This is a genomic window from Polaromonas sp. P1_F2, assembly GCF_056405735.1.
Map to the genome: position 1 here is coordinate 1 of NZ_JBFUBN010000002.1, position 230,686 is coordinate 230,686.

Annotated in this window: 192 protein-coding genes and 1 pseudogene (1 of these 193 cut by a window edge); 130 read left to right on the top strand and 63 right to left on the bottom strand. The window is 64.3% G+C overall.

The window, feature by feature from the left end; translation table 11 throughout:
• The first annotated feature begins 649 nt into the window (after positions 1-649).
• The 4 genes from AC1D0O_RS03940 (at position 650) to AC1D0O_RS03955 (ending at position 5,993) form a co-directional block, all read left to right on the top strand.
• The gene (locus AC1D0O_RS03940; protein ID WP_436158033.1) at positions 650-1,147 is read left to right on the top strand and encodes a chemotaxis protein CheW; all 498 of its coding nucleotides are present in this window, start codon (positions 650-652) and stop codon (positions 1,145-1,147) included.
• A gap of 39 nt (positions 1,148-1,186) precedes the next feature.
• Positions 1,187-2,878, top strand: a complete 1,692-nt coding sequence (locus tag AC1D0O_RS03945) for a methyl-accepting chemotaxis protein (protein ID WP_477652250.1) — start codon at positions 1,187-1,189, stop codon at positions 2,876-2,878.
• An 856-nt stretch (positions 2,879-3,734) separates the two neighbouring features.
• Positions 3,735-4,229, top strand: a complete 495-nt coding sequence (locus AC1D0O_RS03950) for a chemotaxis protein CheW (RefSeq protein ID WP_477652251.1) — start codon at positions 3,735-3,737, stop codon at positions 4,227-4,229.
• 63 nt (positions 4,230-4,292) lie between these two features.
• The gene (locus AC1D0O_RS03955; protein ID WP_477652252.1) at positions 4,293-5,993 is read left to right on the top strand and encodes a methyl-accepting chemotaxis protein; all 1,701 of its coding nucleotides are present in this window, start codon (positions 4,293-4,295) and stop codon (positions 5,991-5,993) included.
• A gap of 659 nt (positions 5,994-6,652) precedes the next feature.
• On the opposite strand, the gene AC1D0O_RS03960 is transcribed toward AC1D0O_RS03955, so the two are convergent.
• From AC1D0O_RS03960 to flgA, 3 genes are all read right to left on the bottom strand, one after another.
• Positions 6,653-7,108 (bottom strand): flagella synthesis protein FlgN, encoded by a 456-nt coding sequence (locus AC1D0O_RS03960; protein ID WP_477652253.1) that lies wholly within the window; start codon positions 7,106-7,108, stop codon positions 6,653-6,655.
• On the bottom strand, positions 7,105-7,389 hold the full coding sequence (gene flgM, locus AC1D0O_RS03965; RefSeq protein ID WP_477652254.1) for a flagellar biosynthesis anti-sigma factor FlgM: 285 nt from the start codon (positions 7,387-7,389) through the stop codon (positions 7,105-7,107). Before flgM ends, AC1D0O_RS03960 begins: the two co-directional genes overlap by 4 nt.
• An 84-nt stretch (positions 7,390-7,473) precedes the next feature.
• Positions 7,474-8,202 carry a flagellar basal body P-ring formation chaperone FlgA gene (gene flgA / locus AC1D0O_RS03970; protein ID WP_477652255.1) on the bottom strand — a complete coding sequence of 243 codons (729 nt, stop codon included), beginning with the start codon at positions 8,200-8,202 and terminating at the stop codon, positions 7,474-7,476.
• 283 nt (positions 8,203-8,485) lie between these two features.
• Here flgA and flgB point away from each other — a divergent pair, with 283 nt between their 5' ends.
• From flgB to flgL, 14 genes and pseudogenes are all read left to right on the top strand, one after another.
• A complete protein-coding gene (gene flgB, locus AC1D0O_RS03975; RefSeq protein ID WP_477652256.1) occupies positions 8,486-8,890 on the top strand; it encodes a flagellar basal body rod protein FlgB in 405 nt (134 codons plus the stop codon).
• 45 nt (positions 8,891-8,935) lie between these two features.
• Entirely contained in the window at positions 8,936-9,352 is a 417-nt protein-coding gene (gene flgC / locus AC1D0O_RS03980; protein WP_477652257.1) for a flagellar basal body rod protein FlgC, read from the top strand.
• A gap of 37 nt (positions 9,353-9,389) precedes the next feature.
• The gene (locus AC1D0O_RS03985) at positions 9,390-10,055 is read left to right on the top strand and encodes a flagellar hook assembly protein FlgD (RefSeq protein ID WP_477652258.1); all 666 of its coding nucleotides are present in this window, start codon (positions 9,390-9,392) and stop codon (positions 10,053-10,055) included.
• A gap of 118 nt (positions 10,056-10,173) precedes the next feature.
• Entirely contained in the window at positions 10,174-11,460 is a 1,287-nt protein-coding gene (gene flgE, locus AC1D0O_RS03990; protein WP_477652259.1) for a flagellar hook protein FlgE, read from the top strand.
• 41 nt (positions 11,461-11,501) lie between these two features.
• The gene (locus AC1D0O_RS03995; protein WP_477652260.1) at positions 11,502-12,245 is read left to right on the top strand and encodes a flagellar basal body rod protein FlgF; all 744 of its coding nucleotides are present in this window, start codon (positions 11,502-11,504) and stop codon (positions 12,243-12,245) included.
• Positions 12,246-12,317: 72 nt separating this feature from the next.
• A complete protein-coding gene (gene flgG, locus AC1D0O_RS04000; RefSeq protein ID WP_477652261.1) occupies positions 12,318-13,100 on the top strand; it encodes a flagellar basal-body rod protein FlgG in 783 nt (260 codons plus the stop codon).
• Positions 13,100-13,801 (top strand): flagellar basal body L-ring protein FlgH, encoded by a 702-nt coding sequence (locus AC1D0O_RS04005; RefSeq protein WP_477652262.1) that lies wholly within the window; start codon positions 13,100-13,102, stop codon positions 13,799-13,801. Before flgG ends, AC1D0O_RS04005 begins: the two co-directional genes overlap by 1 nt.
• A 24-nt stretch (positions 13,802-13,825) precedes the next feature.
• Positions 13,826-14,968: a flagellar basal body P-ring protein FlgI gene (locus tag AC1D0O_RS04010; RefSeq protein ID WP_477652263.1), complete on the top strand. Its 1,143-nt coding sequence runs from the start codon at positions 13,826-13,828 to the stop codon at positions 14,966-14,968.
• Positions 14,968-15,954 (top strand): flagellar assembly peptidoglycan hydrolase FlgJ, encoded by a 987-nt coding sequence (gene flgJ / locus AC1D0O_RS04015; protein ID WP_477652264.1) that lies wholly within the window; start codon positions 14,968-14,970, stop codon positions 15,952-15,954. Before AC1D0O_RS04010 ends, flgJ begins: the two co-directional genes overlap by 1 nt.
• A gap of 58 nt (positions 15,955-16,012) precedes the next feature.
• Positions 16,013-17,695 carry a methyl-accepting chemotaxis protein gene (locus AC1D0O_RS04020; protein WP_477652265.1) on the top strand — a complete coding sequence of 561 codons (1,683 nt, stop codon included), beginning with the start codon at positions 16,013-16,015 and terminating at the stop codon, positions 17,693-17,695.
• A gap of 56 nt (positions 17,696-17,751) precedes the next feature.
• Positions 17,752-19,470: a methyl-accepting chemotaxis protein gene (locus tag AC1D0O_RS04025; protein ID WP_477652266.1), complete on the top strand. Its 1,719-nt coding sequence runs from the start codon at positions 17,752-17,754 to the stop codon at positions 19,468-19,470.
• A 246-nt stretch (positions 19,471-19,716) separates the two neighbouring features.
• Positions 19,717-19,926: pseudogene (locus AC1D0O_RS04030) on the top strand (methyl-accepting chemotaxis protein); the annotation flags it as partial.
• Between the two features lie 462 nt (positions 19,927-20,388).
• The gene (gene flgK / locus AC1D0O_RS04035) at positions 20,389-22,380 is read left to right on the top strand and encodes a flagellar hook-associated protein FlgK (protein ID WP_477652267.1); all 1,992 of its coding nucleotides are present in this window, start codon (positions 20,389-20,391) and stop codon (positions 22,378-22,380) included.
• A gap of 73 nt (positions 22,381-22,453) precedes the next feature.
• The gene (gene flgL / locus AC1D0O_RS04040; protein ID WP_477652268.1) at positions 22,454-23,671 is read left to right on the top strand and encodes a flagellar hook-associated protein FlgL; all 1,218 of its coding nucleotides are present in this window, start codon (positions 22,454-22,456) and stop codon (positions 23,669-23,671) included.
• Here flgL and AC1D0O_RS04045 read toward each other — a convergent pair.
• The 16 genes from AC1D0O_RS04045 to fliF all read right to left on the bottom strand — a co-directional run bounded on the left by AC1D0O_RS04045 (position 23,658) and on the right by fliF (position 37,364).
• Positions 23,658-24,146 carry a hypothetical protein gene (locus AC1D0O_RS04045; RefSeq protein ID WP_477652269.1) on the bottom strand — a complete coding sequence of 163 codons (489 nt, stop codon included), beginning with the start codon at positions 24,144-24,146 and terminating at the stop codon, positions 23,658-23,660. The genes flgL and AC1D0O_RS04045 overlap by 14 nt on opposite strands.
• Before the next feature lie 126 nt (positions 24,147-24,272).
• Positions 24,273-24,788: a hypothetical protein gene (locus tag AC1D0O_RS04050; protein ID WP_477652270.1), complete on the bottom strand. Its 516-nt coding sequence runs from the start codon at positions 24,786-24,788 to the stop codon at positions 24,273-24,275.
• A gap of 158 nt (positions 24,789-24,946) precedes the next feature.
• Positions 24,947-25,780: a hypothetical protein gene (locus tag AC1D0O_RS04055; protein WP_477652271.1), complete on the bottom strand. Its 834-nt coding sequence runs from the start codon at positions 25,778-25,780 to the stop codon at positions 24,947-24,949.
• A 303-nt stretch (positions 25,781-26,083) separates the two neighbouring features.
• A complete protein-coding gene (gene fliR, locus AC1D0O_RS04060) occupies positions 26,084-26,878 on the bottom strand; it encodes a flagellar biosynthetic protein FliR (protein WP_477652272.1) in 795 nt (264 codons plus the stop codon).
• A gap of 29 nt (positions 26,879-26,907) precedes the next feature.
• Positions 26,908-27,177 carry a flagellar biosynthesis protein FliQ gene (fliQ, locus tag AC1D0O_RS04065; protein ID WP_477652273.1) on the bottom strand — a complete coding sequence of 90 codons (270 nt, stop codon included), beginning with the start codon at positions 27,175-27,177 and terminating at the stop codon, positions 26,908-26,910.
• An 18-nt stretch (positions 27,178-27,195) separates the two neighbouring features.
• Positions 27,196-27,900 (bottom strand): flagellar type III secretion system pore protein FliP, encoded by a 705-nt coding sequence (gene fliP, locus AC1D0O_RS04070; RefSeq protein WP_477652799.1) that lies wholly within the window; start codon positions 27,898-27,900, stop codon positions 27,196-27,198.
• 73 nt (positions 27,901-27,973) lie between these two features.
• Complete coding sequence (fliO, locus tag AC1D0O_RS04075; RefSeq protein WP_477652274.1) at positions 27,974-28,471, bottom strand: flagellar biosynthetic protein FliO; 498 nt, start codon at positions 28,469-28,471, stop codon at positions 27,974-27,976.
• Positions 28,468-28,923 carry a flagellar motor switch protein FliN gene (gene fliN, locus AC1D0O_RS04080; protein ID WP_477652275.1) on the bottom strand — a complete coding sequence of 152 codons (456 nt, stop codon included), beginning with the start codon at positions 28,921-28,923 and terminating at the stop codon, positions 28,468-28,470. The genes fliO and fliN overlap by 4 nt, the downstream gene beginning before the upstream one ends.
• Positions 28,916-29,920: a flagellar motor switch protein FliM gene (gene fliM, locus AC1D0O_RS04085; RefSeq protein WP_477652276.1), complete on the bottom strand. Its 1,005-nt coding sequence runs from the start codon at positions 29,918-29,920 to the stop codon at positions 28,916-28,918. Before fliM ends, fliN begins: the two co-directional genes overlap by 8 nt.
• A 48-nt stretch (positions 29,921-29,968) precedes the next feature.
• Positions 29,969-30,457, bottom strand: a complete 489-nt coding sequence (gene fliL, locus AC1D0O_RS04090) for a flagellar basal body-associated protein FliL (protein ID WP_477652277.1) — start codon at positions 30,455-30,457, stop codon at positions 29,969-29,971.
• Between the two features lie 112 nt (positions 30,458-30,569).
• Entirely contained in the window at positions 30,570-31,955 is a 1,386-nt protein-coding gene (locus AC1D0O_RS04095) for a flagellar hook-length control protein FliK (protein ID WP_477652278.1), read from the bottom strand.
• A gap of 25 nt (positions 31,956-31,980) precedes the next feature.
• On the bottom strand, positions 31,981-32,436 hold the full coding sequence (gene fliJ / locus AC1D0O_RS04100) for a flagellar export protein FliJ (protein ID WP_477652279.1): 456 nt from the start codon (positions 32,434-32,436) through the stop codon (positions 31,981-31,983).
• Positions 32,437-32,483: 47 nt separating this feature from the next.
• Positions 32,484-33,917, bottom strand: a complete 1,434-nt coding sequence (gene fliI, locus AC1D0O_RS04105) for a flagellar protein export ATPase FliI (RefSeq protein WP_477652280.1) — start codon at positions 33,915-33,917, stop codon at positions 32,484-32,486.
• A complete protein-coding gene (locus AC1D0O_RS04110) occupies positions 33,910-34,695 on the bottom strand; it encodes a flagellar assembly protein FliH (protein WP_477652281.1) in 786 nt (261 codons plus the stop codon). The genes fliI and AC1D0O_RS04110 overlap by 8 nt, the downstream gene beginning before the upstream one ends.
• On the bottom strand, positions 34,688-35,683 hold the full coding sequence (fliG, locus tag AC1D0O_RS04115; protein WP_477652282.1) for a flagellar motor switch protein FliG: 996 nt from the start codon (positions 35,681-35,683) through the stop codon (positions 34,688-34,690). The genes AC1D0O_RS04110 and fliG overlap by 8 nt, the downstream gene beginning before the upstream one ends.
• Positions 35,673-37,364 carry a flagellar basal-body MS-ring/collar protein FliF gene (gene fliF, locus AC1D0O_RS04120; RefSeq protein ID WP_477652800.1) on the bottom strand — a complete coding sequence of 564 codons (1,692 nt, stop codon included), beginning with the start codon at positions 37,362-37,364 and terminating at the stop codon, positions 35,673-35,675. The genes fliG and fliF overlap by 11 nt, the downstream gene beginning before the upstream one ends.
• A gap of 363 nt (positions 37,365-37,727) precedes the next feature.
• On the opposite strand from fliF, the gene fliE reads away from it, so the two are divergent.
• The 14 genes from fliE (at position 37,728) to cheA (ending at position 49,914) form a co-directional block, all read left to right on the top strand.
• Positions 37,728-38,045, top strand: coding sequence for a flagellar hook-basal body complex protein FliE (gene fliE / locus AC1D0O_RS04125; RefSeq protein ID WP_477652283.1), 318 nt, complete (start codon positions 37,728-37,730; stop codon positions 38,043-38,045).
• Positions 38,046-38,214: 169 nt separating this feature from the next.
• Positions 38,215-39,549 (top strand): FliC/FljB family flagellin, encoded by a 1,335-nt coding sequence (locus tag AC1D0O_RS04130; RefSeq protein WP_477652284.1) that lies wholly within the window; start codon positions 38,215-38,217, stop codon positions 39,547-39,549.
• A 133-nt stretch (positions 39,550-39,682) separates the two neighbouring features.
• Positions 39,683-40,048 carry a flagellar protein FlaG gene (locus AC1D0O_RS04135; protein ID WP_477652285.1) on the top strand — a complete coding sequence of 122 codons (366 nt, stop codon included), beginning with the start codon at positions 39,683-39,685 and terminating at the stop codon, positions 40,046-40,048.
• 140 nt (positions 40,049-40,188) lie between these two features.
• A complete protein-coding gene (gene fliD, locus AC1D0O_RS04140; protein WP_477652286.1) occupies positions 40,189-41,631 on the top strand; it encodes a flagellar filament capping protein FliD in 1,443 nt (480 codons plus the stop codon).
• Positions 41,632-41,647: 16 nt separating this feature from the next.
• The gene (gene fliS / locus AC1D0O_RS04145) at positions 41,648-42,190 is read left to right on the top strand and encodes a flagellar export chaperone FliS (protein WP_477652287.1); all 543 of its coding nucleotides are present in this window, start codon (positions 41,648-41,650) and stop codon (positions 42,188-42,190) included.
• A gap of 5 nt (positions 42,191-42,195) precedes the next feature.
• Positions 42,196-42,543: a flagellar protein FliT gene (locus AC1D0O_RS04150; protein ID WP_477652288.1), complete on the top strand. Its 348-nt coding sequence runs from the start codon at positions 42,196-42,198 to the stop codon at positions 42,541-42,543.
• On the top strand, positions 42,540-43,850 hold the full coding sequence (gene fliK, locus AC1D0O_RS04155; RefSeq protein WP_477652289.1) for a flagellar hook-length control protein FliK: 1,311 nt from the start codon (positions 42,540-42,542) through the stop codon (positions 43,848-43,850). The genes AC1D0O_RS04150 and fliK overlap by 4 nt, the downstream gene beginning before the upstream one ends.
• The gene (locus AC1D0O_RS04160; protein ID WP_477652290.1) at positions 43,840-44,148 is read left to right on the top strand and encodes an EscU/YscU/HrcU family type III secretion system export apparatus switch protein; all 309 of its coding nucleotides are present in this window, start codon (positions 43,840-43,842) and stop codon (positions 44,146-44,148) included. The genes fliK and AC1D0O_RS04160 overlap by 11 nt, the downstream gene beginning before the upstream one ends.
• 249 nt (positions 44,149-44,397) lie before the next feature.
• On the top strand, positions 44,398-44,745 hold the full coding sequence (gene flhD / locus AC1D0O_RS04165) for a flagellar transcriptional regulator FlhD (RefSeq protein WP_436157596.1): 348 nt from the start codon (positions 44,398-44,400) through the stop codon (positions 44,743-44,745).
• A 45-nt stretch (positions 44,746-44,790) separates the two neighbouring features.
• Positions 44,791-45,444, top strand: coding sequence for a flagellar transcriptional regulator FlhC (gene flhC / locus AC1D0O_RS04170; protein ID WP_477652291.1), 654 nt, complete (start codon positions 44,791-44,793; stop codon positions 45,442-45,444).
• A gap of 37 nt (positions 45,445-45,481) precedes the next feature.
• Positions 45,482-46,345 (top strand): flagellar motor stator protein MotA, encoded by an 864-nt coding sequence (gene motA, locus AC1D0O_RS04175; RefSeq protein WP_477652292.1) that lies wholly within the window; start codon positions 45,482-45,484, stop codon positions 46,343-46,345.
• 42 nt (positions 46,346-46,387) lie between these two features.
• Positions 46,388-47,392 carry a flagellar motor protein MotB gene (gene motB / locus AC1D0O_RS04180; protein ID WP_477652293.1) on the top strand — a complete coding sequence of 335 codons (1,005 nt, stop codon included), beginning with the start codon at positions 46,388-46,390 and terminating at the stop codon, positions 47,390-47,392.
• Entirely contained in the window at positions 47,389-47,772 is a 384-nt protein-coding gene (locus AC1D0O_RS04185; RefSeq protein WP_477652294.1) for a response regulator, read from the top strand. Before motB ends, AC1D0O_RS04185 begins: the two co-directional genes overlap by 4 nt.
• A gap of 48 nt (positions 47,773-47,820) precedes the next feature.
• Entirely contained in the window at positions 47,821-49,914 is a 2,094-nt protein-coding gene (gene cheA / locus AC1D0O_RS04190) for a chemotaxis protein CheA (RefSeq protein ID WP_477652295.1), read from the top strand.
• Positions 49,915-49,930: 16 nt separating this feature from the next.
• Here cheA and AC1D0O_RS04195 read toward each other — a convergent pair whose 3' ends face one another.
• Both AC1D0O_RS04195 and AC1D0O_RS04200 read right to left on the bottom strand, forming a co-directional pair.
• Positions 49,931-51,607, bottom strand: a complete 1,677-nt coding sequence (locus tag AC1D0O_RS04195) for a hypothetical protein (RefSeq protein ID WP_477652296.1) — start codon at positions 51,605-51,607, stop codon at positions 49,931-49,933.
• A gap of 27 nt (positions 51,608-51,634) precedes the next feature.
• Positions 51,635-54,304, bottom strand: coding sequence for a PAS domain-containing sensor histidine kinase (locus AC1D0O_RS04200; protein WP_477652297.1), 2,670 nt, complete (start codon positions 54,302-54,304; stop codon positions 51,635-51,637).
• A 345-nt stretch (positions 54,305-54,649) separates the two neighbouring features.
• On the opposite strand from AC1D0O_RS04200, the gene AC1D0O_RS04205 reads away from it, so the two are divergent.
• The 19 genes from AC1D0O_RS04205 (at position 54,650) to AC1D0O_RS04295 (ending at position 74,567) form a co-directional block, all read left to right on the top strand.
• A complete protein-coding gene (locus tag AC1D0O_RS04205) occupies positions 54,650-56,380 on the top strand; it encodes a hypothetical protein (protein WP_477652298.1) in 1,731 nt (576 codons plus the stop codon).
• A 10-nt stretch (positions 56,381-56,390) separates the two neighbouring features.
• Positions 56,391-56,876, top strand: coding sequence for a Cif family virulence factor (locus AC1D0O_RS04210; RefSeq protein WP_477652299.1), 486 nt, complete (start codon positions 56,391-56,393; stop codon positions 56,874-56,876).
• A 97-nt stretch (positions 56,877-56,973) separates the two neighbouring features.
• Complete coding sequence (locus tag AC1D0O_RS04215) at positions 56,974-58,518, top strand: FecR family protein (protein ID WP_477652300.1); 1,545 nt, start codon at positions 56,974-56,976, stop codon at positions 58,516-58,518.
• 118 nt (positions 58,519-58,636) lie between these two features.
• Positions 58,637-59,230 (top strand): sigma-70 family RNA polymerase sigma factor, encoded by a 594-nt coding sequence (locus AC1D0O_RS04220; protein ID WP_477652301.1) that lies wholly within the window; start codon positions 58,637-58,639, stop codon positions 59,228-59,230.
• Entirely contained in the window at positions 59,227-59,859 is a 633-nt protein-coding gene (locus AC1D0O_RS04225; protein ID WP_477652302.1) for a hypothetical protein, read from the top strand. Before AC1D0O_RS04220 ends, AC1D0O_RS04225 begins: the two co-directional genes overlap by 4 nt.
• A gap of 55 nt (positions 59,860-59,914) precedes the next feature.
• On the top strand, positions 59,915-61,411 hold the full coding sequence (locus tag AC1D0O_RS04230) for a S8 family serine peptidase (protein ID WP_477652303.1): 1,497 nt from the start codon (positions 59,915-59,917) through the stop codon (positions 61,409-61,411).
• A 128-nt stretch (positions 61,412-61,539) separates the two neighbouring features.
• Entirely contained in the window at positions 61,540-62,886 is a 1,347-nt protein-coding gene (locus AC1D0O_RS04235) for a sigma-54-dependent transcriptional regulator (RefSeq protein WP_477652304.1), read from the top strand.
• A 919-nt stretch (positions 62,887-63,805) separates the two neighbouring features.
• Entirely contained in the window at positions 63,806-64,240 is a 435-nt protein-coding gene (locus AC1D0O_RS04240) for a globin family protein (RefSeq protein ID WP_477652305.1), read from the top strand.
• Positions 64,241-64,378: 138 nt separating this feature from the next.
• Positions 64,379-65,221, top strand: coding sequence for a hypothetical protein (locus AC1D0O_RS04245; RefSeq protein ID WP_477652306.1), 843 nt, complete (start codon positions 64,379-64,381; stop codon positions 65,219-65,221).
• Positions 65,222-65,262: 41 nt separating this feature from the next.
• A complete protein-coding gene (locus tag AC1D0O_RS04250; protein ID WP_477652307.1) occupies positions 65,263-65,586 on the top strand; it encodes a hypothetical protein in 324 nt (107 codons plus the stop codon).
• A 93-nt stretch (positions 65,587-65,679) separates the two neighbouring features.
• Entirely contained in the window at positions 65,680-66,465 is a 786-nt protein-coding gene (locus AC1D0O_RS04255) for a hypothetical protein (protein ID WP_477652308.1), read from the top strand.
• Positions 66,466-66,540: 75 nt separating this feature from the next.
• The gene (locus tag AC1D0O_RS04260) at positions 66,541-68,100 is read left to right on the top strand and encodes a hypothetical protein (protein ID WP_477652309.1); all 1,560 of its coding nucleotides are present in this window, start codon (positions 66,541-66,543) and stop codon (positions 68,098-68,100) included.
• A 39-nt stretch (positions 68,101-68,139) separates the two neighbouring features.
• Positions 68,140-69,480, top strand: coding sequence for a hypothetical protein (locus AC1D0O_RS04265; protein WP_477652310.1), 1,341 nt, complete (start codon positions 68,140-68,142; stop codon positions 69,478-69,480).
• A 46-nt stretch (positions 69,481-69,526) separates the two neighbouring features.
• Complete coding sequence (locus AC1D0O_RS04270; RefSeq protein WP_477652311.1) at positions 69,527-70,087, top strand: hypothetical protein; 561 nt, start codon at positions 69,527-69,529, stop codon at positions 70,085-70,087.
• A 37-nt stretch (positions 70,088-70,124) separates the two neighbouring features.
• Complete coding sequence (locus tag AC1D0O_RS04275; RefSeq protein ID WP_477652312.1) at positions 70,125-70,931, top strand: hypothetical protein; 807 nt, start codon at positions 70,125-70,127, stop codon at positions 70,929-70,931.
• A gap of 238 nt (positions 70,932-71,169) precedes the next feature.
• Complete coding sequence (locus tag AC1D0O_RS04280; RefSeq protein WP_477652313.1) at positions 71,170-71,664, top strand: hypothetical protein; 495 nt, start codon at positions 71,170-71,172, stop codon at positions 71,662-71,664.
• Positions 71,665-71,814: 150 nt separating this feature from the next.
• The gene (locus AC1D0O_RS04285) at positions 71,815-73,623 is read left to right on the top strand and encodes a cytochrome c biogenesis protein DipZ (RefSeq protein ID WP_477652314.1); all 1,809 of its coding nucleotides are present in this window, start codon (positions 71,815-71,817) and stop codon (positions 73,621-73,623) included.
• 39 nt (positions 73,624-73,662) lie between these two features.
• A complete protein-coding gene (locus tag AC1D0O_RS04290; RefSeq protein ID WP_477652315.1) occupies positions 73,663-73,794 on the top strand; it encodes a hypothetical protein in 132 nt (43 codons plus the stop codon).
• A gap of 347 nt (positions 73,795-74,141) precedes the next feature.
• On the top strand, positions 74,142-74,567 hold the full coding sequence (locus tag AC1D0O_RS04295; RefSeq protein WP_477652316.1) for an organic hydroperoxide resistance protein: 426 nt from the start codon (positions 74,142-74,144) through the stop codon (positions 74,565-74,567).
• A 79-nt stretch (positions 74,568-74,646) separates the two neighbouring features.
• Here the strand turns inward: AC1D0O_RS04295 and AC1D0O_RS04300 are convergent, their stop codons facing one another.
• The 3 genes from AC1D0O_RS04300 to AC1D0O_RS04310 form a co-directional block, all read right to left on the bottom strand.
• Complete coding sequence (locus AC1D0O_RS04300) at positions 74,647-75,978, bottom strand: ATP-binding protein (protein WP_477652317.1); 1,332 nt, start codon at positions 75,976-75,978, stop codon at positions 74,647-74,649.
• The gene (locus AC1D0O_RS04305) at positions 75,975-76,715 is read right to left on the bottom strand and encodes a response regulator (RefSeq protein ID WP_477652318.1); all 741 of its coding nucleotides are present in this window, start codon (positions 76,713-76,715) and stop codon (positions 75,975-75,977) included. The genes AC1D0O_RS04300 and AC1D0O_RS04305 overlap by 4 nt, the downstream gene beginning before the upstream one ends.
• A gap of 62 nt (positions 76,716-76,777) precedes the next feature.
• Complete coding sequence (locus AC1D0O_RS04310; RefSeq protein WP_477652319.1) at positions 76,778-77,311, bottom strand: thioredoxin family protein; 534 nt, start codon at positions 77,309-77,311, stop codon at positions 76,778-76,780.
• 257 nt (positions 77,312-77,568) lie between these two features.
• Between AC1D0O_RS04310 and AC1D0O_RS04315 the strand changes: the two genes are divergently transcribed.
• Positions 77,569-78,132 carry an RNA 2'-phosphotransferase gene (locus AC1D0O_RS04315; protein WP_477652320.1) on the top strand — a complete coding sequence of 188 codons (564 nt, stop codon included), beginning with the start codon at positions 77,569-77,571 and terminating at the stop codon, positions 78,130-78,132.
• 20 nt (positions 78,133-78,152) lie between these two features.
• A complete protein-coding gene (locus AC1D0O_RS04320; RefSeq protein WP_477652321.1) occupies positions 78,153-78,752 on the top strand; it encodes a DUF4291 domain-containing protein in 600 nt (199 codons plus the stop codon).
• On the opposite strand, the gene AC1D0O_RS04325 is transcribed toward AC1D0O_RS04320, so the two are convergent.
• On the bottom strand, positions 78,749-79,465 hold the full coding sequence (locus AC1D0O_RS04325) for an NUDIX hydrolase (RefSeq protein WP_477652322.1): 717 nt from the start codon (positions 79,463-79,465) through the stop codon (positions 78,749-78,751). The genes AC1D0O_RS04320 and AC1D0O_RS04325 overlap by 4 nt on opposite strands.
• Before the next feature lie 150 nt (positions 79,466-79,615).
• Between AC1D0O_RS04325 and AC1D0O_RS04330 the strand changes: the two genes are divergently transcribed.
• The 8 genes from AC1D0O_RS04330 to AC1D0O_RS04365 all read left to right on the top strand — a co-directional run bounded on the left by AC1D0O_RS04330 (position 79,616) and on the right by AC1D0O_RS04365 (position 95,546).
• Complete coding sequence (locus AC1D0O_RS04330) at positions 79,616-80,479, top strand: cysteine hydrolase family protein (RefSeq protein WP_477652323.1); 864 nt, start codon at positions 79,616-79,618, stop codon at positions 80,477-80,479.
• A gap of 67 nt (positions 80,480-80,546) precedes the next feature.
• On the top strand, positions 80,547-81,038 hold the full coding sequence (locus AC1D0O_RS04335; RefSeq protein WP_477652324.1) for an NADAR family protein: 492 nt from the start codon (positions 80,547-80,549) through the stop codon (positions 81,036-81,038).
• A gap of 69 nt (positions 81,039-81,107) precedes the next feature.
• Positions 81,108-82,301, top strand: a complete 1,194-nt coding sequence (gene pncB, locus AC1D0O_RS04340; RefSeq protein ID WP_477652325.1) for a nicotinate phosphoribosyltransferase — start codon at positions 81,108-81,110, stop codon at positions 82,299-82,301.
• 15 nt (positions 82,302-82,316) lie between these two features.
• Positions 82,317-84,017 carry an NAD+ synthase gene (locus tag AC1D0O_RS04345; protein WP_477652326.1) on the top strand — a complete coding sequence of 567 codons (1,701 nt, stop codon included), beginning with the start codon at positions 82,317-82,319 and terminating at the stop codon, positions 84,015-84,017.
• Positions 84,018-84,032: 15 nt separating this feature from the next.
• Complete coding sequence (locus tag AC1D0O_RS04350) at positions 84,033-85,094, top strand: NUDIX domain-containing protein (RefSeq protein ID WP_477652327.1); 1,062 nt, start codon at positions 84,033-84,035, stop codon at positions 85,092-85,094.
• 18 nt (positions 85,095-85,112) lie between these two features.
• Positions 85,113-85,604 (top strand): nucleoside 2-deoxyribosyltransferase domain-containing protein, encoded by a 492-nt coding sequence (locus AC1D0O_RS04355; protein WP_477652328.1) that lies wholly within the window; start codon positions 85,113-85,115, stop codon positions 85,602-85,604.
• A gap of 294 nt (positions 85,605-85,898) precedes the next feature.
• On the top strand, positions 85,899-87,593 hold the full coding sequence (locus AC1D0O_RS04360; protein WP_477652801.1) for a ShlB/FhaC/HecB family hemolysin secretion/activation protein: 1,695 nt from the start codon (positions 85,899-85,901) through the stop codon (positions 87,591-87,593).
• A gap of 42 nt (positions 87,594-87,635) precedes the next feature.
• On the top strand, positions 87,636-95,546 hold the full coding sequence (locus AC1D0O_RS04365; RefSeq protein WP_477652329.1) for a hemagglutinin repeat-containing protein: 7,911 nt from the start codon (positions 87,636-87,638) through the stop codon (positions 95,544-95,546).
• A 289-nt stretch (positions 95,547-95,835) separates the two neighbouring features.
• Here the strand turns inward: AC1D0O_RS04365 and AC1D0O_RS04370 are convergent, their stop codons facing one another.
• Positions 95,836-96,183 (bottom strand): hypothetical protein, encoded by a 348-nt coding sequence (locus AC1D0O_RS04370; protein WP_477652330.1) that lies wholly within the window; start codon positions 96,181-96,183, stop codon positions 95,836-95,838.
• 9 nt (positions 96,184-96,192) lie between these two features.
• On the opposite strand from AC1D0O_RS04370, the gene AC1D0O_RS04375 reads away from it, so the two are divergent.
• The 23 genes from AC1D0O_RS04375 to AC1D0O_RS04485 all read left to right on the top strand — a co-directional run bounded on the left by AC1D0O_RS04375 (position 96,193) and on the right by AC1D0O_RS04485 (position 140,078).
• On the top strand, positions 96,193-99,027 hold the full coding sequence (locus tag AC1D0O_RS04375) for a hemagglutinin repeat-containing protein (RefSeq protein ID WP_477652331.1): 2,835 nt from the start codon (positions 96,193-96,195) through the stop codon (positions 99,025-99,027).
• 1 nt (position 99,028) lies between these two features.
• Positions 99,029-99,430, top strand: a complete 402-nt coding sequence (locus AC1D0O_RS04380; protein WP_477652332.1) for a hypothetical protein — start codon at positions 99,029-99,031, stop codon at positions 99,428-99,430.
• 24 nt (positions 99,431-99,454) lie between these two features.
• Positions 99,455-100,090 carry a hypothetical protein gene (locus AC1D0O_RS04385; protein WP_477652333.1) on the top strand — a complete coding sequence of 212 codons (636 nt, stop codon included), beginning with the start codon at positions 99,455-99,457 and terminating at the stop codon, positions 100,088-100,090.
• Between the two features lie 56 nt (positions 100,091-100,146).
• Positions 100,147-100,713 (top strand): hypothetical protein, encoded by a 567-nt coding sequence (locus tag AC1D0O_RS04390; protein WP_477652334.1) that lies wholly within the window; start codon positions 100,147-100,149, stop codon positions 100,711-100,713.
• 193 nt (positions 100,714-100,906) lie between these two features.
• Positions 100,907-101,161, top strand: coding sequence for a hypothetical protein (locus AC1D0O_RS04395; protein ID WP_477652335.1), 255 nt, complete (start codon positions 100,907-100,909; stop codon positions 101,159-101,161).
• A 217-nt stretch (positions 101,162-101,378) separates the two neighbouring features.
• Positions 101,379-101,633, top strand: a complete 255-nt coding sequence (locus tag AC1D0O_RS04400; RefSeq protein WP_477652336.1) for a hypothetical protein — start codon at positions 101,379-101,381, stop codon at positions 101,631-101,633.
• Between the two features lie 100 nt (positions 101,634-101,733).
• On the top strand, positions 101,734-102,201 hold the full coding sequence (locus tag AC1D0O_RS04405) for a hypothetical protein (RefSeq protein ID WP_477652337.1): 468 nt from the start codon (positions 101,734-101,736) through the stop codon (positions 102,199-102,201).
• A gap of 433 nt (positions 102,202-102,634) precedes the next feature.
• Positions 102,635-104,578 (top strand): hypothetical protein, encoded by a 1,944-nt coding sequence (locus tag AC1D0O_RS04410; RefSeq protein ID WP_477652338.1) that lies wholly within the window; start codon positions 102,635-102,637, stop codon positions 104,576-104,578.
• A 44-nt stretch (positions 104,579-104,622) separates the two neighbouring features.
• Entirely contained in the window at positions 104,623-105,864 is a 1,242-nt protein-coding gene (locus AC1D0O_RS04415) for an ABC transporter substrate-binding protein (RefSeq protein WP_477652339.1), read from the top strand.
• Positions 105,865-106,241: 377 nt separating this feature from the next.
• Entirely contained in the window at positions 106,242-106,757 is a 516-nt protein-coding gene (locus tag AC1D0O_RS04420) for a hypothetical protein (RefSeq protein ID WP_477652340.1), read from the top strand.
• 332 nt (positions 106,758-107,089) lie between these two features.
• Positions 107,090-108,025: a 4-hydroxyproline epimerase gene (locus AC1D0O_RS04425; RefSeq protein WP_477652802.1), complete on the top strand. Its 936-nt coding sequence runs from the start codon at positions 107,090-107,092 to the stop codon at positions 108,023-108,025.
• Positions 108,022-108,201, top strand: a complete 180-nt coding sequence (locus tag AC1D0O_RS04430) for a hypothetical protein (RefSeq protein WP_477652341.1) — start codon at positions 108,022-108,024, stop codon at positions 108,199-108,201. Before AC1D0O_RS04425 ends, AC1D0O_RS04430 begins: the two co-directional genes overlap by 4 nt.
• 296 nt (positions 108,202-108,497) lie before the next feature.
• Entirely contained in the window at positions 108,498-108,920 is a 423-nt protein-coding gene (locus AC1D0O_RS04435; protein WP_477652342.1) for a hypothetical protein, read from the top strand.
• 154 nt (positions 108,921-109,074) lie between these two features.
• Entirely contained in the window at positions 109,075-109,770 is a 696-nt protein-coding gene (locus AC1D0O_RS04440) for a Crp/Fnr family transcriptional regulator (protein ID WP_477652803.1), read from the top strand.
• 519 nt (positions 109,771-110,289) lie between these two features.
• Positions 110,290-112,413: a type I secretion system permease/ATPase gene (locus AC1D0O_RS04445; protein ID WP_477652343.1), complete on the top strand. Its 2,124-nt coding sequence runs from the start codon at positions 110,290-110,292 to the stop codon at positions 112,411-112,413.
• Between the two features lie 2 nt (positions 112,414-112,415).
• Positions 112,416-113,846 (top strand): HlyD family type I secretion periplasmic adaptor subunit, encoded by a 1,431-nt coding sequence (locus AC1D0O_RS04450; protein ID WP_477652344.1) that lies wholly within the window; start codon positions 112,416-112,418, stop codon positions 113,844-113,846.
• A 717-nt stretch (positions 113,847-114,563) separates the two neighbouring features.
• The gene (locus tag AC1D0O_RS04455; RefSeq protein ID WP_477652345.1) at positions 114,564-115,811 is read left to right on the top strand and encodes a TolC family protein; all 1,248 of its coding nucleotides are present in this window, start codon (positions 114,564-114,566) and stop codon (positions 115,809-115,811) included.
• Positions 115,808-117,982 carry an ATP-binding cassette domain-containing protein gene (locus AC1D0O_RS04460; protein ID WP_477652346.1) on the top strand — a complete coding sequence of 725 codons (2,175 nt, stop codon included), beginning with the start codon at positions 115,808-115,810 and terminating at the stop codon, positions 117,980-117,982. The genes AC1D0O_RS04455 and AC1D0O_RS04460 overlap by 4 nt, the downstream gene beginning before the upstream one ends.
• Positions 117,979-119,148, top strand: coding sequence for a beta-barrel domain-containing protein (locus AC1D0O_RS04465; RefSeq protein ID WP_477652347.1), 1,170 nt, complete (start codon positions 117,979-117,981; stop codon positions 119,146-119,148). The genes AC1D0O_RS04460 and AC1D0O_RS04465 overlap by 4 nt, the downstream gene beginning before the upstream one ends.
• A 42-nt stretch (positions 119,149-119,190) precedes the next feature.
• Entirely contained in the window at positions 119,191-124,050 is a 4,860-nt protein-coding gene (locus AC1D0O_RS04470; RefSeq protein ID WP_477652348.1) for a beta strand repeat-containing protein, read from the top strand.
• Between the two features lie 48 nt (positions 124,051-124,098).
• On the top strand, positions 124,099-137,844 hold the full coding sequence (locus AC1D0O_RS04475; RefSeq protein WP_477652349.1) for a Calx-beta domain-containing protein: 13,746 nt from the start codon (positions 124,099-124,101) through the stop codon (positions 137,842-137,844).
• A 44-nt stretch (positions 137,845-137,888) separates the two neighbouring features.
• A complete protein-coding gene (locus AC1D0O_RS04480; RefSeq protein WP_477652350.1) occupies positions 137,889-139,472 on the top strand; it encodes a tetratricopeptide repeat protein in 1,584 nt (527 codons plus the stop codon).
• A 201-nt stretch (positions 139,473-139,673) separates the two neighbouring features.
• On the top strand, positions 139,674-140,078 hold the full coding sequence (locus AC1D0O_RS04485) for a hypothetical protein (RefSeq protein ID WP_477652351.1): 405 nt from the start codon (positions 139,674-139,676) through the stop codon (positions 140,076-140,078).
• A 46-nt stretch (positions 140,079-140,124) separates the two neighbouring features.
• Here AC1D0O_RS04485 and AC1D0O_RS04490 read toward each other — a convergent pair whose 3' ends face one another.
• Positions 140,125-140,412, bottom strand: a complete 288-nt coding sequence (locus AC1D0O_RS04490) for a hypothetical protein (RefSeq protein ID WP_477652352.1) — start codon at positions 140,410-140,412, stop codon at positions 140,125-140,127.
• Between the two features lie 483 nt (positions 140,413-140,895).
• Between AC1D0O_RS04490 and AC1D0O_RS04495 the strand changes: the two genes are divergently transcribed.
• Positions 140,896-143,169, top strand: a complete 2,274-nt coding sequence (locus tag AC1D0O_RS04495) for a Nal1-like putative serine protease (RefSeq protein WP_477652353.1) — start codon at positions 140,896-140,898, stop codon at positions 143,167-143,169.
• Positions 143,170-143,175: 6 nt separating this feature from the next.
• On the opposite strand, the gene AC1D0O_RS04500 is transcribed toward AC1D0O_RS04495, so the two are convergent.
• From AC1D0O_RS04500 to AC1D0O_RS04525, 6 genes are all read right to left on the bottom strand, one after another.
• Positions 143,176-144,309 carry a C45 family autoproteolytic acyltransferase/hydolase gene (locus tag AC1D0O_RS04500; protein ID WP_477652354.1) on the bottom strand — a complete coding sequence of 378 codons (1,134 nt, stop codon included), beginning with the start codon at positions 144,307-144,309 and terminating at the stop codon, positions 143,176-143,178.
• Positions 144,310-144,432: 123 nt separating this feature from the next.
• Complete coding sequence (locus AC1D0O_RS04505; protein WP_477652355.1) at positions 144,433-145,989, bottom strand: ABC transporter substrate-binding protein; 1,557 nt, start codon at positions 145,987-145,989, stop codon at positions 144,433-144,435.
• Positions 145,990-146,006: 17 nt separating this feature from the next.
• The gene (locus AC1D0O_RS04510; protein WP_477652356.1) at positions 146,007-147,695 is read right to left on the bottom strand and encodes an ABC transporter ATP-binding protein; all 1,689 of its coding nucleotides are present in this window, start codon (positions 147,693-147,695) and stop codon (positions 146,007-146,009) included.
• Positions 147,692-148,513, bottom strand: a complete 822-nt coding sequence (locus AC1D0O_RS04515) for an ABC transporter permease (protein WP_477652357.1) — start codon at positions 148,511-148,513, stop codon at positions 147,692-147,694. The genes AC1D0O_RS04510 and AC1D0O_RS04515 overlap by 4 nt, the downstream gene beginning before the upstream one ends.
• Positions 148,510-149,454 (bottom strand): ABC transporter permease, encoded by a 945-nt coding sequence (locus tag AC1D0O_RS04520; protein ID WP_477652358.1) that lies wholly within the window; start codon positions 149,452-149,454, stop codon positions 148,510-148,512. The genes AC1D0O_RS04515 and AC1D0O_RS04520 overlap by 4 nt, the downstream gene beginning before the upstream one ends.
• A gap of 33 nt (positions 149,455-149,487) precedes the next feature.
• Positions 149,488-150,369, bottom strand: a complete 882-nt coding sequence (locus AC1D0O_RS04525) for an alpha/beta hydrolase (RefSeq protein WP_477652359.1) — start codon at positions 150,367-150,369, stop codon at positions 149,488-149,490.
• Positions 150,370-150,558: 189 nt separating this feature from the next.
• Here AC1D0O_RS04525 and AC1D0O_RS04530 point away from each other — a divergent pair, with 189 nt between their 5' ends.
• The gene (locus AC1D0O_RS04530) at positions 150,559-151,509 is read left to right on the top strand and encodes a LysR family transcriptional regulator (RefSeq protein WP_477652360.1); all 951 of its coding nucleotides are present in this window, start codon (positions 150,559-150,561) and stop codon (positions 151,507-151,509) included.
• 49 nt (positions 151,510-151,558) lie between these two features.
• Entirely contained in the window at positions 151,559-151,963 is a 405-nt protein-coding gene (locus AC1D0O_RS04535; protein ID WP_477652361.1) for a DoxX family protein, read from the top strand.
• A 23-nt stretch (positions 151,964-151,986) separates the two neighbouring features.
• On the opposite strand, the gene AC1D0O_RS04540 is transcribed toward AC1D0O_RS04535, so the two are convergent.
• The 6 genes from AC1D0O_RS04540 to AC1D0O_RS04565 form a co-directional block, all read right to left on the bottom strand.
• Entirely contained in the window at positions 151,987-153,423 is a 1,437-nt protein-coding gene (locus AC1D0O_RS04540) for an MFS transporter (RefSeq protein ID WP_477652362.1), read from the bottom strand.
• Positions 153,420-154,316 carry an RNA polymerase sigma factor SigJ gene (sigJ, locus tag AC1D0O_RS04545; protein WP_477652363.1) on the bottom strand — a complete coding sequence of 299 codons (897 nt, stop codon included), beginning with the start codon at positions 154,314-154,316 and terminating at the stop codon, positions 153,420-153,422. The genes AC1D0O_RS04540 and sigJ overlap by 4 nt, the downstream gene beginning before the upstream one ends.
• A gap of 8 nt (positions 154,317-154,324) precedes the next feature.
• On the bottom strand, positions 154,325-154,783 hold the full coding sequence (locus AC1D0O_RS04550) for a carboxymuconolactone decarboxylase family protein (RefSeq protein ID WP_477652364.1): 459 nt from the start codon (positions 154,781-154,783) through the stop codon (positions 154,325-154,327).
• 158 nt (positions 154,784-154,941) lie between these two features.
• Positions 154,942-155,745, bottom strand: a complete 804-nt coding sequence (locus AC1D0O_RS04555) for an isocitrate lyase/PEP mutase family protein (RefSeq protein WP_477652365.1) — start codon at positions 155,743-155,745, stop codon at positions 154,942-154,944.
• Between the two features lie 85 nt (positions 155,746-155,830).
• Positions 155,831-156,154, bottom strand: a complete 324-nt coding sequence (locus AC1D0O_RS04560; RefSeq protein WP_477652366.1) for a hypothetical protein — start codon at positions 156,152-156,154, stop codon at positions 155,831-155,833.
• Positions 156,108-156,575: a hypothetical protein gene (locus AC1D0O_RS04565; protein WP_477652367.1), complete on the bottom strand. Its 468-nt coding sequence runs from the start codon at positions 156,573-156,575 to the stop codon at positions 156,108-156,110. The genes AC1D0O_RS04560 and AC1D0O_RS04565 overlap by 47 nt, the downstream gene beginning before the upstream one ends.
• A gap of 147 nt (positions 156,576-156,722) precedes the next feature.
• Between AC1D0O_RS04565 and AC1D0O_RS04570 the strand changes: the two genes are divergently transcribed.
• Entirely contained in the window at positions 156,723-157,901 is a 1,179-nt protein-coding gene (locus AC1D0O_RS04570) for a fumarylacetoacetate hydrolase family protein (protein WP_477652368.1), read from the top strand.
• 18 nt (positions 157,902-157,919) lie between these two features.
• On the top strand, positions 157,920-158,618 hold the full coding sequence (queC, locus tag AC1D0O_RS04575; protein ID WP_477652369.1) for a 7-cyano-7-deazaguanine synthase QueC: 699 nt from the start codon (positions 157,920-157,922) through the stop codon (positions 158,616-158,618).
• 126 nt (positions 158,619-158,744) lie between these two features.
• Here queC and AC1D0O_RS04580 read toward each other — a convergent pair whose 3' ends face one another.
• The 8 genes from AC1D0O_RS04580 to ilvA are packed head-to-tail and all read right to left on the bottom strand — an operon-like array spanning position 158,745 to position 167,518.
• Positions 158,745-160,361 (bottom strand): MFS transporter, encoded by a 1,617-nt coding sequence (locus AC1D0O_RS04580; RefSeq protein WP_477652370.1) that lies wholly within the window; start codon positions 160,359-160,361, stop codon positions 158,745-158,747.
• Positions 160,354-162,165: an ABC transporter ATP-binding protein/permease gene (locus AC1D0O_RS04585; RefSeq protein ID WP_477652371.1), complete on the bottom strand. Its 1,812-nt coding sequence runs from the start codon at positions 162,163-162,165 to the stop codon at positions 160,354-160,356. Before AC1D0O_RS04585 ends, AC1D0O_RS04580 begins: the two co-directional genes overlap by 8 nt.
• A gap of 23 nt (positions 162,166-162,188) precedes the next feature.
• Positions 162,189-163,157 (bottom strand): 5'-nucleotidase, encoded by a 969-nt coding sequence (locus AC1D0O_RS04590; RefSeq protein ID WP_477652372.1) that lies wholly within the window; start codon positions 163,155-163,157, stop codon positions 162,189-162,191.
• A 22-nt stretch (positions 163,158-163,179) separates the two neighbouring features.
• Positions 163,180-163,737, bottom strand: a complete 558-nt coding sequence (locus AC1D0O_RS04595; protein WP_477652373.1) for a histidine phosphatase family protein — start codon at positions 163,735-163,737, stop codon at positions 163,180-163,182.
• Between the two features lie 19 nt (positions 163,738-163,756).
• Positions 163,757-164,602, bottom strand: a complete 846-nt coding sequence (locus tag AC1D0O_RS04600; protein WP_477652374.1) for an adenosylcobinamide-GDP ribazoletransferase — start codon at positions 164,600-164,602, stop codon at positions 163,757-163,759.
• A 17-nt stretch (positions 164,603-164,619) separates the two neighbouring features.
• On the bottom strand, positions 164,620-165,681 hold the full coding sequence (cobT, locus tag AC1D0O_RS04605; RefSeq protein WP_477652375.1) for a nicotinate-nucleotide--dimethylbenzimidazole phosphoribosyltransferase: 1,062 nt from the start codon (positions 165,679-165,681) through the stop codon (positions 164,620-164,622).
• Positions 165,638-165,901 (bottom strand): cysteine-rich CWC family protein, encoded by a 264-nt coding sequence (locus AC1D0O_RS04610; protein WP_477652376.1) that lies wholly within the window; start codon positions 165,899-165,901, stop codon positions 165,638-165,640. The genes cobT and AC1D0O_RS04610 overlap by 44 nt, the downstream gene beginning before the upstream one ends.
• 12 nt (positions 165,902-165,913) lie before the next feature.
• A complete protein-coding gene (gene ilvA / locus AC1D0O_RS04615; RefSeq protein WP_477652377.1) occupies positions 165,914-167,518 on the bottom strand; it encodes a threonine ammonia-lyase, biosynthetic in 1,605 nt (534 codons plus the stop codon).
• A gap of 300 nt (positions 167,519-167,818) precedes the next feature.
• Between ilvA and AC1D0O_RS04620 the strand changes: the two genes are divergently transcribed.
• Positions 167,819-168,277, top strand: coding sequence for an OsmC family protein (locus tag AC1D0O_RS04620; RefSeq protein ID WP_477652378.1), 459 nt, complete (start codon positions 167,819-167,821; stop codon positions 168,275-168,277).
• 32 nt (positions 168,278-168,309) lie between these two features.
• Here the strand turns inward: AC1D0O_RS04620 and coq7 are convergent, their stop codons facing one another.
• Both coq7 and AC1D0O_RS04630 read right to left on the bottom strand, forming a co-directional pair.
• A complete protein-coding gene (coq7, locus tag AC1D0O_RS04625) occupies positions 168,310-168,939 on the bottom strand; it encodes a 2-polyprenyl-3-methyl-6-methoxy-1,4-benzoquinone monooxygenase (protein ID WP_477652379.1) in 630 nt (209 codons plus the stop codon).
• 108 nt (positions 168,940-169,047) lie between these two features.
• The gene (locus AC1D0O_RS04630; RefSeq protein ID WP_477652380.1) at positions 169,048-170,319 is read right to left on the bottom strand and encodes a porin; all 1,272 of its coding nucleotides are present in this window, start codon (positions 170,317-170,319) and stop codon (positions 169,048-169,050) included.
• Positions 170,320-171,049: 730 nt separating this feature from the next.
• On the opposite strand from AC1D0O_RS04630, the gene AC1D0O_RS04635 reads away from it, so the two are divergent.
• Positions 171,050-172,108 carry a porin gene (locus AC1D0O_RS04635; RefSeq protein WP_477652381.1) on the top strand — a complete coding sequence of 353 codons (1,059 nt, stop codon included), beginning with the start codon at positions 171,050-171,052 and terminating at the stop codon, positions 172,106-172,108.
• Positions 172,109-172,466: 358 nt separating this feature from the next.
• On the top strand, positions 172,467-173,672 hold the full coding sequence (locus AC1D0O_RS04640; protein ID WP_477652382.1) for a porin: 1,206 nt from the start codon (positions 172,467-172,469) through the stop codon (positions 173,670-173,672).
• A 184-nt stretch (positions 173,673-173,856) separates the two neighbouring features.
• Here the strand turns inward: AC1D0O_RS04640 and AC1D0O_RS04645 are convergent, their stop codons facing one another.
• Positions 173,857-174,069 carry a hypothetical protein gene (locus AC1D0O_RS04645; protein WP_477652383.1) on the bottom strand — a complete coding sequence of 71 codons (213 nt, stop codon included), beginning with the start codon at positions 174,067-174,069 and terminating at the stop codon, positions 173,857-173,859.
• Positions 174,070-174,082: 13 nt separating this feature from the next.
• Here AC1D0O_RS04645 and AC1D0O_RS04650 point away from each other — a divergent pair, with 13 nt between their 5' ends.
• Together AC1D0O_RS04650 and AC1D0O_RS04655 are read left to right on the top strand one after the other, a co-directional pair.
• The gene (locus tag AC1D0O_RS04650; protein ID WP_477652384.1) at positions 174,083-174,724 is read left to right on the top strand and encodes a DUF3047 domain-containing protein; all 642 of its coding nucleotides are present in this window, start codon (positions 174,083-174,085) and stop codon (positions 174,722-174,724) included.
• A 33-nt stretch (positions 174,725-174,757) separates the two neighbouring features.
• Positions 174,758-176,095 (top strand): M20 aminoacylase family protein, encoded by a 1,338-nt coding sequence (locus AC1D0O_RS04655; RefSeq protein WP_477652385.1) that lies wholly within the window; start codon positions 174,758-174,760, stop codon positions 176,093-176,095.
• 17 nt (positions 176,096-176,112) lie between these two features.
• Here the strand turns inward: AC1D0O_RS04655 and AC1D0O_RS04660 are convergent, their stop codons facing one another.
• Positions 176,113-176,958 (bottom strand): MurR/RpiR family transcriptional regulator, encoded by an 846-nt coding sequence (locus AC1D0O_RS04660; protein ID WP_477652386.1) that lies wholly within the window; start codon positions 176,956-176,958, stop codon positions 176,113-176,115.
• A gap of 156 nt (positions 176,959-177,114) precedes the next feature.
• Positions 177,115-178,596: a glucose-6-phosphate dehydrogenase gene (gene zwf, locus AC1D0O_RS04665; protein ID WP_477652387.1), complete on the bottom strand. Its 1,482-nt coding sequence runs from the start codon at positions 178,594-178,596 to the stop codon at positions 177,115-177,117.
• 142 nt (positions 178,597-178,738) lie between these two features.
• Between zwf and tal the strand changes: the two genes are divergently transcribed.
• From tal to AC1D0O_RS04725, 12 genes are all read left to right on the top strand, one after another.
• Positions 178,739-179,686: a transaldolase gene (tal, locus tag AC1D0O_RS04670; protein WP_477652388.1), complete on the top strand. Its 948-nt coding sequence runs from the start codon at positions 178,739-178,741 to the stop codon at positions 179,684-179,686.
• 3 nt (positions 179,687-179,689) lie between these two features.
• Positions 179,690-181,237 (top strand): glucose-6-phosphate isomerase, encoded by a 1,548-nt coding sequence (gene pgi, locus AC1D0O_RS04675; RefSeq protein WP_477652389.1) that lies wholly within the window; start codon positions 179,690-179,692, stop codon positions 181,235-181,237.
• A 90-nt stretch (positions 181,238-181,327) separates the two neighbouring features.
• Positions 181,328-182,188 (top strand): DUF3047 domain-containing protein, encoded by an 861-nt coding sequence (locus AC1D0O_RS04680; RefSeq protein WP_477652390.1) that lies wholly within the window; start codon positions 181,328-181,330, stop codon positions 182,186-182,188.
• Positions 182,189-182,468: 280 nt separating this feature from the next.
• A complete protein-coding gene (locus AC1D0O_RS04685; protein ID WP_477652391.1) occupies positions 182,469-183,776 on the top strand; it encodes an ABC transporter substrate-binding protein in 1,308 nt (435 codons plus the stop codon).
• A gap of 49 nt (positions 183,777-183,825) precedes the next feature.
• Positions 183,826-184,683: a carbohydrate ABC transporter permease gene (locus AC1D0O_RS04690; RefSeq protein WP_477652392.1), complete on the top strand. Its 858-nt coding sequence runs from the start codon at positions 183,826-183,828 to the stop codon at positions 184,681-184,683.
• A 38-nt stretch (positions 184,684-184,721) separates the two neighbouring features.
• Positions 184,722-185,546 (top strand): carbohydrate ABC transporter permease, encoded by an 825-nt coding sequence (locus AC1D0O_RS04695; protein WP_477652393.1) that lies wholly within the window; start codon positions 184,722-184,724, stop codon positions 185,544-185,546.
• A 13-nt stretch (positions 185,547-185,559) separates the two neighbouring features.
• The gene (locus tag AC1D0O_RS04700) at positions 185,560-186,597 is read left to right on the top strand and encodes an ABC transporter ATP-binding protein (protein WP_477652394.1); all 1,038 of its coding nucleotides are present in this window, start codon (positions 185,560-185,562) and stop codon (positions 186,595-186,597) included.
• Between the two features lie 100 nt (positions 186,598-186,697).
• A complete protein-coding gene (gene dalD, locus AC1D0O_RS04705; RefSeq protein ID WP_477652395.1) occupies positions 186,698-188,116 on the top strand; it encodes a D-arabinitol 4-dehydrogenase in 1,419 nt (472 codons plus the stop codon).
• Entirely contained in the window at positions 188,113-188,901 is a 789-nt protein-coding gene (locus AC1D0O_RS04710; RefSeq protein ID WP_477652396.1) for an L-iditol 2-dehydrogenase, read from the top strand. The genes dalD and AC1D0O_RS04710 overlap by 4 nt, the downstream gene beginning before the upstream one ends.
• A 19-nt stretch (positions 188,902-188,920) precedes the next feature.
• The gene (locus tag AC1D0O_RS04715) at positions 188,921-189,592 is read left to right on the top strand and encodes a transaldolase family protein (protein WP_477652397.1); all 672 of its coding nucleotides are present in this window, start codon (positions 188,921-188,923) and stop codon (positions 189,590-189,592) included.
• A gap of 13 nt (positions 189,593-189,605) precedes the next feature.
• A complete protein-coding gene (locus AC1D0O_RS04720; RefSeq protein WP_477652398.1) occupies positions 189,606-190,574 on the top strand; it encodes a carbohydrate kinase family protein in 969 nt (322 codons plus the stop codon).
• 11 nt (positions 190,575-190,585) lie between these two features.
• Positions 190,586-191,533, top strand: a complete 948-nt coding sequence (locus tag AC1D0O_RS04725; protein WP_477652399.1) for an AraC family transcriptional regulator — start codon at positions 190,586-190,588, stop codon at positions 191,531-191,533.
• Positions 191,534-191,572: 39 nt separating this feature from the next.
• Here AC1D0O_RS04725 and AC1D0O_RS04730 read toward each other — a convergent pair whose 3' ends face one another.
• The gene (locus AC1D0O_RS04730) at positions 191,573-192,244 is read right to left on the bottom strand and encodes an OmpW/AlkL family protein (protein WP_477652400.1); all 672 of its coding nucleotides are present in this window, start codon (positions 192,242-192,244) and stop codon (positions 191,573-191,575) included.
• Between the two features lie 313 nt (positions 192,245-192,557).
• Here AC1D0O_RS04730 and AC1D0O_RS04735 point away from each other — a divergent pair, with 313 nt between their 5' ends.
• The gene (locus AC1D0O_RS04735) at positions 192,558-192,905 is read left to right on the top strand and encodes a DUF805 domain-containing protein (protein WP_477652401.1); all 348 of its coding nucleotides are present in this window, start codon (positions 192,558-192,560) and stop codon (positions 192,903-192,905) included.
• Between the two features lie 54 nt (positions 192,906-192,959).
• Here AC1D0O_RS04735 and groL read toward each other — a convergent pair whose 3' ends face one another.
• The 3 genes from groL to AC1D0O_RS04750 all read right to left on the bottom strand — a co-directional run bounded on the left by groL (position 192,960) and on the right by AC1D0O_RS04750 (position 196,213).
• Positions 192,960-194,612 carry a chaperonin GroEL gene (gene groL, locus AC1D0O_RS04740; protein ID WP_411877453.1) on the bottom strand — a complete coding sequence of 551 codons (1,653 nt, stop codon included), beginning with the start codon at positions 194,610-194,612 and terminating at the stop codon, positions 192,960-192,962.
• A gap of 50 nt (positions 194,613-194,662) precedes the next feature.
• On the bottom strand, positions 194,663-194,953 hold the full coding sequence (locus AC1D0O_RS04745; RefSeq protein WP_007872916.1) for a co-chaperone GroES: 291 nt from the start codon (positions 194,951-194,953) through the stop codon (positions 194,663-194,665).
• A gap of 255 nt (positions 194,954-195,208) precedes the next feature.
• Positions 195,209-196,213, bottom strand: a complete 1,005-nt coding sequence (locus AC1D0O_RS04750; protein ID WP_477652402.1) for an AraC family transcriptional regulator — start codon at positions 196,211-196,213, stop codon at positions 195,209-195,211.
• A gap of 78 nt (positions 196,214-196,291) precedes the next feature.
• On the opposite strand from AC1D0O_RS04750, the gene AC1D0O_RS04755 reads away from it, so the two are divergent.
• The 3 genes from AC1D0O_RS04755 to AC1D0O_RS04765 all read left to right on the top strand — a co-directional run bounded on the left by AC1D0O_RS04755 (position 196,292) and on the right by AC1D0O_RS04765 (position 199,206).
• A complete protein-coding gene (locus tag AC1D0O_RS04755; protein ID WP_477652403.1) occupies positions 196,292-197,521 on the top strand; it encodes an MFS transporter in 1,230 nt (409 codons plus the stop codon).
• A 15-nt stretch (positions 197,522-197,536) separates the two neighbouring features.
• Entirely contained in the window at positions 197,537-198,577 is a 1,041-nt protein-coding gene (locus tag AC1D0O_RS04760) for an NADP-dependent oxidoreductase (RefSeq protein ID WP_477652404.1), read from the top strand.
• Positions 198,578-198,999: 422 nt separating this feature from the next.
• Complete coding sequence (locus AC1D0O_RS04765; RefSeq protein ID WP_477652405.1) at positions 199,000-199,206, top strand: hypothetical protein; 207 nt, start codon at positions 199,000-199,002, stop codon at positions 199,204-199,206.
• Here AC1D0O_RS04765 and AC1D0O_RS04770 read toward each other — a convergent pair.
• Positions 199,191-200,573 carry a sensor histidine kinase gene (locus AC1D0O_RS04770; protein ID WP_477652406.1) on the bottom strand — a complete coding sequence of 461 codons (1,383 nt, stop codon included), beginning with the start codon at positions 200,571-200,573 and terminating at the stop codon, positions 199,191-199,193. The genes AC1D0O_RS04765 and AC1D0O_RS04770 overlap by 16 nt on opposite strands.
• A 182-nt stretch (positions 200,574-200,755) precedes the next feature.
• The gene (gene metK, locus AC1D0O_RS04775) at positions 200,756-201,940 is read right to left on the bottom strand and encodes a methionine adenosyltransferase (RefSeq protein WP_477652407.1); all 1,185 of its coding nucleotides are present in this window, start codon (positions 201,938-201,940) and stop codon (positions 200,756-200,758) included.
• 176 nt (positions 201,941-202,116) lie between these two features.
• Here metK and AC1D0O_RS04780 point away from each other — a divergent pair, with 176 nt between their 5' ends.
• Both AC1D0O_RS04780 and AC1D0O_RS04785 read left to right on the top strand, forming a co-directional pair.
• Complete coding sequence (locus AC1D0O_RS04780) at positions 202,117-202,980, top strand: lysophospholipid acyltransferase family protein (RefSeq protein ID WP_477652408.1); 864 nt, start codon at positions 202,117-202,119, stop codon at positions 202,978-202,980.
• Positions 202,977-203,873 carry a lysophospholipid acyltransferase family protein gene (locus AC1D0O_RS04785; RefSeq protein ID WP_477652409.1) on the top strand — a complete coding sequence of 299 codons (897 nt, stop codon included), beginning with the start codon at positions 202,977-202,979 and terminating at the stop codon, positions 203,871-203,873. Before AC1D0O_RS04780 ends, AC1D0O_RS04785 begins: the two co-directional genes overlap by 4 nt.
• Positions 203,874-203,894: 21 nt before the next feature.
• Here AC1D0O_RS04785 and AC1D0O_RS04790 read toward each other — a convergent pair whose 3' ends face one another.
• The gene (locus AC1D0O_RS04790) at positions 203,895-204,806 is read right to left on the bottom strand and encodes an alpha/beta fold hydrolase (RefSeq protein ID WP_477652410.1); all 912 of its coding nucleotides are present in this window, start codon (positions 204,804-204,806) and stop codon (positions 203,895-203,897) included.
• A gap of 47 nt (positions 204,807-204,853) precedes the next feature.
• Positions 204,854-205,582 (bottom strand): ribosome biogenesis GTP-binding protein YihA/YsxC, encoded by a 729-nt coding sequence (gene yihA / locus AC1D0O_RS04795; protein ID WP_477652411.1) that lies wholly within the window; start codon positions 205,580-205,582, stop codon positions 204,854-204,856.
• Positions 205,583-205,792: 210 nt separating this feature from the next.
• On the opposite strand from yihA, the gene AC1D0O_RS04800 reads away from it, so the two are divergent.
• From AC1D0O_RS04800 to AC1D0O_RS04820, 5 genes are all read left to right on the top strand, one after another.
• Entirely contained in the window at positions 205,793-206,464 is a 672-nt protein-coding gene (locus AC1D0O_RS04800; protein WP_477652412.1) for a c-type cytochrome, read from the top strand.
• A gap of 182 nt (positions 206,465-206,646) precedes the next feature.
• On the top strand, positions 206,647-208,845 hold the full coding sequence (locus tag AC1D0O_RS04805; protein WP_477652414.1) for a cytochrome c biogenesis protein ResB: 2,199 nt from the start codon (positions 206,647-206,649) through the stop codon (positions 208,843-208,845).
• Complete coding sequence (gene ccsB, locus AC1D0O_RS04810) at positions 208,842-210,221, top strand: c-type cytochrome biogenesis protein CcsB (protein ID WP_477652415.1); 1,380 nt, start codon at positions 208,842-208,844, stop codon at positions 210,219-210,221. The genes AC1D0O_RS04805 and ccsB overlap by 4 nt, the downstream gene beginning before the upstream one ends.
• 98 nt (positions 210,222-210,319) lie before the next feature.
• Complete coding sequence (gene msrP, locus AC1D0O_RS04815; RefSeq protein ID WP_477652416.1) at positions 210,320-211,318, top strand: protein-methionine-sulfoxide reductase catalytic subunit MsrP; 999 nt, start codon at positions 210,320-210,322, stop codon at positions 211,316-211,318.
• 148 nt (positions 211,319-211,466) lie between these two features.
• Complete coding sequence (locus AC1D0O_RS04820; RefSeq protein ID WP_477652417.1) at positions 211,467-212,114, top strand: protein-methionine-sulfoxide reductase heme-binding subunit MsrQ; 648 nt, start codon at positions 211,467-211,469, stop codon at positions 212,112-212,114.
• 6 nt (positions 212,115-212,120) lie between these two features.
• Here the strand turns inward: AC1D0O_RS04820 and lysA are convergent, their stop codons facing one another.
• Together lysA and lptM are read right to left on the bottom strand one after the other, a co-directional pair.
• Positions 212,121-213,410 carry a diaminopimelate decarboxylase gene (gene lysA / locus AC1D0O_RS04825; protein ID WP_477652418.1) on the bottom strand — a complete coding sequence of 430 codons (1,290 nt, stop codon included), beginning with the start codon at positions 213,408-213,410 and terminating at the stop codon, positions 212,121-212,123.
• A gap of 157 nt (positions 213,411-213,567) precedes the next feature.
• A complete protein-coding gene (gene lptM, locus AC1D0O_RS04830) occupies positions 213,568-213,813 on the bottom strand; it encodes an LPS translocon maturation chaperone LptM (RefSeq protein ID WP_477652419.1) in 246 nt (81 codons plus the stop codon).
• Positions 213,814-213,825: 12 nt separating this feature from the next.
• On the opposite strand from lptM, the gene cyaY reads away from it, so the two are divergent.
• On the top strand, positions 213,826-214,161 hold the full coding sequence (gene cyaY, locus AC1D0O_RS04835) for an iron donor protein CyaY (RefSeq protein WP_477652420.1): 336 nt from the start codon (positions 213,826-213,828) through the stop codon (positions 214,159-214,161).
• A 67-nt stretch (positions 214,162-214,228) separates the two neighbouring features.
• Here cyaY and AC1D0O_RS04840 read toward each other — a convergent pair whose 3' ends face one another.
• Positions 214,229-216,661: a penicillin-binding protein 1A gene (locus AC1D0O_RS04840; protein WP_477652421.1), complete on the bottom strand. Its 2,433-nt coding sequence runs from the start codon at positions 216,659-216,661 to the stop codon at positions 214,229-214,231.
• Positions 216,662-216,929: 268 nt separating this feature from the next.
• Between AC1D0O_RS04840 and AC1D0O_RS04845 the strand changes: the two genes are divergently transcribed.
• The 12 genes from AC1D0O_RS04845 to AC1D0O_RS04900 form a co-directional block, all read left to right on the top strand.
• Positions 216,930-218,009 carry a pilus assembly protein PilM gene (locus AC1D0O_RS04845; protein WP_436157501.1) on the top strand — a complete coding sequence of 360 codons (1,080 nt, stop codon included), beginning with the start codon at positions 216,930-216,932 and terminating at the stop codon, positions 218,007-218,009.
• Positions 218,006-218,650 (top strand): PilN domain-containing protein, encoded by a 645-nt coding sequence (locus tag AC1D0O_RS04850; protein ID WP_477652422.1) that lies wholly within the window; start codon positions 218,006-218,008, stop codon positions 218,648-218,650. Before AC1D0O_RS04845 ends, AC1D0O_RS04850 begins: the two co-directional genes overlap by 4 nt.
• Before the next feature lie 16 nt (positions 218,651-218,666).
• Positions 218,667-219,335, top strand: a complete 669-nt coding sequence (locus tag AC1D0O_RS04855; RefSeq protein WP_477652423.1) for a type IV pilus inner membrane component PilO — start codon at positions 218,667-218,669, stop codon at positions 219,333-219,335.
• A complete protein-coding gene (locus AC1D0O_RS04860) occupies positions 219,332-219,883 on the top strand; it encodes a pilus assembly protein PilP (protein ID WP_477652424.1) in 552 nt (183 codons plus the stop codon). The genes AC1D0O_RS04855 and AC1D0O_RS04860 overlap by 4 nt, the downstream gene beginning before the upstream one ends.
• Positions 219,880-222,003, top strand: a complete 2,124-nt coding sequence (locus AC1D0O_RS04865; RefSeq protein WP_477652425.1) for a type IV pilus secretin PilQ — start codon at positions 219,880-219,882, stop codon at positions 222,001-222,003. Before AC1D0O_RS04860 ends, AC1D0O_RS04865 begins: the two co-directional genes overlap by 4 nt.
• Before the next feature lie 167 nt (positions 222,004-222,170).
• On the top strand, positions 222,171-222,695 hold the full coding sequence (locus tag AC1D0O_RS04870; protein WP_477652804.1) for a shikimate kinase: 525 nt from the start codon (positions 222,171-222,173) through the stop codon (positions 222,693-222,695).
• 60 nt (positions 222,696-222,755) lie between these two features.
• The gene (gene aroB / locus AC1D0O_RS04875; protein ID WP_477652426.1) at positions 222,756-223,871 is read left to right on the top strand and encodes a 3-dehydroquinate synthase; all 1,116 of its coding nucleotides are present in this window, start codon (positions 222,756-222,758) and stop codon (positions 223,869-223,871) included.
• A 29-nt stretch (positions 223,872-223,900) separates the two neighbouring features.
• A complete protein-coding gene (locus tag AC1D0O_RS04880; RefSeq protein WP_477652427.1) occupies positions 223,901-225,100 on the top strand; it encodes a deoxyguanosinetriphosphate triphosphohydrolase in 1,200 nt (399 codons plus the stop codon).
• A gap of 26 nt (positions 225,101-225,126) precedes the next feature.
• Positions 225,127-226,350 carry an MFS transporter gene (locus tag AC1D0O_RS04885; RefSeq protein ID WP_477652428.1) on the top strand — a complete coding sequence of 408 codons (1,224 nt, stop codon included), beginning with the start codon at positions 225,127-225,129 and terminating at the stop codon, positions 226,348-226,350.
• 223 nt (positions 226,351-226,573) lie between these two features.
• The gene (locus AC1D0O_RS04890) at positions 226,574-227,722 is read left to right on the top strand and encodes an ABC transporter substrate-binding protein (RefSeq protein ID WP_477652429.1); all 1,149 of its coding nucleotides are present in this window, start codon (positions 226,574-226,576) and stop codon (positions 227,720-227,722) included.
• A gap of 99 nt (positions 227,723-227,821) precedes the next feature.
• Positions 227,822-228,532, top strand: coding sequence for a transposase (locus AC1D0O_RS04895; RefSeq protein WP_477652430.1), 711 nt, complete (start codon positions 227,822-227,824; stop codon positions 228,530-228,532).
• Positions 228,533-228,773: 241 nt separating this feature from the next.
• A protein-coding gene (locus AC1D0O_RS04900) for a glutamate synthase-related protein (RefSeq protein WP_477652431.1) crosses the window boundary here: on the top strand, positions 228,774-230,686 show its start. Its footprint extends 2,833 nt past the window's final position; only the first 1,913 of its 4,746 coding nucleotides appear in the window; its start codon is at positions 228,774-228,776; its stop codon lies off the right edge, out of view.

Consider the following 230,686-nt stretch of genomic DNA (forward strand, 5'->3'; position numbering starts at 1 on the left):
GCTCGAGCCAAGCGGGGTCTGGCTAAACTCGCCTTCGGCTCAAACAACGCCAGCCCTGATCCGCTTGTCTCTGCGCTCCTCGGCCCAGCCAGGACGGGGCAATCGGGAGCGGGAACCAAAGACAAATACAAACAAGGACACGCCATGGCGTGTCCTTGTTTCTTCAGGTATTCGTTATTGGTATTCGGCTGTTTGGTTTTCTTCTCCCCGCTCCCACCCCTTGTGGATGCGCCGAGGAGCGCAGGTTCAGGCGGATCAGGGATCGCGTTGTTTGAGCCGAAGGCGAGTTTAGCGAGACCCCGCCTGGACCGAGCACCGCAGGTTGCCCGTAGCGCAGCGGAGGGACGCAGCAACCAGGGTCGCCTTTTCTTTTGCTTACTTTTCTTTTGGCGAAGCAAAAGAAAAGTGAGTAGCCGCCGGGCTACCCCCGGCCAGCAACCCTCAGCAGAGGGCGGGAGGGCGGGAGGGCGCGCTCGCCGGAGCAAGACCCGGAAGATAAGCCCATAACCCCCCGCTTATCCCCCTATTCCAAACCCCATGACCCGATACCCTTTACCCGAAGCCAAGACGGGAAAAACCGAACTTAAGTTTTCACCGCCAGCAGCCGATAGACATACACAGCCATCCCCATCGAGCCCAAGGAGCGCGCATGCACGCAACAAACAACCCCACCCCAACGCCGGCCGCCGCCAAGGCGCTGGAATTCCTGGCCTTCACGCTGGGCCAGGAAGAGTACGGCGTGGACATCCAGAAAGTGCAGGAGCTGCGCGGCTACGACACGGTGACGCGCATCGCCAACGCGCCCGAACACATCAAGGGCGTGGTCAACCTGCGCGGCATCATCGTGCCGATTGTGGACATGCGCATCAAGTTCAACCTTGGCACGCCGTCTTACGACCAGTTCACGGTGGTGATCATCCTGAACATCGCCAGCCGCGTCATGGGCATGGTGGTGGACAGCGTTTCGGATGTGATCACGCTGAGCCCCGAGCAGGTCAGGCCCGCACCCGAGATGGGTGCCTTGCTGGACACCGAATACCTCATAGGCCTGGGCACGCTGGACGAACGCATGCTCATCCTCGTCGACATCGACAAGCTCATGTCCAGCAGCGACATGGCGCTGATCAACGCCGCCGCCACGGCCTGAGCCCTTCTCTGAGCCCTTCTTATTCCCGGAGTCTTCATCATGTTTTTAGGCAATCTCTCCATCGGCAAGCGCCTGGCCGTCGTGGTCGGCGTCATTCTGGCCCTGTTCCTGACGAGCAGCGTGCTTGCCGTCCTCAAGCTCAGCCAGCTGGGCGGCGAAATCAAGGCCATGGTCGAGCAGAACGTGAAGACCGAACGGGCCGGTTCCGACTGGCTGCGCCACACCACCGCCGGCATACAGCGGGCGGCGGCCATCGCCAAGAGCAGCGATACCAGCCTGGTCGCCTATTTCGCACCGGCCTCGGCGACCTCGATCAAAAACACCAACGAGCTGCAGAAATTCCTCGAGCAGCAGATGGACACGCCCGAGAAAAAACAGCTCTTCGACAAAATCGGTGAGCTGCGCAAGATCTACCTGGCCGCGCGCGAGGACGTCAGCAAGGCCAAGCTCGCGGGCGACCTGGAAGGCGCGAACCGGATTTTCAGCGAACGCTTCGAGCCTACCTCGCGCGCCTACCTGGCCGGCGTGCAGAAGATGGTCGATACCGAGCGCGAGCTGCTCGACGAAGCCGCGCTGCGCAGCGAAGAATTGCGCGCCAGGACCAGCCTGGTGCTGGTGGTCTGCAGCGCGCTTTCGCTGGGCCTGGGCGTGCTGCTGGCCTGGCTGCTGGTGCGCAGCATCACCGAGCCGTTGTCGCAGGCCGTGCGGGTGGCGCGCTCCGTGGCGTCCGGCGACCTGACCAGCCGCATTGAAGTGACCAGCCGGGACGAGACCGGCCAGCTCATGCAGGCGCTCAAGGACATGAACGACAGCCTGGTCGGGATTGTCGGCAATGTGCGCAGCGGAACGGACACGATTGCGACGGCTTCGAGCCAGATTGCGGCGGGTAACCATGATTTATCCTCACGCACCGAAGAGCAAGCGAGTTCGCTGGAAGAGACGGCTGCTTCGATGGAAGAGCTGACTTCGACCGTCAAACAGAATGCCGATAACGCGCGCCAGGCGAATCAATTGGCCGTGTCCGCGTCCAGCGTGGCCGTCAAAGGTGGCAGCGTGGTCGCCGAAGTGGTCGGTACCATGGGCGCGATCAATGCCTCGTCAAGGAAGATTGTCGACATCATTGCTGTGATCGACGGCATTGCCTTTCAGACGAATATCCTGGCGCTCAATGCTGCGGTGGAAGCTGCGCGTGCCGGTGAACAAGGACGGGGCTTTGCGGTGGTCGCAGCTGAAGTCCGAAACCTCGCGCAACGCAGTGCTGCCGCCGCCAAAGAAATCAAAACGCTGATAGGCGATTCGGTCGACAAGGTCGAAGAGGGCAGCAAGCAGGTCGCCGAAGCCGGCCGAACCATGGACGAGATTGTCGATAGCGTCAAACGTGTGACCGACATCATGGCCGAGATCACGGCGGCCAGCCAGGAACAGACTTCCGGGATTGAGCAGATCAACCAGGCCATCACCCAGATGGACCAGGTCACGCAGCAGAATGCGGCGCTGGTGGAGGAAGCGGCCGCGGCGGCGTCTTCGCTGCAGGAGCAGGCCAGCGGCTTGTCGCAGGTGGTGAGTGTGTTCAGGTTGGAGGGTGGCCAGGCGCTCCACACGCCGCAGCGCGCCAAGGCTCCGGTGCGTCCGGCTGCTGCAACAATGCCGAAGCAGCCGCCCCAGGCCCGGAAGGCTATTGCGGCGCCGCGTGCGCTGGCGGCGGCTGGTGAGGGATGGGAGACGTTTTAAGCCGGGTCTTGCGCCGGTCTTTGCGCGCTCCCCGTGTCCTTTGCATGGACCTGCTGGCCGGGGTTGCCGGCAGCAACTCACTTTCTTTTGCTTCGCCAAAAGAAAGTCACCAAAGAAAAGGCGACCCGCAGTCTGGGTCCCTACGCTTCGCTACGGGCAACCTGCGGTGCTCGAGCCAAGCGGGGTCTGGCTAAACTCGCCTTCGGCTCAAACAACGCCAGCCCTGATCCGCTTGTCTCTGCGCTCCTCGGCCCAGCCAGGACGGGGCAATCGGGAGCGGGAACCGAAGACAGAAATACCAAAAAACCAAGAAGACAAATACAAACAAGGACTCGCCAAGGCGAGTCCTTGTTTCTTCAGGTATTCGGTATTTGGATTTGGTATCCCTTCCCCCACCCCTTGTGGATGCGCCGAGGAGCGGAGGTCCAGACGGATCAGGGATCGCGTTGTTTGAGCGAAGCGAGTTTAGCGAGACCCCGTCTGGACCGAGCACCGCAGGTTGCCCGTAGCGAAGCGGAGGGACGCAGCAACCAGGGTCGCCTTTTCTTTTGCTTACTTTTCTTTTGGCGAAGCAAAAGAAAAGTGAGTAGCCGCCGGGCTACCCCCGGCCAGCAACCCTCAGCAGAGAGCACAGAGGGGAGGGAGCGCGCAAGCCGGCGCAAGACCCGGCCTACCCCCTCCGGGAGAAAGATAAGGCCATAACCCCACGCTTATCCCCCGATTTCCAACTAGTACGGCTTGATAACCTTTATCTAAAGCCCGCACCGGGAAAACGCCAACTAAAGTTTTCACCGCAAGCAGCCGATAGCCATACATACAGATAGACAGAGACCCCATCGACATCCAAGGAGTGCATATGCACGAGACAAACAACAACAGCAACCCCGCCGCCGCCGCGAAGGCGCTGGAATTCCTGGCCTTCACGCTGGGCCAGGAAGAGTACGGCGTGGACATCCAGAAAGTGCAGGAGCTGCGCGGCTACGACACGGTGACGCGCATCGCCAACGCGCCCGAACACATCAAGGGCGTGGTCAACCTGCGCGGCATCATCGTGCCGATTGTGGACATGCGCATCAAGTTCAACCTGGGCACGCCCAGCTATGACCAGTTCACGGTGGTGATCATCCTGAACATCGCCAGCCGCATCATGGGCATGGTGGTGGACAGCGTCTCGGACGTGATCACGCTGAGCCCCGAGCAGGTCAGGCCGGCGCCCGAGATGGGCGCGTTGCTGGACACCGAATACCTCATCGGCCTGGGCACGCTGGACGAACGCATGCTCATCCTCGTCGATATCGACAAGCTCATGTCCAGCAGCGACATGGCCTTGATCGAGCGCGCTACCGCATAGGCGTTCCCCACAGCAAACCACAGCCGGCCTTGCTTAACCGTTAACTTTTTGAAAGCCTGGATCATGACACTCAACAACATCAAGGTCGGCAGCCGCCTGGGGCTGGCTTTCGGCCTGATTCTTTTCATCATGGCGGTGATTTCCGTCACCGGCATCTGGCGTCTTCAGGGCCTTGCCGCCACGACCCAGCAACTCGGCACGATCGACAACGAGAGGCTCAAGATGGCTGTGCAGTGGCGCCAGACCATCGACCTCAACTGGATACGCACACGCGCTTCCATCCTCGACGCCGACACCAGCCGCATCCCGATGTGGCAGGCCGACATGGACAAGACCTCGGAAATCTCGAACGCCTCGCGCAAGCGCCTGGTCGAACTGGTCCAGACGGAAGAGGGCAAAAAACTCATCGCCAGCATCGACGCCGCGCGCGAAGCCTACCGTACGCCGCGGGCCGCCGTGCTCAAAAGAAGGCATGCCGGGGAAGACGTCACCGCCGTGCTGGAGCGTGAACTCAAGCCGCTGGCCGAAGCCTACAGCGAGAGCATCCACAAACTCGAGGAATTCCAGCAAACGCTGTATGACGCCGCCCTGGTGCGCGCCGAAGAGAACGCGGCCCAGGGCCGGCTGATCCTGATAGTGGGTTCGGTGCTGGCCTTGCTGTTGGGCGCGGCATCGGCTTTTGTGCTGACCCGCTCCATCACCGGGCCTTTGCGCCAGGCTGCCCGCAGCGCGCGGTTTATCGCCGACGGCGACCTGACCCAGCCCATCCACAGCGTGGGCAAAGACGAGGCCGCCGAGTTGCTGCAGGCCCTGAAGACCATGCAGGACAACCTGGTTGGCATTGTCGGCAATGTGCGCAGCGGCACCGACACCATCGCGACGGCCTCCAGCCAGATCGCTGCCGGCAACCATGATCTGTCTTCGCGTACAGAGCAGCAGGCCAGCTCGCTGGAAGAGACTGCGGCTTCGATGGAAGAACTGACTTCCACCGTCAAACAGAATGCCGACAACGCGCGCCAGGCCAACCAGCTTGCTGTGTCCGCGTCGAGCGTGGCAGTGAAGGGCGGCAGTGTGGTCGCCGAAGTCGTGGGCACCATGGGTGCGATCAACGCTTCTTCACGCAAGATCGTCGACATCATCGGTGTGATCGATGGGATTGCTTTCCAGACCAATATCCTGGCGCTCAATGCAGCGGTCGAAGCCGCGCGTGCCGGCGAGCAGGGCAGGGGCTTTGCGGTCGTGGCCGCCGAGGTGCGCAACCTCGCGCAACGAAGCGCTGCAGCGGCCAAGGAAATCAAAACCTTGATTGGCGACTCGGTCGACAAGGTCGAAGAGGGCAGCAAACAAGTCGCCGAAGCCGGCCGAACCATGGACGAGATCGTCGACAGCGTTAAACGTGTGACCGACATCATGGCCGAGATCACTGCTGCGAGCCAGGAACAGACTTCCGGTATTGAACAGATCAACCAGGCGATCACGCAGATGGACCAGGTCACGCAGCAGAACGCGGCGCTGGTCGAGGAAGCGGCCGCTGCGGCGTCTTCGCTGCAAGAGCAGGCCAGCGGTCTGTCTCAGGTGGTCAGTGTGTTCAAGGTCAATGGTGGCCACGCGCCGGCTGTGCAGCAACAACGCGCTAGCGTGGCTCGGCCGGCCACTCCCAAACAGCCTCCGCAGGCCCGGCAGGCGATTTCTGCGCCGCGCAAGTCGGCGGCTCCCGGTGGTGACCTTGCCATGGCTGGTGGCGGGAGCTGGGAAACGTTTTAAGGCCGGGTCTTGCTCCGGCGGCGCGCTCGCTGCTGAGGGTTGCTGGCCGGGGTCGCCCGGCGGCGACTCACTTTTCTTTTGCTTCGCCAAAAGAAAAGTAAGCAAAAGAAAAGGCGACCCGCAGTCTGGGTCCCCTACGCTGCGCTACGGGGCAACCTGCGGTGCTCGAGCCAAGCGGGGTCCGGCTAAACTCGCTTCGCTCAAACAACGCCGGCCCTGATCCGCTTGTCTCTGCGCTCCTCGGCCCAGCCAGGACGGGGCAGTCCGAATACAAGAAAACCAAGACAAACACAAATGCAAATACAAACAAGGACTCGCCACGGCGAGTCCTTGTGGTTTTCAGTATTGGATTTTGTATTCCTTCCCCACCCCTTGTGGATGCGCCGAGGAGCGGAGGTCCAGACGGATCAGGGATCGCGTTGTTTGAGCCGAAGGCGAGTTTAGCGAGACCCCGTCTGGACCGAGCACCGCAGGTTGCCCGAAGCGAAGCGAAGGGACGCAGCAACCAGGGTCGCCTTTTCTTTGGTGACTTTCTTTTGGCGAAGCAAAAGAAAGTTACTTGCTGCCGGCAACCCCGGCCAGCAACCCTCAGAGGAGAGCGCCCCGCCGGAGCAAGACCGGCTTATCCCTTCCCCAGCGGGGGATGGCGCAGGAGAGTTTCAGCCAATCGCCAGCCGATTCCCGCCACCACCCGACTGGTGCGTACCATCCGGCCCATACAGCGGCTGCCCACCGGCCTTGAGGAAATTCAGGGTCTGGCGCGTGAAGTCCAGGTGGGTGTGGACCATCACGCCGTTGCGGTGATTCAGCGCATGGGCTTCGGCCGCGCGTGCCAGCACCTGCTGCCAGGCGCTCTTGAGCGCGGCATCGCCGGCGGCGGCCGCGGCATCGGCGCCGCTGCGCCCGGGGCCGTAACCCAGGGCCAGCTGCTGCGCTTCGCGCCGCCGCCCTATCAGGGTGATCTGGTCGGCCAGGTGGGACTTGCGCTCGGCCAGCCCGGGCAGTTCGGCGAACGCGCCTTCGGTCATGGCCTGGGCTTCCTGGACCAGCAGTTCAAGGAACAGGCCTGTTGCGGCATGCTCCCGGTGCAGCAGGTTGAGCAGGGCGCCGCTCATTTTTTCTCTTCGGCCAGCAGGTCGCGCACGGTGGCCAGCAGGCCGTCGGCGATTTTGCCGGTGTTGACCTGGTAGCGGCCGGCGCTGATTTCTTCGCGGATCCGCGCCACGCGGGCGGCGTCGAAGTCCGAATGGGTGGACAGCTGCGGCGCCGGCGCGGCCGGGCGCGCCAGGCTGGCGGAGGCCTGCGTTTCAGCGGCGGGCCGGCTTTCACGGGTGGCGGCGGGAGCGACGCTGTCGGCCACATTCTTGAGGAATGTGAAGGTTTTCTGGATGTTCATGGGGTATTCCTCAGGGGGATCTAAGCGTTTTAACGGCCACCTGGATGAAAACTTTAGGGTTCATTTGAAAAAAACAGCGGAAATTCAGTGAACCCGTTCCACCGTGCCGTCGGCCAGGGCGATGCCGCTGACCAGCTGGCCGCCGGCCGTCTTGACCTGGACGAGCGCCCCGGCCGCCGCGCTGGCCATGGCCTTGCCTTCGGTGCTGACGGTAAAACCGGCGCCGCGCGCGCGCAGGCGCACGTTCTGGCCCTGCTGCACCGCGATGGCGGCGCGCAGCGATTCGCGCCGAAGCGGCGCGCCCGAGGCGATGCTGTTCAGGGCCGTGACACCGTCGAACTGGGCGGCGTCCACGACCACGCCGCGCGGCAGGGCCGTGAGGTCGCCTTCGCGGACGGCGGCGTCGGCCGGCGTGAGCACCTGGCCGGCGCTGATGGGCCTGGCCGCGACGTAGTAGCTACCGTGCACGGCGACATAAGCCGGCACATAACGGGTCCAGGGCTGGCCCGCGTTGCAGCGCACGCCGACCGACACCCGGCCCCAGAGCCGCGCGCCGCCGGGCAGAAAGGGCTCGAGCGCATCGCAGGGCGGCAGCGCGCCGGACATCGGCGTGTCTATGGTGATCACCACGCGGCCCGGCAGGCCCGCGGCCTGCTGCTGCAAAAAGTTCTCGATCAAGGGGCGCGCGTCGCCGGCCAGCGGCGCCGGGTGCGGGCCCGCGGCCTGCACCGGCAGGCTGAAGGCGGCAAAGCTTGCGAGCACCAAAACGAGGCGGGTCGCGAACCGTGTCGGCAGTGTGGTGGGCACGGGCATCTTGGTGAGGTCTTTGAATGGCGTGCCTCGATTCTAGGAAGCGGTGGCGCTGCCCAAGGCTTGAAGTGCGCGGCAATCGGGCTGTTGTTCATGCGATTGAAAAACACCCATCGGTAGTGCAATGCGTAACTTGGAATGCATGGCTCTGCGCCATCCCGGAAGGCCTGAATTGGGCGCCGAAACGCCGTCTGTTCCGCAGATTGCGAAAGCAGGGCCTTCCTACAATTTTGTTCAAAGGCGGCACCGCACTCAACGCATGCGCCGCAACGACGGAGAAACGGAAATGATGGACAAACTGGATTCGGCATTGCGCTTTCACCAGGAGGCGCTGAGCCTCAGGGCGCGGCGACAGGAAGTGCTGTCGGCCAACATCGCGAACGCGGACACGCCCAACTACAAAGCGCGCGACTTCGACTTCAGCAGCCGCCTCACGGAAGCGGTGGAGCGCGGCCGCCAGTCCATGTCGATGACGATGTCGACCACCTCGGCGCGCCACCTGCCCGGCGAGGCGCATGCGTCCGGCGAGGGCGAGCTGCTGTACCGCACGCCCGCCCAATCCAGCATAGACGGCAACACGGTGGAGATGGACATGGAGCGTGTCAACTTCGCCGACAACGCCATGCGCTACGAAGCCAACCTCACGCTGCTGGGCGCCAAGATCAAGTCGCTGCTGGCGGCGGCCCAGTAAGCCGCCCCCTTCCCAACATACACAAACAAGAACAGGTTTCAGCCCATGGCGGATTTCAACAGCTCCAGCGGTATCTTCGCGATCGCCGGTTCCGCCATGACGGCGCAGTCCCAGCGCATGAACGTGGCGGCCAGCAACATGGCCAATGCCGACAGCGTCGCCGGCCCCGACGGCCAGCCCTACCGGGCGCGCCAGGTGGTGTTCGAGACCACGCCGGTGCCGGGCGATGCGATAGGCGGCGTGCGCGTCTCGCGCGTGATCGAAGACCAGTCGCCCTTTCGTTTGGTGCACGACCCGAAGAACCCTGCGGCCAATGCGGAGGGTTATGTGTCCATGCCCAACGTGAACCCGGTGGAAGAGATGGTCAACATGATCTCGGCCTCGCGTTCCTACCAGGCCAACGTCGAGGTGCTCAACACCGCCAAGACGCTGATGCTCAAAACCCTGACCGTCGGCCAGTAAGCACCGCGCACCGCATTCCACACACAGGAGAAGATTGATGGCCGTGAACGCCCCCGCCGCATCCGACGCCGCTAACGCGCTGAATAAGCTGACATCCCAGCAGGGCTCCGCCGCAGACAGTGAGCAGCGCTTCCTCAAGCTGCTGGTCACGCAGCTGAACAACCAGGACCCGCTGAACCCGCTGGACAACGCACAGCTGACCTCGCAGCTCGCGCAGATGAGCACCGTCAGCGGTATCGAAAAACTCAACGGCGCGGTGCAGTCGCTCCTAGCCCAGAGCGGCTCCAGCCAGGTGCTGCAGTCGGCCGCGCTGATCGGCCGCACCGTGCTGGTGCCGGGCAAGGACGTGGCGCTCAAGGACGGCGTTCCGGAAAAATTCGGCATCGACCTGGCCGGCGCCGCCGACTCGGTGACGGTCAGCGTGAAGAACGCGGCCGGCGAGACCGTGCGCACTTTCGACCTGGGCGCGTTGCCGCCCGGCGTGAAGATGGTCGACTGGGACGGCAAGACCGGCACCGGCGCCGCCGCGCCCGACGGCGCCTACACCCTCAGCGTGACGGCCAAGGCCGGCAAGGAAGACGTGCAGTCCCTGGCGCTGACCTACGCCAAGGTCGCCAGCGTCGCGCAGGTCTACGGCGGCGCCTCGCTGGACCTGGGCGCGGGCCGCAAGGCCGGGCTGGACGAAGTCCGCCAGGTGCTCTGACCTTTTCTGGATTCTGGGCAACGATTTTTTGACCCGGGCGCAGCCGCCCCTTTGATTTTTACCTTCAACCGCCTGCAAGCAATCAAGCAAGCAACCAACCGAACAAAAAGGAAACACCATGGGTTTCGCACAAGGGGTGAGTGGCCTGAACGCCTCCGCCAGCAATCTCGACGTCATCGGCAACAACATCGCCAACTCCGGCACGGTAGGCTTCAAGTCGGGCAACACGCTGTTCTCCGATGTCTACGCGGGCTCCCGCGTCGGCCTGGGTACGCGGGTCGCGGCCGTGGTGCAGAACTTCAGCGCGGGCGCCGTGCAGAGCAGCACGCGCGGGCTGGACGTCGCCATCGTCAACGGTGACGGCTTCTTCCGCATGGCCAGCCCCAGCGGGGAGATCATGTATTCGCGCAACGGCCAGTTCGACCAGGACGCCGACGGTTTCATCGTCAACGCCGGCGGCCTGCGCCTGACCGGCTACCAGCTCTCGGCCAACGGCACGGTGGCCGGCGGAACACCGGGCCCGCTGCAGCTGCCCACCGCGGCCATGGCGCCCAAGGCCACACAAAGCATCGTGTCGCAGTACAACCTCGATTCGCGCAGCACGGTTCCCGTCGCCACGCCTTTCGACGCCAACAACTCGTCCACCTACAGCTATTCCAACCCGGTCAAGGTCTACGACTCGCTGGGCAACTCCCATGAGGTGGCGACCTTCTTCGTGAAGACCGGCCCCAACGCCTGGAGCGTCTACGCCACGGCCGACGGCTACCCGCTCAACGCGACCGGCGGCATGATCGCCGCGCCCACGCCGGCCGGCCCGCCGGTCGCCGCCAACAGCGCGCCGCTGGCCACCGGCACCTTGAGCTTCGACGGCAACGGCAACCTGGTCGCCGGCGCGCCGACGACGCTGGTGGGCGGCAAGATCAATTTCGCCGGCCTGAATTTCGCCAACGGCTCCAACGCGATGAGCTTCACGATGGACCTGACCAAGTCGACCCAGTTCGGCAACGTCAACGACCCGAAAAAACTCACGCAGGACGGCTTCACCTCCGGCCAGCTGACGGCCTTCGCGATCAATGAGGACGGCACCATCACCGGCAAGTACTCCAACGAGCAGACCCAGACCCTGGGCCAGGTCGTGCTCTCGTCCTTCGTGAACCCCAACGGCCTGCAGCCCAAGGGCGACAACGTCTGGGCCGAGACCGCCGAATCGGGACAGCCCCTGACCGGCTCGCCCGGCAGCGGCACCAAGCTGGGCGCGCTGGCGTCCGGCGCGGTTGAGGCCTCCAACGTGGACCTGACCGCCGAACTCGTGAACCTGATCATCGCGCAGCGCACCTACCAGGCCAACGCGCAGACCGTGAAGACGCAGGACCAGGTCATGCAGACCCTGGTGAACATGCGCTGATGCCTTAGCAAGGCATATCCAAAAAGAAAACGAAGGACAGCATGGACCGGATGATTTACATCGGCCTGGCCGGCGCCAAGCAGGCGCTGGAGCAGCAGGCCTCGGTGGCGCACAACATGGCCAACGTGTCCACGCCCGGCTTTCGCGCGCAGATCAACAGCTTTCGCGCGGTGCCGGTCGTCGGCGAGGAAATGGGCACCCGCTCCATGGTGGTGGCGACCACGCCGGGCGCCGACATGAGCGCCGGCCCGCTGATGCAGACCGGCCGCCCGCTGGACGTCGCGGTGCGCGGCGACGGCTGGCTCACGGTGCAGCTGCCCGACGGCGGCGAAGCCTACACGCGCCTGGGCAGCCTGCAGGTGGGCGCCGAAGGCCAGGTCAGCACGCAGGGCGGGCGCCCGCTGATGGGTGACGCCGGGCCGCTGGTGGTGCCGCCCGGCTCCTCACTCGTGGTGGGCGGCGACGGCGTGCTCACGGCCATAGGCGCGGGCGACCCGGCCGTGGGCGCCGCCGAAGTCGGCCGCCTGAAGCTGGTCAACCCGGCTGCCGCCGACCTGGTGCGGGGCGACGACGGCTTGTTCCGCATGCAGCCGGGCCGGCCCGCGCCGCAGGCCGACCCGGACGTGCGCCTGCAGACCGGCGCGCTCGAGGGAAGCAACGTGAACCCGGTCGAAGCCATGGTGCAGATGATTTCCAACGCGCGGCGCTTCGAGATGCAGATGAAGACGCTGCAGACCGCCGAGGGTAACGACCAGCAGGCCAACAAGCTGCTGTCCAGCAGCTGACCGGCATTCGCCCCAGCCATTGACCACCGCCATTGACCCCATTGAATCCATTACCTCCGCAGGAGTTTTCCCATGATTCGTTCCCTCTGGATCGCCAAGACCGGCCTGGATGCGCAGCAGACCCAGCTCGACGTCGTGTCCAACAACCTGGCCAACGTGGGCACCACGGGTTTCAAGCGCAGCCGCGCCGTGTTTGAAGACCTGCTGTACCAGAACCTGCGCCAGAGCGGCGGCCAGACTTCGGACCAGACGCGCATGCCCTCGGGCCTGCAGATAGGCACCGGCGCGCGCGTGGTGGCGACCGAGCGCATCCACACCCAGGGCAACCCGACCAAGACCGACAACCCGCGCGACGTTTCCATCAACGGCGGCGGCTTCTTCCAGGTGCTGATGCCGGACGGCACCAATGCCTACACGCGCGACGGCTCCTTCCAGCCCGACCAGAACGGCCAGCTCGTGACGGCCAACGGCTACCCGCTGCAGCCGGCCATCACGCTGCCGCAGGACACCACCGGCATGACCATAGGCCGCGACGGCACGGTCTCGATCACGCAAGGCGGCAGCAGCACGAACGTGCAGATCGGCCAGATCCAGCTGGCGACCTTCATGAACCCCGCGGGCCTGGAGAGCAAGGGCGAGAACCTCTACGTCGAAACCGACGCCTCGGGCGGCGCCAACCAGACCGCGCCGGGCCAGAACGGCGCCGGCGTGCTGAACCAGGGTTACGTTGAATCGTCGAATGTGAACGTGGTGGAAGAGCTGGTCAATATGATCCAGACCCAGCGCGCCTACGAGATCAACAGCAAAGCGGTGCAGACCTCCGACCAGATGCTCGCGCGCCTGGCGCAGCTGTGATGCGTGGCCCGATAGCGAACGCCGGCCGCGTGTGCGGCCCTGCGCTGGCCGCCGTCGGGCTGCTGCTGGGCGGCTGCGCCCAGGTGCCGCGCGAGCCCATCGTGCAGCAACCCATGACGGCGCGCGCCGAGGCGCAGCCGCGCCAGGCCGGGCCCGCCAACGGTTCGATCTACCGCACCGGCTTCGGCACGCAGGCCTTGTTTGAGGACCGGCGCCCGCGCTACGTCGGCGACATCCTGACCATTGTGGTCAGCGAGAACATCAATGCCAGCAAGAACTCCGCCGCCGATGCCAGCCGCACCGGCAGCGCGACCTCCATCCTGGGCATAGTCCCCAAACTGATCAGCGGCCTGATCTCCAGCGACCAGAACGCCGACGCCAGCGGCAAGAACGTCATGAGCGCCAAGGGCGGCGCCAATTCCAGGAACACCTTCAACGGCGTGATCACGGTCACGGTGGTGGAAGTGCTGGCCAACGGCAACCTGCTGGTCAGCGGCGAAAAGCAGATGCTGATCAACCAGGGCACGGAATACATACGCTTCTCCGGCGTGGTCAACCCGCGCACCGTGGGCGCCAACAACGCCGTGCCTTCCAGCCAGGTGGCCGACGCGCGCATCGAGTACAGCGCCAAGGGTTACATCGACGAGGCGCAGACCATGGGCTGGCTGCAGCGCGTCTTCCTCAACGTCCTGCCTTTCTGACCCCGTTCCGACCCTGTTCCGACCATGACGCACGCCACACCAAAATTTCTTTCCCTGGGAAGCCTGGCACTGAAGCTGTGCCTGCTGCTGCCGGCCCTGGCCGCCCTGGCCTCGCTCCCCGCGCAGGCCGAACGCATCAAGGATCTCGCCAGCATCCAGGGCGTGCGCGACAACCCTTTGATTGGTTACGGCCTGATGGTGGGCCTGGACGGCAGCGGCGACCAGACCATGCAGACGCCTTTCACCACGCAGAGCCTGAACAACATGCTGGGCCAGCTCGGCGTGACGGTGCCGCCCGGCACCAATATGCAGCTCAAGAACGTGGCCGCCGTGATGGTGACCGCCGTGCTGCCACCGTTTGCGCGGCCCGGCCAGGCCATCGACATCACCGTGTCCTCGCTGGGCAATGCCAAGAGCCTGCGCGGCGGCACCCTGCTGATGACGCCGCTCAAGGGCGCGGACGGCCAGGTCTATGCGCTGGCCCAGGGCAATATGGTGGTCGGCGGCGCGGGCGCCTCGGCCAGCGGCAGCCAGGTCAAGGTCAACCAGCTGAGCTCGGGCCGCATCCCGGCCGGTGCGATTGTCGAGCGCGCGGTGGAGTCCCCGCTGGGCGGCGACGGCACGCTGATGATCGAACTCAACAAGACCGATTTCGGCACCGCGCAGAAAGCCGTGGACGCGATCAACCGCAGCTTCGGTCCCGGCACGGCGCAGGCGCTGGACGCTCGCGTGATCCAGGTCAGCGCGCCGGCCCGGCCCGAGGAGCGCGTCGGTTTCCTGGCCCGCATCGAGGACCTTGACGTGAATCCCTCGCAGGCCGTGGCAAAGGTGGTGATCAATGCGCGCACCGGCTCGGTGGTGATGAACCAGACGGTGCGCATCAACGACTGCGCGGTGGCGCACGGCAGCCTGTCGGTGGTGATCAACACCGAACCGGTGATCAGCCAGCCCGGCCCCTTCTCGGGCGGCAACACCGTGGCCACCCAGCGCTCGCAGATCGAACTGAGCCAGGGCGGCGGCGCGCTGCAGGTCGTCAAGGGCGGCGCTTCGCTGGCCGACGTGATCAAGGGCCTCAACGCCCTGGGCGCGAACCCGCAGGACCTGGTGTCCATCCTGCAGGCCATGAAGGCCGTGGGCGCGTTGCGCGCCGAACTTGAAATCATCTGATGAGTGGCACCAGCATCGCCAACCTCAACGGCATGAACCTGCCGGCCACCGGCGTGCTCGACCAGCGCCTGTCGCTGGACGTGCAGGGCGTCGACGAGTTGCGGCGCACGGCGCGCGCCTCCCCGCAGGAGGGCATGAAGCAGGCCTCCAAGCAGTTCGAGGTCATGTTCATGAACATGGTGCTCAAAAGCATGCGCGAGGCCACGCCCTCGGACGGCCTGTTCAGCAGCCAGTCCGAAAAAATGTACACCTCCATGCTGGACCAGCAGCTTGCGCAAAATCTCTCGGGCCGCGGCCTGGGCCTGGCCGATGCGATGTATGCGCAACTGAGCCGGATGACGGGTGGGCAGGCGGCGCCGTCGCAAGCCGGCGGCCTGCCCATGCAGCCTATGCTCCCCGGTGAGGCCGGCGCGGTGGCACCCAAATCACGCGCCACGCCCCAGGCCTATGCGCCCGCCGCCGGCCGTGTGGATCTTTCGGTGTATGAAGAGGCCACCGCGCAGGCGACGCTGAGCCGCAGCGCGCTGCCGCAGGCGCATGTCGAGGCCTTTGTCTCGCGCCTGCTTCCGGCCGCGCAGCGCGCCAGCGAAGCCAGCGGCGTTCCCGCGCAGTTGATCATGGCGCAGGCGGCGCTGGAGTCCGGCTGGGGCAAGCGCGAGATCCGCATGGAAGACGGCAGCAGCAGCTTCAACGTCTTCGGCATCAAGGCCGACCGCAGCTGGAAGGGCCCTGTGGCCGAAAGCGCCACCACCGAATTTGTCAACGGCGCGCCGCAAAAGACGCGCGCCGCTTTCCGCGCCTATGGCTCTTATGACGAAGCCTTCGCCGACTACGCGAAATTCCTTTCAAACAACCCGCGCTATGCCGGTGTGGTTGCCACGCGCGACCCGGCCGAGGCCGCCCACGGCCTGCAGCGCGCCGGGTATGCGACCGATCCCGAGTACGGCGGAAAACTGGTGCGCATCATGCGGCAGATGAACACCTGACACCGGCGGCAAGCACACGCAGCCCCCTAAACAACAAGCCCCCCACACAGAGACATCCATGATCATCCGCAATTTCAAGATCGGAACACGTTTAGGCCTGGGCTTCGCCCTCGTGCTGCTGTTCCTCACCGCCATCGCGGCGCTGGGCATCTGGCGGCTGCAGGGCGTGGGCCATGCCACCAGCGACATGGCCGGCCGCGCGCTGGTCAAGGAGCGGCTGGCGGCCGACTGGCTGGTGGCGACCAGCACCAACAGCGTGCGCACTTTCGCGCTGGTCAAGACCAGCGACCCGCGCGACCAGGAATATTTCCAGAAGGCGATTTCCAAAACCAGCCTGGCGATCACCGAGACCTCGGGAAAGCTGCTGGCCATGCTGGACTCGCCTGAGGAAAAAAAGCTCTACGAAGACAGCCTGGCCAAACGCGGTGCCTACATCGGCATACGCGCCGCGGCGCTCAAGCTCAAGGCCGAGGGCCAGGCCGATCAAGCACTGGAAATGGTCGACAACAAGCTGGTGCCGGCGCTGGAAGCCTATGACGCCAGCATCAAGGCCATGCTGTCTTTCCAGAAAGCCAATATCGATAAGACTGTGAGCGCCATCGATCTGCTCTACCGCTCGAGCCGGCTCAGCCTGGGCGCCATGGCTGCCGTCGCCCTGGCGCTGGGCGGCCTGCTGTCCTGGTGGCTGACGCTGGGCATCACCCGGCCGCTGGGCCGCGCCCTCAAGGTCGCGGAGACCGTGGCCGCCGGCGACCTGACCAGCCGCATCGTGGTGGGCAGCCAGGACGAGACCGGCCAGCTGATGCAGGCCCTCAAGAACATGAATGACAACCTGGTCGGCATCGTCGGCAATGTGCGCAGCGGCACCGACACCATCGCGACGGCCAGCAGCCAGATCGCGGCCGGCAACCATGACCTGTCCTCACGCACCGAACAGCAGGCCAGCTCGCTCCAGGAGACGGCGGCCTCGATGGAGCAGATCACCTCCACCGTCAAGCAGAACGCCGACAACGCGAGGCAGGCCAACCAGCTCGCGGCCTCGGCCTCCAGCATTGCCGTCAAGGGCGGCGGTGTGGTCGCGGGGGTGGTCGACACCATGGGTGCGATCAATGCGTCCTCCAAAAAGATCGTCGACATCATCAGCGTGATCGACGGCATTGCTTTCCAGACCAATATCCTGGCGCTCAATGCCGCGGTGGAAGCCGCGCGTGCCGGTGAGCAGGGCAGGGGCTTTGCGGTCGTGGCCGCCGAGGTGCGTAACCTCGCGCAGCGCAGCGCAGCAGCCGCCAAGGAAATCAAGACCCTGATCGGCGACTCGGTCGACAAGGTCGAAGAGGGCAGCAAACAGGTTGCAGAAGCCGGCAAGACCATGGACGAGATCGTCGACAGCGTGAAGAGGGTGACCGACATCATGGCCGAGATCACCGCTGCGAGCCAGGAACAGACCTCGGGAATAGAGCAGATCAACCAGGCCATCACGCAGATGGACCAGGTCACGCAGCAGAACGCGGCCCTGGTCGAAGAAGCAGCTGCTGCGGCATCGTCATTGCAAGAGCAGGCCAGCGGCCTGTCGGAAGCCGTCAGCGTGTTCAAGCTCGAGGATGACTTTGCCCTGCAGCGGCCTGCCGCCCCGTTGAGGCAGCCGCCACCGGCCCGGCGAGCCATCGCCGCGTCCGGCCGCAAACCCGCACCGAAAAAAGAGGAGCTCGCCATGGCAGGCGACGACTGGGAGACTTTTTAGTTTTGAGTTTGAGTTAATCCGGCGCGGCCATCCGCGACCCTACAAGGAATAAAAATATGCAGTGGTTTCATCAACTTCGTGTCATGACCAAGCTGGTCGGCAGTTTCCTCATCGTGGCGGCCATAGGCGCCGCCATCGGTGGGCTGGGCATTTTCCACATGGGCCGCATCAGCGCCGCCACCGAGAGCCTTTACGGCCGCGAGGTGCAGGTGCTCAAGGGCGTGCAGGAAGCCAACATCCACCTGCTTTATGCCAGCCGCGCGCAGATGACGCTGCAGGCCGCCTCGTCCATCGGCGAGCGCAACACCGGAAAAAAAGATATCGCGTCAGCCCTGGAGGGCATTGAGGCGCGCATGGCCGATGTCAAGCCCCTGCTCGAAGGCGATGAGAAGGGCCTGTCGCTGTACCAGCAGTACGAAAGCAGGATGCCGCACCTCAAGCAGCAGATGACCGAGTTTGTGGCGCTGGTGCTCAAGCAGTCCATGGACTCCTCGCAGTACGACGGCCGCGTGGCCGACGACAGCGCCAGCCTGGTCAAGGAATCCCGCGCGCTGGAGGAAGTGATGCAGAAGCTGGTGGGACACAGCGACCAGCTGGCCAGGGGCAGCATGGAAAACGTCACCACCACCTACAAAAGCTCCCGGCTGGCCATGATGGTGCTGGTGCTGGGCGGCATCGCCGCCAGCGTGGGCCTGGGCGTGGCCATGGCGCGCATGCTGGGCCTGCAGATCGGCGGCGAGCCCGCCTATGCCGCGACCATCGTCGACCGCGTGGCCGAGGGTGACCTGACGGTGCAGGTGGAACTGCGCAAGGGCGACAGCCGCAGCCTGCTGTATGCCATCCACAAGATGCAGCAGGAACTGGCCCGCGTCATCAGCCAGATTCGCCAGGCCAGCGGCACCATCGCCACGGCCAGCAGCGAGATCGCGGCCGGCAACCATGACTTGTCCTCTCGCACCGAGCAGCAAGCCAGTTCGCTGGAAGAGACGGCCGCCTCGATGGAAGAGCTCACGGGCACCGTCAAGCAGAATGCCGACAATGCGCGCCAGGCGAATCAATTGGCGGTGTCCGCGTCCAGCGTGGCCGTCAAGGGCGGCAGCGTGGTCGCCGAGGTGGTCGGCACCATGGGTGCGATCAATGCCTCGTCCAGAAAGATTGTCGACATCATTGGTGTGATTGACGGCATCGCCTTCCAGACCAATATCCTGGCCCTCAATGCCGCAGTGGAAGCCGCGCGTGCCGGCGAGCAGGGCAGGGGCTTTGCGGTGGTGGCTGCCGAGGTGCGCAACCTCGCGCAACGCAGTGCCGCAGCGGCCAAGGAAATCAAGACCCTCATCGGTGATTCGGTCGACAAGGTCGAGGAAGGCAGCAAGCAGGTCGCCGAAGCCGGCAAGACCATGGATGAGATTGTCGACAGCGTCAAGCGTGTGACCGACATCATGGCCGAGATCACGGCGGCGAGCCAGGAACAGACCTCGGGCATAGAACAGATCAACCAGGCGATCACGCAGATGGACCAGGTCACGCAGCAGAACGCGGCGCTGGTCGAGGAAGCGGCCGCGGCAGCCTCTTCACTGCAAGAGCAGGCCAGCGGCCTGTCGGAAGCCGTCAGCGTGTTCAAGCTGGAAGAGGGCGACGGGCAGGTGCATGCGCCGCGCCGCGCTGCCACCCCGGTTCGCCCGGCGTCAACACCGAGGCAGCCGCCCCAGGCCCGCCAGGCCATCGCCCCCCCGCTGGCGGCCGGTGCGGCCGGCGGCAGCTGGGAGACCTTCTGAACACCCACGTAGCGACAGCATAAAAATTTCCGGCCAGGCGTGAACAAGTGCTCAAGTTTTTGCCGAAGCCGGCCGATAAGCAGGGGCGAGGCGTGCCGCGGGCACGGCCTTGCATCAGACAACACCATTGATTTCCAAGGAGTGCGCATGCACGCGACCACCAGCCATCCGGTATCGACTGTTGAAAAATTGCCTCTGACGCTGGGTTATCCCGGCGTGGCAGCTACCAAGCCGGACCCCCTGCCCGCTGAAAAGATCGCCGACATCATTGGCGTGATCGACGGCCTTGCACTGCGCACGCGCAGCCTGGCCCACAGCGCCGCCGCCGAAGCGGCGCGTGCCGGCGAGCAGGGCCGCGGTTTTGCCGCGGTGGCCGCCGAAGTCAAGCACCTGGCCCAGCGCAGCGCGGCGGCGGTCAAGGAGATCAAGGGCCTGATTGGCGACTCGGTCTACAAAGCCGGACAGATTGATGAAGATCGCCGGCGCGAGTTTGAAGAGAGAGCAAAGCGGTGGCAGCGCTCCTTGACTGCGTGAGGCGGATGTTTCTGCCTTGCTCCCTCTCCCTCTCCCTCTGGGAGAGGGCGGGGGCTGAGCGCTGCGGCTCCGGATGCGCCTGCGCGCATCTGGACAGTGCGAAGAAGCCCAGGCTCTGCCTGGGCTGCGGTCTGCAAGACAGGGCCGGCGGCGCATCAAACACTACCGATTCATCCAAACCGGGAGAGCCCTCACCCTAACCCTCTCCCAGGGGGAGAGGGAATGGGGAAGGAATGGGAACAGGAGGGAATTTGATCAGGAATGGCCCTCAAGTTTCCCCAGGCCCGGCCGTTATCCCTCTATATATATGCAGTGAGCGCCGGCACTCCCAGGCGCTCCCCAGGAATTGCCAGGCGCAACCCGCCGCCGTGAAAGACCCGATTTATGTCCAATAACATGTTCTACACCGGGCTCAGCGGCCTCAACGCCGCCCAGGCCGCGCTGGTGACCACCGGCCACAACACCGCCAACGTCAATACGCCGGGCTACAGCCGGCAGTCGGCGCAGATCGCCTCGGCCGGCGGCACCTACCGTGCCAGCGTCGGCTTCTTCGGCAGCGGCGCCAAGGTGGCCGACGTGACGCGCAGCTACGACGCCTACCTGTCCTCGCAGCTCAACCAGGCGCAGTCGCTGAACCAGTCGCTGACGACCTACTACACGCAGATCAGCCAGATCGACAACCTGCTGGCCAACCAGAAGGCCGGCCTCGCGCCCCAGCTGCAGTCGCTGTTCACCAACATCCAGGCTGTCGCCAACACGCCGGCCGACCCCGCCGCGCGCCAGCAGCTGATCAGCTCCGCGCAGGCCACGGCCAACCAGTTCCGCTCGATGGACCAGTACCTGACCGGCCTGAACAGCACCACCAACGACCAGATCTCCGGCACGGTGGCGCAGATCAACACCTATGCCGAGCAGATCGCCAGCCTCAACAAGCAGGTGGCGATGTTCAGCAACGCCTCGGGCGGGCAGGCCCCCAACGACCTGCTGGACCAGCGCGACCTGCTGGTCAACCAGCTGGGCCTGCTGGTCGGCACCAAGCTGGTGGTGCAGGACGGCGGCCAGTACAACATCACCATCGGCAACGGCCAGACCCTGGTGCTGGGCGACAGCGCTACAAAACTCGAGGCCGTGCGCTCCGCCGCCGACCCCAGCCGCATCGCCGTCGCGGCGGTGAACGCGGCCGGCCGCGCCGTCGAGCTGCCGGACAGCATGCTCAGCAGCGCCGGCATGCTGGGCGGGCTGCTGCAGTTCCGCAATGAGACGCTGGCGCCCGCGCAGAACGCTTTGGGCCGCATGGCGATTGCACTGTCGGACGCCTTCAACGCCCAGCACAAGCTCGGCATCGACCTGAACGGCGCGCTGGGCGGCAACTTCTTCTCGCAGGCCAGCCCCAGCCTGGTGGCGAACAGCCGCAACACCGGCAACCTGGTGATGACGCCTTCGTTCTCGGACAGCAACCAGCTGACCACCAGCGACTACCGCCTCGATGTGGGCGCCGGCCCCAGCTACACGCTGACCCGCCTCTCGGACAACCAGGTCATCCCCATGACCGCGGGTTTCCCGGGCGCGGCACCCGCGAACACCACGACCTTTGACGGTGTCACGCTCACGCTGGGCAGCGGCGCCGGCGCGCCCGGCGACTCCTTCCTGATCCAGCCGACCCGCAGCGGCGCGCGCGACCTCAACGTGCTGGTGACCGACCCGGCCAAAATCGCGGCGGCCTCGCCCATCGTGACCGGCAACACGGCGGCCAACCAGGGCAGCGGAAAGATCAGCGCCGGCAAGGTCGACGCGGCCTACCCCGGCACGCCGCTGGCCGCGAAGGTGACGCTCACTTACGACGGCACCATCAACCAGCTGTCGGGTTTCCCGGCGGGCGCGGCCGTCACCGTGACGCGCGCCGACGGCACACCCGACCCGGCGAGCCCTTATGTGCCCGGCGCCTCCGTCAACTACACGCCCGGTGCGACCATCAGCTTCAACGGCATCAGCCTGACCATCAGCGGCACGCCTTCCAACGGCGACAGCTTCACCGTGGACAAGAACACCGGCGGCATCTCCGACGGCGGCAATGCCCTGTTGCTGGGTGCGCTGCAGAACAAAAAGACCATGGGCAACGGCACGGCCAGCTTCAACGATTCCTATGCCCAGCTGGTCAGCAGCGTCGGCAACAAGGCCAGGCAGATCCAGATCGCCGGCACCGCGCAGACCAGCCTGGCCACGCAGATCCGCGGCGCCCAGCAGTCGGTCTCGGGCGTCAACCAGGACGAGGAAACCGCCAACCTGCTGATGTTCCAGCAGATGTACCAGGCCAATGCCAAGGTCATACAGACGGCTTCGACCATGTTTGACGCAGTGCTGGGCATCAGCCACTAAGCGCTCACTTACCCAGACACAAGCACAGCAGCACAGCAGCCACAGGCACTACAAGCGCCACCAGGAGTTCATGATGCGTATCAGCACCCAGTCTTTCTACGAACAAAGCCAGACCGCCATGGGCTCGCAGCAAAGCAGCCTGCTGCGCGTGCAGCAGCAGATCGGCGCCATGACCAAAATCCTCGCGCCCTCGGACGACCCGCTGGGCGCCACGCGCGCGCTGGCGGTCTCGCAGTCCATCGCGCTGAATTCGCAATACGCCACCAGCCGCAAGCAGGCCGAGCAGATGCTCTCGCTGGAAGAGAATTCCCTGCAAAGCGTGACCACCGTGCTGCAGAACATCAAAAGCCTGCTGGTCGAGGCCGGCAACGGCACCATGACCGACGCCGACCGCGGCACGCTCGCCACCACGCTGCAAAGCGCGTTTGACCAATTGCAGGGCCTGGCCAACACCGACGACGGCAACGGCCAGTTCCTGTTCGCCGGCTTCAAGAGCGGCAGCCCGCCCTTTGTGAAGCAGCCCGACGGCAGCATTCTTTATGCCGGCGACCAGGGCCAGCGCCTGATGCAGGTCGACGTGTCGCGCCAGATGGCCGGCAGCGACGACGGCCGCAGCATTTTCCAGAGCGTGCAGGGCGGGGCAGGATATGTCAGCGTCGCGCAGGCCGGCAACACCGGCAGCGGCGTGTTCGGCGCGACCTCGGTGGTCGACATTGCCGACGCCAATTACGGCAAGGACTTCGTCATCACCTTCACCACGCCGACCACCTACCAGGTCGACACCAACACCGTGCCGCCGGTGTCTATCGTGCCCTCCACCGCTTTCACCGCGGGCAGCCCCATCCAGTTCGGCGGCCTGCAGCTCAGCATCACCGGCGCCCCCGCGGCGGGCGACAGCTTCCATGCCTCCACCGCCAAAAACGCCGGCACCGACGTCTTCGCCACCATCAGCGCCGCGATCACGGCGCTGCGCTCTCCGGTCGACGGCGCCGGCCCAGGCGCCCAGTCCAAACTGCTCAACGCCCTGAGCACCGCCAACCGCAAAATCACCAACGCCCACGACAACGTGATCACGGTGCGCGCCTCGGTCGGCACCCGCCTGCAGGAGCTCGACGCCCTGGGCGACACCGGCGACAGCCGCGCCCTTTACGACAAAAGCTACCTCTCAGACCTGCAGGACCTGGACTACGCCAGCGCGATCGCCGAGTTCTACCAGCGCCAGACGGCGCTACAGGCCAGCCAGCAGACCTTTGTGCGGATCCAGCAGATCGCGTTGTTTAACTACCTGTAGGTGTAGTGTGGGCGGCCGGTTTGGCCCGGCCAGGCGCGGACTTCTTCAGTGCCTGGTACTCGCCATTGATATCTTCCAGAAACAGCTTGCCTGTTCCCAGGTCTACCAACATAGTGAATCGGCGTTCAAAACGGTTCAGCCTGTCGACATAGACCGTCACGCTTTGGTGGCATCTGCCTTTCCATAGCTCCGGTTGATCGATGCCGTCCAGGTTGACGACGCGACCGACCGGCGTCGCCTGTTTTGCCTCGCGTTGAACGGTTTTGAACGCGTCGGTGCGCTCCACAAGCTTTCGCGCTTTTTGTTGGGCGGCTTCGGAGAAGATGCAAACGAGCTTGGCAGGGGCCTCAGCCGCCGGACTGCCCGCGGCCTTCTCGTTGGGCTTCGCGACTGATGTTGCGGTATGCGAAAAAATGAGGAGTACAAGGGCAATGTTGACGGAGGAAATCCGGCTTCGAAGAACTTCAAGTTTCATGCTGCCCCCTCTTTTTGGCCTTCACGCCATCCCGAAAAGTTATCGCACTTTTTTAAGCCCAATGGGGCGTCATCCCTTGCCGCCCGGCTTTGCCCAGGGAAGTTTCACGCATGGTGCTCTTCCATGTCAATTGGAAACGGCCTGGATAGCCGCACGGCCTATTCGCAGAACCAGCACAAAAAGAGCCACCGCCACCAGACCGCCGACACCGGCCTGCATCCAGAAACCCGTGGTCAGGCTGCAGCTTTCAAGTTCAAAAGCCTTCGCAAGTGCTGAGCCCACGGGGGCGGCTTTGCAAAATTCCTCTTGGGGGTTGTGAAGCAAGGCCGCAATCGCCAGGAAAAAAGCGAACGCTTGAGAGAGCCCAATGGCGATCATGTCGGCCAGCGTTGGCCTTTTCCCGCTCAGTGCGGTGATGACCAGCGAGACCGCCATACCTATCGCTAAGGCCAGCAAGGCCGAAGCCATCATCTCAAGCGAGATGCCGAAGCTGGGAAATCGTGCCAGCGCCGCCCTGAGATCCAGCTGAAGAAGAAGGCATAGGGATGCAATTGTCACGAAGCCTGGCGTTAGCAGCAAGGCCAGGCCCAAGGAAGACAGTGGCCTGAGTGACTGGTTGAGACTATGTGAGAGCGTCGGCATGGTCGCTTGATTCTTTCACGTCCGTGGATTCATGAACAGGGGCATCTGTCACCTTGTAAATAAACACGTGGCCGGGCAGTTGGCCCGGCAAGCGCGATTGCCTAGTGCTAGTTGGCCGTATAGCCGGTAGAGGTCTAGCTGCTATACAGAATGCAGACTTATTTTTGAATCTCCTCGAAGGGGCTGATGTTTTCCAGTTTCTTTAATGAATCAGTCAGATGATCAAAGGCCCAACTGTCGTTGGTCACCTGCCGCTTCATTCTTGTTAGGTCAGCTTCCAGTTCGGCACCCACGGCATCTGAATTTCGGTCGGATTTTTCTTTTGCAAGATGGATTGCTTTATTGAGGTTGGAAACCCTTAACAATCGCAAGGTGTGACCAGAACGGAAGTGCACCGGAAACTGCGGTCCCAGCTGGTACGGCAGTTCCCTGACCACGCTCACTCGGGTTAGAAATTTCACATATCGCTTGTCGAGGTCTATTGCCACCCAACGGTCAATCTGGTTGTTGATCACGCTCTCCCCCCAGCGAGGGAATTCGTCATAGTGGACGCGGCTACGAAAACCCTCGACTTTTTCAAAGCGTTTTCGCTCAAAGGACCAGCGTTCGTACTCAAATGCACACATCGATGGAGTACCAACTACTTTGACTTCTGGTCCCCCCTCTTGGCTTGCCTTAACTAGCAGTAGTTCCGCCCGCACCGGCACAATCACCACGAGTTCTTGCTCGTCTTCAAAATAAGGATCTTTGGGCTCGATGGCACGCACAATCATTTGACTTGCACAGTCTAGATAAGCTTGGTCTTTCCACATCGGAGACTTCACTTCTCGGCCATAGAAACCCCGCTTGGGCCGGGCATCCTCGTCCAAAATACCCTGGATATGCTGCTTCGCAGCCTGCAACTTCGACTCGTTGCTTGCCCGGTAGTCACCCTGCGCATTGGCGGGGCACGCCAGCGAGAAAATCGCCGCCAAAAAAAAATAGCTTTTCATCAGTACTTTTCCCTTGTTGGAATTTAGATTCGACAGTTGCAGGACGGGTACCTGGCCTTGGTGCTGGTTTTCATCGCTTCCCTATCCTCGAAAAAATTCCCTTCTCCTATGAAGAGGAGGACATGTTGTCGCTTGCAGCGCCAATGGCAGTCCGACATGTGTGAGCAGCCGGGCTTTGTTTGGCGACGCTGAACGGTATGCGAGCGCGCGAGGAAGGGCGGCGCGGATTGTCCGCACGCAGTCATTGTTTGTTCGAATTATCGAAAACGGCTTGCGTTTAAGCCAGGTCTATGCTCATGAACACTACTGCCGCAAACCCTGCAAAACCCCCATCGTTCCCGCGAAGGCCGCAGCAAAACGCGGTTCCAGGAAGGGCCCGAGGTATTGCATCAGCAGCTGCAGCATGGCGATGCCGGCCAGCAGCGTGATCGGAAAACCGACCGCAAAAATGCTGAACTGCGGTGACACGCGGTTCAGGATGCCCATCGCCAGGTTGAGCGTGAGCAGGGTGGCGATCAGGGGCAGGGCCAGCATCAGGCCGCCGGCAAAGATCTCGCCGCCGGCGTTGGCCAGCAGGAACCAGCCGCCTGCCGCCAGCGGTGCGTCGGAAATCGGCAAGGCCTGGAAGCTTTCAGCCAGCACCATGACCAGCATTAAATGGCCGTCGACGGCGAGAAAAATCAGCATGGCCATGACGTTGAGCAGACGGGCAATGACCATGGTGTTGCCGCCGCTGGTGGGGTCGAAGAAGGACGCGAATGAGAGGCCCATCTGCAGGCCGGCGTATTCACCGGCGGCTTGCACGGCCGCGAAGACCAGGCGCATCGAGAAACCCATGGCCGCGCCAATCAGGATTTGCTGGACCAGGATCCAGAAGCCGGCGGCGGAGACCAGGGGCACGGCGGGCGGCGCGCCCAGCGTGGGCGCGACCACAATGGCCAGCAGCGCGGCCAGGCCGACTTTGGTCCTGCGCGGCACGGCGGCTTCGCTGAAGATGGGTGCGGTGCTGATGAGGGCCAGCATGCGCACAAAAGGCCACAGGAAAAACACCAGCCAGAGGTTGAGCTGGCCGGAGGTGACCGAAAAAACCGGCTGCATGGGCCTGGGTCGAACTGTGTCGCGCCGTGTCAGCCGACGATCTGCGGAATCGACGAGAACAGGTTGCGCATGTAGTCGAGCACGGTGCCCAGCATCCAGGGCCCGGCAATCACCAGCGTGGCGAACACGGCCAGCAGCTTGGGGATAAAGGACAGCGTCATCTCGTTGATCTGCGTCGCGGCCTGGAACAGGCTGATCAGCAGGCCGGTGACCAAGGCCACCAGCAGCAGCGGCGCGCCCAGCAGCAATGAGAGTTTCATGGCTTCATAGCCCAGCGCCATGACGGATTCGGGAGTCATGTATGTCCTTGGTGTGCGCTAGAGATAAAAGCTCTGCGCCAGCGCGCCTATCAGCAGCTGCCAGCCGTCGACCAGCACAAACAGCATGAGCTTGAAGGGCAGCGAGATGGTGGCCGGGGGCACCATCATCATGCCCATGGACATCAACACACTGGCAACCACCAGGTCGACGATGAGGAAGGGGATGAAGATGGTGAAGCCGATCTGGAAGGCGGTCTTGAGTTCGCTGATGACAAAGGAGGGCAGCAGGATGCGCAGGCTGACATCTTCGGGGCCGTCGAGCTTCTCGATATTGGCGAGCCGGGCGAACAGGGCCAGGTCGGCTTCGCGGGTCTGCTTGAGCATGAACTGCTTGAAGGGTTCGACGCCGCGCTCCAGGGCCTGCTCGACGCTGATCTTGTTCTCGGAAAAAGGTTTGTAGGCGCTGGCGTGCACTTTGTCGAAAACCGGTGACATCACAAAAAACGTCAAAAACAGCGAGAGACCGACCAGCACCTGGTTGGGCGGCGAGGACTGCGTGCCGATGGCGGTGCGCAGCAGGCCCAGCACGATCAGGATGCGCGTGAAGCTGGTCATGGACAGCAGCAGCGCCGGCAAAAAAGACAGCGAGGTCAGCAGCACCAGGGTTTGCACGCTGAGCGACCAGGTCTGGCTGCCGCCCGGGCCTTTGGTGCTGGTGATGCCGGGCAGGCCCTGGGCGGATGCGGCCTCGGGCAGCAGCATGAGCGCGATCACGATGAACGCAGGCAGCAGCAGGGCCGCGCCGGCGCGCAGGCCGGCAAGCTTGTTCTTCATCTCAGTCGCGTTTCTTGAGCTTGTTCAGCGATTCGAGGAGTCGGTTCGAGAAAGCGCTGCCGGGGCCGGTGAAGCGCTGGGGCGCGGGCACCGCGTCGCTGTCGGGGAGGTTGCCGGGCAGGCTTTGCGCGGGCATGGTGTGCAGCGCGCGCACCTGGCCGGCCGCCACGCCCAGCACCAGCCACTGGCCGCCGACTTCGACGACGACCACACGTTCGCGCTGGCCGACCATGGCGCTGGAGACGACCTTGAGCAGACGGCCGCTGCCGCCGGCCTGCAGGCCGAAGCGCCGCGCCAGCCAGGCGCAGCCAAAAATCATCGCGACCACAAAGGCCAGGCCCAGTCCGGCCTGCAGCAGGCCGGCGGCGCCGAAAGAGGCGCGCACGGGCTCGGCGGCGGCCGCGGGCACGGTGGGCAGCACCGCGCCGGCCGACAGGCAGAGGCCGGCCAGCAGCAGGGCGGCGAGCCCGCGAACCACGGTACGGAACACAGGCTTCATCGGTTCAGCTTCTGCATGCGTTCGGACGGCGTGATGATGTCGGTCAGGCGTATGCCGAACTTGTCGTTGACGACGACCACTTCACCCTGCGCGATCAAATAGCCGTTGATGAAGACGTCCATGGGCTGGCCGGCCAGGCCGTCGAGCTCGACGACCGAACCCTGGGACAGCTGCAGCAGGCTCTTGATGGTGATGCGGGTGCGGCCGAGTTCGGTGGTCAGCTGCACCGGCACGTCGAGCACGCGGTCTATGTCGCCGCGGGCGATCTCGAAGGCGGCGTTGCCCTGCAGCGGCTGGAACACGCGCTCGCCGGCCGCGGTGGAAGGCGGCGGGGGCGCAGGGGGCGGCGGAGGAGGCGGCGCGGCGGCGGCGCTGGACTGCGCCTGCTCGGCGAGCGCGCTGCCCCAGTCGTCGGCGTCGGCCGCCGGCTGCTCTTTGCTGTCTTCACTCATGGTCTTTTCCCTTGCTGGAGTCGCTGTCCTGGTGGTGGATCATTTTTTCCACACGCAGGGCATAGTGGTTGTTGGAGGTGCCGTAGCCGCATTCCATGACGGGCACGCCGTTGACCTTGCCGATGATGGTGTCCGGGATCTCGACGGGCAGCACGTCGCCGGCCTGCAGCCTGAGCAGCTGGCCTATGCTGGACTGCAGGGTCAGGAAGTGGGCGCGCAGCTCGACCTCGGCGCTCTGCACCTGCTGCGAGAGCTGCTTGACCCAGCGCTTGTCGATCTCGATCTCGTCCTGCAGCGGATTCGACAGCAGGTCGCGTATCGGCTCGATCATGGAATAGGGGATGCAGACGTTGAGCGCCCCGCCTATGGGGCCGAACTCGATCTGGAAGGTGGTGTTGATGACCACCTCGTTGGGCGCGACGATGTTGGCCAGCTTGGCGTGCATCTCGGCGCGCACGTATTCGAACTCGAGCGGGTAGACCGGCTGCCAGGCGCCGCCGTAGCTCTCCAGCGTGAGGTTGAGCAGGCGCTTGATGATGCGCTGCTCTGTCTGCGTGAAGTCGCGGCCCTCGATGCGCACATGGTAGCGGCCGTCGCTGCCGAACAGGTTGTCGACGACCAGGAACACCAGCTTGGGGTCGAACACGAACAGCGCCGTGCCGCGCAGCGGCTTCATGTGCATCATGTTGATGTTGGCCGGCACCGGCAGGTGGCGTATGAAGTCGCCGTATTTCTGGATCTGCACCGCGCCGACCGAGATGTCGGCGCTGCGCCGCATGAAGGTCAGCAGCGCGCCGCGCAGGTGGCGCGCGAAACGCTCGTTGATGACCTCGAGCGTGTGCATGCGGCCGCGCACGATGCGCTCGTCCGTGCCGAGGTTGTAGGTCGGCGGGCCCGCGGGGGCGGGCGGCTTCGGGCTGGCCGTGCCGGCGTCACCGGTGACGCCCTGCAGCAGCGCATCTACCTCGTCCTGCGAGAGCTGCTGTTCATAGGCCATGGGCGGATTTCATTGGGCGTCGTTATGGCGAATAGGTGCAGGCGATGCTTACTGCAGCATGAAGGTGGTGAACATCACGCTGGAGATCTTCAGCGAGGGCAGGTTGGGCACCAGGGGCTGGTTCAGCGCCGCCATGATTTCGGTGGCGAGCTTGGCTTTTTCCTCGGGCGTGATCAGCGCGTCGGAGGCGCGGTTGGACAGCACCGTGAGCAGCCGGCTGCGCACTTCGGGCAGGTACTGGGTGACCAGGGCCTGGGATTTGGCGTCGGGCACCTTCAGCGTGACGGCCGCATGCAGGAAGCGGCTGCGGCCGCCCGGCTGCAGGTTGACGGTCATGGGCTCCAGCGCCACGAAGAGCGGCGCGGCCGGCAGGGTGGCGGCGGGCGCGGCCTCGGCGTTGCGCTGGTTGCTGAGGTACCAGGTGGCGCCCGCGGCCGCGGCGGCGGCCAGGACCGACAGGGCGATCAACAGGGCGATGAGTTTGGGCGAGGGCTGGCGCGAGGTGAGGGTCTTCGCTGGGAGTGTGCTGGTAGCCATGGCGGTGTGGGTTTGGGTTGGTCAATCGATTGTTGGGTAAAACACCGGCCGGGCATCGCCGGAGCAGCAGGGGGAAAACGCTTCAACTTCGGCATTTGCCGGGCGCGCTTGCTCAGGCGTAGGTGTCCACCTTGCCGCGCGGGTGCACCGGCGCGGCGGCCGTGGGGGCCGGGGCCGCCGCATCGGCCGTCAGGTAGCCCGGCGGGGTGCGGGGGTTCTGTGCGCCCGGCTGGCCGGGCCGTCCGTCCTGGCCCTGGGCGAAGGCGGGCTGCTGCTGGCTGCCGGAGTTGACCGAGGTGTCGCCCAGGCTGATGCCGTTGTCGGCCAGCGTGCCGCGCAGCTGCGGCAGCGCGGCTTCGACGGCGGCGCGCACCGAGGCATGCGCGGACACAAACAGCGCCTGGACCTGGTTGTCGTTCATGCTGAGCGTGACCTTCAGTGGACCCAGGCCCGGCGGGTTGAGCTGGAGCTCGGCCACCTGCTCGCCGGCCTTGCCCATGTGCAGCATCTGCCGGCCCAGGGCCTGGCCCCATTCGCCGCTGCCGACTTCGGGTGTGAGTGCTGCCTGACTTGGGGTGGGCGCCGCGGGCTGGCTGGGAGCCAGGGCATGGTTTTGTGCCGGGGCGCTTGCCGCGCCGACCGTGAAGCCCGGGCTGGCCGCCGGTGCATCGGTTGCAGCGACCTGGCCGGCGGCTGCCGGGGCAGAGGCTGCGGTGACGTCGGCAACTGCCGGGCCGGCTGCATCGTTAGCCGCCGCCATGACGGGTGCCTTGCTTGCGCCGGGCTTTTGTTCGACGCGGGTGTCAGTGCCCAGCGCCTCGCGTGCCTCATCGCCGGGCCGCTCGTCGTGTGCTGAAAATTGTTTGGCCTGGCCAACATCGGATGTTGCGGCCGGCGTCATGGCTTTGGTTGCGGGCAGGTCCAAGGCGGCTTCGTCGTTTGTGGGTGCCAGGGTCGTGGCCGGAGCTTCCCGGCCCTTTGCGGGTGCGGCGGGCGCAACAGGCAGGCCGGAGGCGAGCAGGGCTTGCGGCGCGGTGGCTTCGGTGTCGCCGCCGAGGCTGGCATCGTTTGCCGCTGCGGCGGCTGCCGGTGCGGTGGTGGCGGTCGAGGCTTCCGCGGTGGCGGTGGCGCTCAGGGGCGTAGTCGCGTTGCCGCCGGCGATAGCGGCAGTGCCGGCCTCGGCGCCTGCCGCCTTGGTGATGCGTGTTTCCAGTGGCACAAACAGCAGCGCGGCGGTGTTGATCGCTTCGGGCGCGTCGGATTTTTTGTCGTCAGCGATGCGCTTGACGGGCACGGACGCGGCGGGCTTGCCGCCGGCCTTGGCGGGCGCTTCACCGGAGGCCGCGAGCGAGCGCGACAGCACGTCGCCAAAACTTTCGCCGTCGCCCTGGGCGGCTTCATCGCCGCGGCTGGATGATGCGGAAGAAGCCGAGGATGCGTTGCCGGTTTGCGCCGGGGCGGGGGCGAGAGGGGAGAGGGTAGGGGGGAGCAGGGACATGGCTGTTTCTCGCAGGTCTATCTATTCAGTGGCCCTGCAGGCTGGCGCGCATATAGAACTGGCGCGCGCTGCGTTCGTCGCTGTCGCGCTGCTCGCGTTTGTTCTGCACGGCCATTTCCTGCAGGCGCACGCGGCCGGCCAGGGTGTCGAAGGAGTTGAGGCGGCGCTGGCTGTTCTGCCAGTCGCCGCGGCCTGTCGCCAGCCGCGTGTCGGCCTGCACGGTGACGGCGCGCTGCTGTTCGATGGCGGCATCCAGCGTGGCGATGAAGTTGCGGAAGTTGCGCAGCTGCGCGGCCGGCACACCCGCGCCCATCTGCACCTGCAGCTGGTCCAGGTATTCCTGGCGGTAGCGCTGCAGCATCTCGAGTTTTTCGGCCGCGCTGGTGTGCGCGGTCTGCAGCTGGCCTAGGCGGCGCGTGGCTTCGTCGGTCTTGTTCTGCGCCAGTTCGATCAGCGTGGCGAGCGGTAGCTTGTTGGGCATGACGGGATTCCCGGGTTCGGTTGGCGGTTAAGAAATCAAGGTGAGGCTCAGGCCTGGAAGATCGCGTTGAGCTGCGCCGTGGCATCGCCGTGGCCCACGCGCTCTTCCATGGTCTGCTGCAGAAAGGCTTCTACCCGGGGATAGAGGGCAATGGCCTGGTCCAGCTGTGCGTCGTGGCCGGGCGCGTAGGCGCCGACGCTGATCAGGTCGCGGTTGCGCTGGTAGCGCGACAAGGCCTGCTTGAAGCTGCGCACGGCCTGGAATTGTTCGGGCGTGATCAGCGCCGTCATGGCGCGGCTGATGGAGGCCTCGATGTCGATGGCTGGGTAGTGGCCGGATTCGGCCAGGCTGCGCGAGAGCACCACGTGGCCGTCGAGGATGGCGCGCGCCGAGTCGGCGATCGGGTCCTGCTGGTCGTCGCCCTCAGTCAGCACGGTATAGAAGGCGGTGATGGAGCCGCCGCGGCCTTCGGCATCGCGCGCGCCGTTGCCGGCGCGCTCCACCAGCGCGGGCAGCTTGGCGAAGACCGAGGGCGGATAGCCCTTGGTGGCGGGCGGCTCGCCCACGGCCAGCGCGATCTCGCGCTGCGCCATGGCGTAACGCGTGAGCGAGTCCATGATCAGCAGCACGTTCTTGCCTTCGTCGCGAAAGTATTCGGCCAGGCAGGTGGCATAGGCCGCGCCCTGCAGGCGCAGCAGCGGCGAGGTGTCGGCCGGTGCCGCGACCAGCACGGCGCGCGCCATGCCTTCCTCGCCCAGGGTGTTCTCGATGAAGTCCTTGACCTCGCGGCCGCGTTCGCCGATCAGCCCGACGACGATGACGTCGGCGCTGGTGTAGCGCGCCATCATGCCCAGCAGCACGCTCTTGCCGACACCGGAGCCGGCGAACAGGCCCATGCGCTGGCCGCGACCGACAGTCAGCAGCGCGTTGATGGCGCGCACGCCGACGTCGAGCACGCTGTCGATGGGCGCGCGGGTCAGCGGGTTGATGGGTTTGGCGGCCAGCGGCACCTCGCGTGAGAAATCGAGCGGGCCGCGGCCGTCCAGCGGCCGTCCGGCGGCGTCGACCACGCGGCCCAGCATGCCGGCGCCCACCGGCAGGCGTTTGGTGCGCGGGCCCAGGCCGCCGGCATGGCCCGCGGGCGATTCCAGCGCATAGACGCGGGCGCCGGGCAGCAGGCCGTCGACCTCGCTTTGCGGCATCAGGAAGATGCGGTCGCCGGCGAAGCCGACGACTTCGGCCTCGGCGGTTTTTTGCGGATAGCCGGGCGGCAGCTCGATCAGGCAGTCGCTGCCGACCGGCAGGCGCAGCCCGACGGCTTCGAGCACCAGCCCGACGGCGCGTGTGAGCCGGCCGTAGCTGCGCACCGGCACGCTTTGCGCCACCGAGGCGCGCGCCTCGTCAAGCGCGCCGTGCCAGGCGCGCAGCGGCGCGGCGGCCGGAGCGGCAGGAGCAGCGGCTGCGACGGGCAGTTCAGACATGGATCGCCACCGGCGTGTGCATGGCGGTTTTCACCAGGGCCGCGGTGACGCGCTCCCAGCGGCCCGGCAGGCTCGCGTCCTGTTCGCCGCTGGCCGCCAGCACGCGGCAGCCGCCGCGCTGGCAGGCGGCGTCGCTGCGTATGCGCCAGCCGGCGGCCTGCAGGTCCTCGGCCAGGTGCTGGCGCACCAGCGCCGCGTCGTCGGGATGCAGCACCAGCTGCGGTGAGCCGCTCAGGGCCGGCTCGGCCTGCAGCAGTTCGCGCACCACCGGCAGGATGGCGCCGGTGTCCAGCGCCAGGGCCTGGCCCAGCACCTGGCGCGCGATGTCCAGCGCCAGGGCCAGCAGGTTTTCAGAAATTTCGTGCTCGGCGCCGTGCAGCGCGGCCGGCAGCGCCAGGGCCAGCGCGCGCAGCTGCGCGGCTTCTGCATGGACTTCGGCCATGGCGTCCGTGCGGCCTTGCGCCTGGCCGCGGTCGTAGCCCTGGCGAAAGCCTTCGGCCTCGCCGGCCTGCAAGGCCTGCAGGCGCAGCTGGGCCAGCTCGACGTCGTTGATCAGCACCTCGGGCTTGAGCGGCGCGACCACGGGCGCCGGTTTGGGCTCGGGGGGGAGCGCGGGCGCGGCATCGGACTCCTGCGCGATGGCCGTCATCTCCCAGCGCTCCCATGCGGTGAGCGCTTCCTTGGTGCCGTTGGCCCGGCGCGCGTAGGGCGGCTCGGTGGCCGGCCTGTCCGCGGCGGCGCGCGGCGGCAGATGCGTCAAAGGCGGCCGGTTATACATAGGAGTCGTTCCCCGGGCCGCCGAGCACGATCTCGCCGGCGTCCGCCAGGCGGCGCACGATCTGCAGGATGCCCTTCTGCTCGTTCTCGACCTGCGAGACGCGCACCGGGCCGCGCATCTCGATGTCCTCGCGCAGCATCTCGGCGGCGCGCTGCGACATGTTCTTGAGGAACTTCTCGCGCAGCTCCAGCGGCGCGCCCTTGAGCGCGATGATGAGCGACTCCGATTCCACTTCCTTGAGCAGCAGCTGCACGCTGCGGTCCTCGAGCTCGAGCAGGTTCTCGAACAGGAACATCTCGTCGATCATCTTCTGCGCCAGCACCTCGTCGTGCTCACGCACGTGCTTGATGACGCTTTCCTCCTGCGCGCTGCTCATCATGTTGACGATCTCGGCGGCCGCGCGTATGCCGCCCAGGCGGCTGCGTTTGACGCCTTCGCCGGACAGCATGTCGGTGAGCACGTCGGTCAGCTCCTTCAGGGCGGCCGGCTGCACGCCGCCGAAGGTGGCCACGCGCAGCACGGCGTCGTGGCGCACGCGCTCGGGCAATTGTTCGAGCACGTCGGCGGCCTTGTCGCGGTCCAGGTGCACCAGCAGGGTGGCGATGATCTGCGGGTGTTCGTCGCGGATCAATTCAACGACCTCGGTGGCTTCGAGCTGGTTCAGCCGGTCTATGCCGCTGGTCGAGCTGTCGGGCTGGGAGATGCTTTCCAGCAGGTCGGCCGCGCGGGTGTTGCCCAGGGCCTTGTTGAGCACGGCGCGCAGGTAGCTGCCGGCATCGACGTGGGTGGCGGAGTACTGCTCGGTTTCCTCACGGAACTCGCGCAGCACCTCGCCGACCTCGTCGCGCCTGACCTGCGCCAGCCCGGCCATGGCCTTGCCCAGGGTGTGGACCACGTGCTGCGGCAGGTGCTGCAGCACGCTGCCGGCGCCGGCCTCGCCGAGCGACATCAACAGAATGGCGCTTTTGCGCGTGCCTTCATCCACCATTTTTTTCCGTCCAGTGTTTGATCAGCATGGCCACCATGGCCGGCTCCTTGGCTGCCATGTCCTGCGCGTACTGCAGGTTGGCCTCGTGCCGGCGCTTGCGCTGCTCCTGCTGTTCGCGGGCCTGCGCCTGCTGTTCGGCTGTTTCGCCCTCGGCCGGTTCGCTGTCCAGGCCCTCCGCGGCCGCTGCCGCCGAGGCCGAGGCCGAGGCCGGCTGCAGGTGCTTGCGCAGCAGCGGCCGCAGCACGGCCAGCCACAGGTAGAGGGCGAGCAGGCCGAGCAGCAGGTACTTGATGGAGGACTTGGCGATCTCGACGTTCTCGGGCTGGCGCCACAGCGGCAGCTCGGGGGTTTCGGTGTCGGACGCGAAGAGGCTGTTGACGACGTTGAGCGAGTCGCCGCGTTCGGCGCTGAAGCCCATGGCCTGGCGCGCCAGGTTGCGGATCTGCTCGAGCTCGGCGGCCGTCAGCGCCGCGCGCTTGCCGGCGGCGGCGCCGTTGCCGCGGTAATTGACCACCACTGCGACGGACAGGCGCTTGATGCCGCCCGCGCCCTGCTGGGTGTGGCGTATGGAGCGGTCGACTTCGTAGTTGGTGGTGACGTCCTTGCGCGAATTGCCGCCGGCGCCGGCGCTGCGCGGGGCCGTGCCGGCCGAGCCGAGTTCGGCGCTCATCTTGAGCTGGGCCGCGGGTGCCGCGCCGGGCGGCGTGGCTTGCTTGATCTGCGAGGGTGCGGTGATGGGCGCGACCGGGTCGGGCGGCGGCTGGTTGGTCAGCGCGCCTGGCACACCGGTGGCCGGGCCGTTGCCGAGCTGGCCGGATTCGCTGGACTGCTGGCTGCGGATGGCCGCGCTGCCGGGTTCCTGGTTGGGCCGGAATTTCTCGTCGGTGTTCTCGACGATGGAAAAGTCGATGTCGGCGGCGACCTGCGCATGCACATTGCCGGCGCCGAGTATGGGCTGCAGGATGGCCTCGATGCGGCGTATGTAGCCCAGCTCTATCTCTTGTGTGTACTTGAGCTGGCTGACGTCCAGGCCGCGCGTGCCGGCGTTGGCAGCCGAGAGCAGGTTGCCGGCCTGGTCGACCACGGTGATGCTTTTGGCCGAGAGCTCGGGCACGCTGCTGGAGATCAGGTGCACGATGGCGCTGACCTGGCCTTCGTCGATGCTGCGGCCGCGGTGCAGGCTCAGCACCACGGAGGCGCTGGGTTTTTTCTGGTCGCGCACGAACAGCGAAGGCTTGGGGAGTGCCAGGTGCACGCGCGCCGATTCGACGGCGGAGATGGAGTTGATGGAGCGCGCGAGTTCGCCTTCAAGCGCGCGCTGGTAATTGACCTGCTCGGCGAACTGGCTGGTGCCGAACTTCTGGGCGTCCATCAGTTCGAAGCCGACGGTACCGCCCTTGGGCAGGCCCTGGGCGGCCAGGCGCAGGCGCGCCTCGGGCACTTTGTTGGAAGCCACCAGCAGCGCGCCGCCGCCTTCGGTGAACTTGTAGGGGATGTTCATCTGCTGCAGCGACGCGATGATGGCGCCGCCGTCGCGGTCGGACAGGTTGCTGTAGAGCACGCCGTAGTCGGGCGTGCGGCTCCAGAGCCACAGCGCCGCGATGGCGGCCACCGCGGCGGACGCGCCGATCATCAGCGGCAGGCGCGGGTTGGCGCGCAACTGCTCCAGCCAGGGCGGCATCCTGGACGGGGCCGCCTCGGCGCCCAGCACGGCGGTGTTCACGCGCTCACCCGGCTACGCACGCATGCGCGGCGTGGAGCCGGGGCTGGCCTGGAGGCTGGCGGCGCGTGCGGCCGGGCGGGGTGGCTGAAACAACAGTTGGCATACAACAGGTCTTATTCAAAGGCGAAGAACTCGACCGGCATGGCGGGCATAGGGGTGCACGGAGCCGGTCCTTGTGAAGAATTGTCAGAGCCGGCCGGCCTTCCCGATCCGCTGAATAGCCGGGGCTTTTGCCGTCTTTTGGCCTGATGCGCGCGCCGGCCCGCTGGTACGCTTCAAGCCGTTCATCAAGCAAGGGGCGCCCATGCGCCGGGAAAACACATGTCGATCACATCCATTGAGTCCGTACTCCAGCAAATGCGCGTGCTTGCGCAGTCGTCGGGCATGTCCGCGCCGGCCGGCCCCGAGGCCGCCTCCGGTGGCTTCGCCGGCGAGCTGAAGAAGTCGCTGGAGCGCATCAGCGACAGCCAGCAGCACGCCTACAGCCAGGCCGAGGCCTTCGAACTCGGCAAGCCCGGCGTGGCGCTCAACGATGTGATGGTCGACATGCAGAAGGCCAACATCGGTTTCCAGATGGGCCTGCAGGTGCGCAACCGCGTGGTCGCGGCCTACCAGGAAATCATGAACATGCCGGCCTGACGAGCGGTGTTGGCGTGCGATGCGATTTATTTTCCAGAGCGCGCTAAAGGTTTGGCTGGGCCCGGCCGATAACCTGGACAACGGTGGCTTGCAGACTGTCAAGACAGCAAGGCCAGCGTGACGGCAAGTTAGCCGGAGTCCACAACCTCATGTAATCCAGGAGTCCCTCATGGCCCAAGTCATCAATACCAACTCGCTTTCCCTGCTCACGCAGAACAACCTCAACAAGTCGCAGTCGTCGCTGAACACCGCGATCCAGCGCCTGTCTTCCGGCCTGCGCATCAACAGCGCCAAGGACGACGCGGCCGGCCAGGCCATCGCCAACCGCTTCACGGCCAACATCAAGGGCCTGGCACAGGCTCAGCGCAATGCCAACGACGGCATCTCGCTGGCGCAAACCACTGAAGGCGCGTTGACCGAAATCAACACCAACCTGCAGCGCATCCGTGAACTGGCCGTCCAGTCCAGCAACGGTTCCAACTCGACCGCCGACAAGGCATCGATCCAGGCTGAAATTACCCAGCGCCTGGCTGAAATCGACCGTACCTCGGCCCAGACCGATTTCAACGGCGTCAAGGTGCTGGCCTCCAACAGCAAGCTGTCCGTCCAGGTCGGCGCCAATGACGGCGAGCGCATCGACATCAACCTCAAGAAAATCGACTCGACCAGCCTCGCGCTGAACTCGCTGACGGTGGCGGACAACGCTTTGCCCGTCGGCGGCGCGATCACCGCCGTCAATCAGGCTGCGGGCACGGCTTCCTCCAATGTCGACCTGTCCGCTGCCGCGACCACGCTGACCACGTCCACCGGATCGACGGTCTCGGCTTCGGACCTGTCGCTGCATGAAGTGCAAACCGCAGCCGGCGTCGGCACGGGCGCCTTTGTGGTCAAGTCCGGCGACGACTACTACGCCGCTTCCGTCAACCGCGCCACCGGCGCGGTGCAGCTGAACACGGCTGTCCTCAAGTTTGCCGACGCGGCGAACGGCATCGCCACGGCAGCTTCCGTGACCCTGGCCGCCGCACCCGTCAAGGTGGGTGTTGACGCCGCCGGTACCGTCACGGCCTTTGCAACCGTGCAAGGCAAGAACTACACCACGGCGCAAATCGACACGGAAGCCCTGGTCGATGGCGGCGCAACGGTCACGGCCATTGCTGCCGGTGCCGCGGTGATCGAGCTGAGCACGGCGGGCGCGACGACCGCGACGGCTGAATTCGCCGGTGCCAGCACCGCGAATCCGCTGGCCAAGATCGATGCGGCGCTGAAGCAGGTCGATGACCTGCGCGGCTCGCTGGGTGCGGTGCAAAACCGTTTTGACTCGGTGATCTCCAACCTGGGCACCACGGTGACCAACCTGTCTTCCTCGCGCTCACGCATTGAAGACGCGGACTACGCGACCGAAGTGTCCAACATGACGCGCGCCAACATCCTGCAACAGGCCGGCACCTCCGTGTTGGCCCAGGCCAACCAGACGACCCAGGGCGTTCTGTCCCTGCTGCGTTAATCGCGCACGGCACGCCTGCTCCGGCAGGCGTGCCTGGTTTTTGTGCAAGCCAGGCGGCTTCGTCCGCCTGCGCTAGGCACTCCCGCTTGAAGTCAGGCGGGAGTGCCTAGCGATTTTTCAGAGGAGAGCCCGCATGACGATTCCCGCGAATGCCGTGACAGCCGCTGCGTGGCGCGATGCCGCGCCGCCGCCGGCGGCCTCTTCCTTTCCTTCCGGTGCACCCGGCCGCGCCGGCGCGGCCCGCGAGATCCCCGCCGAAATCCGGGCCGCCGCCGCGCCCGAGCGCGAGCGCAGCGCGCTGGCCGAGATCAATGAGTCGCTGCGCATGTCGGCCATCGGCGTGCAGTTCGAGTTCGACAAGGAGGCCGACACCATGATCGTCAAGGTGGTCGACGTGGAGAGCGGTGAGCTGATCCGGCAGATGCCTTCGGAAGAGGTGGTGCGGATCTCGAAGGCGCTCGGCAAGTTACAAGGCCTGCTGGTCCATCACGCGGTATGAGCCTCTCAAAAACCCTCCTGGCGTTGTTGCGGCCGCCTTGCCGTGCTGTAGCACTGTCTGCGGCGTCGCGCCTAGCCAGGACCGCTTCGCTGGGTTTTGTGAGTGGCTCTTGATTGAAGAATATTTGAGGAGAATTTTGTATGGCATCGGTTTCAAGTTTGGGTATCGGGTCGAATCTTGACCTGGCGAGCCTGCTCGCCGACCTCACCAAGGCGGAAAGCCAGCCGCTGGTGCTGCTGCAGAAGCAGCAGATCAGCTACACCGCCAAGCTGTCGGCCTACGGCACCCTGCAGAACGCGCTCAGCACGCTGCAGACGGCGGCCGCCAAGCTGGGGGAAGCCAGCCTGTTCAAGGGCGTCAAGGCCGTGTCCAGCGCCACCGAGGTGCTCGCGGCCACCGGGGCGGCCACCGCGCCCGCGGGCAACTACCTGGTTGACGTGACCCGGCTGGCCAGCGCGCAGTCGCTGGCCGCGGCCGGCGTGGCCGACACCAAGGCCGCCGTGGGCAAGGGCACCGTCACCATCGACTTCGGCACCATCTCCGGCGGCACGCTGGACGATGCCACCGGCACCTACAGCGGCGCGACCTTCACGCCCGATGCCGCGCGCGCCGCCAAGTCCATCGTGATCGACGACAGCAACAACTCGCTCGAAGGCCTGCGCGACGCGATCAACGCCAAGGCCGACATCGGCGTGACGGCCGCCATCGTCAACGACGGCGGTGCCTCGCCCTACCGCCTGGTGCTCACCTCCAAGGAAACCGGCGTGGCCTCGAGCATGCGGATTTCCGTGGCCGGCGATGCCAGCCTGCAGGCTCGGCTCAACCATGACCCTTCCGGCGCGCAGGCCATGCGCCAGACGGCGCTGGCCGGCAACGCGGAGCTCAAGGTCAACGGCATTCCGGTGACCTCCAAGACCAACACGGTGGTCGACGCCGCGCCTGGCGTCACCATGACGCTGGGAAAAATCGGCACGAGCACGCTGACGGTTGCCCGCGACACTGCTGCGGTCGAAGCGGCCATCACCGGCTTCGTCACGGCCTACAACAGCCTGCAGACCACGGCGGCCCAGCTGACCAAGTACGACACGGAAAAGCAGACCGGCGCGGCGCTGGTCGGCGACTCGACGCTGCGCACCATCCAGACGCGCATACGCGCGGCGCTCAACACGCCGCAGGCCGGCGAGCTCAAGGTGCTGTCCAAGGTCGGCGTGAGTTTCCAGAAAGACGGCACGCTGGCCTTTGACTCCGGCAAGCTGAAGACCGCGCTGGCCGCCGACGCGGGCGCGGTGTCGGAGTTGTTCGCCGGCAACGGCACCACGGGCGGCGTCGGCAAGCAGGTGTCCTCGCTGCTGGACGGTTTCACCAAGGCCAGCGGCATGATCAGCGCCGCGACCACGGGCCTACAGACCACGCTGAAGTCGCTGGACAGCCAGTACACCGCGACCGCGAGCCGGGTCGACGCGACGGTCGCGCGCTACAAGGCGCAGTTCACCCAGCTGGACCTGCTGGTGTCGCGCATGACCTCCACCGCCAACTACCTGACCCAGCAGTTCGCCAACATGAGCGGCAATTCGAGCAAATAAGCCAGCGGGATTTTCGATGCATACCCAACCCCACACCCAGCCCCTCACGCAACCCCTTACCCAACCGCTGACCCAGCCCTGGGCCTACCAGCCGGGCGCGAATGCCTACCGCCCGGGCGCCAACGCCTACGCCAGGGTGGGCACCGAGAGCGCGGCCATGAGCGCCTCGCCGCACCAGCTGATCACCATGCTGTTCGACGGCGCCAAGACGGCCATCGCGATGGCGCGCCACCACATGGCGAACAAGGACATCAGCGCCAAGGGCCAGGCCATCTCCAAGGCCATCAACATCGTCGACAACGGCCTGAAGGCCAGCCTGGACGCGGACGCCGCCGGCGTGGCCGGCGCCCAGCTGGTGGCGGACCTGTCGGCGTTTTACGCCTACGTCACGCAACGCCTGCTGTATGCCAACCTGCGCAACGACCCGGCGCTGCTGGACGAGGCCGACCAGCTGCTGGACAGCGTGAGCTCGGCCTGGCGCGAGATCGATCCGCAGCGGCCGCAGCCGCTGCAGGTGCCCGCCGCCCCCGCGCTGGCGCGTTTTTCCGCGGGAGCTTGACCTTCATGGGATCACAGAGCGAAGTCATGCACTGCTACGAGCAGATCGCCCCGCTGACCGAGCGCATGCTCGTGCTGGCGCGCGCCAAGCAGTGGGGCGAGCTGCCCCGGCTCGAAGGACAGTGCAGCAGCATGGTCGAGCGCCTCAAGGACATTGAGCCGCTGAGCACGCTGGACGAGGCGCAGTCGGCGCGCAAGTACGTGCTGCTGGGCCGCATCAGCGCCAACACCACCGAGATCTTCGGCATGGTCATGCCGCAGCTGGCCAAGCTGGTGGGCGTCATGAAAAGCCTGGAACGGCAGCGCAGCCTGCACAAGGCGTACGGCCAGCCGGACGACATCCACTTGTTATGAGCGGTGTGACGCCTCTGGTGGATACCTTGCTGGCCACGCGGCTGGGACAGCGCGTGGACCTGGTACCGCTGAAGGCCGAGCTGGAGATCGCCGGCCCGGGCGCCGTGGTGAATGTGGAAAAAGTCGCCAACGACGTGCGCCTGCCCTCGCGCGAGGCGCTGCAGCGCGAGCTGGGCCCGGGGCTGGTCGGCCGCGATGGCGCCGCCCTGGGCTTCGCGCAGGCCAGGCACGACGGCGCCGTCACCCTGAGCGCCGCCGCCCGCACCGTGAGCGCGCTGCTGAACCTGCCGGTCGGAACGACACCCGCCATCCGCGGGCGGGCGCCGCTGCAACCCGACCTGCGCACGCCCGCGGTGCCGGTGCTGACGGCCACGCTGGCGCGCACCGTGGCCGAATCCGGCCTGTTTTACGAATCCCACCTGCAGCAGTTCGCGGCCGGCCAGCGCACGCTGGCGCAGCTGGCGCGTGAGCCGCAGGCCGGCATGGCGCCCGCGCCCGCCGGGGCGCAGCCGGCGGATGAAGGCCTGGTTTCCCCTGGGGCCGCTGCCGGGCCCTCTATATATATGCAGCCAGCGTCCTTGGCTTTGCCGGTGGCCGCCGTTTTGCCGCCTGTGCCAGCTGAAATGCGGGAAGCGGCCGCGCTGCCGGTGGCTGGCAGCACGCCCCCCGGCGCCGCGGCGCAGCCGTCCTCCAGCCCCTCGGCGGAGCCCGCCCACCCGCCGCTCCCGGCCACCAGCTACGGCCCGACCGGCCTGCCGGACCCCGCGACGCCCAGTCCGCACGATTTCTCCGGGCCGGATGCCGGCACGCCCGGTCCCGCCGTCGCTTCCACGGAGACCGCGCGCGCCGGCCATCCGGCGGCCGCCATTCATCCCGAGCTGGTGGGCCTGGTGCGCCAGCAGCTCGACATGCTGGCGCTGCCGGTGTTTCGCTGGAGCGGCGAGGCCTGGCCGGGCATTCCGCTGGACTGGGAAATTCGCCGGGAAGGCCATGAACACGAGGAGCCGGCGGGCCGCGAAGGCCGCGAGGACGGGGCGCAAGCCGCGCAAACGGCGCCACAGGCCTGGACCACCCGCATGACGCTGAAGCTGCCCAGGCTCGGAACGGTCGATGCGCGCCTGGGCCTGGCCGGCGCCACGCTCCAGCTGCGGCTGGACGCCTCGCAGGAAGGCACGGTGGCGGTGCTGAACCAGGCCGGCGCCGAACTGTCGCGGCGCCTGGGCGCCGTGGGGCTGGAACTGGCGGAGCTGCGCATAGGCGGCGCGGCGGATCTGCCGGACCCGGCGGGAGGCCGTGATGCCGGATAAACCGCTGGAAGGAAACGCCGCCGAAAGCCCGGAAACCGCGCGTTCCGGCGCCGTGGCGCTGTCCTTGGGTGCCGCCGGCCAGGCGCCCACGGTGGTCGCCAAGGGCTATGGCGCGGTCGCCGAGGCGATTGTCCAGCGCGCGAAAGAGGGCGGCCTTTACGTCCACGCCTCCTCCGAATTGGTGAAATTGTTAATGCATGTAGACCTGGATTCGCAAATTCCGCCCAATTTGTACCTGGCGGTCGCGGAAATGCTTACATGGATGCATCGATTAGAAATTGATGAAATTAATACTTAAAAATTAATACTATCGATATTTTGTGAAATTGAAATACAAATAGCTTTTATAAATTCAGTAATTGATTACTAATTTTTCTTGTTTTGACGCTTAAATGTTACTTAATTGATAAATTTGATTTGTTCATGTAATTGTCAGTTTAATGTGTTAAAAATTGCAATTGAGGTGAAGTTGTAAGACAGGCATCTCAATCAATCTGTGATGGGTGACGAAATTGATAGCGAGTAGATGTTCAGGTCACCTCTGTACATGCAAATTTTGAAAGAACAGGAACGCAACGTGATTGAAACTGGTACCGCCAACGACATTGGCGATTTGAATTTGGCCTACCTGCTGCTCGCAAAGCGGCTGGTGAGTGAAGATATTGCGCTCGCGATGTACCGGCTGGGCATGAGCCGGGAACTGGCTGACCTGCTGGGTAGCCTGTCGCTTTCCCAGATTGTGAAATTGGCCGGCTCCAGCCTGCTGCTCTGCCGTTTCCGGTTTGACGACCATCCCATGCTGTCGGCGCTGACCCTGGAAGGCAAGAACCCGGCGCTGCAGCAGGCGCATGCCGCGATTTTGCTGTCCGGCCAGCAGCTTGAGGCGGTCCGGTGAGCGCCCGCGCTTCGGCCCGCTCCCGTGTTTTGACCGGGCATCGCCATGGCTACTAAAAGCGTCATCGTCGAAGCCCGGGAAATCCACCTGGCCATGGACCTGATCAAGCTGGGCGCCCGCCTGCAATTCCTGGAAGCGGAAACCAGCCTGAGCCGGGACCGCCTGATCAAGCTCTACAAGGAGCTCAAGGGCACCTCGCCGCCCAAGGGGCTGCTGCCCTTTTCGACGGACTGGTTCATGACCTGGCTGTCCAACATCCATTCGTCGATGTTCTACAACATCTACCGTTTCATGGTGGTCCACGGCGGCTGCACGCGCATCAACGCCATCATCAAGAGCTACCGGCTGTACATCGAGCAGGTGCAGCAGCAGGGCGGCGAACCGGTGCTGGACTTCACGCGGGCCTGGACGCTGGTGCGATTTTTCGACAGCGACATGCTGCAGCTGAGCACCTGCACGCGCTGCACGGGCCTGTTTGTCGCGCATGCCCACGACTCGCAGAGCAACTATGTGTGCGTGCTGTGCCGCCCGCCCTCGCGCGCCGGCAAGACCCGGCCCTCGGGCGCCAGGCGCGACGAGGCCGGCGACGGCGCCAGCAGCGGCAAGCCCGAGGGCAGCCCCCGCGCCGTCGCAGGCACGCCCGCGCTCTCGTCATCGCAGTGGCTGGCCAATGTGATGAACAGCTCGCGCACCGCCTGAGGGGCGGGGCTTTTTTACAGATCCGCAGGAGAACCCCATGCTCGTCATCATTGGCTACCTCGTCGTCGTGGCTTCCGTCTTTGGAGGCTACGCCATGATGGGCGGGCACTTCGGCGTGCTGTACCAGCCGCTGGAGCTGCTCATCATCGGCGGGGCCGCCGTGGGCGCCTTCATCTCGGGCAATGACGGCCGCACCATACGCGCCACCCTCAAGGAGCTGCCCAAGCTGCTGGCCAGCTCGAAGAAGCACGACAAGGCGCTCTATATGGAGCTGCTGGCCCTGCTCTACGTGCTGCTGTCCAAGGGCCGCAAGGACGGCATGATGGCGCTGGAGTCCGACATCGACGACCCGCAGAACAGCCCCATCTTCGCGCCCTACACGGTGATCCTGGCCGACGTCCGCGTGCTGGAGTTCCTGACCGACTACCTGCGCCTGATCGTGAGCGGCAACACCGACCCCTTCGAGATCGAGCAGTTGATGGAGCACGAACTCGAAACCTACAAGCACGAGGCGGAAGTCCCGGCCCACAGCCTGGCGCGCGTCGGCGACGCCCTGCCGGCCCTGGGCATCGTGGCGGCGGTGCTGGGCGTGGTGCATGCGCTGGCCTCGGCCGACCTGCCGCCCGCCGAGATGGGCCAGCTGATCGCGCACGCCATGGTCGGCACCTTCCTGGGCATCCTGCTGGCCTACGGTTTCGTGTCGCCGCTGGCCACGCTGATCGAGCACAAGGTGGCGGAGTCGCTGAAGGCCTACCAGTGCGTCAAGGTCACGCTGATGGCCAGCCTCAACGGCTACGCGCCGCAGCTGGCGGTGGAGTTCGGCCGCAAGATCCTGTATTCGACCGAACGGCCGTCCTTCATCGAGCTCGACGGGCACGTGCGTGAAGTCAAGGCGCGCTGAGGCGCGGGCTGACGCAAGCGATCAGAGCCGAACGGAACAGCCATGAGCGAGAGCGCGCGAAGAATCATCGTCATCCGGCGTCCCGTGAAGGCGGCCGCCCATCATGGCGGCGCCTGGAAGATCGCCTTCGCCGATTTCATGACGGCCATGTTCGCCTTCTTCCTGGTGCTGTGGATCTTGAGCATCTCCTCGCCCAAGCAGCTCGAGGGCATCGCCGACCAGTTCAAGATGCCGCTGAAGGTGGCCATCAACGGCGGCAAAAAAAGCAGCACCAGCACCAACGTGATTCCCGGCGGCGGCGCCGACATGACCCACGCCGACGGCGAGGTCCGGCAGGCCTCCAGCGAAAGCAGCAAGGACCCGGACGACGGCCAGCGCCTGGAAGCGCTCAAGGAGCGGCTGGACGACATGATCGAGTCCAGCCCGGTGCTCAGGCAGTTCCGGCCGCAGCTGCTGATCGACATCACGCCCGAAGGCCTGCGCATCCAGATCGTCGACAGCAACAACCGGCCCATGTTCGACCGCTCCAGTGCCGTGGTGGTGGCCTATATGCGCAGCATCCTGCGCGAGATCGGCCCGGTGCTCAACGAGCAGCCCAACAAGCTCACGCTGTCCGGCCACACCGACGCCACCGTGTACTCACAGGGCGACAAGTCCTACAGCAACTGGGAGCTGTCGGCCGACCGCGCCAACGCCTCGCGCCGCGAACTGGTGGCCGGCGGCATGCAGGACGGGAAAATCCTGCGCGTCATGGGCGTCTCCTCCAGCGTGAACCTGAACACCGACGACCCTTATGCGGCCGTCAACCGGCGCATCAGCATCCTGGTGCTCAACAAGCGCGCCCAGGCCGACATCGAAAGCGGCAATGCCGCAACCGCCACCGCGCCCTACGCGAAGACTACCCCGGCCGCCAAGACCACCAGCACCGCTAATACGACCAACGCGAACAACGCCGGCCCCGGCATCAAGCCGGTCAACACCGCCCGCGGCGCCGGCGGCCCGCCGCCGCTGAACCCCGCCTCCGCCAAACCTGAAAGCCGGACATGATGAACAAAAAAACCATCCTGGTGGTCGACGACTCGGCCGTGATGCGCCACCTGAATTCGGCCGTGCTGGAAGAGGGCGGCTACCAGGTGCTGCTGGCCGGCGACGGCAAGGCCGCGCTCGAGCAGCTGGTGAAAAAACCCGTGGACCTGGTGCTGACGGACTGGACCATGATTCCCATGGACGGCTGCGAGCTCACGCGCCAGCTGCGCGCGCGGCCCGGCTCCGCCGATGTGCCCATCCTGGTGCTGAGCACCCTCAGCAACGATGCCAGCAAGGCCGACGCCCGCAAGGCCGGCGCCACCGGCTGGCTGTGCAAACCCATTGAACCCGAAACATTGCTGGCCGTGGTGGGCAGCCTGATGAACCCGGCGAGCGCATGAGGCCCACGGCCGCAGCACTACAGTCCCCAACAAAAGAAACCTTCCCCTATGGACATCACCCAGTTCTACCAGACATTTTTTGAAGAAGCCGACGAGTTGCTGGCCGAGATGGAGCAGCTGTTCCTGGGCCTGGACCTGGACGCGCCCGACGGCGAACACCTCAACGCGGTGTTCCGTGCCGCGCACTCGATCAAGGGTGGCGCGGCCACCTTCGGCTTTGTCGCGCTGACCGACACCACCCACCTGCTGGAGAACCTGCTGGACCGGGCGCGCCACGGCGAGCTCAAGCTCAATACCAAGATGATGGATGCCTTTCTGGAGACCAAGGACGTGTTGCAAAAACAATTGAGTGCATACCGGGCCGGCACCGAGCCGGAACCCGAGATGGTGGCGGCGATCTGCGCGGTGCTGCGCCAGCTGGCGCTGGAAGCCGGCGGCGAGCTGCCCGCCCCGCCCGTCTTGGCCGCGCCCGCGCCCGCGCCCGTGCCCGTGCCCGTGCCCGTGCAGGCCGCACCCGAAGCCGCGCCCGCCGGCGCCGGGGAGCGGACCCTGAAGGTGCGCTTTTCCAAGGTCTCGGAGAACGACTGCAAGCTGCTCAGCGAAGAGCTGGCCAACCTGGGCCAGGTGACGGCGCAGACCCAGGAGGAGGGCAGCCTGACGATCTGGCTCAAGACCGGCTGCGAGGGCAGCGACGTCATCGCGGTCTGCTGCTTCATCATCGAGGCCGACCAGATCGACATCCGCGAAGAAGGCGCGCCCGCCGCGCAAGCGGCCCCCGCGCCCGCGCCGGCGGCCAGCCAGCCTGCAGCTGTTGCGGCCGCGCCTGAGGCTGTGCCCGCTGCTGCGGCCGCAGCAGCTTCAAGCACGCCAGCCGCCGTGCAGAACAAGGAATCCAGCTCGATACGCGTCGACGTGGAAAAAGTCGACCAGATCATCAACCTGGTCGGTGAGCTGGTGATCACGCAGTCCATGCTGACGCAGACCGCGTCGCTGCTGGACCCGGTGCTGCATGAGCGCCTGCTCAGCGGCATGGGCCACCTGGAGCGCAATGCGCGCGACCTGCAGGAGTCCGTCATGTCCATCCGCATGATGCCCATGGACTATGTGTTCAGCCGCTTCCCGCGGCTGATCCGCGACCTGTCGGCCAAGCTCGGCAAGCAGGTGCAACTGGTCACGGTCGGCAAGGAAACCGAACTCGACAAGAGCCTGATCGAGCGCATCATCGACCCCATCACCCACCTGGTGCGCAACAGCCTGGACCACGGCATCGAAGGCCCGGAGCGCCGCGCCTACGCCGGCAAGGACCCGGTCGGCCGCCTGACGCTGTCGGCCCAGCACCAGGGCGGCAGCATCGTGATCGAGGTCAAGGACGACGGCGGCGGCCTGGTCCGCGAGAAGATCCTGGCCAAGGCCCTGCAGCAGGGCATGCCCGTCAGCGAAAGCATGCCGGACGACGAGGTCTGGCAGCTGATCTTCGCGCCCGGCTTTTCCACGGCCGAAGCCGTCACCGACGTGTCCGGCCGCGGCGTCGGCATGGACGTGGTCAAGCGCAACATCCATGAGATGGGCGGCCATGTGGAGATCGCCTCGGTGCAGGGCAAGGGCACGACGATACGCATCGTGCTGCCGCTGACCCTGGCCATCCTCAACGGCATGTCCGTCAAGGTCGGCGAGGAGGTCTACATCCTGCCGCTGAACTACGTCATCGAATCGCTGCAGCCCATGGAAAAGGACGTGCACTCGATCACCGCCGACGAGCATGTCATGCACGTGCGCGGCGAGTACCTGGCCTTGCTCGAACTGCACAAGCTCTTCGACGTGGCCGACGCGGTGAGCGCGCCCACGCAGGGCATCGCCGTCATCGTGCAGGCCGACGGCACGCGCTTCGCGCTGCTGGTCGACCAGCTCGTGGGCCAGCACCAGGTGGTGGTCAAGAACCTGGAAACCAATTACCGCAAGGTGCCCGGCATTTCCGGCGCAACGATTCTGGGCGACGGCAATGTCGCGCTCATCATCGACGTGGCGGCCGTGCAGCGCGCCAACCGCGAGAAGGCGGCCCAGCGCAGCCCGGGCCGACCGGCGCTGGCAGCGGCCGCGGCGGCAGCCGCATCGCGTGCGCTTGAGGTGGCGATGGCGGCTTGATGCCCGCGCCCGGCCGTCAGATATCGCCGCGGGGGTTCCACCCGATCCCGGTCCGCGCAAGGGCTGCGTCCGTGGGCGAGATGCCTTCAAGCACCGGCAGTAGCGCATTGAACGACTCCCGGCAAAGATCCTTGCGGTACATCTCGTCATCCACCTGGCTGTACCCGCAATACTTGATCAGCCGCTTGAGCGCGGGACCCGCATCGGCGGGAAAGTGGCGTGCCCGTACTTCGAATTCATCGCGCAGGATTTGATGGTGTTTGCGTATCAGTGCCTGGTTGGACAGTGCAAGGGTCATCAAGACGATATGGCTGAGGGCGGACTCGGGTTCGTTTGACAGCAGCCGTTCCAGAAACCCCTGGAACTGCTCGTCAATCGTGTGCAGAAGGGGGTGTCCAGGGTTTGCCGCGATGCGCCGGTTCCGGAAAGACATGATTTTTTCTTCCAGTATGGACAAGGACTCGCAGGCATCACGGATGGCCCTTTCCAGGTCCCATTCCCGGTCCTTCGCCCGTGGCTCGCCGAGCCTGCGGATAACGCAAGTCTTGAACAATTCGTGCGCTTCGGCCACCAGCGGGGAAAAGCTGTCCCCGTAAAACACCACCTGGGCAAGCACGCGCAACTGCCTGTCCTGTGCGGCGGGTTCCAGGCTTTTGATGACCGCCAGGCATTCCCGCGGAATTTTTTGCCAATAGCCCTCCTCCGGGTTTCCATACCGAAAGAGGCTATCCATCGCCCGAAGGGAACTCTTTGTGTCAGCCCGGGAGGTGTTGAACGTCCAGTCCGCCAAAAGCCGGCAGGACGCGTCCATCACTTTTTCCATGGCGATGGCGGCAGGCTGGTCCAGCCTTTTGAGCTGAAATGACGAGTAGAGGATGGACTCCCGGAGCATGTCGACGGCGAACCCGGGACGATGAGGTCTGAGTGTTACCGCCAGCTGATACGCCAGTTCGGGCGTCTCATGCAGATGCAGCGACATGAGAATTTCCGGGGGACGGGCCGGCGTCTGGTTCCAATGCTCGTCGATCAGGCGCACGGCAGCCGCCATGTCCTCGTGCGCGATCTCCAGCAACAGCGGCCATGCCTGCTTGCGCAAGTTGGGCTCGTTCGGTCCACGTTGCAATCCGGTGGGCCCGTATGTGCACTGGACGGATCTTTGCAGCGCGTCGAAGCGCCTTGATGCGCTCACGCGAGGGCTTGCGACGGACCGGCTGGTCATGGCGTCCAGCTTGTTCTCCAAAGCGCGCTGCCCAACGAAGCCGACATCAAGCGGCAAAATGCGAAAGAAATTGATGACACCCAGCAATACGTCCTCATCGCCTTCATTGACAAGCGAATGCATGCGATTGATGAAATCCGACTGGAAGCGCTGGCTGCTCCATCGCTCTACCTTGTAGACCGCTCCTGAGAGCTTCGCGAGTAACCGTACGATCAAACCGGGCTTCTGGTTCGCCCAGGGAAAGTGACGGTGGTAGAACACCGCCAAGAAACTCTGTTTGACGATGTTGGGTTCCCCCGATATCTCAAACCGGTGCGACTCATACCAACGCGCCAGCTCGATCAGGCACTGTTGTTCGGCAGGCGTGCAGAGCAGAAACAGCTTGTCTCGCCGCTCCATCAAGGAGCGGCGGTCGTTTTCATTCAGTTTGTGGCCGGGCAGGAAAGCTGTCTTGGGAAGCGTCGACAAGGTCATGGGAAGATACGTGGCGTGGCGGCCTGATTACAGCGTGACGGTGAAGCAGGTGCTGCGCCCCGGCTCGCTGCGCACGGCGATCTTTCCGCCGTGCAGCTCCACCGAGTTCTTCACGATGGCCAGGCCCAGGCCGGTGCCGGGGATGTCGCCGACATTGCTGGCGCGGTGGAAGGATTCGAACAGGTGCGGCATTTCCTCGGGTGGTATGCCTATGCCCTGGTCCTCGACCTCGAAGACCGTGGCGCCGTCCCGCAGCGAGATGCGCAGGGCCACCTCGCCGCCGTTGGGAGAGTACTTGATGGCGTTGGACAGCAGGTTGCCCAGGATGTGGCGCAGCAGCTTGGCATCGAACAGCCCCGGCGGCGGCGAGGGCGGGAAGCGGGTGACGACCTTGCAATCCGACTTGGGCTGCAGCAGGCGCGCCTCCTCGACGATGGCATGGCACAGCGCGAGCAGGTCGGTCGGGCCGGGGCGGAACTCCAGCATCTGGGCGTCGACCTGGCCTATCAGCAGCACGCGGTCCAGCATGCGCGCCATGCGCTGCACGCCGGCGCCTATGCTTTCGAGGATCTCCACCTTTTCGTCGGGCGGCATGCGGTCGCTGTAGTCCCTGAGCAGCTCTGCGGCCGACAGGATGGCCGCCAGCGGCGTACGGAACTCATGGCTGGTCATGGAGACAAAGCGCGAGCGCAGGTCGTTGAGTTCCTTCTCGCGCTCCAGCGCCGCGCGTATGTTGTCCTCGGCCTTGCGCCGTTCCGTGATGTCCAGCAGCGTCCAGATCACGCCGGCGTCGGGGTTGCGGTCGCTCACGCAGCGGCCCGCCAGCTGCACCCACAGCGTCTCGCCGTTGCGGCGCCAGAACTGGCGCTCGTCGATGTAGACGCCGTCGCGCACCAGCTTGGCCCGGGTCTCCTTGCCGTCCGATTCGTAGGTCGCGTCGTCCGCGTACAGCAGGCGCGACGACTTGCCGACCAGTTCCTCGCGCGAATAGCCGGTCATCTCCTGGTACTTGTCGTTGACCCACTGGATGCGGCGGTCCACGTTGAAGCTGATGCCGACCAGCGCGCTGTTGAAGATCGCCTCGCGCTCGGAGGAGGTCCGCGCGAGCGCCGCCTCAAGCTCCTTGCGCGGCGTAATGTCCATCACCGCCCAGACGCTGCCCTGGGTCTTGTCGAGAACGCTGACCGCCTTGCCCGAGGCCGTGACCCAGAACAGGCTGCCGTCCAGCCGGCGCATCTGCAGGTCGCCCTGGTAGGCGCGCCCCTCGTTCATGCAGGCGGTGATGTCTTCGGCGACGCGCAAGTAGTCTTGTTGCGACGGGAAAAGCGTGCTCCAGTCGCGCGGCGCCGGCGTGGCGGCCGAGACGCCGAACATCCTGGCCATGGCCTGGTTGGACCAGCGAAAGACGCCCTCGTGCGTGAGGAAGGCGATGCCGACCAGGGAGTTCTCCAGGATGGTCTCGCGCTCCTCCAGGGTGTCGCGCAGTTTTTCCTCGAGCTTCCGGCGCTGGCTGATGTCGGAGAAAAAAGTCAGGATGCCCTGCTCACCGTCCCAGGGGACCACGGTGACGCTGATGCCTATCCAGCGGATCTCGCCAGTGGGCAGCAGCAGGCGCAGCTCGTAGCGGCTGGGCACGTCCTCGCCGGCCAGGCGCCTGCGTTGGCGGTCCAGCACCAGCGCGTGGTCGTCGGGGTGGATGCGGTGCAGGAAGCCGATCTGCTGCATTTCCTCCAGGCCGATGCCGGCGATCTGCGCGGCGCGTTCATTGGCGTAGGCGATGCGCTCGTCCTTCACGACGATCATGCCCTCGTCCACGTGCTCGATCACCGCGCGGTAGCGCTCGGTGGAGCGGCGCACGGTGTCGGCGAGGGCGCGGCTTTGCGTGATATCGGAGAAAAAAGTCAGCGAGGCCGTATCCCCGTCCCAGGGAATGACGCTGCTGCCCACCGAGAGCCAGCGCGGCTCGCGGCCGGGGTGCAGCAGGCGCATCTCCGAACGCCCGGCGTCGTGTGCTGCTGCGGCCAGCCGGTCGTCGGGATGCAGGCGGTGGAAAAATCCCTGCTGCATGACTTCGTCGTAGGGGATGGCCAGGATGGCGGCGGCACGCTGGTTGGCGAACACCACCGTGCCGCGCTGCAGGACCACCACGCCGTCGTTCACGTGTTCGATGACGGCGCGGTAGCGCTCCTGCGACAGGCGCGCGGCCTGCTCGGCGGCCCGGCGCCGGGAGATGTCGCGGATGAAGGCGCCGAAGCCGATCCCGCCGCCCGCCGGTTCCGCGGGCACGGTGAAGATGGACAGCTCGACGGGCAGCAGGGCGCCGCTTTTGTGCAGCGCCTCCACTTCCAGCAGCCTTTCAATCGTCCTGGCCCTGCCGGTCTTGAGGAAGGCCGCCAGCCCGGCCTCGTGGGCGGCGCGGTGCGCGTGCGGCACGATCAGCTCGCACATGCGCTGGCCCACGGCCTCGGCCTCGCTCCAGCCCAGCATGTGTTCGGCGCTGGCGTTCCAGCTGGTGATGACACCGCCGGCGTTCATCTCGAGCACGGCGTCGCGCGCCGATCCGAGCAGCGACACCAGATGCCGCTGCTTGGTTTCCAGCGCGCGTATGGTGTCGCGCAACTGCGCTTCGGTGCCGGGGGCTTCCGATGCCGGAGGGGAGGAGGGCGGCTCTCCGGTGTGCCGGAAGGGTGTGGGCATGAATCGTGGCGGGTGTGCGGCCTGCGCCGCGGCAGGCCATGGGAGTGATGGAACCTCGGGCATTCTCTGCGATGCGCAGGGCATCGGTCAATCGGAAAACCGGATTCGTGGCGCTTCACGCGAAGGCGGCGGGCGGCCGTGCCCGGACCCGAAAAATGTCGGCCCGCGCCGACAGGGCAGAGCGCTGATTCCGTTGGATTTTTTAAATTCCGGCACGGCGGGTGTCGGCCCGCACCGACAGCGGGAGGCCGGTTAAAAAGCCAATGCCGTTGATTTCATTGATGAATTTCGGTGGCATGCAAATTGGGTACAGAAGGCCAACTCAATTTGCACGGTAGAACAAAAATGGCCAAGAAGAAGAATGTGTTTCGACGGATCGCGATGCCCGGCCTGCTGGGCAGCCTGCTGCTATGCCAGGAGCACGCGCAGGCCCAGCAGGACAGCCAGGTGCAGCTGGAGCCGAACGACCAGGTCATACGCGCCTGGCAGCAGAACAACCTCGGCGGGGCCGGCCCGTCGCTCACGCGCGAAGAGGACGGCGGCACCCGGCTCGAGTGGAAGGGCGGCCTGACGGTCGACACCTATAGCAATGACGTCTCTTCTGCCAGCGGCAACCTCAACACGCCCTTGCGCAGCGGCGCTTTTTTCAAGAACAGCTACAGCAGCGACCTTCGCGCGACCCACAGGGACAACACCGTCGATTATTTCCAGCTGGGCGCCAGCGGCAGCAACGACCTCTCGGTGCTGAGCCAGAACCGCTACCAGATCAACAACATGCAACTGGGCCGCGCCGGCGAGGGTTACATGCTGGCCCTGGGCGACGTCACGCCGAATTTCTCCAGCCTGAGTTCCGCGCTGGGCGTACGCGGCCTGTACGGGCAGCGGCAGTTCGGCGAGGTAACCGCCTACGGCTTCACCGGCATGGTGGCCGAGAGCTGGGAGGCCCTGGGCAACAAGGTGCCGCGCGCCCAGTACCTGAAAGACGTGCACGGCCTCAAGCTTGAAAAAGCCTTCGGGACATCGCTGAAAACCTATGTCACCAGCCAGAGCTCGTCCGACCGCGAACCGACGACGCTGATGTCGCAGCCCCTGGCCACGTTGCGGGGCAAGACGCGCTCCTTCAGCGGCGGCTTTCAATACCAGGCCGAGCAGTTCACGCTGGCGGGCGAAACCGCCGGCAGCCGTTATGAGGACGGCGGCAACTCGGACCGCCCGGGCCGCGCCACCATCGTCGACGCGAGCTGGCGCGGCGAAGGCTACGGGTTTCGCGGCGGCTACCACGACATTTCCAACGGCTTCACCTCGCTGTCGCTGCAGGCGCAGCCGGGCGTGCGCGAGGCCTATGCCGGCGCCGACTGGACGGTGGCGCCGTGGATCTCGCTGGCCACCGACGTGCGCAAGTCCCGGCTCACGACGCTGGCCTTCGCCGGCTTCAACTCGACCTACGTCGACTCGGAATCCGTGGCGGCGCGCGCCAACATCAACTTCGGGCCGGACTACCCGGGCTGGGCGCTGGCCTTGCAGCAGGCCGAATCGCGCGGCCTCAATTCCGCCATGCAGGCCTCGCGGAACCGGGAGTTTTCGTCGACGCTCAACTATGCGACCCCCACCTGGAACGCCGGCGTCGGCTTCGGCTGGGGCAAGGTGACCAGCGAGGTGTGGCCGGCCAGCGATTCGCTCAACGACAACTGGGCCTTCAACCTGGGGCACACCTTTTCGGACGCGCGGCCCGACCTGGCGCCGACCTGGAGCCTGGGCGTGAACCTCACGGCGGGCGCGCAGAAGCAGCGCCTGCTGGCCGGCGGGCAGACCAGCAACACCAATTACACCTTCACCCTGAGCGGCCAGCGCGCCGGCTGGGGCAGCGTCAACCTGCTGGTGATGAGCGGGCGCACCACCCAGCTCTACGGCGGGCCCAGCCTGCGGCTGGAGGGCTACCAACTGGAGGCGGTTTACGCCATCTCCGAGAAGTGCTCGCTCAAGGCCTATGCGCGCAGCAGCCACCGCAACATCGACGACCCGGTGCTGGCCGCGAAAGAACGCGTCGCCGGCCTGCAACTCACCGTCAGTTTTTAAGGGGAACACGATGAAAAAAATACTCCCGCTGCTGTGCCTGCTGGCCATGGCCTTCTCGCTGGCCGCGCCGGCGCCGGCGCCAGGTTTACCGGGCGCAGCCGCCAAACCCGTCGCCGCGCCGGCCGGCCCCAAGGACAGCCGGCAGGCACAGGCCGCGCTGCGCCAGCTGATGGCCGCCTACGCCGCGGGCGACCAGGCCGGGCTGGAAGCGATGGTGTCACCCGGCATGGCCGGCTATGCCGGCGTCGTGGATGCCGCGCGCCAGGCCCGGCCGCTGCAAAAACAGCTGAGGATCACGCTGTCGGACCTGCGCGCGCAGGCCTCGGAGGATGCCGGCCTGGTGTTGATCCAGGCGCGCTGGGAGAAGCGCTTTGTCCGCCTGCCCGCGGGGCTGCAGGTCCGCAAGAGCGGCGCCGCCGTGTTCAGCTTCAAGCGCGCGGAGGCCGGCTGGACGCTGTCCGGCCTGAGCGGCGACAACCCTTTCGCCGCCGATTAGCCCGCCGTCACCCCCTACATAGAACCCTTCTTCCGCGACGCACGACTCACCGGCAAGCCGGCGGCCCGTTCGCCGCCATGACCACGAGAACCACTTCATGAAACACACCACCTACTCCTTCCTGCTGACGGCGCTCGCGCTGGGCTTTTGCCTGCAGCAGGCCCATGCGGCCGGCCAGATCGATTTCATCGAGGGCAATGTCAGCGTCACCACCGCGGCGGGCCAGCTGCGCGTGCCCGGCAAGGGAGAGACCATAGACGCGGGCGACGCCATCGTGACCGGCCGCGACGGGGAGATCCATGTGCGCATGGACGACAACGCGCTGGTCGCCCTGCGCGCCAACACCTTTTTGCGCATCGAGGCCTACCGGGCCGAGGGCGGGGCCGACGACAGCGCGGTGTTCCGCCTGCTGCGCGGCTCCTTCCGCTCGGTGACGGGCTGGATAGGCAAGAACAACCCGAAGAACTACGCGGTGCGCACGACGACGGCCACCATCGGCATTCGCGGGACCGACCACGAGGTGCTGGTCGTCGGCGAAGGCGAGGCCGCGGGAACCTACGACAAGGTGAACACCGGCGAGACCGAAATGGACACGCCCGTCGGCAAGGTTTCGGTGCTGCCCGGGCAGGCCGCCTTCGCGTCCAGGACGGCGTCGGTTCCGCCCAGGGTGCTGCCGGCCGTCCCCGCGCTGTTTGTCGCCACGAAGAATGAAGCCGCCATCGAAAGCAGCAAGAAGCTGCTGGAAGAAACGCGCGACGAACGCCTGGAGCAAAAGCAGAAGGACAACGTGCGCAAGGGCACGGACAGCGGCGGCAAGCCCAGGATAGGCGAACCGGAGGACGCGCGCAAGGCGCTGGCCGCCTTTGAGGACATCCTGCGCGCCTTCGAGGCCGGCAATGTGTCCTTGATACGCCAGAAGCTGGACCCGTCCATGATCGGCTACCAGCAGCTGCTGGACAACATCACGCAGGAAAACAACGAGTGCAAGCAGATGCGCGTGACCCTGCTCAACACCCAGGTCCAGGCCGGCCCCAACCTGGCCGTGCTGCAGACCGGCTGGGAAAAACGCTGCCTGCTGCTGCCGTCCTTCACCCCCCGGCTGACCACGGGACGCAGCACCGTGCTGCTGCACCTGGGCCCGCAGGGCTGGACCTTTGCCGCGATCACCGGCGGCAGCATGCTGGAGCGCTCCGGCCCGGTCGTGCCCGGCGCGCCGCTCAATGCCGCCGGCGGCCCGGCCGCCAGGACGCTGGCAACGCTGGCCGTCGTCAACACCGGCGCATCCTATGCGCTGGCCGGCGGCGGCGTGGCGCCGCCCGCGCCCCTGCCCTTCAGCATCACGGTGACCGACCCCGACCGCGTGGGCGCCGCCTCCGTGACGGTGACCATCACCACCTCCGCGCCGTTTGCCAATGACTCCATGGTGCTGACCCTGCCGGCCGTCACGCCCGGGTCCTCGCAGTTCAGGGTCACCAGCGTGAGCTTCTCCAAGGCGGCAGCCGGATGCACCAGCGCCAACACGCCCATCAATCCGGCATCGCTGGAAATCTGCCCGGGCGGCACGGCGACGGTGTCCTTCACCGACACCACCACGCCTTCCGGCGCGGCGCAGGTGGTGACGCAGACCGTGGCGGTTCCCTGAGCGCGAACCTTTTTCAAAAAAATCGCGACGGCGTTGAACCCGGCGCGATGAAGCCACGACTCACAGGCAATGGCACGGCGGGCAAGGGGCCCGCCGGCCGGACACGGAGCCAGATTTGATGGAAGCACACGCGGGCGCGGCGGCACGGCAGGACATGGAGCTGTGCCGCCTCATGGAACAGGTGGCCGCGCGCGACGAGGCCGCGCTTTGCGCGCTCTACAAACGCATGAGCCGGGTGATCTACGCCTTTTCGCTGCGCCGCCTGTGCCAGCCCGAGGCGGCGGAGGAGGTGGTGGTGGAAACCATGTACGAAGTCTGGAAGGGCGCGGCGCGTTTTGCCGGCAGGTCCATGGTGACCACCTGGATCCTGGGTATCGCGCGCCACAAGGCGATGGACAAGCTGCGCCTGCGCGGCGGCGAGATGAGCGAGCCCCTGGGCGACGAGGCGGAGGCCATCCCCGACGGCCGTCCCTCCGCCTTTGAACTGATCGCCGGCAGGCAAAGGCAGGGGCAGGTGGCCCTGTGCATGGAGGCCCTGCCGGACGAGCAACGCGAGTGCATCCACATGGTGTTTTACGAGGACGCGCCGCTGGCCGAAATCGCCGCCGTGCAGGCCTGCCCCGAGAACACCGTCAAGACACGTTTGTTCCACGCCCGCCGCAAGATGCGGGAATGCCTTGAGCGCCAGGTCTGGCGCATGGAGCGCGCATGATGCACAGCGAACAGGAATTGCGGGACCTGCTGCCCTGGTACGTGAACGGCACGCTGGACGAGGCGACGCGGCACGCCATCGACCTGCTGCTCGAGCGTTCGCCGCTGGTGCGCGGTGAACTCCTCTGGCTCATGCAACTGCGCAGCCAGATACGCCAGTTTCGCGAGGAGGCCGAGGAGCGCCCGGAGGATGCGGGCCTGGACACGCTGATGGCGCTGGTCCACGGCGAACGCTCGGGCAAGGTCGTGCAGTTGCACGCGCGCTGGAATGCCTGGCTGGCCGCGCCGCGCCGCTTTTCGGTGCCCGTAGGCCTGGCCGCCGCCGTGGTCCTGGCGCAGGCCGCCCTCATAGGCACGCTACTGCTGCGCCCCGAACCCGAGGCACTCACCCCGCTGTCGGGCGAAGCGGCCGCGGGTGGCGAACTGCTGCAAATCACCTTCAAGCCGCGGGCCACCGAGGCGCAGATACGCGGCCTGCTGGCCGGCCTGCGGGCCGAGATGGTGTCCGGCCCCGGCGCGCTGGGTGTGTACACGGTGCGCGTGCCCGAAGGGCAGGGGCCCGCGGCGCTGGCCAGGCTGCGCGGCAACGGCGCCATCGTCGAGTCGGCGGCCTTGCTGGCCGGGCGCTGAAGCCATGCGCTCGTCCGCACGCGGCCGCCTGCGCGCGGGTTCTCTCTTTCCCCTCATGCCCCTCATGTGCCTGGCGCTGGCCGGCCTGTCCGTGCACGCCGCCGGCGATGAGGATGCCGAGTGCGCGCGTTACCGCATCGCGGGCTTGCCTTGTCCTTCCAGGCCCGGCGCTTCCAGGGCGCCCGATGCCCCGCGGCCGCCGGCCAGGCCGGTGTTGCCCTTGCGTGGGGCGGAGCCGCCGCCTGCCGCGGGCCAGGCGCGCGATGCGTCGGGCGCCGCCGCGCCGGGYCGCGCCCTGGCGGCACCGGCGCCAGCGCCGGCTGTGCCATCGTTTCCACCACCGCTCCCCCTGGCGGCGCCCGCTGCGACTGGCCTGCCCGGCTTGCCGCCGGGCAGCGCCCTGATGCCGATGGCGATAAGCCCTTTGGCCGCGCCGCCCGGCCCGCCGGTGCAGACCCGCGAGCCCGGCCAGGTGGTCGCGTACTGGGCCGCGGCGGACGAAGCCGACGCCGCGCTGGCCCGGCTGGCGCGCGAGCGGCAGCTGCAGCCCGTCACCGTTTCGCGGCTGGAGGCCCTGGGCGGCGTGCTGGCCGTGTTCCAGCTGGAGAGCGCGGCGCAGGCCGCCGATTTCCGTGAACAGCTGCTGCGCGACTTTCCTGGGCTCGCCGTGGACTTCAACACGCGCTACCGCCCGCTGCAGCCGGCCAAAGCCAGGCCGCGCATTTACCTGCCGCAAAAAATCGACCAGCCCCTGGACGCGGCGGAGCCCGCGGGCCCGGGCGCGGTGCGCGTGGGCATCGTGGACGGGCCGGTGGCGGCCATCGCGGCGCTGGCGGGCGCCAGCATCAGCCGCAAAAGTTTCCTGGCCGCCGGCGAGTCGGCCGCAGCCACGGGCCACGCCACGGCGATTGCCGCGCTCATCGCGGGGCAGGACGCCGGCGTTCCCGGTTTCCGGGCGATAGCGCCCGGGGCCAGCCTGCGCTCGGCCGAGATCATGCGCAGCGTGGGCGCTGAGGACAGCACCCACAGCGCGGCCCTGGTGCGCGCGCTGGACTGGCTGCTGGCCGAGAAAGTCCAGCTTATCAACCTCAGCCTGGGCGGGCCCGGCGACGCGGTGATGCAAAAAGCCTTTGCCCGGCTCGCCGGCTTTCCGGTGGCGCTGGTCGCGGCGGCCGGCAACGGCGGCCCGACGGCGGCGCCGGCCTACCCGGCGGCCTATCCCGGCGTGATCGCCGTAACGGCGACCGACGCCTCCGACAACGTCTATGCCGCGGCCAACCGCGGCGCCTACATCACGCTGGCGGCGCCCGGCGTGGACCTCTGGGTTCCCGACGGGGCTTCGGGCCACTATGTGAGCGGCACCTCGTTTTCCGCGGCCGTGGTGAGCGCCGCCGGCGCGCTGATGCTGGCGCGCAATCCGCTGCTCAAGGCCGGGCCGCTGGCCCGGCAGCTGTGCCGCGGCGCGAGGGACCTGGGTGCGCCCGGGCCCGACCCGGTCTTCGGCTGCGGCCTGATCCAGGTCGGGGCCGCGCTGCGCGACGAGCGGTTGTGAACAGGTTCTTGATGGTCAGATTCACGGTATCCGGTATTCATTACAGGCGTTATGCTTATGACAAACACAACAACAACGGCTCTGCCACTGCTCCCGTTTGCAGTCTGTGCGGATTCTGACGGGCACCTATGGCACGCATTCTGATAGTTGACGACGATCCGGCACTGCTCAAGCTGCTGTCATTGAGGCTCCACTACGAAGGCCACGTCCCCATCGAGGCGAACAGCGGCGCGGTCGCGCTGGCCAAGCTGGACCATGAGCTGCCCAACATCCTGATCACCGACCTGCGCATGCCGGGCATGGACGGGCTGCAGCTGTTTGAAGCCGTGCACCGGCGCTACCCGCTGCTGCCGGTGCTGATCCTGACGGCCAACGGCACCATTCCCGACGCGGTCAACGCGATGCAGCGCGGCGTGTTCGGCTACATCACCAAGCCTTTCGAGGGTGCGGACCTGATGCTCGAGGTGAACCGCGCGCTGGAGGTGTCGTCCACCCTGGGCGCCGACATGCCCGGCGACCTTCCCGGCGAAGCCTGGCGCGAGGCCATCATCACGCGCAGCCCGCGCATGGAAAAGCTGCTGGCCGAGGCCAGGCTCATGGCCCGGAGCGACGCCTCGGTGCTGATCCACGGCGAGAGCGGCACCGGCAAGGAACTGCTGGCGCGCGCGCTGCATGCGTCCAGCGCGCGGTCCCATGAAACGCTGGTGGCGGTGAACTGCGGCGCCATCCCCGAAAACCTCGTGGAGTCGGAGCTGTTCGGCCACGTCAAAGGCTCCTTCACCGGCGCGGTGCGCGACAGCGTCGGCATGTTCACCAGCGCGCACCGCGGCACCATCTTCCTCGACGAGATCGCCGACCTGCCGCTGGCGATGCAGGTCAAGCTGCTGCGCGTGCTGCAGGAGCGCGAGGTGCGGCCCGTGGGCGCGTCCAAGCCGCACAAGGTCGACGTGCGCGTGATCTCCGCCTCCAACCGCAAGCTCGAGGACGAGGTGGCCGCAGGCCGGTTTCGCGAGGACCTTTTTTACCGCCTCAATGTGGTGGGCCTCACATTGCCGCCGCTGGCCGAGCGCCGCGAGGACATCGCGCTGCTGGCCAACCATTTCATGCGCAGCTTGGCGCAGCGCTACGCCAAGCCGCTGACGGCCTTCGCGCCGGGCGCGCTGGAACTGCTGGGCACGGCGTCATGGCCGGGCAATGTGCGGCAGCTGCAGAACATGGTCGAGAAATGCGTGGTGCTGTGCACCGGTACGCTGATCCCGGTCACGCTGGTGCAAAACGCGCTGACCAGCCAGGGCTCCGAGCTGCTGCCGCTGGACGAGGCGCGCAAGGAGTTCGAGCGCGGCTACCTCACGCAGCTGCTCAAGATGACCAACGGCAACGTGGCGCAGGCGGCCAAGCTCGCCAGGCGCAACCGCACCGATTTTTACGCGCTGCTGGCGCGGCATGAGCTCGAGTCGGCCAGCTTCAAGGCCTGAAAAGCGCCAGGCGGCGCCTTGCCCTCTGTTCTCTTTGCTGAGGGCGGTTGGCCGGGGGTTGCCCGGCGGCAAGTAACTTTCTTTTGCTTCGCCAAAAGAAAGTCACCAAAGAAAAGGCGACCCGCAGTCTGGGTCCCTACGCTGCGCTACGGGCAACCTGCGGTGCTCGAGCCAAGCGGGGTCTCGCTAAACTCGCTACGCTGCGCTTCGCTCAGACAACGCGATCCCTGATCCGCTTGTCTCTGCGCTCCTCGGCCCAGCCAGGACGGGGCAATCGGGAGCGGAAGCGGGAACAGAAGACAGAAATACAAAGAACAAACCAAGACCACAAGGACTCGCCAAGGCGAGTCCTTGTTTCTTCAAGTATTGGTATTTGTCTTTCTAGTCCCCACCCCTTGTGGATGCGCCGAGGAGCGCAGGTTCAGGCGGATCAGGGATCGCGTTGTTTGAGCGAAGCGAGTTTAGCGAGACCCCGCCTGGACCGAGCACCGCAGGTTGCCCGTAGCGAAGCGAAGGGACGCAGCAACCAGGGTCGCCTTTTCTTTTGCTTACTTTTCTTTTGGCGAAGCAAAAGAAAAGTGAGTAGCTGCCGGGCTACCCCCGGCCAGCAACCCTCAGCAGAGGGCGAGGGCGCAAGTCGGCGCAAGACCCGGCCAATGGATCTGCGCATTCAGGCGCGGCAGCAAGTAGTCACAAGTCCCGGGGCGCAACTTGTCTGCCCGCGCAGACACCCCAGTCCCATGATCTCCCTGGTGTTTTCTTCCCGGCCCCCGAAAGCTGTCGGCGAATCCCGACAGCCGGCGACCACCGGTTTGCTTTAAGTCATTGATTTCATTGAGTAAATGTTCTGGCACGCATCTTGGGTAACAAGGTGCATGTCGATCAAGACCATTTACATGGAAAACAAGGAAATCAAGCCATGAACTCAGAGCAAATCAACCTGGTGCAATCCACCTTTGCCGACGTGCGCCCCATCGCGCCGGCGGCCGCCGAACTTTTTTACACCCGCCTTTTTGTCCTCGATCCCTCGCTGCGCCCCATGTTCAAGGGCGACCTGGCGCACCAGGGCCGCATGCTGATGGCGATGCTCAACTCCGCCGTCAACGGCCTGACCCAGCTCGACACCATGGTGCCCGTGGTGCGCCAGCTCGGCGCGCGCCACGTCAAGTACGGTGTGCGCGATGCGCACTACGCCACCGTCGGCAGCGCCCTGCTGTGGACGCTGGAGCAGGGGCTGGGCGACAAATTCACGCCCGCTGTCCGCGAGGCCTGGACCGCCGCCTACGAGATGCTGGCCGGCGTGATGCAGGCAGGCGCTGCCGAGGCGCGCTCGCGCCATCCGGCCGCGGCCTGATTTTCCGCCGTGCAAAAAAACGCCATCGCCATTGAACCGCGCAAGCGGATCAGGCGACCCATGCATGCAAGTCCCCGCCGGCACCGCGTGCCCGGTGATCCCTTCACTTCTTCTTTTTCTTTTATTGCGAGTCCCTCCATGAAAACCTCCCTGAAAAAATATGCGCTCTGCCTGGCCTCCCTCGTTACCCTGTGCGGCACGGCCCACGCGGTCGGCACCATCACCGGCCTGACCGCCGTGCCGGCCAACCCGGTCGCCGGCGAGTCGGTCAAATACAAGGTCACCACCAGCGGCAGCGGCGCCTGCGGCGCGCGCTTTGTGTACGCCGGCGGCCCTTACGAGCCTTCGGACAACGCGCTCGTCAACAACCAGCCGGCGGGCGGCGGCGTGATGGACAAGACCCTCTCCAAGGCGGGTACCTACACGGTCACGGCCATGGGCAGCCCTTCGCTCAATCCCAAGTGCGGCGGCGAAGCCAAGATCACCGTGGTCGTCAAGGACAAACCGGCACCGGCGGCACCGGCCACGCCAGCAACGCCGGCAACTCCCGCTCCCGCCGGCAAGCCCGCGGCCGGCATGGGCATGGGTGCCCTGCAGCCCCAGGCGCCCGTGATCACGATGGGCGCCATCACGATGTCCGAAGCCATGACCTGCCCGACGCCTTACACCAAGTACACACAGGGCGTGGACGTTTCCAAGGGCGAGGCCTATTGCGTCAAGTCCGATGCCACCTGCCCCGACGGCTATGCCAACAACCGCAACCAGCAGACCGGCCAGCTGACCTGCACGCCCAAAGTGCCTGTGGCCGCACCCGATGGCTGGACGCACGGTTCGGGCAACGGCGAGCTGAGCTTCAACTCCATTCCCCAGCCCATGGTGAAGTGCCCCAAGTCCACGCCTGACTGGCAGTGGGGCACGACTTACTACAAGGAAAGCTGGAACCGCATGGGCTGCCGCGCCAACCTCAAGCCGGCGTATTGAACGGGCCGAGAGCCTTGCGCCCAACACCCAGGAGCACTCCCATGATCAGAACCATTCCCTTGCAAGTCCATGTGGCGCGCCGCCCGCATGCCATCCCGACCCGCAGCCTGGCGCGCCGCGTGTCGCGCACGCTGGGCACCCTGGCTGCGGCCTTCTGCGCCGCGCTGCTGTGCGCCGCCCTGGTCGGCTACGGCATCGCCCGCGCGGCGGCGCCTGGCCGGGTTGCGGTGGCCGGGCAACTGACGGGCGCTGCCGCGGCGCCGACGGCCGCGGACGGCAAGGAGGCTGCCGAACTGAAGGCGGCGGTGCAGGCCCTTGCGGCCTTCCCGAACCCCTACCCGCCCGCCGCGGGCATGGCGCCCTGAATTTTTCCGCGCGGGATTGAACCTCGCGACGGGCCCCCGCGACTCAACAGGCGCCAGGCCCTCACTCCCATTCTTTACCAGGACACACACACCATGAACCGTTCCCTTCTCTCGCTGGCCGCCCTTGCGGTGCTCGGCCTCAGCATGCAGGCTTTTGCCACCGACAAGCCCGCCGCGGCGGACGGCAAGGCGCCCACGCGCACCCTGCCCACGCCTTTGCCCACGGCCGTCGTCAAGCCCGTACTGACCACGCCGCCACCACCTCCTCCTCCCCCGGCCCCCGTCACCAAGCTGGTGTCGGCCAAGTTCCTGAAGGCCGAGATCAAGGTTGGCGAATCCGTCGCGATGAAGTTCGACGGCATCAACCTGGGCGCCGGCAAGATCTGCGGCGGCACGGTCACCTGGGGTGACGGCACGAAGTTCGACAACATGCTGGCCGACAACGGCCAGTGGAGCACCATCAACAAGACCTTCTCGCAGGCCGGTACCTTCACGGCGGTGGTCCTGCCGAAAAGCTACGGCGGCAATCCCTGCGTGAGCGATGCGCCGATCTCGGTCAGCATCAAGGTCAACCCGCCGACGCCGCTGCCGCCTTCGATGATGACCAAGCTGGTCGTGACGCCCATGCTCAATCCCAAGGTGCGCCTGATCAGCACCAAGTGGGTGGGCACCGCGCCCAACTCGGCCTGCAGCTACATCCTGAACTTCGGCGACGGCACCAGCAAGAAGACCGGCGCTGGCGCGATACAGCCCGGCTCCGACGAGCAGCACACCTACGCCTCCGGCACCTACTCCGTGATCATCACGCCGTCGAACGCCGACTACGACTCCTGCACCCTGGGACCGGACGCCGGCCCCAAGACCTTCACGGTCGAGTAAGCCTTTTCTTTTCCTTTCGCCACAGTGCTTCGTGCAGCCTGGATGCATGCGGTTTCAACCCGGAGAAAACACACCATGAAAACCCTGAACATCCTGGCTGCCGCGGGCGCGCTGGCGCTGCTGGCCGCTCCCCTGGCGCAGGCGGGAACGCTGAGCGGCGCGAGCTCCACGCTGAACGGCGTCTCCACCACCACCAATCCGCCCAAGCTCACCGCGCCGGGCCAGGTCCTGCAGATCAAGCACATGATAGGCGTGGCCTATTACGGCCCCGACAAGAACGTCAACTTCGCCTGCAATGCCAAGCTCGAATACAGCGACGGCACGGCATCGGAAATGGTGCCCATCAAATACCCGATGGACGCGGTGGGCCGCATGCGCCAGTACACCAAGCCCGGCAAGTACACGGTCTCGCTGAGCGGCGTCGCGCACAACGGCCTGGTGGCCTGCCTGGGCTCGGCCTCCACCACGTTGACGATTGAAGACGGGCTGCCGCACGCGCCCGCGCCCAAGCCGGGCGCGGCCAACGCCGCGGCGGCGGTGATGGCGCCTGGCGCGCAGGCGGCGATCCAGGGCATGGTGCCCATCAACCTCAAGGCCAAGGTCCAGCAGGTGGTGCTGCGCGGCGGCAACCTGTTCAGCCCCGGCACGGTGTCGCTGTACTCGACCATCTTCCTGGACAAGCCCGACAGCAACTGCCTGCTGAACTTCAGCGTCACGACGCTCAACACCGGTTCCGACGCGCTCAATGTCGAGTTGATGAGCCAGTCACTCAACGGCGGCTTCACGACCGCGGCGTCGACCGAGTTCAATCCCGGCACGCTCACGTTCACCAACCAGGGAAAGTTCCGCGTGACGGTCAAGGCGCGCACCGACGTGGAAGGCCACTGCGCGGGCAGCGCCTCCGCCGACTTTGAAATCAAGCGCCAGAAGATGGGCGGCGATGCGCCGCCCGTGTCCGGCCCGGCGCCCAACTACGGCTCCTTCATCTCCAAGGTCACCGCCGTCGAAAAACTCGACTCCTGGGACGTCACCGTGCACGGCGCCGGCGACGCCTCCTGCAAATACCACGTGCGCGCCTGGACCCTGCCCGAGATGAGCATCTTCAAGGAACAGGCCATGGTCTATGAAAAGAACGTGCTGGGCGCGGGCAAGGGTCTCATGACGGTGCCCAAGCAGGGCGCCAAGAACGTGCTGATCGAGACCGTGCAGGACAACGAGGACAAGGTCGACAACAAGGGCTGCCTGGGCACGCCCAAGCTCGAGCTGGTGCCGACGCCCGCCGCCGTGATGCCGCCCAAGCCCAAGAAGGGCGTGATCATGGCCCTCTCGGTGGCCAAGGCGACGTATGCGCCGGGCGAGCCGATTCCCTCGACGCTGAAAGTGCAGGGCGACAACTGCAGCTTTGTCTTCAGGGTGCGCAAGCTGCCTTTCATCAACCTCAGCGACGACGTCGTTTTCGCGGCCAAGACCCAGAGCCTCGATTGGGACCTCAACAACCTGGGCCAGACCCTGCCGGCCGGCAAGTGGACCGTCATCAGCCAGCCCGGCAACGAGGCGATGGCGCCCGGCGAGATTCGCTGCGAAATCGCACCGATCGCCGGCAGCGGCCAGGTCTTCTTCACCGTGGCGCCTTGAGCCTCCAATTTTTAAAACTCCAGAAACCGACAGAACACCATGAATAAAGCCAAACTCTTCACCGCCGTGACGGCACTTGCCTTGGGGGCGCATGCCCATGCGGCGGGGTCGAACTACAGCGACATCCAGATCGACACGCTGACGCCAAAGATGGGCGAGCCCATCACGCTGAGCTTCGCCGGTGTGACCGATCCCTCCTGCATGATCAAGATCTCTTCCAACGTCTCCGCGTTCTCCATGGAGGGGGGAGGGCAGGTCCAGAACGGCAAGCTGAGTTTTGTACCCTCGACGGCCATGGGCCCCATCAGTGAGGGCTTCACGATGATTGTTGGGCAGGGCATTTTTAATTCGCGCTGCGAGGGCCCGTCCAAGACCTTCAACGTCCAGGTCAACGCCAGCCGGATCGGCAGCGTCAACGCGGAAACCAATATCGTTGCGCAGGGCAAGCCGGTCAACATCCTGGTCGGCGGCGTCGACTACAGGAGCTGCGACGGCGCCGCGCTGGACTTCGGCGACGGCACGCCGGCGCAGCAGATTTCGGGCGGTTTCCCGATCAAGACCTCCCATGTCTATGCGCAGGCCGGTGTCTACAAACAGAGCGTGAAGGCGACCGGCGCCACCTGCTACGGCAGCGCCGTTTCCCAGTTCAACACGACGGTGCAGGATGCCACCGCGATGAGCAAGATCACGGGCATGCAGGTGGCTTATGCCAACCCCGAGAAGACCGGCGCCAAGATCATGGTCAACGGCAGCCCCGGCGGCGCATGCGAGCGCGCTTTCGTCAATTGGGGTGATGGTTCGTCGCCCGAACCGGTGTCAGGCAGCTTCCCGCTGAACGCCAGCCACAGCTACCCGAACGGCGGCAACCAGACCATCAAGGTGGCCGCGGCCGACGGCTTCAAATGCCTGGGCCAGGCCCAGGTCGTGGTCTACACCTACCCGGTGCAAGCCAAGTTCACCGGCGTCACGCCGGCAAGCTCGACCGCCGCGGTCAACCAGGAGATCACGCTGGAACTCGCCGGCAGCGGTATCTGCCAGAACGTGTCGGTCGCCCTGGGCGACAACCTGAACATCATCAGCGTCGGCGCGGTCAACTTCAGCCCCTACAACAATTTCAAATGGCCGGTCAAGGTCAAGTACACCAAGGGCGGCAGCTACACGCTGTACGTCAAGGACAACGGTGCCAGCGCCTGCGGCATCCTCAATCCCAAGGTCACGGTGACCGAACCGATCCAGTTCAACCCGGTGCTGGTGTTGCCGGCCGCTCCCAAGCCTGCCGTGCCGGTAGCTACACCGCCCAAACCCAAGCCGGCTGTTCCCGCGAAACCCTGCGCCAAGAAAAACGGCCAGCAGATAGACCCGACCTGCGTCGACAACTGATCCCGGGCGGCGCGAGCACCTTCTTCACCCTTCACGAAAGACCACCATGAACCCCAAATTTCTTTCCGCCAGCCTGCTGGCCCTGGCCCTCCCGCTGATGGCCCATGCCGCGACCGGCGGTGCAACGGCGCCCGCGCCGCGCGCATCACAGCCGGCGGCGACACCCGCGCCCGCCGGCGCCGCCGGCCCCAGCCTGCAGGGACTGCCGCCGCCGGTGGCCGCCACCACCAAGCCCAACATCACGGTGCCGCACACCAAAATCACCCAGGTCCAGTCGCCCACCCAGGTCAAGCCGGGCACACCGCTGACCGTCAAGGTCTTCGGCACCGGCCTGGAAACCCAGTGCGCGACCACGGTGCTGATAGGCCAGAACGGCAACGCCTACTTCAAGAAGGGCCCGGTGCAATACGGCACGGGCGCCTGGCCGCGCGTCGCGACCTTCCTGCTGGAGCCGGGCACCTACCAGGTGAGGATCTCCATGACCGAGGGCGGGCCCAGCACCACGCAGGCCGAGCGCGAAGCTTGCGGCGTGATCTCTGGCAGCAACAACACCGGCATTGCGGGCGACGGCACCATGGTGGTGGTGGGCGATGCCATCGCCAAATAAGCGTGCAAGCAAACCGCGCAAGCAGCAAGGCACACCCATGTACAAATCACTGATCACCGCCCTGGCCCTGGTGGCCGCCTGCGGCGCGGCCCTGGCCCAGGGTGGCAGCACACAAGGCGGGACCCCTCCGCCCGGCACCGGCAGCGGCGTGGCGACGCCGCCCCCGGCCGGCAGCGGCATTCCGGTCAGCGAGGATTTTTTCAGGGGCCAGTGCATGACGGCCCTGGCCAACCTGGCCAGCCAGAAGCTGCACACGCAACTGCTCAAGGACAAGGCCGTCAGCGGCCAGGTGCTGGCATCCGCGGCGATTCCCCCGGGCGCGCTGGGCGCGAGCTGCAACAACGCCTGCGACCAGTATGCGAAGCTCTCGCACCTGATTTCCTGGGCCCATGTGTCGCCCGGCTTTTTGAGCGAACCCCAGCACACCCAGCAGATGGTGTACCGCAACATTCCCCAGCCGACGCTGCCGGGCCAGGCGGCACTCGACAGCTGCCTGCCGCAGCAGGCCACGATGAACTGGTGTCCGCCCTCGGGCGCCGGTGTCGGTGCCGGGCCTTCGCGCATTGAAAACCCGCTGGACAAGATCCGGGTCTGCATCAGCGCCGGCGACGCCTTGCAACAGATGAACTTCAGCGCGGCCGATGCGGCGCGCAACTGCGCCAGGCCCGCCATCGTCGATGCCGCCGAACGCGTCAAGGCGGAGCACGCCTGCGTGGCGGATGCCGCCAAGGCCGATGCCAAAACCGCCGCCGACAAGGCCGCGGCGGACAAGGCGGCGGCCAGCGGCCTGGTGCTTCCCAAGGGTCCGCTGCTTTTGGTGCCCACGGCCCGCAAAAGCCCCTAGAAAGATAAGGCCGCCGGGTGGTCAATTTTTGAGCACTCGCTGGCACGTCAGTACCGGCGCGGCTTTCAGGACTGTCGCCGGACTTTATCCACAGGGTAGCCCACAGCAACTGAGGGTAAGTTTTTTGTGCGGAAGCACAAGCTTGAACCTTAGGCCTCTTTACGCCGACTCATATCCGTGCAAGGCAAAGCGCCGCACGGAACTTTCGACTCACTCACCACCCGGCAAGGATCCACCCATGAACACACAACACATACTGGCCGCCACCCTGCTGTGCCTGGCCGCCGCCGATGCCGCGCTGGCCCAGCCGGCCCCGGCAACGCGCACCGCGCCCGCCGTTCCCAAGCTGGTCGTCTCCGCGCCCGGCACCTTCACCACCTTCAAGGCCACCGCGAGCGAAGTTGTCGCGGGCAAGCCTTTGAGCTTCAAGTTCGAAGGCAGCGGCCACTGCAAGCTCAAGCTCAGCGGCGGTGACGGTTACGCCGTGGATGTTGAAGGTGAGCTGCCTTTCAACGCCGTCTATGTCTACGGCACGGGGTCCATGTCGTCTTACGACGCGTTCAAGAACTACACGGCGAGCGCAACGCCCGCGGGCAATTGCAAAAGCAGCGGGCCCGCCACCACGGTGGTCGTCAAGGTGATCAACCCGGCGCCGCAGGGTGTCAGCGCGCCGGGCAACACCAATGCCAACACCATGTCTTCCAGCAAGCCGGGGCTGACGGTCAAGCCTTAGACGGTGAACGGCTTCTGAGGGTTTTGTATGTCTGTGTATCCGCGCCGGCCGCGGATACAGCCGCATGCCATAAGGCGGCCGGGGTGACACAGCGGGGATACGCAAGGGCGGTTCAATCACGGAGGTGCCCACTCCTGAACCCGCCAGACCATGACTTTCCTCCTCCTCGCTTTCGCCGCCGGTGTGCTGACCATCGTCAGCCCCTGCATTCTTCCTGTTTTGCCTTTTGTGCTGGCGCGTGCCGGCCGGCCTTTCCTGCGCAACGGCCTGCCCTTGCTGCTGGGCATGGCCCTGTCCTTCACGGCGGTGGCCACGCTCGCCGCCGTGGGTGGCGGCTGGGCGGTGCAGGCCAATGAATACGGCCGCTCCGCGGCGCTGGGGCTGCTGGCCGTGTTCGCGCTGACGCTGATGTTTCCGGGCTTTGCCGACTGGCTGTCCAGGCCGCTGGTGGCGTTGGGCGCGCGTCTGGCCTCTTCCAGTGAAGGCGGCGAAGGCGGCACGTCGGGCGATCCTTCTCTGCTGTCGTCGCTGCTGCTCGGTGTGGCCACCGGTTTGTTGTGGGCGCCGTGCGCGGGGCCGGTGCTGGGCCTGATCCTCACGGGTGCGGCCATCCAGGGCGCGAACGCGGGCACCTCCTTGCTGCTGCTGGCCTATGCGGGCGGCGCGGCGACCTCGCTGGCCTTGTCGCTGCTGGCCGGCGGGCGTGTGTATGCCTTGCTGCGGCGTTCACTGGGCATCAGCCACTGGGCGCGGCGCGGCATGGGCGCGGCGGTGCTGGCCGGTGTGGCGCTGATCGCCACGGGGCTGGATACCGGGCTGCTGAGCCGCCTGTCCTTGAGCAGCACCTCGGGAATAGAGCAGGCGCTCATCAATGCCTTCCAGCCCCAGGCATCGCAAGAGCCGGGCATAGGCGGCGCGGCGGACGCTGAAGCACCCGCGCCCGAAACCATCACGCTCGTCGCCAACCCCGGCGCGCCGTCCGCCCCCGCGGACTGGAGCGGCAGAACTTTCGCGCCGCTGGCCGGCGCGACCGGCTGGATCAATACGCCGCCGCTGGCGGCCGCGGACCTGCGCGGCAAGGTGGTGCTGGTCGACTTCTGGACCTATTCGTGCATCAACTGCCTGCGCACCTTGCCCTACATCCGGGCCTGGGCCGACAAGTACCGGGAAGCCGGCCTGGTCGTCGTCGGCGTGCATTCGCCGGAGTTCGCGTTTGAAAAAAATGAAGGCCATGTGCGACTGGCCGTGAAAGACCTGGGCATCAACTATCCCGTCGCCATCGACAGCAAGCATGCCGTCTGGCGCGGCTTCGAGAACCAGTCCTGGCCGGCGCTGTATTTTGTCGACGCCCAGGGCAGGGTGCGGCATCAGGTGGTCGGCGAAGGGCAGTACGAGGCGTCTGAGCGGCTGATCCAGAAGCTGCTGGCCGAAAAAAACGGCAAGGGCACGCGCGACACCGGGCTGGTGGCCGTGCAGGGCGAAGGTGTGCAGGCCGCGCCCGGCGGCCGGGTGATGTCCGGCGAAACCTATGTGGGCCATGAGCGCGCTGTCAACTTTGTGCCCGAGGGCGGACTTCAGCCCGATCGCCGGTATGGCTATGAGGCGGCTGCCAGTGTCAGGCTGAACCACTGGACGCTGGGCGGCGAGTGGACGGTGGAGGCCGAGCGCGCCGTCGCGGCGCAAGCCGGCGCACGCCTGGCCTACCGCTTTCGCGCGCGCGACCTGCATCTGGTGCTGGGGCGCGAAGCCGGCGCGGCGCCGGTGCGCTTTCGTGTGCGGGTCAACGGCCGGCCGCCGGCCCAAAACCGTGGCACCGACATCGCGGCAGACGGCAGCGGCGTGATTGATGCGCACCGCCTGTACCAGCTGGTGAGGCTGCCGGCCTCGGCGGGCGACCACCTGTTCGAGATCGAGTTCCTCGATCCCGGCGCACAGGTGTATGCCTTCACCTTCGGCTGAGCCGCTTCAATTTTCATCAACCTTGAGGACCCTCACACCATGAAAAAACTCTGGATGGCCTTGACCTTTCTGGCGAGCGGCTTCGCGCATGAGCTGCGCAACCCGCTCAGCTGCCAGTGCATCAGCTCCCGCCCGGCGGTGGTTTGGCGTGCGGGCCGCGAGCAGGGCTGAGCGCCGCCAGCCCCCATCCCAGCCTTCCCCCAGAGGGGGAAGGAGCAAATCACCAGCGTCATCACAGCGTGCCGCTCTTACTCCCTCCCCCTCTGGGGGAGGGCGGGGGTGGAGGCCAGCGGCGCTTAAAACACCCCGCCTTTCTTCGGAAGAGAAGATGCAAACCACCGCTGCCACCGCTATCGCCATGCGCCGGAGATTTGTACCGCAGTGTGTCCAGCCGCCTGGTGCGTACAGAACATTGCGTTTACGAGATACCGGGGATACGCCGCCCCTTTGTAATTCATCTTGTGCTTCGCGAGCGATGCATTTTTCAACTTCTTCAATTGTTTAAAAAGGAAAACACCATGAGCGCCATCAACCTCCTCGACAAAGTCCTGTACACGGGCAAGACCCACACCACCGGCGGGCGCAACGGCGAATCCCGCAGCACCGACGGCCGCCTGGACATCAAGCTGTCGCCGCCCGGCAGTGCGGGCACAGGCACCAACCCCGAGCAGTTGTTCGCCGCCGGCTGGTCGGCCTGCTTCATAGGCGCCATGGGCCGCGCCGCCGCCACGCAGAAAGTCACGCTGCCGGCCGGTGTGGCTGTCGATGCCGAAGTGGACCTGGGCACCGCCGGCGACGCATTCTTCCTGCAGGCACGCCTGAACGTGAGCCTGCCCGGCCTGGACGCTGGGACGGCCCGTGCCATCGTCGATGCCGCCCACCAGCTGTGCCCTTATTCCAAGGCCACGCGCGGCAATATCGACGTGGAGATCAACCTGGCCTGAGTCCCGCAGGGTTCGCAGATCCACATAAGGCAAAGCCGGCCTGCCCGAGTGATCGGGCAGGCCGGCTTTTTCGTGCGCCTTACTCTGTGGCCGAAGACGCCGGCATCACCAGCCGTGCGACTAGGCCGCCGCCGGGGCGGTTCGCCAGGCTCAGGCGCGCGCCTATGGAAGCGGCCAGCTGCTGCGCGATGGCCAGGCCCAGGCCGGTGCCGCCGGTGTCGCGGTTGCGCGAACTTTCCACACGGTAAAAAGGCTGCAGCACGGCCTCAAGTTCGGACTCGGGGATACCGGGCCCGCGGTCCAGCACGCGGATCTCGATGCCCTCATCGGCATCGACGCGCACGGCCAGCTCCACCTCGGTGCCGAACTTGAGCGCGTTGTCGCTGAGGTTGGTCAGGATGCGGCGCAGCGCCAGCGGCCGGCTCATCACCGGGTGGCCGACGCGCCCGTCCACCCGCACCGCCTTGCCGGCGTCCTCGTAGTCGCAGCGCAGCGTGTCCAGCAGGGCGTCGAGATCCACCCTGCGCGGGGCCTCGTCGGCGCCGTGCAGGCTGCGCGCATAGGTCAGCGCCTCGCGCACCAGGGCCACCATCTCATCGAGGTCGTGCTGCAGCTTGTCGCGCTGCGCCTCGTCGTCCATCAGGTCGGTGCGCAGGCGCATGCGCGTGATCGGCGTCTGCAGGTCGTGCGAAATCGCGGCCAGGATCTGCGTGCGCTCGGTCAGGTAGCCGGCAATGCGCCGCTGCATCGCATTGAAGGCGCTGGAGGCGCGCGCCACCTCGGTCGGGCCGCCCTCGGGCAGGGCCGTGCCCTTGAGGTCGGGGCCCAGCGCATCGGCCGCATGGGCCAGCCGGCGCAGCGGCTGGGTGGCGATGCGCACCGCGAAGAAGGCGCAGACGGCGAGCAGCGACAGCTGCAGCAGCATCAGCGCCGGTAGCCAGGGCGAGATCGGCGTGGCCGCGGCCCAGAGGTTGATGGTCAGCGGCGCGCCGTCGCTCAGGCGCAGGTGGATGTGCACGCGCTTGGGGTCGCCGGGGATGGCATTGACGGTGGTGCCGTAGCGCTTGTCCACCGCATTGGCGATCGATGCGCTGACGCGCGCCACGATCTCGTTGTCGCCGCCTTGCTCGGTGATGCCGCCGTCGAGCTGGTAGCGGTAATTCTTGCGGTCTATCAGCGGTAGCCAGGCCGCGCGTTCGGCCGCCGGCACCCGGTCCAGGATGGCGACGGAACTGGTGATGTCTTTTTCGAGGTTGTCCAGCATCAGGTCGCGGCCCACCATGCCTCGCTCATACATCACCAGCAGGTAGGACATGGCCTGGGCGGCGAGGATGCCCAGCAGCAGGATCAGCATCAGGCGCGCGAACAGGCTTCGCGGCCATCGCGGCCAGGCGCGCGGTTTCACTGTCATGCGGCCTCCGGCCGGCCCTGCACCGCGGCGCTGAACACATAACCCTCGCTGCGCACCGTCTTGATATAACGCGGCTCGCGCGCGCCATCCCCCAGGCGCTGGCGCAGGCGGCTGACCAGCAGATCGATGGAGCGCTCGAACAATTCGGCGTCGCGCCCCTGCGTGAGGTTCAGCAGCTGGTCGCGATTCAGCACGCGCTGCGGGTGGTCGAGGAAGACGCGCAGCAGGCGGTACTCGGCGCCGCTGAGCGGCACCAGCGTGCCGCTGGCGTCCAGCAGGTGGCGGCCCGTGGTGTCGAGCTGCCAGTCGCCGAAAGACAGCAGGTGGGATGGTTCATCGACCTGCAGGTTCGGTGGCAGCATGCGCGTACGGCGCAGCACCGAACGTATGCGCGCCAGCAGCTCGCGCGCCGCGAAAGGCTTGGCCAGGTAGTCGTCGGCGCCCATCTCCAGGCCCAGGATGCGGTCGGCCTCTTCGTTGCGCGCGGTCAGCATCAGGATGGGAATGGTTTTGTGCTTGCCGGCGCGCAGGTCGCGGCACAGCGTCAGGCCGTCCTCGCCGGGCAGCATCAGGTCGAGCACGATCAGGTCCACCGCCACGTCTTCCAGCGCGGCGCGCATGTGGCGGCCCAACTCCACCTTGGTCACGCGCAGGCCGTTTTTTTCGAGGTAGCTGCCCAGCAGCTCCCGGATTTCGCGGTCGTCGTCAACGATGAGGATGTGGTCTGGCTGCTGCATGGCTGCGTCCTGGAAAATTCGTCACCCCGGCATTTTGCGCCAGGGCCCTGGGGAGGGCGATCTCACTGCGCCAGCAGCGCCTGTATGGTCTTCTCGGTCTCCGCGTAACGTCCCTCGCCGAAATGGCTGTAGACGATCATGCCTTTTTTGTCGACAAGGTAGACGGCGGGCCAGTAGTTGTTGCTGAAGGCGCGCCAGGTGGCGTAGCTGTTGTCCTGCGCTACCGCATGCTTGACGCCCAGGCGCTCCATCGCCTCGCGCACGTTCTTCGTCGATTTTTCATACGCGAACTCGGGCGTGTGCACGCCGACCGTCACCAGGCCCTTGTCCTTGTACTTTTCATGCCAGGACTTCACGGACGGCAGGTGGTTCAGGCAGTTGATGCAGGTGTAGGTCCAGAAGTCGACCAGCACCACCTGGCCCCGCAGGTCCGCCATGCGCAGCGGCGCCGAATTGAGCCAGGTGTCGATGCCCGCGAACTCCGGCGCCGCGGTGGGCGTGCGCCCCAGTGAAAAGAAAGCCGAGGCATAGGGCGTGGCACAGGCGGCGGCTGTCGCGACGGCGGCAGTGGCCAGAAATTGGCGGCGAGCGTTCATGGTCGGGTCCTTCAGAGTGGAGTGACAGGCGGCGACAAGAAAATCGCCGGCCCATGCAGGCATTGGAAGGCCCTGAGGTATCCCTGGTGTGTCGTGTGCGGGGCGCTGCGTAAGGCCGGGTATCGCGGGGAGGGGTGGATACAGTGGAATACAAAAGTTCGTGGACTTGCCTCTTCGTTTGTTTGGTTGTACTATGCAACTCTATAGCTTGTTCAAAGCAACCTATAGATCCATCCATAACAATAAAAAGGAAAATCATGACACCACAACAACTCACCAACACCAGCAAATTCCTGAGCCTGGTCTTGCGGCATAAGCCATCGACCATAGCGCTTGAACTTGATGCCGCCGGCTGGGCCAACGTCGACGAACTGCTCGCCAAGGCCGCTTCCGCCCATCACACCCTCTCCCGCGCGCTGCTCGAAAAGGTCGTCGAAACCAGCGATAAAAAGCGCTTCGCCTTCAGCGAAGACGGGCTGCGCATCCGCGCCAACCAGGGCCATTCCGTCGATGTCGAGCTTGGCTTGCCGCCCGCGGCGCCGCCGGCCAGGCTTTATCACGGCACCGCATCGCGTTTCCTCGACGCAATACTGGCGGAGGGCCTGAGCAAACGCCAGCGCCATCACGTGCACCTGAGCGAAAGCCGCGAAACGGCCACCGCCGTGGGCGGGCGCTACGGCCAGCCCGTCCTGCTGGCCGTGGACAGCCGGCGCATGTCGGCTGAGGGTTATCTGTTCTTTCGGTCCGACAACAATGTGTGGCTGACCGACCACGTGCCGCCGGTTTACCTCAGCGTCGTCGAAGCCGGGAGCCTTGAGTGAAGCTGGCTACCGCTCCTCACATGGAACAGCGACGCTCATGGCCGGCAGAGGGACAGCATGTGTTGGCGCACCACGACGCGGAGACCATCGTCGTGTACCAGGCCTACCGGCCCAGCACGGCCGCATACGCCATCCAGCATGGACAACTGGGGGGCCCTGACTTCAGCTTCAGCCGCATGAGCTGGATCAAGCCAAACTTTTTATGGATGATGTACCGCTCAGGCTGGGGCGGCAAGGAAGGGCAGGAGGGGGTTCTGGGCCTGAGGCTGAGGCGCACCTTCTTTGACTCCCTGCTGGCGGCTGCCGTGCCGTCGACGTTCGACAGCGAGGCCTACGCCAGCCCGCAAGCCTGGCAGGCCGCCGTTGCGGCTTCGAACGTCAGGCGCCAGTGGGACCCGGACCACGCGCCATCGGGCGCGAAGCTCGCTCGCCGGGCCATTCAACTCGGCTTGCGCGGGGAGGCCCTGCGCGCCATGGCAACGGACGAACTGCTGGAGGTTATCGACATGAGCAGCTTTGTCGCATCGCAACGCTTGCAAGCCGAGGATGAGGACCCGAACCTGCGGCTGCCTGTTGAGACGGTTTACATCAGGCAAACCGCTGCTCAGGCGAGCTCTTAGCTACGCGGACTGAAAGTCCTCGGAAAATACATCACGGCGCGCCTGTCCTTCAGGCTGTAGCCCATGGCAGGCCGGGGCGATCCCACGTCGAGAAAGCCCTCCTCTTTCAGGAAATCCGCCGCCAGCGCCCGGGTGCGAAACCCGCTTTTGTCGATGGGCCGGCCCAGCACCACCTCATACATCTTCTGCAACTGCGGAAGCGTGAACGGCTCCGGCAGTAGGAAGGCCGGCAGCGAGGTGTATTCGACCTTGTTGCGCAGCCGCTCCAGCGCCGCTTGCAGGATGTCGCCGTGGTCGAAGGCCAGCCGTTTGCGGGGCGAGAGTTCGTCCACGGGATGCCACTTGGCCGGCTTGGCCTCGTCCTGCACCAGCTTCACGGCGTCGGCGGGCAGCAGCGAAAAGTAGGCGTGCGTGGCCGACCAGCCGCGCGGGTCACGCGTCTTGCCGCCCCAGCTGCCCAGCTGCTCCAGGTAGGGGCTCCTGACGCCTGTCTTGTCGAGCAGCTTGCGCCTGGCGCAGGCCTCGAGCGAGTCGTCCTTGTCCACATCCACAAAGCCGCCGGGCAGGGCCCAGGCATCGGGAAACGGCTCTTGGGGACCGGTGGGCCGCTTGACCAGCAGCACCTGTAGTTGCTCGTCCAGCACGCTGAAGATCACCACGTCGACCGTGGTCAGCGGTTTTTCAAAGTCCAGGTGTTTGGGTTTGGTCGCCATGTTTTTCCGGCTCCTGTTTGACAAACTTGAATTAAGTTGTATTATGCAACTTATAAATAGGTTGTTTAGTACAACCTATAAGGTAATCCAGCAGAATCGGCGGCAGTGCAGTTAATCAATCTCAACCGAGCCATCTCAACGGAGGACAGCATGAAGAAAAACATCCAGCTTTTGATCATCGACCCGCAAAACGACTTTTGCGACCTGCCGGCCGGCTGGCTGCCCGTCGACCCGGTGACGGGGAAAGCCACGCCGCCGGCTTTGCCCGTGGCGGGCGCCCATGCCGACATGCTGCGCCTGGCCACGCTGATCCGTGAAGGCGCGTCCGGCATCTCCGCCATCGGCGTGACACTGGACTCCCACCACAGGTTTGACATTGCTCACCCGACCTTCTGGAAGACCGGCGCCGGCGCGGCCGTCGGGCCGTTCACGCCGATCACGGCGGCGCAGGTGCGCAAGGGCGATTACCTGCCCAAAGATGCGGCCATGCTGCCCAGGGCCCTGGCCTACATCGACGAACTCGAGCGGCGCGGGCGCTACACCCTGATGGTCTGGCCGGTGCACTGCGAAATCGGCAGCTGGGGCCACAACGTTCACCCCGCCGTGAAGGCCGCCTACAACGCCTGGGAAGACAGCCGCCTGGCCATGGTGCAAAAGATCGGCAAGGGCAGCAACCCCTGGACGGAACACTACAGCGCCATGCAGGCCGAGGTGCCGGATGAAGAAGACCCGGCGACGCAGCTCAACACGGCCCTGATCGCGTCGCTGGACCAGGCGGACCTGCTCATCATCGCCGGCGAGGCCAGCAGCCACTGCGTGAAAGCGACCACCGAGCACATCGTGGAAAACCTGCCCTCCGGCAAGACCGGCAAGGTGCTGCTGCTGACCGACTGCATGAGCCCGGTCGGCGGTTTTGAAGCCCAGCACCAGGCCTTCCTGGACGACATGGCCGGCCGGGGCGTGGTGCTGTCGACCAGCGCGGCCGTGCTAAGTACCTTGCAGGCCAACGGCTAACAGCGTTCCCCCCCGGATAAAGCCATCCCATGCAAGATGACTTATTACCCATTCAAGAAAGACAACGATGCGAACTATTGCCGGCATGACTCTTTTCTGGCGAACGAGCGAGGTGTTCAGCAACTGGAACCGGGGCGACTTCGCCGTTGGTGGCCGGACTTTCAACTGCAGTGAGCAGTACATGATGTTTGCGAAGGCAATGCTATTCGGGGACCTCTCGACCGCCGAGCTCATCATGGCTGAACCCAACCCCCGTAAGCAGAAGGCGCTCGGCCGGCAGGTCGTGGGTTACGTCGACGCTGTCTGGCAAGTTCAGGCGGAAGACCTGATGTTTCCGGGCCTGCTTGCGAAATTCTCACAGGACGAAGGCCGCAAGGCTGCTCTTCTGGCTACCGCCGACACCCTCTTGGTCGAGGCATGCCCTGATGATGTCGTATGGGGCATCGGCCTGGAAGAGTCCGACCCTCGTTGCCTGGACCCCGAGCAGTGGCTGGGTCAAAACAAGCTGGGTCGCGTGCTCACCCGAGTCCGGGATGCTCTCAAGGCCATGCCAGCGTGAGCAGCGCGGAAATCCTGAAAGCCCTCCAAGCCAACGCCTGAACGGCATCCCTTTCCAACACAAACCACTATGCAACCCATCATCCAAAGCCTGCTAGACACCGACCTCTACAAGTTCACCATGTGGCAGACCATGCTGCACAGGCATCCGCAGACCGAAGCCGAATACACATTTGTCTGCCGCAACCAGCCGGGCTACCCTTTGAGCGAGTTGCTGGCGGAGGTCAATGCGCAGCTCGACCATCTCTGCACCCTGCGCTTCCAGCCTGAGGAACTGGCCTACCTGCGCGGCCTTCGTTTCATCAAGAGCGACTTTGTGGACTTCCTGCGCATCTTTGAATTCCAGCGCGAATTCATCAAGGCGACGGCCGACGGCCCCACGCTGGTGATCAAGGCCGTGGGCCCGCAGGTGCACACCATGGCCTTCGAGATCTTTGTGCTGGCCATCGTCAACGAGCTGTACTTCCGCCGCTCCGACCAGGCCGCCGCTTTGGCGGAAGGGCGTAAGCGCCTGCAGGACAAGATAGGCATGCTGCGCGCTTTCGAGAAAGAACCCGCGCTGCGCAACCCCTTCGAGTTTTTTGACTTCGGCGTGCGGCGCCGCTTCTCGCGCGACTGGCAGACCGAGGTGGTCACCACCCTCAAGCGTGAAATACCGCAGTACTTCAAAGGCACTTCCAACGTGCTGCTGGCCAAGGAACTCAGCCTGGTGCCCATAGGCACCATGGCGCATGAATACCTGCAAACTTACCAGGCGCTGGGCATGACCTTGCGGGACTTCCAGCGTGCCGCGCTCGAGGACTGGGTGCAGGAGTACCGCGGCGACCTCGGTGTGGCGCTGACCGATGTGGTCGGCATGGACGCCTTCCTGGCGGACTTCGACCTCTACTTCGCCAAACTGTTCGACGGCCTGCGCCATGATTCGGGCGACCCGTTTGTGTGGGGTGAGAAGGCTCTCGCCCATTACGCCAAGCTGCGCGTCGACCCGCAGAACAAGCGCCTGGTGTTCTCGGACGGGCTGGACGTGCCGACCGCGCTCAAGCTTTACCGTGCCTTTGCCGCGCGCACCCAGACCGGCTTCGGCATAGGCACCAACCTGACCAACGACGTCGGGCTGGTGCCGCTGAACATCGTGATGAAGCTCACCGGCGCCAATGCCAGGCCCGTGGCCAAGCTGTCTGACAGCCCGGGCAAGACGCTGTGCAACGACCAGACCTTCCTGGCCTATTTGCGCCAGGTCTTCCGTTTCCCCGCTTCAACTTAAGGGCTTGAGGACCGCATGCTCAAAATCACCGCCGCCCAACTGAACTTCACCATAGGCGATCTCACCGGCAACGTCGCCAAAATGGTCACGGCCGCCAGCAAGGCCTGGACCGACCAGTCCGACATCGTTGTCTTCTCCGAGATGTCGCTCACCGCCTATTACCCCGGCGACATGCTCGAAGAAGAGGGTTTTATGGAGCGCGTCGATGCGGCTCTGCAAGACCTGCTGCTGGCCTCCCGCCAGATCCCGAATCTCTACTGGGTCATAGGCCTGCCCGCGCGCCGCGAAGCGCCGGGCAAGAAGCTGCGCAACTCGCTGTGCGTGATCAAGGGCGGCGAGGTGCTGCTCGAGTATGCCAAGCAGTTGCTGCCCACCTACAACATCTTCGACGAGCGCCGGCATTTCGAACCCGGCCAGGACGTCGCGAAAGTTCTGCGCATACGCGACGCCAAGGTGGGCGTGCTGATCTGTGAGGACGGCTGGAATGACGAAGGCCTGGACTACGCGATCAACCCCTTTGACCGCATGCGCGACGCCGCGCCCGACCTGGTGATTTCCATCAATGCCAGCCCGTCCAACATCGGCAAGCGCGAGCAGCGCCACCAGATCTTCGGCGCCGCCAGCAAACGCAACCAGCTGCCCATCCTCTACGTCAACCAGGTGGGCGGGCACGACCAGCTTGTCTACGACGGCGCGTCCTTCGCGGTGGAACCGCAGGCGGGCGTGGTGTTTGAGGCTGAACGTTTCACCGAAGACGTGACGACCCTGCGCTTCGAGAACGGCCGCTTTCTGACGCTGGCCGGGGATGAGCCCGTCGCGGTCCCAGCCGAGGGCTTGCCGACCATGGAGTTCTACCGGCGCCAGATCGTGCTCGGCCTGCAGGACTATGCGCGCCGCTGTGGCTTCAGCCGCGCGGTGATCGGCTCGTCGGGCGGCATTGATTCGGCCTTGACGCTGGCGCTCGCCGCCGAAGCCCTGGGCCCATCCAATGTGACGGCCATCACCATGCCGTCGCGCTTCTCGTCGGCCGGCTCGGTCGATGATTCCGAGATCCTGTGCCGGAACCTGGGGGTGGCACTGCTTCACCATCCGATCGCCGGCATCGTGAATGAGTTTTCAGGCGGCTTTGAGACCGCCTTCGGCCAGCCGCTGCAAGGCATCGCGCTGGAGAACCTGCAGGCGCGTGCGCGCGGCACCATCCTGATGGAATACTCGAACAGCTTCGGGCACCTGCTGCTGACCACCGGCAACAAGTCCGAGATCTCGGTGGGCTATTGCACGCTGTACGGCGACACCAACGGCGGCCTGGGCCTGGTCGGCGACCTCTACAAAACCGAGGTGTTCGCCCTGTCGAGCTACCTCAACGACGCCGCAGGCAGGGAAATCATTCCGCAGGCCATCATCGACAAAGCACCTTCGGCGGAACTGGCGCCCGACCAGAAGGACGTGGACAGCCTGCCGCCTTACCCGGTGCTCGACGAAGTGCTCAAGCTTTTGATCGAAGGCCGGCGCCTGGCCGGCTGGGAGTACGAGAAAGCTTCCGCCTTTGTCGCGCAGCTGCGCCTGCAGCCCGAGGGCCTCGCGATGACAGAACGCATCAAGGGCATGATCGCCCGCAACGAATACAAGCGCCGGCAGGCGCCGCCCATCATCCGTTTGCGCGCGCGGGCCTTTGGCTCCGGCCGCCAGATGCCGATTGCCGCCAAATTTAACTAGCTTCATCAGGCTCCCATGACATCAACTTCCAGACAACACGAGGTCTCGGTCTATATCGGCCGCTTCCAGATCTTTCACAACGGACAGCTTGCGCTGCTGCGGCGAGCCCTCGAAGCGGCGCCGCTATGCATCGTGGTGCTGGGGTCGGCTTACCAGGCACGCACGCCCAAGAATCCCTTCACCTGGCAGGAGCGGGCGGAAATGATCCGCCTGGCCTTGCCCGAGGCGGACCGGGACAGGGTTCGTTTTCTGCCTGTGCGTGACTACTATGACCAGGATCGCTGGGTGTCGGCGGTCAAGCACGGCGTGGCGGAACTGGCCGGCGAAAAGGCCGGTGCCTCCCCTGTGCTCGTCGGGCATTTCAAGGATGCGACCAGCGAGTACTTGAAGAATTTCCCCGGCTGGACGCTCGATGCCGTCGAATCGCAAGGCAGGATAGATGCCAGCGCCTTGCGCGACGCCTACTTCGGCAACGCAGGCGCCGCGCTGGAGCCGGCGCTTGCCGCCCTGGTGAGCCAGGCGCCGGCCAGCACCGTTGCATTCCTTCGCACCTGGGCGGCCTTGCCTTACTTCCATGAACTCGCGCAGGAGTGGGAGAGCCTTAGACAGGAAAAGGCGAAGTGGGCCGGCTCGCCCTATGCACCGGTTTTTGTGACGGTGGATGCGGTCGTCAAATGCAGCGGCCGTGTGCTGCTGATCCAGCGCGGACGCTCCCCGGGAAAGGGCTTGTATGCGGTGCCGGGCGGATTCATCGAGCAACGCGAAACGGTGTACCAGTCAGCACTGCGTGAGCTCGAAGAAGAAACCCAGCTGCGTTTGCTGGGCGGCGACATGAAAAACGCCCTCAAAGCCGTCCACGTGTTTGACCACCCGGACCGCAGCCTGCGCGGGCGCGTGATCACGCATGCACACTTTTTTGACCTCGGTTCGCGCAGCCTGCCTGAAGTGCAGGCGGCGGATGATGCGGCGGCGGTCGAGTGGGTTGCTATCGAGAAACTGGCCGCCATGGAGGACCGCTTCCACGACGACCATTTCCACATGCTGGATTTTTTCTTCTCATTGACGGATCGCATTTGAGCGGTGCCGCGCACGCTTATGCAGCTTGTCCAGCCACCCACCCCTCTTTCCACCCTGTCCCTTGACAAGGCGGTGTTCCTGGCCGGCTCCATCGACCTGGGGAAAAGCGTTGACTGGCAAGCGGAACTGGCCTTGTCTCTTGCAGATTGCCCAGGAATCTTGCTCAACCCTCGCCGAGAGCAGTGGGATTCAAGCTGGCTGGCGGAAGCCAGCTTTCCACCGTTTCGTGAGCAGGTCGAATGGGAGCTGGCCGCCATGGAAGCGGCAGGCATGATCGCGTTTTACTTTGCCCCGCAATCGCAAGCCCCCGTCACCTTGCTGGAGCTCGGCCTCGCGGCCCGGGAACGCAAGGCCGTGGTCTGCTGCCCGCCTGGTTACTGGCGCAAGGGAAACGTCGATATCGTGTGTGGGCACTACAACATTCCCATGGTTGCGGCGCTTGAAGATCTTGGCCGGGAAATCCGGGCTTATCTGTCTTCGGTTCACGTGTCGGCCAAGCTTTCAGTTTGATTCACGGCCAATATCCATAGCGCTCTAAGGATCAGAGATTCCTGGGCTAACTTTTCAGACAAAAACCAACAGCCATTGCCCGCAAAAAGACGAAGTTACAGCTTTCATCGCGCGTAAAAATTACAATTAGTTGCACCGGCTCGGCAAGCGGTCGGGCAAATAAAAGCAACGAAATCAGGGAGAGCGTGATTGGCCAAGCCACACGATGACTTGGGTGTATCACTCGGGGAGGTGCCAGCGCGCACCAAAAAATTTATCAAACCATACGGCGGCGCACGAAAAATCTGCGTCGGCATGGCCGTGGCCGTGCTGGCCGGCCAAGTTTGGGCTCAGCCCGCGCCGCTCACCAGCGCCGAACAGGAGCAGCGCCGCGCCCAAGACCGGGAAACACAGATCCGCGAACAGCAGGAGCGTGGCCGGGATGTCTGGTTGCCAGCTCCGGCCAGCGTTGCGACCGAACGCCTGCCAGAGGGCGGGTCTCCTTGCTTTCGAATCACCCACATCCAGTTACAAAGCCCTGTCGCAAAAGACCTGGCTCGCTTTACCTGGCTGACCCAGGCACTCGCCGGAAGCACGGGGGATGACGAGCCCGTCGGCAAATGCCTGGGTGCAAAAGCCATGGACGTGGTGCTCAAACGCGCCAATGACGCCGTGATTGCCAAAGGGTTTGTGACCAGCCGGGTGCTGATAGCGCCACAAGACCTGAACTCGGGCACGCTGGCGCTGACTGTTCTGCCCGGCCGCATCCATGCCATTCGTTTTGCGGAGCCGGTTGATCCGCGCGCGACGGCCTGGAACGCCGTTCCGGCCAAACCTGGCGATATCCTGAACGTGCGCGACCTCGAACAGGCGCTCGAAAACTTCCAGCGCGTCCCCACAGCCCAAGCCGATTTCAAGATCGCACCTGCCTCAGGCGATAACGCAGAGCCAGACCAGAACGATGTGGTTATCAACTACAAGCAGGGCTTTCCGTTCCGCTTGTCCCTGTCGGCCGACGACAGCGGCACCAAAGGCACGGGCAAATACCAAGGCGGCGTGACCCTCAGCTACGACAACTGGTGGACGCTCAATGACTTGTTCTATGCCACCTTCAACCATGACATGGGCGGCGGAGAAGCCGGTGAGCGCGGTACACGCGCCGGGGTGCTGCACTATTCGCTGCCCTGGGGGTACTGGACGCTGGGCATCACCGCCAGCAAGAGCCGCTACTTCCAGACGGTCGCGGGCCTGAACGGCGACATCGTCTACAGAGGCACCAGCGACAACGCCGAAGTCAAGCTGTCGCGCCTGGTCTACCGTGATGCCAGCCGCAAAACCACCATCAGTTTCAAGGGCTGGCAGCGTAAATCCAACAACTTCATTGACGATACCGAAATCGTCAACCAACGCCGCGTGGTCGGTGGCTGGGAGTCTGGTGTGGGCCACAAGGAATTCATCGGCAATGCCACGCTGGAAGGCAACCTCGCTTACAAACGCGGCACCGGCGCTTTTGGTTCCCAGCCGGCGCCGGAGGAGGCCTTCGGCGATGGGACTTCCCGCTTTGCACTGGTCACCGCCGATGCCAACCTGAGCTGGCCGTTCAAGATCGCCGATCAAAAGCTGCGTTACACCGGCAGCTGGCGCTGGCAGCAGAACCGCACGCCCTTGACGCCGCAAGACCGCTTTGCCATTGGCGGGCGCTACACCGTGCGCGGCTTTGACGGCGAAAGCAGCCTCTCGGCCGAACGTGGCTGGTTGATCCGCAACGAGGTCAGCGCGGCGCTAGGCGATTCGGGCCAGGAAATCTACCTTGGCCTGGACCATGGTGAAGTCAGCGGCCCCAGCAGCGAATTCCTGGTGGGCAAGCGGCTCACCGGCATGGTCATTGGGCTGCGCGGCAGCGTCAAGAGCCTGCAGTACGAGCTGTTTGCCGGCGCACCTGTGCGCAAACCCGAGTTTTATCGCACCGCCAGCACCACGGTCGGCTTCAACCTGAACTACAGCTTCTAACCGGCACCACTGGTTCCCCTGTTTCCCTTCTCGAGCAACGACATGAACAAGAATCCCAACCGCATTGTCTTTAATGCAAAGCGCGGCCAGTTGACAGCGGCGCTGTCTGCCTGCGCTGTCGCGGCCAGCGTGCTTTTCACGGTGGCACAGGCTCAGATCGTTGCCAACCCGAGCGCCCCGGGCAGTCAGCGTCCCACCCTGCAGGCCGCACCCAACGGCGTGCCCTTGGTGAACATCACAGCGCCCTCCGCCGCCGGTGTCAGCCGCAACAACTACACCCAGTTTGATGTCAACCCACAGGGTGCCATCCTCAACAACAGCCGCACCAATGTGCAAACCCAATTGGGCGGTTGGGTGCCGGCCAATGCCGCGCTGGCCGGCGGCAGCGCCCGCGTGATTCTTAACGAGGTCAACTCCGTCAATCCGAGCCAGCTGCGCGGGTATGTCGAAGTCGCAGGCCAGCGCGCCGACGTCGTCATTTCCAACCCGGCCGGTATCACCGTCAATGGCGGTGGCTTCATCAACGCGGACAGGGTGACCCTGACCACAGGCGTGCCGGTGATCAACGGCGCCAATGGCGGCAGCCTGGACAGCTTCCGCGTGCAGCGTGGCACCGTTGTAGTCGAAGGCCTGGGCCTGGACACCCGCACGGCCAGCTACACCGACATCCTGGCGCGCGCCGTTCAGGTCAACGCCGGCATCTGGGCCCAGCAGCTCAACGTCACCACCGGCGCAAACGAGGTCAATGCGGCCAACCCCAACGTCGCGACGCCGATTGCCGGCACCGACGCGGCGCCTGCCTTTATGCTGGACATCGCCGCGCTGGGCGGCATGTATGCCGGAAAAATCTACCTGGTCGGCACCGAAGCCGGGCTGGGCACGCGCAATGCCGGTGCCGTGAGAGCCACCGCGGGTGACTTCGTGATGCAGTCCAACGGCTGGCTGACCAACCAGGGCGTTCTGCAAGCGGCAGGCAATGCGCAGATCACAACGACAGGGGCGGTCACCAACAACGCAACGGTTTATGCCAACGGCAACACCGTCATCAACGCCCAAGGTGGTATCAGCAACACGGGAATCCTTGCCGCGCAAGGCGACACGACTTTGCAGGCCACCGGTGCAGGCGCGCAAATCACATCGACCGCCGGGTCCGTACTGGCCTCAGGCCTGAACCCCGATGGGAGCCTCAGCGCCACGGGTGACCTGAATGTGGCGGCTCAAGGTGCGGTGGTCCTGAAGGGGCAGAACGTGGCAGGCGGCAACGCCAGCATCTCGGCCAGCCAGGTTGATCTGACAGATGGCCAAGTCCAGTCGCAAAACCTCAGCCTTACCGCCACCGCAGGCAACATCGACGCCAGCCGCGCCACGGTGTCCGCGACCGGCACGCTGACGGCTACCACCGCGCAAACGCTGCGCACCGACAGCGCCCGGGTATCCGCCGGCCAGCTCAACATCACGGCGCAGGACGTCTCCAACATCGGCGGCCAGATCGTCCAGACCGGCACCGGCAGTGGCAGCATCAACGCCAGCGGCTCCCTCAACAACACTGACGGCAAGATCACCAGCAACGGCAGCGTCACCCTTAGCGCCCCCGTGCTCACCAACACCCGAGGCCAGATCACGGCCGTGCAGAACGCCAACGTCACAGCCGCCACCCAGCTGAACAACACCGACGGCCAGATCGCCGCCGGCCAGCACCTGGCGGTGGCAGGCGGAAGCATCAGCAACCTCGGTACCGGTCGCCTCGAAGGCAACACCGCCAGCGTGAACGCCTCGCAAAATCTCGTCAATAGCAGCAGGATCATCGCCACCGGCCAGTTGGACGTCAGCGCTACCGGTACCCTGGACAACACGGGCCAGATCGCCGGTGCGCAAACCACTGTGCAGGCCGCCACGCTCAATAACCAGGCCGGCGGCCGCATCGAAGGCAATGCGCTGACGGTGACGGCAAACACCGTCAACAACAACGGCGGCGGGATGGTGGGCGACACCGTGACGGTCAACGCCACGACCCTGAACAACCAGGGCGCCAGCGCCTTGATCGCCGGCACCAGCAAGGTCAACCTGTACGTCAGCAACACGCTGAACAACACCGGCGGCGCCAGCGTCTACAGCCTGGGTGATATGGAGATTGCCGCCAACAGCAGCAAAGACGCCGACGGCACCTTGCTCAACCGCACGACGCTGGTCAACAACAACACATCTTTGCTGCAGGCCGATGGCGACATGCAGATCGCCGCCGAAACATTGGTCAACACCCGCGCCGCGCCGCAAGTCACCACGACCACCAGCAGCAGCACGAAGACCCTGGTCAAGCGCAACGGCTACTGGATGTGCGAATACGGCAACTACATCGACAACTTTGCCGGCTTCTGCGCGGCCGGTTATGCCGACCTCAGCTGGTACGACCCGGCCATCCATATCAACCCCCAGGCCGAGAAGCCCGGCATGTTCATAGGCGGGTGGATGGTGGAGACCGAGCGCACCACCACCACTACCGTGACTGACACACAGCTTCAAGGTGTGTTGCAGCCTGAGCCCAAGGTGCTAGTCGGCAACAACCTCATCCTGCGCAACGTCGGCAACCTGCGCAATGAATACGGCAGCATCATGGCCGGCGGCAATGTGACGATAGGCAATGCGGATCCGCTGGGCAGCTACCAGACCGCCAGCGTCACCAATACCGGCGCGGTGCTCAATCGCGACACTTTGGTCGACGAGTACTCCGTCTTTCGCTGGAATCGCAACTTTGGAGCGTCCACCACCCAAAGCCTGGCGCCCCAGGCCAGCACCGCCGTGATAGGGCGGGTCGGCGGCACGATGAGCGCGGGAGGCACCTTCGCGATCTATGCAGGCTCGGTGGTCAACACCAATGCCTTGCCGGGCCAATCCAATGCGAGCGGCGCGGCCACACCCGGGCCGGCGGGAACAGCATTTATCTTGCCATCCCTGGCTTCGCTGTCCGCCGCGGCAGGCGTTGTCCCTGGCCTTCCGGGCACCTTGACGATTCCGCCACCGCGCAACCTCAGCCTGACCTACCTGATTGAAAGCGACCCGCGCTTCACCAGCTACCGGCAGTGGCTGTCGAGCGACTACATGCTCAGCGCCCTGAGCTACGACCCGGCTACCCTCCAGAAACGGCTGGGTGACGGTTTCTTTGAACAAAAGCTGATCCGCGACCAGGTCGGCCAGCTTACGGGCCGCCGCTTCCTGGATGGCTATGCCAGCGAGGAAGCGCAGTACCAGGCCTTGATGGCCAGCGCTGTCACCGTGGCGCAGCAGTGGAGCCTGCGACCCGGCATTGCGTTGACGGCCGAGCAGGTGGCCAACCTGACCAGCGACATGGTCTGGCTGGTCGAGCAGGATGTCACGTTTACCGACGGCCGGACCACCAAGGCATTGGTGCCTGTGGTCTACCTGAGCCGGGTGCACACGGCCGACCTGCATCCCACCGGCGCCCTCATTTCCGGCAAGAGCGTCAGCATCACCGCCAAGGGTGACCTGACCAACCGCGGCGCCCTGCAGGCCCAGGACAGCATCCTGCTGGCGGCCAACAAAATCACCAATGAGCTGGGGCTGATCGACGCCAGCCGCGGCAGCACCACCGTCATTTCCGACACCGACATCATCAACCGCTCCGGCATGATCAGCGGCAATAGTGTGCGGCTCGATGCCGCCCGTGACATCCAGATCGATGCCGTCACACGCCAGTTCAGTGCCAGTCGCCAGACCGTGGCCGGCAACGTCAGCGGCAGCAACACCGAAGTCGGGCCGCAAGGTAGTGTCGTCTCAAGAGGTGACCTGCTGATCAATGCCGGTCGCGACATCACGCTGGCCGGCGCGCTGGTTTCCGCGCAAGGCAATGCCAGCCTGAGCGCAGGCGCAAACTTGGTGGTGGACACCCTTCAGACCCAGCAGAGCACGCAAGATGTGAGCAACATGGGCGTGCGCCGCACGCAGGGCACCGCCAACCTGGGCAGCACTTTGCAAACTGGCGGCAGCCTGGCCTTGTCGTCCGGTGCGGACACCACCCTCAGGGCGGCCCAGATTGGCGTGGGCCAGGACCTGAGCGTCATCAGCGGCGGCAACCTCAACATCGTCGCTGCCACCGACACCACCCAGCTCGACGAAAACATGCGCGCCAAGGGTTATGTGCGCAACGACCACACCGCGCAGGAGCGCGTGGTCGGCAGCAAGCTGCTGGCCGGCGGCAACGTCACGCTCGCTGCCCTGCAGACCGCCCCAGATGGAAGCAAGGGCAACATCACCGTGCAAGGCTCGAGCGTCAATGCCGTCACCGGCCAGCTCAACGTGGTGGCCGCCAACAACGTTAACATCGTGGAAGCGCGCGAGAAGGGCGAGTTCGATCTCTTCAACCAGACCAAAAGCAGCGGCTTTCTCAGCAGCAAGAGCCAGACGGGGCACGACACGGGTAGCTCCAACGTGGCAATTGGCAGCAGCCTCAGCGGCAACGCCGTCAGCATCACAGCGGGCAACGATCTGACGGCGCGTGGTAGCTCAGTGACGAGCAACGGCCAGACCACTTTGGCGGCCGCCAACAACGTCACCATAGAGGCCGCCGCGAGCAGCGTAAGTCAAAGCACCTTCCGCGAAGAAACGAAAAGTGGCTTTTCCGGCAGTTTGATGGGCGGTATCAGCTACGGCAAGGGCGCGCAAGACCAAAGCCAGGCGCAACAACAGGTCATCCAGGTGGGCAGCACCGTCAGCGGCGCGAATGTCACCGTTGCCGCTGGCCGCGACGCCACCGTGTCTGCCAGCGCCGTGCTGGCAGACCGGGACGTGACGATCAGTGCCGGCCGCAACATCAACGTGCTGGCCGCCACCAATACCGAGAACAGTCAGAGCGATGCCCACAGCAGCTCCACGAGTTTCGGCATCACGCCCGGCCTGAGCGGACGATTCACCGCCTTCGGTAAGACGAGCGCCCTGCAAGACGCCGACGGTAACCGCAACACCTCGGCCACAAGCCTGATCAGCGCCAACAGCGGCAACCTGACGCTCACCGCCGGTACCAATGCCCAATACAACAACACTGGCCAGGGCAACATCACCAGTCAGGGTGCAGACCTGCTGGCCAAAGACGCGGTCAAGCTCACCGCCAACCAGGTAGATCTGCACGCCGCCACGGGTAATACCAGCAGTCAGTTTCATGCTGAAAGCAAAAGCGTGACTCTGGGCGCCCAGCTAGCTGGTGTGGTGGGCAGCCAGATCACCCGCATTGGGGACTTGGCCAACCAATCCACTCAAGGTGACAACAGCCGTCTGCAAGGCGCGGCCGCGCTGAAGGCCGGCTACGACGCCTACAAGCTGCTCCCCGAGGTCAACCCGGAAAAGATCAATGCGATCAATGCTGCTAACGACAAAAGCGCCATCGCCAACGGCGGCAGCGCCGGACAGGGCGACCCCAGTCAATCTGCCATCGGCGTCAGTGTGACCTTGGGCACGAGCAAAAGCAGCCAGGACAGTCGCCAGAGCAGCACCGAGCAACGCGGCACCAACATCCAGGCCACGAGCATTGAGATCAAGTCCCTGGAAGGCGATATCAGCATGACCGGTGCGAAGCTCCAGGCCAAGGACATCGTGCTGGACGCTGCCAAAAACCTCAACCTGCTTGCTGCGCAAAACACCACGCAGCTGCAAAGCCACAACAGCGCCAGCTCAGCCGGCGTGGGCGTTACCTTCGGACTTGGCGAGCAAAACGGTATCAGCTTCCAGATCGGCGCCAACAATGCCAAAGGCCGGAGCAACGGCAGCGAGACCACTTATGACAACACCCAAGTTACGGCCGCCAACAACCTGACCCTCAAGAGCGGCAACGACTCCAACCTGATCGGCGCTCAGGTTGCAGGCAAGACCGTCACCGCTGACGTGGGCGGCCAGCTCAACATCCAGAGCCTGCAAGATAGCAGCAACTACGAAAGCAAACAAACCACCGGTGGCTTCGGGCTGAGCCTGTGCATCCCGCCGTTCTGCTACGGCACGGCCGTGACAGGCAACGTCAGCGCTAGCAAGCAGCAGATCGACCACAACTATCAAAGCACGACGGGGCAAAGCGGCATCGCCGCCGGCACAGGAGGCTTTGACATCAAGGTGGCAGGCGCAACCGATTTAAAAGGCGCCGCCATCACCAGCGAAGCCGACAAGAGCAAGAACACCCTGACCACCTCGGCGCTGACCTACAGCGACCTGAACAATCAGCAAAACACCAGCGCCAGCAGCTCCAGCGTTAGTGTGGGTTATGGCGGCGGCACCATGGTCAGTACGCTGGCCAGCAACCTGACGAACAACCTGCTGGGCAATGCCCTGGGCGGCAGCGGCTTGCCAGAAAACGGTAGCCAAAGCAGCGAGACCCAGAGCGTGATAAGCCCGGCAACCGTCACCATCACCGGCACGGGCGACGCCGCCAAAGACAGCAGCAGCGCAGGCAACGTGGCCACCCTGACGGGGCGCGATAGCGGCGGCGCCAACGGCAGTCTGAAAAACACGCTGACGCTGCAGCAGGCGCAGGAGCTACAGGCCCAGCAACGCAAGGCACAAGAAAACGCTATCGCCGCCCAGTACATTGGCAGCGTCCTTAATAACGTCATTGGCGATCTGGGAGTGAAGTATGGCTGGAAGGACGGCAGCAATGAGAAAACCGTCCTGCACGGCTTGGCCGGGCTGATCCAGGCCAAGGTGGCCGGTACCAGCGCCTTGTCGGGGGCGGCGGTCGGGGCGCTCAACGAGAAACTGTTGCCCGAATTGGAAAACTATCTGGTGGCACAAGGCTATCCCAAAGGCAGTGCGGAGTTCAATGCGCTGATTACCGCGGGGTCGACATTGGTGGGAGCTGCCATCGGGACGGGAGCAGGTGCCAGCATTGCCTACTCAGCGACCGTGAATAACTATCTCAAACACCCTGAGATGGAAGAAAAGCGCACCAAACTTGCTGGCTGCGCGACACAAGTCTGCCGAGACAAAATTGAAGCTCAGTACCAAGCCTTGTCGGATAAAAACGATACTGAACGCGTCAATGTATGCATGAATGGGACCAAAGCGCAGTGCGACGCCAAGCTGAAGGAAAGTGAGACCGACTGGGTGGGTCTTCAAGCTGATCTTACCAATCTTCAGAAAAAATCGGCAGGCGCTACGACCGCGACAGAGAAAGCAGCGCTCGACGCGCAGATCAAAGACGCCCAGCGTAATCTGAACGATTGGAACTCCCTGCGCACGGACGAACTATTCGTCAAGCAGCAACAGTTTGGTTTGACAGCCGATGAGCAGACGGAGCTGCTCCGGCGAGTGGCTGCGACCACGGGCATGGCTGTGGCCGGTATCGGAAGCGCCCTGTCGGGGGGTGGAAAGTTGGTGGGTGCAGGAAAATCAGCTGTTAACGGGTCAGATGTCGCGCCCGGAAAGTTGCAGGCCGAGATAGATGCACTGCTGCGAATTGGGGGGAACCCCAATGGGCCTGATGTGACCAACAAGCCAGCAGGGGAAGTGCTGAATGCTGCTGCCAACAAAGCAGCGGCGTTAAAAGTCAATAATGTCACCGCGCCGGTGGACTTTGATCACGTGATTGGAGCGGATTACAACAAAAATGGATTGCCTACGGGCGGACACAGCTTGCTGAATGGCGATGTGAGGATCAAGCCAGGGACGGAAACCGCGCCGGATGTGGCAGGTGTTTACAAAGCCGAGCCGCAGATGCCGGATCCCAAAAATCTCGGGCAATGGATCGATAAGTCATTGGGCTCAAATGGCCATACGATGTTTCCAAAAAATTGGACTGCGGATAGGATCAAGGTTGAAATAGATGGTGCTTGGGCAAATAGGAAAATTGATCCAACAAACTCCAATATTTGGCTGGGTACTACGGCTTCTGGAGTCAAGGTACAAGGCTACATTCAGCCAAATACGACCGTTTACCCCGTGTATCAAGGTCCAAAATAATGAGTAAGACGCGCCTTTCTTATAGATATCTCCCATTTCCTGGAGATGAGGATTTCTTGCTACCGCGTGCTTTCATTCGAGGCACTGCTGAATCGAGCGATCCCTACGTTAAATATCTGTGTGCTTGGTTAAATTTTGATGTGGACACCATCCAGGGATGTTCCAGCATACTTGCGCAAATCGAGCAGTTGGAACGCGGCGAGAGGGAACTAGCTTATGGTGGCGGAAATGCGTGGTTCGTCACTATCTATCGAGATCATGTGGACTTTGAACTACAAGCTGCGAACGATCACCCAGACTGGCCAGTTTGGAAATGTAGTCTTGCAGAAGTCAAGACAGCCTTAATCGCCTGGAAGATGTTTCTGGAAATGCCAAAGCGGCTTGATAGCGTGATGGAGATTGAACTGCCAACCTCACGCTGACAGCCGGCACAGACGCCCAATACAAGAACACCGGCCAAGGCAATCTCACGACGCAAGGCGCCGACCTGCTGGCCGGCGACACCATCAAGCTGAGTGCCAACAAGGTCGACCTGCAGGCCGCAGCCAACAGCAGCAGCAGCCAGTTCCACGCCGAGAGCAAAAGCCTGGCCATAGGCAGCCAGCTCACAGGGGTGATCGGCAGCAAGATCACGCAAATCGCAGACTTGGCGCAGCAGGCCCGCCAGGGCGACAACAGCCGGCTGCAGGGCGCCGCCGCGCTCAAGGCCGGCTACGACGCCTACAAGCTGGCATCTGATCCATCGGCCCTGAATGTCGGCGGGATCAATGCGAGCGCCAAGGCGAGTGCCGACAAAATCCAGCCCGGTGGTGCCAGCGATCCCGCAAACAGTGCTTTTGGGGTCAGTGTGAGCCTGGGTACCAGCAGCAGCAGCCAGGACAGCCGCCAGAGCAGCACCCAGCAGCGTGGCACGAACCTTCAGGCCCAGAACATCGATATCAAGGCCACCGAGAGCGATATCAATATGGTCGGCGCCAAGTTGCAGGCGCAAAACATTGCGCTCGACGCCGCCAAGGATGTCAACCTGATCGCCGCACAGAACACCGCGGAAATTCAGAGCAAAAACAACTCAAGCTCGGCCGGCATTGGCGTGACATTCGGTTTCGGTGAACAAAGCGGCATCAGCTTCCAGATTGGTGCGAGCAACGGCAAAGGCCGCGCCGACGGCAGTGAAACCACCTATGACAATACCCAGGTCACGGCGACCAACAAGCTCAGCGTCAAGAGCGGCAACGACACCAGCCTGATAGGCGCGCAGCTCGCCGGCAAGACCGTGGAGATGGATGTCGGCGGCAAACTCAACATCGAGACACTGCAAGACAGCAGCAACTACGCAAGCAAGCAAACCACCGGAGGCTTCGGCCTGAGCCTGTGCATCCCGCCGTTCTGCTATGGCACGACCGTCAGCGGAAATTTGAGCGCCAGCAAGCAGCAAGTCGACCACAACTACCTGAGCGCAGTCGGCCAGAGCGGCATCGCTGCGGGCACTGGCGGTTTCGACATCAAAGTGGCCGGCGCCACCGACCTCAAAGGCGCAGCCATCACCAGTGAGGCCGACAAGAGCAAGAACACCTTGAGCACCTCTTCGCTGACCTACAGCGATCTGCAGAACCGGCGGGATACCAGCGCCAGCAGCGAAAGCGCCAGCCTGAGCTTCAGCAGCGGCGCCAGCATGGCCTCCAACCTGGCGAGCAACCTCACCAACAACCTGCTCGCCAACGCCATGGGCAACACCGGCCTGCCCGAAAGCGGGAGCCAGAGCGGCGTGACGCAAAGCGTGATCAGCCCGGCGCAGGTGACCATCACGGGAGGAGACAGGCAAAGCGAAGAGAACGTTGCTACGCTGACAAGCCGCGACGCGTCAACGGCCAACGGCAGCCTGAAGAATACCTTGACCCTGCAGCAAGCGCAGGAGCTGCAGGCTCAGCAGCAAAAAGCCAAAGGGAATGCCCAGGCTGCTCAATACATCGGTGCCGTCATCACCAACGCCATTGGCGATCTGGCGCTGAAGAATGACTGGCCGGAAGGCAGCTGGCAGAAGACCGTGCTGCATGGAATGGCCGGGGTGATACAGGCCAAGGTGGCGGGGACCAGCGCGATGAGCGGGGCGCTTGCCGGCGCTCTGAACGAGCAACTGTTGCCGATCATCGAGGCCTATCTGAAAGAACAGGGAATCGCACGCTACAACCAGGACGGCACGCCCAACCAGGAATTCAACACCTTACTGATCGCGAGTTCAACGTTGGCAGGCGCTGCGACTGGCGCGGCGACGGGAGGTGCCGGCGCAGCCGGTTCAGGCGCTGTGATTGCCAACAACGCCACGGTCAATAACCGGTTGTTGCATGAGAACGAGAAAGCCAAGATCAAGGAGTTGGCGAAAGGTAACTTCGAGCTTGAGAAAAATCTTACTGATGTCGCCTGCGTCATAGCGAAATGCGCCGCTGGCAAAGCAGCCGGCGATCCGGCCAGGGACCAGTTGCTGGCGATAGAGCAAGAGGTGTTTAAAAACACCGACGGCAAATATACAGAGGCTCTGGCTTTGCTTGCGGCTTCACAGACGGCTGATTTGTTTACCTACACGGCGTTCGACCAGCGGATCGACGCCATTAATGCTGGTGACGTCCGTAGTGGGCATTACGGCCTCACCGTGCCTGAACTGCTGAAAAAAGCCCAGGCCACTTCTGCGTGCGGCAGCAGCAGTGTTTGCCGGGAGCAAGTTGACCATCAGTACACACGCATCGCGAGTGACCGTTCAGAGTTCAACATTGCGCTTGAAAATATCGTCAGGTCCGCGAACAGTTGCATTGACTTGCGCTGCTCTCAGGATGCGCTTAAGGAGCTAAGCCTTTACCGGCAGGATATTGCCTATCAGTATCACGCGTGCCAAGATGACGCGTGTCGTGCCGGAACACGTTACGCGGCGCTTCCCCTATTTACGGCAATCACCAGTCTCAAGGGGAAAACAAATGACCCTCGATTCCTGGTCGACGTCGCGACGTTGCTGGCTATGGGTCTGGGAGAAAATGCCCAGAACGGTGCAGCGTTGATAACCACTCCAGGTGCGGTATTGCCAACCCGAGGGAATGGTCGTGGCATAACGAATGGGGCGAATAGTGGTGAGCCGAGGGTCTTTGCCTCGAACGACCCAATGGTTGGACAGACGGCAACGACCATTGATCGACTCTTGCCAGGAGCTGTTAAAGATGTAAACGTTCCCATAAAAAACCCTGGGATCGGTATGTCGTCCGATGCGGACATTCTGTTGAAAAATGGGGATGTGATCGAAGTGAAATCTGGTGGCGGAAAGGGTGCAACAACTCAAGTCGCTAACCAAACCAAGATAATTGGAGATTCTGGTGAAGTGATCGTGTACGGTCCAGATCTGAAGCCATCAGTAGTTAAGGGTATACAGGGCTTAGGAACAAAGGTATTCAGGAATTTGGACGACCTTCTCGCATACATCAGGTCAAAGGGTTTGTAATATGTTCAGCTTTTTAATCATCTCAGACATCGATAGCATTGATGACAGCGTTCATCAGGTCTTCTCTGCGATGGGGTCACCGAGAAGAGAGATGGGGCGTAGGTTTGTTGTTGAAAGCACAGGTGGCATGAAAGATGGATGGATCGCTTTTCAGCCGATTGAGAATATTCAACATGACTATGAAGTTGATGAGTTAGAGGACATAAAAAGTCGAATTGGCAATCCGTCGTTTTATTTAATTGAAGGACGGGATGGTGAAGTTAGTTTTTCAAACAATTTCATCAATAATTTGCATCCTCCCGGTCAGGTTTTGATAGATAACGATCATGGCGTGATTGACGACTTGGCTGCAGTAAAAGAGAAAATTGAATCAGGGGAGGATTGGCTTCATTTGTCGTCTTGATTCAACGCGAAAAATGGAGGAGTGATGGGGCAAAGATATTTCGCGGTTGGCAAGACCACTTGGGAGGCCCTGGAAATTGAAACCGGCGAAGGTTATGTCGGTCCTCAAAGAAAGATATCCGACATCAAACGATGTGAGCACGGAGACGATGCCATTATCTATGCGACGTTGTTGGATGCAAGCAAACTGAACGGTCTCGCGGGAAGATTCTTGCCATACAAATGGACGCAACTCCTGCTGGCCAGGTACGGGCTGGAGAATCCGGCAGGTGTCGAAATTTGGGTCGAAAAATATGTTCAATGTTTTGACGAGGCAAAGCCCGGAACATGGGGTTGGGAGCACGGAAATCGCGGGCAACCCATCATCTATACCCGCTTGCGGGGAGTGTGGGAAATGGCGGACCGCTTTTTACCGGAACTCTATGAACCAGAGAATCTGAAGGAAGTGATTGGCGAACTCTATGAGCCTTATATCGAGCGCCGCATTGCGTTGCTGCCAGAGGAGCTCAAGACCCAGGCAAACAGCGACTATGAGTTGCAGAAGCTGGCGCTCAAATATCCAATTCCCAAACCTCCACCCGCTCCGCGCCCGCCGCCCATACATGGATCCTCCTTTGACAAACTCATGGACTTCGTTTTCTGCAACCTGCCCAGGCTGTAAAGAGACGATATGTTTTTTGGACAGAATCACAAAGTAACCGAAAAGGAAAAATGACAATGAAGAGAAAAATCAGGAACAGTGCCAAAAAACTTTCGGCGCTTGCATTGGTCGCGCTGCTCGCAGCCTGCACTACCTACCCCAAGCCCAGCTACAACTATGTAGCTGCATCGCCAGACGATCCGGAATTTGAGTTTCAATCCGAGTTCAGCGTAAATACCTATTTCATGGCAAAGCGAGCAAACACGTCATCCAATCTATGCCGAGACTTCGACAGGGTCGCTTACTTGCAGCACCAGGATTCCTATCTTCGAGATAAAGATGACAAGAGCATCTGGAAGATATCGGCACCGCCTGAGAAGGAAATCTTGATCTCCGGGAGCTGGGCAATTCGTCCTGAGTCTTCATCCATCAACTCGGGTGCGTTGATTGCAACAACGTACTACCCGGGCTCCAGCTGCCCATCGATAACAAAATCCATCGTGCCGAAAGCGGGAGAGAAATACCTTGTCAAGTTGGAGTCGGCTGGCGCCAGAGCCTGCAAGTTGTCCATAACCTTAAAGAATGGAAAGCCCGTCGAAAGCAGGGATGTTGCGAGATGCGAGGGATCGTATAGGTCTCGTTAACGCGATCAAGCAGCAGCGAGTCTCGCCCATACCGACGAAAAATGGAAAGTCGATTTAAGAACTCTCAGCTGAACACTCGTTGGTATAAGTCGACGCGATTCCGCTGCACGATCAACGCGAACCAAGTCAAGCAATGAAATATAAAGTTCCCGTTGCTTTGAGCTTATTAACAAGGCCAATATAGGGAATCGATATGCCGAAATACTCCTGCCATTGCGGCCATGTGATGAACCTTTCAACGGGATGGTCTGACTTTGAGTTGAAGCTCATTTCTCAACAGAACATTGAAAACATCGGAGATGTGCTGGCTTCGCCAGACAAGCCGACACCGGAAAAATACTATGAAATGGTCGATGCCGGCAGTATCAATGTGCTGCGATGTCCGCAATGCGACAGGTTGCATTTAAAAGGTGAGTCTGGTTATACAACCTACGTACGTCAGGAATGATGTTCTATTCCCTTAGGGGAGCCAAGATGGCAACAGACTTCTTGACCGTTCTTTTCGCTCCAGCGCAGCGATCTTGACGTCGTATTTGGCGATGGCGTCCGTCTCGGCCTCCTCGGTATTGAACCGATACGCTGGCGGAGGCTTGGTGTAAACCATGACAGTCACTGACTTTAAAAATAGGTGAAACGGCTACAACGTCTTCAAGGAGTAAACCGCTGTGCAGCTTATTTCTATCGAACTATCTTCGGACGCCAAAACAGCGACCTATCGCGTCTTAATTGATCAAGTACTTACGGTTCATCAGGTCGAGTTGCTGGACAGCGGGGGCATCCGACGGATGATGTGTCCTGCAGAGTTCGACGCTTTGATGCTCGACGCTTCAACACGTAGGGCCGACGCAGTAAAAGTACTTTCGAGTATCACTTGGGAGATGGTTGATGGCCACGAAGTGAGGTTGCCAATCACCTTTTGATTGTTCGTGGCGAATGTAGTCTCCGCGTATAACAAAAGTTTAGCGGGTGAGGTTATCGTGCCAAAGTCGGCCCGGCACCAGCAACACCAGGGAAATAGATATGCTGCTAAAAATCCAATTGCCGGACAACCTCGTCGTACAGAGCTTGCTTGAGCAAAAGAATATCCCTTGCGTCTGTCGAGTTAACGGCGTTTCGTTTCAGCTGCTGTTTCAAGATCCATTGCCGCAGGCTACAGGGGATGTAGAGGGCTGGACTCAAAAAGTGATTGATGACCGCGCGCCTGCAGGTGCTGGCGGCGAATACACGCATTGCTGTTTCGGCATGGTCACGCTTAAAAGAGCGGGAGAACATGTTTTTGAGATTGAGGATTTATCCTTCTTCGAAAGTACGATTGGCTGGTGCCCAATCATGGCGAGTAGCGAATTGTGTGAGGCCAGACAATGGAATACGCTAGAAGAAGAGCTTGAATTTGAGGCAAGCTTCAAGAACAAGAAGCGGAATAAAAAGCAGCAAAAAATCATGGACGCACTGGCTCAGGCCGGGTTTTCCGGTAGGTCTGTTGATTGAGTTTCGTCGCTAAAAATTTAGACGGATATCTGTCGGACAACAAACCTATAACAAAGTCATGGATTCCGTTCTCAACCACAGCCGCTCATTGGCGACTGAATGTTCAACGCGATATCTGCGCACCAAAAGGCGCGGGGATTTGTGACATTAAGTTAGCGCACCTGTTCCAGGTGAAGCGCCGATTGAAGTCCTTCAATATGGCGCTGTCCTGAAGCGCAGCCCCCATTCAGGCCGGCACACGCCGAACAGGGGCCATTCCGTGAATGACACCGACTCCTCTATTTATAGGAGACGCCGCTGCACCCAATCTCCTGACAAACGTCACAAACTGTTCAGGCCGAGCCACACGCCCGAAAGGCAGTATCAATCACCTTGTCAAAGCCATTAGCGAGGCGTATCTTGCAGTGCAAACACGCACCGCAGGGAGACAACGGTGATGAAGATGCTGAGCTTTCACGCCAGGTCGATTCGGGCCCACCTGTTCTGGACCTATGCCGCGCTGGTCACTGTATTGGTCGTGGCGCTGATGGCGCTGGCGGAGCTGGCGGCCAGCCGCATCGTGTTCGACGGCGCACAGCGTGAGCTGGAGCAGCTGGGCCGGCGCACGCAGGAGCAGCTGCTGCGTTTCCAGGAGCCGGCGCGGGCCTGGCTGGAGGCGACGTCTAACGACCCGCATGCGGGGCTGGAAGGCGACAACGACATTTCCGTGCTGCGCATGCAGATGTCGATGCAGCAACGCTATCCGCAGATCGGTTCGCTGGTGTTCGGTTACCCGGACGGCAGTTTCCAGCAAAGCATGGTGCTGCGCACGGCGCGTGACCGGGCCTGGTCCAGGTCGCTGCCGGAGGCGCGTTTCGCGCTGCAGACCATACGCGTGGACGAGAAGCAAAAGCGGGTCGAGCAATGGGTGTTCTACGACCAGCAGATGACGGCGATCGCGAGCGAGCGGCGGCCCTGGGGCGAACGCTACGACCCGCGCACCCGTCCCTGGTACCAGGGGGCGAGCGACCTGAACCTGGGCACTTTCCAGGCGACCGATCCTTTTGTGCTGAAGGTGCCGGAGGAGTTCGGCATGGCGCTATCACGCCCGCTGAGCGGCCCACGCGGCGGTGTGGCCGCGGCGATGTTCACGGTCGGGGGCTTGTCGGATTTTTTGCATGCGCGGGGCGAGGAAAGCCGGGCCGAGCTGATCCTGTTCGATGCGCAGGGCCGTGTCTGGGGATGGTCGCAGGCAGACCGGTTGCGCCGCCTGCTGGGTTCGGGCACGCCGGTGAGCCTGTCGGCCTTGAGCGACCCGCTGTACGGCTCGCTGCACAAGCTGGTGACGGATGGCTCGCCGCAGGACACGCCCATCCATTCGCTGGAAGGTGCGGGGGGCCAGCGCTTCGCGGCGGTGGTGATGCCGATGGAGGGCGTGTTCAGCCACAAGGCCTATGTGGCGCTGGTGTCGGACCAGAACCTCTTGCTGGCGCAGGTGCGGCGCATGCGCTGGATGCTGCTGGGGGTGGGTGTGGCCGGGCTGCTGATGCTGCTGCCCATGCTGTTCTGGATGGCGAACCGGCTGGCGAGGCCCTTGATGAACCTGGTGCGTTCGGCCAAGCACATCCGGGAGTTCGAGTTCGACAGCGACATCCCGCAGGACAGCGACATTTCTGAAGTGCGCCGCCTGCAGGAATCGCTGGCGCTGGCGCGCATCGCGCTGCAGGGTTTCTCGCGCTACGTGCCGCGGCCGCTGGTGAAGCATTTCATCGCCAACCGCCTGACGCCGCAGGCGGGGGTGGAGCAGCGCGAGCTGGCGGTGCTGTGCGCGGCGCTGGATGAACATCACGCGACGGCGGTGACCTGGTCGCCGCATGCCGAACATTATTTGCAGATCTTCGCGGTGGAGGTGGCGCAGGGCAAGGGCATGATGGACCGCTATGAAAGCTGCACGGCGGTGGCGCTGTGGAACACGCCGCTGAATGTCTCGAATCCGGCGGGTTATGCCTGCGAGGCGGCTTTGCGCGCGGTGGATTCCATGCAGGCGCTGGCCGAGGGGCTGGATGCGCCGGTGAAGCCGCCGCGCTTCGGCCTGGATTTCGGCAGTGCCACGGTGGGCAACTTCGGCACCTGGGACCACCTGACCTTCACCGCGGTGGGCGCGCCGCTGGACAACGCGCGCGCGTTGGCACGGCAGGCGAACGCGCTGGGCCTGAACATAGCGGCCAGCCGCTCGGTGGCGCTGGCGGCGGCGCGCTATTTTCGCTTCCGGCTGGCGGCAACGGTACCGCTGGGCCCGCGCGGCGAGCTGCAGGAGGTGTATGAACTGCTGGAGCGGGTGGTGCACGAACCGGATACGAAACCGGGCCGGCTGGGTGCGGCGGCGGAGGCTGCCTAAGCTCGCCGCGCGTCTTGTTCTTCAGGCTGAAAGAGAGGTCTCCCATGAACGGCGGATCATCGATATTGACGCGCAGGCACTGGCTGCGCCGGGGCGCGGGCCTGGCCGCCTCGCTTGGGGTTGTGGGCATTGGGGGCGTGGCGCGCGCGCAGGCGGGCAGGCCTTTCACCCTGTCTTACGGCTGGGTGCCCTGGGCGGCGGGCAACTCACCGGTCACGCAGTACATGATAGGCAAGCGGCTGATTGAAAAACACGCGGCGGAGTTCGGCTACGACCTGACGGTGGACTACCGCAGCTACCCGGCGGCCGCGCCGCAGGTGGAGGCCCTGGCCGCGGGCCAGCTCGACATGGCGATGTGGGGCAACACGCCGACGATACGCGCCATCGTGGCGCAGCATCCTTTCAGCCTTGTGTCGGTAGCGGAGGGGCGGCTGCGCTTTTTGCTGTGCACGCGCAAGGATTCACCCATCCGCAATGTGCAGGACCTCAAGGGCAAGACGGTGGGCACGCTGATGGGTGCTGACCCGTACAACGCCTTCACGCAGATCCTGCGTTATGAGCTGGGCAACCCGGACCCGGCGGCCCATGGCATCCGTATGGTGCACATATCGACGCTGCCCGAGGCGGCGCAGGTGCCGGCGGGAATGGATGCCACGCTGGCCGTCTACCCGGCCTTTTTGAAGGCGCAGGCGACGGGCACGGTGGCGATCATGAATTCCTACGGTTATACGGAGTCGCATTACGACGGGCCGGAAGGCAAGGGTGCTGGCATCCTGTTGCCTTCGGTGAAGAACTCGCCTTTTTATCCGGACGGCTACTACCTGCACCGGTCGTTTCGCATCGTGCACAACAGCCTGCTGGAAAAACACCCCAACCTCGTGCTGGCTTTTTTGATGGCGCAGCAGGAGGCGGTGGCTGTGCTCAGCGAGTCGGAGCCGGCGGCCGTGTCGCAGTTGGTGAAGTCCTACTGGGGTTTGTCCCCCGCGGACGGCGCCAAGGTGGTCCGCGACGAGGTGGTGTTTCGCCGCGGCTGGGCCTGGTCGACCGAAGGCGATGCGCTGTCTCTGCTGGCGACGTCCAAGATGATTGCGGGCGCCAAGATCATCGCGGAGCCGCTGAGCTGGGCGCAGGTCAAGGGCGTGTTTGTCAAGACCGCGCCGCTGGTCAAGCAGGCCTATGACAGGCTGGGCGCGAAACCCGTGCTCGCGGAATTCCAGAGCGCCAAGGTCGGTGACCTGCGGGGCCTGCCTTCGTGGGAACTTGGGCGCTGGAAGGACAGGGTCTAGCGGTCGCCTGTTTTTTTCGGGAGGCGAAAAAAAGCCCCTGCAGAAGAGGTCGCTGCAGGGGCTTGAACTGCCTGATAGCAGCCTTGTCTGGGATGAGAACAAGGAACGCCAGAGCGTCCCGGCCATTGTAAAAATCAGGCCGGTACCGGCAAGCCGGTAATGTGTTTCTGCGGACAATTGTTGTTGATCAGCGGGTGATTCCTGCCCGGGCTGCGGCAAGGCATAAATGTTCGGCCTTTCCAGCAAGCTTTGCCCGTACGTAGACAAAGTCGGCTTTACATCCTGGCGTTCTCGCAGACACTGCGGCGACGTTGCCCGGTGATGCCGCTCACATCCTGTGAGCCCGCACCCGGCCTCGGCGAAGCAGAGGACCCCATATGAGTGCCAGAGATTCTTTTGAATTCAATGCCTTGCACAGAGGAATTGGTGTTCGCGTGCTGTTGGTGGATTTCCACGAACTCGTCGTCGAGGACTTTCGAAGCCGTCTGAAAATGCTGTCCGCCTCGAGGCTGGTTACGCGTGTGGACAGCACGGCGCTGATGGGCGCGCCATGGGTGCTTGAGACCTTCCGGCATCGCGCGGTGTTTGTATGCCTGCGGGAACGGCACACACACGGCGAACGCGGCAAGGCCATGGAGAATTTCCTGGCGCAGCTGGCCGCGTTTCCTGCCACCCTGGTGATACCGGTCATCAGCCAGCGGACTGTGCTTGACCATTTCCGCCACCATCTTTCCCGCGTCAGCCCGATGTACCTTGGCACTTCTTTTCTGCAGGAAGACCTGCTGCATGTTCTGGGTGCGTGCGCTTTCCCAAGGACCGTCGACCGGCGCGAGGCTGCCCTACCGCAAGCCACCGAGGAGCCGGGTTTCGCAAGGCGCGCCATCGAAATCTGAGGCCGCTGCGGGGCCACTCCGGCAGTTCTTGACTCAACCCCAGCGCAAAAAAGGCGGCTTGGCAAGATGCTTAATACCCTATAAAGTCGATTTAAATATCTCATTAATATATTTAAATATTGAGAATTTAAATCCTTTGTTTTAGGAATTTCTGCTCCAACCTCTCCGTTATCTCTCCGTTATCTCTCCGTTATCTCTCCGTTATCAGGCTTTTGTCTGGCCGCCACTGCTTTCCAAGGGCCGCTGCTGGAGTCTGGTACACCCGTCATTTCAGATGGCTGACGACGTAAGCTCATCTCATTGAACCTTCACAGGTCTGCAACATGAAAAACATGAAACGAATCAAGGTAATTGACTCCCACACCGGCGGCGAGCCGACCCGGCTGGTGGTGGATGGCTTTCCCGACCTGGGCGCCGGCGGCATGGCCGAGCGGCGCGAACTGCTGGCACAGCAATACGACGACTGGCGCGCCGCCGCCGTGCTGGAGCCGCGCGGCAGCGACGTGGTGGTGGGCGCCTTGTTATGCAAGCCGGCGGATCCGGCCAGCACCGCCGGCGTGATCTTCTTCAACAACACCGGCTATCTGGGCATGTGCGGCCACGGGACCATAGGGCTGGTAGCCTCGCTGGCCTACCTGGGCCGGATAGCGCCCGGCGCGCACCGAATCGAAACGCCGGTCGGCACGGTCACGGCCACGCTGCATGAGGACGGCTCGGTGAGCGTGCGCAATGTGCCCGCCTGGCGGCACCTGCACCAGGTGGCCGTCGACGTGCCGGGCCACGGCGTGGTGCGCGGCGATGTGGCCTGGGGCGGAAACTGGTTTTTCCTGGCGAGCGAACACGGCCAGCGGCTGGCCAGCGACAAGCTGGAGGCCCTGACCGCCTACAGCGTGTCGCTGCGCGAAGCGCTCGCGGCACAGGGCATCACCGGCGCCGGCGGCGCGGAGATCGACCACATCGAGCTGTTCGCGGACGACGATGAGGGCGCCGACAGCCGCAACTTCGTGCTGTGCCCCGGCAAGGCCTACGACCGTTCGCCCTGTGGCACCGGCACCAGCGCGAAGATCGCCTGCCTGGCGGCCGACGGCAAGCTCGCGCCCGGTGAGGTCTGGCGCCAGGCCAGCATCATCGGCAGCCGCTTCGAGGCCAGCTATTCCTTTGAGGACGGCAAAGTCATCCCGACTTTGCGTGGACGCGCCCACATGAGCGCCGAGGCGACCTTGCTGATCGAGGACGGCGATCCTTTCGCCTGGGGCATACGCCTGTGAATGCCGATTGCGCCTTCACCACCTGCGGCACCTTGTGCCTGGCCGTCGGCCATGAAGGCCCGGGTGTCATCACGGCCCCGGCCACGGACCGCCTGCTGGCGACGCAACTGACTGGCGCAACCTTGCCCTTCGATGCCGCGCCCTATGGCGTGCAGCGCTTTCTGGCGGCTGCATGAATGCCGCGGCGGGCGTTCCTGAGACAGCCTGCAGCATACGGCCCCATCTTCGCGATACCTGCCATCCCCACAAGAGGCGCAGCCTGGTCTGTTCACCGCCAACGATCAGGCGCAAGTCCGTCGATCGCGGGACGTCAATTTTCAAAAACCCACGGAGATTGCCTTCCTGCGGACAATGTTGCGCCCAATTGTTTTTGAGCGGCCTATGCTTGATTGCTCACCTCCCGGTGATCGCCATCGATGGCTGCCGATGGCTGCATGTGAACCCGGCCAGCCTCTCAGGGAGATCGCTATCCATGATGTACTTTATTGAACTCAGTCAATTCCTGCCGGACGACGATGCGGTGGTCCAGGCGCTCAGGGCGCAGATGGGTCCCGACAAAGGCGACACCACGGATTGGGCCGAGTGGCGGGCCGACGGCTCCAATACCCGGTCCTGCCCTGATGTGGCCCTCATCAACGCGGCGCGCCTGGACTGGCGGCAACTCAAATCCCTGGTTGACGAGTGCAACGCTGAGACCATTGTGCTCACGGGGCGGTGGGACCCGGTGCTTTCCTTGCCGCTGCTGCCGCGTGTGACTGCCCTGAATGAGCTATTGCGTTTCATGCCCGGCCGCGCATCCGCAACGCCGCAAAAAAGCCGCGCTCCCCAATACCGGTCCGTGACATGGGTCGATACGACGCCCATGCCTCCTTTGCCGGCCAAGGCACTGTTCTGATCCGTGTTCTGTGTGAAACCAAAAGCCGCGAAGTGCTTTGCCGGGACTGCCCGGTGTTAAAGGGGTAGGAATGTCTGGCGCCTATATTTATCAGTTGCTGACGGGCCTAGGCATTGGCGAGCGCTGCGCGCTTCAAATGCTGTCCCGCGTGAAAATGACCGCATTTGATGCCGGCGATGTCATCTGGCCCAAGGGCGGCCAGGTCGCCGCCTGGACCTATATCGTCTCCGGCCTGGTGGGGGCTAGCGTGCCCTTGCAAGAGGGCGGCTGCATCCAGGTCAACATTTACGGCCCGCGCACCTGGTTCGGCGAAGAGCCCATGCTCAACCGCTATCCCTCGTGCCTGGACTATGTGTGTCTCACCCCGGTTCGCGCGGTGTGTGTGCCGGCCACCGATGCGCTCGGGGCATTCCAGGATGAACCTGAGTTTTCCCGCTACATTGCCCTGCTGATGGCATGGCGCAGCCGGCAGCATTCGGAAATGATCGTGCTCATGAAGCAGGGCAGTCCGCCGCTTCGGGTGGTCATGGGCCTGGCGCTGTTTGCCGAAGCGCTGTATTACAACTCCTCGCGGCCCCCCACCCATGGACTCGAAGGCACGTCCGTGGAGATTCCGGTCAAACAAACCGTCATCGCGTCAGTCTGCGGCGTGTCACGCAGCGTTTTCTCAGAAGCCGTGCACCATCTTGTCGCGGCCGGCTGGTTGCGTGTCAACTACGGCATGCTGGAGTTGCGTTCGCTGGAGACCTGGTTGCGCTTTTCCCGCAAGCACCGCCAGGCCCGTATGAACATCACCAAGCCCACGCTGGAAGAGCTCATCATGCTGATACAGGAAGCCGCCTTGCCTTGATGCTTTCCCGGCCTCGGCGCCAACACGGGCGCCGGGTCACGCGGCTTTCCGCCGCTGCATTGCCTCGCCGCAAATAGATTGGCGTGCGGGGTTCTCCTTTTCCACGCACTTGACCGCATCCGGCTGCGAAGGCGTTTCTCGTCCCCGACCGACCGACCGACCGACCGGCCGGCATCCGACATGCGAAAACGACACCAGAAAACGTAAGAAAACGTCATAGAACTGCCCGCAGAAAGACAATTTCGCGCCGAATTTTTTTGTCTCACCACTAAGCTTGACCCGGCGAAAGTAAAACAAAAAAGCTATTCACCTGATGTGAATCGCCCATCTGGTTTGTGAAACAACAAGAAAACCTGAGAGAAGCAACACCTTAGGTTGCAGTCGACCAAGTGCGGCGAGACACGGGGCGTTGAATCGACAGAGTGCTCGCCGACAGCACGAAAAATTGGGCAGTCAATGGACACATTTACGACAGTTTCGCCGTCGGGCGAACCGCACCCCGGGGCCTCAGGGCAGGGCATGGAACTGCAAGCATCCGTGGCGGTGGACACCGGGCTCGCCTGCCTCGTGATGCTTTCCCAGTTTCACGCGGTGGCGGCAGACCCGGAAAAACTGCGCCACGAATTCAGCCGCGACGGCCGGGCCTTGGACATCGTCGACCTTCTTAATGCCGCCAAAAGCCTGGGCCTGTCGGCCGCGCGCAGGCGCCCCTCTCCCGACCGCCTGGCAATGGCCGTCCTGCCGGCCATCGCCGCCGGAAGGGACGGCGGGTTTTTCATCATCGCGCGGATCGATGAGGACAAGGCCCTGATCCAGGACCCCGCGGCCCAAGGGCCGCAAGTTGTCGACAGGACGGTGCTTGATGAGCGCTGGTCGGGCGACTTGATCCAGGTGACCTCCCGAGCCTCGCTGGCGGGCGAGCTTGCCAAATTCGACTTCAGCTGGTTCATTCCCGCTGTCGTCAAATACCGGCGCCCCTTGCTTGAAGTGCTGCTCGTGTCCTTTGTGCTCCAGTTCTTCATGCTCGTCACGCCCCTGTTTTTTCAGGTCGTGATGGACAAGGTGCTGGTACACAACGGCTTGACCACCCTGCACGTCGTCTGCATAGGCCTGCTGGTCATCTCGGTGTTCGACGTGGTGCTCACCGGCCTGCGCAGCTATGTGTTTGCCCACACCTCCAGCCGTATCGACGTGGAACTGGGTGCCCGCCTTTTCCGGCATTTGATCGGCCTTCCCATGGCCTACTTCACGGCCAGGCGCGTGGGCGATTCCGTCGCCCGCATCCGTGAACTGGAAACCATACGCTCTTTCCTGACCGGGAACGCCATCACGGTGGTGCTCGATTTGATGTTTTCAGTGGTCTTCCTCGCGGTCATGCTGTATTACAGCGTCTGGCTGACGCTGGTGGTGGTGGTGTCGCTGCCCTGTTATGCGCTGCTTTCGGTGCTGTTCACGCCGCTCCTGCGTACGCGGCTCAACGAAAAATTCAACCGTGGCGCCGAAAACCAGGCCTTCCTGGTAGAAACCATAGGCGGCATAGATACCGTCAAGTCGATGGCTGTGCAACCGCAATGGTCTCAAAAATGGGACAGGCAGCTCGCCGCCTATGTCTCCGCCGGTTTTCGCACCGCCACCATAGGCACCCTGGCCAACAACGGCGTGTCGCTGGTCAGCAAGCTGGTCACCGTGGCCACCATCTGGCTGGGCGCCCAACTGGTCATGGAAGGAAAACTCTCCGTCGGGCAACTCATCGCCTTCAACATGCTTGCAGGCTACGTCGCGTCGCCAGTGATCCGCCTCGCGCAGCTGTGGACGGAATTCCAGCAGGTCGGCATCTCCATGCAGCGCCTGGGCGACATCCTGAACACCCGGCCCGAAATTTCCGGCAGCAAGAGCGCCATGCCCGCCATCGAGGGCACCATCGAATTCGACGCCGTGACCTTCCGCTACCGCCCCGATGCGCCGCAGGTGCTGCGCGGCATCAGCTTTCGCGCCGCCGCGGGCGAAGTCATCGGCATCGTCGGCCGTTCGGGATCCGGCAAGAGCACGTTGACCAAACTGGTACAGCGCATGTACCTGCCCGACCAGGGGCGCGTGCTGATAGACGGCGTGGATCTTGCCACCACCGACGCCACCACCATACGCCGCCAGCTCGGCGTGGTGCTGCAGGAGAACATGCTGTTCAACCGCAGCATCCGCGACAACATCGCGCTGGTCAACACCGGGCTTCCGCTGGAGGCCGTCATTGAAGCCGCCAAACTCGCAGGCGCCCATGAATTCATCATCGAACTGCCCGAAGCCTATGACACCCTGGTGGGCGAGCACGGCGCCACTCTTTCGGGCGGCCAGCGCCAGCGCATCGCCATCGCGCGCGCGCTCATCAGCAACCCGCGCATCCTGATTTTTGACGAAGCCACCAGCGCGCTGGACTATGAGTCCGAACGCATCCTCAAGGACAACATGAGGGCGATCTGCGCCGGTCGCACGGTGCTCGTTATCGCCCATCGCCTCTCCACCGTGCGCGACGCCGACCGCATCATCGTCGTCGATAAAGGGCAGATCGTCGAGCAGGGTTCTCACGAGGAACTGCTGGCCGTGCCGGGCGGGCAGTACGCGCATCTGCATGCGATGCAGGGAGCATGAGCATGAATACCCTTAAACAGTATTTGGGCGCGATCAGCGAGCTGCTGGGTCGCTACCGAAGCATTTTTGCCCTCGCCTGGAAAGACCGCAAACTTTCGGACGCCCGCGGCTACAGCGCCGCCGAGGCACAATTCCTGCCCGCCGTGCTCGCGGTGCAGGAAGCACCCACGCCCGCCGCGCCGCGTGTCTTCATGTGGCTGCTCATTGCTTTCGCCTTCCTTGCTGTGGTCTGGAGCGTGTTCGGAAAAATCGACATCGTGGCGGTCGCCAGCGGCAAGATCGTTCCCAGCGGCTACACCAAGGTGGTGCAGCCGCTCAGTGCGGCCGTGGTCAAGGCCATTCACGTGCGCGACGGCCAGGCCGTGAAGGCCGGCGACCTGTTGGTCGAACTTGATGCCGCCACCGAGGATGCCGACATCGAACGCGCCCGCGCCGAACTCGAGGCGGCGTTGTTGCAGTCCGCGCGCGCCGGCGCCTTGCTCGATGCGATGGCACATGGCACGGCGCCCATCCTTCCGCGGCAGTTCGGGTTGCCGGCCGATCGGCTGCGCGAGGCGGTGCGCATGCTGGAGGGGCAGTACGGCGAATACGCGACAAAGCTGGCGCGCAGCGAGTCGGAAACCGCCACCCGCGAGGCCGAGCTGCGCGCCAGCCGGGAGCAGGTGCTCAAGCTCGAGGCCACACTGCCTTTGATGCGAAAACGCTCGGAAGACCTGGATGGCCTGGCCCGGGACGGCTATGTCTCGCGACACAACTTTCTCGAACGCCGGCAAGCCTACCTTGACCAGTCCGGCGAACTGTCGGTCCAGCGTGAGCGCGTGCGGCAACTGCAGGCCTCCGTGACCGAGAGCCGGCGGCAGCGCGAAGCATTCCAGGCCGAGGTCCGCCGCGCCACGCTCGACAGCCTCAAGGAAGCCCAACAGCGCAGCGCCGCACTGGAGCAGGACCTGAACAAAGCCCAGTCGCGCGGCACCCTGACCCGGCTGCTCGCGCCTATCAGTGGCACGGTGCAGCAGCTTGCTTTGCACACCGTGGGCGGCGTCGTCACGCCGGCCCAGCAGCTGATGGTCGTTGTGCCTGGGGAGCACCCTCTCGAAGTGGAGGCCATGCTGGAGAACAAGGATATCGGCTTTGTGCGTCCGGGCCAGGAGGTCGTCGTCAAGCTCGAAACCTTTCCCTTCACCCTCTACGGTGCCATTCCCGGCGTGGTCACCGATGTCTCGCGGGATGCCATCGCCGATGAAAAGCGCGGCTTGCTCTATGCCGTGCGTGTGCAGCTCTCTCGCACCCGCATTGCGGTGGATGGGGCCGAGGTCCCGCTAGGCTCCGGCATGGTGGCCCATGCCGAAATCAAGACCGGCCGCCGCCGCGTGATTTCCTTCTTCCTGAGCCCCTTGTTGCAGGGCGTGCAGGAGGGGCTGCGCGAACGTTAGACACGGCTAAACGGCAAAAGCACGGACATGCGCGGGCAAGTCTGCCACGAACCGAGTCACGGCCTTGCGCCATGAAAAAGCCCCGCGTCCGAGATACCCAACGCGGCGCTATCGGACTTGCCTCGCCTTCAAAACTGTAACGCCGACTCGCGCGAACGTTCCCATGACCCGCGACTGCTTCAAGCCTGCGCGGTATCCCGGTTTCGGACGACCTGCACATCCTTGCAGCGACTCATTCATGGCGCCGCGATGTCAATCAATTTCAAAGTAATCAACAAAGATTGTCCGTAGAAAGACTATGTCAGAAAAACTTCGTAACCGCCATCGATAAGCTGAAACCTGCTTTGACATTCTTGCTTGCTTCCCGGGATTTGCACGCGGTGGGTCTATTAGGGCAATGCGTTTGTCGTCTGTATTTCAGATTTTCGTTTAGTGGGACGGTTATTGTGAAAAAAGTATCTGAAAAAAAAATCCTGACGGGAGCGGCCAATTTCGCAGATGGCGCTTCCAGCATGAAGTGCAACAGCCTGGCAGTGGCCGGCGGCGTCCATGTACGTCGCTGACCAATTCACCTGCCCATCTCGCCGTGTGTCCCGCATGAAAGCACTGCCCGCCCTTGCGCTGCTGTCTCTAGCACTCTGCGTTCCTGCGCACGCACAGAACGAAGCCGTCCCGCCGGCATCCAGGACCACCGACACGGCAGGTATCCAGCTTGCCATGACGGCACTTTGCGCCACATGCGGCGTCCTGTACGCGCAGGCCGATCAAGCCGTCCCCGCTTTGCAAACCAAGGAAAACCTGGGCCTTCGCCAGCTGTTGCAGATGGCCGTCGAGACGCATCCCAGTATCGCCAGCGCGCGCTTTGACCAGCAGTCCGCGCAAAGCATGATCGAAGCTGCACGCCAGCAGTTCTGGCCCGCCCCCGGCGTGCAGACAGATTCATTGTCCGGGCGCAGCGCCACCACCTTCCGCCTCACCCAGCCTCTCTGGACAGGCGGAAAACTCACCGCCGACCTGCGGTTCTCCGAGTTGCGTGAACTGCGCGCGCGCGAAGCGATTTCAGATACGCAGATCACCCTCGCCACGCGCGTGGCGGGCATCGCGCAGTCCTATCTGCTGAACACCGGACGCCGCATCGCCCAGGAGCGCAACGTCGAAACACTGATCGGCCTGCTGCGCATGATTGAAAGGCGCAGCCAGGCGGAAGTCTCCGCCACGTCGGACGTCAACATGGTGCGGACACGGCTTGCGCAGGCCCAGGCCGATCTCGAATCCTTCCGTGCCCTCGAAAACTCCGCCCTGGCGCAGTTGGGCAGTGCGATAGGGCGGCCCCTGGCGCCAGGTTCGCTCGAGCTGCCGCCCGCACCGCCGCGCCCACCCATGCTTGCGCGGCTGCTTGAGCGCGCCGTGCAAGACAACCCCCATCTGCGCCTCGCTGAAATCGACACGCGCCTGGCCGCCATCGAGATAGACCGCACGCGTTCCGCCATGTGGCCAACGGTGTCCTTGCGGTTGGAGCGCCAGGTGGGTGAATACCCGGGTTCCGCCGCGGCCGGCAATCGTGTTTTTGTGTCTATGCAATACGCTCCAGGCTCCGGCCTGTCGCTGGGCTCCCAGATCGAGGCCGCGGAGCGGCGCCTGTCAGCGGTCCAGCGCACTGCTGAAGCCGGCCGGCGGGATATCACCGAGCGTGTGGAGGCCGAATGGCGTGACCTCGAGTCCATGCAGCGGCGCTTGCCGGAGCTGCGGCGCAGCCGCGAAGGCGCCACTGAAGTGCTCGCTTCCAATCGCCGACTCTTCGTCACCGGGCGCCGCAGCTGGATCGACCTGCTCAATTCCGTGCGTGAGATCGCCCAAGCCGAGCAAGCCGAAGCCGAAGCGCGTGCCGGCAGCATAGGCGCCTATTACCGCCTGGGCCTGCTGCTCGGCATCCCGATGTGGTCCCCAGAAAGCGAGCTCCCGTGAACACTCCGCCCCCGGTCAATACGCCATCGTCCGCCGCGCAGAGCGTGCTTTGGCTGGCTCGCCGCCTACCCGACATCGTCAAGGACTTGCGACCCCTGCAATCGCACATGATGGTCGAACTTGGAAGCCACCTGGCCGCCGCTCAGGAACAAGGCCTCACACGCGACGGCCTGAAAGCCTGCGTCGACTATGCCTTTGCGTCTATGGGTGTGCACTCGCAGACCTGGAGCGAAGGCAGCACGGGGGCCCGGCTGCCCGCCGTTGCCTTACACCCCGACGTCGGCGCCTTCATCCTGCACCAGCACACGCCTGCCGGTGGCTGGTTGCTCGAAGACGCATCCGGCAACCGCCACGTCACGGTGCTGCCTCCGGGCGCCCTGTATACCGAAATCCAGGCAAGCCAGGCCACGGGCCCCGGCCTCTACCGCACGGCCGGCGAGCTGTTTCGCGGCGCGCTGCGCGACAACCGGCGCTACTTCATCCACGCGGCTATCGCCTCCGTTGTCATCAACCTGTTCGGCCTGCTGACCTCTCTGTACAGCATGCAGGTCTATGACCGCGTGATTCCCACGCAAGGGCTGTCCACCCTTTACGCGCTGACGGCCGGTATCGCGGCAGGCATCCTGCTGGAACTGATCGCCAAATTCGCGCGCGCCACCATCACGGAGCATTCCGTCCGCTCCATGGACGTCAACCTCTCGCACAGCATCTTCGAGCGCCTGTTGCGCGTGCGCATGGACCAGTTCCCCGCCAGCGTCGGCACGCTTTCCGCCCAGCTGCGCAGTTACGAAATGATCCGTTCCTTCGCTTCCTCGGTCACGCTGTACCTGTTGGTCGATACGCCTTTTGCCATTCTTTTCCTGGCCGTGATCTACCTGCTGGGCGGCCCCCTGGTCGCCGCGGTGCCGGTGCTGTTCTTCATCGTGGCGTTGACCGTCGGTTTTCTATTTCGCCGCGGCATGGAACGCCATGCGCTCTCAGGCCAGGCCGCATCCAACCGCAAGCTGGGCCTGCTGGTCGAGGCGGTCGAAGGCGCGGAATCCATCAAGGCCAGCGGCGCCGGCTGGCAGTTCCTGGCCCGCTGGAACGGCTTGACCCGCATCAACATTGACGAAGACATGCGCCTGCGCCACCTCGGCGACTCGGCCACCTATTACGCTGGCTTTTTGCAGCAGATTAGCTATGTGCTGCTGGTCGCTACCGGCGCTTACGTCGCGTCCACGTCCACCTCGCTCACCGCGGGCGGCATCATTGCCTGCTCCATCATCTCCGGCCGGGTACTGACACCGGCCGGCATGCTGCCCGGCCTCATGGTCCAGTGGGCCAACGCCAAGTCGGCTATGCGCAGCCTCTCGCATATCTTCAGCCTGGAACAAGACAACCACGCCGTCGAGCGCCCCCTGGCTATCGACCGACTGCGTGGTGAAGTCACCGTGCAGAATCTCGAATTCGGCTACCGCGGCCATGCCACCGTGCTGCAACTGGAAAACCTGCACATCAAGCCCGGCGAGAAAGTCGGCCTGCTCGGGCCGGTCGGTAGCGGCAAAAGTACTTTGCTCAAACTTCTGTCCGGCATGTACATGCCATCCAAGGGCCGCGTCTCGCTCGACGGCATCGACCTGCAGCACATCTCGCGGCCCCATCTCAGCGACCGGCTGGGCTACCTCCCGCAGGATGTGCGGCTCTTCGCCGGCACCTTGCGCGACAACCTTACCACCGGAGTTCTCGGAAAAACCGAGCAGCACCTGCTTGCCGCCTGTGAACTCACGGGCCTGCGTCAGGTGATTGCCGCGCATCCCAAAGGCTTTGACATGCCGATTGCCGAAGGCGGAACCGGTGTGTCGGGCGGGCAAAAGCAACTGATCGCGCTGACGCGTATGGTTCTCGCCACGCCCGATGTATGGCTGCTCGACGAGCCTACGGCGTCCATGGATGAAACCCTAGAGGCGCGCACCATTGCCGCATTGCGCGCCAGCGTGCAGGTCGACCAGACGCTCATCCTCGTGACCCACAAACCTGCGCTGTTGCAACTGGTGGAACGTCTGGTCATTCTGTCGCCCACCGGCGTCGTCATGGACGGGCCCAAGGCGCTGGTGCTGCAGGAGCTTGCCGCTCGATCCCGCCCCGCACCAGCAGGACGTCCCGGCGCGCCACTGGAGGCCGTCGCATGAAATCCGCGTACCCCACACCGCCGGCCCTGCACTCGGCACAGCGGCTCATCGCCCTGCTGATCCTCATCATCGGCTGCTTTTTGGCGTGGAGCTTGTGGTTCGACGTTGAGCAGATCGCGCGCAGCACCGGCCAGGTGATCGCCAGTTCGCGCACCCAGCTGGTGCAGGCCACCAACGACGGCGTGATCGAAAAATTTCTGGTGCGCGAAGGCAGCCACGTCAAGAAGGGCGACATTCTTGTCATGCTCGAGCGTGAGCAAGGGCAGGCCTCACTCAGTGACAGCCGCGCCAAGGTCGCCGCCCTAAAGGCCGCGCTGGTGCGCCTGCATGCCGAAGTCCTGGGTCGGCCGCTGGTCTTCCCACCCGAGGTGCAAGCATTCCCGGCTTTTGTCAGCAACCAGACCGAACTCTTCCAGCGCCGCCAACGCGCGGTCAACCAGGAAGCCGCCGCCCTGCAATCCATGCTGGCATCCACACGCGACGAGCTTTCCATCAGCGAACCCTTGCTCAAGAGCGGCGACATCTCCCGCGTCGAAATTATCCGGTTGCAAAAACAGGTCGCCGAACTCGAAGGCCAGATCACCAACCGGCGCAACAAATATTTCCAGGACGCCCAGGCCGAGATGACCAAGGCCGAAGAGGACCTCGCCACGCAAGAGCAGGTGCTCGCCGATCGCGCCACCACCTTTGAGCGCACCGAAATCCGCGCGCCCGCCCATGCCACCGTGCGCAACATCCGCTTCACCACCCTGGGCTCACGCGTCAAGGCCGGTGACGTGGTCATGGAACTGACGCCCAGCGGCAGTGACCTGGTGGTGGAAGGAAAATTCAAGCCCGCCGACATTGCCGGCATCCACGTCGGCCAGCCGGCCGCCGTCAAGCTTGACGCCTATGACTACGCCGTCTACGGCGTGCTGTCCGGCACCGTGAAGTACGTCAGCGCCGACGCCCTCACCGAAGACACCCGCGCTGGCGAAAACATTTACTACCGCGTGCAGGTCCAGCTCGACCCGGTGCAACGGCATCACGTGACCGGACATAAGCCCATCGAAATCCAGCCCGGCATGACGGCGAGCATCGATATCCGCGGCACCAGCCACTCGATCTTCCGCTATCTCACCAAGCCCATCACCAAGACTTTTTCCGAAGCCTTTTCCGAACGCTGACTGTTTGATTTCCTTTTTCTTTGTTTAACCAGGAGACTTGCCATGAACCAGATGCCCCACCAAGCCCACGACAACACCGTTGCCAATTCAAGCCCGGTGCATGCAGAGAACCTGCCGGTCACAGCCGCAGCCGCAGCCGCAGCCGCAGCCGCGCAAGCCGTCGTCCCCCAGGCGGTTGTCCAGCAAGGCACTGTCGCCGAAAAACCGTTTATTGCGCCCAAGCCCGCAACAGCCGGCAAGGCACCGCCTCCCAACGCCGCTGCCGCCATCCAGATGGAGCAGGAAGCCACTGCCAGCAAGGCTCACCAATCCGCCGACCAACTCCTGCGCAAAAAACGCCTCGGCGAATCCGGTGACGACCAGAACGCTGAATCATCAGTTGATACCTACCAGGAACAAGTGGTCGCCGCCGCCACCACCGAATCAGCCGCCACGCCGGCGGAAGAAGCCATGGCGGCCGGGGCTTCCAGCGCGGCCGCTTCCGATGGCGCGGCATGGCTTCCCGTTATCGGCGGCGGGCTCGGCCTGGCCGCTATCGGTGGTGGCGGTGGCGCGGCCGCCGCCGCCGTGGCGGCCCCCACCGTGAGCACTTTTGCCGTCAGCATCGGTGCGGTCGCCGGTCCGGTCATTGCGGGGCTCAACTACAAGATCTACGACGCGCAAGGCAATGTGGTGGCCTCCGGCATCACTGACACTAGCGGCAAGATCACCGTCAACCTGGCCAGCACCTATGCCGGCCAGGCCTTGCTGATCAAGATCACAGACGCCAACGGGGCCGCTCCTGACTTCCGCAGCGAAACCGCCGATGCGGCAGGTGGGGGTACGAGCCTCGGCGGCACCTCAATGCGTGCCGCCTTTGTGGCCACAGGTTCCGCCCAAAGCATCACCGTCAGCCCGGTGACCGAACTGGCCGTGGAAAAAATGGGCATTACCACCGATGCCGCCACGGCCTCCGCCTCCACCATCACCGCCACCAACGCCTCTGTCGGTGCGACTTTTGGCGTGTCCGACATCCTGGGTGCCGTCACCACGGTGCTCAGCGCCGATTACAACGAAGCCAACGGCCTCAACGCGGCCGAGATCTACGGGCAGTTGCTGGCCAAATTTGACGGCTACGACCACACCCCCGGCGGCAGTATCAGCGCCACCTTGGCGGCTTTCCTGGCGGCCATCAACACGGTCGATCCCGTTGCGCGGCAAACCGCACTCAACAATTTGCTGACCACCGGCGCCGCCACTTTTGAAGCGGGCGTCAATACCGGCCCGGTTACGCTGGTGAATAACCCCACCCTGATCATTACCGACAGCGTAGGCGGCACCGGCGTCACCAACCACGCGGTCACCTATACCTTCACCTTCAGCGATGCCGTGACCGGCTTCGACGCCGGCGACATTACCGTCACCAATGGCACCAAGGGTGTTTTCACCGCGGTCAGTTCCACGATTTACACCCTGGTTGTTACGCCCACGGCCAGCGCGCAGGGTGCCGACATCGGCGTGACGGTCAACTCGGGAACAGGCGGCATCGGCCACCACAGCACTATGACCGCCACCATCGCCCAAAATGCAGGCGCCCGGCCCTATGACACCATCGTCCCGGTCGCACCTGGTACGCCCGACCTGTTGGCCGCCAGCGACACCGGCGGTTCCAATACCGACAACAACACCAACAACAGCACGCCCACCCTCACCGGCACGGCGGAAGCCAATTCCACGGTGACTTTGTATGACACGGACGGCACCACGGTGCTTGGCACGGGCCCGGCCACGGCCGGCGGCACCTACTCCATCGTAAGCAACACGCTGACCGGTGGCCCGCACACCATCACCGCCAAAGCCACCGACGCAGCCGGCAACGTCAGCGCCGCATCCAGCGTCTTGACAATCGTCGTGGATACGACGAATCCAGCCGCTGCCGTCATCAACGTGGTCGCCACCGACGACATCGTCAACGCCGGTGAACAAGCGACCATCATTACCGGCACCAATGAGGCAGGCGCCACGGTGGCCCTGACCCTGGGCGGCAACACCCGGGCGGCAACTGTCAGCGGCACGACCTGGAGCTACACCCTCGCCCCCGCCGACATCGCCGCCATGGGGGAGGGTGCCAATAAAACCCTCTCCGTCACGCAGACCGACGCGGCCGGCAATACCAGCACCGCCGCCACGCGTGACATCTCGGTGGATACCGGCGTGCCGGTAGCGGCCACCATCAATGCGGTCGCCACCGACGACATCGTCAACGCCGGCGAGCAGACCACTGCCATCACCGGCACCAACGAGGCCGGCGCCACGGTCGCCTTGACCCTGGGCGGCAACACCCGGGCAGCCACCGTGAGCGGCACGACCTGGAGCTACACCCTGACCGGCGCCGACATCACCGCCATGGGCCAAGGCACCAATAAAACCCTCTCCGTCACCCAGACCGACGCGGCCGGCAACACCAGCACGGCGGGCACACACGTCATCTCGGTGGATACCCAAGCGCCCACCGTCTCCACTGTAGCCCTGACCAGCGCCACCCTGATCCAGAACAACACCCTGAACGCCGGCGACACCGTGACGGCCACGATCAACTTCAATGAAGCGGTCACGGTCACCGGCGCTCCGCAACTCGCCCTCGACATCGGCGGCACCGCAGTGTTCGCCAGCTACGCGGGCGGCACAGGCACCACGGCGCTGACCTTCAGCTACACCATCCTGGCAGGGCAGACGGATGCCAACGGCATTGCGGTGGCGCTCAACAGCCTGGCACTCAACAGCGGCACCATCAAAGACGCGGCAGGCAACGTCGCCACCCTGAACCACGCGGCCGTTGCCGACAACGCCAACTACATGGTGGATACCATTGCCCCGGCAACGCCCAGCGCGCCAGACCTGGCGGCAGCCAGCGACAGCGGCAGCTCCAGTACCGATGACAACACCCGCAACACCGCGCCCACCTTCACCGGTACGGCCGAAGCCGGCTCCACGGTCACCTTTTATGACACCGACGGCACCACGGTGCTGGGCACCGGTGTCGCCACAGGCGGCAATTACTCCATAACCAGCAGCACGCTGAGCGGCGGCGCCCACACCATCACCGCCAAAGCTACCGACGCCGCCGGCAACGTCAGCACCGCCTCCAGCGGCTTGATCATCACCGTGGATGCCACCCCCCCTGCAGCGCCAGGTGTTGCGGACCTGGCGGCTGCCGATGACAGCGGCAGCTCCAACACCGACAACAACACCAGCAGCACCACACCGACTTTCACCGGCACCGCCGAGGCCGGCTCAACGGTAACTCTGTACGACACCAACGGCACCACGGTGCTGGGCACCGGCGTTGCCACTGGCGGAAATTACTCCATCACCAGCAGTGTACTGAGCGGCGGCGCCCACATCATCACCGCCAAGGCCACCGATACCGCGGGTAACGTCAGCATCGCCTCCAGTGGGCTGACCGTCACCGTAGATACCAGTGCGCCCGCAATGGGCACCACGTCTTTCAATGCGGCCGAGAACGGCACCGCCGTGGCCACACTCACGGCCGCCGATGCGAATGCCCTGACCTGGAGCACCACTTTGACCGGCGCCGATGCCGGCCTGTTCTCGCTGACCACAGGTGGCGTTCTCACCTTCAATGCCGCGAAGAACTTCGAAGCGCCCGACGACAACGGCGCCAACCGCGTCTATGACCTCGGCGTACAGGTCAGCGACGCGGCCGGCAACAGCACCACGCAGGCCATCACCGTCAACCTGACCAATGTGAACGAGGCACCCACCTCGGTCGGAACAGTAGCGGCGCAAACTGCGGTCGCCGGACAAGCCTATTCCCTGGGCCTGAGCAGCTATTTCTCCGACGTGGATGCCGGCGATACGCGGCACTACAGCGCAACGGGACTGGAGCCCGGCTTTGTCATCGACCTCAATACGGGCATCCTCAGCGGCACGGCGAGCACCAACCATGCGGGCAGCCCCGTCGTCGTTACGATGACGGATTCGGGAGGGCTCAGCACCACGCAGACCTTTAATTTCGGTGTCGTTACGCAGCCCAGCCTGACCAGCAGCATTGACGACGTCACAAACTTTGACGTTACCTCCAACATTGTCCTGACGGCTTCCGAAAATGTCACCGCGGTGGCGGGCAAATTCATCCACATCGTGAATGACGGTGGCACCGGCTACCAAGGCGAGTCGACTGTTCACAGCTTCGATATTGACGTTACCGATGCAAGCAAGGTGACCATCAGCGGTAACAAGATCACCATCAATCCCGATCTTAAATTCGATCTGGATCTTGCCAACAACTACCACATCCTGGTCGATGCCGGCGCCTTTACAGGAATGGTCAGCGGGCAAGGCAGCACCGCAGTCAGCAGTGTGACTTCAATGAATTTTGCAACAGTAACACCGGGGTCGGCCTCGACGGGCGGTTTGGCCGCAGCCGTCACATCCGTGATGATGGCCAATGGCGTCGATGCCGTTTCGACCGGGGCCAAATGGCTGGATGTCGTTGGCGTTGGTGACCCGACTGGCTCAGCCACAGCGGCAGGCGCCACTTACGATCTTTCAACAGGCAGTTTTGTCATCGTGGGCGGCAAAGACAATGACTCCGCCGGCGGAGATGGCAGTGCTTATGACGGCATTACGGTGTTGAATACCTACTGGGTGGCGCTCATGGGTTTTGGCGCCAATGACACTATTTACATTGACGATCAGTTCAATGATGTGGCCAAGGTGAATGATTTTTCCCTGTCGTCGTACAACGCAGCGACGAGCAATCCACCGACTTCGGTTCAGTTTGCTTCCACAGCAGGCCAAGCCTTTCTCGATGTGACTGTGCCCGGATTGAATCCGACGTTTACCAGCCTGGCAGAGTTCCAGGCCGCCACCAGCAATCACGCCGTCATTAGCGGTTAAATCGGCAAATCAACTGCCGCCCCATCCCTCAATTTCAGGAGCCGCACCATGGCCATCACTTCTAAATATGTTTTATTGACGTCCCCCGGTTCGAATTTCATTGACTTCGCGCTCAGCTACGGAACACTGACGCTCGACGGCGAAGAGATCAAGTATCTGGGATCGTCCGCGGTTGACGCGGTTTTTGTGCACCCCGGCATGACCTTCGATTTCACCTCGGCAGGCGCCGGTGCCGACAAGATATACCTGGGTGGTAATTTTGCGGATTACGGCAAGTCAGCCAGCGGCTCGACGCTTACCTTGACGCGTACCGTCAGCGGGAAGACCGAAACGGTATCAGTGATTGGTGGAACCGGCCCGTCGAACGATACGCTGGTTTTTGCCGATGGTACGGTGACGTCCCTGGCCACCATCAATTTCGTCAAAGGGACGGCGTCGGCGCCGGTGCCTGGCGGTGAAACTTCGTTGGCTCCGAATTTTCCAACAACGCTCAATGCCACGGTGAAGGCCGTGGCCCTGGATGCCACCGGGGAAACTTTTGCCTTGGCGAGCCCGGGCATGAGTTTCAAGATTCTCGGCGGCAGCGGTGTTGATAGCGTCTATATCAAGTCCGGCACCACCGTTGATGCGTCAAGTTTGGGTGGAGGCAATGATCTGGTCTACTTCACCGGTAGCTGGGCCGACTACACCAAGTCCATTTCCGGCAGCACCATGGTTTTTACGCGAACCTTGGGCGGCGATACTGAAAGAGTCACTGTCGCAGCCGGCACAGGCGCTTCTAACGACAAGCTCGTTTTTTCCGACGGGGCAGCGTTTTCGAACAGCGTCAAGACTGCCTTTGCCGGCAATCCATCCGTTGCGCTATCCGCGATCAGTGGCTTTGACGGAGCGACGGTCACACCCGGAGCAACGCCCACCGTCACCACCCTTAACGTCAGCACCGCCCCCAACCTCAGCGGCCAGTCCGTCATCAGCGGCAAGGCCCTGGCCAATGCCAGCATCACCATCGCCATTGACCCTGACAACAACGTCGCCACCAGCAACAGTTTCACTTACGCCGTCACGGCCGACGCCAATGGCGACTACAGCCTGAACCTGGCCACCGCCACGCCCGCCAGCGGCACGCCCAGCTTTGTGGCCGGCACCGCCAGCGTCAGCGCCGTGCAGGTCGTATCCGGTTCTACCGGTCCCGCTACCGTCATTACCCTGCCCGTCAGCGCCACCACCAGCTACAGCGCCAGTATCGCCAGCGACCATGTCACCGAAGGCGGCGGTGCGGTTTTTACCGTCACGCGCTCAGGCGACACCAGCGGCGCCGGCACCGTGGCCTACACCACACAAAACGGCACCGCCACGGCCAGCAGCGATTACACGGCAGCCAGCGGAACCCTGAGCTTTGCAGCGGGCGAGACGACCAAGACGGTCTCGGTGGTGACACTCGATGACACAGCCGTCGAAAGCAATGAAACGCTGAGCCTGGTCTTGAGCAACCCCACGGGCGGCAACCTGGGAACCGCCAGCGCTACAGCCACCATCGTCGACAACGAGGGCGCGCTGTTCAGCATCGACGGTACCGCCACCGGCGTGAGCTTCAGTGAAGGGGTGGGAAGCTATACCTTCACGGTCCACCGTAGTGGGTTGACCACAGGGACTGACACCGTGGTCGTCAGCTCAGGCGGCGGTACGGCCACAGCGGGCGGGGACTACACCGCGGTGAACCAGACCTTGACGTTTGCCGCGGGCGAGACCAGCAAGACCGTGGCGGTGACGATCATCGACGACACCCAGGTCGAGGGCAATGAAACCTTCAACTTGCATCTGGGCAGCCCCTCGGCCGGCGCCCTGATCGATCCGGCCAACGCCAGTGTCACGGCCACCATCCAGGACAATGAAGTCGCCGTCATCAGCATCGACAACGCCGCGGCCGGCATGAGCTTCAGCGAAGGCGCGGGTACCGTCACCTTCAGCCTCACGCGCAGCGGCCTGACCAGCAACGCCGTCACCGTGGTGGTGCAAAGCGCCGGCGGCACGGCCAGTCCGGGAGGGGTGGACTACACCAGCGTCAACCAGACCGTCACTTTTGCGGCCGGCGAAACCGCCAAGACCGTGACGGTGGCCATTGCCGACGACACGCTGGCCGAGGGCAATGAGACCTTCCACCTGCAGCTGAGCAACCCCTCCGCCGGCGCAGTCATCGGCGCAGGCGCAAATACCATCATCGCCACCATTCAGGACAATGACGAATCGGTCTGGAGCGTGGCCAGCGCCGGCGATGTCAGCGAAAGCGCCGGTTCAATCAGCTACGTGGTGACCCGCACGGGTGCGACGAACACGGCCGAGACCATCGTGTTCACCACCGCAGGCGGCACCGCGGCCGCGGTCAGCGACTACACGGCCGTCAGCCAGACCCTGAGCTTTGCGGCAGGCGAGGCCAGCAAGACCGTCTCGGTAGCGCTGGTTGACGATGCGGTGGCCGAAAGCAATGAGACGGTGAGCGTAGCCATCAGCAATGCAAGCTCGGGCACGATCAACACCGCCACGGCCAGCGCCACGATTCTTGACGATGACCAATCGGTGTGGAACGTGGCCAGCAATGGCGACGTCAGCGAAGGCGCGGGCGCACTGAGCTACACGGTGACAAGAACCGGGGCGAGCAATGCCGCCGCCACGATCGTATTTACCACCGCGGGCGGCACGGCCACGGCGGTCAGCGACTACACGGCGGTCAACCAGACCCTGAGCTTTGCGGCGGGTGAGACCAGCAAGACCGTGACCGTGGCGCTGCGTGATGACACACTGCCCGAAGGCAATGAAACTGTGATGGCCGCCATCAGCAATGCAAGCTCGGGCGCGATCAACACCGCCACGGCCAGCGCCACGATTCTTGACGATGACCAACCGGTGTGGAACGTGGCCAGCAACGGCGATGTCAGCGAAGACGCGGGCTTCCTGACTTATACGGTGACAAGAACTGGTGCAAGCAGTGGGACAGCGACCATCCAGTTCGCCACCGCAGGCGGCACGGCCACAGCGGGAAGTGACTACACCGCCATCAACCAGACACTGAGTTTCGCGGCCGGCGAGACCAGTAAAACCGTCACCGTGGCTGTCACGGATGACGCGAACGCGGAAGGCAATGAGGCCGTGCTGGCCGCCATCAGCAACGCCAGCAGCGGCACGATCAATACCGCCACGGCCGCCGCCTTCATTCTGGACAACGACCAGTCAGTCTGGAGCGTCGGTGGGCCGGGTACCGTGAACGAAGGCGCGGGCTTTCTGGCCTACACGGTCACCCGCACGGGCGCGGCGGGCGTGGCTACCATTGAAGTTTCGACCGCCGGTGGAACGGCCACGGCAGGCAGCGATTACACGGCAGTGACCCAGACGCTGAGCTTTGCGGCCGGCGAGATGAGCAAGACGGTGACGGTGACCCTGACTGACGATGCAGTCGCCGAGCCCGATGAAACGGTCAACGTGTCGATCGGTAATGCAAGCAATGGCACCATCGACACGGCAACTGCCGGCGCCACCATCCTGGACAACGAGCAATCGGTCTGGAGCGTGGCAAGCAGCGGCAATGTGGATGAAGGCGCCGGCTTCATGACTTACACCGTCACCCGCACGGGCAGCAGCCAGGCGGCCAGCATTGGGTTCGCCACGGTCGGCTCCGGTGCGGGAAATGGCGGCCTCGCTGCCACGGTCGGCGTCGACTACTCCGTCGTCAACACGATACTGAACTTTGCGGCTGGCGAGATGAGCAAGACCGTCACCGTGGCGGTCATCGACGACCTGCTGGCCGAAGGCAACGAGTTGGCCGGTGTGGCCATCAGCAATGCAGGCAGCGGAACCATCGCCACGGCTTCGGCCAACGCGCTCATTCAAGACAACGACCAGTCCATCTGGAGCATAGGTGGGCCCGGCAGCGTGGATGAGGGCGCGGGCTTCCTGACCTACACGGTCACAAGAACCGGCGCCGCCGGCATGGCCACGATCCAGTTCGTCACGGGCGGCGGCACCAACGGAAACCCGGCGGCCGCCGTCACCGACTACACCGCCCTCAACCAGACCCTGACTTTTGCCGTGGGCGAGATGAGCAAGACCGTCACCGTGGCCTTGACCGACGACCTGCTTGCCGAAGAAAACGAACTGGTGGCCGCGTCCATCGTCAACGCCAGCACGGGAGACATCGTCGCGCCCCTGGCCGTCACGACCATCCTGGACAACGACCAGCCGGTCTGGAGTGTGGGCAGCCCGGGCGCCGTGGACGAAGGCGCCGGTTTCCTGGCCTTTACCGTCACCCGTACCGGCGGCGCGGGCGCGGCCACGGTCGAGTTTGCCACGACCGGTGGCACGGCCATTGCCGGCGCCGACTACACCGCCGTCAACCAGACGCTGAGCTTCGCTGCCGGCCAGATGAGCAAAACCGTCATGGTGGCGATCACCAACGACGCGCTCGCCGAAGTCAATGAAACGGTCAGCCTGACCCTGACCAACGCCGACACGGGAACCATTGCGACGGCCACGGCCAGCGCCATCTTGCTGGACAACGACCAATTGCTGTGGAGCGTGGCCGCTGCTGGCAACGGCCTCGAGTCTGTCGGCGCACTTAATTACAACGTGACGCGTACTGGTGCGACCAACACTGCCGCGACCATTGAGTTCGGGACCATCAGCCAGGGCGGCGCCAGCGCCCTGGCGGGCGTGGACTACACCACCGTCCACCAGACCCTGAGCTTTGCCGCGGGAGAGACCAGCAAGACCGTGACGGTTCCCGTCATCGATGACGCAACTCCTGAAACATTCCAATTCCTGTTTGCCAATATCACCAACGCCAGCACGGGCACCATCGTGACGGGATCGAGCGGGGCCGGCATTTTTTCCGATGATTTGATGGTGTGGAGTTTCAGCGGCGGTGCAAGCGCCGGAGAGGGGTCGGGCTTCGCTTCTTTCACGATCAACAGAACCACCTTCGCAAGCGCAGCAACCCTCGAATTCGCGACGGCCGGTGGTACGGCGATTGCGGGCATAGACTACACGCCAGTTCACCAGACCCTGACTTTTGCCGCCGGCGAGAAGGAAAAAACCGTCCTGGTTGCCATCCAGGACGATGCCATTGCCGATGGCAACAAAACCATTGGGGTGGTCATGGGCAACCTTAGCAAGGGCGACATCGGCAGCACCAGCGCGACTGCCACCATCCTCGACGACGACCAGTCGCAGTGGAGCGTGACGGGGGCCGGCGCAGAGGAATCCAATGGCTTTGCCGCTTTCACCGTCACGCGCGCCGGCGCCGGCGCTGCGGCGACGATTCATTTCGACACCGCCGGCACCGCCATGGCGGGCGCCGACTACACCGCCGTGAACCGGATTCTCAGCTTTGCCGCGGGTGAAATGAGCAAGACGGTCCTGGTGCCGCTCACCAACGACAGTACGGGTGAAATCGGTGAAACCGTTGTGGGATTCATCTCCAGCGCCAGCGCGGGCAATATCCAGACCGCTTCGGCCGCCGCCAGCCTGACTGCCAACGACCAGACACGTCCATTGTTCGCTCTCAGCATCACCTCGAATTTTGACGAGAACAGTTCGCAAGCCAGCTACGTTATTACCCGCAGCGGCGACCTGAGCGGTTCGCAGACCGTCGATTACCGGGTTACCGGGGGTACGGCCACGGCCGGCGCCGATTATGTGGCGCTCGTACCTGCCACCGTGACGTTCGCGCCTGGCGAGACGCGCAAGATCATTGGGATAACCCTGATGGACGATGCCTTGCTCGAAGGCAATGAAACCCTGATCCTGGGCCTGCAAAATGCTTCGGCTGGCGCCATCACCACTGCAACGGCGACAGTCACTTTGGGCGACAACGAAACCGTGGTGGGCGCTGGCAACATTGGCATCTCGATCAACCTCGACAACGTTTATGAGGGTGCGGGCACCGTGTCTTTCGTCGTTTCCCGGGGCGGCGATGTCGGTGCGGCAGCAACGGCTTACTTTCGCACCAACGGCGGCACGGCGGTGGCTGGTAGCGACTACACCACTATTGCCATCCAGACGCTCAGCTTTGCCGCGGGCGAGCGATACAAGATCGTGCTGGTGGACCTTGTCAACGACGCGGTCGCGGAATCGAGCGAAAACCTGGTCGGCCAGATCGCGCTGGATACCGGCTTTACCACGGGCGTCGCCACGGCCACCGTCACGCTCCTGGACGACGACACCGCGGCCGCCGGCACCAACAGCTATTCGATCGCGGCCGTGGGCAATGCCTATGAATCGACCGGCGTGGCGGGCTACACCATCACCCGATCCGGTGACCTGAGCATCGCCAGTACCAGCTACTTCCGCGCCAACAGCGGCACAGCCACGGACGTGGCCGACTACACGGCCGCGGCCGGGCAAACCTTGAGCTGGGGCGTGGGCGAAGTGACCAAGGTGGTCACCGTGGCCGTGGCCAACGACACGAGCGCCGAGGCCAGCGAGACCGTCATCGGCCAGAGTGCCAGCGACAGCGGCTTCACCACGGGCGTAACGGCGGCCACGCACACCATCCTGGACGACGACGCCCAGAGCATGGCGGCGGGTGTGGCCGACACGCTCACCACCGGGACGGCCAGCGGCAGCTACCTCGGCGGCACGCTGCTGAGCACCGGCGATATGGACGATGCCGTCAGCATTGGTGCGGCATCCACGGTCAACAGCGTGATCGACCTGGGCGCAGGCAACGACACCCTGAACACCGGCGGAACGCAGGCCAACTTCTTCGTCAACGGCGCGCAATACATCGGCGGATCGGGCGTCGACACCCTGGCGCTGGCGACAACGACGGCGTTCAACTTCAGCACGACGGCCAGTGGCGGCAATTTCGTCAAGGGCTTCGAGATCGTCAGCATGACGGGCACGGGCAACCAGAGCCTGAACCTGAGTTTGCAGGACGTACTGGAGTTCACCAGTGGCAACGCCGTGGCGGGCACGCTGCGCATCACCGGTAACGCGGGCGACATCTTGAATCTGCAGGCGCTGGGCAAGACGGTGAGCACGCTGGCTGCCGGCACGGGCAATCTCACCGACGTGGATGGCACGCTCTACGATGTCGTCACGTCCAGTGCGGGCAATGGGTTTACCAACGATGTGGTCATCGGCGGGCGTACCTACGACATCTACCAGTACCAGCATGGCGGCCAGACCCTCAAGCTGCTGGTCGACACTTTGATCACGACCACCATCACTGGCCAGCCGGCGACGCCCAGCGCGCCGGACATGACGATCGCGACCGACAGCGGCAGCTCCAGTGCCGACAACACCACCAACAACACCACACCGATCTTCACGGGCACGGCGACATCCGGCGCGACGGTGACGCTGTACGACACCGACGGCACCACGGTGCTGGGCAGCGGCGTGGCCACGGGCGGCACTTACTCCATCACCAGCAGCGTGCTCAGCCAGGGTGCGCACAGCATCACGGCCAAGGCGACGGATAGCGCCGGCAACACCAGCTTTGCCTCGGCCGCGCTGGCCGTCACCGTCGACACCGCGGCGCCCACGACCACCATTGCCACCGCCAATTTCGTGGCGGACATGGAGGCGCAAGCCATCACCGGCACGGCGAGCGCAAACCTCGTGGCCGGCGAGATCGTGGAGGTGTCCATCAACAACGGCGTGAGCTGGAGCACCGCCAGCACCACGGTGGGCTCGAACACGTGGTCCCTCGTCACCACCTTCACGGGCAACGACACGCTGAAGGTGCGCGTGAACGACACCGCGGGCAATGCGGGCGCCGTGTTCTCCCAGGCCTATAGCCTCTCGGGAACCACCTATAACGCCAGCATTGCCAGCGACCACGTCACCGAAGGCGGCAACATCGACTTCACCGTGACCCGCTCGGGCGACATCAGCAGCGCTGGAACGGTGGTCTACACCACTCTCAACGGCACGGCCATCGCCTCCGGCGACACCACCGCCGCCACGGGAACCCTGAGTTTTGCCGCGGGCGAGACCGTCAAGACTGTCACCGTCACGACGGTGGACGATGCCCTGACCGAGGGCAACGAAACGCTCAGCCTGGTGTTGAGCAGCCCCACCGGCGGCAACCTGGCCACCGCCAGCGCCGCCGCCACCATCGTGGACAACGAGGTCGCTATCTTCACGATCGATGGCGCCACCGGTACGACCATGACTGAAGGCGGGAGTAACCAGACCGTCACCATTCGCCGCAGCGGCCTGACCACCGGAACGGATACCGTGAGGGTGATTTCCGGCGGGGGAAGCGCCTCGAACCTGACCGATTACTTCTTCGTCGACTCAACGCTGACCTTCGCCCCCGGTGACACTAGCAAGACCGTCCAGGTCACTCCCAGGGTGGACGCACTGGCCGAGGATGACGTCAGCTTCGATGTGCAACTCACGACCGCGTCGGCCAGTGCCCGGATCGATCCCGTGAACGATCGCACGACCGTGACGATCAAGGACGACGACACGGCAGTGATCAGTTTCGACAACGCGGCGGCGGGCATCAGCGTCAGCGAACGCGCCGGCAACGCCACCTTCAACCTCACGCGCGGCGGCATGGTCAGTAATGCCGTGACCGTGGTGGTGCAGAGCGGCGGCGGCACCGCCACGCCGGGGATGGACTACACGACGGTCAACCAGACCGTCAGTTTCGCCGCCGGCGAGACCAGCAAGACCGTGACCGTGGCCATCAACAACGATGCGCTGGCCGAGGCCAACGAAACCTTCACCCTGCAACTGGCCAATCCGACGGGCGGGGCCATCATCGCTTCCAGCGCGAACACGATCACCGGCACGATCCTGGATAACGACCAGCCGGTGTGGAGTGTGGCGAGCAATGGTAACGCCAATGAAGGCGGGGGCATGCTGAGCTACACCGTGTCGCGAACAGGTGACAAGAGTGCGGCGACGATCCTGTTCTCCACCACCGGCGGCACGGCCACTGCGGGCGGCGATTACACGGCAGTCGCGGGCCAGACGCTGAGCTTTGCCCTGGGTGAAACCACCAAGACCGTCATGGTTGCCGTCACAGACGACGCCGCGCTCGAAACCAATGAAACGGTGGGTGCGCTCATTAGCAACGCCAGTGCGGGGGCGATTGCCACGGCCACCGCCAGCGCCAGCATCCTGGACAACGACCAGCCGGTGTGGAGCATCGTGAGCAACGGCAATGCAGGCGAAAACTCCCGGTTCATGGACTTCACGGTGACGAGAACGGGCTCCGCCAGCGCGGCGGCGACGATTCAGATGCTCCAATTCAACGGCACGACCGCGACGAATGGCGACATCGGCTCCATCAATGGAGTCACCTTGACCTTTGCGCCAGGCGAAACCAGCAAGGTTGTCGCGGGCAACCTGGCCTCGGACAGTCTCGTCGAAGGCGACGAAACGGTGAGCGTGCAGCTGACCAGTCCCAGCACGGGCACCATTTCCCCGACCGGCGCCGTTGCGAACGCCACCCTGGTGGACGCCCAGACGGGATCGTGGAGCGTGACCAGCAACGGCGACGCGGCCGAGGACTCGGGTTTCCTCACCTACACGGTCACGCGCTCCGCGAACAACATCTCGTCGGCCGCGACGATCCAGTTCGCGACCATGGGCGGTACCGCGACGGCGGGCAGTGACTACACGGCCGTGAACCAGACCCTCAGCTTTGCCGCCGGCGAGCTGAGCAAGACGGTGACCGTGGCGATCGCCGGCGATGCGCTGCTTGAAGCCGGCGAGACGGTCAATGTGCTGATCAGCAACGCCTCCAGTGGCTTTGTCAGCAAGGGCACGGCCAGCGCCACCATCGTGGACGGCGACCAGTCGAGCTGGAGCGTGGTGGGCAACGCTGGCACTGACGAGGGCGCCAGCGCGTTGACCTACACCGTGTCCCGGACCAACCCCACGGCTGCGGCCACGATCGTGTTCACCACCGGCGGCGGCACGGCCACGGCCGGAACCGACTACACGGCCGCCAGCCAGACCCTGACCTTTGCCGCCGGCGAGACAAGCAAGACCGTTGCGGTCGCGGTGAGCGAGGACGCGGCGGTCGAAGGCAACGAGACCGTGCTGGCCACGATCGGCAATGCCAGCAGCGGGGTCGTCGCCAACGGCGTCGCAAGCGCCACCATCCTGGACAACGACGCCTCGGTCTGGAGCCTTTCGGCAATCGACACGGCCGGTGAGAGGAGCAGCCAGGCCGTCACGTACGTGATCTCGCGAACCGGAGCCCTGGGCGCCGCCGTCGTCAGGCTGACCGGTGAAGGCGGCACGGCCGACAGCACCGACATCATCGCCTTCGACGCTTTCTACACTTTCGCTGTGGGGGAGGCCGTCAAGACCGTCAACCGCAATATCGTGGACGATGCGGTGCCCGAGCTGCATGAAACCAGCAGTATCTACCTCGCCCTCAACTCGGGCACAGGCAACCTCGGAGGCAGCCCGGAAGTCACCACCACCATCACGGATGACGACCAGATGGGCTGGAGTGTGGCCGGCGGCGGTGATGCGAGCGAGGGCGCGGGTGTGATCACCTACACGGTCACGCGGACCGGGCCGCTGGGCACCGCGGCAACGGTGCAATTCACCACCGGCGGCGGCACAGCCACGCCGGGCGGCGACTACACGGCCGGCAGCCAGACGCTGAGCTTCGCGGCCGGTGAGAGCATCAAGGTCGTGACGGTCGCGCTCAACAACGATGCGGCGCCCGAGGCCAACGAGACGGTGGGCGTGTTTCTGAGCAATGCCAGCGCGGGCGCCATCGCCCAGGCCACGGCGAGTGCCACTATCCTGGACAACGACCAGCCGGTATGGAGTGTGGCAAGCGTCGGGGCCGCGGGCGAGGGTGCGGGCGTGTTGGCCTACCTGGTGACGAGGACGGGAGACAGCAGCGCCGCCGCCACGATCCAGTTCGCGACCGCGGGCGGCACGGCCACGGCGGGCAGCGACTACACGGCCGCCAACCAGACCCTGACCTTCGCCGCCGGCGAGACGGCCAAGGTCGTGACGGTGGCGATCAGCAGCGACACGGCGGTCGAAGCCAATGAGACGGTGCTGGGTGTCATCAGCAACGCCAGCACGGGCACTCTGGCGACGGCCACGGCCGGAGCCACCATCCTGGACGACGACCAGTCGCTGTGGAGCATCGCCACCACCGGCATCGATCGCAGCGAAAACGGCTTCGCCGTGATTTACACGGTGACAAGAACGGGAAACAGCAGCACCGCGGCGACGCTCCTCGGTTTCACGGCAGGGGGGACCGCAACGGGCGGCAGTGATTTCACCAATTCCGCGGGTAGCATCACGTTCGCGGCAGGCGAGACCACGCAGATCGTCCGGGTGAACCTGATAAACGACGCCTTGACTGAAGGCGACGAGACCCTCGTCGCAAGCATCGCCAATGCCAGCACAGGCACCATTGTCACGGCGACGGCCAGCGTCACCCTCCTGGACGATGATTTGTCGGTATGGAAGGTCACCAGCGGCGGCGATGCCGGCGAAAGCGCTGGTGTGCTGACCTTCACGGTGAGCCGGTCCGGGCCTTACAGTACGGCGCAGACCATCCAGTTCGCGACCGTGGGCGGCACGGCCGTGGCAGGCGCCGATTACACGGCGGCCTACCAGACCTTGAGCTTTGCGGCCGGCGAGAACAGTAAAACCGTGACAATCGCCATCGGCGGCGACAGCCTGGCCGAAGGCAATGAAACCGTGGTGGCCTCCATCAGCGGCGCCAGCAACGGCGTCATCGGCACGGCCAGCATCACCGGCACGATCCTGGACGACGACCAGTCCTTGTGGAGCGTGGCCGCATCGGCCGCCAACGAAGCCAGCGGTTTTGCCGCCTTTACCGTCACGCGCACGGGATCCGGTGCGCAAGCCACGGTGGTGTTCAGCACCGCGGGTGGCGGCACGGCCGCGGCTGGAGCCGATTACAGCGCCGTGCTGCAGACCTTGAGCTTTGCTGCGGGCGAGATGAGCAAGACGGTGCTGGTGCCCGTGACCGACGATACCCTGGCCGAAACGGGCGAAACCATCACCGGCCTGATCTCCGATGCCAGCATCGGTGACATCGTCGCCGCCACGTCGTCCAGCACCCTGGCGTTGAACGATGGCACGCGCTCGGTGTTCAGCATTGCGGCCACCCTGGACGTCGTGAAGGAAAACGATACGTATGCCGGTTTCACCATCACCCGCAGTGGCGACCTGAGCACCTCGCAAACCGTGCAGTACTACGATGCCGGCGGCACCGCCACCAGTGCGGTCGAATACGGCGGGATCAGCGCCACGACCGTAACCTTCGCCGTGGGCGAGACCACCAAGACATTCACCACCAACCTGGCCGGCGATGCCCTGGTCGAGGGTAACGAGACCATCGTCATGGGTTTGCGCAATGCCTCGGCGGGCACCATCGTCACTCCCACTGCCACGGTGACGTTGACGGATCTGCAGACAACGGTGGCCACCAGCTACGGTATTAGCCAGACCAGCGACAACGTCTTCGAGAACACCGGCATGGCTGCCTACACCATCACCCGCAGCGGTGACATCACCGCGGCGACGACGAGCTACTTCCGCACCAACGGCGGAACGGCCACGGGCGGTGGCGTCGACTACACCGATGTGGCGTCGCAGACCCTGAGCTGGAGCGCGGGCGAGAAGACCAAAGTGGTGTTCGTGGCGCTGGTGGACGATGCGGCGGCCGAATCCACCGAAACGCTGATCGGCCAGATCGCCACCGACAGCGGCTTCACGACCGGGCTGGCCACGGCGAGCATCAACCTGCTGGACAACGACACCGCGCCGGCCCCCTATGCCTATGTGGTCACGGCCACCGGCGCGCCTCACGAGGCGGACGGCTTGATGGCCTTCACCGTCACCCGAAGCGGTGACATCACCGCGGCGACGACGAGCTACTTCCGCACCAACGGCGGCACGGCCACAGGCGGCGGAACCGACTACACGGACGTGAGCATCCAGACCCTGGACTGGGCTGCGGGCCAGGTCACCAAGGTGGTCACGGTGGCCCTGGCCCAGGACGCGCTGGCTGAAACCAATGAAACCATCGTGGGCGAGAGCGCCACCGACAGCGGTTTCAGCGCCGGCACATCGTCGGCGACCGGTACGCTGATCGACGACGACCTTCAAACGATGGCGGCAGGCGTGGCCGACACCCTGGTCACCGGCACGGCCAGCGGCAGCTACCTGGGTGGATTGATCCTGGACACCGGCGACATGAACGATCTGGTGACCATCGGAACGGCCTCCAACGTCAACAGCGTCATCAACCTGGGGGCCGGCAACGACACCCTGAACTCCGGCACGACACAAGCCAACTTCTTCGTCGCCGGCGCGCAATACCTGGGCGGCGCGGGCGTGGATACCCTGGTGCTGGATACCACAACGGCATTCAACTTCAGGGGCGCGGCCAGTCCCGGCAATTTCGTCAAAGGCTTTGAGATCGTCAGCATGGCGGCCGCCGGCAACCAGACGCTGAACCTGAGCCTGGGCGACGTGCTGGAGTTCACCAGCGGCAACTCGGTGGCGGATACCCTGCGCATCACGGGCACGGCAGGCGACGTCTTGAACCTGGGCGCCTTGGGCAAAACACTGACCACGCAGTCCGCGGGCACGAACAACCTGACCGACGTGGACGGAACGGTTTACAGCGTCGTGGCTTCAGCGGCCGGTAATGCATCGGCCAACGACGTGGCGATCGGTGGCCAGACCTATGACGTATACCGGTACCAGCATGATGGACACACCATCAATCTGCTGATCAATGTCTTGCTGACCACCAGTGTGGTTTGAGCCGGCTGTGCGCAACAGTTCGCTTGCCAGCACGGTGAATTGACATGAACCAAGCCTCTATTTCTTCCATGACGCCCGAGGCGGCGATGCGCGCCGCAAATCTAGCCTATGCCAATCAGCGCTGGGCCGACTGCGAACGCCTGGTGCAACAGGTGCTGGAGGTGAAGCCGGAGTCGGTGCAAGCCTGGCGGCTGGTGGGCGCGCTGGCTTTTCGCGGCGTCCGGCCGGCGCAGGCCCAGGCGGCGTTCGAAAAGGTCCTGGCGCTGGCAAAGGCGTCCGGCGGCGAAGGCGATGCGGACGACTGGTTCAACCTGGGCTCGGCGCTCGACCAGCCGCAACAGCCCGCCCTGGCGGCCCGCGCCGAAGAGGCGTACCGCAAGGCTCTGGTACTGGGGCCGGCGGACAAGGAGGCCGTGCTGCGCCAGCTGGCCGGCATGCTGCGCGCGCAGTACCGCTTTGACGAGGCGCGTAGGCTGTGGCAGCCCGAGCTTGACGTCGCGCTGGCCACTGGCGACCGCGCGGCCCAGGCGCGGGCCTATACCGCGCTGGGCGTGGTGGCGCTGGAAGCGTCGCGCTGGCCCGCGGCCAGGCCCCTGGTGGAGGCCGCCTGCGAGGCGGACCCGGCATATGCCGAGTCGCAGTTCAGCCGCGCGCTGGGCCTGCTGGCCGGGGGTGACTTCGAGGCCGGCTGGCCGGCGCATGAATGGCGCTGGAAGGTTTCGCAAGCCCAGGGTTGCTGGCGCGACTACGGCACGGCTTGGGCGGGGGACGCGCTGGGCGAGCGGATTTTGCTGGTCTGGGCCGAGCAGGGTTTGGGTGACGCGATGCAGTTCGCGCGCTTTTTGCCGCAGTTGCGGGCCGCGCATCCCGAGGCGGGTTTGCTGCTGGTCTGCCGCCGGGCCCTGCATCCGGTGCTGGCCGGCATGGCCGCGCGTGAGCGCATCACGCTGATGCCGGCGGAAGAAGCCTTGCCGGGCCGCGTGCAGGGCCACGACCTGCATGTGCCCTTGCTGAGCCTGCCGCTGCACCTGGGTTGCAGGATAGAAAACCTGCCGCCGCCTGCCTCGCTGGCCGCAAGCCAGGAGCGCGTCGAAATCTGGCATGAACGCATGACCCGCTTTTGTTATGCGCCCATGCCGCGTTCCATCAAGGGGGTGACACGGGGCCGCGCGGTACGGCAGCTGGGCCTGGTCTGGAGCGGCTCCAATGCGCAGGCCATGGCGCAACGCCGCAACATATGCCTGGCCGACCTGGAGCCCTTGCTGTCGGTGCGCGGTGTGCAGTGGCACAGCCTGCAGCTGGGCCCGGCGGCGGCTGAAATCGCCACCTCGGCCTGGCAGGGCTGCATCGTCGACTGGAGCCACCACCTGGCGGATTTTGGCGACACGGCGGGCCTGATGAGTTGCCTTGACGGTGTGGTGAGTGTGGACACGGCCTGTGTGCACCTGGCGGCCAGCATGGGCCGCCCGACCTGGATGCTGTCGCGCTTTGACGCCTGCTGGCGATGGATGGCGCCGCGCGAGGACAGCCCCTGGTATCCGAGCCTGAAGATCTTCAACCAGGAGACCCCGGGCGAATGGTCACCGGTGGTCCGGGCCCTGGGCGCCAATTTGAGCGTGGCTGCTTGAAAGGGCGCGCGTGAGGGAGGCGAGCGAAGCCTTGGTGCAAAAAATCCCGGAGCGTGCGCTCGCTCGATGTACGGGTTTTTACGAACACTGGGAAATTCCGCGCAAACCTTCAAGGCCGAACTGTTGCACGCCACGTTTCGCTACGGCCTGCCCCTTTCAAAGCGCGGCTGGGCTTGATCCGAAAAGTGAAGGAGAACTTCCATGTACAAAATCGATGGTGAAGACCGCTGGATTCTTTTTGTCGTTGGCGTTGCATCCGCGGCCTTGCTGGCCTGCAAGTTTTCCGGCTATTTCCGGCTGAGCCGGGATGTGGCGGGGGTGGTGTTCTCCTGGATAGCCGTGCTGGCGGTGCTCACCCGTCTTTGCTCGACACTGAAAGGCGATTTCCCGCGACTGCGGCCAAGAAAAATCTGGCCCGTCCTGTTGGCGCTGCTCTGGATGTGCTGGTGGCCGGCTCTGGACTTCTGGGCGGGCCAAAGCATGGTGCCATCGCCTGGCCATGCGCCGGTAATACCTTGGTGGGCGACCGGATATACCAAGTGGGGAGGGCTGGCGGGCATTGTGACCTTCGGCTATCTGGCCAGGAAAACACTGGTCCGCCTTTGATGCATCCCGTGGTGTTCGAGGGGCCGACGTGGCTGTGGGCCGTGGCCTATTTTTTGAAAAACATTTCGTCGAACCTTCTTTTATGCAGGGTTCGCTGTTCCTGCTGCCAGCGCAGGCGGAATTTTTCCGCCTGGATTTCAAACTCGGCCGCGCGCAGTCGGTGTGACCTGGCGAGGCTGTTCAGCTTGATGTAGCAGGCCTGCCAGTAGGTGGCTTGCCCGGCTTCGGATTTGCATTGTCTCTTCATGAGCCGCCAGCCGACGATGGCGATGACCGCGTACAGCGCGAGCGGCAGATAAATCGACAATCCATTTCCTGCGTTGATGGCTTCCATGTTATTCACCCCATGATGTTTTCCCCGGCGTCGCGGCTGTCCTGCGGCGACGGGGTTTGACTTCCGCCTGCTTGTGTATCGAACTCCACGTGGATCGCGACAATGCCCGGGTCCACACGGTCTGGAGACTGGGCAAGGGGCTTGTGGCGCTGCGGGTTGTGCCCTGAATGTCGCGCGTACAGCCCTGGTTTTCTGTAGCTTTGATGATCTCGCAATGTCGCCAGAAAGACATTGTTTGCTCATGCTTTTTTTGCATCGCTTGCTGTGTTGCCTGCATTGCGCCAATCCAGCGCGTGCCACCGAGGCAGCCCGCCGCGGACACATCCACGTCATAAAACCCGGTGAAGCTGGTTCCTCCTCCTATTGGAGGATTGATCAGGCCGATTTGGCTGCGCACAATGCCTGCAGGCCTGACGCACCCGCGCATTCGCGCGCACAAACGGGGGAGCTGCCTCGGAAGCTTCACCACACGGAGGACATTCCATGGACATCCTGAGCAGCCAGAACAACTACGCGAGCCTTTCCGTGCGCGATCTGCTGGACGCGCGCAACCAGTTCCATGTGCACATGCTCAACAAGCGCAACGTCGTGGGCACGGCGGTGGGCTTGTACCTGATACGGCACAGCGATCCCTGGCCGGACGCGAAGAACCCGCTCAAAAAATCCACGGCGAAGAAAAAAGTGGAGCGCACCTTCGCCAACTCCGAGGTTCGCCCCTACTCCTGGCCCTGCATCCTGGTGATGGTCGATGAGTGGGTGGAGGAAAAAGCCTTCGCCACCAGCAAGCTCCATCCGCAGGACATGGTGCCCAAGATCCTGTACTTGCCCGACGGCCGCGTGGTGCCGGTCTGCGTCGTCAAGGTCGAACCGCAGGCGCCGGGGCGCAAGCAGCTGCCCTCGTGGATCTGGCCGGAGGCGGCCATAGGCGGGGGCTTTCCGCTGCTGATCCGCAACCAGGGCCTGCTGCGCACGGCCAGCGCCGGTTGCCTGGTCAGCGACGGCCACACGATTTTTGCGCTGACCAACCGCCATGTCTGCGGCGAGCCAGGCGAACCCGTCCATGCGCGCCTGCGCGGCGAGGAGGTCGAGGTCGGCCATGCCTCCGAACGCCAGCTGACGCGTTTGCCCTTCACCGAGGTTTATCCGTCGTTTGCCGGCAAGCAGACCTACCTGAACCTGGACGTCGGCCTGGTCGAGGTCGACGACGCCAGGGACTGGACCAGCAGCGTCTACGGCTTGGGCGACGTCGGCGCGCTGGCGGATCTCAACGAGCAGAACCTGGGTTTGCAGCTGATAGACCACCCGGTGTCGGCCTTTGGCGCGGCCTCGGGCCACCTCGACGGGCGCATCAAGGCGCTGTTCTACCGCTACAAATCGGTGGGCGGCTATGACTATGTGGCCGATCTGCTGATTGCGCCGCAGGATGCCACTCACCAGACACAGCCGGGCGATTCGGGGACGGTCTGGCACCTCAAAGTCGAGGCGGGCAAAGACGGCAAGGCGGAAAACGGCAAGCCCACTTACCGTCCGCTCGCCGTGGAATGGGGCGCACAGACCTTCAGCGTCGACGGCGGCGCCTACAACTTCGCGCTGGCGACCAACCTCAGCAATGTCTGCAAGCTGCTGGACGTGGAACTGGTGTCGGCCCACAACACGGCGGCGCAGCCTTACTGGGGCGCGACCGGCCACTACAGCATAGGCAACGTCGCGGTCGGCCAGGTCAAGGACAAAAAGCTCGCCAAGCTGCTGGCGGCCAACGCGTTGCGCATCAGTTTTGACCGCGCCGACATCGCGCCCGGCAAGATCAACGAGGCACTGAAAGACACGACGGGCTTTATCGCCCTGGCGGACGTGCCCGACGTCATCTGGAAAAAACAGCCCGGCAAGGTCAAGGGCGGACGCGACACCGGCTTTAACAGCGGACCGGAACACCCGACGCACTATGCCGACATCGACGTGCCCGGTCCCGGCGACGGGCCCAGCCTTCGGGAGCTGTGCATGCAGGACAGCGACCGGGTGGCGGTCGAATACTGGCAGGGCTTTTACGACAGCGTGGGCTCCACCGCCTCCAAGTCGCGCGGCTGCCTGCCTTTCCGCGTCTGGCAGTTCTACGACGCCATGGTCGCTTATGTCGAAAAAAAGGACTACGCGAGTTATGTGGCCGCGGCGGGGCTGCTGGCGCACTATGTGGGCGACGCCTGCCAGCCTCTGCACGGCTCCTTCCTGGCCGACGGCTACCAGGACCAGGTCACGGAAGGTGTCACCAACACCGGCAAGCCCAAAAAGGAATGGCCCGCCAAGGGCGTGCATTCGGTCTATGAGACCAAGATGATTGACGCCAAGGCGGAAGAATTGTTCGAAGCCATCGACAAGGTGCTGGCCAAGCCGGCCGCCAAGCTGGCGAAGATCGACGAAGGCCGCAAGGCCGCGATCGCCACCGTCAAGCTCATGGACGACGTCGCCAGGCTGATCGCGCCTGCGGAGATCTGCGACGCCTACGTCGAACTCGGCGAGGGTGCCTCGCGCGCGGTGATAGACGGCCTGTGGGAGCAGTTCGGCAGCAACACCGCCAAGGTCATGGCCCTGGGCATACGCAACCTGGCCCATATCTGGGAGAGCGCCTGGATCGCGGGCGGCGGTGAAAGCGCCAAGAGCTCGGAGATGGTGGAATTCTCCGAAGCCGACATCCGCAAGCGCTACGTCAACCCCAAGTTTGTTCCTTCGCTGGACCTGGACGGCCTGGCCGCGGTACTTTAATCAGCCTCAGGCGGCCGAAAGCCGCGGTTCCTGTGTCAGGCTGTAGCAGGTGAACACGCGATTCAGCGCCGGCAGGGGCGCGACTTCCATCTCGCCGGCGGCCGGTTCCATGATGACCATGGCCACCGTGGCCGAGAGATTGTCGTGGCTTCCCAGGCGCGGCGGCCTGCAGACGGAGTAGGGCAGGCCGAAGTCATCGAAAAAAGCGTTCTTCAAATCCTGGCGGCTGAGCTTGTCCTGCGCGTTCAACAGCTTGCGCACGCGCCAGTCGCGGTAATGGCTGTCGGGCGACTGGGAAATGCCCAGGTCCACCAGCTTGCTGAGCGCGACCGGGCTCATCCAGTGGTTGGCGTGCACGATCAGGTTGTCGGCGCCGGGGTAGATTGGAAACGATTCATTCGTCGTGCATTCGAAGTCGATGCCGAAACCCTGGGCCATGCCCAACATGATGTTGTTGGAGCAGGACTTGGGCGTGGCCGCGACGGCCTTCATGGCCAGCGAAAAAATCTCCTGCTCCAGCACCTTGCGGCGTATCAGCGATAGCGGCACGCCCAGCTGCTTGAAGTCCCGGTCCGACTCCAGGTAGTTGGCGGTGATGGACACGCCCGCGCTGTTAAAGCCGCTGCGGGCCAGTCCGCCGGCCTCGACAAAGGTCAAGAAGTCGGGGCCGTTGTCATTGCGCACGCGCAGCACGACGGAGGTCTCGACGCACTCGGCACGCCAGTCCCAGTTCTGCCCGTGCAGCAGCTTGCCGTTGGCGGATCGTTCCGGCAGTATCAGCGCACCCGTGCAGCCGTCGCCCGGTTCCTGGTCGGCTGCCTTGACCTTTTCGGCACGCGCTTTCGCCAGCACCTCGGTGCGGGCGTTGATCATCACGATGTCCTGGAAGTCCACGCCCGCACCCTCGGCGATGCCGCGCATCTCGTCGATGTAGTGGGGCGCGAAGTCGCCGATTTCCTTGGCGAAGAAGTCGATCAGCCGCGCGCGGGCCTGCTCGCTGTAGCCCAGGTTGACCAGGGTCTGGCCGTAGAGGCGCGCGCTGCCGCGCACCCGGCCTGCGGCCTGGCGGCCGTACTGCAGGCCGCGCTCATGCGGGCTGCCGGAAACCGAAATAAAGGGGAATTGCTCGATGTTTGCCATGCTGTGCTGCCAGAAGAGGTTTCAGGAAGAGAGAGATAGATAAGGGCCGCCGCCAGGCGTACCTGTCCGGCCTTGTGCGCGGGCCTGCGCATCAAGGCGAGTGAAAACTGAAACTGGAACGGTTTATTTAGCGGCCAGCTTGGTATTCCAGAGCAGCGGCTTGCCTTCCCATACCGTGAAGCCGGACACGCGCTTGCGCACGGCCCAGGAGTCGGTCACGTTGTAGAGGATGACCAGCGGCGTCTTGGCGATCATCATCGCGTGCAGCTGGTCGAACAGCGCCTGGCGCTTCTTCGGGTCGGCTTCGGTGAAGCTCTGGTCGATCAGCTTTTGCGCGGCCGGGTCGTCCCAGACCTTGCGTGGCTGCTTGGCCTTGGGGCCCGAGAACTGCTCATAGCTCAGGGCCGGGTCCAGGCGAGAGGAATAGGTGAAGGAGCTCAGCTGGTAGTTGCCGCTGTTGTAGCGATCCAGCTGGGTCGCCCATTCCAGCACCTCGATCTGCGCGTTGATGCCCACGGCCTGCATCATGGCCTGGCTCATCACCGCAACCGAGAAGCTGGGTACGTGGGCGCGCTTGTTGGCCTGGATCACGATGGGCTGTCCCTTGTAGCCGGCTTCCTTCAGCAGCTGTTTGGCCTTGGCCGGGTCGTGGCGGTAGCCTTTTTTCTGGGCCGCCGTGTAGAAGGCCGAGGTGTCCTGAATGGCCGAGTTGTTGACGCGGGCCAGGCCTTCGGACGCGGCCGCGACGAGCTGGTTCATGTCCAGCGAGAGCGCGATGGCCTGGCGGATGCGCTCGTCCTTGAGCAGCGGGTCGTTGGTCTGCATCAGCAGCGTGTTCTTGCCGGCGTCGACGGCGGCGACCACGTTGAGGTTTTTATTCGCCTTGAGTTCCTGCACGTCGGAAGAGGTGATCTGGCCGGCGTCGATGGCGCCCGACTGCAGGCCGGCCTTGGAGGTCGACATGTCGGGCACGGTCAGGAACTTGACCTGCTCGACCAGCGGTTTCTTGAGACCGAGATAGCCGTCGGGCTTGGTTCCGGGGGGCGACTGGTAGTCGGCGAAGGCGCTCAGGGTCACGTATTCGCCGCGCTTCCATTCCTCGAACTTGAAGGGGCCGGTGCCTATCGGCTTGTCCCAGCTGCCGTCTTCTTTGACGGATTTTTTGTTCAGGATGGCCGTCATCCCGCAGTCGGTGCGCGCCAGGTTGTCGAGAAAGACGGCCGAGGGTTTGTCCAGCTGCATGACCACCGTCTGCGCATCGGGCGCGGTGACGGAAGTGACCTTGACGCCGGAGCGGCCGTCAAATTCGCTGAGGCAGCGCCAGTCGGTCTTGGGGTCGGTGTAGCGCTTCCAGTTCCACAGCACATCGGCCGAGGTCATGGGCTCGCCGTTGTGGAATTTCACGTTGGTGCGCAGCTTGAAGATATAGGTCATGCCGTCGGGGCTGGTGACGATGGAGCGCGCCAGCAACGGCCCGATCGTGCCGTTCTCGTGGTAGGCCACCAGGCCTTCGACGATGTTGAGCACCACGCCGTCGGTGGTGTTGTCGCGGTTCACGCCCGGGTTGGTCGAGCGGATGTCGGCCGGCTGCGCGACCACCATTTGAGCCGTCTGGGCCTGGGCCGCGGTGCAAGCCGCCAGCACGGCGGCGCTCAGGAATTTCAATCGCATCGAAAGCATGGGAAGCTCCTTAAAAATCAGGCCGGAAGAGGGTGTATGGGAGGTATGGGGTTCATGGCGCCCGCCGTTGCATCGGCTTCGTCAAAACGCCACTTGAGCTGCATGCCGCCCTGGCCGGTGGGCGTCAGCGCGGGAATCGCCGACAGCAGCTTGCGTGTGTAAGCGTGCTGCGGGTTATCGAAGACCTCGTCGCGGCTGCCTTGCTCGATGATCCGGCCGGCCTGCATCACGATCACGCGGTCCGCCACCTGCTCGACCACGCCGAGGTCGTGGCTGATAAAGAGGCAGGCAAAGCCGTGGCGCTCCTGCAGCTCGGCCAGCAGCGCCAGCACCTGGGCGCGCACGGTGACGTCAAGCGCCGACACCGGCTCGTCGGCGATCACAAAAGCCGGCTCGCGTATCAGCGCGCGGGCAATCGCCACGCGCTGGCGCTGCCCGCCCGAGAGTTCATGCGCATAACGCTGCGCGTGCTGGGGCTGCAACCCGACTTCGTCCAGCATCTTCGCCACGCGCGACTGCCGCTCGGCCGAAGTCAGGCCGGGCACCAGCCGCAGGCCTTCGCCGACCAGCTGGCCAATGCTCATGCGCGGGTTCAGCGAGGAATACGGGTCCTGGAACACCATTTGGCAATTGAGCCGGTAATCCAGCCAACCCGCATCGCTGCGGGCGATCGAACGGCCGCGGAAACGGATGTCGCCTTCGGTGGGCTTGATCAGGCCGGCAATCGCGCGGCCTAGCGTGGTTTTGCCGGACCCGGATCCACCCACCACCGCGACGATTTCACGCGGCCGCACCACCAGGTCTATGCCGTGCAGCACGCGCTTGGCCGCGGATTTGGCAAAGAGACGGCGCTTGCCGGGGTAGTCGAAGACGAGGTTGCGCACTTCGATCACGGGCTGCTCGTCGGCAATCGTGCGCGCGGCCTGCCGGCGCGGGATAGCCTCCAGCAGCTTGCGGGTGTAATCCTGCTGCGGGCCGGCCAGCAGGGTGGCCGTGTCGCCGGCTTCAACGACTTCGCCCTGCTGCATGACGATCATGCGCTGGGTGTAGCGCGCGACCATGGGCAGGTCGTGGCTGATCAGCAGCACGGCGGTGTTGTGTTCGCGTGTCAGGCCGACCATGAGCTCCAGCACGTCGCGCTGCACCAGCGCATCCAGGGCAGTGGTGGGCTCGTCGGCGATCAGCAGCGCGGGCTCCAGCAGCATGACCGAGGCCAGCATCATGCGCTGGCGCATGCCGCCCGAAAACTCATGCGGCCAGGCGGCCAGCGCGGCCTGCGGGTCGGTGATGCCGACGCGCGCGAGCATGGCCAGCGCTTTTTCGCGGCGCGCGGCCGGTGAAAGTTCGGGCCGGTGCAGGGCCAGGCCTTCGTCGAGCTGCCGGCCAATCGTCATCGACGGGTTCAACGAGGTCATGGGCTCCTGGAACACCATGCCGATGCGCGCGCCGCGCAGCTTGCGCAAACGCGCGTCGCCGGCCGCCGCCATGTCCTCGCCTTCAAACAAAATGCGGCCCGCGCTGCGCACCAGCGGCGGCGGCGTGAGGCCCATGATGGCGCGTGCCGCCTGGGTCTTTCCGCTGCCCGATTCGCCGACGATGCCGACGATTTCGCCGGGCGCGACGGTGAAGGACACATTGCGCACGATTTCACGGCCGCCCTTGCCGATGGAAAGGCTCAGGCCGGAGACATCGACCAGATGTGTCATTCGATGCCCCTCATGCGCGGATCCAGCAGGTCGCGCACCGCGTCGCCCAGGAAGTTGATGCCCAGCAGCGTGAGCGCGATGCACAGGCCCGGGAAGATGGAAAGATAAGTCGCCTGCGCCATGAAGGGCCGGGCCGCGGCCAGCATATTGCCCCAGGTCGGCGCGGGCGGCGGAACGCCCAGGCCAAGGAAGGACAGCGAGCTTTCCGCCAGGATCACCCAGCCGAACATCGAGGTCGCCAGCACCGTGAGCGGCGCCACGCAGTTGGGCAGCACGTGGCGGAACATGGTGTAGAGCTCCGAGTTGCCGAGCACGCGCGAAGATTCGATGAACTCCTTTTCGCGCAACGACATTACCGTGCCGCGCACGATGCGCGTGACGGAGGGCGTGTAAGCCAGGCCCAGCGCCAGGATGATGCCGTACTTGTTGGCGCCGAAGACGGCCAGAAGCGCCAGCGCCAGCAGCAGGCCGGGGAAGGCCAGCAAGGCATTGATGAAGGCCATGATGATGCGGTCGGTCCAGCCGCGCACAAAACCCGTCAGCACGCCGATCGCTGTGCCTGCGGTGATGGAGAGCAGCACCGTGAGGAAGCTGATCCACACGCTGTTGGAGGCGCCGGCCATCAGGCGCGAAAGCTCGTCGCGGCCGAACTCGTCGGTGCCCAGCCAGTAGGTCGCGCTGGGCGGCTTCAGGCGCGCCAGGAAGTTGATCTTGAGCGGCTCGTGCGGCGTCCAGAAAAAAGCCAGCACGGCCGCCGCGAGGATCAGGCCCACGATGAAGAGGCCTATCAGGGCCTGCGGGGTGAGAAACTTTTTCATTCCGCGAGCACCCTGGGGTCGAAGATCGGATAGCAGAGGTCGATCACCAGGTTGGTGACCACGTAGATCACGGCGACCAGCAGCAGGCAGCCCTGGATCACCGGGTAGTCGCGTGCGAAGATCGCATCGACCAGCAGGCGGCCCAGGCCGGGAATCGTGAACACGGTCTCGACCACGGCCACGCCGCCCAGCAGGTTGCCCAGCACCAGGCCTATCAGCGTCCAGGTCGGGCCGAAGGAGTTGCGGAATGCGTGGTGTATCAACACTGCACGCTCCGACAGGCCCTTGGCGCGCGCATGGGTGATGTAGTCCAGCCGCAGCACTTCCAGCGTGCTGGCCCTGGCCATGCGGATCAGCACGCCGATCTCATGCAGGAACAGCGTGAGGATCGGCATCAGCAGATACAGCAGGCCGGACTTCCAGTCGCTCATGATGGAGACATAACCGACCACCGGCAGCCACTCAAGCTTCAGGCCGAAGAACAGCAGCAGCAACAGGCCCAGCCAGAAGGTGGGGACGGACACCAGCAGCGTGGCCGTGCCGACCAGCATCAGGTCGGGCAGGCGGTTTTGTTTCCAGGCGGCGATCATGCCGGCGGGCACCGCGACCAGGGTGGCAAAAAGCACCGCGACCAGCACGATCTGCGCGCTGACCAGGAAGCGGCCCAGCACCAGCTGCAGCACCGGCTCGCCGGTGTTGATGGAAACACCGAGGTCGCCGCCCAGCACGTGGCGGCCCCAGATGCCGAACTGCACCGGCCAGCTTTTATCGAGGCCGAGCTGGGCGCGCAGGTCGGCCAGGCGCACCGGGTCCGCGAGGTCGCCGAGCAGCAGCTGGGCCGGGTCGCCGGGGATCAGCCGTATCAGCACAAACACCGCGACCGCCACGATCAGCAGGGTCGGTATCGCCATCATCAGGCGGGCCAGCGCGAAACGTAGCATGGTCGGGCTTTCAGGGCTGGGGTGTGGAGGGCATCAGGCTGTGCGCATGTCGGCCAGTACGCCCGCGAGGAAGTCCTGCACCGTGTCGACGCAGGCCAGGCCGTTGTGGGGGACGTTGTCGACCAGGTCCAGGGTGACGCTGACGCCGGCCTGCGCGAAGGACTGGCGCAGGGTTTCAAGCCGCTCGGGCCGCGTGCGCCCGGCGTCGTTGGCGCCGGCCATGTAGAACTTGCCGCCTTCGCGGTGGGTGATCTCCCAGGTTTCCATGTCGGCCTTGCCTACCACCATGTGCACCGGCAGGGCTTTGAGCGCCGCCAGGTTCAGGGGTTTGCCGAAACGCTTTTCGAAATCGCGCACGCCCACCCACCAGTCCTGCTGGAAGTCCAGCAGCGTGACCGAGCCCGGCGCGCCTATGGACAGCGCCCAGAGGCGTTCGGGGTGCAGCAGGCCGAAGCGATTGACGAACTGGCCGCCGCCGGAATAACCGAAGAGCGCGAACTTGGAAAAATCGCAGCCGAACTTGACGGCCACCTCGTGGACCATGCTCAGCAGGATCTGGTCGTAGCGGATATCGGCTTCGCGCAGGTGCTTGAAGCCGTCGCGGTTGCCGTCGCCCTGCGGGCCGGCCGGGAACAGCGGGCACAGGACGATGCAGTCGTTCCACTTGGCGAAGGCGGCGAAGGCGTCACGGTATTCGGTGAAGGCGCGGCCTGTGCCGTGCACCACCACCACCAGTTGCATGGGCTGCTTCGAATTGCCCAGGTGCGGCGGAACATAGGTGCAGTAGGAAAAGCGCGGGTCGGTGCGCGACGCAAAAATCGTGCTGTGGCCCAGGTCGTAGATCGCGGCCGCCCGCTTGTCGCCAAAAGACGGGGCCGAAGCCGTTGCGGCATCCGAGGAGAGCACTTCAGACATAGATCACCACCCAAAAAAAAGAGATTCAAAGCGGCCTGCTGGCCAAGGGTGGTGCGCCGTGATGGAGGAGGACATGAGTCCGTCACACAACCCTGTTAGGGCGGATTGTTCTCCATCCAGTTTAAAAAATATATCTATATTATGTTGTGAGATGATAAAGTTATTCTTTTGTATTGAGGCCGGTCGCGTGTGAGCACCATCCGCTTTTTGAGGACCTTTCTCGCTGTGGCGCAAGGCGGTTCTTTCGCCGCGGCGTCCGACCGCGTCGCGCTCACGCAGGCCGCGGTCGGGCTGCAGATGCGCGCGCTGGAAACCGAACTCAAGGCCCAGCTGTTCGAGCGATCCGGGCGCGGCGTCGTACTGTCAGATGCCGGCCGCGCGCTGATCGCCCATGCCGAAAAAATCATCGGCTATTACGACCAGATGCGCGAGGGCCTGGAAGGCGAGGGCGAGATCGCCGGCACGGTGACGGTGGGCTCCATCGTCACGGCCATGGGGCTGCTGTCCAACACCGTTGTCCGCATGAAACCGCTGTACCCGCGCCTCAATGTGCGGCTGGTCATGCAGGAGTCCAGCGGGCTGGCGCGCAGCGTGCAGAGCGGCGAGCTCGACGCCGCCATCTTCGTCGACGACTCGCCGCAGGAGCGCAAGGGCATGCGCTGGACGCCGCTGTACACCGAGCCCCTGACGGTGGTCGCGAGTTCGCAGGTCGCGCCGCCGGGCAGCGATTTCAGGAAACTGCTGCGCGAACAGCCCTTTCTGCGCTTCGACAGGCGCACGCCCAGCGGCATACGCATAGAGCAGACCCTGCGCAAGCTGGGCCTGGCCCCGCAGGACTTCCTCGAGCTCAGCTCGCTGTCGGCCATCATTGAACTGGTGCGCCAGAACGTGGGCATCACCATCGTGCCGCACGTCAAGAACGCCGACTGGGCCAACGATGCGCTGCTGCGCGTGCTGCCGCTGCCGGGCCGGCCCCCGACGCGGTTGATCGGCATGCTGGAGCAGGGCAAGCGCGAGCACATCACCTCGGTGATACGCCAGCACCTGGTGCAGTTGCTGGCCGAGAAAAGCGCGGCGCCGGCCGCAGGCCCTTCAGTAGCTTCGGCCAGGCCGCGCCAGAAACTTGCGCAGCCGCGCTGAACTTTTTCACGGCAGGCCTCTCAGACTCCCTTTTAACGGAGGGAATCCCATGGCTTTTGCCCAGAACGACCAATTGACTTCACGCGCACTGTCGGTGCTTCGCATTGTTTCCGCTTATCTGCTGATTCAGCACGGCACGGCCAAGCTGCTGGGCTTTCCCCACGTGGCCTATTTCGACGGGCTGCAGGTGATGTCGCTGATCGGCTTTGCCGGCATCCTGGAACTCTTTGGCGGTGCGTTGCTGCTGGTCGGCCTCTTCACCCGCCCTGTGGCCTTTGTGCTGTCGGGCCTGCTGGCATTTGCTTATTTCATCGGCCATGCATCCAAAGGTTTTGTGCAGTCGCCCATGCTGAACGGCGGCGAGTCGGCTGTGTTGTTCTGCTTTGTGTTTCTGTTCTTTGCCGCTGCCGGCGGCGGTGCCTGGAGCGTGGACGCGCTCCGTTCGCGCAAGTAATACCTCAGCGCAGCCGGCGCACCCTATGCGGTGCTCCCGGTTGTCTGCCTGGTGGCGGGCGAGCCTGGGTTGGCAGTTTGCCGCGAGGTCAGCAGGCACAGCGCGGGCGCCAGGGTAAACACGGCGAAGAGCCACTGGGCCGCGCCGGCCGTCCCCGGCACCCCGCCGGGGCTGCTTAGCCCGCCCAGGTTGGCCAACATGCCGGCCAGCGCCGCGCCCATGGCCGTGGCAAACAGCTCCACCGTCATGATGGAAGATGCCGCAAGGTCTTCTTCGCCCTGCGGCGCGATCTGCAGCACACGGGTGCTCAGGTGCGGCCAAGCGATGCCGACGGCAAAACCCACGGCCACCATGGCGATGCAGATCGGGGCCAGCACTTGCCAGCTGCCGTCGCTGGGCGAGGGCATCAGCACCGCCATGCCCACCAGGCCCGCGAGTGCCAGCACCGGTGCGATGCGGATCGCCAGCCTGGCGTGGCCGCCGGTGGCGCTGGAGCTGATGAGCGAACCCAAGGTCCAGCCCGCCGACATGATGGCGGCGAGGTAGCCGGAGGCAAGTGGCGTCTGCACGTGCAGCACCTGGAAAAACAGCGGCGAAAAAATCTCCGTGGACGTGACCATCATGGCCAGCAACGCCATCGCGAGATAAAGCGCGCCCAGCGCTCCGGGGCTAAAGGCGTCTTTAGGCAGCAAACGCTTGGCGGCGCGCTTGTCGACCATGACCAGCAAGGCACTGAGCGCTATCGCGACTGCCACGCCGCCGGCATTCCAGGCCATCTGCGGGCTGACACTGCCGGCGGACACCGCAAACACCGCGCCGGCCAGCAAAAAGAGCTGCACCCAAGGCACCGGCGACGCCGGGCTGCTGCCGGTGTTGCGCCGGGGAATCACGCAGACGGCCAGCAGCGTGAACAGCGCCGCCGCCGGAATCAGTGCGCCAAAGGCCATGCGCCAGGCGTCCATCTGGGCAAACACACCGCCTATGGCCGGCCCGACCAGGGTGGCCACGCCCCACATGCCCGACAGCAGGCCGATCGCCCGGGACCACAAGGCTTCGTCGTACAGCAGGCGGATCATGGCGTAGGGCAGGGCCAGCAGCAGGCCGCCGCCAAAGCCCTGCACCACGCGCCCGGCCAGCATCACGGGCATGGACGGTGCCAGCGCGCAGGCCAGCGAGCCCACCGCAAAGATCGCGGCGCCGAGCACATAGGCAAAGCGCGGCCCAAGCTTGCCCAGCACCTGCATCGCCATGGCGGCGCTGATGATGGAGGCCACCACGAAGAGCGCAGTGTTCCAGGCATAGAACTCGAGCCCGCCGATGTCGCGCACGACGGACGGCAGGATGGTCGTGCCTATGTAGAGGTTGATGGCATGCAGGGCCACGCCGCCGACCAGGGCCAGCGTGCGCACGGCATTGACGCCGGTCAGCAGGGCTGCCCAGCCCGTGGGTGCGCTGCTCATGCCAGTGCTTCAGGCCCGAAATGCAGGCCGTCGAGCTTGTCGGGGTTGCGCATGATGTAGATGTTGGTGGCCTTGCCTTCGTCGTTGTAGGCGAAGGTGATGGCCGCGGCGATTTCGCCGTCGTTCGCGCGCAGCTGGATGGCGCGGCCGCCGTTGATCTCGCAAGGCAGCCATTCGTAGGCGGCCCAGTATTGGGCCAGCTGAGTGGCGATGAGGGTGAGCACGCTGCCCTTGCCCTGCACCACACCTTCGATGGAGCTGACCTTGCCGCCGCTGTCGGCGCAGACGGCGATGTCGTCGGACAGCAGCTCGGCGAGCGCTTCGGTGCTGCCGGCGCTGATGGCTTCGCGGAAGGCGCTGAGCAGGTCGTCCTGCACCTTGGGCGGCGTCACGTGCCGCACCTTGCCCTGGGCGATGTTGACGCTGGCGCGCGAGACCAGCTTGCGGCAGGCGGCTTCTTCCATGTCCAGCATCTCGGCGATGTCGGGATAGGGCGTGTCAAAAATCTCGTGGAGCAGGTAGGCCGCGCGTTCCTTGGGCGTGAGCCGCTCCAGCAGCAGCAAAAAAGCCATGCTGAGCGACGAGGCCAGCAGCGCGTGGGTTTCGGGCGTTTCGTCGGTGCGGGTCTGGATCGGTTCGGGCAGCCAGGTGCCGACATAGTCGACCCGGCTGCGCTGGGCGTCGCGCAGCATGTCTATGCAGTGCCGCGTGCAGATGGTGGTGAGCCAGGCGGCCGGCGTCGCGATGCCGGCGTGGTCGGCCGCCAGCCACTTGATGAAGACGTCCTGCACGGCGTCTTCGGCATCGGCCCGCGAACCGAGGATGCGGTAGGCTAGGCCGAACAGGTGCCTGCGCCTTTCTTCAAACACGGCGGTGGGGTCGATGTTTTCCATGACGAACCTTAGTGTGCAGAGACTTGGATGCGGTTCCAGAGGTTGATCATGCCGATGTTAGCGGTCAGCGCGCCGATTTCCTTGTCGGTGAACGATTGGCGCAGGCGGCCGCGCAGGCTGGCGTAGTCGGTCTTGTGGTCGAGCGTGGTCAGGGCTTCCGTCCAGGCCAGTGCGGCTTTCTCGGCTTCGCTGAAGTCGTTGACGTGGGCCCAGACGACGAGGCGGTCCAGTCTGTCTTGGGTTTCGCCGTCTTCACGGGCTTCGCGCAGGTGCATCTTCACGCAGAAGGCGCAGCCGTTGATTTGCGAGGCGCGCAGGTGGATCAGGTGCTGAAGTTTTTTGTCGAGTCCCTGGGCGGCTATGGTTTCACTGACCTTGAGCAAGGCGGGGAAAACGTCGGGAATGGCGAGGTCAATGCGGACGGGCGCGGTGTTGGCGGCGGTAGCGATGGTGGTGGAGGCAGTCATGGTGTTTCCTTTAAAAAATGATTAAAAGTTGGGTGTCACACCGTATTGACGATCCAGCTTTGCCGTTTGTGACACCTGCTTCCAAAAAGATGAAATCCATGAAAAATCGCCTGAATCCCAGGGGGAGTCAGGCGATGTTCGGGAGCGAATGGGCTGGATCAGCGGGCCGCGAGCAAGGCGTTCATGGCCGAATAGTCCAGCTTGGCCCCCAGCAGCGGCGACAGGTCTTGTTTGAGCAAGGCCTCGATGCTGGTCCGGGCGTGTTCATAGGCCACCTGGAAAGGGGCGGGCCCCACGCTGAGGCGCCGCACGCCGGCCGCCTGTAGCGCGGCGACGGCCGGCAAGCCGGGCATGGCCATCAGGTTGAGCGGCATGCTGACGGCCGCGCAAATTTCTTCCACTTCGGGTATGCCCGTGAGGCCAGGCACAAAGGCGCCGTCGGCGCCGGCCTGCTGGTACAGCTTCAGGCGGGCGATGCTGGCCTGGGCCGGGGTGCTATCGACTTTCAGCTTGCGCAGGTAGACGTCGGTGCGGGCATTGATGAACAGCGGCGTGCCTTTGAGCGCTGTACGGATGGCGCGTATTTTTTCCACCAGCAGCGCAGGCGCGCCGCTTCCGTCTTCGAGGTTGATGCCCACGGCACCGGCCGACGCCACCGCGGCTGCCAGCCGGCCCACCTCGGCCGGGTCGGTGCTGTAACCATCTTCCATGTCGACCGTCAGCGGCACCTTCAGGACACGGGTGATGTTGCTGACCGCATGCAGCAGTTCGTCCGGCGGCAACGCGCCGCCGTCGGCATAACCGCAAGCCCAGGCGAGCGAAGCGCTGCTGGTGGCCACGGCCGCGGCGCCGGATGCTTCAAAGAGTTTCGCGCTGGCTGCGTCCCAGGCGTTGGGCAACAGCAGGATACTGCCGGGTGACTGATGGAGTTGCAAAAACTGCGGGTGGTGAATGGCTCGCATGGGGTCTCCGCTGGGGAAAAGAACAAGGGTGTACAGCTTAGCAAGCCGCGGCGGCATTAGCGGCTGTTAGCGGCCATTTCCAGACCTATATACCCCGCCGGAATTCCACCGCAAAGCGGGCCAGCCCTGCGTAATCAAATGTGACCGTCTGACCGACCGGCACCGTCAGCACGCCGGCATAGGAGCCGGTGATGACGGCCTGCCCGGCTTTCAGGCCCAGGCCGCGCTCGCGCAGAAAATTCGCCAGCCAGTAAAGCGGCGCGCGCGGGTGTCCGTTGGGGTGTTTGGCCTGGGCTTTTTGGGCGGGGTGGCTGCCGGCCTGCCAGCTCAGTTCAAAGGCCGCAGCCTCGGGCGCCGCCAGCTCAGGTCCCAGCCACAGGCCGTTGTTGACCAGGCCGTCGGCCAGCATTTCGGCTCGCGCAGATTTCGAGCGCGGCATGCACGGCGCCCACGGCTGCGTCGATCTCGGCCTCGGTATAGGGCTGCTCGCGCGCGGGCAAATCTTTGGCGAGCACAAAGGCCAGCTCGGGTTCGACCTTCACGCCGTCCAGGTCCCTGTCGGCGGGAAAAGCCACGGTGCAGATAGCGGCGCGGCTGATGGCGGGCCGGTAAATCGGCGCCATCACCAGCTTGCCGGGGCTGGGTGGAGAGGCCTTCCAGCTGCCCACCGCCTGGCCCAGGCCGAGGGTGACGGCCTGCTGCACCTGCCAGGCGTCTTCGAGGTCCAGCGGGCGGCAGCTTTCCGGCAGGCGTGGGCCGGGCTGGCCGCTTTTTCGCCGGGCGGTCAACTCCGTGGCGGCCTGCGTGATTTGTTCAGGGTTGAGGGGCATAGTTATCAGAGGGTGGGGTGGGGCTGTCTATGAGGGCGGGGACATTTCAGTGTAGCGGCGCCGACGGCCGCCCGACCCCTGTAGTATTGGCGGCCTGGGCCCGATTTTGGGCGCATCGTTCCCTTCCGCAAACCCCATTCCTTCATCATGAAAAACTCCTTGAGCCTTGCTTCCGCCCTGCCTGTTGATGCCGCCGATGCCCTGCTGGTCGGGCGTGTGTGGGTGGAGGGCACCGGGCCCGTGCTGGCGCTGGTCACGCCCGACAGCGTCTTCGACCTGTCCAGCGTGGCCGCCACGGCCAGCCAGCTGCTGGAACTGCCCGGTGTGGCCAAGGCCGTGCGCGCCGCCGCGTCCTCGCTGCCGCGCCTGGCGGGCACGGCCGAGGTGCTGGCCAATTCCGCGGCCGATGCGCGCAAGCCCGCGCTGCCCTGGCTGCTGGCGCCCTGCGACCTGCAGGCGCTCAAGGCGGCGGGTGTGACTTTTGTGGCCTCCATGCTGGAGCGCGTGATTGAAGAACAGGCGCGCGGCGACGCCAGCAAGGCCGAGGCGGTGCGCAAGGCCGTGGTCGGCGTGATCGGCGACAACCTCAGCAGCATCAAGCCCGGCTCGCCCGAGGCGGACAAACTCAAGGAAGTGCTGATCGCCCAGGGCGTGTGGTCGCAGTACCTGGAAGTCGGCATAGGCCCCGACGCCGAGATCTTCACCAAGAGCCAGCCGCTGAGCGCGGTGGGCACGGGCGCCGAGGTCGGCATACACCCGCACAGCCACTGGAACAACCCCGAGCCTGAAATCGTGCTGGCCGTCAATTCGCGCGGCGAGACGGTGGGCGCGGCGCTGGGCAACGACGTCAACCTGCGCGACTTCGAAGGCCGCAGCGCCTTGCTGCTGGGCAAGGCCAAGGACAACAACGCCTCCTGCGCCATCGGCCCTTTCATCCGCCTGTTCGACGACAAGTTCAACATCGCCCACGTGCGCCGCAGCGACCTGAACATGACGGTGACCGGCCCCGAGGGCTTTGAGATGAAGGGCGGCAGCTCGCTGAGCAAGATCAGCCGAGACCCGCTGGACCTGGTGGCCCAGGCCATAGGCGCCAACCACCAGTACCCCGACGGCTTCATGCTCTTCCTGGGCACCATGTTCGCGCCCACGCAGGATCGCCATGGCCCCGGCCAGGGCTTTACCCATGTGGTCGGTGACGAGGTCACGGTGGCCACGCCGCAGCTCGGCAGCCTGGTCAACCGCGTGACGACTTCCGACAAGGCCGCGCCCTGGACCTTCGGCATCTCGGCGCTGATGCAAAGCCTGGCCAAGCGAAAGCTGATCTAAGGCAAGGAGGTAACCGGCATGCACACTTCCGCACTCGTGTTGTTTTCCGGCGGGCAGGATTCCACCACCTGCCTGGCCCTGGCATTGTCCAAATACGAACGCGTCGAAACCGTGGCCTTCGACTACGGCCAGCGCCACAAGGTGGAGCTGGAAGCGCGCCTCAATGTGCTGCGCGAAATCAAGAGCCAGTTTCCGCAGTGGGCCCACAAGCTCGGCGAAGACCATTTGCTGGACCTGGCGGTGCTGGGCCAGGTCAGCGACACCTCGCTGACCCGCGACGTGGCCTTCAAGATGGAAAGCTCGGGCCTGCCCAACACCTTTGTGCCGGGGCGCAACCTGCTGTTCCTCACGCTGGCGGCAGCGCTGGCCTACCGGCGCGACCTGCCGGTGCTGGTCACCGGCGTCTGCGAAACCGATTTCTCAGGCTACCCCGATTGCCGCGACGACACCATGAAGGCCATGCAACTGGCGCTGTCGCTGGGCATGGACAAACGTTTCCTGATCGAGACGCCGCTGATGTGGATAGACAAGGCGGATACCTGGCGGCTGGCGCATTCGCTTGGCGGCGAGGCGCTGGTGAAGCTGATCGTGGAACATACGCACACCTGCTACCTGGGTGACCGTGTGCACCGACATGCCTGGGGTTACGGTTGCGGGACTTGCCCGGCTTGTGAATTGCGCGCACGCGGGTTTGAGCGTTACGCGGCGTCCGCTTAGGATTCCTGCTCCTTCCCCCTCTGGGGGAAGGCTGGGATGGGGGCTGTTTGATCTGGCCGGCAGGTTGATGAATCGCACGCCGCTGGCCCCCATCCCTACCTTCCCCCAGAGGGGGAAGGAGTTAAATCAGACCCTCACCAGGCTTTCGACGACGCATCGCGAAACCACCGGCGGCTCTTCGCCGATATGAAACGCCAGCTTGCGCTCCCGCAGCGCCACGTCGCTGGCGGTCACGCGGTCGAAGCGGCGCAGGTGCTCGGTCCATGATTCGTCGACGATCTGCTCGACAAAGCGGCCGGGGCGGTTCACGTCGCGCAGCAGTTCCCACTCGAGTGCGCCCTGGCGCAGGCGGCTGCGGCGGCTTTCCTGCATCAGCGCGCGGAAGTCGTCGGCGCGCGCCGGGTCCACCAGGTATTCAATCGTCACCACCACATTGCCCACGCCGGGCGGTTCCTCGGCCACGGGCGCCTTGAACTGGCGCGAGGGAGTCATGTCTTCCTCGATGCTGAGGTCGGACACCAGGTGCTTTGCCACCAGCATCACAACGGTGCCGCTGGCGGCAGCGACCAGCAGGCCGGTGGAGACGCTGCTCAGCGTGGCCACCTGGCCCCACAGCGCGGCGCCGGCGGCGCTGGCGCCCATGATGGCCATCTGGTACATCGACATGCCGCGGGCGCGCACCCAGTCGGGCAGGGCGAGCTGGGCCGAGACGCTGAGCGAATTGGCGCAGGTGATCCAGGCCATGCCGTTGAGCGCCATGGCCGGTACCGCCACCCAGGCGTTGGGCGCATAGGCCATGGCCGCCATGGAGACCGACTGCAGCAGCGTGGAGCGCATCACCAGCACGTCGCGCGGCATCATCTGGCGCAGCCGCGGCAGGTTGAGCGCGGCGACGATAGCGCCGGCACCCATGGAGGCCAGCAGCAGCGTGAAGGTGCCGGCATCGCCGCCGTGCAGGCCGCGCGCCACCAGGGGCAGCAGGGCCAGCAGGGCGGTGGAATGGAAAAAGAAGATGGCGATGCGCAGCAGCACCGCGCGCAGGCGCGCCGACTGGCCGACGAACTGCAGGCCCACGCGCATGGCGCTGACCAGGCGCTCGCGCCCCAGCGGGCTGGGCGCATGGTCGCGCCGCCAGCGCATGATGACAAAACCCGAGACCACCGACAGCACGGCGTTGAGCACGAAGACGTATTCAGTGCCGGCGCCGGCGATCAGCGCGCCGGCCACCAGCGGGCCGACGATGCGCGAGGCGTTCATGGAGACGCCGTTGAGCGCCAGCGCGGCGGGCAGTTGCACACGCGGCACCAGTTCGGGCACGATGGCGGCGAACACCGGCCAGCGCATCGCCAGGCCCACGCCGTTGGCGAAGGTCAGCGCCAGCAGCAGGGCCGGCGTCATGACGCCCGAGATCACCGTGATGGACAGCAGCGTGGCCACGCCGGCCACCCAGAACTGCGTCATGATGAAGTAGCGGCGCCGGTCCAGGATGTCGGCCAGCGCGCCGCTGGGCAGGCCCAGCAAAAACACCGGCAAGGTGGAGGCCGACTGCACCAGCGCCACCCAGATCGGCGAGGTGGTCATGGAGGTCATCATCCAGGCCGCCGCCACGTCGTTCATCCACATGCAGATGTTGGCGACCAGCCAGGTGCTCCACAGCATGCGGAACACCGGGCGCTTGATGGGCGCCCAGGCGGAGAGGTCGGCGGGCTCCGGCGCAGCCGGTTTGGACATTTCTTCAGGCATTCGCGGCGCTTCCTCCGGGGAGCTGGCTGGCCGTCAGGCGGTACAGGGCGGCAGAGCCCGGGGGCTGCTTCTCCAGCGTCCACTGTTTGTCATGAAAGACGGCGACATTGGGCCGGTGGGCAATCGAAATGATGGAGCCTCCTGACGATTTCACGAGCGCGAGCAGGCGCTCGTACAGCGTCTTTTCGGCGGCTTCGTCGAGTGCGCTGGTGGCTTCGTCGGCAAAAATCCATTTGGGCTTTTTCAGCAGCACGCGTGCGATCGCCAGGCGTTGCTGCTCGCCGCCCGAGAGTTTCTGGCTCCAGGCATTTTCCTCGTCAAGCCGCGAGGCCAGGTCGGGCAGCAGGGCTTCCTCAAGCGCCTGCTTGAGGGCTTCGTCGCTGTAAGCCGCGGCGGGCTCGGGGTAGGCCAGCGCATCGCGCAGGGAGCCATTGGGGAAATAGGGGCGCTGGGGAATGAACATCGCGTTTGCAGGTTTCGCGATGCTGCCGCTGGCAAAAGGCCAGATGCCGGCGAAAGCGCGAAACAGGGTTGACTTGCCGCTGCCCGAGGGACCCTTGAGAAGAATGTGGTCGCCGGTGTGAGCCTTCAGCGACATGTCCGCCAGCAGCATGGCACCCGTGGGCAGCGCGAGGTTGAGGCCGGTGGACCCAAGTTCGGTTGATGGTGTGGTGACAAGCGCTTCATTGTCTTTTGTCTGCGCGATCATGCTGTCTTCAAAACTGGTCAGGCGGTCGGTGGTGGCGCGCCAGCTGGCGAGCGTGTCGTAGTTGTCCACAAACCAGCTCAGCGAATCCTGCACCTTGCCGAAGGCAGAGGAAATCTGGATGAGCTGGCCGAGCTGGATCGCCCCGCTGAAGAAGCGGGGTGCCGCGACAAAGAAGGGAAAAATTACGGCGGCCTGGCCGAAGAAGCTCTGGAACCAGATGAGTTTTTTGTTGGCGCCTATCAGGTTCAGGTAATTTGCCAGCACTGTCGAGAAGCGCCCGTCGAGCTGGCCGCGTTCTACAGCTTCGCCATGGTCCAGCGCGATGGGCTCGCTGTATTCGCGAACCCGTACCAGATGATGGCGAAGGTTGGCCTCGTAGCGCTGCTGCATGAAGTTGAGCTTGATCAGCGGCCTGCCGATGTAATGAGCCAGCACACTCCCGACCAGGCAATAGGCGACCGCGGCCCAGACCATGTAGCCCGGGATGCTGTAGCTGCTGCCGCCCAGGGTGAATCCAAGCGGCCCCGACAGTGTCCAGAGGATGCCGACAAAACTGACCAGCGTCACGACCGCGTTGAGCACGCCCATGCTCAATGAGATCGTGGACGTGGTGAAAGAGTGCACGTCTTCCTGGATACGCTGGTCCGGGTTGTCGGGGCTGCCGTTGATGTCGGTGGCCGCGGAATAGCGCGCCAGCTCCATCTTGTAGAAGGCATGGTGCGACAGCCAGCGGCGCAGGTAGTCGCGTGTCATCCAGGCGCGCCAGCGCATTTGCAGTAACTGGGTCAGGTAGAACTTGTAGACGGCGATGATGATCGCCCCAAAGGCCAGGTAGCTGAAGCGGCCCATCTGCTGCCAGAAGACAGTCTGGTCGCGTTTTTCAAGCGCGTCGTAAAACACGCGGTACCAGTCATTGAACTGCACCGCCATGTAGACCGTGCCGAGGTTGAGCAACACGATGGCCAGCAGCAAGCCGCGTGCTTTCCATTTTTCTTCGGACCGGAAATAGGGTGCGGCCAGCGCCACTATGCGCCCCGCCAAGCGCCGGACAGCGCGGAATTTGGCGAGCAGGCCGGGGGAAGGTGTCTGGTTCATATGGGCGGTTTTTGTTTTCAGATTCAGGAAAGCTGGTTCGAAACACCGCTGGCCACATGGCCCGAGGGCACGTGCTGGGCGGCGGAATGGACGTGGCCGGTCTGGTCGTCAAAGAAGAAGTCGGGCTCGAACTCGCGCAGGAACTCGCCCTTGGCCAGGCCGCCCAGGAACATGGCCTCGTCGACTTCGATGTTCCACTCCATCAGCGTGCGGATGGCGCGCTCATGCGCCGGAGCGCTGCGCGCGGTGACCAGGGCGGTGCGTATGCGCATGTGCGAGGTGCCTACCTGCTGCAGCCGGTGCAGCGCTTCGAGCAAGGGCTTGAAGGGGCCGGCCAGCAGCGGCTGCGAAGCCTTGTCGCGCTCGTGCTGCTGGAAGGCGGAAAGCCCCTGGGCCTGGAACACGCGCTCGGCCTCGTCGGAGAACAGAACCGCGTCGCCGTCGAAAGCGATGCGCACTTCGTTGGGGTGGGCGTCACTGGCGCGCACCGAATGGGGGTAGACCTGTGCGGCCGGCACGCCCGCCGCCAGCGCGTCGCGCACGTCGCTCAGGTGGGCCGACAAAAACAGGTTGGCGTGCAGCGGCTTGAGGTAGCGCCAGGGCGCTTCGCCGCGGTTGAAGGTGCCGCGCTCTATCTTGAGGCCGTAGTGCTGGGCCGAGCGGAACACGCGCATGCCCGAGACCGGGTCGTTGCGCGACAGGATCACGACCTCCACGCGCTGGGCGGGCGCCGCGGGGCTGGCGGCCTCGCCGGCGCTTTCGGGCGCGTCGTTGAAGGCCAACAGCTTTTTGACCAGCGAGAAGGCGACGCCGGGTTTGGCCGGCACGTCCAGGCGTTCGAGCTGCAGCTTCATGTAGGCCGCGTCTTTTTTGACGCCGGGCGGCGGCGCGGCCGTCATGCCGGTTTCAAAGACGAGGTTTTCTTCCTCAAAATCAAACAGCGCGCGCGACGAGATCGCCACCACGAGCTGACCATCCAGGGTTGCTGCCATTTTTTAGTGCCTTGTCTGGGTTTTAAGAGGGTGTTTCCAGCTCGAGTGTGCACCATTGGCCGTAGGACGGCGCTTCAACAGGCCACTCGTCGGCCCTGGTGATCTGACGCGTGCCGCGCGCGATCAGTTCCACGGCGCGTATGACGCCGGCGTGCGTGATCCACAAGGTGTCTGCCTGGCCCCGCAGTTCGTCAAAGGCCGCGGCGACACGTGCCATGACCTGGCTTGTACTTTCACCGCTGCCGCCCACGGCGTATTCGGCGAAGCCGTCTGTCCAGGATTGCAGTTCTGCGGGGGCGATGTCTTGCCAGGCTTGGCCTTCCCAGGCGCCGAAGTCGATTTCCTGCAGCCGTGGGTCTGTTTCGCACGCCAGGTCGGGCCGCAGTTCGCACAAGGCTCGCGCCAGTTGCGCGCATCGTTGCAGCGGGGAGTGGGTAACGCGGGTGCCGACGGGGAGCAAGCTGGCCAGCGCCTGCGCGCAGTTGGCGGTGGCAGGCACATCGGCTGCAACATCCTGCCGGCCGTAGCAGATGCCGGGATTCACCAATGGCGTTGCATGGCGGGCCAGCCAGAGTTTCATGGCTTGGTGCTTGTCCTGGTCACAGGCTGATGGCCAGGCCAAAGTAGAAAGCGATCTCGCAGACCTGCTGGGTCGCGCCCAGGCAGTCGCCGGTGAAGCCCTGCAGCCGGCGCTTGAACATCCGGCCCATCCACAGCAGGGCCAGAAGGGCAAAGCTGCAGGCGACGATCAGGTTCAGGGCGTCCAGCGCGAGGGCGGCCAGGGCCAGCGCGAGAAAACACCAGGCAAAGCCGACCAGCAGTGCGCCCGGCGAGATCTGGTCGGCCAGCGGCTTCGACTTGGACGCGGCCGTGTCGCCGACGTGCGGCAGCAGGTAGATCAGCAGCAGCGGCAGGCCGCGCGAGACGACGTGGCCCGTCCATAGCGCCGCGCAGATGTACCAGCTGGCGAAGGGGGCTTCTTCCCAGCCGGTGGGCGCGCCTTCGACCGAGCCGAGGATCGCCAGTAGCGAGACCTTGGCGAGTACGGCCAGCACCAGCGCCATGGCGCCGAAGGCCCCGACGCGCGAGTCTTTCATGATCTGCAGCGCGTGCTCCCTGTCATGGCCGCCGCCCAGGCCGTCGGCCGTGTCGGCCAGGCCGTCTTCATGGAAACCACCGGTCAGCAGCACGGTGGCGGCGGTGGACAGCGCGGCGGCCACCAGCGGCGTGAAGGTGGTGTCGGGCAAAAGGGCCTGCACCAGGGCGTACAGGGCGGCGGCAAAAGCGCCGGCCAGGATGCCTATGCCCGGGAAGTGCCCGGCGCTGGCGCGCAGCAGTTCGGGGCTGTAGCCCACCCAGTCAGCCAGCCGCCCGGTGATGGGGATGCGGGTGAAGAACTGGACGGCGAGCAGGTACTCGCGGATGAACTGGGCGATGGCGGTCATGCGGTGCCCCTTGCGCTTCAGGCGTCTTCGCGGCCGCTCACGCCGGCGGAGTCAAAGCTGGCCATCTCGTTGAGGAAACCAGCCGCCGACTGCAGCAGCGGCCAGGCCAGCAGCGCGCCCGTGCCTTCGCCCAGGCGCAGGCCCAGGTCCAGCAGCGGATCGGCCTGGAGGTGAGCCAGCAGCAGGCGGTGGCCGTGTTCGTCCCCGCGGTGGCAGAACACCATGTAGTCCTGGGCGGCGGGCGCCAGGGCCCTGGCCGCGAGCGCGGCGGCGCCGGCGATGAAGCCGTCAACCAGCACGGCGCGGCGCTCGCTTGCGGCCTGCAGCATGGCGCCGGCCATCATGGCGATTTCAAAGCCGCCCAGGGCGGCCAGCGCTGCTAGGGGTTGCACGGCGCCGGCATGGCGGGCCAGCGCCTGTGCCAGCACCTGGCGTTTGTGCGCAAGCTGCGCGTCGTCCAGGCCGGTGCCACGGCCCGTGGCCTCGTCTATGCCAACGCTCGCCAGCCGCGCGAACAGCAGGGCGGCGGCCGAGGTGTTGGCAATCCCCATCTCGCCGAAGGCGACGGCATTGCCGGGCAGTTGGCGCACGATGTCCATGCCGGCCTGCAAGGCGGCGCGCGCCTGCGCGGCCGTCATGGCGGGCTCGTGGCGGACGTTGCATGTGCCCGGCGCGATCTTGCGCTGGAGCAGCTGCGGGTGCGGCGCGAGCTCGGCCGCGACGCCGGCGTCCACCACTTGCAGGGCAAAACCATGCTGGCGCGCGAAGACGTTGATGGCGGCGCCGCCGGCCAGCATGTTGCCGACCATCTGCACCGTGACGGCCTGAGGGTAGGCGGAAACGCCTTCGGCGGCGATGCCATGGTCGGCCGCGAAGACCACCATCTGGGGCTCGCGCAGCGCGATGGTTTCACTGTGCTGGATCAGGCCCAGCTGCAGCGCCAGGCTTTCAAGCCGGCCGAGCGCGCCCAGTGGCTTGGTCTTGTGAGCAATTTTGTGCCGCAGCCTGGCCTCCAGCGGGAGGTCGGCGGTGGGCTCAATCGCGGGCAGGATCAGGGGTGGAAAGTCGGGAGCGTTCATCGGTGATCAGCTTGAGGCAGGCGGGGCAGAAGCAGGACAGCGCACTGCCTTGCGATGATGGGGTGCGTTCGCTGGGCACCGGCATGACGTGCGGCAACTGCACGCACCAGCATTCGGCATCGCCCGCCACCATGCCGCAGCGCAGGCCGGCGCCGCAGCGCGGGCACACCGAGGTGTTGGCCGCTGCGGGCTTTGCCGAGGGTGCGCCTTGCGGGTTCATGGAGGGTGCGCGTCAGCTTTGCAGGAAGAGCCGGTAAACCGGATTGGCGGTTTCCTCGACGTGGGGGTAGCCCAGGGTGTCAAGGAAGTCCTTGAAGGCCTTGTTGTCGGCCTTGGGCACCTGCAGGCCCACCAGGATGCGGCCGTAGTCGGCGCCCTGGTTGCGGTAGTGGAAGAGGCTGATGTTCCAGCCCGGCCGCATGCTGGAGAGGAACTTCATCAGCGCGCCGGGCCGCTCGGGGAATATGAAGCGCAGCAGGCGCTCCTCCTTGGACAGCGCGCTGTGCCCGCCCACCATGTGGCGTATGTGTTCCTTGGCGAGCTCGTCGTGCGTGAGGTCCAGGGTCTTGAAGCCGTGGCGCGAGAAATTGCTGGCGATCTTGGCGCTTTCTCCCTTGGCCGAGGTGGTCAGGCCGACGAAGACATGGGCTTTGGCGTCGTCGTTGATGCGGTAGTTGAACTCGGTCACGCTGCGCGGTCCGCCGGGCAGCTCGCCGATGACTTCGCAAAAGCGCCGGAAGCTGCCGCGCTCTTCGGGAATCGTCACGGCAAACAGGGCTTCGCGCTCTTCGCCGACCTCGGCGCGCTCGGCGACAAAGCGCAGGCGGTCGAAGTTCATGTTGGCGCCGCACAAAATCGCGGCGTAGGTCTCGCCCTTGGTCTTGTGGCTGGCCACGTACTGCTTGACGGCGGCCACGGCCATCGCGCCCGAGGGCTCGACGATGCTGCGCGTGTCGACGAACACGTCCTTGATGGCGGCGCAGACGGCGTCGGTATCGACGGTGATGAATTCATCGACCAGTTCGCGGCTGATGCGGAAGGTCTCCTCGCCCACCAGCTTGACGGCCGTGCCGTCGGCGAACAGGCCCACGTCGCTCAGCGTCACGCGCTTTTTGGCGCCGACCGACTGCAGCATGGCATCGGAGTCGTTCATCTGCACGCCGATGACCTTGATCTCGGGCCGCACGGCCTTGATGTAGTTGGCCACGCCGGAGATCAGCCCGCCGCCGCCTATGGCCACAAACACGGCGTCCAGCCGGCTGGAGCCCAGGCTTTGCAGCTGCATGAGGATTTCCATCGCGATCGTGCCCTGGCCGGCGATAACGTCCGGATCGTCGAAGGGGTGAACGAAGGTGAGGCCGTGTTTTTTCTCGAGCACCACGGCGTGCGCGTAGGCGTCCGAATAACTGTCGCCGCGCAGCACGACCTCGCCGCCCCAGGCGCGAACCGCGTCGACCTTGAGCTGCGGCGTGGTGGTGGGCATGACGATGACGGCGCGCGTGCCGAGCTTTTGCGCGCTGAGCGCCACGCCTTGCGCGTGGTTGCCGGCCGAGGCGCAGATCACGCCTTTCTTGAGCTGGGCCGGGCTCAGGTGGGCCATCTTGTTGTAGGCGCCGCGCAGTTTGAAGCTGAACACGGGCTGCTGGTCTTCGCGCTTGAGCAGCACGGTGTTTTTCAGGCGCAGGCCCAGGTTTTTGGCGGGCTCAAGGCTGGATTCCACGGCCACGTCGTAGACCCGCGCCGTGAGAATCTTTTTCAGGTAGTCGGCGGGGGTGAGCGGCTTGCCGGAAGGGGCTGTTTTGGGGAGGCTTTTGGCGGTTTTGGTCGGAGTGGGCATGTTTTTCTCGCAGCCTGACATCATAGTGGCGCGAGAAAAAACGCCGCAAGACGCCGGTGGGCCAGGAGTGCCGCCAAGAAAAAAGGCCCAGACCTTGCGGTCTGGGCCTGTAAATCCACCCTTAGAGGAGGTGGAGGAGACAACCAGTGGCACCAAATACCTTGTGACGCTGTGGGCGATCAGTATTGATGCGATGATTTCAGTATAGCGGAGCGATGTTGCGCTGCACAATATCTTGTGGCGCAAACTCAACATTTTTCACGGTTTAGTTATAAATTTTATGCATAAGGAGCGGAGTTTATGGAATGCACGGTGAGCTGGACAGGCAACAGCGCCAACACGGGATCGCGCTCGAACATGAGCTTCCTCGCCGAAACGGGCAGCGGCCACACCCTGGTGATGGACGGCGCGCCCGACGCGGACAAGCCTGAAAACGGCGGCGCCAACCTGGCGCCCCGGCCCATGGAGACCGTGCTGGCCGGCACGGGCGGATGCACCGCTTATGACGTGGTGCTGATCCTCAAACGCGGCCGCCAGGACGTGCGCGGCTGCTCGGTCAAGCTGAGCGCTGAAAGGGCGGCCGTGGACCCCAAGGTGTTCACCAAAATTCACATGCATTTTGTGGTGACGGGCAAGGGCCTGGTCGCCAGCGCCGTGGAGCGCGCGGTGGCCATGAGCCACGACAAATATTGCTCGGCCACCATCATGCTGGCGAAAACTGCGGACATCACCACCAGCTTTGAGGTGCTGGAGGTTTAAGGGCCTTGCAGCCCAGGCTGAGGCTTTAGGCTTTAGATGTAATGCGCCGTCGTCGTCATGACGCGCGCGGCCGAGCGCATCAGCGCCTTGACCGGCTCCGGCAGCTGCAGGGCGCCGGCCTGTTCGGCGTCCCTCGCGTGCAGGGCCTCGTCGTCTTTCATCTGCGCCACGATGGCGCGCGACTCGTGGTCGCCCAGCGGCAAGCGCTCCAGGTGGCCGGCCAGGTGGGCCTCGACCTGGCGCTCGGTCTCAACGACAAAGCCCAGGCTCATGCGGTCGCCCAACCGGCTTGCGACCAGGCCCAGGCCGAAGGCGCCGGCGTACCAGAGCGGGTTGAGCAGCGAGGGGCGGGCGCCCAGTTCATCCAGCCTGGCCTTGGTCCAGGCGAGGTGGTCGCCTTCCTCGCGGCTGGCCTGCAGGAAATGCTCGCGCAGTGCCGGGTCGCGGGTGCCCAGCGCCTGCGCCGCGTACAGGGCCTGCGCGCAGACCTCTCCCACATGGTTGACCCGCATCAGCGCGCCCGACAAGGCCTTGTCCTGCAGCGCCAGCTCGGTCTTTTCGCCGGGTACGGTAGGGCAGGCGCGGCTGGCGCGGGGGGCGGCAAAAAGAGTTCGCAAGGCGCCGTCGGCGGCATTCAGGGCGGTGTCGAGTGCGGTGGTCATGGCGCCATGTTAGCGCCGGACTCCCGGCATGCAAACGCCCATGAAAAAAGCCCCTGTGAAGGGGCTTTTTCGTGACGCGCCCGGATTGGATCCGGGCGGGGTTCCGGTTTAGAACGTGTGGCGGATGCCCAGGGCGATGTTGGTGGAGCCAACACCGGCCGCGGAGGTCACGCCGCCGAGGAAGCCGTTGCCGCCTGGTGCGACCTGGCCCTGGCCCTTGTTGTTGAAGCGGGTCAGCACGGCGTTCAAGTTGGTGCGCTTGGACAGCGCGTAGGTGTAGGTGAAACCGTAGGAGTCGGTATCGGCGTTCACCGTGCGCTTGTCATCCAGGCGGTTGAAGGCCACAACCCAGGTGTGTGGGCCGGTGGTGAGGCGGTAGCCGATGTGCATCAGCCTGGCGTCTTGCCTGAAGGCGGCGTTGTAGGCATTCTGGAACGCCGTACCGACCACCGCGCTGCCGGTGGAGGCGGTGACAGAAGCGCCAATCGTGGAGATGCCGCTTGGATTGTCGTCCTTGATGGTGGCGTACTGGCCGTACAGGGTGCCGGGGCCGATGTCGACGGTGGCGCCGATCAGGTCGTTGGTCAGGGATTTCTGGCCCAGCTCATTGTTCTTGCCATTGTGGCCATAGCCCACGGAGAAACCGTCGCCCTTGTAAGTGACCATGCCACCCCAGAACCTGCTTGCGGAGTTGCTGCCCGCGACTTCGCCGGCACCGTACATCAGCAATGCGGTGACGCCGCTGGTCTGAATTGCGTATTGCAGCGTGTTGCTCAGGCGGATGTCGAATGCGGCGGGCAGGCTGGCGACTTGGCCGGCGGCCAGGCTGGACTGGGTCTGCGAAGCGTCAAACTGCGCGGCCACCAGGTAACCGGGCGTGTACTGGCGGCCGGCCGTGAAGGCGCCGAAAGGGGTGACCAAGCCCACGTAGGCCTGGCGATCAAAGAGGTTTCCGGCAATGTTCACGCCGAATCCGCCGGTGGCGAGCGTGTTATTCACGCCGGCGATCAGCAAGTCGCGGGTTGCGACGGGAAGGGGGAGGCCCGCCACACCAGCAGCCACCGAAGTGGAGACGCGATCAGGCATCTGGGTGCCGGAGTTCGGGCGGTTGGTCACGGAGCCGGTGTCCAGCTCGAGGCGGTTTTCGAGGGTGAAGATGGCCTTGTAGCCGCCACCGATGTCTTCCGTGCCGCGAAGGCCGAAACGAGAGCCTTCCATGATGCCGCTGGCAATCGTGCTCACGGAGCCCTGGCGCAGACCGCTCACGTGGTTGAAGCCTGCATCAAGAATGCCGTAGACGGTCACGGTGCTTTGCGCCATGGCGGCCGAGGTGGACAAAAGTCCCATGATCGCAGTTGCAACGAGGGTCAGTTTTTTCATGGAGTCTCCAGGAGTTGTAATTAAAAAAAGCGCTGAATGGCGGGAAATTTTGACGCCCGTCCTTACCCTGGCAGGCCGTCTTTGTGAAGGAAAGATTAATGGCGATGCCGTGAGCCGTAAAGAGTGTCACTACGGGGGGTATCACTTTCGCGACAGGGGAAAACCCGAAGTTTTTGGTGCCAGGGCAAAGCCCGGGAAAAAGCCGGTCAAGTCCGTCATTTCCCGCCCCTTCCCTCTGGGGATGGTGGTGCGCGCGTCGTGTCCGGGGGTGGTTTTCGTTTGCGCGAACGCCGCTTAGGGCTTGGTCTCTATTTTGGCCAAGCCGTGGTACGTGAGCCACAGCCCCACGGGGTGCCTGGGCAGTTTCGAGTGTGCACCGCCCCCGTTGCGATGCCTCTGGTTGGCATGGAGCGCCGAAAACGCGGCCGCCGGCCCCGGCCAGCGCGTGTTCACCAAAACGATGCGCTTATGGAAAAAAGCGCCATTTTGGTGTGTTCAGGCAACATCGAAGGGCATATCCGGCCGGAGACGGCTCCCTGGTGGGGCTGGTACGGCATGACACCTAGCAGTGTGGTCAGGTGCCAACAATCGGGCGTGAATTTTGCTAATGGAGCGATAAGGGCTTTGTGTGATGTGTGACAGATCGATTAAATCGGCTCTGGGGTCGATCAGAAAGCCCTTTGAATATCAGCGTCCTTTTTATGTGTTTCCACCTTTTTGGAGATTTTTAATGATGAAAAAAAGCCTAGTTGCCCTGGCAGTGCTGGCCGTTTCCGGCGTGGCGTCCGCGCAATCCACCGTGACCATCTACGGTCTCGTGGACGCATGGGTCGGTACCGTGAAGGACAACAACCTCAGCCAGTCCGGTGTCAACGTTCCACATCCTTTCTCCGGTAGTGGCGGCGGCTTGCAGACCAGCCGTTTCGGCCTGAAGGGTTCTGAAGACCTCGGCGGCGGCCTGAAAGCCAACTTCCTGCTGGAAGCCGGCTTTGACCCCAGCACCGGCGCCGCCAACAACTACACCAACCCCTACACCACCACGGTCTCCACGGCGGTCTTCGGTCGCCAGGCATGGATGGGCGTTTCCGGGGGCTTCGGTGAACTGAAGCTCGGCAAGATGTGGACCCCCTACGACATGGTCAAGGGCTCGGGCGCTGCTGGCTTTGACTCGCTGCTGTTCGCGCCTTCCACCAGCGTGTGGGCCAGCAACAGCTACCAGGATCGTCCCGGCAACTCGATCTACTACGAGACCCCCAACTTCGGCGGCTTTTCCGCTGCCGGCATGTACAGCTTTGGCGAAAACAAGACCGCCGCTGTCGGCGCCGGCAAAATCATCAGCATGAACGTCGCTTACGCGAACGGCCCGATCGGCGCTTCGCTGGCTTACCAGACCGAAAAAACCACCAGTGCCGCCACCGCGGTCAAGTACACGCAACTGAACGGTTCCTATGACTTCGGCGTGGTCAAGCTGCTGGGCGCTTACGGTAATGTGAAGAACGGCGCCACCCCGATCACCGGTGTGGCCGCAGACAAGACCAAGGAATACCAGATCGGCCTGGACTTCCCTGTGAGCAGCGCCCTGACGCTGTCCGGTGGCTATGCCCGTTCCAAGAGCACGTTGCTGGCCGGCGCTCCCGACCTGAAGCGCACCGGCTACGGTGTGGCTGCCCTGTATGCCTTGTCCAAGCGCTCCAACCTGTACGCCGGCATCCAGACCGGCAAGGAAACCGGCGGCGCAACCGAGCGCAAGACCAGCACCTACGGCGTTGGCATTCGCCACACGTTCTGATCCAGTTTGACCTGAACCTGAACCCGCCTCCGCGGGTTTCCTGGAAAGCCGCTTCATTGAAGCGGCTTTTTTATTGGTAAATGCTGCGATAGGGCAAAAAGCGGGTTTTGGGCAAGAGGGAATCCCCGGCTTTTGCAGGCGTTGTTTCTTTTCCACTGGTTGCCGTCTGTTTGTGGTTTGAGCACAACGAGTTGTCGGTTTTTTTGGGCATTCCTTTGCGAATTGAAGCTCAGTCTGGTGCAATAGAGCCAACTTCCCGAAAGGGGGTTGGCCCGGGTCTCTGGTGGAGCCACGAGGACGCAAGTCCGCAAATGGTCCCCGTGCCGGAGCCCTATGTTTAACCTTGGAGAAACTCTCAATGAAAAAGACCCTTATCGCTTTGGCCGCACTCGGCGCAATGGCTGGTGCAGCACAAGCTCAGTCGACCGTGACCATTTACGGTCTGCTCGACGCTAACTTCGGCAGCTTCAAGACCAACACCGCTGTCGGCAATAAAGATGCTGTCGGCGGTATCGGCGGCGCTCCTGGCACCATTCAAAATCTGACCCAGACCAAAATTGACTCCGGCGGCCTGAACGGTTCGCGTTGGGGCATTCGCTTCAGCGAAGACATCGGCGGCGGCACTGCCATCATCGGTAACCTCGAAAGCGGTATCAACCTCGACGCTGGTTCTTCCGCTCAAGGCGGCCTGCTGTTCGGCCGTCGCGCCAACGTGGGTGTTTCCAGTGGCTTCGGTACCCTGGTGATCGGTCGTAACTCCAGCTCTTATGATGACGTGTCTGCTGATCACGCCATGATGGGTGCAACGATTTTCGATCCATCGAATACCAACAACGGTGTTGCCGCAACTGACGTTGCCAAGATTTTCAGTGCTCCTCTGGGTGCAGTCGCTCCTACTTCTACCAGCACTGGTAGCGCAACTGCTGCTGCAGCTTCGCTGCTGGGTCGTAACACGACCTGGGTTGGTTTCAATACCCGTTTCAACAACAGCATCAAGTACAGCAGCCCTAACTTCGGCGGCTTCAGCGGTTCGTTCATGTATGCTTTCGGTGAAGACAAGACTGCTACTGTTGGCGCAAGCAAGACGGTATCGGCTAACCTGAAGTACGCTAACGGCCCTCTGCTGGTTTCTGGCGGTTATCAGTCTGAAGCAGGTGCCCGCACGGCAACGTTGAAGCCTGCTCTGCAGAACACCCTGTTGAACTTTGCTTATGACTTTGGTGTTGCCAAGGTCGGCGCTGGTTTCAACCGTGCTAAGTACAAAGACATCGTCGCAGGCGCTTCGATGGCTGCTCAAAAGGAATGGAGCTTGAGCGTTGCGGTGCCTCTGGGTGCTACGACCCTGAGCGCTGGCTATGCACAGTCCAAGGGTGACGATCTGGGCAAGAGCACCGGCTACGGTGTCCAAGCTCTGTACTCTTTGAGCAAGCGCACGACTCTGTACGCAGGCGCCCTGAGCACCAAGGCCTATGACAAGTTGGCAGCTGCTGCCGTTGTGGTTCTGCCAGGCAGCACCATCGGTCGCACCACGAGCTACGCAGCTGGCATTCGCCACACGTTCTAATTTGAGGCTGGCTTAACGCCAGTTTCTTATGAAGATCTGAAAGCCGCCCCGGGGAAACCCGAGGCGGCTTTTTTATGGCCGAAATGACTGCGGTGCAATTTTTCTGATTATTTTGAAACCTTTTCTGCCCCGGCCGCGTTGAGCTATCTAGCCTCATCAACTGTCTTCCCATGACCCTGTTGTCTCAATGTTTTTTCTCACGTGTGTTCCATGCGATGGTGACTGTCGCTTGCGTGACCATGCTTGCGGCCTGCGCGGGAGTAGGAAGCTCCGAGCCGGCAAGCAGCCAGGACGTGAACTGGGCCTCGGCGTCGCCCGCAAGTTCAAACTCAAATTCCTCTTCAATCCCGGATACCGTCCAATGGAAACACTGTGCATTTCCGGGGAAGAAGTCCACACGCTATCGCGCGGTGCGGCTGGATGGGCGCGAAGCCGTTTTCAGCGAATCCGACAGCGCCGCCAGCATGCTGCGGCAGCAGTTGCGGGTCGAGCCTTCAGACCTGGGCAAACTGGGTTTCTCCTGGAAGGTGCCCATGATGATCGCCGGTGCCGACATGACGCAGCGCGATAGTGACGATTCCCCGGTGCGCGTGTTGCTCGCCTTCGAAGGCGACCGTTCGAAGTTCTCCGCCAAAAACGCCATGTTGTCGGAACTGGCATTGGCCCTGACGGGTGAGCCGCTTCCTTATGCAACCCTCATGTATGTGTGGGGCACGCACAGCACCCCGGAAAGCGTGGTGATCAACCCTCGCACCGACCGCATCCGCAAGCTGGTGCTGGAGTCCGGACCGGCGCGGCTTGGCCGCTGGCTCGACTACGAGCGCGACATCCGCGCCGACTATGAAAAAGCCTTTGGCGAAGCGCCGGGCGCGCTGGTCGGTATTGCCATCATGACGGACAGCGACAACACGCGGCAAAAAACCAAGGCATGGTATGGCCCGGTCAGCCTGGTGAACAGGCCTTTGAGCGCCGTGGCCGTTCCCGCCGTGACCGCCGCATCGGTGCGGCTCTTACAAAGCCCCGTGTTTGCACCGCCATCCCTTCAAGACTAGTATTCCAACAGCTGAACTCGGAATTTCACTGACATGCGCGCTCCGGCCACCCTTCCAAATATTCCAGGTGCCTCATCCCTCCAGCCCACCGCAGCGGCGGATATCGCCGACAGCACGGATCGCCCGCCCCAGCTGCGCGCCAGCGGCCGGGCTTTCGCGCAGATCGTGCAGTACCACCCCGAACTCACCGCTTTCCGCCGCGACCTGCATGCCCACCCCGAATTAGGTTTTGAGGAGGTCTACACCTCCAGCCGTGTGGTGCATGCGCTCAAGCTGTGCGGCGTCGACGAGGTGCATACGGGTGTCGGCAAGACCGGTGTGGTCGCCGTCATCAAGGGCCAGCAAACCGCCAAGTCCGGCCTGAGGCCCATGGTGGGCCTGCGTGCTGACATGGATGCGTTGCCCATGACCGAGCACAACGAGTTCGGCTGGAAGTCTTCAAAAACTGGGTTGATGCACGGCTGCGGCCACGACGGCCACACCACCATGCTGGTGGGCGCCGCCCGTTATCTCGCCGAAACGCGTAACTTCGCCGGCGATGCGGTGCTGGTATTCCAGCCCGCGGAAGAGGGGCGCGGCGGGGCCGATGCCATGATCAAGGACGGTTTGTTCGAGCGCTTTCCCGTGCAGGCGATTTACGCCATGCACAACTGGCCCGCGATGCAGCCCGGCACCATCGGCATCAACCCCGGCCCCATGATGGCCGCGGCCGACCGCATCACCATCGAGGTCACCGGAAAAGGCGGCCACGGCGCACATGCTTACCTGACGGTGGATCCGGTGCTGGTGGCCGCTCACATCATCACCGCGGTGCAAAGCATCGTGTCGCGCAACGTCAAGGCCATGGACAATGCCGTGATCAGCATTTGCGCCGTCCGGGCGGGCGACCTGGGCGCCATGAGCGTGGTGCCCGAGACCGCCATGCTGGTGGGCACCGTGCGCACCTTCAAGCCCGAGGTGCAAGACCTTGTCGAGCGCCGCCTCAAGGAATTGTGCGCGGCCGTGGCCCAGGGCTTCGGCGCCACCGCCACCGTGAAATACGAACGCATCTACCCGGCCACCATCAATTCGCCCGCCGAGTACGCGCTGGCCACCGCCGTGGCGGACCAGCTCGTGGGTGCGGAAAACGTGGTAAGCAACCTCGAACCCAGCATGGGCTCGGAGGATTTCTCCTTCATGTTGCGCGTCAAGCCGGGCGCCTACCTGCGCCTGGGCCAGGGCGAGCAGTTGCCCGACGGCAAAGGCGGCACCACCGGCGGCGTCGGCAGCCGCTTCCTGCACAACAGCTGCTATGACTTCAACGACAGCGTGCTGCCGCTGGGCTCGGCACTGTTCGCCGGCATCGTGGAGCGTTCGCTGCCCCTCGCCTGATACCGCGGTTCGGTGCCTCAGGCGTAGCGCTTGTTGCGCAGGTTGTTCTTCATTTCCTTGAGCAGCGGCTGCAGCTTGCTGCCGATACGCAGCGCCACGCAGGTCGCCAGGATGTCGATGATCATCAGGTGCATCAGGCGCGACACCATGGGACTGTAGCGGTCGTAACCCTCGGGGTGGTCGGCCGTCAGGTGGATGTTGCCGGCCGCGGCGAGCGGCGAACCGGTGACGGTGATGACGATGGTGGTCGCGCCGTTCTTGCGCGCGATGTCGCAGGCGTCCATCAGGTCGCGCGTGCGGCCCGAATTCGAAATCACCACCACGCAGTCGCCCGGGCCCAGCAGCGAGGCGCTCATGACCTGCATGTGGCCGTCGCTGTAAGCGATGCTGGTGATTCCCAGGCGGAAGAATTTGTGCTGCGCGTCCTGCGCAACGATGCCCGAATTGCCAACACCGAAAAACTCGATGCGCCTGCCGCTGTTGTAGGTCGCCAGCAACGCGTCGGCGGCCCTTTCCACCGCCACTGAACTCGCATCGTTGCGATACTTCAAAAACGCCGCCACGGTGTTGTCTATCACCTTGACCATCACGTCGGCGGTCTTGTCGTCGGCATCCACGCTGCGGTGAATAAAGGGTACGCCCTCACTTACGCTGCCTGCCAGCTTGAGCTTGAAGTCCGACAGCCCGTCGTATCCCATGCTGCGGCAAAAGCGCACCACGGTGGGCTTGCTCACATGCGAACGGCTGGCAAGCTCGGTGATGGGCAGGTTGGCAAAGGCCCGCGGGTCGCCCAGCACGAGCCGGCCGACACGCTGTTCGGCGGGTGCGAGCGACGGCAGCGAAGCCTTGATTCGATCAAGCATGGTGGGATAGGTCTCTGGTGGCGCCAACGCGCTGGAAATGTGGGAGCTCTTCTAACCAGCAAGGGCCGCGGAACCGGCTTTGCCGGGCCGCAGGCGCAGCGGCCCCCTCGGGGGGCAGGGAGTTACACGAAGTGAACGACCGTGGGGGCCACATATTTAACACTCCTCACTCCAGCAATAGCCGTCGCGTGCAATCATCGCGCTCGAGGCACTCGGCCCCCAGCTACCGGCGGCATAAGGTCGCGGCGCGCCGGAATCATTGCTCCAGCTGTCCAGGATGGGTTCGACCCAGCGCCAGGCTTCCTCCTGCTCGTCGCTGCGCACAAAGAGGTTGAGCCGCCCGTCGATCACGTCCAGCAACAGCCGCTCGTAGGCGCCCACGCGCTCGGAGCCGAAGCGCTTGTCGAAATCCAGGTCCAGCTGCACTGGCGCCAGCGAAGGTGTGCCGCGCGCATGGCTGTTGCCGGAGCGCTGGTCGGCGCCTTGCGCCAGCAAATGCAGCTCCAGGCCGTCCTTGGGCTGCAGGTTGATCACCAGTCGGTTGGCCACGTTGGAGCCGGCCGTGGAGGTCTTGAAAATCGCGTGCGGCGCAGGCCGGAAGTTGACCTCGATGTGCGCGTCGCGGCCGGCCAGGCGCTTGCCGGTGCGTATGTAGAAGGGCACGCCGGCCCAGCGCCAATTGGCGATCTCGGTGCGCAGCGCGACAAAGGTTTCGGTCCGGCTGTCGGGGGGCACGCCTTTTTCGTCGCGATAGCCGGGTACCGGTTCGCCGTCGATGTTGCCCGCCGCGTACTGGCCGCGCACCACGTGCTGGCTCAGTGTTTCAGGCGTCCAGGCCTTAAGGGAGCGCAGCACCTTGAGCTTTTCGTCGCGGATGGCGTCGGCATGCGAGTTGATGGGCGGCTCCATGCCGATGGCGCACAGCAGCTGCAGCGCGTGGTTCTGCACCATGTCGCGCAGCGCGCCCGTGCTGTCGTAAAAGGCGCCGCGTTTTTCCACGCCCAGGTCCTCGGCGATGGTGATCTGGATGTTGGCGATGGTCTCGCGCCGCCACAGCGGCTCGAACAGCGAATTGCCGAAGCGCAGCGCGAACAGATTCTGCACCGAGGGCTTGCCCAGGTAGTGGTCGATGCGAAAGATCTGCTGCTCGCTCAGCACGCTGCGCACGGTCTTGTTGATGGCGCGGTTGGAGGCCAGATCGTGGCCCAGCGGTTTTTCCAGCACCACCCGCGTCTGGGGGCCGTTGAGGCCGGCGGCGGCGATCTGTTCGCACACGGTGGTGAACAGGCTGGGCGCCGTCGCCACATACATCACCACCACGTCGGCCGGCCGCTGCTGCAGTTTCGCGGCCAGCGCGGCGTAGTCCGCCGGGTTGGACAAATCCATGCGCAGGTAGCCCAGCAGCGCGGCAAATCGCGAGAACTCTTCTTCGCTCGGGCGTTTGGCCAGCTCGACGTTGTCGAAGCGGGATTTGATCAAGGCGCGGTACTGGTCGTCGGACAGGTCGTCGCGCGCCACGCCCACGATGCGCCCGCCTTCCGGCAGCGAGCCGTGGCGAAAGGCCTGGAACAAGGCCGGCATGATCTTGCGCCACACCAGGTCACCGGTGCCGCCGAAGAGGATCAGGTCAAAGCTCATGGTAAAAAAGTGTCTTGGTAATTAAGTTTCACATTCTATGGGCATAATGGTAACTCGACCTTGAAGCCCGTGCGATGCCTGCACCCAGGTGTCCAGCGGTGTTTCATCCGGACCACGCCCGCCTTTTGCCCAGCATCCAGCCATGACCCAACTCGACGCCCTCAAACAGTTCACCACCGTGGTTGCCGACACCGGTGATTTCAAGCAACTGGGGCAGTTCAAGCCGCAGGACGCCACCACCAACCCTTCGCTGATCCTCAAGGCGGTGCAAAAGGCCGATTACCAGCCTTTGCTCAAGGACACCGTGGGCCGCTTCAAAGGCCGCGCCCTCGACGAAATCATGGACCGCCTGCTGGTGCGTTTCGGCTGCGAAATCCTCTCCATCATCCCGGGCCGCGTCTCGACCGAAGTCGATGCCCGCCTGAGCTTTGACGCCAACGCCACCTACACGCGCGGCGAACGCATCGTCGAGCTTTACCAGGCCGAAGGCATCCACATCGACCGCGTGCTGATCAAGGTCGCCGCCACCTGGGAAGGCATACAGGCGGCGGAGAAACTGGAGCAGCGCGGCATCCACACCAACCTCACCCTGCTGTTCTCCTTCGCCCAGGCGGTGGCCTGCGGCCAGGCCAAGGTGCAGCTGATCTCGCCCTTCGTCGGCCGCATCTACGACTGGTACAAAAAATCCGCCGGCGCGTCCTGGGACGAAGCCGCGATGGCCGGCGCCAACGACCCCGGCGTGAAGTCGGTGCGCGAGATTTACAACCACTACAAACATTTTGGCATCGCCACCGAGGTGATGGGCGCGAGCTTTCGCAACGTGGGCCAGATCACCGCGCTGGCCGGCTGCGACCTGCTGACCATCAGCCCCGAACTGCTGGCCCAGCTCGCGGCCTCCGATGCGCCACTGTCGCGCGCCCTGGACGCCAAGGCGGCCGCCGCGCTGGATCTGCCCGCCGTCAACTACGACGAAGCCGGTTTCCGCTATGCGCTCAACGAAGACGCAATGGCCACTGAAAAACTCGCCGAGGGCATACGCGCGTTCGCGGCCGATGCCGTGAAGCTCGAACAGCTGATGCAGGCGGCCTGAGCCATGGCCGTGCAGCCCCGACCCCGCTGTGACCGCACGCCGGCCTGGGCCGCGCTGCAGGCCTGCTTTGACACCCGCGGAAAGTCTTTTGACCTGCGCCAGGCCTTCGCGGCCGACCCCGGCCGCTTCGGGCACTTCAGCCAGGACGCGCCGCACGTTTTTGCCGACCTCTCGAAAAACCTGATCGACGCCGGCAGCGAGGCCTTGCTGCTGGAGCTGGCCGCGCAATGCCGGCTTGAGCAGCACCGCGACGCCATGTTCGCCGGCGAGCTGATCAACGGCACCGAGCAGCGCGCCGTGATGCATTTTTTACTGAGGAGCCCGGCCGCCGGTGGCATGGGCGGTGATCTCGCGCGCGTGCATGAAACCCTGGACGCCATGCTGGCCTACGCGGAGCAAGTGCGCGCCGACACCGCCATCACCGACATCGTCAACATCGGCATCGGCGGCTCCGACCTCGGGCCGCAGATGGCGGTGCTGGCGCTGGCTGAATTCGCCATACCCGGCAGGCGCTTTCACTTTGTCTCCAACGTCGACGGCGGTGAGCTGGCCGGCGTGCTGCGAGGGCTCAAACCGCAAAACACGCTGTTCCTGGTCGCGTCCAAGACTTTCACCACTACCGAGACCATGACCAACGCGCATTCGGCGCGGCGCTGGTTCGAAGCACAAGGCGGCACGGACGTCGGCCGACATTTCGCGGCCCTCACCACCAACGTCGCCGCGGCGAATGCCTTCGGCATCAAGACCACGTTCGGCTTCTGGGACTGGGTGGGTGGGCGCTATTCGCTCTGGTCGGCCATAGGCCTGCCGATTGCCATTGCCATAGGCGCGGCGGGCTTTCGCGAGCTGCTGGCCGGCGCGCATGCCATGGACGAGCATTTCCGCACGGCCCCGCTGTCGCGCAACCTGCCGGTGCGCCTGGGTTTGCTGGACGTCTGGTACCGCAATTTTTACGGCTTCAGCAGCCGCAGCATCGCGCCCTATAGTAGCGCCCTGCGGCGCCTGCCGGCCTATCTGCAACAGCTGGAAATGGAAAGCAACGGCAAACGCGTCGATGCCGACGGCCAGGCCCTGCCTTTCGCCACCTCGCCCGTGTTGTGGGGCGAGCCCGGCACCAACGGCCAGCACGCCTATTTCCAGATGCTGCACCAGGGCAGCACGGTGGTGCCGGTAGAGTTTGTCGCCGTCAGGCAGGCCGGCCACAGCCTGCCGGGCCACCATGCCACCTTGCTGGCCAATGTGCTGGCCCAGGCGCAGGCGCTGATGCAAGGCAAGGAAGATGGAGGCGGCCACAAACATTTCCCCGGCAACCGGCCCAGCACGTTTTTGCTGCTGGAGCGGCTCACGCCCGCCAGCCTCGGCGCACTGGTCGCGCTGCAGGAGCACCGGGTCTTCGCCAGCGGCGCGATCTGGGGCATCAACAGCTTTGACCAGTGGGGCGTCGAGCTCGGCAAGGTGCTCGCCAGGGACATAGAGCCGCGGCTGCGCAGCGGGGATGTGTCCGGCCTTGACGGCTCGACGGCCGGCCTGCTGCGCAAAATCGCCGGCTGATTTGCGCAAAACTGTGCGTTTTTCCATTGCGGGGCCGCGTGCTTCCGTGGTCAACTTGCCGCTTCGCCGATTTTTTCGATGACCCGCACCATGTCTTTACCCGTCCCGTCCCCCCGTGTTTCCCCTCGTTTTTCGAGCGTTGCCGCGGTGCTGCTCGCGATGGCCCTCGTCGCCGGCTGCGCAACCCGCGCGCCCACCGATGAGGATGCCGGTGTCGACGAACCGGCCAGCCAGGGCGGCACGGTGGGCCTGGCGGAAGGGGTGACCGGCACGGCCTGGGCCGCAATGTCGGCGCCGCCTATAGGCGGGGAACTCAAGCCCGACGACCTCAAGTGGGAAATATTCCGCGTGCCCGGCAAGCAGCCGGCCAGCTACAGCTATGTGCGCCATGAAGGCCGCGACGCGGTGCTGGCGAAGGCTGAGGCCTCCGGCAGCATCCTGCGCCATCGCTATCGCATCGAGCCGGACCAGCTTGGCCTCGTGCGTTTTTCCTGGAACGTGCCGAACGCCGGTGCCGGCGCCAACCTCACGCTGCCGCAACTCGATGACGTGCCGGTGCGGGTGGTGCTGGCGTTCGAAGGAGACCGTTCGCGGCTGTCGATGAAAAACTCCCTGCTGTCGGAGTTGAGCCGCCTGCTGACCGGCGAAGAGATGCCGTTCGCGACACTGGTGTATTCGTGGTCGCGGGTCAACCAGCCCGGCGAGGTCGTCGTCAACGAGCGCACCGACCGCATCCGCAAGATCGTCGTCGACTCGGGCGACCACGGCTACAACGAATGGCGCAGCTACGAGCGCGACATCCGTGCCGACTACCGCAAGGCTTTTGGCGAAGACCCGGGCGCCTTGCTGAGTTTCGCGGTCTTCACCGAAGGTGAAAAAAACGAAGGCCAGCTGCAGGCCTTCTACGGGCCGCTCAAGCTGGTACCGGCTTCGGCCGTCGCGCGCAAGTAGCGCCGCATCCGGTCGGCGCATCTGCGCCGGTCGCGGCATGGTTTCTCTGTCCATTTGTGAGAACGTCGCAGGCCGGCGGCCCGAACCGGCAGGGCCACATCGCGCCCGCCTTGACAATTTGTTGCATCTACTGATGCGGCATTTAGGGAAATTCCCACTCCTTCAATGCAACAAAGTATCAAGGTCCTTTGATCTGGTATCAACCCCGCCAGGAGGTTTCCCCAGAATGCAGTGAGCGGCAAAGCTGCCGTTTCGAACGACATAACGAAGGAGACATCTCATGAAGGGTTTTATCCAGGCAGGCCTGGCGCTTGCACTCTCGGGCGCCGGCATGGCCCATGCCGTGACCGAACTCGTGGTGGCGACGGTGAACAACGGCCACATGATCGAAATGCAGAAGCTCACGCCGGTTTTTGAAAAGGCCCATCCCGACATCAAGCTCAAATGGGTCACGCTCGAAGAGGGCACGCTGCGCCAGCGCGTCACCACCGACATCGCCACCAAGGGCGGGCAGTTCGACGTGATGACCATCGGCCTGTACGAAGCGCCGATCTGGTCGAAGAAGGGCTGGCTGCAGCCCATTGCCACCGATGCCGCCTATGACGTCGACGACCTGCTGCCCGCCATCCGCGCCGGGCTGTCGCATGAAGGCAAACTTTATGCCGCGCCGTTCTACGGTGAGAGCTCGATGCTGATGTACCGCAAGGACCTCGCCGACAAGGCCGGCTTCAAGATGCCCGATCAGCCCACATGGACACAGGTGAAGGAACTGGCCGGCAAGATCCACGACCCGAAAGCCGGCGTGTACGGCATGTGCCTGCGCGGCAAGCCGGGCTGGGGCGACAACATGGCCTTCCTCACCACGCTGGTCAACACCAACGGTGGCCAGTGGTTCGACATGCAGTGGAAGCCGCAGATCGACACCAAGCCCTGGAAGGACGCGATCAGCTTCTACGTGGACCTGATGAAAGCCTACGGCCCGCCCGGCGCCTCGGCCAACAGCTTCAACGAGAACCTCGCACTCTTCAATGAAGGCAAGTGCGGCATGTGGGTGGATGCCACCATCGCCGCCTCGTTCATCAGTGATCCGAAGCAGTCGAAGGTGGCCGACAAGGTAGCCTTTGCGCAGGCGCCGGTTGCCGTCACGCCCAAGGGTGCCAACTGGCTTTGGACCTGGAACCTGGCCATCCCTGCCAGCTCGACCAAGGGCGCGGCCGCCCAGACCTTTGTGAAATGGGCGACTTCCAGGGAATACATCAACCTGGTCGCCAAGGAACACGGCTGGGGCGCGGTGCCCACCGGCACGCGCAAATCGACCTACGCAAACCCCGAGTTCCAGAAGGTCGCAAAGTTCGCCGCCGCCGAGAAGAAAGCCATCGACAGCGCCAACCTCAGCGACAGCACGTTGCCCAAGTCGCCGTACGTCGGCGTGCAGTACGCGGCCATTCCCGAGTTCCAGGCCATCGGCGTGGCGGTGGGCCAGCAGATGAGCGCTGCCCTGTCGGGCAAGGTCACGGTGGACCAGGCCCTGAAGACATCGCAGACGGCTGCCGAGCGCGAGATGAAAAAAGCCGGGTACTACAAGTAATCGCAAGTAATCCCCCAGGCCGCCCACACTTCGCCCCGGGATTCACTACATGAACCGCCTCCTGCCGCGCGCGCTCATGGCCCCCGCAGTGCTCACGCTCTTCCTCTGGATGATCGTGCCGCTCGTGATGACCCTGTATTTCTCGTTCGTGAGCTACAACCTCATGCAACCCGGCGCCCATCCGTTCGCGGGCATCGAGAACTTTGAGTACTTCATCACCGACCCGGACTTCTGGCCCGCGACCTGGAACACGCTGCTGCTGATCGGCAGCGTGATCCTCATCACGGTGGTATTCGGCGTGCTGCTCGCCTTGCTGGTGAACGAGCCATTTCCGGGGCGGGGCGTCGTGCGGGTGCTGCTTATTTCGCCGTTCTTCGTCATGCCCGCGGTGAACGCACTGCTGTGGAAGCACATGATGATGAATCCGATCTACGGCGTGCTGGCCGACCTGTGGCGATTCTTCGGCGCGCAGCCGGTCGACTGGCTCACCGATGTGCCGCTGTTGTCGGTGATCATCATGGTGGCCTGGCAATGGCTGCCTTTCGCCTGCCTGATCTTCATTACCTCGCTGCAATCGCTTGACCGTGAGCAGATGGAAGCCGCACGCATGGACGGCGCGAGTTCCTTTCAGCGCTTCTTTTATCTCATCATCCCGCATCTCGGACGGCCGATGGCGGTGGTGATCATGATCGAGATGATTTTTCTGCTCAGCGTGTTCGCCGAAATCGCCATCACCACCAATGGCGGACCGGGCAACGAAAGCACCAATCTCACCTACATGATCTTCAAACAGTCGCTGATGAACTTTGACGTGGGCGTGGCTTCGGCGGGTGCCTTGTTCGCGGTGGTGGTGGCCAACATCGTGGCGGTATTCCTCATTCGCATCGTCGGCAAGAACCTCGACTAGACATGATGCACACCCTTACGCAGCGGAGCAACTGAACCATGCAACCAGGCGACTTTCTTGCGCAACTGCTTCGCACCGTGGGCGCGTGGGCCGCGGCGCTGCTGCTGTTTTTTCCGCTCGGCTGGCTGTTTCTCACGGCCTTCAAGACCGAACTCCAGGCGATTCATGTGCCGCCGCTGTTTATCTTTGAACCCACGCTCGACAACTTCAGCGAAGTGCAGCGCCGCAGCGATTACCTGCTCTATGCGCGCAACTCGCTCATCACCAGCCTGGGCTCGACCCTCATCGGGTTGTTGATCGCGGCGCCCGCGGCGTACTCGATGGCCTTCTTCCGCACGAAGAGGACGCGCGACATCCTGATGTGGATGCTTTCCACCAAGATGATGCCGGCGGTGGGCGCGCTGGTGCCGATCTACGTTCTCGCGCAGACCGCGGGCCTGCTGGATTCGCTCACCGCGCTGACCATCGTGTTCACGCTGTCGAACCTGCCGATCATGGTGTGGATGCTCTACAGCGCCTACAAGGACATTCCGAACGAGATCCTGGAAGCCGCGCGCATGGACGGTGCCAGCCTCTGGACCGAATTCCGCCATGTGGTGCTGCCGCTGTCGGTGGGCGGCCTGGCTTCGACCGGCCTGCTGTGCCTGGTGCTGAGTTGGAACGAGGCCTTCTGGGCCCTCAACCTCAGTTCGGCCAAGGCCGGAACGCTGGCGACCTTGATCGCCTCGTACTCCAGTCCCGAAGGCCTGTTCTGGGCCAAACTCTCGGCCGCCTCGCTGATGGCGATCGCGCCCATCGTCGTGTTCGGCTGGTTCAGCCAGAAGCAGCTGGTGCAAGGCCTGACATTCGGCGCGGTGAAATGAAAGGAATTGACTGATGGCTTATCTGGAACTCAAGGGCATCGAGAAAAGTTTCGGGGAGGCCCGAATCATTCGCGGCATCGATCTTGAAATCAACAAGGGCGAGTTCATCGTCTTCGTCGGGCCTTCGGGTTGCGGAAAGTCGACGTTGCTGCGCCTCATCGCGGGGCTGGAGCCCATCACCAAAGGCAACTTGCTGCTGGACGGCAGGGACATCACAGGGGTGCCTTCGGGCAAGCGCGACCTGGCGATGGTGTTCCAGAGCTACGCGCTCTACCCGCACATGAGCGTGTACGACAACATGTCCTTCGCGCTCAAGCTTGCGGGTGTGTCGAAAAGCGAGATCCAGGCCAAGGTCGAGCACGCGGCGAAGACGCTCAATCTCACCCAGTACCTCGGCCGCACGCCGAAAGAGCTGTCGGGCGGGCAACGGCAACGCGTGGCGATTGGCCGCGCCATTGTGCGCGCGCCCAAGGTATTCCTGTTCGACGAGCCCTTGTCCAACCTGGATGCCGCGCTGCGCGGCAATACCCGCGTCGAAATCCACAAGCTGCACCGCGCACTCGGCGCGACGACCATCTACGTCACGCATGACCAGGTCGAGGCCATGACGCTGGCCGACCGCGTGGTGGTGCTCAGGGACGGGCTGATCGAGCAGGTCGGCACGCCGCTCGAACTCTACGACCATCCGGCGAACCGGTTTGTCGCGCAGTTCATCGGTATGCCGTCGATGAACATGGTGGCGGCTGGCGCGATTCCGAGCTTTTCGGCGGCCACCGGCGGACGCTTGCCAGGCGACGGTTTCCTGGGCGTACGGCCGGAAGGCCTGCGCGTGCATCCAAAGCAGGCCGCTGCTTCGGGGGTGCCGGGCCACGTGGAGCTGATCGAGGCGCTCGGCGCCGACACCTTGATTCATGTCGACGTAGGCGGCGTGCCGCTGATAGCCCGCCAGAACGAACGCACGCCGCTGCATGCGGGTGACGACGTGGCGGTCGAACTCGACCCGTCGGTGCTTCACCTGTTCAACAGTGAAGGCCGTGCGGTCCCGGCCTGATTCCTTCCTTCTTCCCTTCCTCCCTCTTCTTTCGGGCATCCCCTTGATTCTCGCCACAGCGCCTCTTGCGCAAACTCCACGGGCCCTTTCGGAATTCACGGTGCTTCACCTTGGATTGGGTTCGTTTCATCGGGCCCACCAGGCCGCCTATCTTCAGCGGCTGATCGATGCGGGCGACACCCGTTGGTCAATAGTGGGCGCCAACATCCGGCCCGATATGGCCGAGGTGGTCGCGGCCCTGCAGGCACAGGGCGGGCGCTACACGCTGGAAACCGTATCGCCGGCCGGCGAGTACCGCTACGAACAGATTGAAGCCATCCGCGAAGTGCTCCCCTGGGAAGACTCGCTGGCCGCGGTGATCTCTCGCGGTGCGGCGCCGTCCACGCGCATCGTTTCATTCACCGTGACCGAGGCGGGCTACTACCTCGACACCCAGGGCAAGCTGGACCTGTCTTTCAGTGATCTGGCGGCGGACCTTGAACGCGCACGCCGCGGCGAGATCGGGGAAGAGAGTGGTGAGGGCGGCGAGGGCATGACCATCTATGGCGCCGTCTGCGCGATCCTGCGCGCGCGCAAGGCAAGGCAGGCCGGCCCGGTCACCCTGCTCAACTGCGACAACCTGCGCCACAACGGCGACCGCTTCCGTGACGGGCTGCGCGAGTTCATCGAACTTGCGGGCGATGGCGACCTGCTCTCGTGGGTCGGCGCAAACACCCTTTGCCCGAACGCGATGGTCGATCGCATCACGCCGCGCCCGCCGCCTGAGTTGCGCGCCCGCGTGAAGGCCGCCACAGGGCGCGACGATTCGGCGGCGGTCACGGGCGAGAGTTTCATCCAGTGGGTGATCGAAGACAGGTTCGCGGCCGGGCGCCCCGACTGGGGCCGTGTGGGCGTTGAGCTGGTCGAATCGGTGCAACCCTACGAGGAGGCCAAGATCCGCATCCTCAATGCCACGCACAGCTGCATTGCCTGGGCCGGCACGCTGCTGGGGCTGGAGTTTATCCACGAAGGCACGCACCATGCGGCGATCCGGAAAATGGCCTGGGACTACGTGACCGACGACGTGATTCCCTGCCTGAGTTCGCCTGAGGTCCCAAGCCCGATCAACCTTGCGGTCTACCGGGACGTGGTCATCGACCGCTTTGGCAACCCCTCGATCCGCGACACCAACCAGCGCGTGGCGGCCGATGGTTTTTCGAAGATCCCGGGCTTCATCGCGCCCACGGTGCGCGAGCGGCTCGCCGCGGGCCAGCCGATAGCCAGCGTTGCGATGCTGCCCGCGCTGTTCCTCGCCTTCCTGCAGCGCTGGCATCGCGGGGAACTGCCTTATGCCTACCAGGACCAGGGCATGGACGAGGCCGTGGCACACGCGATCTGCGGCGCTGCCGACCCGGTCATCGCGCTGTGTTCGGACGCGGCGCTGTGGGGGATCGCCGCCGGCGATGCGCGGCTCATCGACGCCGTGCGCAGTGCGAGCGGGCGTGTGTCGGATTTCATGAATCTGGGGGCAACAGCATGAGCGAACGTCTGAAAAACCGCCACGTGCTGTTGACCGGCGCCGGTGGTGGCATAGGCCTGGCGGTCGCCGAGGCCTGCATTGCTGAAGGCGCGCGCTGCAGTGTGGTGGACCGCGCGGCAACGGCGCCCGAGGCTGTGCGGGCGCTGCAGACGCGCCATCCGGGCTGTCTTGCCTACATCGCGGCGGATGTCACGGACGCCAAGGCGATTGCGCGCCTGCTCGCGGAGGCACGAGCCGCTTTTGGTCCCATCCATACGCTGTTCAACAACGCGGCCGTGTTCGACCTCGCGCCTTTGCTCGACAGCGACGAGGCTTCTTTCGACGAGCTGTTTGCCGTCAACGTGAAGGGCATGTTCTTTGTCATGCAGGCCGTGCTTCGCCACATGGTCGAAGCCGGCACGCAGGGTGCGTCGGTCATCAACATGGCCTCACAAGCCGGCCGGCGCGGCGAAGCGCTGGTGTCGCACTACTGCGCGACCAAGGCCGCGGTCATCAGCTACACCCAGAGCGCCGCACTGGCCATGGCGCCGCATGGCATTCGCGTCAACGGCATTGCCCCCGGTGTGGTCGATACGCCGATGTGGGACCGTGTCGACAGCCTGTTCGCCAGGGCGGAAGGCCTGCCGCCGGGAGAAAAGAAGCGGCGCGTGGGCCTGGAAGTGCCGCTTGGCCGCATGGGTGTACCGGCCGACGTCGCGGGTGCGGCGGTATTCCTCGCCAGCGACGAAGCGCGCTACATCACGGCGCAGACCCTGAATGTCGATGGTGGTAACGTCATGAGCTGATTTCCCGGGCTTGAACGCGATGAATGACGACTTCCATTTGTACCTCGACAGCGCCGACCTGGCCGAACTGCAGGCCTGCCTCCCGCACCCGGTGGTCCACGGCGTGACAACCAATCCCACGCTGCTGCGGCGCGCGGGCATAGGCCGTTCGGCCGTGCCCGGCCTGCTGGCGCGCTGCATCGACCTGGGCGCGCGGCGGGTGCAGGCGCAGGTGTATTCGAGCGATGTCGACGGCATGCTCGAAGACGCGCAAGAATTGCTGTCGCACTTCGACCGGGGCCAGCTGGTCGTGAAGATTCCCGCCACCCGCCAGGGCCTTGATGCCGGCGCACGGCTTATCGCTCAGGGTGTACCCGTCACGTGGACGGCTGTCTACGCACCCGAGCAGGCGCACTTTGCCGCACAGCTGGGCGCGGCTTATGCGGCACCCTACCTGGGGCGGCTCGAAGACGCCGGTGCTGACGGGTTGGCGCTGATCGAGCAGATGCAGGCGCTGGTGGATCGGCGGCCTTCGTCCGGCACCCGCCTGCTGGTGGCGAGCGTCCGCTCCCGCGAGGCCTACCTTTCCTTGCTGGGGCTGGGTGTGGGGGCCATCACGATTCCTCCGCGCCTCTTCGCGGAATTGCTCGACCATCCCGCCACGCTGGCTGCCGAGCGCGGATTCCTGGCCGACGCCGGCGCCTTGCATTGACCGAGAATCCACCATGCGCATTGCAATCACGGGCGAGGCCCTTATCGATTTCACCGCCGGCGAGGCAGGCACGCTGGCTTTCCTGGGCCATGAAGGCGGCTCGCCGCTCAACACGGCCGTCGCCTGCGCCCGCCTCGGGGCGCCCATCGGTTTCCTCACGCAACTGTCGACCGACCTGTTCGGCGAACGATTGATGGGTTTTCTCGAACAAAACGGGGTGGACACCCGGTTCATCCTGCGCAGCCATGCGCCGTCAACCCTGGCCTTCGTCGAGCGCACACCGCAGACCAACCGCTATGCCTTCTATACGCGCGGCAGCTCCGACGCGACCTGGGCGCCTGAGCCGCTGCCCCAGTTGCCGGCGGACTGCCGTTTTCTGCACTTTGGCTCGATCGCGCTCCTGCAGGAACCTGCCGCCACGCGCATCACCGATCTGATGGCCGCCAACGCAGGGCGCCGTGTGATCATGTTCGATCCCAACGTGCGGCCCAGCCTGATTCCCGACATGGCGGCCTACCGTGCGCGTGCCGTGGGCTGGTTTGCGATGGCCGACCTGGTCAAGCTCAGCGACGAAGACGCCGAGCTGCTGGCGCCCGGCCGGCCTGCCGATGCACTGGCGGCGGATTGCCTGCAAGCCGGTGCGCGTGCGGTGATCGTCACGCGCGGCGCCAGCGGCGCCACGCTCTGGCGCACCGGGCGCGAAGCGCTTGCCGTGGCGGCGCCGCGCGTCAAGGTGATCGACACCATAGGCGCGGGCGACACTTTCACGGCCGGGCTCTCGGTTTCGCTGCTTGCGCATGGCGTCGAGAACCCGGCCCAGCTCGGCGAGCTGGGCGACAGCGCATGGCGCGAAGTGATGCGCTTCGCCGCCATGGCCGCCGCACTGAACTGCACCCGCGAAGGCGCCGATCCACCCACGCTGGAAGCCGTTCGCGCCGCGCTCCTGCGGGAGGACAATGAGGCCCTTGCTTCCCGGTCCTGATCCAGGCTGCCATGACCACGTCCGCATCCAGACGCGCTATACCCCGCCAGCGCCAGCCCGAGCTGGAACGCGACATCGCGCGCTCTCCCTTGCTCGGCTACGAGGCCCCTGAAACCGGTCTGGTGCGCTGCCTTGCGCACGGCTTCCCGAGTCCGCTGGTACGCTGGCATTTTCATGAAGAGTATGAACTGCACCTGATCACCGAGACCTCGGGCAAGGCCTTTGTCGGCGACTGGATAGGGCCGTTCCAGCCGGGCCATCTGGTGCTGTGCGGCCCGCGGCTGCCGCACAACTGGATTTCGCTCGACGTGCCCGAAGGCGGCGCCGCGGGACGCGACCGGGTGATCCAGTTCCATCACGAACCCATCGAACGCGCGGCGGCCGGGATTCCCGAACTGCGCGAGGTGATGCAATTGCTCGAGCGGGCGCGCCACGGCATCGAATTTTTTGGCATGTCGCAACAGGCGCAAATGCACTGGGACAACATCAAGGCCTCGCGCGGAGTGCGCCGCCTCGGCCGATTTTTCGAGTTCATGGCCGATCTGGCGCAATGGACGGACTACCGGCTGCTGTCGAGCGTACAGATGCAAGGGGCGCAGGGCGCCGATGGCGATGCGCAGGTCGACCAGATCAACGGCATCGTCAACCGTATGACCGCCAACATGGCGGAGCCGATCTCGATGTCGGCCGTGGCAGCCGAGCTCGGCATGAGTGAAAGCCGTTTCAGCCGCTTCTTCCAGCGTTCCACCGGCAACAGCTTTACCGATTTCGTCAACCGCGTGCGCATCAACAGCGCCTGCCACATGCTGATGCAGACCGACCACAAGGTCACCGACATCTGTTACCAGGTCGGGTTCAACAACGTGGCGAACTTCAACCGGCGTTTCCTGGAGATCAAGGGCATGACGCCCACCGAGTTCAGGCGCCAGGCCGACGGCCGATTCGGCCGGTCATCCTGATTTTCGGGGTTTATCCCCGCTTCTCCGGCAGGCGCGGGATCAAAACTGGTAGCCCAGCTGCACCGTGAAGCAGTTGGGGTCCAGCCTTACGTCAATCGTCTGGCCCGTGCTCAGCGTACCGCGCGTCTTGAGCAGGGTCTTGGTGTAGCTGCCTTCCACAAACCATTTCTCGGTGAGCTTGTAGACCCCTCCTATCTGAAAGGACGGGGCCAGCTTGGATTTGAAGGACACCCCGGTGGGTGGGCCACCGGGATTGGTCAGCGCGGTCAGCAGGGCGCTGCCCTTTTCCTTGTAAAACCGCACGTAGGACAGGCCGGCGCCCAGGTAGGGCCGGAAGCTGGCGTTGGCTTCGAAGAAGCGGTACTGGGCGATCAGCGTGACTGGCAAGGCCTTGGTTTCGGCCACCTTGCCGAAACCCGCGAGCACGCCGTCGCCGGTGACGTCATGCCGGAACCCCAGGCCCAGCGGCAGGTGCAGGTTCAGGTGGTCGGTGATCATGTAATTCACCGCGCCTGTCAGCCGGGTGTCGTTGCTGACGCCGACGCGCACATTCGGTATGTTGCCCGTGAGGCTGTCGCTGTCCACTGAAGGTTTGATGCGCGTGACGCCGGCCGAGAGGGACCAGGTGCCGGCCTGCTGCGCGAAAACGGGGAGGGCGGAGGCAGCAGCCATGAGGGCTGCGGCAATCAGGTGGGGTCTGGAAAGAGTCATGGGCTGGTGACCGTTGTGGCGTGTTGGAGGGTTCATCCAGTGGATCGATGCGTCTCATGGTAGCGGCAAGCGCCGCCAAGCGCTGCCTTCCGCGTGGTTTTAAGGGCAGTGGGTGAAGCGCAGACGCAACGCCCCGGCCAATTGAAAACGTTCTTCGTACAAGGTTTGTACGGATGCGTACAAGGCGGTTTACGCGCTTTGAAGTCGGCCGCTGCGTGGGTGCCGTCCGGCCGTGGTAGCCCCGCGGGGCGGGCCGCATTATCATGCGGCAGGGAATTCACCCTGTTTACACCTTGTGAGGAGGATCACTGTCATGAATTTCGGCCAAGCCATCTCCACCTGTTTTTCCAAATACGTCACTTTTACCGGCCGGGCATCGCGGCCGGAGTTCTGGTGGTTCTTCCTGTTCCAGATCATCGTCCTGATCGTCACCGGCATGATCAGCAACATCCTGTACGGCATCGCCGCGCTGGCGATGTTGTTGCCGGCCATCGCGGTGGGCGTGCGGCGCCTGCATGACATCGGCAAGACCGGCTGGCTGATGCTGATCGGCCTGATTCCGCTGGTCAACCTGTTGCTGCTGTACTGGTGCGTGCAGCCCTCGGAAGGCCCGAACCAGTATGACGAAGGCGCCGCACCCGCGGCACCCGCCGAGCAATAAAAAAAGGGCCGCGAAAGCGGCCCTTTTTGATGGAGCGAGAAGCTCAGGCAGGCATTACATGCCCATGTCGCCCATGCCGCCCATACCACCCATGCCGCCTGGCATGCCGCCGCCGGCGCCGGACTCTTCCTTCGGAGCCTCGGCAATCATGGCTTCGGTCGTCAGCATCAGGGATGCGACGGAGGCTGCGTTCTGCAGTGCGGTGCGGGTGACCTTCGTGGGATCCAGGATACCCATTTCGATCATGTCGCCGTAGGTGTCGTTGGCTGCATTGAAGCCGTAGTTACCCTTGCCGGCCAGCACGGCGTTCACCACCACAGAGGCTTCGCCGCCTGCGTTGTAAACGATTTCGCGCAGGGGGGCTTCGATGGCGCGCAGCACCAGCTTGATACCGGCGTCCTGGTCAGGATTGTCGCCGGCGATCTTGCCTGCAGCCTGCTTGGCGCGCAGCAGCGCCACGCCGCCGCCGGCCACGATGCCTTCTTCCACGGCAGCGCGGGTAGCGTGCAGTGCGTCTTCCACGCGGGCCTTCTTTTCCTTCATTTCGACTTCGGTGGCAGCGCCGACCTTGATCACGGCAACACCGCCGGCCAGCTTGGCCACGCGCTCTTGCAGTTTTTCACGGTCGTAGTCGCTGGTCGCTTCTTCGATCTGGACGCGCACTTGCTTGACACGTGCCTCGATGTCGGCAGCGGCGCCGGAACCGTCGATGATGATGGTGTTTTCTTTGCCCACTTCGATGCGCTTGGCCTGGCCGAGGTCAGCCAGCGTCACTTTTTCGAGCGACATGCCGACTTCTTCAGCGATGACCTTGCCGCCGGTCAGGCAGGCGATGTCTTCCAGCATGGCTTTGCGGCGGTCGCCGAAGCCGGGGGCCTTCACAGCCACAACCTTCAGGATGCCGCGCAGGGTGTTCACCACCAGCGTCGCCAGGGCTTCGCCCTCGACTTCTTCGGCAATGATCAGCAGCGGACGGCCGGCCTTGGCGACTTGTTCCAGGGTAGGCAGCAGGTCACGGATGTTGCTGATCTTCTTGTCGTAGAGCAGAACAAAGGGGTTGTCCAGCAGTGCGGACTGCTTTTCAGGGTTGTTGATGAAGTAAGGGGAGAGGTAGCCGCGGTCGAACTGCATGCCTTCGACGACGTCGAGTTCGTTTTGCAGCGACTTGCCGTCTTCCACGGTGATCACGCCTTCTTTACCAACCTTGTCCATTGCGTCGGCAATGATCTTGCCGATGGATTCGTCGGAGTTGGCCGAGATCGAACCGACCTGGGCGATTTCTTTCGACGTGGTGGTGGGCTTGGAAGCCTTCTTGAGCTCTTCGGTCAGGGCCAGCACGGCCTTGTCGATACCGCGCTTCAGGTCCATCGGGTTCATGCCGGCGGCCACGTACTTCATGCCTTCGCGGACGATGGCCTGGGCCAGAACGGTGGCGGTGGTGGTGCCGTCGCCGGCGTTGTCGGAGGTCTTGGAAGCGACTTCCTTGACCATCTGCGCGCCCATGTTCTGCAGCTTGTCCTTGAGTTCGATTTCCTTGGCGACGGACACACCGTCCTTGGTCACCGTGGGGGCGCCGAACGAGCGCTCCAGAACCACGTTACGACCTTTGGGGCCCAGGGTTACCTTGACGGCGTTGGCCAGGATGTTCACACCCTCGACCATGCGTGCGCGGGCTTCGCCGCCGAAAATGACGTCTTTTGCTGCCATGATTAATTCTCCAGATTCAGTTGATTAGGGATTTGACGCGGCGGGAGAAATTACTTCTCAACCACTGCGAACAGGTCTTCTTCTTTCATGACGAGCAGTTCGTCGCCGTCGACCTTGACGGTCTGGCCGCTGTATTTGCCGAACAGCACGCGGTCGCCGACTTTCACGCCCACGGGGCTCAGTTCGCCCTTGTCGTTCTTCTTGCCTGGGCCAACGGCCAGCACTTCGCCTTGATCAGGCTTTTCAGCGGCGCTGTCGGGGATGACGATGCCGGAAGCGGTTTTGGTTTCGTTTTCCACGCGTTTGACGATCACGCGGTCGTGCAAAGGACGAAGTTTCATGAGAGCTCCTTGTTTGAGAACACTGGTTTTGGGAATCAAAAAGCACCCGGCTGGAAGTGGGTGCTTGTTAACTTTGGTGGATTGACTGGGCTTTGTTAGCACTCAATACCATCGAGTGCTAATCATAGGGGCAATTGGGCCCTATTTCAAGGCAAGGGCCGGAAAACCTGCTTTTTGGGGCGGCCGCGGGTGTTGCGGAGCGCCATTGGGCTGGATTCCGTCAAAACCCGACCCAGCTGGCGATAGCGATATTCGTCAAACAGGACTGCGTGCCTTGCTGGGTGCGTGGCCGATGACACGCTTGAACGCCCGGCTGAAGGAGGCCTCGGAGTCGTAACCCAGCCGATCGGCGGCCGTGGTGACACGCATTCCGTCCTGCGCGATCCAGTTGCGCGCCTGGAACATGCGGATGCGAGCCACGTACCGGGCAGGGCTCTCGCCCACCGATTCCTTGAAGGCCTGGGCAAAACGTGATCTTGATGCTCCCATGATGTTCGCCAGCTCCGGCACGCTCCAGTCCTGCTCCGGCGTCGCGTGGATGGCGGCCAGCACCTTGCCCACGCCGGGCGAGCGCAGCGCCGCGATCCAGCCCGTCGAGTTGCTGCAAGCGCATTCGACCCAGGCGCGGATGATGGTCGCGGCGAGCACATCGGCCATGCGGGCCAGGATGCCGCAGGCGCCCATGCGGTTGAGCGAGGCTTCTCGCTCCATCGCCTCGAGCAGCATGGGCACGCCCGGGTCGCGCTGAGCCAGGTCGCCAGCGCGGATCACCCCCGGCATCATGGCCAGCAAGGGATGCAGCGGGTCGAGGTTGAATTTCATGGTGCCGCAGAACATGACGTGGGACGGTGCTTGCGCCAGGGGTGCCCCGTCCCGCAACAGATAGATATCGTCCGCGACCCGCTCGCGATCGAAGGTCGCGAGGGCCACCGGCGGAACTTCGGGTGAACTGGCCACGGTGTGGGCCGTGCCGCGCGGCAGCAGCACCGCGTCACCGGCCTTCAGTTCCATCCACCCGGACGGCTCTGTGTGCAGCCAGCAATCTCCGCTGCCGACGAAATGAAAACGCGCGGTGGCTTGCGCGGTAAAGGAAATCGCCCACGGCGCATGCATGAGGCAGCGGCCGTACTCGACGCCGTCCAGGCGCAGGCCCAGCAGGATCTGGGTGAGGGGATCGGGCCCCGCAGCAGGCAGGCCCGCGCCTTCGTGAGGGGGCTGAACGACGACGGGCGTGAAAGTTCTGGAGGAATCGTCAAGCATTTCGGCTCTTTCGCCATGGAAATGTGTGGATGCTAGGCCTAAGCTGGTCACCCTGTCCTCAACAAGGCTTCATATCTCATGCCATCCAATTCCTCTTCTGCCTGCCTAGATCCGCTGGCTGCCGGCGCAGGCCCTGCCAACAATTCATCCGGCGAGGCCGCCGCTCTCTGGCCGGCGGTCGCCTCACTTTCCCTGGGTGTGTTCGGCCTGGTCACGGCGGAATTCCTGCCGGCCAGCCTGCTGACTGCCATGGCGGCCGATCTCCATGTCACGGCTGGCGCCGCGGGCCAGGCCGTCACGGCCACCGCGCTCGTCGGCGCGGTGGCCGCGCCGACCATCCCCTTGCTGACGGCGCACTTCGACCGCAAGCGGGTGCTGCTGACGCTCACCGCCCTCCTGCTCGTGTCCAACCTGCTGGCGGCAACGGCCGGTTCGCTCGCGGTGCTGCTGTTCGCGCGCGTGGTGCTCGGCATCGCGCTCGGCGGGTTCTGGTCGATGGCGGCGGCGCTGGCGATGCGCCTGGTGCCGGAGCGGCTTTTCCCGCGGGCGATGTCGCTGGTGTTGACCGGCGTCTCCATTGCCACCGTCTGCGCGGCGCCGGTCGGCGCCTGGATGGGCAGTTTGTGGGGGTGGCGCAGCGCTTTTGTCGCGGCAGGGGTGGTCGGCGTGCTGGCTTTCCTTGTGCAGCTGGCAGCGTTGCCGGCGCTGCCGCCACGCGACAAGGCCAGTTTGAAAGGCCTGCGCGACCTGCTCACGCGGGGGCCGGTGCGCATTGCGTTGCTGGCCGTGCTGTTGGTGATATCCGGCCACTTCGCGGGCTTCACCTACATCCGGCCCGTGCTCGAAGACGTGACGAAGTTGTCGGTGGCGGCGATTTCCGCCGTGCTGCTGGGCTACGGCATCGGCGGCTTCTTCGGCAACTTCGCGGGGGGCTGGCTGGCGGGACGCAGCGAACGCTACGCGATCGTCGCCGGCAGCGCGATGATCGCCCTGCTGGCCGCCGCGCTGCTCATAGGCGGCAGCTCCACCGTGGTCACCGCCGTGGCCGTGGCGCTGTGGGGGTTCGCGTTCGGCGCATTCCCGGTCGGCTTCCAGACCTGGATTGTGCGCGCCGCGCCCGACCAGGCAGAGGCTGCGGGCGGCCTGCTGGTGGCGGCCTTCCAGATCGCCATTGCCACGGGCGCCATCGCGGGCGGCCTCATCGTTGACTGGACAGGTGCGCTCGGCGCCCCTGCATTCGCCATGGTGGCCGTAGTGCTGGGCGGCCTGCTGGCATGGCGGCGCGGCCCCGGATCAGGCCGCGGCTGAATCGCGGAGGTGAACATGGCCAAGCCGAAACCAGACCCCGACACCAATCGGCGCATCACATTGGCGTCGCACCCGCGCGGCCTGCCTGTTGCGTCCGACTTCCATCTCGTGACCGAGCCCGTGCCGCGTCCGGGCGAAGGCCAGGTATTGCTGCGAACGCAGTTCCTTTCGCTGGATCCGTACATGCGCAACCTGATGGACAGCATCGGGCCCGGGTACGCGCCCCCCGTTCCGCTTGGCGGCACCATGCCGGGCGGCACCGTCAGCCGCATCGTGGAGTCCAGGCATCCCCAATACCGCGCGGGTGATCTCGTGCTCGCCAACGCCGGCTGGCAAGACTACGCTGTCAGCGATGGGAGCGACCTGCTGGCGATAGGTGAGATGGCCCGTCCATCCCTGGCGCTGGGCGCGCTCGGGATGCCGGGCTTCACGGCGCACGTCGGCCTGCTGGACATCGGCCAGCCCAAGGCCGGCGAAACCGTGGTGGTCGCGGCGGCCACCGGCGCGGTGGGCGCCATGGTCGGCCAGATCGCGAAACTCAAGGGTGCTCGTGTCGTCGGTATCGCCGGCGGTGAGGACAAGTGCCGGCAGGCTGTCGACGACCTGGGCTTTGATGCCTGCATCGACAGGCACGGGCCCTTATTTGGAGAGCAGCTTGCCGCCGCATGCCCGGCGGGCATTGACGTGTACTTTGAGAACGTCGGCGGTGAGGTGTTGTCGGCAGTCCTTCCCCTGCTCAATATCGGCGCACGCATGCCGGTGTGCGGCTTTGTCGCGCATTACAACGACTCGGCAGGCCCAGCCGGCGCCAACCAGTTGCCGCAGTTCCTGGCCGCCATTCTGCAGAAGCGGGTACGGGTGCAGGGCTTCATCATCCTTGACCACTATGGCGCGCGCTTTGACGTGTTCCGCAGTGAAATGGACGAATGGGTTGGCAGTGGACAGGTCAAAGCAGTGGAGCATGTTGTGGACGGCCTTCTGGAAGCGCCCGCCGCCCTGGCAGACCTGTTACAGGGCCGGCACTCCGGCAAGGTCGTTGTGCGCCTGGAGGCCTAGCTGCGGAGGCGGCGGATTGCGGTGGAAAAGAGCGCCGCGAAAATGAAGGACTGGTGCCAGCCGAATCGAGCTTGTCCTACACGGAATTCCTCTCCCGCTGACGACTTGTTACCCCTGCGCCCCCTAAAGTCGAAATTCATCCACTCCGGGCCCGATGGGCAGCAAGATGTTTCTAGACAGTTTTCCACGCGAGGAAGCACAGGACAGCCGCGGCTTGCGCCCGGCTCGCGAAGCGGCGGCCGAACCAGCCAAGTCCCGCCATCCCTGGCCCTTCCCGGTGTCCGGCAAGCAAATCGGCGTGCCTACGGCGCCAGCGCGACCGCAAGGCGGTCCGTCAGGCTCCGTCCCGGCCGGCAGCAGTTTTGTCACCTGATGGATTCCATGGAATCCGCCGCCTTGACCTCTGTGCCCGGGAGAGGGAAATGAGCACCAGATCCAGTCCGGAGCCGGGAACCCGGCGGACCGGCGGCACAAAGACCCCTGCGGGCCCGCCCCGCAAGAAGGCTTCGGATGAATTCGGCAAGGAGGGCACCAACAAAACCCTTCCCGAGCCCAAGGCCGACGGTGAACCTTCCGAAGAACTGGGCAACACCCCGCATATCGGGAAGACGCCTTACACGCGCGGCTGAGTCTCCGGAATGGCGGCTTGGTGCGCTGACTTGCGCAACACCGTCAGGGGCAGCGTGGCCGCGATGGTCGTGCCCTGGGTGGCGTTGATGTCCAGGCGCCCCCCCGAGGCCTCCACCCGGTGGCGCATTCCCTGCAGGCCATGGCTTGAGGCCTGGACGGCCAGCGGGTCGAAACCCCGGCCGTCATCGTGGACCGTCACCACGATGTAGTCCTTGTAGCTCAGCAGGTTGATGTCCACGTTCTGCGCCTGCGCATAGCGGGCGATGTTGGTCAGCGCTTCCTGCACGAGCCGGTAAACCGTCAACTGGATGGTTTCGTCCAGCGCCGCGGGCTCAAGGTTGGTGGCAATGCTCAGGCCCGAACGCTGGGCGAATTCGCGCGTCAGGATTTCCAGGGCCGGCACCAGCCCAAGATTGGACAGCGAGGAAGGCCGAAGGTCTTCAATGATGCGCCGCTTCAGGGAGATGCCGCTGTTGAGCGTTTCAATCAGGTGCTCGATGCGGGCGGGCAGGTCGCCGTTGTCGCCGGACAGCTTGGCCTTGATGCGCGCGACGTCGAGTTTGGCCGCCGTGAGCAGGGCGCCGAGCTCGTCGTGCAGCTCGCGTGCCAGGTGGCCTTTTTCCTCTTCCCGGATCTGCTGCAGGTGGGTGGCCAGTTCGGCCAGCCGGCTGGTGCGTTCCCTGACCTGGACGCCCAGCAGGTCGCGCTCGGCCTGCAATGCCAGCTGCTGGCGCTGCCCGGCCTGGTCCAGGGCGGCTGTCTGGCGCAAATACAGCCAGAAGGCGATAAAAGCGACGCTTGCCACCAGGGTGATGCCTATGCGCGTCAGGAGCAGGGAGTGCCGGACCTCCGTGTAGCCGTTGGCGGTCTCCTGGTTGGTCTCGGTGACCAGCCGGCCGGCGCCGTTGCGGATGATGTCCATTTGCTCCTTGCCCACCTCCGTGGTCAGGACAAAGCGCCAGGCGTCGTCCTTTCCCTCGTTCTTCATGCGGATGGACAGGTCCATTTCGGCCAGCTTGCGCTGCACCGTCCGCCCCAGCGTCGACAGCGTGTCGACCTGGTCCTTGCGCATGGCGAGCAATTCGCGCAGTTGGTCCTGCGTCTGGCTGATGTCCGCGATGGCGGCCTTGTAGGGCTCCAGGTACATGGTGTCGCCGGTCAACAGGTAACCGCGCTGCCCGGTTTCCGCGTCGAGCACATCGCGCAGCAGCCGCTGCACATGGCTGCGCGCGACATGGGCCTTGGCCACTTCGTCCATCGCCTCCATGGATCGGAGGTACGAAAGCTCGCTGATGCCGATCAGCGTGAGCACAGCGACCAGGGCGCAGGCGATGTTGACGGCCATTTTGTGGGGAGTGCTTCGCATGGGAGCTTTCGTGGAAGTTCTCGAATAGTGCCGCCGGCCGGCTCAACCTGCCCAAAATTGTAGAGGCCGGCCCTCTCGGCAAAGCATGAAAAAAGCCACCCGAAGGTGGCTTTATGTTGCCGGTGTTTGGCAGGCGGCGGCGTAGGACGCCGCGCCTTGGTATCGGGCTTGTTGCGTGGAGCTTACAGGCCCGCAGCCGCGCGGAGCGCAGCAGCTTTGTCAGTACGCTCCCACGTGAATTCCGGTTCGTCGCGGCCGAAGTGGCCGTAGGCTGCGGTCTTTTCGTAGATGGGGCGCAGCAGGTCGAGCATCTGGATGATGCCTTTGGGGCGCAGGTCGAAGTGTTCGTTGACCAGGGCCGAAAGTTTTTCGTCTGAGATCACGCCGGTGCCTTCGGTGTAGACCGTGACGTTCATGGGCTTGGCCACGCCGATGGCGTAAGCCACCTGGATCTGGCACTGGCGGGCCAGGCCGGCCGCCACGATGTTCTTGGCGACGTAGCGGGCGGCGTAGGCGGCCGAGCGGTCCACCTTGCTGGGATCCTTGCCGCTGAAGGCGCCGCCGCCGTGCGGGCAGGCGCCGCCGTAGGTGTCGACGATGATCTTGCGGCCGGTCAGGCCGCAGTCGCCCTGCGGGCCGCCGATGACGAAGCGGCCGGTCGGGTTGATCAGGTAACGGGTGTCCTTGGTGATCATGCCTTTTGGCAGCACCGGCTTGATGATCTCTTCAATGATGGCTTCGTTGAAGGAAGCCTTCATCTTGTGCGCGGTTTCGCTCTGGTCGGGGCTGTGCTGGGTGGACAGCACCACGGTGTCTATGCTGTGCGGCTTGCCGTCCACGTAGCGCATGGTGACCTGGCTTTTCGCGTCGGGGCGCAGGAAAGGCAGGCGGCCGTCCTTGCGCAGCTGGGCCTGGCGTTCGACTAGGCGGTGCGCGTAATAAATCGGCGCGGGCATCAGCTCGGGGGTTTCATCGCAGGCGTAGCCGAACATCAGGCCCTGGTCGCCGGCGCCGATGTTCAGGTGGTCGTCGCTGGCGTGGTCCACGCCCTGGGCGATGTCGTTGGACTGCTTGTCGTAGCAGACCATGACGGCACAGCCCTTGTAGTCGATGCCGTATTCGGTGTTGTCGTAGCCGATGCGCTTGATGGTGTCGCGTGCGACCTGGATGTAGTCGACGTGCGCGTTGGTGGTGATTTCACCGGCCAGCACGACCAGGCCGGTGTTGGTCAGGGTTTCGGCGGCGACGCGGCTGCGCGGGTCCTGTTTGAAAATCGCGTCGAGAATCGCGTCGGAAATCTGGTCGGCGACCTTGTCGGGATGGCCCTCGGAGACGGATTCGGAAGTAAAGAGAAAATCGTTCGCCATTGCGTACACTCCATAAAGTTTGTCGGCGCGTTGCCGGCTGGAATGCTTCGGCGAACGCTTTAGCAGTTTGGTTTAATGTCGCCCTGCAAGTTGTTCAGTAACTCAGCGACAGCCTGCATTATAAGACAGCCTGTTTTGGGCTGGATTGGCCCTTCAATACCCCTTTTTTCCGCTCAATGCCCTGGTTGTTCCGATTCTTCGCCCTCTGGCCGCTGGCCGCCCTGCATGCGCTGGGCGCTGCGCTGGGCTGGCTGGTCTGGGCCGCGAGCCCGCGCTACCGCGCGCAGTTCCGGGCCCATGTGGCGCAGGCCGGCCTGCCGTTTGAGCTGGCCCGTCCGGCGATCGCGGAAGCCGGGCGTTTTATCGCCGAACTGCCCAAGCTGTGGATGCGGCCGGCCACGGAGTCCTGCCTGGACAATGTGCGAGTAGAAGGCCAGGCCCACGCGGAGCAGGCATTCGCCCAAGGCCGCGGGGTGATTTTTTTCGGCCCCCATTGCGGCAGTTTCGAACTGGGCCCGCAGGCCCTGGCCGAACTCTACGGGCCCATCACCGCCATCTACCGGCCCGCGCGCAAGGCTTGGCTGGCGCGCATGGAGCGGCTGGCGCGCGACCGTGCCAACCTCACCGTCGTACCGGCATCGTTGAGCGGAATCCGGCTGATGCACAAAACCCTCAAGGCCAACCAGGCCGTGGCGCTGCTGACCGACCAGGTGCCGCCCGAGGGGCTGGGCGTCTGGGCGCCGTTTTTCGGCAAGCCGGCCTACACCATGACCCTGGCGGCGCGGCTGGCGCTGCAAAGCGGGGCGGTGCTGCTGCCGGTGAGTTGCGAGCGCCTGCCGCGCGGCCGGGGTTATTTCCTCAAGATATGGCCGGCGGTCGAAGGCGTTCAGCCGGAGGATTCCGGCAAGCCCCGCGCCGAGCTGCTGCAGGCCGTGACGCAGATCAACCGCGCCATTGAAGCCATCGTGCTGAGCCAGCCCGGCCAGTACCTATGGGGTTATGCGCGCTACAAGACACCACGCAAGGAAGCACCGCTTTGAAGACTGCCCGACAGATGGCCGGCCGGCTGGTAACCCGCGGCGGCATCCTCTTTATGCAGCTGCTGGCCCTGGTGCCGCTTTCGTGGACACGCGGCCTGGGCACGTTGCTCGGCTGGGTGCTGTATGCCGTGGTGGGCGCGCGCCGGCGTGTGGTGGACAGCAACCTGGCCCTGTGCTTCCCGGCGCTTTCCGCGGACGAGCGGCGCCGGCTGAACGTGCAGACCTTCGTCTATTTCGCCCAGGCCTGGCTGGACCGCGCCTGGCTGTGGCATGCGCCCAAAACCTGGGTGCAGCGGCGCGTGAACCTGACGGGGGCCCTGGAAGAACTGGCGGGCAACGCGCCCACGGTGATTTTTTTGCCGCATTTCGTGGGGCTTGACGCGGCGTGGACCGCCGTGGCGCTGCAAATGCCCCGGCCCTCCACGACGATCTACACCGACCAGTCCAACAAGCTGGTGGACCGCTGGATACTGCGCGGGCGCCGGCGCTTCGGCAATTTACGCCTGTTCGGCCGCGCGGCCGGCGTCAAGCCCATCGTGGCGGCGCTGCGCGAAGGCCAGCCGCTGTATTTGCTGCCCGACATGGATTTCGGTCCCGACGATTCGGTGTTTGTGCCTTTTTTCGGCGTGCCCACTGCCACCGTGCCCTCGCTGTCGCGCTTCGCCAAACTGGGCCGCGCCAAGGTGTTGCCGCTGCTGCCGCGTATCACCCCCACCGGCTACGAGGTGCAGGTGCTGCCGGCCTGGACGGACTTCCCTTCCGAGGACCCGGTAGCCGACACCGCGCTGATGAACGCGCGGCTGCGTGACTACATCGAAGCCATGCCGGCGCAGTACTACTGGGTGCACAAGCGTTTCAAGACCCGGCCTGAAGGCGATCCCTCGCTGTATTGAGTCGGAGCGGCCTCGCGGCCGTCAGCGCAAAAAATCTCGCAGGTACGCCGCAACCAATGCCGGCTGCTCGTGGACTATCCAGTGGGTCGCGCCCTCGATGCGCTTCAGTTCCATGCGCGGCACATAGTCCTGCAAGCCGTCCAGCAGGGCCGGCGGCAGGGCGATGTCGTCCATGGCCCAGAGCACCAGCGTGGGCAGGTGGATCTCCAGCATCTCGCGCGGAATCGTCACGGCCGCCGCGGCCGGGTCGTTGTGCGGCGGGCCGGGCCGGGGCGGGCGCAGCGGCGAGGCGCGGTAATAGTTGCAGGGCCCGGTCAGGCCCTGGCGCCAGATGGTGCGGTATTGGTCCCGCAGCGCATCGGTGAGCCAGGCGTGCGGGCCGTCGGCCGCGCCCATGTGCGTGAAAAATTCCCAGAGGCGGCGAAAGTCGTCTTCGGCCAGCAGCGCCTCGGCGTCGGGGCGAATTAAAAAATTCATATAGGCGCTGGCGGCCTGCTGCACCGGCGACTGCTGCAGTTCGCGCAAAAAAGTGCCGGGATGCGGCGAATTGATGATGGCCAGTTTTTTCATCAAGGCCGGCTGGCCGGCCGCCAGGTTCCAGGCAACGGCGCCGCCCCAGTCATGCGCAACCAGGCATTCAAGCTGCCCGCCTTCCAGGGCTATCAGCGCGGCGATGTCTTGCACCAGGTGTTTGGGCCGGTAGGCGGCGGCGTCCGCGGGCGCGCTGGACTGCTCGAAGCCGCGCAGGTTGGGCGCGACGCAGCGAAAGCCGCCGTTTTCAGGGCGAGCGAAGTGTTCGAGCAGGCCGTCCCAGACAAAAGCCGCTTCGGGAAAACCGTGCAGAAACATCAGCACGGGCCGGCCTCTGGCGCCGCTGGCGCGGCAGGAGAGGGTGATGCCGTGCGGCAGGGCCTGCAAACTGGTTTCAATCATGGCGTTGCGCTTTGCTTTCTGTTGAAGGCTGAAAGCGCCGCCCGGCCTTAATCGTTGATTTCAGGCAAATCCTCGGGCGCGGCCCTGGCGGCCTTGGTCGGCTTTTCAAGCGGGTGCGCCCAGTCCCACAAATGCTGGGCGACTTCCTCGACACCGCGGCGCTTCAGCGAAGAAAAGAGTTTGACGTCTCCGCCGCCGGCCTGCAGTCGCACAATGGACAGCGCCTTGGCCGCCTCGGTCTTGTTGAGCTTGTCGGATTTGGTCAGCAGCACCAGGAACTTCAGGCCTTCTTCGACGCGCGGCCGGATTACGTCGAGCAGGATTTCGTCGAGTTCTGTCAGGCCCAGGCGCGGGTCGCACAGCAGCACCACGGCCTTGAGGTTGTCGCGCGTCTGCAAATAATTGCCCATCACCTGCTGCCAGCGGTATTTGGCTTCCTTGGGGACGGCCGCATAGCCGTAGCCCGGCAGGTCGGCCAGTACCGCGTCGGTCACGCCCTGCTTGCCCAGGCTGAAAAGGTTGATGCTTTGCGTGCGGCCCGGCGTCTTGGAGGCAAACGCCAGCCTGTGCTGCTGCGTCAGGGTGTTGATGCAGGTGGATTTGCCGGCATTGGAGCGGCCCACGAAGGCGATTTCCGGCACGTCGACGCGCGGCAGGTGCTTGAGTTCGGGCGCGGTGGTCAGGAACTTGGCCGTGTGCAGCCAGCCCATGGCGATCTTGGGATCAGGGGTGCCGGGTGCGACTGGGGGCGTTTTAGGCGGGGAAGCGGAAGTCATGGTCGGGCGGTCCCTGAAGGTCGGTTGCATGCCGGCGGCATGCGTTGAAAGGGGCCAGCGCCCCTGTGGGCGGGGCTTGGGAGGCCGTGAACCGGCAGGGAGCCCCTGGCGGATTGCCGCGGCAAGACCCGAATAATCGGGGGTGCCCTGAAGCCATTGTAAAATCAGAAAGTTATAAGTTTTGTGCGCCAACCAATTAAAACCCCCGATATGAAGCTGTTCGTTACTTCCCTCCTGGCCGCTTTGCTGGCCGTGCCCGCCGTGTCGTCGTTTGCCGCCGGCGAAGCCGCCCCCGCGCACGATGCCGCCCCGGCTGCCGCAGCGGCCCCGGCCAAGGTTGCCAAGCCCGACCTGGTCAAGGGCGGGGCCAGCTTTGCTGCCGTGTGCGCCAGTTGCCACGGCGACGACGGCAACTCGGGCACGCCGGCCAACCCCAAGCTGGCGCAGCAACACCCCGAATACCTGGTCAAGCAGCTGCAGGAGTTCAAATCCGGCAAGCGCAAGAACCCCATCATGCAGGGCTTCGCCTCGGCGCTGTCCGACGACGACATGAAAAACATCGCCTACTGGGCCACCTCGAAAAAGGCCAAGACCGGCTTTGCCAAGGACAAGGAACTGGTCGCCCTTGGTGAGCGCATCTACCGCGGCGGCGTGCAGGATCGCCAGATCGCCGCTTGCGCGGGCTGCCACAGCCCGACCGGCGCCGGCATTCCTTCCCAGTACCCGCGCCTGGGCGGCCAGCATGCCGACTACACCGTGACGCAACTGACCGCTTTCCGCGACGGCGGCCGCAAGAACAGCGTTCCCATGACCCAGGTGGCCGCCAAGCTGAACGACCGCGAAATCCGCGCGCTGGCCGACTACATCGCCGGCCTGCGCTGAGGCGAGGCCTGCCGCAGGGCGGGCTTTTTTGCCGAAAAAAATACACGCAGTGCGACTGCCGTATTGAACCCAAGCCGCTAAAACCAATCACACCAAAGGCGGGTCTTTCTGATGAAAGCCCGCCTTTTTTCTTTTTTCTCTCTTGCCGGCTGCCGCCAGCCCGATCCGGTTCCATTTAAAGCATGACAGTTTCCACCCAGGGTATGAAGGTCAATTGGGGCTCCCGCAGCTTGCGGGCGTCGGTGGAACTGCTGTCGTCCATGCGGTTCTCCATCTCGCTGCTGACCGTGATCTGCATCGCGTCCATCATCGGCACGGTGCTCAAGCAGGCGGAGCCGCTGGGCAACTACGTGAACCAGTTCGGCCCGTTCTGGGCCCAGGCCTTCAGCCTGCTGAGCCTCAACACCGTCTACAGCGCCTGGTGGTTTTTGCTGATCCTGGCCTTCCTGGTCATTTCCACCTCGCTGTGCATCGCGCGCAATGCGCCCAAAATCCTGGTGGACCTGAACCAGCTCAAGGAAAACGTCCGCGAGCAAGGCCTCAAGGCCTTCGGCCACCGCGCCGAGGCCGCGCTGGCCGAAGCGCCTGAAGCCGCCGCGCGCCGCATCGGCCAGACGCTGGTGCAAAGCGGCTGGAAGGTCAAGCTGCAGCAGCGCCGCACGCCCGAAGGCGACGGCTGGATGGTGGCCGCCAAGAAGGGCGCGGCCAACAAGCTGGGCTACATCGCGGCGCACAGTGCCATCGTGCTGGTGTGCGTGGGTGGCCTGCTGGACGGCGACATGATCGTGCGCGGCCAGATGTGGCTCAACGGCAAATCCATCTACACCGGCGGCGGCTTGATCGCTGACGTGCCGGCGCAGTACCGCCTGAGCGACAGCAACCCGACCTTCCGCGCCAACTTGCTGGTGGCCGAAGGCACGCAGTCCAGCACCGCCATCCTGAACCAGCCCGGCGGTGTGCTGCTGCAGGAGCTGCCGTTTTCCATCGAACTGAAAAAATTCATCGTCGAGTACTACTCGACCGGCATGCCCAAGCTGTTCGCCAGCGACATCATCATCCACGACAAGGAAACCGGCGAAAAAATCCCGGCGCGCGTGGAGGTCAACCACCCGGCCCGCCACAAGGGCGTCGAGATCTACCAGTCCAGCTTCGACGACGGCGGCTCCAGCGTCACGCTCAAGGCCATTCCGATGGCGGCGGCCACCAAGCCTTTTGAAATCCAGGGCACCATAGGCGGCACCAGCAGCCTGACCAACGGGCAGGGCGACAGCGCCGAAAAGCTGACGCTCGAATACACCGCGCTGCGTGTCATCAACGTGGAAAACTTCGCCTCGGGCGGCAGCATGGGCGGCTCGGGCGCTGACGTGCGCAAGGTCGACCTGCACCAGGCCATCGATTCGCGCCTGGGCGCGGCCAACAAGACGGTCACGCAAAAAGAGCTGCGCAACGTCGGGCCCAGCGTGAGCTACAAGCTGCGCGATTCCGCCGGCCAGGCCCGCGAGTTCCACAACTACATGCTGCCGGTCAAGACCGACCCGGGCGAAAACAGCCCGGCGGTCTACCTGATGGGCGTGCGTGAAACCCCTTCGGCCCCTTTCCAGTACCTGCGCATTCCGGTCGATGCCGAAGGCGGCATGGAAACCTTTTTGCGGCTGCGCGCCGCGCTGGCCAACCCGGCCCAGCGCGAGCTGGCGGTCAAGCGTTATGCCAGCCAGGCCATAGGCCGCGAACGGCCCGAACTGGCGCAGCAGCTCGCGGCTTCGGCTTCGCGCGCGCTGGCACTGTTTGCCGGCGGCGGCCCGGATGCGGCTGGGGGCAAGACCGCCGGCCTGCAGGCGATTTCCGATTTCATGGAAGCCAATGTGCCCGAAGCCGAGCGCAACCGCGCCGGCGAGGTGCTGGTCCGCATCCTCAACGGCGCGCTGTTCGAGCTGGCCCAGATGACACGCGAGCAGGCCGGGCTCAAACCCATGGCGCAGGACGAAAAAACCCTGGCCTTCATGTCGCAGATGGTGCTGAGCCTGTCGGACGCCCATTTCTATCCGGCGCCCATGGCGTTTGAGCTCAAGGATTTCACCCAGATCCAGGCCAGTGTGTTCCAGGTGGCGCGCGCGCCGGGCAAAACCATTGTGTACCTGGGCTGCGCCTTCCTGATCCTGGGCGTGTTCGCCATGCTGTATGTGCGTGAGCGCCGCGTCTGGGTCTGGTTGGCGCCGCGCGGGTCTTCGGGACCAGGGACTCCCACCGAAGGGCATTCAGTGCCAGAATCAGCCGAAGGCCGCAGCCAGGCCACCATGGCCTTGTCCACCAATCGCAAGACCCTGGATGGCGACAAGGAGTTCGAGATGTTGAAAACGAAACTGTTGCAGGCGCCTTTATGAATACCTCCACCATCAACACCACGGCGGTGAACACCACCACGCTGAAGGCCGGCGGCGGCGACAGCACGCTCAGCCTCAACGAGGGCTATTTCGCCCGGCGCAATGTGCTGGACTGGGTGTTTGCCGCGCTGGTCGCCGGCGGCTTTCTCTACGCCTTCGCGCGCTACGGCGCTTTCATGGACGTCTATGAAAAAGGCATCCTGCTGGCGGCTATTCCCGCGGCCATCGCGATGGGCTGGTTCTGGCGGCCGCTGCGCGTGCTCATGGTGGTAGTGAGCGTCTTTGCGCTGCTGGGCATCGCCTCCTACCAGGGCGACCTGGCGCGGGCCGAGCAGGTGTTCTGGCTCAAGTATTTCCTGTCCAGCCAGTCGGCCATTTTGTGGATGAGCGTGCTGTTCTTCATGAGCACGATTTTTTACTGGCTGGGCATGTTCGCCAAAGGCCAGAGCGGCACGCTGGAGTCGCTGGGCTCCAAAATCGCCTGGGTCGCCGTCGGCATGGCCTTGGTCGGCACGCTGGTGCGCTGGTATGAAAGCTACCTGATCGGCGCCGACGTCGGCCACATTCCCGTGAGCAACCTGTACGAAGTATTCGTGCTGTTCTGCTGGATGACGGCGGCCTTCTACCTCTACTTTGAATCGCAGTACAACACCCGCGCGCTGGGCGCTTTTGTGATGCTGGTGGTCAGCGCCGCTGTCGGCTTTTTGCTCTGGTACACCGTGGTGCGCGAAGCCCATGAAATCCAGCCCTTGGTGCCCGCCCTCAAAAGCTGGTGGATGAAGCTGCACGTGCCGGCCAATTTCATCGGCTATGGCATGTTCTCGCTGGCCGCCATGGTGTCGCTGTCGTACCTGATCAAGCAGCAGGCCGATGAAAAGCGCTGGCATCAGCTCACGCCGCTGTGGCTGCTGGGTGTGGTGCTGTGTTTTGTGCCTATCGTGTTTCGCAGCAAGTCGCCGGCTGAAGTGGGCGGCAGCTACTACTGGGTCGGTTACCTGGCGGTGTCGGGGCTGATTGCCGCCGGCATCCTGCTGGGCCGCAAGCACATCGCGGCGCGCCTGCCCAGCTTCGAGGTGCTGGACGACGTGATGTACAAGGCGATCGCGGTCGGCTTTGCCTTTTTCACCATCGCCACGGTGCTGGGCGCCCTGTGGGCCGCCGAGGCCTGGGGCGGCTACTGGAGCTGGGACCCCAAGGAGACCTGGGCGCTGATCGTCTGGCTCAATTACGCCGCCTGGCTGCACATGCGCCTCATGAAAGGCCTGCGCGGAACGGTCGCCGCCTGGTGGGCACTGGTGGGGCTGGCGGTCACTTCGTTTGCCTTCCTGGGCGTCAACATGTTCCTTTCGGGCTTGCACAGCTACGGAACCTTGTAGCCGGCGGGGAGTCTTTGTAAAAGCCCCTGGCTGAATCCGTGTAAGAAACTGCCGCGTATTCAGACTAAGCCATAACGGATTTTTTCAAGGACGCTCCCATGCTCATCAAGACCCACGCCAGCGGTTTCGACCATCCTGTTCCCAGCGAGATCACGCCGCAAGGCATTTACCAGGGCCGCCGCGACCTGGTCAAGCTGATGGCCACGGGCGCCGCGGGCGCGGCCATGGCGAGTTGGGCGGGGCGCCAAGCCATGGCGGACACGGTGCAAAAGCCCGGCAAGCTGGCTGCCCTGGCCGGCGGTAAATCGGCGGTGGCCGGTGCCACGACCATGGAAAAGGTCACCGACTACAAAGACGCCTCCACTTACAACAACTACTACGAGTTCGGCACCGACAAGGCCGACCCCGCCAAAAATGCCCACACGCTGGTGACCAAACCCTGGTCGGTGGCCGTTGAAGGCCTGGTCAAGCAGCCCAAAACTTTCACGCTGGAAGACCTGATCAAGCTTGCACCGCAGGAAGAACGCATTTACCGCCTGCGCTGCGTCGAAGGCTGGTCCATGGTGATTCCCTGGGTCGGTTATTCGCTGTCCGAGCTCATCAAAAAGGTCGAGCCACTGGGCAACGCCAAGTATGTCGAGTTCATCACCCTGGCCGATCCCAAGACCATGCCTTTTGTCGGCTCGCGCGTGCTGGACTGGCCTTATGTGGAAGCCCTGCGCATGGACGAAGCCATGCATCCGCTGGCGTTGCTGGCCTTCGGCATGTACGGCGAAGTGCTGCCCAACCAGAATGGCGCGCCTGTGCGCATGGTGCTGCCCTGGAAGTACGGCTTTAAGAGCGGCAAGAGCATCGTCAAGATCCGCTTCACCGACAAGGAGCCGCGCACGGCCTGGAACAAGGCCGCGGCGCAGGAGTACGGCTTTTATTCCAATGTGAACCCGAACGTGGACCACCCGCGCTGGAGCCAGGCCACCGAGCGCCGCATCGGCGAAGACGGCCTGTTCGCCAAAAAGCGCAAGACCCTGATGTTCAACGGCTACGAAGCCCAGGTGGGCCAGCTCTACGCGGGCATGGACCTCAAGAAGAACTTCTGATGAATATGGCCCCCACGCTTGTCGCTTCGCGTACTGCGCTGCCCCCCGAGGGGGCCGCTGCGCCTGCGGCCCGGCAAAGCCGGTTCCGCGGCCCCTGCTGGTATATGTCTCATACCGCCCTGGCGCGGCCCGGCGGCGGATGGCTGTGATGGCGGCAACGCAGAAGTGGCTGTTGCACCCAGCGGCCAAGCCGGTGCTGTTCCTGGTCTGCCTGCTGCCATTCGCATGGCTGTTCTACGGCGCGTTCACCAACCAGCTGGGCGCCAACCCGGCCGAAGCGCTGATACGCGCCACAGGTGACTGGACGCTGCGCTTTATCTGCATCGTGCTGACGGTCACGCCGTTGCGTGTCATCAGCGGCGTGCCGGCGCTGGCGCGTTTTCGGCGCATGCTGGGGCTGTTCGCGTATTTTTATGTCGTGGTGCACCTGCTGAGCTACAGCTGGTTTGACATGGGCTTTGACTTTGCCGACATCGCCAGGGACATCGCCAAGCGGCCATTCATCCTGGTGGGGTTTTCAGCCTTTGTGCTGCTGACGCCGCTGGCGGCCACATCTTTCAACGCCGCGATCAAGGCCATGGGCGCCAAACGCTGGCAGTGGCTGCACAAGCTGGTCTACCTGATCGCCGGCCTGGGGCTGCTGCACTTTTTCTGGATGCGTGCCGGCAAGAACAACTTTGCCGAGGTGTTTGTCTACGCCACGATCATCGCGGTGCTGCTGGGCTGGCGCGTGCAGCAGTACCTCAAGAAAAAGAAGCCGCAGCCCGCCTACGGCGTTCGCGGAAAACTGTCCTAGCGGTAATTAACCGCCGACCAGTTGCTCCTGCCGCATCTGGTCTTCCGCGGTTTCGCGGCGGCGTATCAGGTGCACCTGGTCGCCGTCGACCAGCAGTTCGGCCGCGCGGCCGCGGGTGTTGTAGTTGCTGGCCATGCTCATGCAATAGGCGCCGGCCGACATCACGGCCAGCTGGTCGCCCGCCACCACGCTGAGCGCGCGGTCGCGGCCTATCCAGTCGCCGCTTTCGCAGACCGGCCCGACCACGTCATAAGTCATTTCCACCGCACCCTTTGTGGCGGCAGCCGTCACCGGCGCGATGGCATGGAAAGCCTGGTACATCGCCGGGCGCGGCAGGTCGTTCATGGCCGCGTCGATGATGCAGAAGTTCTTGTGCTCGCCGGGTTTGACGTAGAGCACCTCGGTCAGGCACACGCCGGCATTGCCGACCAGGGAGCGGCCGGGCTCGATCATGAGCTTTTTGCCGCCATAGCCGCGTGCATCCAGCCGGGCCAGCAATTGCTGCCACAGCGCATCGGCTTCGGGGGGCGTGTCGTTGTTGTAATTGATGCCCAGGCCGCCGCCGAAATCGATGTGCTCCAGCGGGATGCCGGCGCCTTCAATGGCCGCCACCAGGTCCAGCACCCGGTCCATGGCGTCGAGGTAGGGTGTGGCGTCGGTGATCTGCGATCCGATGTGGCAGTCGATGCCGACCACGCGCAAGCCCTTGAGCGAAGCCGCATGCCGGTAAATGCGCAGCGCGTCTTCATGCGCGACGCCGAACTTGTTGTCCTTGAGGCCGGTGGAAATATAGGGGTGCGTCTTGGGATCCACGTTCGGGTTGACGCGGATGCTGACGGGCGCGCGCAACTGAAGGGTCAGCGCCACTTCCGACAGCACGTCGAGCTCGGCCTCGCTTTCGACGTTGAAGCAGCCGATGCCGGCGGCCAGCGCCTTGCGCATTTCGGCGCGGGTTTTGCCCACGCCCGAGAAAATGATTTTTGCGGCCTCGCCGCCCGCGGCCAGCACGCGGTCGAGTTCGCCGCTCGAGACGATGTCAAAACCGCAGCCGGCGCGGGCAAACACCTGCAGCACGCCCAGCGAGGAGTTGGCCTTCATGGCGTAGCAGATCTGCGCATGGCGCCCGGCAAAGCCGCGCTGGTAGGCGGCCAGCGCCGACAGCATGGCGGCCTTGGAATACACGAAGAGCGGCGTGCCGTGCGCCGCGGCGAGATCGCGCAGGCGCAGGTTTTCAACGAAGAGCTCGCCCTCGCGGTAGGCGAAATGCGGATGGCCGGGAAGGGATGGGCGGGTCATGGGTGGTGCTGGCTGTGGAAGGAAAGGTTCGAGGTATCTTAAAGAGCGCGCGGCCTGCGCGCCATGACCGATTCAAGGTGTCTTTGCGTCGATGCCTTGGATTTCAAGGTTCAGGCAGCGCACGGCCTGGAGCCTTCCAAGGCCGGGTGCCAGGCGCTTAGCGGGCGGCCGAGGCCGGCACAACCGGTGCGGTTACGGCGGCGGGAGGTGCCTCGGGAAGAGTGGTTGATGGCGTGGGCGAGGTGGGCAGGGCCGCGGCCGGGACCTTGGGTGGCACGGGAAGGTAAAGCGCGCCTTTTTGGCCGCAACCGGCCAGCAGGGCGGCTGCGGCCACAATCGCGGCAAGGCCATGCCGGAAGCCGGGATTGCGGGCGCGGCCTAAAATTTGAACTGAAGAAACCATGACGGGATTGTAATGACGGACCTTGAATACCAGGATCTGGCCGAGCGCGCGCTCCAGGCGGTGGAAGCGACCTGCGACCGGATCAACGATGAGACCGATGCGGACATCGACAACCAGCGGACCGGCGGCATGGTCACGCTGACCTTTGCCAACAGCAGCCAGATCGTCATCAACCTGCAGAAACCGCTGCAGGAAATCTGGATGGCGGCCAAGGCCGGCGGGTTTCACTATAAATACAGTGCGGGGCGCTGGGCAGACACCAAGGATTCCAGCGAATTCTTCGCCCAGCTCTCGCGCTACGCCAGCGAGCAGGCCGGCCAGCCGCTGGTGTTCAAGGCGCCGGACTGATGCTCCGGCCGCGCTGGAAATGAAAAACGGCCCGTGAGGGCCGTTTTTTATGCGCGGTGCGCGACCGTCAGTTCTTGAACAGGTCGAGAATGCGTTTTTTCTCGTCCGAAGGCGGCAACACCTGGATCGCGCCGCCCGGTCCGGCGGGACTGGCCGGCTGGCCCGCATTGGCGGCGGCCGGGTCTTGCTGGATGCCCACGGTGCTGACACCCGAGCCCCGGGCGTACTCGCTGTAGTACCACTCGCCACCCACGTTGACGACGCCTTCGGGCGCCGGGTATTCGGCGACCGGAACGCCCTTGAGGGCGTATTCCATGTAATTGATCCAGATCGGCAGGCTCAGGCCGCCGCCGGTTTCCCGGTCGCCGAGCTTCTTGGGCGTGTCGTAGCCCATCCAGACCGCCGCCGCCAGCGTGGGCTGGAAACCCACGAACCAGGTGTCGATGGAGTCATTGGTCGTACCGGTTTTGCCGTAGAGGTCGGGCCGCTTGAGCGTGGCCTGCGCCCTGGCCGCCGTGCCGGAGCGCGCGACTTCCTGCAGCAGGCTGTCCATGATGAAGGCGTTGCGCGCCTCTATGCCCCGGGCCGACTCGTCCAGCGCGGGCGGTTTGGTATCCAGCAGGACTTTGCCGCGCTGGTCGGTGATTTTGGTGACCAGGTAGGGATTGACGCGGTAGCCGCCGTTGGCGAACACGGAGTAGGCGGTCACCATCTGCATGGGCGTGACCGAGCCGGCGCCCAGCGCCATGGTCAGGTAGGCGGGGTGCTTTTCGGCTTCAAAACCGAAGCGGGTGATCCAGTCCTGGGCGTAGGGCGCGCCAATGGCCTGCAGGATCCGGATGGAAATCATGTTCTTGGATTTCTTCAGGCCGGTGCGCAGGCTCATCGGGCCTTCGAAATTGCCGTCGTAGTTCTTCGGCTCCCAGGGCTGGCCGCCGGTCACGCCGGCGTCGAAGAACAGCGGGGCATCGTTGACCACGGTGGCGGGGGTGAAGCCTTTTTCCAGTGCGGCCGAGTAGATAAAAGGCTTGAAGCTGGAGCCGGGCTGGCGCCAGGCCTGGGTCACGTGGTTGAACTTGTTTTTCTCGAAATCAAAGCCGCCCACCAGCGCGCGTATGGAGCCGTCGCGCGGGTCCAGTGCCACAAAAGCGCCTTCGACCTCGGGCAGCTGGGTGATTTCCCAGGTGTTTTTCGGCGTTTTCGCCACGCGGATCAAGGCGCCGCGGCGGATCTTGATATTGGGGCCGGCCTTGTCGGCCAGGCCGGACTGCGCGGGTTTGAGGCCGTCGCCCGTGATTTCGACGGTTTCGCTGTTCTGGCGCATGGCCAGGATGCGCTTGGGATTGGCCTCGAGCACCACGGCCGACATGACGTCGCCGTTGTCGGGGTTGTCGGTCAGCGCGTCGTCGATGGCGTCTTCGGTTTCCTGGGGATTGGCGGGCAGGTCTATGAATTTCTCGGGGCCGCGGTAGATCTGGCGGCGCTCGTAATCCATGATGCCCTTGCGCAGTGCCTTGTAGGCCACGGTCTGGTCGGTGGCGCGCAGGGTCGTGTAGACGTTCAACCCGCGGGTATAGGTTTCGTCGCCGTACTGGTTGTAGACCAACTGGCGCACCGTTTCGGCCACGTACTCGGCATGCACCCGGCCGGCGTCGGGCCCGGTCCTGACCTTCAGGGGTTCTTCCTTGGCGGCCTTGGCCTGCTCGGCCGTGATGAAGCCGTTTTCCTCCATGCGCTCGATGATGTAGAGCTGGCGCGCCCGGGCGCGTTTGGGGTTGATGATGGGGTTGTAGGCCGACGGCGCCTTGGGCAGGCCGGCCAGCATGGCCGCCTCGGAGATCGTGATGTTCTTGAGCGGCTTGCCGAAATAAGCCTCGGAAGCCGCGGCAAAGCCGTAGGCCCGGTTGCCCAGGAAGATCTGGTTCATATAGATCTCAAGGATCTGGTCCTTGGTCAGCATGTGCTCCAGCTTGAAGGTCAGCAGGATCTCGTAGATCTTTCGGGTGTAGCTTTTTTCCGCCGAGAGATAGACATTGCGTGCCACCTGCATGGTGATGGTGGAGGCGCCCTGGCTCTTGGCCCGGCCCACGTTGGCGAAGCCGGCGCGGATCACGCCCAGGTAGTCCACCCCGCCATGCGAGAAAAAGCGCGCGTCCTCAATGGCCAGCACGGCATCTTTCATGACCTGCGGGATGTCCTTGATGGGGGTCAGGCTGCGCCGCTCCTCGCCGAATTCGCCGATCACCACCCCATCGGCGGAATAAACGCGCAGCGGCAGTTTCGGCCGGTAGTCCACCAGGTCCGAGATGTCGGGAAGGTTGGGGTAGGCAACCGACAGGGCCACGGCGACGAACAGCAGGACGCTGACGACGCCTGCGAGCAACAGGCCGGTGCTCCACAGCATAAGTTTGACCAGCCAGCGCGGCAGCCAGGACTTGGCTGGCCTTGACGACTTGGCCGGGCCGGGATTTGAATCAGGAGAGGTGGGCGTGGAGGGCATGTAGGCAATCGTAAAGTCGCGTCACTATTATAAAAATCCTGGAAACCGGGGCGTACCGGGCTGGCGCCGCCGCATCACTCTTTTACGTTTGCAGACATCGTCTTACCCCCGCCAGCTCGCTTGCACTCGGTTACAAGCGTCGGCTTTTGACAACGTTCTGGATGTGCAGAACAGGAAAAATCCTTACTGCACAAAGAGCTTACTGCTACTATTCAAGTGATTTCTTAAGTATGCAAGGCTACATATTAGCCGTCATTTGGGGACTGCCTTGATCTCTCTGGGGTCGTTATTCAACCGCCAACAACCCGCTTTGCTGGGTTTGGATATCAGTTCGTCCAGCGTCAAGCTGGTGGAGTTGAGCCGTGACAAGGCCGGTAACCTGGTGCTGGATCGCTGTGCGATCGAGCCCCTGGAACGCGGCTGGATCACCGACGGCAACGTCGAAAAATTCGACGAAGTCGCCGACGCTGTGCGCCGCCTGGTCAAAAAGAGCGGAACCCGCACCAAAAACGTCGCCATGGCGCTGCCCGCTTCCGCGGTCATCACCAAAAAAATCATCCTGCCCGGCGGCATGACGGACGCCGAACTCGAAACCCAGGTCGAGTCGGAAGCCAACCAATATATTCCCTTCTCCCTGGATGAAGTCAGCCTTGACTTCTGTGTGGTGGGCCCCAGTGCCACCTCCAGCGGTGATGTCGAGGTGCTGATTGCGGCCTCGCGCAAGGAGAAGGTCCAGGACCGTGAAGGCCTGGCGGAAGCCGCGGGGCTCAAGCCCATCGTGATCGATGTGGAGTCTTACGCTTCGCGCCTGGCAACCGCCCGCCTGATCGAAAACCTGCCCAACAAGGGGGTGGACACCATGGTCGCCCTGTTCGAGGTCGGCGCCTTGACCACCAGCATGCAGGTCATCAAGAACGACGAAGTGTTGTATGAGCGCGACCAGGCCTTCGGCGGCGCGCAACTGACGCAACTGATCGTCCGCCAGTACGGCTTTTCGCCGGAAGAGGCCGAAAGCAAGAAGCGCAGCGGCGACCTGCCGGAAGACTACGGCTCCGGCGTGCTGAAGCCCTTTGTGGAAAGCATGGCCCAGGAAATCGGCCGCGCCCTGCAGTTCTTCTTTACCAGCACCCCGCACAACAAGGTGGACTACGTCATGCTGGCCGGCGGTTCTTCCGCCCTGCCGGGGCTGACCGATTCCGTCACGCAGCAGACTTCGTTCGCCTGCCTCCTGGCCAACCCTTTTGAGGGCATGGAACTGGGCGACAGCGTGCGGGAAAAGAAAATGCGCCGTGAGGCATCGTCTTACCTGACCTCCTGCGGTCTGGCTTTGCGGAGGTTCCTGCAGTGATTCTGGTCAATCTGCTCCCGCACCGCGAAGCTGCGCGCAAGCGCAGGCGCGAAACGTTTTTCGCCACGCTTGGCATGGCCGCCCTGATCGGCGGCTTGATCTGCGGCGCCGTGTACTCCTGGTACCTCGCACAGATCGAAGCCCAGCGCAGCAAGAACAATTTCCTGAAAGTCGAGATCACGCGCCTGGAAGCGCAGATCAAGGACATCGCCACGCTGCAGGCGGAAATCGCCGCACTGAGGGCACGCCAGAACGCGGTGGAAGACCTGCAAGGCAACCGCAACCTGCCGGTTTACCTGCTCAGCGAGCTGGTCAAGCAGTTGCCTGACGGCGTGTATATCAACAGCATGAAGCAGGACAACCAGACGGTGTTCATCACCGGCGTGGCCCAGTCCAATGAGCGGGTTTCCGAACTGCTGCGCAACCTGGCCAACAACAGCCCCTGGCTGACCCGGCCGGAACTGGTTGAAATCACGGCCAGCGTGGTGTCGCTGACGCCGCGCGACCAGCGGCGTGTGTCCAATTTCTCCATGCGTGTCGGGCTCAAGCGCCCCGCCGCGCCCAAGGCGCCCGGTTCCGCACCGGCCGGCTCGACGCCTGGTGCCGCGCCGGCGGCTGCGGCGATCCCGGCCAAAGCCTGAAGCAGGTTGAACGATCATGGCAAAAACTCCCAAAATCTCCGTCGATTTCTCGTCGATCCAAAACAGCCTGAAGGCCCAGTTCTCCGGGCTTGACGCCAATGACCCGCCTTCATGGCCGGCGTTGCCGCGCTATCTTCTTTGCGTCGCCGTCACGGTTCTCGTGGTGGTCGCGCTGTGGTTTGTCTGGCTCAGTTCCTCGGACGAAGAACTGACTGCCGAGCAGGCCAAGGAAGTCCAGTTGCGGGAAGACTACAAAAAGAAGCTGGTGCAGGCGGTGAACCTCGATGTCCTGAAAAAGCAGCGCGAACAGGTTCAGCAATATGTCACCCAGCTGGAGAAGCAGCTTCCGAGCAAGGCTGAAATGGATGCCCTGCTGTCGGACATCAACCAGGCCGGCCTGGGCCGCAGCCTGCAGTTCGAGCTGTTCCGGCCGGGCCAGGTCAGCGTTAAAGAGTACTACGCCGAATTGCCCATCGCCGTGCGCGTCACGGGCCGTTACCACGACATCGGTGCTTTTGCCGCGGACATCGCCAATCTCTCCCGCATCGTGACCTTGAACAATTTGAACCTGGTGCCGGCCAAAGACGGAAATCTTGTCCTGGACACCACGGCCAAGACATTCCGCTACCTCGACCCCGAGGAAGTGGCCCTGCAGCGCAAGAGCGCCCCGGGAGCCAAAAAATGAGGCTTAACAACTATGTGCTGACCAGCGGCCTGGTATTGGCGTTATTGACGTTGGCGGGTTGCGGCTCGTCCGAGCAGGAAGAACTCCAGCAATGGATGACGGAGCAGCGCAATGCCACCCGGCCCAAGGTCGACCCTCTGCCCGAGCCCACCAAATTCTCGCCGCAGGCCTATAACCAGGAAGGCGCCATTGAGCCCTTCAGCAACCAGAAATTGACGCAGGCGCTCAAGCGTGACTCCAACCAGGCGACGGCCAATGCGGGTCTGATCGCGCCGGAACTGAGCCGGCGCAAGGAACCCCTGGAAGCCTACCCCCTGGACGCGACCTTCATGGTCGGAAGCCTGATCAAGGTGGGCCAGCCGGTGGCGCTGGTCAAGGTCGACAACCTGATTTACCAGGTCCGGGTCGGCAACTACCTTGGGCAGAATTACGGCCGGATCACGCAGGTGGGTGAAACAAGCCTTTCCCTGCGTGAGATCGTGCAGGACGCTGCGGGCGAATGGATTGAGCGGACGGCGACTTTACAGCTATTAGAGGGATCAAAATGAACAAGCAAACATGGGCATTGGCAGCACAGGGTACGGGAGGCGGCCTGACGCGTTTGCTTGAACGTGTGTTGCGCGGCGCTTCATTCGGCATGGCTTTGTCGCTGCTGGTGGCGGTGCTGCCGGCGGCCGCACAGGCGCAAAACTCCATTCAATCGGTGACCGGTTCGGTCCAGGGCGGCTCAGAGATCATCCGCATCGACCTGGCCGAGCCTTTGACCGCCATCCCCAACGGATTCACCATCCAGTCGCCGGCGCGTATCGCCCTGGATTTCCCCGGTGTCAGCAATGCCATGGGGCGGACCGCGGTGGACATGAACGTCGGTAACCTGCGCTCGGCGAACGTGGTGCAAGCCGGCGACCGGACCCGCGTAGTGCTCAATCTCAAGGCGCCGTCGACCTACAAGGCCGACATTCAAGGCAAATCACTGGTGATCACACTGGATCCGTCCTCCTCGGCAAGTGCTTCGCCAGCGGCGCCGGCGCAGGTGTTCGCGGAAAGCCGCAATCGCGACGTGTTGCCGCTCAAGGATGTCGATTTCCGCCGTGGAACCGACAGCGCCGGGCGCATCGTCGTGGGCCTGACCAATAACGAAGTGGGCGTTGACATACGCCAGCAGGGCCAGACCCTGGTCGTTGAATTCCTGAAAACGGCCTTGCCTGAGGGCCTGCGCCGCCGGCTCGACGTGGCCGACTTCGGTACGCCGGTGCAAACCGTCACAACTTTCCAGACCGGCGACAAGGTCCGCATGGTGGTGGAGCCCAAGGGCGCATGGGAGCACAGCGCCTACCAGAGCGACAACCAGTTTGTGCTGGAAATCCGCCCCCTGAAGGTCGACCCGAGCAAATTGACCCAGGGACCCGGCTACACCGGCGAGAAACTCTCGCTGAATTTCCAGAACATTGAAATCCGTTCCCTGTTGCAGGTGATCGCCGACTTCACGAACTTCAACATCGTTACGTCCGATTCCGTGACGGGTAGCGTCACGCTGAGGCTGAAGGATGTGCCCTGGGACCAGGCACTGGACATCATTCTCCAGTCCAAGGGCCTGGGCATGCGCAAAAACGGCAACGTGCTGGTCATCGCACCCAAGGACGAATTGGCTGCCAAGGACAAGCTGGACCTGGAATCGCGCAATGCCATCCAGAGTCTCGAGCCCGTTCGCACCCAGTCTTTCCAGATCAATTACGCCAAGGCTGCGGACATCGCGACACAGATCAGCGCCGGCGGAAGCGGGCCGGCGAGCGCCCGTATCCTGTCCCAGCGCGGCAGCGTCATTTCCGAAGCCCGGACCAACCAGCTGTTTGTGACCGACATCCCCTCGAGGCTGGAGGCGGTCCAAAGTCTGATCACCAAACTCGACGTGGCGGTTCGCCAGGTGCTGATCGAGGCGCGCATCGTCGAGGCTTCGGACACCTTCGGCAAGTCGCTGGGCGTGCGCCTCGGCGGCCAGCCCTTCAACCAGAACACCAATACGGCGTTCGGCGGCACCTACAGCGCGGCGACGGCGGGCACCAATGCCGGCGAATTTGTGAGCCTGCCGGGCGTGGGCCAGAACGGTTTCTCGGCGGCGACGTTTGCCGTCTCTCTGTTCAATGCGGCCAAGACGCGATTCCTCAACCTCGAAATTTCCGCGTCCGAAGCCGACGGCAAAACCAAGATCGTCTCCAGCCCCCGCGTTGTCACGGCGGACCAGGTGAAGGCGCTGATCGAGCAGGGCACGGAACTGCCGTACCAGCAGGCGACTTCCAGCGGCGCCACGTCCATCAGCTTCCGCAAGGCCAACCTGAAGCTCGAGGTCACGCCGCAGATCACGCCTGAAGGCAACATCATCCTGAACGTCGACGTCAACAAGGACAGCGTGGGCCGCGAAACGGCCAACGGCTTCGCGATCGACACCAAGCACATCCAGACCCAGGTTCTGGTGGAAAACGGCGGGACCGTGGTGATCGGCGGTATTTTTGAACAGAACGACCGCGACAACGAAACCAAGGTTCCGTTCCTGGGCGACCTGCCGGGCGTCGGCAACCTCTTCAAGCAGCGGACCCGCTCCGCCACGAAATCCGAACTGCTGGTGTTCATCACGCCCAAGATGCTGACCAACGGATCGGCACTGCGCTGAGTCCGGGGGCCGGCTGCGCCGCGAGGCGGGGCCGGTTTGGTGGAAAATGCAGGTAACGGCGGGCCCTTTGGGGCCTGTCGCGTTTGTGAAGCCGGCCCATTTCCTTTCCTTCCTCCAATCACGCATCCCGGGGCGAATGCCCCCAGACTCCATTGAATGCAAACCCGTTGAGAATCGCCTGCGTGGGCCTGCCGGGTTCGGGGAAGTCCACCGTCGGCCGGCATCTGGCCCGCAAAATAGGGCTGCGCTTCATCGATTCGGACCAGGTCATCGAGCAGCGCATCGCCTGCTCCATCCGCGAGTTTTTCGAGCGTGAGGGCGAGAACGCCTTCCGCGATATCGAGCAGCAGGTGATCGACGAGCTGACGCAGGGCCAGTCCTGCGTGCTGTCCAGCGGCGGCGGGACGGTGCTGCGCCCCGCCAATCGCCAGCACCTTCGCGAGCGCGCGCAGGTGGTCTACCTGCATTCCATTCCCGAAGAAGTATTTCGCCGCCTGCGGCACGACCAGAACCGGCCTCTGCTCCAGGTGGCCGACCCGCTGGCCAGGCTCAGGGACCTTTATGCCGCGCGCGACCCGCTGTACCGGGAAACCGCGCACTTCGTCATCGAGACCGGGCGCCCTTCGGTGTCCACCCTGGTCAACATGATCCTCATGCAGCTGGAGCTGGCCGGGTTGCTGGCTCCGCCCTGACTGCCCCTTTGGCTGCAAGCGGGTAGCCGCGGCGCGGCGAGTCCCTCTACACTCCCACCTATGCACGCAAATTCCTCTTCAGCGGCGGCGCGGGTCCAGATCGACCTTGGCGAGCGCAGCTATCCGATCGCCATCGGCAACGGGCTTCTCGGCAATGCGCTGACTTACCAGGATCTCCCGAAAGCCGCCACCGCGCTGGTGGTGTCGAACACGACGGTGGCCCCTTTGTATGCGGCGCAACTTAGCCAGGCGCTGCGCCAGCGCTATGGCAAGGTGCTGCTGGTCAGCCTGCCCGACGGCGAAGTCCACAAGGATTGGATCACGCTGCAGCTGATTTTTGACGCCTTGCTCGAGAACGGCTGCGACCGCAAGACGGTGATGTTCGCGCTGGGCGGCGGCGTGGTGGGCGACATGACTGGTTTCGCCGCCGCCAGCTATATGCGCGGCGTGCCCTTTGTGCAGGTACCCACGACCTTGCTGGCGCAGGTGGATTCCTCGGTGGGCGGCAAGACGGCCATCAACCACCCGCTCGGCAAGAACATGATTGGGGCTTTTTACCAGCCGCTGCTGGTGGTCTGCGACCTCGATGCCCTGGCGACGCTGCCGCCCCGCGAACTGAGCGCGGGCCTGGCAGAGATCATCAAATACGGACCGATCGCCGATATGGATTTCCTGGCGTGGATAGAGGCCAACCTCGATGGCCTGCTGGCCAGGGAACCCGCGGCCATGGCCCACGCGATCAAGCGCAGCTGTGAAATCAAGGCCTGGGTGGTGAGTCAGGACGAGCGTGAAACGGGCCTGCGGGCCATCCTGAATTTCGGCCACACCTTTGGCCATGCGATTGAATCCGGCCTGGGCTACGGCGAATGGCTGCACGGCGAGGGCGTGGGCTGCGGCATGGTGATGGCCGCCCACCTGTCCGAGCGCCTGGGCCTGGTCGACATGGCTTTTGTGGAGCGGCTGACCCGGCTGGTGCGGCGCGCCGGTTTGCCGGTCAAGGCGCCGGTGCTGTCGGCCACCGACAATGCCGGGCGCTACCTGGAGCTGATGCGCGTCGACAAAAAATCCGAAGCCGGCGAGATCCGTTTTATCGTGATCGACGGCCCGGGCAAAGCGGCGCTTCGCAGCGCGCCCGACGCGCTGGTGCGCGGCGTGATCGATTTGTGTTGCGCATAGTGCGCGTAACCGCCTGGAGAGCGTGAACCATGACCCTCGCGCCTTATGCCTGTGACCCCGCGCTGTCGCGCGGGCGCCGCTACACCGAACCGGTCGCGCCCACGCGCTCCGACTTCCAGCGCGACCGCGACCGCATCGTGCATTCCACGGCCTTCCGGCGCCTGGTCTACAAGACCCAGGTGTTCCTCAACCACGAGGGCGACCTGTTCCGCACCCGACTGACCCATTCACTAGAGGTCGCGCAGCTGGGGCGTTCCATCGCCCGCACCTTGCAGCTCAATGAGGACCTGGTGGAGGCCATCGCGCTGGCGCACGACCTGGGCCACACGCCCTTCGGCCACGCCGGCCAGGATGCCCTGAACGCCTGCCTCAAAGCCGGCCATCCCGAGAGCGCCGGCTTCGAGCACAACCTGCAAAGCCTGCGCGTTGTGGATGCGCTGGAAGAGCGCTACCCGGCCTACAACGGCCTGAACCTCAGCTTCGAGACGCGCGAAGGCATCCTCAAACATTGCTCCAGGCGCAATGCGCTGCGCATCGAGGCGCGCGAGCCGGGCGGCGTGGCCCGTCGATTTGTCGAGCAGCCCGCCGAAGGCCCGCAATGGCAACAGCCAAGCCTGGAAGCGCAGCTCGCCAACCTGGCCGACGAAATTGCCTACAACGCGCACGACATCGACGACGGCGTGCGCTCCGGCCTGCTGACGCTGGAGCAATTCGAGGATGTGGAACTCTTCAGCCAATATTGCCGCGAGACGCGGCTGGCCCATCCCGGCCTGCAGGGCCGCCGCTTGCTGTTTGAGACCATACGCCGCATGCTCAGCGCGCAGGTCTACAACGTGATGGATGCGACCTGGGCGGCGATTCACAAGGCGGCGCCCGCGAGCGCCGACGAGGTGCGCCAGCACCCCGCGCTGGTCTGCTTCACGCCGGAGATGGCGCGGCAGTCGGCCTTGCTCAAGCGCTTCCTGCTGCAAAACCTCTATCGCCACCCCAAGGTGGTGGAGACCACGCAGGCCGCCAAGCAAGTGGTGCGCGACCTGTTCGAGGCCTACATGGCCGACCCCGCGCAGATGCCGCAGGCCCACATCGACCGCTTTGACGGCATCGACGTCCCGCACGCCGCCGGCGCCAAGCCCGAGCGCGTGGTGGCCGACTACATCGCCGGCATGACGGACCGCTTTGCCGCCAAAGAACATGAACGCCTCAAGGGGCGGGCCGCTTTCGCGGCCTGAACTTTCACCTCACGCCTTGCCCCCGCGTGACTGAAACCAAGCCGGATACCGTCGCCAGCACGCGAGCCGCCTGGTGCGTGATCGCGGCTGGCGTGGTGGCCGCGCTGCATGTGGGCAAGCTGCCGCCCGCTTTGCCCGTGCTGGGCCAGGTGCTGGGCGTCTCGCTGCTGCAGGCCGGCTTTTTGTTGTCGCTGGTGCAACTGGCGGGTATGGCACTTGGGCTGGTGACGGGGCTGGCCGTGCAGCGCGCGGGGCTCAAGCGCAGCATGGTGGCGGGCCTCTGGGTGCTGGCCTTGGCCAGCGCCCTGGGGGCCATGGCGCCTGGTGTTTATGGCCTGCTGGCGACACGCGTCCTGGAAGGCCTGGGATTTTTGTGGGTGGTACTGCCGGCGCCGGCCCTGGTGCGCCGGCTGGTTCCAAAGGAAAAGCTGAACGGCATGCTCGGCATGTGGGGCGCTTACATGCCGCTAGGCGCTTCACTGGCATTGCTGGGCGGACCCCACCTCATCGCTTTGGGCAGCCCGCAATGGGGCTGGCGCATCCTGTGGTGGCTGCTGGCCGCACTGGCTGCGGTGCTGGCCCTGGTACTCGCATGGCGGGTGCCGGCGGAGCCGCCCGAGGCGGTCCCGGCAACCGGCCGGCCCCGCGGCGGCCAGCTGATTGCGGTGACCCTGCGTTCGCGCGCCGCCTGGCTCATGGCCATGGCCTTTGCGGCATATTCGGGGCAATGGCTCGCGGTGGTCGGTTTCCTGCCGTCCATCTATGCGCAGGCCGGCGTGGCCGCCAATTGGGCGGGGCCGCTGACGGCGCTGGCCGCCGCCGTCAACATCATCGGCAACGTCGCCGCCGGGCGCTTGCTGGGCCGCGGCCTGCCACCGGTGGTGTTGCTGGGCGCGGGCTTCCTGGCAATGGGCGGCGGCGCCTTGCTGGCTTTTTCGGGCGTGCCGCCCGCGCTGCAATACGCGGCCATCCTCGGTTTCTCTATGGTCGGCGGCTTGATTCCCGCGACCCTGTTCAGCCTGGCCGTCCGCTTGGCCCCCAGTGCCGACACGGTGTCCACCACGGTGGGCTGGATGCAGCAATGGTCGGCGCTGGGCCAGTTCGCGGGCCCTCCGCTGGTGGCCTGGGTGGCTGCGGCAGCAGGGGGCTGGCAATGGACGGGCTGGGTCACCGCGGCCAGTTCCGCGTTCGGCCTTGTCCTGGCGCTGCAGTTGTACCGCTTGACGGCTTTGCGCGCACCGACGCATTAGCGCCAGTCCCACACAATAGAGCAGCGAGGGCCGTCATCAAGGGCTATATGACGGCGCATAGGCTTATGACGTGTCGGCATTTCCCCGCTGTCTTTTCGGCTTCACACGGATTACGCTTGAGGTCTGCGCACACTTTGTGACATTTCTTTGGAACAGTAAGCGCATGCTGCAATGCAGGCATCAAACCTGCTTTGGCTATTTCCGTATCTCAAAAGGTGTTGTCATGGGTTTCAATCGGCGTCAGATAATTCTCGGTGGTGTGTCGGCAGGCGCTGTGGTGGCAAGTCCCGCGCTGTGGGCGCAAAGCAAGACCGCGCGAAAAATCGTCATTGGGCAATCCGTGCCGCTCACCGGCGCCGCCGACCAGATCGGTCTGGCCTACCTGAACGGCGCCAAGATTTACTTCGACGCAATCAACGCCAAGAACGGCGCGGGCGGCTACAAGATCGAAGTCAAAGCGCTGGACGACGGCTACGCCCCGGCCAAGGCCGCGGCCAATGCCAAGCAATTGATCGACGAGGGCGTTGACGCGCTTTTCGGTTTCACCGGTACGGCCAGTTGCGATGCCGCATTTGCCGCCGCCAAAGCTTCGGGCACCTTGTTCTTCGCGCCCTTCGCCGCGTCGGACGCGCTGCACGATCCCGCACTCAGCAACGTGTTCCATGTGCGTCCCGCATTGGCCGACGAGGCCTACAAGATCGCGCGCCATTGCGCCACGCTGAACCAGGACCGCATCGCGGTGTTTGCCGAAGACGACGCTATGGGTCGCGGCGGCTTGGCGGCCGTCAACCAGGCGCTCATAGACTTGAAGCGCCCGGCCATCGTCGGTAGCGCGCTGTCACCGGTCAACAGCGACAAGGTCGACGCGGCCGTGGCAACGCTGATGAAGGCGCAGCCGCAAGCCGTCATCCAGGTCAGCCTGTTCAATTCATCGGCGGCTTTCATCCGCAAGATGCGGCAAGCAGGCTTCGGCGGCCAGTTCCTTAATTTTTCCGTCGTCGGCATCGATCCGCTGTTCAGTGCTCTCGGCAAGGAAATCGGCGGTGTCGTGATTTCGCAGGTCGTGCCTTCGCCGCGCAGCACCGGCACGCCCATCATCAAGGAATACCTCGATGTGCTGAACCAGACCGACCAGACCCCCAGCTATGAAAGCGTGGAAGGTTATATTGCCGCCCGCACCTTCGCTGAAGGCGTGCGCCGTAGCGCGGCGGGTAGCGGCAAGCCCGACCGGGCCGGCCTGCAAAAAGCCTTTGAGTCGATGACGGACTACGACGTGGGCGGCTTTCGCGTCAACCTTCGCCCGAAGAAATACGAATCGGTGCGCGCGATCGACCTGGTCACCATCACCCCCGACGGCAAGGTCGTCCGCTAAACGCAGCGGCTTTTGTGGACCGCGAGCCCCGCGTCTTGAGGGGCCGCAAATCAGGGTCAGGTTCCAATATCATGGTGCAAACTCCAGGCATTGCATCCCATGGCCCGTCTTCCGCGTCTGACCCTTCCCGGCTACCCCCACCACATCATCCAGCGGGGCAATAACCGGCAAGCCATCTTTGCGTCCGCCGCCGATCGCCAGATGCTGCTGGGGTTGCTCGACGAAAGCGCCCGCAAATCCGGCGTTGCCCTGCACGCCTACGTGCTGATGGACAACCATCTCCACCTGCTGGCCACGCCCAGCACAGCGGAGGGCCTGCCGCAGATGATGCAGGCTGCGGGGCGGCGTTATGTGCGCTACTTCAATGACAGTCAGGGGCGCTCCGGCACCCTGTGGGAAGGGCGTTACCGCGCCACCGTGATCGAGGCCGAGCGCTACCTGCTGGCCTGCATGGCCTATATGGACCTGAACCCGGTCCGCGCCGGCTTGGTGGCCGAAGCCAGGGACTATCCGTGGTCCAGCCACGGCCACTACGCGGGCCTGCGGGTCGACAGCCTGCTGACGCCACACCCGCTGGTCTGGGCGCTGGGCAACACGCCTTTTGCCCGCGAGGCGGCTTACGCCGAACTGGTGCGCGCGGGCATCACGCTGGAGCAGCAGGACTTGCTGACCCGCGCGGCCCTCAGCGGCTGGGCGCTCGGCGGGGCTGATTTTCTGGTGGAGCTGCAAAAGCGCACGGAGCGCCGGGTGACCAAAAACCAGGCAGGGCGTCCGCCCGCGGCGCCAAAAGAGGAAGCGTCCGCCTCCTGAGCAGAACCTTATTGGGAGGCTCGTTGCAGTGGAATTGAATATGTCCCCAATTAAATTCCGATTAATTTAATCGATCTTTAATCTGTATCTGACCCCATTTAAAGTGCTTGGCATTGTTGTTGCAGTGCACTATGCTCCCATTCCCTGCGAAAAATTATGAACCTTGCGGATGGAAGCGTTGCCGGCCTTTTTTCGAGGCCACCCCTGCATCGCCGTCATCCCCAACCGACGAGGAATTGCCATGACCACGGCTGCTGAAATCAAGCATTTTGAAGAAAACGGTTTGTACTCCGGAGCCAATGAGCACGATGCCTGCGGCGTCGGTTTCGTGGCGCACATCAAGGGGCACAAAAGCCATGCCATCGTCCAGCAAGGCCTGAAAATTCTCGAAAACCTCGACCACCGGGGCGCAGTGGGGGCTGACAAACTCATGGGCGACGGCGCCGGCATATTGATTCAGCTGCCCGATGCGCTGTACCGCGAAGAAATGGCCGGGCAGGGCGTGCAATTGCCGCCGCCCGGCGAATACGGCGTCGGCATGGTCTTCCTGCCCAAAGAGCACGCTTCCCGCCTGGCCTGCGAGCAAGCCCTTGAGCGCGCGGTCAAGGCCGAAGGCCAGGTGCTGCTGGGCTGGCGCGACGTGCCGGTCAACCGCGACATGCCCATGTCACCTACCGTGCGCGAAAAAGAACCCATCCTGCGGCAGATCTTCATCGGCCGCGGCAACGACGTGATCGTCCAAGACGCACTGGAGCGCAAGCTCTACGTTATCCGCAAGACCGCCAGCGCCGCCATCCAGAACCTGCGTCTGACGCACAGCAAAGAATATTACGTGCCCAGCATGTCCAGCCGCACGGTGGTCTACAAAGGCCTGCTGCTGGCCGACCAAGTGGGCACCTACTACCGCGACCTGACCGACACGCGCTGCGTTTCCGCGCTCGGTCTGGTGCACCAGCGCTTTTCCACCAACACCTTCCCCGAGTGGCCGCTGGCCCACCCCTATCGCTACGTCGCGCACAACGGCGAGATCAACACCGTCAAGGGCAACTACAACTGGATGAAGGCGCGCGAAGGCGTGATGTCCTCGCCGGTGCTGGGCGCCGACCTGCAAAAGCTCTACCCGATCAGCTTTGCCAGCCAGTCCGACACCGCCACCTTCGACAACTGCCTGGAACTGCTGACCATGGCCGGCTACCCCATCAGCCAGGCCGTGATGATGATGATTCCCGAGCCCTGGGAACAGCACACCACCATGGACGAGCGCCGCAAGGCCTTCTATGAATACCACGCCGCCATGCTCGAGCCCTGGGACGGCCCGGCCTCCATCGTCTTCACCGACGGCCGCCAGATCGGCGCCACGCTGGACCGCAACGGCCTGCGCCCTTCGCGCTACTGCGTGACCGACGACGACCTGGTCATCATGGCCTCGGAATCGGGCGTGCTGCCGATTCCCGAGCACAAGATCGTGCGCAAATGGCGTCTGCAACCCGGCAAGATGTTCCTGATTGACCTGGAACAGGGCCGCATGATCGACGACGAGGAAATCAAGGCCACGCTGGCGCACAGCAAGCCCTACAAGCAGTGGATCGAAAACCTGCGCATCAAGCTGGACGACGTGGCCGGCAAGGCTGCAAAGGCTGCTCCGGTGACCGTGCCCGCCGTTTCCGACATCCCCCTGCTCGACAGGCAGCAGGCCTTCGGCTACACCCAGGAAGACATCAAATTCCTGATGTCCCCCATGGCCGCCAACGGCGAGGAAGCCACCGGCTCCATGGGCAACGACAGCCCGCTGGCCGTGCTCTCGAACAAGAACAAGCCGCTGTACAACTACTTCAAGCAGCTGTTCGCACAGGTGACCAACCCGCCCATCGACCCGATCCGCGAAGCCATCGTGATGTCGCTGGTGTCCTTCATCGGCCCCAAGCCCAACCTGCTGGACATCAACCAGGTCAACCCGCCCATGCGGCTCGAAGTGAGCCAGCCGGTGCTCAACGTTGCCGACATGCAGAAGCTGCGCGACATCGAGTCGCACACCCAGGGCAAGTTCAAGAGCTACACCCTGGACATCACCTACCCGCTGGCCTGGGGCCACGAAGGCGTCGAGGCCAAGCTGGCGTCGCTGTGCGCCGAGGCGGTCGACGCGATCAAGGACGG

Excerpts from the sequence above, each read along its gene's own strand:
- AC1D0O_RS03940 (WP_436158033.1), top strand. The coding sequence starts at position 650 with ATGCACGCAACAAACAACCCCACCCCAACGCCGGCCGCCGCCAAGGCG.
- AC1D0O_RS03945 (WP_477652250.1), top strand. The coding sequence starts at position 1,187 with ATGTTTTTAGGCAATCTCTCCATCGGCAAGCGCCTGGCCGTCGTGGTC.
- AC1D0O_RS03950 (WP_477652251.1), top strand. The coding sequence starts at position 3,735 with ATGCACGAGACAAACAACAACAGCAACCCCGCCGCCGCCGCGAAGGCG.
- AC1D0O_RS03955 (WP_477652252.1), top strand. The coding sequence starts at position 4,293 with ATGACACTCAACAACATCAAGGTCGGCAGCCGCCTGGGGCTGGCTTTC.
- AC1D0O_RS03960 (WP_477652253.1), bottom strand. The coding sequence starts at position 7,108 with ATGAGCGGCGCCCTGCTCAACCTGCTGCACCGGGAGCATGCCGCAACA.
- flgM (WP_477652254.1), bottom strand. The coding sequence starts at position 7,389 with ATGAACATCCAGAAAACCTTCACATTCCTCAAGAATGTGGCCGACAGC.
- flgA (WP_477652255.1), bottom strand. The coding sequence starts at position 8,202 with ATGCCCGTGCCCACCACACTGCCGACACGGTTCGCGACCCGCCTCGTT.
- flgB (WP_477652256.1), top strand. The coding sequence starts at position 8,486 with ATGATGGACAAACTGGATTCGGCATTGCGCTTTCACCAGGAGGCGCTG.
- flgC (WP_477652257.1), top strand. The coding sequence starts at position 8,936 with ATGGCGGATTTCAACAGCTCCAGCGGTATCTTCGCGATCGCCGGTTCC.
- AC1D0O_RS03985 (WP_477652258.1), top strand. The coding sequence starts at position 9,390 with ATGGCCGTGAACGCCCCCGCCGCATCCGACGCCGCTAACGCGCTGAAT.
- flgE (WP_477652259.1), top strand. The coding sequence starts at position 10,174 with ATGGGTTTCGCACAAGGGGTGAGTGGCCTGAACGCCTCCGCCAGCAAT.
- AC1D0O_RS03995 (WP_477652260.1), top strand. The coding sequence starts at position 11,502 with ATGGACCGGATGATTTACATCGGCCTGGCCGGCGCCAAGCAGGCGCTG.
- flgG (WP_477652261.1), top strand. The coding sequence starts at position 12,318 with ATGATTCGTTCCCTCTGGATCGCCAAGACCGGCCTGGATGCGCAGCAG.
- AC1D0O_RS04005 (WP_477652262.1), top strand. The coding sequence starts at position 13,100 with ATGCGTGGCCCGATAGCGAACGCCGGCCGCGTGTGCGGCCCTGCGCTG.
- AC1D0O_RS04010 (WP_477652263.1), top strand. The coding sequence starts at position 13,826 with ATGACGCACGCCACACCAAAATTTCTTTCCCTGGGAAGCCTGGCACTG.
- flgJ (WP_477652264.1), top strand. The coding sequence starts at position 14,968 with ATGAGTGGCACCAGCATCGCCAACCTCAACGGCATGAACCTGCCGGCC.
- AC1D0O_RS04020 (WP_477652265.1), top strand. The coding sequence starts at position 16,013 with ATGATCATCCGCAATTTCAAGATCGGAACACGTTTAGGCCTGGGCTTC.
- AC1D0O_RS04025 (WP_477652266.1), top strand. The coding sequence starts at position 17,752 with ATGCAGTGGTTTCATCAACTTCGTGTCATGACCAAGCTGGTCGGCAGT.
- flgK (WP_477652267.1), top strand. The coding sequence starts at position 20,389 with ATGTCCAATAACATGTTCTACACCGGGCTCAGCGGCCTCAACGCCGCC.
- flgL (WP_477652268.1), top strand. The coding sequence starts at position 22,454 with ATGCGTATCAGCACCCAGTCTTTCTACGAACAAAGCCAGACCGCCATG.
- AC1D0O_RS04045 (WP_477652269.1), bottom strand. The coding sequence starts at position 24,146 with ATGAAACTTGAAGTTCTTCGAAGCCGGATTTCCTCCGTCAACATTGCC.
- AC1D0O_RS04050 (WP_477652270.1), bottom strand. The coding sequence starts at position 24,788 with ATGCCGACGCTCTCACATAGTCTCAACCAGTCACTCAGGCCACTGTCT.
- AC1D0O_RS04055 (WP_477652271.1), bottom strand. The coding sequence starts at position 25,780 with ATGAAAAGCTATTTTTTTTTGGCGGCGATTTTCTCGCTGGCGTGCCCC.
- fliR (WP_477652272.1), bottom strand. The coding sequence starts at position 26,878 with ATGCAGCCGGTTTTTTCGGTCACCTCCGGCCAGCTCAACCTCTGGCTG.
- fliQ (WP_477652273.1), bottom strand. The coding sequence starts at position 27,177 with ATGACTCCCGAATCCGTCATGGCGCTGGGCTATGAAGCCATGAAACTC.
- fliP (WP_477652799.1), bottom strand. The coding sequence starts at position 27,900 with ATGCTGCTGCCCGAGGCCGCATCCGCCCAGGGCCTGCCCGGCATCACC.
- fliO (WP_477652274.1), bottom strand. The coding sequence starts at position 28,471 with ATGAAGCCTGTGTTCCGTACCGTGGTTCGCGGGCTCGCCGCCCTGCTG.
- fliN (WP_477652275.1), bottom strand. The coding sequence starts at position 28,923 with ATGAGTGAAGACAGCAAAGAGCAGCCGGCGGCCGACGCCGACGACTGG.
- fliM (WP_477652276.1), bottom strand. The coding sequence starts at position 29,920 with ATGGCCTATGAACAGCAGCTCTCGCAGGACGAGGTAGATGCGCTGCTG.
- fliL (WP_477652277.1), bottom strand. The coding sequence starts at position 30,457 with ATGGCTACCAGCACACTCCCAGCGAAGACCCTCACCTCGCGCCAGCCC.
- AC1D0O_RS04095 (WP_477652278.1), bottom strand. The coding sequence starts at position 31,955 with ATGTCCCTGCTCCCCCCTACCCTCTCCCCTCTCGCCCCCGCCCCGGCG.
- fliJ (WP_477652279.1), bottom strand. The coding sequence starts at position 32,436 with ATGCCCAACAAGCTACCGCTCGCCACGCTGATCGAACTGGCGCAGAAC.
- fliI (WP_477652280.1), bottom strand. The coding sequence starts at position 33,917 with ATGTCTGAACTGCCCGTCGCAGCCGCTGCTCCTGCCGCTCCGGCCGCC.
- AC1D0O_RS04110 (WP_477652281.1), bottom strand. The coding sequence starts at position 34,695 with ATGTATAACCGGCCGCCTTTGACGCATCTGCCGCCGCGCGCCGCCGCG.
- fliG (WP_477652282.1), bottom strand. The coding sequence starts at position 35,683 with ATGGTGGATGAAGGCACGCGCAAAAGCGCCATTCTGTTGATGTCGCTC.
- fliF (WP_477652800.1), bottom strand. The coding sequence starts at position 37,364 with ATGCCGCCCTGGCTGGAGCAGTTGCGCGCCAACCCGCGCCTGCCGCTG.
- fliE (WP_477652283.1), top strand. The coding sequence starts at position 37,728 with ATGTCGATCACATCCATTGAGTCCGTACTCCAGCAAATGCGCGTGCTT.
- AC1D0O_RS04130 (WP_477652284.1), top strand. The coding sequence starts at position 38,215 with ATGGCCCAAGTCATCAATACCAACTCGCTTTCCCTGCTCACGCAGAAC.
- AC1D0O_RS04135 (WP_477652285.1), top strand. The coding sequence starts at position 39,683 with ATGACGATTCCCGCGAATGCCGTGACAGCCGCTGCGTGGCGCGATGCC.
- fliD (WP_477652286.1), top strand. The coding sequence starts at position 40,189 with ATGGCATCGGTTTCAAGTTTGGGTATCGGGTCGAATCTTGACCTGGCG.
- fliS (WP_477652287.1), top strand. The coding sequence starts at position 41,648 with ATGCATACCCAACCCCACACCCAGCCCCTCACGCAACCCCTTACCCAA.
- AC1D0O_RS04150 (WP_477652288.1), top strand. The coding sequence starts at position 42,196 with ATGGGATCACAGAGCGAAGTCATGCACTGCTACGAGCAGATCGCCCCG.
- fliK (WP_477652289.1), top strand. The coding sequence starts at position 42,540 with ATGAGCGGTGTGACGCCTCTGGTGGATACCTTGCTGGCCACGCGGCTG.
- AC1D0O_RS04160 (WP_477652290.1), top strand. The coding sequence starts at position 43,840 with ATGCCGGATAAACCGCTGGAAGGAAACGCCGCCGAAAGCCCGGAAACC.
- flhD (WP_436157596.1), top strand. The coding sequence starts at position 44,398 with ATGCAAATTTTGAAAGAACAGGAACGCAACGTGATTGAAACTGGTACC.
- flhC (WP_477652291.1), top strand. The coding sequence starts at position 44,791 with ATGGCTACTAAAAGCGTCATCGTCGAAGCCCGGGAAATCCACCTGGCC.
- motA (WP_477652292.1), top strand. The coding sequence starts at position 45,482 with ATGCTCGTCATCATTGGCTACCTCGTCGTCGTGGCTTCCGTCTTTGGA.
- motB (WP_477652293.1), top strand. The coding sequence starts at position 46,388 with ATGAGCGAGAGCGCGCGAAGAATCATCGTCATCCGGCGTCCCGTGAAG.
- AC1D0O_RS04185 (WP_477652294.1), top strand. The coding sequence starts at position 47,389 with ATGATGAACAAAAAAACCATCCTGGTGGTCGACGACTCGGCCGTGATG.
- cheA (WP_477652295.1), top strand. The coding sequence starts at position 47,821 with ATGGACATCACCCAGTTCTACCAGACATTTTTTGAAGAAGCCGACGAG.
- AC1D0O_RS04195 (WP_477652296.1), bottom strand. The coding sequence starts at position 51,607 with ATGACCTTGTCGACGCTTCCCAAGACAGCTTTCCTGCCCGGCCACAAA.
- AC1D0O_RS04200 (WP_477652297.1), bottom strand. The coding sequence starts at position 54,304 with ATGCCCACACCCTTCCGGCACACCGGAGAGCCGCCCTCCTCCCCTCCG.
- AC1D0O_RS04205 (WP_477652298.1), top strand. The coding sequence starts at position 54,650 with ATGGCCAAGAAGAAGAATGTGTTTCGACGGATCGCGATGCCCGGCCTG.
- AC1D0O_RS04210 (WP_477652299.1), top strand. The coding sequence starts at position 56,391 with ATGAAAAAAATACTCCCGCTGCTGTGCCTGCTGGCCATGGCCTTCTCG.
- AC1D0O_RS04215 (WP_477652300.1), top strand. The coding sequence starts at position 56,974 with ATGAAACACACCACCTACTCCTTCCTGCTGACGGCGCTCGCGCTGGGC.
- AC1D0O_RS04220 (WP_477652301.1), top strand. The coding sequence starts at position 58,637 with ATGGAAGCACACGCGGGCGCGGCGGCACGGCAGGACATGGAGCTGTGC.
- AC1D0O_RS04225 (WP_477652302.1), top strand. The coding sequence starts at position 59,227 with ATGATGCACAGCGAACAGGAATTGCGGGACCTGCTGCCCTGGTACGTG.
- AC1D0O_RS04235 (WP_477652304.1), top strand. The coding sequence starts at position 61,540 with ATGGCACGCATTCTGATAGTTGACGACGATCCGGCACTGCTCAAGCTG.
- AC1D0O_RS04240 (WP_477652305.1), top strand. The coding sequence starts at position 63,806 with ATGAACTCAGAGCAAATCAACCTGGTGCAATCCACCTTTGCCGACGTG.
- AC1D0O_RS04245 (WP_477652306.1), top strand. The coding sequence starts at position 64,379 with ATGAAAACCTCCCTGAAAAAATATGCGCTCTGCCTGGCCTCCCTCGTT.
- AC1D0O_RS04250 (WP_477652307.1), top strand. The coding sequence starts at position 65,263 with ATGATCAGAACCATTCCCTTGCAAGTCCATGTGGCGCGCCGCCCGCAT.
- AC1D0O_RS04255 (WP_477652308.1), top strand. The coding sequence starts at position 65,680 with ATGAACCGTTCCCTTCTCTCGCTGGCCGCCCTTGCGGTGCTCGGCCTC.
- AC1D0O_RS04260 (WP_477652309.1), top strand. The coding sequence starts at position 66,541 with ATGAAAACCCTGAACATCCTGGCTGCCGCGGGCGCGCTGGCGCTGCTG.
- AC1D0O_RS04265 (WP_477652310.1), top strand. The coding sequence starts at position 68,140 with ATGAATAAAGCCAAACTCTTCACCGCCGTGACGGCACTTGCCTTGGGG.
- AC1D0O_RS04270 (WP_477652311.1), top strand. The coding sequence starts at position 69,527 with ATGAACCCCAAATTTCTTTCCGCCAGCCTGCTGGCCCTGGCCCTCCCG.
- AC1D0O_RS04275 (WP_477652312.1), top strand. The coding sequence starts at position 70,125 with ATGTACAAATCACTGATCACCGCCCTGGCCCTGGTGGCCGCCTGCGGC.
- AC1D0O_RS04280 (WP_477652313.1), top strand. The coding sequence starts at position 71,170 with ATGAACACACAACACATACTGGCCGCCACCCTGCTGTGCCTGGCCGCC.
- AC1D0O_RS04285 (WP_477652314.1), top strand. The coding sequence starts at position 71,815 with ATGACTTTCCTCCTCCTCGCTTTCGCCGCCGGTGTGCTGACCATCGTC.
- AC1D0O_RS04290 (WP_477652315.1), top strand. The coding sequence starts at position 73,663 with ATGAAAAAACTCTGGATGGCCTTGACCTTTCTGGCGAGCGGCTTCGCG.
- AC1D0O_RS04295 (WP_477652316.1), top strand. The coding sequence starts at position 74,142 with ATGAGCGCCATCAACCTCCTCGACAAAGTCCTGTACACGGGCAAGACC.
- AC1D0O_RS04300 (WP_477652317.1), bottom strand. The coding sequence starts at position 75,978 with ATGACAGTGAAACCGCGCGCCTGGCCGCGATGGCCGCGAAGCCTGTTC.
- AC1D0O_RS04305 (WP_477652318.1), bottom strand. The coding sequence starts at position 76,715 with ATGCAGCAGCCAGACCACATCCTCATCGTTGACGACGACCGCGAAATC.
- AC1D0O_RS04310 (WP_477652319.1), bottom strand. The coding sequence starts at position 77,311 with ATGAACGCTCGCCGCCAATTTCTGGCCACTGCCGCCGTCGCGACAGCC.
- AC1D0O_RS04315 (WP_477652320.1), top strand. The coding sequence starts at position 77,569 with ATGACACCACAACAACTCACCAACACCAGCAAATTCCTGAGCCTGGTC.
- AC1D0O_RS04320 (WP_477652321.1), top strand. The coding sequence starts at position 78,153 with ATGGAACAGCGACGCTCATGGCCGGCAGAGGGACAGCATGTGTTGGCG.
- AC1D0O_RS04325 (WP_477652322.1), bottom strand. The coding sequence starts at position 79,465 with ATGGCGACCAAACCCAAACACCTGGACTTTGAAAAACCGCTGACCACG.
- AC1D0O_RS04330 (WP_477652323.1), top strand. The coding sequence starts at position 79,616 with ATGAAGAAAAACATCCAGCTTTTGATCATCGACCCGCAAAACGACTTT.
- AC1D0O_RS04335 (WP_477652324.1), top strand. The coding sequence starts at position 80,547 with ATGCGAACTATTGCCGGCATGACTCTTTTCTGGCGAACGAGCGAGGTG.
- pncB (WP_477652325.1), top strand. The coding sequence starts at position 81,108 with ATGCAACCCATCATCCAAAGCCTGCTAGACACCGACCTCTACAAGTTC.
- AC1D0O_RS04345 (WP_477652326.1), top strand. The coding sequence starts at position 82,317 with ATGCTCAAAATCACCGCCGCCCAACTGAACTTCACCATAGGCGATCTC.
- AC1D0O_RS04350 (WP_477652327.1), top strand. The coding sequence starts at position 84,033 with ATGACATCAACTTCCAGACAACACGAGGTCTCGGTCTATATCGGCCGC.
- AC1D0O_RS04355 (WP_477652328.1), top strand. The coding sequence starts at position 85,113 with ATGCAGCTTGTCCAGCCACCCACCCCTCTTTCCACCCTGTCCCTTGAC.
- AC1D0O_RS04360 (WP_477652801.1), top strand. The coding sequence starts at position 85,899 with ATGGCCGTGGCCGTGCTGGCCGGCCAAGTTTGGGCTCAGCCCGCGCCG.
- AC1D0O_RS04365 (WP_477652329.1), top strand. The coding sequence starts at position 87,636 with ATGAACAAGAATCCCAACCGCATTGTCTTTAATGCAAAGCGCGGCCAG.
- AC1D0O_RS04380 (WP_477652332.1), top strand. The coding sequence starts at position 99,029 with ATGTTCAGCTTTTTAATCATCTCAGACATCGATAGCATTGATGACAGC.
- AC1D0O_RS04385 (WP_477652333.1), top strand. The coding sequence starts at position 99,455 with ATGGGGCAAAGATATTTCGCGGTTGGCAAGACCACTTGGGAGGCCCTG.
- AC1D0O_RS04390 (WP_477652334.1), top strand. The coding sequence starts at position 100,147 with ATGAAGAGAAAAATCAGGAACAGTGCCAAAAAACTTTCGGCGCTTGCA.
- AC1D0O_RS04395 (WP_477652335.1), top strand. The coding sequence starts at position 100,907 with ATGCCGAAATACTCCTGCCATTGCGGCCATGTGATGAACCTTTCAACG.
- AC1D0O_RS04405 (WP_477652337.1), top strand. The coding sequence starts at position 101,734 with ATGCTGCTAAAAATCCAATTGCCGGACAACCTCGTCGTACAGAGCTTG.
- AC1D0O_RS04415 (WP_477652339.1), top strand. The coding sequence starts at position 104,623 with ATGAACGGCGGATCATCGATATTGACGCGCAGGCACTGGCTGCGCCGG.
- AC1D0O_RS04420 (WP_477652340.1), top strand. The coding sequence starts at position 106,242 with ATGAGTGCCAGAGATTCTTTTGAATTCAATGCCTTGCACAGAGGAATT.
- AC1D0O_RS04425 (WP_477652802.1), top strand. The coding sequence starts at position 107,090 with ATGAAACGAATCAAGGTAATTGACTCCCACACCGGCGGCGAGCCGACC.
- AC1D0O_RS04435 (WP_477652342.1), top strand. The coding sequence starts at position 108,498 with ATGATGTACTTTATTGAACTCAGTCAATTCCTGCCGGACGACGATGCG.
- AC1D0O_RS04440 (WP_477652803.1), top strand. The coding sequence starts at position 109,075 with ATGACCGCATTTGATGCCGGCGATGTCATCTGGCCCAAGGGCGGCCAG.
- AC1D0O_RS04445 (WP_477652343.1), top strand. The coding sequence starts at position 110,290 with ATGGAACTGCAAGCATCCGTGGCGGTGGACACCGGGCTCGCCTGCCTC.
- AC1D0O_RS04450 (WP_477652344.1), top strand. The coding sequence starts at position 112,416 with ATGAATACCCTTAAACAGTATTTGGGCGCGATCAGCGAGCTGCTGGGT.
- AC1D0O_RS04455 (WP_477652345.1), top strand. The coding sequence starts at position 114,564 with ATGACGGCACTTTGCGCCACATGCGGCGTCCTGTACGCGCAGGCCGAT.
- AC1D0O_RS04465 (WP_477652347.1), top strand. The coding sequence starts at position 117,979 with ATGAAATCCGCGTACCCCACACCGCCGGCCCTGCACTCGGCACAGCGG.
- AC1D0O_RS04470 (WP_477652348.1), top strand. The coding sequence starts at position 119,191 with ATGAACCAGATGCCCCACCAAGCCCACGACAACACCGTTGCCAATTCA.
- AC1D0O_RS04475 (WP_477652349.1), top strand. The coding sequence starts at position 124,099 with ATGGCCATCACTTCTAAATATGTTTTATTGACGTCCCCCGGTTCGAAT.
- AC1D0O_RS04480 (WP_477652350.1), top strand. The coding sequence starts at position 137,889 with ATGAACCAAGCCTCTATTTCTTCCATGACGCCCGAGGCGGCGATGCGC.
- AC1D0O_RS04485 (WP_477652351.1), top strand. The coding sequence starts at position 139,674 with ATGTACAAAATCGATGGTGAAGACCGCTGGATTCTTTTTGTCGTTGGC.
- AC1D0O_RS04490 (WP_477652352.1), bottom strand. The coding sequence starts at position 140,412 with ATGGAAGCCATCAACGCAGGAAATGGATTGTCGATTTATCTGCCGCTC.
- AC1D0O_RS04495 (WP_477652353.1), top strand. The coding sequence starts at position 140,896 with ATGGACATCCTGAGCAGCCAGAACAACTACGCGAGCCTTTCCGTGCGC.
- AC1D0O_RS04500 (WP_477652354.1), bottom strand. The coding sequence starts at position 144,309 with ATGGCAAACATCGAGCAATTCCCCTTTATTTCGGTTTCCGGCAGCCCG.
- AC1D0O_RS04505 (WP_477652355.1), bottom strand. The coding sequence starts at position 145,989 with ATGCTTTCGATGCGATTGAAATTCCTGAGCGCCGCCGTGCTGGCGGCT.
- AC1D0O_RS04510 (WP_477652356.1), bottom strand. The coding sequence starts at position 147,695 with ATGACACATCTGGTCGATGTCTCCGGCCTGAGCCTTTCCATCGGCAAG.
- AC1D0O_RS04515 (WP_477652357.1), bottom strand. The coding sequence starts at position 148,513 with ATGAAAAAGTTTCTCACCCCGCAGGCCCTGATAGGCCTCTTCATCGTG.
- AC1D0O_RS04520 (WP_477652358.1), bottom strand. The coding sequence starts at position 149,454 with ATGCTACGTTTCGCGCTGGCCCGCCTGATGATGGCGATACCGACCCTG.
- AC1D0O_RS04525 (WP_477652359.1), bottom strand. The coding sequence starts at position 150,369 with ATGTCTGAAGTGCTCTCCTCGGATGCCGCAACGGCTTCGGCCCCGTCT.
- AC1D0O_RS04535 (WP_477652361.1), top strand. The coding sequence starts at position 151,559 with ATGGCTTTTGCCCAGAACGACCAATTGACTTCACGCGCACTGTCGGTG.
- AC1D0O_RS04540 (WP_477652362.1), bottom strand. The coding sequence starts at position 153,423 with ATGAGCAGCGCACCCACGGGCTGGGCAGCCCTGCTGACCGGCGTCAAT.
- sigJ (WP_477652363.1), bottom strand. The coding sequence starts at position 154,316 with ATGGAAAACATCGACCCCACCGCCGTGTTTGAAGAAAGGCGCAGGCAC.
- AC1D0O_RS04550 (WP_477652364.1), bottom strand. The coding sequence starts at position 154,783 with ATGACTGCCTCCACCACCATCGCTACCGCCGCCAACACCGCGCCCGTC.
- AC1D0O_RS04555 (WP_477652365.1), bottom strand. The coding sequence starts at position 155,745 with ATGCGAGCCATTCACCACCCGCAGTTTTTGCAACTCCATCAGTCACCC.
- AC1D0O_RS04560 (WP_477652366.1), bottom strand. The coding sequence starts at position 156,154 with ATGCTGGCCGACGGCCTGGTCAACAACGGCCTGTGGCTGGGACCTGAG.
- AC1D0O_RS04565 (WP_477652367.1), bottom strand. The coding sequence starts at position 156,575 with ATGCCCCTCAACCCTGAACAAATCACGCAGGCCGCCACGGAGTTGACC.
- AC1D0O_RS04570 (WP_477652368.1), top strand. The coding sequence starts at position 156,723 with ATGAAAAACTCCTTGAGCCTTGCTTCCGCCCTGCCTGTTGATGCCGCC.
- queC (WP_477652369.1), top strand. The coding sequence starts at position 157,920 with ATGCACACTTCCGCACTCGTGTTGTTTTCCGGCGGGCAGGATTCCACC.
- AC1D0O_RS04580 (WP_477652370.1), bottom strand. The coding sequence starts at position 160,361 with ATGCCTGAAGAAATGTCCAAACCGGCTGCGCCGGAGCCCGCCGACCTC.
- AC1D0O_RS04585 (WP_477652371.1), bottom strand. The coding sequence starts at position 162,165 with ATGAACCAGACACCTTCCCCCGGCCTGCTCGCCAAATTCCGCGCTGTC.
- AC1D0O_RS04590 (WP_477652372.1), bottom strand. The coding sequence starts at position 163,157 with ATGGCAGCAACCCTGGATGGTCAGCTCGTGGTGGCGATCTCGTCGCGC.
- AC1D0O_RS04595 (WP_477652373.1), bottom strand. The coding sequence starts at position 163,737 with ATGAAACTCTGGCTGGCCCGCCATGCAACGCCATTGGTGAATCCCGGC.
- AC1D0O_RS04600 (WP_477652374.1), bottom strand. The coding sequence starts at position 164,602 with ATGACCGCCATCGCCCAGTTCATCCGCGAGTACCTGCTCGCCGTCCAG.
- cobT (WP_477652375.1), bottom strand. The coding sequence starts at position 165,681 with ATGAACGCTCCCGACTTTCCACCCCTGATCCTGCCCGCGATTGAGCCC.
- AC1D0O_RS04610 (WP_477652376.1), bottom strand. The coding sequence starts at position 165,901 with ATGAACCCGCAAGGCGCACCCTCGGCAAAGCCCGCAGCGGCCAACACC.
- ilvA (WP_477652377.1), bottom strand. The coding sequence starts at position 167,518 with ATGCCCACTCCGACCAAAACCGCCAAAAGCCTCCCCAAAACAGCCCCT.
- AC1D0O_RS04620 (WP_477652378.1), top strand. The coding sequence starts at position 167,819 with ATGGAATGCACGGTGAGCTGGACAGGCAACAGCGCCAACACGGGATCG.
- coq7 (WP_477652379.1), bottom strand. The coding sequence starts at position 168,939 with ATGACCACCGCACTCGACACCGCCCTGAATGCCGCCGACGGCGCCTTG.
- AC1D0O_RS04630 (WP_477652380.1), bottom strand. The coding sequence starts at position 170,319 with ATGAAAAAACTGACCCTCGTTGCAACTGCGATCATGGGACTTTTGTCC.
- AC1D0O_RS04635 (WP_477652381.1), top strand. The coding sequence starts at position 171,050 with ATGATGAAAAAAAGCCTAGTTGCCCTGGCAGTGCTGGCCGTTTCCGGC.
- AC1D0O_RS04640 (WP_477652382.1), top strand. The coding sequence starts at position 172,467 with ATGAAAAAGACCCTTATCGCTTTGGCCGCACTCGGCGCAATGGCTGGT.
- AC1D0O_RS04655 (WP_477652385.1), top strand. The coding sequence starts at position 174,758 with ATGCGCGCTCCGGCCACCCTTCCAAATATTCCAGGTGCCTCATCCCTC.
- AC1D0O_RS04660 (WP_477652386.1), bottom strand. The coding sequence starts at position 176,958 with ATGCTTGATCGAATCAAGGCTTCGCTGCCGTCGCTCGCACCCGCCGAA.
- zwf (WP_477652387.1), bottom strand. The coding sequence starts at position 178,596 with ATGAGCTTTGACCTGATCCTCTTCGGCGGCACCGGTGACCTGGTGTGG.
- tal (WP_477652388.1), top strand. The coding sequence starts at position 178,739 with ATGACCCAACTCGACGCCCTCAAACAGTTCACCACCGTGGTTGCCGAC.
- pgi (WP_477652389.1), top strand. The coding sequence starts at position 179,690 with ATGGCCGTGCAGCCCCGACCCCGCTGTGACCGCACGCCGGCCTGGGCC.
- AC1D0O_RS04680 (WP_477652390.1), top strand. The coding sequence starts at position 181,328 with ATGTCTTTACCCGTCCCGTCCCCCCGTGTTTCCCCTCGTTTTTCGAGC.
- AC1D0O_RS04685 (WP_477652391.1), top strand. The coding sequence starts at position 182,469 with ATGAAGGGTTTTATCCAGGCAGGCCTGGCGCTTGCACTCTCGGGCGCC.
- AC1D0O_RS04690 (WP_477652392.1), top strand. The coding sequence starts at position 183,826 with ATGAACCGCCTCCTGCCGCGCGCGCTCATGGCCCCCGCAGTGCTCACG.
- AC1D0O_RS04695 (WP_477652393.1), top strand. The coding sequence starts at position 184,722 with ATGCAACCAGGCGACTTTCTTGCGCAACTGCTTCGCACCGTGGGCGCG.
- AC1D0O_RS04700 (WP_477652394.1), top strand. The coding sequence starts at position 185,560 with ATGGCTTATCTGGAACTCAAGGGCATCGAGAAAAGTTTCGGGGAGGCC.
- AC1D0O_RS04710 (WP_477652396.1), top strand. The coding sequence starts at position 188,113 with ATGAGCGAACGTCTGAAAAACCGCCACGTGCTGTTGACCGGCGCCGGT.
- AC1D0O_RS04715 (WP_477652397.1), top strand. The coding sequence starts at position 188,921 with ATGAATGACGACTTCCATTTGTACCTCGACAGCGCCGACCTGGCCGAA.
- AC1D0O_RS04720 (WP_477652398.1), top strand. The coding sequence starts at position 189,606 with ATGCGCATTGCAATCACGGGCGAGGCCCTTATCGATTTCACCGCCGGC.
- AC1D0O_RS04725 (WP_477652399.1), top strand. The coding sequence starts at position 190,586 with ATGACCACGTCCGCATCCAGACGCGCTATACCCCGCCAGCGCCAGCCC.
- AC1D0O_RS04730 (WP_477652400.1), bottom strand. The coding sequence starts at position 192,244 with ATGACTCTTTCCAGACCCCACCTGATTGCCGCAGCCCTCATGGCTGCT.
- AC1D0O_RS04735 (WP_477652401.1), top strand. The coding sequence starts at position 192,558 with ATGAATTTCGGCCAAGCCATCTCCACCTGTTTTTCCAAATACGTCACT.
- groL (WP_411877453.1), bottom strand. The coding sequence starts at position 194,612 with ATGGCAGCAAAAGACGTCATTTTCGGCGGCGAAGCCCGCGCACGCATG.
- AC1D0O_RS04745 (WP_007872916.1), bottom strand. The coding sequence starts at position 194,953 with ATGAAACTTCGTCCTTTGCACGACCGCGTGATCGTCAAACGCGTGGAA.
- AC1D0O_RS04750 (WP_477652402.1), bottom strand. The coding sequence starts at position 196,213 with ATGCTTGACGATTCCTCCAGAACTTTCACGCCCGTCGTCGTTCAGCCC.
- AC1D0O_RS04755 (WP_477652403.1), top strand. The coding sequence starts at position 196,292 with ATGCCATCCAATTCCTCTTCTGCCTGCCTAGATCCGCTGGCTGCCGGC.
- AC1D0O_RS04760 (WP_477652404.1), top strand. The coding sequence starts at position 197,537 with ATGGCCAAGCCGAAACCAGACCCCGACACCAATCGGCGCATCACATTG.
- AC1D0O_RS04765 (WP_477652405.1), top strand. The coding sequence starts at position 199,000 with ATGAGCACCAGATCCAGTCCGGAGCCGGGAACCCGGCGGACCGGCGGC.
- AC1D0O_RS04770 (WP_477652406.1), bottom strand. The coding sequence starts at position 200,573 with ATGCGAAGCACTCCCCACAAAATGGCCGTCAACATCGCCTGCGCCCTG.
- metK (WP_477652407.1), bottom strand. The coding sequence starts at position 201,940 with ATGGCGAACGATTTTCTCTTTACTTCCGAATCCGTCTCCGAGGGCCAT.
- AC1D0O_RS04780 (WP_477652408.1), top strand. The coding sequence starts at position 202,117 with ATGCCCTGGTTGTTCCGATTCTTCGCCCTCTGGCCGCTGGCCGCCCTG.
- AC1D0O_RS04790 (WP_477652410.1), bottom strand. The coding sequence starts at position 204,806 with ATGATTGAAACCAGTTTGCAGGCCCTGCCGCACGGCATCACCCTCTCC.
- yihA (WP_477652411.1), bottom strand. The coding sequence starts at position 205,582 with ATGACTTCCGCTTCCCCGCCTAAAACGCCCCCAGTCGCACCCGGCACC.
- AC1D0O_RS04800 (WP_477652412.1), top strand. The coding sequence starts at position 205,793 with ATGAAGCTGTTCGTTACTTCCCTCCTGGCCGCTTTGCTGGCCGTGCCC.
- AC1D0O_RS04805 (WP_477652414.1), top strand. The coding sequence starts at position 206,647 with ATGACAGTTTCCACCCAGGGTATGAAGGTCAATTGGGGCTCCCGCAGC.
- ccsB (WP_477652415.1), top strand. The coding sequence starts at position 208,842 with ATGAATACCTCCACCATCAACACCACGGCGGTGAACACCACCACGCTG.
- msrP (WP_477652416.1), top strand. The coding sequence starts at position 210,320 with ATGCTCATCAAGACCCACGCCAGCGGTTTCGACCATCCTGTTCCCAGC.
- AC1D0O_RS04820 (WP_477652417.1), top strand. The coding sequence starts at position 211,467 with ATGGCGGCAACGCAGAAGTGGCTGTTGCACCCAGCGGCCAAGCCGGTG.
- lysA (WP_477652418.1), bottom strand. The coding sequence starts at position 213,410 with ATGACCCGCCCATCCCTTCCCGGCCATCCGCATTTCGCCTACCGCGAG.
- lptM (WP_477652419.1), bottom strand. The coding sequence starts at position 213,813 with ATGGTTTCTTCAGTTCAAATTTTAGGCCGCGCCCGCAATCCCGGCTTC.
- cyaY (WP_477652420.1), top strand. The coding sequence starts at position 213,826 with ATGACGGACCTTGAATACCAGGATCTGGCCGAGCGCGCGCTCCAGGCG.
- AC1D0O_RS04840 (WP_477652421.1), bottom strand. The coding sequence starts at position 216,661 with ATGCCCTCCACGCCCACCTCTCCTGATTCAAATCCCGGCCCGGCCAAG.
- AC1D0O_RS04855 (WP_477652423.1), top strand. The coding sequence starts at position 218,667 with ATGGCAAAAACTCCCAAAATCTCCGTCGATTTCTCGTCGATCCAAAAC.
- AC1D0O_RS04860 (WP_477652424.1), top strand. The coding sequence starts at position 219,332 with ATGAGGCTTAACAACTATGTGCTGACCAGCGGCCTGGTATTGGCGTTA.
- AC1D0O_RS04865 (WP_477652425.1), top strand. The coding sequence starts at position 219,880 with ATGAACAAGCAAACATGGGCATTGGCAGCACAGGGTACGGGAGGCGGC.
- aroB (WP_477652426.1), top strand. The coding sequence starts at position 222,756 with ATGCACGCAAATTCCTCTTCAGCGGCGGCGCGGGTCCAGATCGACCTT.
- AC1D0O_RS04880 (WP_477652427.1), top strand. The coding sequence starts at position 223,901 with ATGACCCTCGCGCCTTATGCCTGTGACCCCGCGCTGTCGCGCGGGCGC.
- AC1D0O_RS04890 (WP_477652429.1), top strand. The coding sequence starts at position 226,574 with ATGGGTTTCAATCGGCGTCAGATAATTCTCGGTGGTGTGTCGGCAGGC.
- AC1D0O_RS04895 (WP_477652430.1), top strand. The coding sequence starts at position 227,822 with ATGGCCCGTCTTCCGCGTCTGACCCTTCCCGGCTACCCCCACCACATC.